Origin of the sequence: Vibrio sp. HA2012 (assembly GCF_002812955.1) — a bacterium.
Classification (GTDB): domain Bacteria; phylum Pseudomonadota; class Gammaproteobacteria; order Enterobacterales; family Vibrionaceae; genus Vibrio.
The window spans coordinates 1-230,686 of sequence record NZ_PFXK01000007.1 but is presented as its reverse complement, the minus strand read 5'-3'; the positions used below and the strand labels follow the sequence as shown (position 1 = coordinate 230,686).

The following is a 230,686-nucleotide window of genomic DNA, read 5'->3' as shown; positions in this document are numbered from 1 at the left end:
GTGGCTGGAACAGAGCCTTGCAGATGATGCCCTGCAGTCTCAGCTGGAACAGCTGGCTGAACAGTGGGATGAGCTGAAAGCAGACTTCGATAAGAAGTTTGAAAGTAAGCGTCGCAAGATCACTCAGGGTGATGATCTGGCTCCGGGCGTACTGAAAATCGTTAAAGTCTATCTGGCTGTGAAACGTCGTATTCAGCCTGGTGATAAGATGGCCGGTCGTCACGGTAACAAGGGTGTAATCTCTAAGATCAACCCTGTGGAAGACATGCCTTACGATGAGAACGGTGTGCCGGTTGATATCGTGTTGAACCCGCTAGGTGTACCTTCACGTATGAACATCGGTCAGATTCTGGAAGTACATATGGGTCTGGCAGCAAAAGGTATCGGTGACAAGATCAATCAGATGCTTAAGGAACAGCAGGAACTGCATAGGTTCCGCGAATTCCTGCAGAAGGTTTATGATCTGGGTGATACTCGTCAGAAAGTGGATATTGCTTCTCTGTCCGATAGCGAAGTACGCACTCTGGTGAATAACCTGCGTGGTGGTCTGCCAATTGCAACGCCTGTATTTGATGGTGCTCCGGAGCTGGCAATTAAAGAATTGCTGAAACTGGGTGACCTGCCTGAATCAGGCCAGCTGACACTGTTCGATGGTCGTACCGGTGATGCGTTTGAGCGTCCTGTCACTGTTGGTTACATGTATATGCTGAAACTGAACCACTTGGTTGACGACAAAATGCATGCCCGTTCAACGGGTTCGTACAGCCTGGTTACTCAGCAGCCATTAGGTGGTAAAGCTCAGTTCGGTGGTCAGCGTTTCGGTGAGATGGAAGTGTGGGCACTGGAAGCATATGGTGCTGCTTATACTCTGCAGGAAATGCTAACCGTTAAATCGGATGACGTGAACGGCCGTACGAAGATGTATAAAAACATCGTTGACGGTAACCACGCGATGGAACCTGGTATGCCGGAATCCTTCAACGTACTGTTGAAAGAGATCCGCTCGCTGGGTATCAACATCGAGCTAGAAGACGAAGAGTAATCCGTTTCTTTTAAAGAAAGGCGATTATTTGGAAGAAGGTGCTCACTTTCGGGTGAGCTCCTTTTAACTCCTTACAGGAGCTGATTGTGAAAGACTTATTAAACTTTCTGAAAGCACAGCATAAGACCGAAGAATTTGATGCAATCAAAATCGGTCTGTCTTCACCGGACATGATTCGTTCATGGTCTTTCGGTGAAGTGAAAAAACCTGAAACGATTAACTACCGTACGTTCAAACCTGAGCGTGACGGTCTGTTCTGTGCGCGTATCTTTGGCCCGGTAAAAGACTACGAATGTCTTTGTGGTAAATATAAGCGCCTGAAACACCGTGGTGTTATCTGTGAGAAGTGTGGCGTTGAAGTCACTCAGACTAAAGTTCGTCGTGATCGCATGGGTCATATCGAACTGGCTTCTCCGGTGGCTCACATCTGGTTCCTGAAATCACTGCCGTCTCGTATCGGTCTGCTGATGGATATTCCACTGCGTGATATCGAACGCGTACTGTACTTTGAAATGTACGTGGTAACCGAGCCGGGTATGACTGATCTGGAAAAAGGTCAGATGCTGACCGAAGAAGAATATCTGGATCGTCTGGAAGAGTGGGGTGACGAGTTCACCGCAAAAATGGGTGCAGAAGCGATCAAAGATCTGCTGGCAAGCATGGATCTGCATGCAGAAGCAGAGATGATGCGTGAAGAGCTTCAATCCACTAACTCAGAAACGAAGCGTAAGAAAATCACTAAGCGTCTTAAGCTGGTAGAGGCTTTTGTTCAGTCTGGCAATAATCCAGAATGGATGATCCTGACAGTTCTGCCTGTTCTTCCGCCGGATCTGCGCCCGCTGGTACCTCTGGATGGTGGTCGCTTTGCGACTTCTGATCTGAACGATCTGTACCGTCGAGTGATCAACCGTAACAACCGTTTGAAGCGTCTTCTAGAGCTTGCTGCTCCGGACATCATCGTACGTAACGAAAAACGTATGCTGCAAGAGTCTGTGGATGCACTGCTGGATAACGGTCGTCGTGGTCGTGCGATTACAGGTTCAAACAAGCGTCCTCTGAAATCTCTTGCTGATATGATCAAGGGTAAACAAGGTCGTTTCCGTCAGAACCTGCTGGGTAAACGTGTAGACTATTCTGGCCGTTCTGTAATCACAGTAGGTCCATACCTGCGTCTGCATCAGTGTGGTCTGCCTAAGAAGATGGCACTTGAGCTGTTTAAGCCATTTATCTACAGCAAGCTGGAAACTCGTGGCATGGCTACGACTATTAAAGCTGCCAAGAAGATGGTAGAGCGCGAAGAAGCTATCGTTTGGGATATCCTGGACGAAGTCATCCGCGAACACCCGGTACTGCTGAACCGTGCACCAACACTGCACCGTTTGGGTATTCAGGCATTTGAACCAGTGCTGATCGAAGGTAAAGCGATTCAGTTGCACCCACTTGTGTGTGCGGCCTATAACGCCGACTTCGATGGTGACCAGATGGCGGTACACGTACCACTGACTCTGGAAGCTCAGCTTGAAGCCCGTACTCTGATGATGTCGACAAACAACATTCTGTCGCCAGCGTCAGGTGACCCTATCATCGTACCTTCTCAGGACGTTGTATTGGGTCTGTACTACATGACCCGTGAAAAGATTAACGTAAAAGGTGAAGGTATGTACCTTGCCGGCCCTAAAGAGGCTGAAAAGGCGTACCGTACTAAGACGGCTGAGCTGCACGCTCGCGTTAAAGTACGTATCACTGAAACGGTTGTTGATGAAGACGGTAACAGCACAACTGAAACCAAAATGGTAGATACTACCGTTGGGCGTGCCATGCTGTGGCAAATTGTTCCATCAGGCCTGCCATTCAGCCTGGTAAACCAGAAGCTGGGTAAGAAGCAAATCTCTAACCTGCTGAACGAGGCTTACCGTAAGCTGGGTCTGAAAGATACGGTTATCTTTGCTGACCAGATCATGTATACCGGTTTTGCTTATGCGGCACTGTCTGGTGTCTCTGTTGGTATCGACGATATGGTTGTACCACCAGCGAAATACACAGAGATCTCTGAAGCAGAAGAAGAAGTACGTGAAATCCAGGAACAGTTCCAGTCTGGTCTGGTAACGGCTGGTGAACGTTACAACAAAGTAATCGATATCTGGGCATCGACCAACGATCGTGTTGCGAAAGCGATGATGGATAACCTGTCTTCTGAAACAGTTACTAACCGTGATGGTGAAGAAGAACAGCAGGAATCATTCAACAGCATCTATATGATGGCTGACTCCGGTGCTCGTGGTTCTGCAGCGCAGATTCGTCAGCTTGCTGGTATGCGTGGTCTGATGGCCCGTCCGGATGGTTCAATCATCGAAACGCCGATCACCGCGAACTTTAAAGAAGGTCTGAACGTACTTCAGTACTTTATCTCAACCCACGGTGCTCGTAAGGGTCTGGCGGATACCGCACTTAAGACAGCGAACTCCGGTTACCTGACTCGTCGTCTGGTAGACGTTGCTCAGGACGTGGTTGTTACTGAACACGACTGTGGCACCCATGAAGGTATTGAAATGATGCCTCATATCGAGGGTGGTGACGTTAAGGTGGCACTGACTGAGCTGGCTTTGGGTCGTGTCGTGGCTGAAGATGTACTGAAACCTGGTACTGAAGATGTCCTGATCCCACGTAATACTCTGATTGATGAGAAGTGGTGTCAGATCATGGAAGACAATTCCGTGGACAGCCTGAAAGTACGTTCAGTCGTAACCTGTGACTCTGACTTCGGTTGTTGTGCTCAGTGTTATGGTCGTGATCTGGCTCGCGGTCACCTGGTTAACCAGGGTGAAGCCGTGGGTGTTATCGCAGCACAGTCTATCGGTGAACCGGGTACACAGCTGACCATGCGTACGTTCCACATCGGTGGTGCGGCATCAACAGCTGCAGCAGAAAACAGCATCCAGGCGAAAAACACCGGTTCTGTGAAACTGCACAATGCCAAATTCGTAACCAACAAAGATGGCAAGCTGATTATCACTTCCCGTGCTTCTGAACTGACCATTATTGATGAGTTCGGCCGTACGAAAGAGAAGCACAAACTGCCTTACGGTTCGATGTTGAGCAAAGGTCATGATGATGCAGTTGATGCGGGTGAAACAGTCGCTAACTGGGAAGCGCACACCATGCCAATCATCACTGAAGTGGCTGGTCGGGTACAACTGGTTGATATGATCGACGGTGTAACCGTTTCTCGTCAGACTGATGATCTGACAGGTCTGTCTTCGAGTGAAGTAACGGATCCTGCTGCTCGTCCTGCTGCCGGTAAGGATATGCGTCCTGCCGTTAAGCTGGTGGATGAACAAGGCAATGACGTCATGATCCCTGGTACTGATATGCCGGCTCTGTACTTCCTGCCGGGTAAAGCTATCGTGAACATCGAAGACGGAGCAGAGATGGATGTAGGTGATACGCTGGCACGTATTCCGCAGAAATCTGGCGGTAACCGGGATATCACCGGTGGTCTGCCACGTGTTGCGGATCTGTTCGAAGCTCGTAAGCCTAAAGAGCCTGCGATTCTGGCTGAGTACACAGGTACCGTATCCTTCGGCAAAGAAACCAAAGGTAAACGCCGTCTGATCATCACTCGTGAGGGTGGCGATACTTATGAAGAAATGATTCCTAAGCATCGTCAGCTGAACGTGTTTGAAGGTGAGAAGGTTGAGCGCGGTGATGTTATCGCTGATGGTCCGGAAACTCCGCATGATATCCTGCGTCTGCGTGGTATCCATGCTGTAACCTCTTACATTGCTAACGAGGTTCAGGAAGTTTACCGTCTGCAAGGCGTTAAGATTAACGATAAGCACATTGAGACTATCGTTCGTCAGATGCTGCGTAAGTGTACTATTACATTTGCCGGTGATTCTGAGTTCCTGCCAGGTGAACAGGTTGAGTACTCTCAGGTTAAGATTGCCAACCGTGCTCTGGAAGCAGAAGGCAAAGAGCCTGCACGTTTCGAACGTGAGCTGCTGGGTATCACCAAAGCATCTCTGGCAACCGAGTCCTTCATCTCTGCGGCGTCCTTCCAGGAAACCACCCGCGTTCTGACCGAAGCTGCGGTTTCCGGTAAGAAAGATGATCTGCGTGGTCTGAAAGAGAACGTAATCGTTGGTCGTCTGATCCCTGCCGGTACCGGTTTTGCGTATCATCAGGAGCGTCAGAAGCAGCGTGGTGAGCAAGAAGGTCCATCTGCTGAACAAGCAACGGACAATCTGGCAGCACTGCTGAACGCCGGTTTCTCTTCAACAGAAGAGTAATCGCTGACTACTAAGAAAAAAGGCACCGAAAGGTGCCTTTTTTGTGACTATAATTCTTTGATAAATAAGGATTTTTATTTTACGCTGCCCATTAAATGCCCTTCGGTTCTATGTTGTTTCAATTAATTTCCGGCTAAATAAAGTTATTTCTAACTCAAAGTTGGACAGTTTCAGTTTAGCCCTTTGATAGTTAATGTAATCTGAAAAAGAAAACTATAGGATCGCATCATCAACATAAGAACAGAACTGATTACGACCACGGTTTTTAGCATTGTACATCGCTTGATCAGCTTTATGAATCAAGACATCTGAACTGCCCCCATCATTAGGGTAAATACTTATTCCAATACTAGTTCCTACGTATTGCTCAATAACGTTATGTTCATATTTAATCAGTATACGCTTATTAATAATATCTATTAGCTTTTTCGCGACAATTTCCGGAGATTCTGTTTGTTCAAGTTCCGGGAGTAACACAATAAACTCATCACCGCCAATACGGGCAACCGTATCTGATCTTCTTAAAATGCTCTTTATTCTAAAGCTAGTTGTTACTAGCACGGTATCACCAGCTTTATGTCCATAGGTGTCATTTATCATTTTAAATTTATCTAAATCAATAAAAAGTAATGCAAACTTTCTTTCCTTTCGCTTTGCATTTTCAATAATGTAATCAAGTCTTTGATATAAAAGCTTTCTATTGGGTAATTGAGTTAAGGTATCATGCGTTGCTTCTTGTTCTAACGCTTTCTCAGCAGAGATCCGTTTACATTCTATCTGAGCATTTTTCCAAGCATAAAGACCAACAATAAAAAGTAAAAATATTGTACCCAATAGATAAAAAATCCAAATTCGGTAATTGTAATTCAGTGGAGTTACATAAGAGATAAGGAACCAATAATATTCATTGGCTAGAAATTTTTTACTACTTGATTCAAATGCTCCACTGGCACCTGTACTTGAATGAATAATTTCGGGTAATGGGTGAATCGTGACAAAAGTAAATAAACCTTCATCTGTGATAAACTGCCCCCGATTGGTCGTCGATATAGTTTTCCATGCTGAAGGGAATTGCTTGCTAAATTTTAAGTCATTTTTTTCTGGATACATAAAGCCCCACTCGTCGTTTGAGTTGAAGCCTTTCAAAAAATAACTATCACTATTTATTAATAACGTGACTCCGGTGGAAATATTATCGAGCAAAAGTAACCTATTTAATAGGTGACGTGCTTTTACATTAATAATAACAATACCAATTTTTAATCCAGTGTTATTAAAAACTGGTGTTGCAACTCGCAACATTGGATTGATAGGTTCTTCAATAACACCTTGCTCAATATTTAGGTCTAGCGGAGAAAAATAAACATTTCCTTTATCTAGTTCCATAGTATCAGAAAAATAATACCGATTAGCTTTATTTTGTAAATGTGAATCCGCAACAATAAAGGGGTTGGAATCCTTTCTGTTTACTCTCACTTTTTCCATTCCATCAGCACTGATGAAGCGAATTTGGTCATAATTTGGCTTCTCTGTGCTGAACTGAAGAAAATCGTACTGGATTGCTTTCACATCCAATTTATTTTCAAGGTCGTATTGTTTAAATGCACTATGATGAGAAAGTACTTTCAAATCGCCTATAATATGTTCTATTTCATGTTTAGTGATTTTTTCTTGTTGCAAGATGTTGAGGTATTCTCGGTTATGAAGCAATGATGTTCGGGATTTATTGTCTATGTAATAGATAACAGACATAATAATAATCAACAAGATGCTTATAGGGAGAAAGTATTTCCCAAATAAGTAATTACTATTTTTACAATTAATTCGCATTCCCATTTTTAGCCAATCCTTTACCTGTAATCTATAGTGATCACCTGTTTTCATTATTTTCTTTCAAAGAATATGTCTATAAATTACATGTGTAAAGTTGTGGAATTGTTTTTGCCTGAAATTTATTGTGTATGATGCATTTTATGAATCAACGTCACCTAAACAAAATGAGGTACAAGTGTGTTAGATAACACACTTGTTTGTAATTAAAGCACTTTGGTTTCAAGCCGTATCAACCGGTTATTCTGCTTCCAGAACAGCCCAATGATGATAATGGTGGAGGGTGGCAAACCCATGCTAGTGAGATACTGCATCAGCTCTATCATGCAAACTCATCCCGGATGGTTTCCCATACCCCGACCAGAATCGGAATGGTGGTGCCTATCAGGCCACCATAATGAATACCACTATCGGTGACCGTAGCGGTTAGCAGTTCCGGGTGACCTGCAGTCAATGCAATACCCGCCCCCACCAGAGCCAGTCCTTTTTTTGTGGACGGCTGCTCTAAATCAATATTCAGTTTGTCTTTCAAAAAATGTTTCATAGCATACCTGCCTGTTTCAGTTGTTTGACGGCGTAAGCGCCCAAAATGGCGGTCACGACACCTAATGCGATTTTTGTTAGGGCTTCTTTTTTGGTCATACTAAGGCGACCCCCGCTTTTGCCTGTGTCAGTGAAAAGGCACCGTTACCCGATTCCATTTTCGACATGGTATGGATCAGTTTTGCCAGTGTACTGTCACTGGAGAGATCCAGCGGCTCGTTTTCACCCACTCCCATCTCTTTTGCCACAAACGCAACATACGCCTGTGTGTTGTTTTCGCTGTATGGGGCAAAGCGGTTGATTAGCTCCCGGATGGTGTTCAGACCATAGAGGCTTTGATAATTCCGAAGCAGTTTTGCTCCGGCTCTGAATCCATACTTAGGTTCTTTGAATGATTCAAAAACCGGGTCTAACGGGATATCCGTTTCCCCGTTCCAGTCATTCCCACGCTTAATATTCAGCGGGTTGTTATTGCGGACTCCACGAGTGCTTGTCATGAGTGTTTTTCCTCCCCAAAGCAGGAAAGCCGCACCAGTCAGCCCTCCTATGATTAGCCATTTATTCATCAATATCTTTTTTATCAAAGGCCAATAACGAAATTCGGCCAAAACATTTCATTGAATTTGATTTCAAATTCAGGCCGGGACTATCATTTGAGATAGGCACAAAAGACATAGGCAGCCAGACATTTTCATTATCGCCGCCGTTGTCGCCCCCGTAGGGTTCGGGCATGGTTGTTTGACATTCGCCCTGAATTGTCGCGTACGCCTTGCCGCTGGCCGCGTCCCACACTACAGGCGCAAATATCGGCTGCACGCCGCCATTGCCGACCAATACCGCCAACATCTTACAATCCGGAGCCTCGGCCAGTTCTACCTCCAGCATTAATGACACGGACAGCAAAAACGTGCCGCGCTCACTGGCAGAAAAGCCCATTAATGAACAATAATTTGCAAATGAAAACTCATTCCCAAACCCAGTTAACAAGTCTTCATTAATCGTCCACCCGAACGAATCAATGCACGCCGTTGGTACATGATCAATATGTGTTTCGCTCAACATGTTGAACGATTCAAACCCAACCAGCGCCGACGCCAGTAAGCCGCTATCTCCCCCGGATGCCGGAGCGCCCCCCAGCGCGTCCAGCTCGGCTTTTAGCCCATCAATCACGCTCCCGGCGTTGTCCATCACCTCCGCCAGATAATCAATCTTGTTCCGGCTGCTGCCCTGCGGCAGGTTCTGTTTCACTGTTCCCATGGTTAAACCTCAATGTATTGCACCGCATCAGAGCCGGTCACGGTTACCTCTGCGGTGGTCTCTAATGTGATATGTTCGCCTGCGCCCAGCTCATACGCGCCAATCAGCACCGGGTTTACATTGGTGGCCGGGGCTTTCAGTATGAGTTTCTTTCTGGCCGCGTTGCTGGCAAAGGTATGCGGCAGCGCCACTTGTGCCGATTGAAATGCGCTGCTGACCCGCTCCAGATTACTGATGGCGATTTGCTGACCGGCCGCAATCTGTACCGGGGCGTCTAAGCCAATCTTCTGCCCGGCAGAAAGCACCAGACTCGGCAGGCTATCCACCGTTACTGACTGCTCCGGCGCAATCTGCACCGGGGGCTGTGAGCTAATCGCTACCGATTGTCCAAAAGCAATGTCAACCGGAGGCAGAGAATCAATGCTCACTCCCTGATCGGGGGCTATCTGCATCGGTGGCTGCGCAGAAATCGCCAGTGTTTCACGCTGTGGGGGACGGTATTCACCATTTCCCACCTTAAGCGAGACCTGACCCGCTTCCCCGGTGTTCTCTACCGTAATGAGTCCGGTTAAGTTGCCGTTCAGGATTTGAGCGCCTTTGACCAGCTCATACTGACCGGCGTCACTGCGAAGCCGAACCGTGCCGGGTGCCTCTTCCACATACAAAAAGGTGCCCTGAGCGGTGAACTGCGCCACACTATGCGGCTGCATGATTTGCGAAAAACTCATCATTTCCCCTTAACGGCCATCGCCGCGATAATGCCAACCACCAAAACAACTGCCAGTGTGAGCGTGCTCATTTTGGTGCTGGTTTCAACCTGTCCGCCATCCATCCCCATGGACGCCAACTCTTTGAGTGTCTCCAGATTCCGGGCATTCTGACTGGCCTGATTTCCGGCCAGTCCCGCCATGTACTGCAAATTCTCAGAGTTGGTCAGTGCCTGCTGCTTTAAGGTTTCCCCGGCAAATCCGGACATATTCTCCAGAGCCGCATTCGTGTTGTCTCTGGCTGTGGTTAATGACAGTTCCGCCAGTTGACCCGCTTTTTCAATCGCACCATGGTCAGTCATCTGCACGCTGACGGTGGAATTCTGAATACCAGCAATGCTGGCACCCAGATTGTCACCCTGTATGCCGTTCTGGCCGCTGACGCTGGTTGTTGTGGTTTTGTTGGAACTTTTACTGCTACCGCCGCCACCCATATTAATTACCCTCTATCATCAGGCGGTGCCGGGTCTCGGTGCCGCCTGACCTGTTAACGCGTTCGACTTCCACAAAACCCAGTCCGCGAAGAATGCGCCGCATCCCCGGTTTATACGTGACAAACTCCAGAGCGGAGTATCCACAGGCGCTGACCCGTTCAATGATGGCCGGAGCCACACTCACCAGTCCTTTGCCACTCATCCCCCAGACAAAAAAGGTGTTATCCCGTATCTGGCTAACCAGCCGGACAGTACCGCCGCCATCACTCATCTGGTAAAAACTGGCATCACACTCTGTCACCGCTCTTTTCATCTCTAAGAATTCCGCTTTTCGGCTCGGTACTCGGTCAAATGCTGTCTTTAACAAATTCATGTGCGCGTTAAAATCCGCGTGCTTAGGTTTTATGTGTCGGATCTTCATCGTTACTTCTTCATAAAGATAAACAGCGCCATCAAAGCCACTGCGCCCACAATCAGCAGAGTCGTATTGCTACTGGTTCCGCCGCCCATTGAAAAATCCCCAACCGTAAAACCGTTGTTTGTGGTGGAGGTTGCGGTGGAGGGTGCCGCTGCCCCGCCACCGGCTGAAATCGGCATACTGCCGCTGTTGGTTAATCCACCGCCTATCAAACCTGCTGCTCCTAACATTATTTTTTTACCTTGTTGTAGGCATAAACTGCCGCACCAATAAGCACGGCTGTAGTCAGTAACTTCTTAGCATCCGAACCGGAAAAGAAGCCCAACCCAAACCCACCAACCCCAGTAATAAGAGGCCACAATATGATTGCTGGCATCACTCCCCCTTATCAGCGCTTAAAAACAATCAGCAGAACCACCACAGCCAGAATAATCAGGCCGCCCATCAATAGGGTTTGCTGGTTCATGCCATAGCCCTGCATGGTGACCGGTGCTCCGGTCGGCTGCTGCGCGGCCGGTTGTGTTTCCCGGTTCAGTTCAGGAGCGGCGCTGGCCGCAGCCTGTGTGTTTTCTTCCCCGGTATTCGACCAGTCGTCATAAATGGACTTGGCCGACGTCGATATCCCCGTCAGCGTTTCGCCGATTCCATCCCAATCCCAAAGGCTCATCACTCCCCCTTAGGCTGCGTTAGGCAGTGCCGTTACCTGTTCAACAGATTCAACAATAAGCGGAACACTGCCCGGTGCTGTCTTATCCAGTTCAAACGTCAGTTGCTGGCTGGCGGCGGTGTTTAACATGCCATCGGCACCAAACCCGTACCGCACAAAATCCAGACTGAAACAGTCAGCGTTCTGCTCTTGGTCAGCCACAGCCAAATCATAGGCATTGTCTGCCTTGGTCACGTTGTACTCTTCCACGTTGTCCCGCTCGACACGTACACGCTCAACCGATGGGTCAAAGAAATGCAGACGCTTGATATTGATAAGCGGTGAGCGCTCGGCAAAATCAAACTTCGTCCGGCCTGTCGCAGAGGCAAACCACGTCAGCTCATACAAACGGGGCAGATAATAACGGGTGCTCTGTGCCGGCAGCACATGAGCGCGAGCACGCATAATAGGAGCCGGGGTTCCCGCGTCTTTGGCTTTGAGCGTGATATGCACAAACCAGATTTCTCCCTGCAGGGTGACCAAATCGCTCTGGCGTACCCCGATTTTGGTGCGCAGCTCAGACTCCCCAAACGGGATAACGTAGCGACCCGCTTCGGTAAAGGTTTTTCGGTGTTTCATGATTTTCATGAACGTGTCACCAGAGGCTGAATAAATCGGTTTCCCGTTGACACTGACCTCAATGCGTTCAATGTCTTTGGGGTCAGTGATATTCGTCACCAGCTCAAGGTCGTGATAAGTCGGCCCCGAAACCAGACGCAATGAGGCACGATTCCCCCAGCCAACCCCTTCAATTGGGTCGAGTTCTTTAGCGCGAGGGGCGAATGGTGTTTGGATAAGTTCCATAAGTCCCCCTTAGCCGATATAGTCTTCTACTGCGTCAACATTGTTTGACGCATACACCACAGCCGCCGCGACCACTGCCGCCACGATTGCGATACCAATCAGTTTCTTTTGTGTAAAACCAAACATGAATAATCCCCTGTCTCTCGACGTTGGTGTTATTGGGCGTTGTGCCCGGTTAAATGAGCCTTTATCAGAATCCGGTTTGAGAAGAAAAAACAGAGGGAAGAACCTATAGGTTAAACGGGTAACCTATAGGTTAAAGTGTGACGTTAATCAGCGATACTGTAAGGAAAGTATCGAGCCAGAGGCACAGTTAAATGCTTTGTGCTCCACATTGCCGATACCATCTTTGACCAGCAGATATTCTGCAATGGGTTTGCCGATACGGGCTTTATTTACCTTAGCCGATTTTAGATTGGCAATCACACTGACGTTCAGACCGCGTTTATCGGCCAGCCACTGCGCATCCGACAGAGAATTGACCGCGCCGACCCACCAGACAGAGGACTGTTCGGTGACGGTTTTCGGCACCTCCTGCCCCCGCTGAAAGACGGTGTGAACCACCAGCCCATACTGACGACCACCACGCAGCAGCTCTCCCGCCCGGCCTTTGAGCTTGCCGGACGTTTCCACGCAGGAAGCCAGCTCTTCGATAATAACGTGCAGCTTAGGGGCTTTGCCGTTCCCCACCGACCAGACCACCGAACTGAAAAACTCCAGCTCTTCAGCAGTTGCGCCTTTTGAGGGAATGTAGGCCAGCTTGAACGACTCCCCGCGCTTTCTTGCCTGAATAAGCGCTTTGACAAACATCAGACGGGACTCAGTTCCCAGGCATTGCTGCCCCTGAAATTTAGCCCCGGCATAGTTGCGGTACGGGTCAAAGAATACCGCCTGTGAGGCTTTGGGGACTAACCCCAAATGCTTCACGGCAGAGGTTTTCCCGCCGCCCGTCCCGGCTACGTAAATCGTGTGTTCGGCATCCAGAGACGGGTTCGAGTTCACCGGGTTAGGCAGAGGCAGAGGCTTGGGTTTCTTGGCCATGCATCCTCCGTTGTCTTTCTCGTTCGGCTTTCTCCAGTTGCCTTTGCTTTAACACAATGGCTTTTTGTTTCACCAACTCTTTTCGGGCGGTGTACATCAGCGCCAGCAGGGCTAAAAGCAGGGTCGCTTCTTCAATGTAGTTGCCAAAAACCCCCATAAAGGTGCTGCCGTGCTTGTTAAACACCGGTTCAGCCGCATCAATTACCTGCTGCTTACCGGCTTCATCAAACTGAAAATCCACCCCGGTAACCAAAGAGGTGGCCTGTTCGGTGATCATAAAGACCACATTCAGCAGCCCGGCGACTGCTTCGCTTTTGTCCTCCTGCTCCGGTTTGGCGTTTTCGGTTGCTTCGGTTTCTTCTTCGGTTGCTTCCTGTCTGAGCTGATCAATCAGCGGGGAAAAGTCAGGCCAGTCACCCAGTGTGTCTTGCGACTCCAACAGTTCACATTCAGGCTGAGACATGGTTACCCCCTTGTTCTTCCGGGCAACGTTTTGGCATAAGCTGACGCACCATCCAACCGAGACACAGCATCAGGCCAAACGCGATCAATACCCGTTTGAGCGTTAAAAAACCGGCCTTTACGGGCGGCTCTGAAAAGGGGGACTCTTCGGTTACCTCAGCGCTTGAAACCGCATCCTGACTGGCATCAACCGGCTTTTGATCACCCATGTTCCTTTCGGTTGATTCGGTTTGCGGTTCGGTGACTGAGCCGGTTTCGACAATCGTGTCTGGTGTCACCTCAACCGGTAACAGCCCGGTTTCTTCCTGCGCCATATTCGCGTCAATGAACTCATTCACCTTTTTGCTGATGGAGCTGTTCCCGCATTCCGGACAACGGTAATATTTCAGTCCCAGATTGCGGATGTTCTTGGGTGGCTCTCCGGTTGCCATCAGTTGACCCTCGCCCACCTGATGCACGGTTGCCACCGCGCCGCAAACCGGACAACGCACAAACCCTCTGACGGGATTAGGATGTTTTGCCATGTTTACGCCTCCCTGACCGGTGCATCATCATTGGCTGGCTCACGCCATACATCGACCAGCGCCAGCTCGTTCATATCGGACACGACCCGCGCCCGGTATTTGGCTCTGGCAACGGTATTTAACTTGTCCAGTTGTTCAAGCTGTTCAAACAGGTTAACCGGTAGCCCCAGCGCTTCCAGTGATAAGTTACCGGTCATCAGCATTCCCATGGCCTGCTTGATCAGCTTTTGTGGATTCATGCCTTTGAAGCGGTCAATTTCGGTTTTCATGGCGGCGGTCAGTTGGTCGGCGGCGTCCAGTGCCGCCAAATCGCGCTGACATTCTTCGATAGAGTAGATTTTCATGATGTATTCTCCTGCCTCCCGGCGTTAGAAAGTAAAAGATTGCCCCTGATATCACATCGTTGGCGTGTAGGTTATGGAGAGCCACACCAGAATTCCTCCCATTCTGGTGTGCCGCCTCCGTTTAATTCCATGTTTAAAAAGAAAGTATCGATAATGTGTTGCTGTCGGGTTGGCCTAACTGCAGCCGATTCAGGCTCCGTACAGTTATTGCCACTAGACCAAGGTCGGAGGCTCCCGCCTCCTTGAGAAGCCTCCTGCAGAGCAGAAGGCTTTTTAACCAGTTTCCACTGAATGTCATGAGTCACCACAGAGAGACCACACCCCTCTAACCCAATCACTTTGGTGGTGTGTTCCCCATATTTATTTTCGATAACCTCTTTCATCGGTTTAATGGGACGCTCTGACTGGCGCAGGCGGTGACCGCCCATGTAATCAAAAAACGCAGAGTAGAAGCCCATATCTGCCGCCCGGCGGGCTTTTTCAAACAGACAATACTCCTGTTTATCTTCAATGCGGCGAAGCTCGCGCCAGACGGTCACCGATGGGGTTTTCTGAAACTGGAACTGACGGAAAGCAAAGGAGCGAGACCACGCCGTGACATTTTTTACTGTGTCCTGCAGAAGTGCCTTTTTGGTTTCAAGATCGGTCAGCCCATCAAGGCCGTATCCATCCACATTCTTGGAAATGTACTTGGCAATATAGGCCACTGCACCTTGTGAACCGTCCAGCACCTTATAATCAAACCGGGCTTTCTGTGCTTTGGTCTTAGGCTTACCATCATCAAAGAACAGCTCCGCGTTATCCCGCTGGATCTGGTAATGCTTAAGTGCATCGGTAAACGCCTGCGTCTGTTCAAACGGCACAAAAAACACCCCATGCCAGTGCGGGGAACCATCCTGATGAGGCTCTACGACTCTCAGACCATAATAGATCACCCCTTTACGGTCACAGTACGCACGAAAGCGAGACCATGACAGGTTGAGCCATTCATGGGCATCCGCCGGGCTTTCTCCGTTCCATTTATCATTTTCGCTCCAGTACTTACCATGCTGCTTTAACCGGTGAAACCGGGAGGGGGCAGTCATGGTAATAAAAATCGCCACATGGTTATTGGCTTCGGCGTACTCCTGACAACCAGCAATACGGGTCATGAGTTCATGACGCCGGTTCACCGGGTGAGCCACAGAGGATTCATGCACAGCCACCATATCCACGGTTTCACCCGTTTCGGCTTCAATCGCCATCAGTTCCAGCCATTCGCGCTGTCTGTCCTGTCGCACCTTAAGCCACTCACAAGCAGAATAAGACGCATAAGGGGACACATGCGGAGACACCATTCCCGCGCCACGGCGGGCGTTTTCAAATGCCGCTATGGTTTGGCGTTCAATGGCTCGTTTCCAGACCGACTCATCCATCAGACGCGCCAGAATAGAGTACTGCCGGTTTTCGCTGTCAGCAGCACCCGGTGTAAATTGCGGCATCCACAGAGCCGCCCCCACAAACTCATTAATGTCTGCTATGGTTTCCAGTGGGCTTTTTCCGTCAGCCACACAGATTTGCAGGCGCATCATGGCGCGTCCACAAAGCTCTGTAGCCAGTCTTGCCCGTTTAAATTCAGTATCGAGTTTCCACCATGGTTCCGGCAGAACCGCCAAAGCAGCAAAGGCCGCTTCACTGCGTTTTTGAATAAAGGTGACCGCACGCTTAAAGCCGTACTGGCGAAAGCGAGCCGAAGAGGCTTTGTCCAGATAGTTTTTGATGTCGTTCGGCAGGCGAAACTGGTTAGCTACCTGAGAGGCAAACTCAAACACCTTTTCTCTTGGGGTCAGCTTACCGTCATGCACAAAACGCTCACCGTTCCATTCCAGCTGAGTCGTGCCTTTTTGGTTATTCAGGTAAGTGATTAGCTCCCCACGTAAACTATCAGGGAGCTTTTTTATCAGGCTGTTGGATTGTATGTAGGACTTCATTATTGTGCTGTGGCTTCTTCTAAGGTATCAGGTAATGGCTGGTGCAGTTCCGACTGCTGGCGGACAGGAAGCTGATTAGCTCTGATCCGCAGTTTTTCACGCCATGCCGCTTTGCGAAGCTCCCACTCAGTTGGAGCCGGTCTGTTCTCAAAAATAGCCTGACGGCATAACTCAATACCCCGTAGGCCACTTTCCCGTTGTGCGCTGGTCATTTCAAGGGGGTAGGCATTTTCCATGCTTTACATCTCCATGCTTTCCAGTAGTTCAATAGAAGACTCAAGCTGAATAATGATCTGAGTCAGAAAATGATCTTCCTCAACTGAATTACCAATATCCCCGCGTTCCATGATCAGATCACGCAGTAACTTGACTTCGGTTGAGTGTGAGAAATCTATAAAGATTGAATGAATTGGTGTTCTCATTGGGTTTTCCTAAATAGCTGCTTTCCAATCCTGATACTGTTCAGCTTGTTCCTGAGCCAGTTGCTCTAGTGCTCGCATGTTGATGAAGTTCAAACCACGTTCTTGTCTTTCTCGGTGGAGAACAGGCAGCATTCCTCGTTTGATTTGCCCTCTAACGGCATCCAATGTTTGTCCTGTTATTTCTGCATACATTTGAGGTGTTACAAATGGCGCATGTTGTTGACTAATGTTGTTTTCTGATTTCACTTTATGACCTATCATTACCCTTATCCTGTTTATATATGGTATTTATTACCGGTGTTTACTCTTGATTACGAGTAATTTATACATTCATCTTGTTTACGCGTCAACACTAAAGGCTGAAAATTATGAAAGAGTGGTTTAAGGGAGTAGAGCTGTCTGAAATAGAAAATATGCCAAATAGTAGGCAGGCTATAGCGGTTAAGGCTAAGAGAAGTAATTGGTTAAAAAGAAAATCTTCTGGTCAAGGTGGGGCTCTTGAATATCATATTTCAAATCTTCATGAAGATGTTCAGAAAGCTCTAATTGAAATATATGGAACTGAATATGAGAAAGAGAATAAACTCAAAACGATTAGCCGGTTAAAGGATTCAGGTAATGAATATAGGTCGTTTGAGTATACCAAGCCTAGTTTATTTGATTCTTTTCCAGAAAAACTCAAATCGAATGCATCAATACATGACGTAAAGTCAGTTAGTGAAGGCACAATTAATATTCCTGAATTCAATGTTCAAGCAGCAGCAGGAGCGGGGTGTCTGACTAATACAGAATTCCAAACGGGAGTTTTTACCGTCTCCATAGAATTGGTTAAAAGTCTTGGTTTGATTCCATCATATACAGCAATTGTCTTTTGTAGTGGTGAAAGTATGGTTCCGACCATGAATGATGGAGACAGAATTATTGTTGATACACGAGAACTGACAGAACCGGTTAAAGATGGTGTTTACGTTATTCGAATTGATGAAATGGTTTATGTAAAACGTCTTAAGTGGAACATTCTGGAACAGAGTTACAGCATTATTTCTGATAACCCAGACTATGACAGTTTTGAGGTGAAAGGTGATGACCTTAAACGTCTAAAGATCATTGGCCGTGCAGCTATGGTGATGAGGTCGCTATGAGTGTAAAAAAGGTTGGAGACAAGTGGAAAGTAGATGTCCGACCCGCAGGCACTAATGGTAAACGGGTCAGAAAAAGTTTTGACCGCAAGGCAGAAGCATTATCTTTTGAAAAACATATTTTAGCTACTTCTCACAATAAGGAGTGGTTAGGGTTACCGGAGGATAAACGGCAGCTCTCTGAGCTAATAGAGATATGGTGGAAAAAGTCAGGGCAGTTTAAGCGAACGGCTGAAAATTATATGACTAAATTACAGCTAATTTGTCGTGAACTTGATGATCCTCAGGCCAACAAAATAACCTCTAACATGCTTTCTGAGTGGGTTCAATGTCGCTTAGAAAAAGGACAAAAGCCAGCGACTATCAGACGGCTCGCAAAGTCACTAAGTAATGTCTTTACTGTCTTGCTAGAAACAGGGGATTACAAAGGGGAAAACCCTATTAGAAAATTAAAACTCCCTACTGTTAAACAACCAGAAATGACCTTTCTGAATGATCGGCAGATATCTGACTTATTAGAGGCCATAAAGCATAGAGAAGAACTCTGTCGAATTGTGGAAATATGCCTAGCGACAGGTTCTCGCTGGAGAGAGACTGTTACTCTTAAAGCAAGCAATCTATCCCCTTATCGAATTCGATTCACCAATACCAAAACCGATAAACCACGAACAGTACCAATAAGTAAAGAACTGTACGAAAGAATCTATCCAGATAGCGGAACAAACCTGTTTAGCTATGATCCTCAATCAGAGCTTTACGATATTTTAGATAAGTTAGAGTTAGACTTGCCTAAAGGTCAAAAAGTCCATGTATTAAGACATACCTTTGCTAGCCACTTTGTCATGAATGGAGGGGACATTCTTACTCTTAGAGACATATTAGGGCATGGGGATATCAAACAAACGATGACATATGCACATCTTGCCCCTGACCATTTGAATGATGCGGTTAGGCTAAATCCTTTAAGCCGAATTAGGCAATAATAGTGTCCATATTGTGTCCATTTTCATGGCCGTTGGTGGGCTTTTTAAATCCTTTACTTATTGGTATCTATTTGTATTAGATAAATAATTATCTTTGGTTGCCATTAATGGACTTATAAAAAAAGCACCGAAAGGTGCCTTTTTTGTGTCTATAGCGTTTTGTATTGCATAGCAAACAGAGTCCAAGTTGTTCTGCTGTCAGGAAAATGACTTATGCCCCTGGTGGTACAGCCAGACTATCGGCGATCAGCTGGATTAACTGATCTTCTACTGCAAACCGGGTTTCCAGAATCTCACCCATCAGAGAAAGATCACTGTCAAAAGTATCCAGCGTATCTTCCGGATCAACTTCCGCATATTTATCAGTAAAATTGAGTAGCGGATCGGTTGTCAGAACAATATGCCCATAGGTATGGTTAATTTCATCCGTCGGAGAGAAACCTGTGGCTTTCCATCTGTCCATCACCATTTCATAGATCTTAAAGTGGCCCTCAGAGATGTAGTCCACCAGATGCTGACAGAAATTCTGCAGCTCTTCCGGGGTCGGAAGCTTATCCACGGCTTTCTTATGTGGTTGCAGAGAGGCTAGTCTGCAATATTCCACAATCAGTGTCTGTCGGGTATCCAGCCAGTGGTCAATAACTTCACTGGAGCCGCCCCATTGCTCTTGCGTCTTCTTTAGTCTATTTAACATGACCACGCCCTCATGATCAGACTACTAACAATTTAGTAATCATTTCTCTGAAATCAGAGATCCATAACAGAAATGTTTTTGTATTTATACCGGCGCTAAGGCTTTATTATTTAAAGCTGTATTCGTGCTGGATTGAAAATAGATTGCCAGTAAAATGAAGTAACTTCAAGTGATGGGATCAAAGGATGTTAACTAAAAGTAACAATAATGAGAGCTCTATCGCTTACTGGTGTGTAGTGAATGGCAGTGAGCTTTGGTGTGTCGATGGTAACCTACCTAAAGGAACCGCAAAAGAATTTAGTTTGCCGTCGGATAAAGCGGTATGCATCGGTCATTACAATCAGTACCCGGTTATGTGGCTGAATGAAAGTGATATCGACCAGGTTTTGCCTATGCTCTCGTTGCGGGAACTGCTGGAGCTTCCGGAACCGGTGTTCCTGCTGGCTAGTCGGGCGGTTCAGTTTGGTCATATGACCCAGACACAGCGTTTTTGTTCTCAGTGTGGCGGGCGAAATCATTTTAACCATAACCAGATAGCGATGCAGTGCTCTGAATGCCGGACGATGCATTATCCGCGTATTTTTCCTTGCGTGATTGTGGCGGTACGCAAAGGCGATAAGATCTTGCTGGCACAGCACCCAAGACATCGCGGTGGTATGTATACCGTGATTGCCGGTTTTGTCGAGGCGGGGGAAACGCTGGAGCAGTGTGTTGCCCGGGAAGTTCAGGAGGAAACCGGGGTTAAAGTTAATAATATCCGCTATTTTGGCAGTCAGCCATGGGCATTTCCTTCCAGCATGATGATGGCTTTTCTGGCCGATTATGAGTCCGGAGAGGTGAAGCCTGATTACACAGAACTAACCGATGCCGGCTGGTATGGTGTGGATGAGACTCCTCTTGTGGCACCGGAAGGTACCATTGCCAGAGCCCTGATCGAACATACGCTGAGTAACATTCGTAATGATATGAATTAAAAGCTAAAAAAAACCCTCCGGTTAGGGAGGGGGTAAGTAAGATGTCGTTATGAGATGTTGGGTAATGATTACCCATTGTTATTGTTTTCGCTAGCGAAACTGGTTGTAACATGCTCATTATTAAGACGCAATTTATCAATTAATTTAAAGGGTAAGAACATGATCTGGCTTGCAAAGCGTACAGATTAACCAGCAGAAAGGGTGTTATACTGCCAGAACCAGAGAAAGTAAAAATCAGGAAATAATAATGGCAGAATTAAAAAATGATAACTATCTGCGCGCCTTGCTCAAACAATCTGTTGACTATACACCCGTATGGATGATGCGTCAGGCCGGACGGTATCTTCCGGAATATCGGGAAACCCGAGCTAAGGCGGGAGATTTTATGGGGTTATGCCGCAGTGCTGAGCTGGCATCCGAAGTGACGCTTCAGCCGCTGCGCCGCTTTCCTCTGGATGCCGCAATCCTGTTTTCAGATATCTTAACTATTCCGGATGCTATGGGGCTCGGTCTGTATTTTGTGACTGGAGAAGGGCCTAAATTTGAGCGTCCTGTTACCTGTAGAGCGGATGTCGACAGCATAGGTATACCGGATCCGGAAGGGGAGTTGCAGTACGTAATGAATGCTGTGCGCCAGATCAGGAAGGATCTTGAAGGTGAAGTGCCTTTGATCGGTTTTTCCGGCAGCCCGTGGACGCTGGCGACCTATATGGTGGAAGGCGGAAGCTCAAAAGCGTTCACTAAGATCAAGCAAATGATGTATGCGGACCCTCAGACCCTGCATCTGTTGCTGGATAAACTGGCAGAGAGTGTGATTGCTTACCTGAACGGGCAGATCAAAGCGGGGGCTCAGTCAGTGATGCTGTTTGATACCTGGGGTGGTGTGCTGACCCCTCGAGACTATAACGATTTTTCTTTGCAGTATATGCACAAAATTGTGGATGGATTACTCCGGGAAAATGAAGGCCGCCGGGTGCCGGTAACGCTGTTTACCAAAAATGGCGGCATGTGGCTGGAGCAGATTGCTGCGACAGGCTGTGATGGTGTTGGTCTGGACTGGACCATTGATATCGCTGATGCGAAGCGTCGAATTGGTGATAAAGTTGCTTTGCAGGGGAACATGGATCCGTCAATGTTGTATGCCCGCCCAGAACGTATTCGGCAGGAAGTGGCCAATATACTGGAAGGCTTTGGTGACGGAAGTGGCCACGTATTTAACCTTGGGCACGGCATTCATCCGGATGTTCCGCCTGAGAATGCCGGTGTATTCGTTGACGCAGTACATGAATTGTCGAAGCCGTATCACTAGTAAAAGAGACTGGATTTACCTCCAGAAACAAACACTCAAACCTTTCTTCATTCCCGTTTAGGCGGGAATCTAATAAATGCAACCGGCCATGGGCTGGCAGATCCCTGCTTTCGCAGGGATGACGAGTGTCTAGTCTCTGCTTATACCCAGACATCCATGCACATATTCCCGTATATACGCCACAACCTCTTCTTCAAACCAAGGGTTGTTCTTCAGCCATAAGGTATTTCTGGGTGAAGGATGGGGTAGCGGGATAAACTCAGGAGCCCACTGTTCCCAGTTGTGTACGGTTTCCGTCAGCGTCTTAGGCTTGTCTTTAAGATAATAGTTCTGGGCGTATTGACCGATTAGCAGAGTCATACCTATATTCGGCAGTTCATCCCAGACTTTCTGGTGCCATTGTGGGGCACATTCTTTACGGGGAGGAAGGTCACCGTTTTTTCCTCTCCCTGGGTAACAGAGTCCCATCGGCATAATGGCTATCTGAGCTGGATCATAAAACGTATCACGATCCAGCTTCAGCCAGTTTCTTAGACGGTCGCCGCTGGGGTCATTCCAAGGCAGCGATGTATGATGTACCCGGGTTCCCGGAGCTTGCCCGATGATCATCAGCCGAGCCATCGGACTGGCCTGAATCACGGGATTGGCCCCCAAAGGCAGAGCCGGCTCACAGAGGGTACAGGCTCTTATTTGTGTCAGTAACGCATCAAGCATCAGTAACCCTTACTGAAATCCACCTGATATTGCAGTTGAAAACCATCGTGCCAGCGCAGGTAATTGTCTTTAAATATTTCAAATACCTGTTCCGGAAAGCTATAGGCAGCAATATGCGGGGTGACGGTAACTTTAGGATGATGCCAGTAAGGACACTGCTGAGAGATAGGCTCATTGATAAAGACATCCAGAAAGGCATGCTCTACTTGATCTTGATCCAGCGCATCAAGCAGAGCCGAGGTATCAACGGAATTGCCTCTGCCGACATTAAAAAACAGAACCTGCTGACAGGCAGAAAAGAAATCAGCATTAAACATATTTTCAGTTTCTGGTGTCGCCGGCAGAGTGGAAACTACAATGTCAGCTTCCGGTAAGTACGTATGTACCTGTTCGCTGTGTACCACTTCATTAAAAGCACTGTCTTTAGGCGGAATACCGGTTCTGTTGATACCGATAGTCTGCAGATGAAACGCTGCCGCAGTTCTGGCCATATAGTTTCCCAGTGCACCAGTACCGAGTATCAACAGTTTTTTTCCTGCTAGTGTCTGATAGAAATGGGGCTTCCACAGTTTATCTTGCTGCTGATCCCGGTAAATGTTCAGATGACGAAAGTGCTGGATGATATAACCCAGTACATACTCAGAAATCTGCTGTCCGAAAATGCCTTTTACATTTGTGAGCTGGTAATCCTGTCGTAAGTCCGGAGCCATGAGTGAATCAACCCCGGCATAGATGGACTGAACCCAGTCCAGATGTGGAAACTCATTCAGACATGCTGCTAATACCGGAGGAGCCGCAAGGATGATGTTCGCTTCTGCGTGGTTATCGGTGAGTTCCAGGCCTGGTAAAGAGGCGTCTTCAAATAGCTTAGAATAAAGTTTATCGGTCTGAGCCAGTTGAGTCAGTATTTTCAGTTTATTCGTAGAATTATTCATATGCTTGCTTTTTTCCCTCCTGAGGATCAAGTACACTTCCGCTGTTAATTCCATTCCGCAACCATTGAGTATCTATGTTACAGAATCCGCTGCAAGTTCGCCTGGAGAAATTTGAGCCGTGGCAACAAATTACGTTTATGGCATGCCTGTGTGAGCGCATGTATCCCAATTATGCTCTGTTTTGTCAGAATACTGAATTTGCCGAATCAAGAGTGTTCAGAGATATTCTCGATAGTGTATGGGAACTGCTGACGGTAAAAAATGCCAAAGTGAATTTTGAACGCCAACTGGAGAAGCTGGAAGAGCTTATTCCGTCCGCAGACGATTTTGAATTCTATGCGGTATATCCGGCTATTGATGCCTGTGTCGGGCTATCCACGTTGCTGCATGGTTTGCTGGACAGAGATTACTTGTTTGACAATATGCTTAAGCTTAGCCAGCAGTCTGTTGAAACCGTGGTACAGTTGGAAGAAGCTCAAGGAGCCGATTCGATCACCAACGATAATCAGAAAGAAAACGAAGCTGTCTGTGAAGAATGGGATGTGCAATGGGCTATCTTCCGTCCACTGCGGGAAGCAACAGAGCGTGATATCGAGTTGATTAAAGATCTGCGTAATGAATTACGGGAAGAAGGGGTCAGTAATATTGGTATCAGTCTCTGATTCTGAGTAGGCTTTCTTCTATTCTTAGGAAAGCCTATTCTTCATCCCGGCTTTCCCGGACATCGTGGGTCTGTTTCCATAGTTCCCAGCGCTCAAAGGCCAACTGCTGCATATCTGTGGTATTGTCTGCTTCATCGACAATTTCCTCGCCCAGCAGATGCTCAAAGATATCTTCCAGTGTCACAATGCCCAAAACAGTTCCGTATTCATCCACGATCATCACCAGCTGCTGGCGGTTTTTTAACATATGTTCAAAGGCTCTGGGCAGCGTCAGGCTGTTCATCAATACATGGATTGGTCGCATTACTGCTCCCAGTTGTTTTTCTCCCAGCCCATTCTGTTGTAGCTTGAACAGTTCCAGACGGTGAACAAAGCCGAGGATATTATCTTTTTGCTGGCTGTAAACCAGTGGCCGGGAAAAAGGAATGTCTTTATAGGTTGCCAGAAAATGATTAATAGTCATTTCTGCTTCTATACGGAATACAACGGGGCGGGGCGTCATCACTTGTGTCACCGGGACATTGTCTATGGCCAGCAGATTATTCAGAATTTTCGATTCTCCTTCAGCAATTTCACCTTTTTCCCAGGCCAGAATCGCCATGGCAGACAGTTCGTCACGGATAGTCACCGGATGAATATTGTGAGCCAGTCGTTTGGTGATCTGCTCTGATATCCAGACGAAAGGCTTGAGCGCCCACACCATAATACTCAGGATCTGTGCCGTTATCGGTGCTAACTGACGCCAATAGGTCGCTCCGATGGTTTTTGGGACGATTTCTGACAGCAGCAAAATAGCGAGTGTCAGCAGTGCGGAAAACAGCCCTAGCCATTGGTTGCCGAATACATTGGCGGCCTGAGCCCCTGCACCGGCCGCACCTATGGTATGAGCGATAGTATTTAACGTCAGGATAGAGGCAAGTGGCCGGTCAATATTGGCTTTAAATCGGGATAACCGTTTGGCTGACGGATGCTGCTCCTGACGTATCTGAGCCAGATAGCTTGGGGTCAGGCTGAGTAAAACGGCTTCCAGAACTGAGCAAATAAAGGATACTCCGATGGCCAGTAAGATAAAAAGAATAAGAAGTCCCATAGATACGTCGGTGCCTTTTTTTGAGTAAAAACTGAATATTATTGATAGCTTAATCTCTTATGGTCATGCATTCTGCCGTTATCGGATGACGATTTACTATGATTCTGGTGGATAAATCTGAATCAAATTGTGAGTTATTGCTCAGAATCCGTCTAATTCTGCGTCGTTAAAGGAAAAGTTCACAGACAAACCTTTGCCATACGGGGGGGTTATGCATTACAGTGGCTTAGATTTCGATAACAGATAAGAAGGGAAACCTAATGAACAAGACCCAATTAATCGACTTTATCGCTGAGAAAGCGGATCTTTCCAAGGCTCAGGCTAAAGCCGCTCTTGAAGCTACTCTGGATAGTGTGACAGACACACTGAAAGAGGGTGACCAGGTTCAACTAATTGGTTTTGGCACATTCAAAGTAAACCACCGTGCTGCACGTACCGGTCGTAATCCTAAGACTGGTGAAGAAATTCAGATTGCTGCAGCAAATGTACCTGCGTTTGTGGCAGGTAAAGCACTGAAAGATTCAGTGAAGTAATCTAAACTATACCGGGTGTACTATCCTTCACCCGGTGTAATTTTATGCAATGGATCATTTCTTTTCTGTTTACCCTGTTGTTGCTGGGATGTTCATCCGGAGCTCGGGTAGAACAGTCTGAACAATTTCAAACCATGACCGGTGGCCAGTCAGTTGGTGAGACAACCAGCTTTTACTGGTACACAGAATACATGGAACATCCTTATTCATCAGCCGATTATGTACTTTCTGGACGTTATGGCTGGTATCAGTCTGATTACCGCTGGCAAGAGAATACCCTGCGTGAAATGGTGCGAGAGGGGAAAACACTGAACAGCGAGCAAAAGCTGGCTGATTTTCGGTTACACCTGCGTTTCAGTCAGTCTGGTGAAGCGGTTTATCAGCAATATCAGATTGATGGAAAGATCCTTCCGCTTACTTCTGAGCAGATTGTGGCATACCAGAACGAAGCCACGTCCGTGATTAGGATTGCAGAAGACCAGCACAAACAGGGATTACGCCTGTTTCAGGGAGAGTGGGATGGCGAAATGTTTGAAACCTGCTCTGGTCAGGAATATTCACAGTTTGAGTTCAACCAGATCCTGCCGTCTTTTGTGATTAAACGTCTTGCTTCTGTAGACAGCTATGTAGCTATCCTGGGTTATATCCGTAGTGGCAAACTGTCGGTTGAGGATCTGTTGCTACTGGAAGAAGACAGTTTTGACTGTATTGAACGTCCGTTATTAATAGAAGAGTAATGCCGCATCCTCATCGTTAAGCAAAGAGGTTGTCAGAATCACGGCATAGCGGTGATACCGGAAACGAAAAAATGCCGGTACAAAGTACCGGCACTGAACTGCCACACTGAGGTTGTTTTTTTATTACTTGGTTTGTTCGCGGGCGATCGCACGGTAGCCGATATCGTTGCGGTAGAACATGCCGTTCCAGCTGATTTGTTTCGCCAGCTTATAAGCGCGTTCCTGTGCTTCTGATACGGTATTTCCCAGAGCTGTTGCACACAGTACCCGTCCACCATTGGTCACTACATTACCGTTTTTTTCCGCAGTTCCGGCGTGGAAGACTTTTTCACCTTCCGTTTCTTCTGTTGGCAGGCCAGAAATCACGTCACCTTTTGCATAATCAGCCGGGTAACCACCTGCAGCCAGAACGATGCCGATGGAAGCGCGAGGATCCCACTTAGATTCACATTGATCCAGCTTCTCATCGATAGCCGCTAAGCATAGTTCAACCAGATCAGATTCCATACGCATCATGATAGGTTGAGTTTCCGGATCACCGAAACGGCAGTTGTATTCGATAACTTTTGGTGTGCCGTCAGTATCGATCATCAGACCAGCATACAGGAACCCTGTATACGGGTGACCTTCTGCTTCCATACCACGTACCGTCGGGTAGATCACTTCATCCATAATACGCTTATGGATATCTGCAGTGACAACCGGTGCGGGAGAGTATGCTCCCATACCGCCGGTATTCGGGCCGGTATCTTTGTCGCCAACACGCTTATGATCCTGACTGGTAGCCATAGGCAAAACGTTTTCACCATCAACCATAACAATAAAGCTGGCCTCTTCACCCTGCAGAAATTCTTCAACCACCACTCGGCTTCCGGCTGCGCCAAAAGCGTTTCCTGCCAGCATATCTTTGATAGCGTCTTCGGCTTCTTCCAGTGTCATTGCAACGATAACACCTTTACCTGCTGCGAGACCATCTGCTTTAACTACGATAGGTGCACCCTGTTGGCGAACGTATGCCAGTGCGGGCTCAATCTCTGTAAAGTTGGCATAAGCGGCTGTCGGGATGTTGTGGCGAGCCAGAAAATCTTTGGTAAACGCTTTTGAACCTTCCAGTTGTGCAGCGGCTTTGCTTGGACCGAAAATCGGCAGGCCAGCTTCACGGAAGGCGTCAACCACTCCGATGACCAGAGGGGCTTCCGGGCCGACAATAGTCAGCTCAATGTGCTTTTCTTTGGCAAAAGCGACCAGTGCATCGATATTTTCAACACCGATAGCCACGTTTTCCAGTTTAGGTTCCAGAGCGGTACCCGCGTTGCCCGGAGCCACATAAACCGTCCCTACATTCGGGTTTTGTGCAACTTTCCAGCCCAGCGCATGTTCACGACCGCCTGCACCGATAATTAATACATTCATGTGTTTAAATCCTTATGGCCTGCTCTAACGCGATAAAAAGCCTTTTTATAAAGGGATTAAAATAATGGCTCCTGGCAGTAGAAGCCATTCAATAACCATTAATGACGGAAGTGACGCATGCCGGTGAAGATCATTGCCATACCGTGTTCATCGGCTGCGTCGATCACTTCCTGATCACGCATTGAACCGCCAGGCTGGATAACGCATTTAATACCGGCTTCTGCTGCTGCATCAATACCATCGCGGAACGGGAAGAAGGCATCAGATGCCATCACGCTGCCTGCAACTTCCAGACCTTCATCTGCTGCTTTAATACCAGCAATTTTAGCGGAATAAACACGGCTCATCTGGCCAGCACCCACACCGATAGTCATATCGCCTTTTGCGTATACGATAGCGTTGGATTTCACGAACTTAGCAACTTTCCAGCAGAACAGGGCATCTTTCAGCTCTTCTTCTGTTGGCTGACGTTTGGTCACCACTTTCAGGTCGTCCAGAGTTACCATACCCTGATCGCGATCCTGAACCAGAAGACCTCCGTTAACCCGCTTCATATCAAAGCCAGTGGTTTTGGTTGCCCATTCACCGCATTCCAGCAGGCGAACGTTTTTCTTCGCAGCAACAACTTCAACGGCTTCAGCAGAAACTGCAGGAGCGATGATCACTTCAACAAACTGACGGTCAACGATAGCTTGCGCTGTAGCTGCATCCAGTTCACGGTTGAATGCGATAATGCCGCCGAATGCTGAGGTTGGATCAGTTTTGTGAGCGCGGTTATACGCTTCAAGGATATCGCTGCCCAGTGCGACGCCACATGGGTTGGCGTGCTTAACGATCACACATGCAGGCTCTGCAAACTCTTTCACACACTCAAGTGCTGCATCGGTATCTGCGATGTTGTTGTAAGAGAGTGCTTTGCCCTGAATCTGTTTGGCTGTTGAAACAGAAGCTTCCTGCGGATTTGCTTCAACATAGAAAGCGGCAGCTTGGTGGCTGTTTTCACCGTAGCGCATATCTTGTTTCTTTTCGAATTGCTGGTTGAAGGTACGCGGAAATTTGCTTTCTTCATCCCCTTCTTTGTTTTCGCCGTAGCTGGGAACCATCTTACCGAAGTAGTTCGCGATCATGCCGTCGTAAGCTGCAGTGTGTTCGAATGCTGCGATAGCCAGGTCAAAACGAGTTTCCAGTGTCAGAGACTTGTCGTTAGCGTCCATTTCAGCAATAACACGGTCATAATCAGAAGCATTGACCACAATTGTCACATCTTTATGGTTTTTCGCGGCAGAACGAACCATTGTCGGGCCACCGATATCGATGTTTTCAACCGCGTCTTCCAGAGAGCAGTCTGCTTTTGCAACCGTTGCTGCGAATGGGTACAGGTTGACCACTACCATATCGATAGGACTGATACCGTGCTGTTCCATGACAGCATCATCCTGACCTCGACGACCCAGTACACCGCCGTGAACTTTGGGATGCAGGGTTTTAACGCGGCCATCCATCATTTCAGGGAATCCGGTGTAATCAGAAACTTCAGTTACGGAAATACCTTTTTCAGCCAGCAGGCGGGCCGTACCGCCAGTGGATAGAATATCAACCCCACGGGCTGAAAGAGCTTGTGCAAACTCAACGATTCCGGTTTTGTCTGATACGCTGATTAGAGCGCGGCGAATTGGGCGAGCGTTAGTCATGCTTCCATTTTCCTCAAATTCACAGAGAGTTAGTAGTAACACCGGCTGGCAGAATACCTTTTCACCTGCCGGTGGCAGAAGATTTGATGGCGCGTATTCTAACTAATTTACAGGGAAAATGCTCGCGCAATCGTTTGGCATCACAAAAATACCTTAATTGGAAAGATTTTTTCCTGTATCGCTAAGCTGTTAGCTGTGTGTGGGGAGAGAGGTCATTTCACGACGGTATACTATAAGACATCCAACTAAAAAAAATAAAACGTTTTTTTAAAAAATAATCCATTATGAGTGTTGGTTTATTTTAAAAGTAAGACTATCGTCAATAATTATCGATAATCTTTTAAAAAATATTTGAAACGTCTTTTCATTTGATTAATCATAAATCAACCAAAATGAAACGCGAGTTCATTTTGATGCTTAACCGGATTCTTCAAAGGAAAAGATTATGATTCTTGATGCATTTAAACTGGACGGCAAAGTTGCAATCGTCACTGGTTGTGATACCGGCCTGGGACAGGGGATGGCGCTGGGACTGGCGAAAGCCGGTTGCGATATTGTCGGCGTTAATATTGTTGAACCAACGGACACTATGGCAAAGATTGCTGAGACAGGACGTAAGTTTGTGGATGTTCGAGCCAACCTGATGAAACTGGATGATATCCCTTCCATCGTCGAGCGTGCAGTGGCTGAGTTTGGCCGGATTGATATTCTGGTGAACAATGCCGGTATTATTCGCCGTGCCGATGCTATCGAGTTTTCTGAGCAGGATTGGGACGACGTGATGAACATCAATATTAAGTCTCTGTTCTTTATGTCTCAGGCCGTTGCAAAACAGTTTATTGCACAGGGTGAAGGCGGTAAGATTATTAACGTAGCATCTATGCTGTCTTTCCAGGGAGGGATCCGAGTTCCTTCCTATACGGCGTCCAAAAGTGGTGTAATGGGTGTTACCCGCCTGATGGCTAACGAGTGGGCGAAGCATAACGTGAATGTGAACGCGATTGCCCCGGGCTATATGGCGACGAACAACACTGCGGCATTGCGTGCGGATGAGTCCCGTAATAAAGAAATTCTGGAGCGTATTCCTGCTGGTCGCTGGGGGGATCCGGAAGACCTTGCCGGGCCTTGTGTGTTCCTGTCATCTTCTGCTTCGGATTATATTAATGGTTATACCATTGCTGTTGATGGGGGCTGGCTTGCCCGCTAGTTCCTGAAAAGGATAATGAAAAGATGGTTGCAGATTTGTCTCTGGCGCAGTTATTAGGTTTTGTCAGTCTGGGGCTTGGTATATCCACGTTTTACCAGAAAGATGATCGGCGGCTTAAAGTGATCATGTTGATCTTTAATCTGAACCATCTGCTTCACTATGTCTTACTGGGTTCAATGGTCTCGGCCTGTACGGCCGGGTTGTCCGCGGCAAGGACAGCGACTTCCATCTACACCTCATCAAAGTATGCCGCAGCAATCTTTATCAGCCTTGGTTTTGTGGCTGGTATTTATCTGGCTGATCATTGGTGGGATATGTGGCCGATTCTGGGCACCATGATAGGCACTTATGCCATGTTTATGCTGCAGGGGATCGCGATGCGAATTGCTTTTCTTGCCGGAGCAGCCTGCTGGCTGACAAATAATATTCTGGTGGGCTCGATTGGCGGAACATTACTGGAGATGACAGTGATGAGTATGAATACCTTCACAATTTTTCGTTTGCTGCGGGATAAGAAGGTGTGTACGCCGGAACAGGTCTAGCCGATATTCAGAGACCATTATCGTACATAATTGAACGTATTGCGGCTTGTGCCGCAGGAGAACTGAACTATGAAAATTGCACTTATGATGGAAAATAGCCAGGCAGCTAAAAACGCTATGGTGCTGAATGAACTGAACGTTGTAGCCGGGCCTCTGGGACACGATGTTTTTAATGTAGGAATGAGTGATGAGAATGATCATCATCTTACCTATATCCATCTGGGGATTATGGCCAGCATTTTACTGAACTCAAAAGCGGTTGATTTTGTCGTGGCTGGTTGTGGTACAGGACAGGGGGCAATGATGTCTCTGAACCTGCATCCGGGCGTTGTGTGTGGTTACTGTCTGGAACCATCGGATGCTTTCCTGTTTAATCAGATCAACAATGGTAATGCACTGGCGCTGGCGTTTGCTAAAGGTTTTGGCTGGGCAGGAGAGTTGAACGTGCGCTATATGTTTGAGAAAGCCTTTACCGGAGAACGCGGTCAGGGCTACCCGATTGAAAGGGCGGAACCTCAGCAGCGTAATGCTGCAATCCTGAATACGGTTAAAGCGGCTGTCGCAAAAGATAATTATCTGGATACCCTGAAAGCGCTGGACCCTGATTTGGTAAAAACGGCTGTCGGAGGCGCCCGTTTTCAGGAATGTTTCTTCAGCAACTGTCAGGTTCCCGAGATTGCTGAGTACGTTCGGACATTACTGGATTAAGTTGCGTTCGCTTATATTGATCGGTTCAGAACCAGCCTCTTCGGCTGGTTTTTTTGTATCTGAGATTCCGTGTTTGCTTGTTAGTTCGGTGAAATTTTCTTTTTAAAACCACTTTTCAAAACTGTGAGTCTCTGCGGTATTGGCATAAAAAAACAGACGTACTTCTCCGCGAAATGGCGAAATTGCAAAGGTATCTGTTTGCTGCTCGTGTCAGTATAACCCTGTCGAAAAATTCAAGATTACAAACATGACCACTGACATTATTGTCAGTATTCAATAACAGAAACATTGCAAATATATGGTTGGAGGATTTATGTCTAAACCCCTTAGCTCAGTAAAGTGGTTAGTTGCTTCCGCTCTGCTGTTACCTTTAGCAAATACGGCTTATGCGGAAACCATTCTGAAATTAGCTTATGCCGAAAACAGTCAGCCAGTTAAAGACGCACTGCAGTATATCGGTCAGGCGGTTGAGAAAAAGACCAATGGTGACGTGAAAATTCAGTACTTCCCGGACAGTCAGTTGGGCGGTGAACGTGAGCTGGTGGAAATGGCTCAGGTCGGAGCGATTGATATTACGAAAGTGTCTTCCGGTCTGCTGGAAAGTTTTTCTCCTCTTTATGGTGTGTTCTCCCTGCCTTACCTGTTTGATAGTGAGCAAACCTTCTACAAGGTGATGGATAACCCGGAAGTGATGAAAACCGTCTATAGTTCGACAGCGGCGCAGGGATTCTCCGGCGTGGCGTGGTATGACTCTGGCGCACGTAATTTCTATATGTCCGAAGGACCGGTGAAATCTCTGGCGGATCTAAAAGGCAAGAAAATCCGGGTAATGCAAAGTGATACCTCTATTCAGACAATGAAACTGCTGGGTGCATCACCCATTGCGATGAGTCAGGCCGAGGTCTACACCTCTTTGCAACAGGGCATTCTGGATGGTGCAGAAAATAATGAATTCGCTCTGACAATAGCGCGTCATGGTGAGGTGGCTAAATATTATACCTACGATATGCATACCCGTATTCCGGATATAGTGGTGATGAGTAACCTGACCAAACAGAAACTGACTCCGGATCAGATGAAAGCGCTGCAGGAAGCGATCGATGAATCGGTTCAGGTTGAAAAACAGGCATGGAAAGCGGAAATGGATAAGACCCGCGAAATGGCCCGCTCTCAGTTTGGTGTGGAGTTCTATGAGATCGATAAAGCACCGTTCAAAGCAGCAGTACAACCTATCTATGACAATCTGAAAAGTAAACCACAGGTTTATCAGCTGTATCAGAAAATCAGTCAGGTTAGTCAATAAATTTTGTTGTCCGGGAGGGGGGAACCTCTCCCATTTCTATGTGATATCGAGGATATTATGAACACGATTCGCAAGTGGCTGAATACCGTCATTGAAGTCTTTTGCTGTGGGTTAATCGGCATTATGGTTTTAGTGGCTTGCTGGCAGGTGATCAGCCGCTATGTCTTCAATGCTCCCAGCACCTTTTCTGAAGAATTTCTTCGTTTCTCTCTGGTTTGGCTGTCCGTTATCGGGCTGGCTTATGTGGCCGGTAAACGTGAACATATCAGCCTGACCCTGTTCCTGAATAAGTGTCCGCCACAGTTGGTTGAATACTGGAATATTACCATTCAGGTCGTGTTCATTTTCTTTTCTGTTTACATTCTTATTATCGGTGGATGGAAGGTTTCTTCCAATGCCATGATGCAGATCTCCCCGGTGCTACACCTCTCTATGGGTAAGGTTTACTACGCACTGCCGTTGTCCGGTGTGATTACTATTATCTATTCCCTGTTGAATATCACCGATATGGTGAAAGAAATATGTGCCATGAAACATAAAGACGTCAATATGGTAGGAGGTCAGTATGATTGATCCCATTTTCGCTGCCAGCATGCTGGTCGGCATTTTTATCCTGCTATTGGTAGCCGGAACATCTATCGGGCTGTGTATTGTTATCGCTTCCGGTGCGACCATTATGCTGGTGCTGCCGTTTGATATCGCTATGTTTACCACAGCGCAAAAAATGTTTTCCAGTCTGGACAGCTTTGCTCTGTTGGCCGTGCCTTTCTTTATTCTGTCCGGAGTGATCATGAATAACGGCGGTATTGCCACACGCTTGGTGAATTTTGCCAAACTGTTTACCGGCCGGATCCCTGGCTCTCTGTCTTATACCAATATTGCCGGTAATATGATGTTTGGTGCCGTTTCCGGTTCAGCGATTGCGGCCTCAACGTCTATTGGTGGGGTAATGATCCCGATGAGTGCCAAAGAAGGGTATAACCGTAACTTCGCTTCTGCAGTAAATATTGCTTCTGCACCTACCGGGATGCTGATTCCGCCGACAACCGCATTTATTTTGTATGCGTTGGCCAGCGGAGGTACTTCAATTGCCGCTCTGTTCGCCGGAGGACTGATTGCCGGCAGCTTGTGGGGTTTTGGTTGTATGCTGGTTACTTACGTAGTGGCGAAACGCAATAACTACACCAACTTCTTCTCTCTGCAAAAAGGGATGGCTCTGCAGGTAACCCGTGATGCTATTCCGAGCCTGCTGCTGGTGGTAATTATTGTCGGTGGTATTGTTCAGGGGATTTTTACGGCGGTTGAAGCTTCTGCGGTTGCTGTAGTTTATACTGTGTATCTTACCCTGTTTTTATATAAGACGCTGAAATGGTCTGATATCCCACGTATTCTTATCCAGACCTTTGTGATGACAGGTGTGATCATGTTCCTGCTGGCAACCTCATCGGCAATGTCTTTTGCGATGTCGATGACAGGTATTCCAGCCGCACTGAGTAAGATGATTCTGGGCATCTCCGAAAGCCCGCAAATGATCATGCTGGTGATCACCATCTTCTTACTGGTGGTGGGAGCCTTTATGGATATCGGCCCTGCGATCCTGATTTTCACCCCGATTCTGCTGCCTATCGTACAGAAGGTCGGTGTGGATCCAGTGCATTTCGGCATCCTGATGGTCTATAACCTGGCTATAGGTACCATTACTCCACCGGTCGGAAGCGGGCTGTATGTGGGAGCCAGTGTCGGGCAGGTACAGGTTGAGCATCTGGTGAAACCGCTAATGCCTTTCTATCTGGCTATTATCTCTGTATTGCTGCTTATTACTTATATTCCTGATTTAACCCTATTTTTGCCAAGACTGCTTGGCGTGATGTAATCGAATTCCGAGGATGTTATGAAAGTATTTCCTGTAAAACACAGTCCGTTACTGCGCCGGGTTGAGCGTGCTCACCCACGCCGTGTTGTCGTGGATAAAATAACCCAACTGATCGATAACCTGATTAATATTCAGGATACGACGGGTGAATTCCTGCTGCATCTGGATGACGGACGTACCATTGACACTAAAGGCTGGGCTGGCTGGGAGTGGACCCACGGTATTGGTCTGTATGGCATGTACAAATATTATCAGCAGACCAATGATCATAATGTACTCAACATTATTGATGAGTGGTTTGAAGACCGTTTTGCGGAAGAGCAGGCGACAAAGAACGTGAATACCGTCTGTCCGTTCCTGACACTGGCGTATCGATATGAGGAGACAAAAGATCAGTCTCTGATCCCGTATCTGGAAACCTGGGCTGATTATGTTATGTATCAGATGCCTAAAACCCAGAGTGGTGGTATTCAGCACATCGTATATAACAGTGAAAATACAGAACAGATGTGGGATGACACCCTGATGATGAGTGTGATGCCACTAACTAAAATTGGTCTGTTGCTGAACCGTCCTGAGTATGTGGAAGAAGCTAAATACCAGTTTCTGACCCATATTCAGTACCTGATGGACAGAGAAACCGGAGTCTGGTTCCATGGCTGGACATTTGATGGCAAGCATAACTTTGCTGATGCCCGCTGGGCCCGCGGTAATAGCTGGGTGACGATTGTTCTCCCGGATTTTCTTGAGCTTTTGGATCTGCCGGAGCACGATGCTTATCGCCGTCATCTGGTACATATTTTAAACCGCCAGGTGGAAGCACTGGCTAAATATCAGCAGCCAAGCGGTTTATGGTGCACTTTGCTGGATGACGAAAGTTCTTATGTTGAGGCATCTGCAACGGCTGGTTTTGCCTACGGTATTCTTAAAGCGGTACGTAAACGTTATATCAGTGAAGAGTATGCAGAGATGGCTTATAAGGCTGTCGATGCTTTGATTGGTGATTTCATTAATGAATCGGGTGAGCTGATCAATGTGTCTTTCGGAACGGCAATGGGGAGTGATCTGGATTACTATCGGCAGATCCCATTAACATCAATGCCGTATGGACAGGCAATGGCTATTCTGTGTTTGTCTGAGTATCTCAGAACTTATCTGTAAGTGAGTATTTACATTCAATTCTGAACAGTAAAAAAGAGGGATGATTCCCTCTTTTTTTATCCTGAAATTTTTATCTAGAAGAATGTTTAAGCAGGATCACGTTTGCTGGTTTTCACTGTTTGTATCGCTATATTTGCGGATTTCATCACGGTTTTTATCTGTTTGTTTCAATAATCTCTCCTTGAAGATAAAAGGAATAAAACCATGTTTCATTTAACCTGTGATGAGTTTTTCAAAAGTTCTGACGCTACGGTCTGTTCTGAGATTCGTGCTCCGCAACAGGATTATCCGGAACACACCCATGATTTTCATGAGTTGATCATTGTGACCAAAGGTGCCGGGCAGCATATCGTTAATGACATTCCGACTAATCTGGCTCAGAACTATATTTGTTATATTTCTCCGAAAGATAGGCATCTTTATGAGCAGGCTGATAATCTGCACCTGACTAACATTCTGTTTAAGAAAAACCGGATGACGTATTCTCCTTTATTGAAGCAGGTACTGCCAACGGAGCAGGAAGATCCCTGCAGTTGGTATATTTCCACCGATTCAATGAAGCGGGTGGATAGTATACTGGCACAGATAGAGCAGGAATCCGGTATACAAAGCATGGAATCGTATCTGATGACTGAAGCTCTGTTTCAGCAGTTGGTTATTGAGTTGTCACGCGGGCGCTTATCTGCTGCTTCAGGGCACGATGTGGATAACTGTATGCTGCGGATCATTGACTGGATCCAGACCCACTATGCGGAAGAATTATGCTCCAGCACCATTGCGGAGCAGTTTGATGTCTCCTCCCGAACCTTGAGTCGACGAATCAAGCAAATGACTAACCTGTCATTTAACAACTACGTGCACCGGGTTCGTATCAATAATGCAATGAATCTGCTGCTTTATTCCGATCTTTCTATCACTGACATCGCTTTTCAGATTGGTTATAAAGACAGCAACTATTTCAGTACCAAGTTCAAACGTTTTACCAGCAAATCCCCTTCTGAATATCGGTAATTATTTGCTCTGTTTAAATCTTGTGGTTATATTGGTTATTGAACTGACAAAACAGTCAACATGCGTTCTTTTGGGGGACTGACGGGGAAAAACGATACCGATTTCTCTGTAGAACGTGAGTTGTCCGAGTGATATGCATGTACATCCTTCCGGTGTGTCATGTGGCCAGGGGACTAAAGCCACACCGTGACCGCGTCTGACCAAATCCACCATACTTTGAATGTCATCGATTTCGATGACTTCCTGAACCGGAATATCGTGTTTATTTAAAAAGGTATCCACAATTCTTCCGCCAAAAGATCCTTTGTAATATCGGATAAAAGGGAAGGTCTGCAGATAGCTTTTCCATGCTTCTGAGTCTGTTTCTCCGGGAACGATAAGGCAGAAGGGTTCTTCGGATATCGATTTCCAGATCAGATGTTCTGGTAGGGCAAAGCTGGGTTTGATTAAGATAGCGGCATCCAGCTCACCCGCTTCTATTTTTGACAGTAAGCTAATGGATATATCCGGAATGACCTGTATTTTCCACTGCGGAAACTGGTGAATAAACCGGGTGATAGCCGGTGTAACAAAAGACGTCTGAACGGAGTGTATGGAGCCGATCCTCAATGTGCCGGTGTCTTTCACCGATTCATCTCTTATTTTAGACCACTGCCGAATGATGGATTCTGCCTCAGGGATCAGCAGCCATCCTGCATCGTTTAGCCAAATAGACTTTGGTCCTCTATCAAACAATGTTCTGCTAAGAGCCTGCTCCAGCCTCTGCATCTGAGCACTCACCGCTGACTGGCTCAATCCGATATGTTCACCGGCTTTAGCAAAGCTTTTGTATTTGGCAACAGCGAGAAAAGTCTTTAATTCGGTGATCATTTTAGCCTCAATTATATGGGACCTAAGTGGCGATATTTATCGTTTTACCGATAAATAATCAGGTTGTAAAGTCGCAGGGATATTAACAATGAGTAGGGATTCTCATCATGGATATTTCTATAGAAATTCTGGGGTTACTCTTTTTCGCTGCTGGAATAGCCGGATTTATTGATGCGATTGCGGGTGGTGGTGGTCTGTTAACCGTACCTGCGTTATTAGCAGCGGGTATACCACCGGCTCAGGCATTGGCTACCAATAAATTACAGGGAGCATTTGGTAGTTTTTCTGCGAGTCTTTATTTTGTTCGTGCTGGCATGGTGTCACTAAGGCAACTCCGGCTCGCCATCATATTTACGTTCAGTGATGCAGCTGCAGGAGCAGAATTGGTTCAGCGGATTGATGCTACAGTATTAACCAGTTTAATTCCGCTGCTTCTGATTGGTATTTCTTTGTATTTCTTATGCTGTCCATCGACTACTTCAGGTGAAGCCAAGGTGTCTGAGATGATATTCTCAGTAACCGTTGGATTTTGTATCGGTTTTTATGATGGTTTTTTTGGTCCGGGAACCGGCTCCCTGTTCACGTTATGTTTTATTGCACTTGGCGGACTTTCTATTGTTGAAGCAACCGCCAGAACTAAGGTGCTGAATTTTACTTCAAATATTTCAGCATTAACCTTTTTTATCATTGCAGGTCTCCCTGTCTGGAAGGTAGGTCTGATCATGGCTGCTGGACAATTTCTGGGGGCGAGAATGGGCGCGAAAGTGGTGATTACGAAAGGGCAAAAGTGGATTCGTCCGCTCGTCATTGTCATGTCGATGGCAATGGCGATTAAACTCTTATGGCAACAGCATCAGGACTGGTTTGTTGGGTGGTTGTAAGTTGTACTTAGCTCTATAATAAACAGGTATGTTACACATCCGGAGATCCTTATAGAGTGCTAAGACAAAGGTATTTCACTATTAATTCAGTGATATCTGCTGTCACGTGGTTGATTATCACGATGATCGTGTTGATTGCTGGTTTAATTGTCTATTTTCTGACTGTGTTGGATGATAAATCCATTGATGATGTGCACAGTCGTATAGATATTGCTTTTGCGATTGAGAAAGACCAGTTACAGAAGCTCAACGTGGAGTACTCATTCTGGAACGATGCTTATGATTATACTTTGGTAAGGCATGATCAATCCTGGATAAAAGATACCTATCAAGATTATTTATTACCTACTTATAATCTAAGCTATGTCGCTGTGATTAAAAGTGATATGCGGGTTGAGGTATTGGCAAAGCGTCATGATAACGATATTTTTCCTCAAGCAGTTTTATCCTCTTCTGTGCTTGAAATGCTTACCGTGATTCAGCAAGGAGATCTGACCGAACAGAAGCAACCGTTTTTTTCTGAATTTGAGGGAAACATATTTCTTGTGTCTGCAGAACCATTCAGGGATGAAGAAACCGGTGATATTGTAGATGGTTCTTATCTGATTCTGGCAAAGGAGCTCAACGGGTATTATCTCTCTACTTTGTCTGAGCGATACCGATTGCCGGATTTATCTTTAGATTCCGGGGGAAAATATGATGACTCAATGGCATTGTACGGCGTTACGTCAGCAGGGAAATCTGTCGGTTATCTTTATTGGTATACTCCTCGTATAACAAGTCAGATCGCTCCTTATATGATCATCATTATGTTTGCTTTTCTGGTGATCACGGTTGTATTAGCCCGGCTGTTACTGAATAAAGATTTTCGTGATATTGCCCTGTATCAGGAAAAGCTATTCACTGCAGCAACGACTGATTCATTAACGAATTCAGCCAATCGGCGGTATTTCATGGAACTGGGAAAGAAAGAGTTTCAGATACAGGTACTGCAAAAACAGCCGATGTCAGTACTGGTCTTCGATTTGGATCACTTTAAGTCTGTGAACGATACTTATGGTCATGCAGTGGGTGATGCTGCATTAAAACACTTTACACAGATTTGTCAGAAAAATGTTCGGGGAACGGATGTCTTTGGGCGCATTGGTGGTGAAGAATTTGCTGTTGTTCTGTCGGGAGTCTCTCAGGAAAAAGGCATGGAATTAGGAGAGCGTATACGGAACGCTCTTAGTTCAACACCACTGGATATAGACAGGAAAAGTGTGCTGTTAACGGTGAGTGTCGGACTTGCCACATTAACCGAACAAACGTCCTTTGGGGAACTTTTGGATAATGCTGATAAGGCATTATATCTGGCGAAGAATTCAGGACGGAATGTCGTTAAATCCTATGAGTAAAGTAAGCGTTCTGCTATATCATTTCTGTCAGTGATTTTTGCACGGACACGTTTTCCTACGGAAATGAATTCGAACCGATGCTCAGGTGGCAAATTTTTCCGGGTAAATCAGGGTATTTTGTCATGTTGTCTTAGAGCTACAGTAATAATACCGGTGTTCAATAGCGCCGACAAACGTTAGAATTTGCGCAATTTTATATTGGTACAACTCAGTAAGAGGCTTCTGATGGCAATACCAACCCAGTTTGAACTTTATGACATTCTCAAAACCTATGAGGATAATTACCAAAACGGTCCATTCTTTGATGCCGAGATCCCATCCCGACCTGCGATCAAGCCGACTCACAAGGTGTTTGGCTTTGAAGTTAACTCTCGCCTTGGCGTACCGGCTGGGCCTTTGTTGAATAGTCATTGGTGTGATATTTATGCGCAGCTTGGCTTTGATCTTCCGGTATACAAAACCGTAAGAAGTGTTGAGCGTGCTTGTCACCCGGCACCAAACTGTATTTTCCTGGATACGAACAAGCAGTTTAGTCACAGTGATATTAATACTGAAATCCATCCAGGCACGCGACCGTCACAGGATGAGCGGATCACTATCACCAATTCTTTTGGTGTTCCCTCGCTGGCTCCATCTGTATGGATGAAAGATATCGAAGCGGGCAACCGTAAGATGGGGAAGGGTCAGTTGATGATAGTCTCCGTCAATGGTACGCCGGGTCTGACAGAGCGTAATCTGATTGAGGATTATGGTTATGTTGCGGCAATGGCCAAAGAGGCCGGAGCAAAAGTGATTGAAGTGAACTACTCCTGCCCTAATCTGGGAGGAAGTAAAGAAGGGGCTCTGTTCTCCGATCCGGAAAACTCCGCGCTGGTCTCTAAAAAGATCCGGGAATCCATTGGTGATACTCCGCTAATGATCAAGCTTGGCTGGATGCCTGCAGAACAACTGGAAAAGGTTATCGAGGCGAACCGACCGTTTGTTGATGGTTTTGCTGCCATCAATACTATTCCACGTAAGGTGATGACTCCTGATGGCAAAGCAGCCCTGCCAGGAGAGGGGCGACTTTCGAGCGGTACTTGTGGGTTTGCCATTGGTGATCTGGCTGAAGAAGTCACAAACAATCTTATTGCTCTGCGCACGAAGTGGAAAGACGAATTTGTGATTTGCTCAGTAGGCGGCATGATGAACGCCGGAGATCTGCACCGCAGGCTTGCTATGGGCGCAGATTTGGTCATGAGTGCTACCGCTGCCATGTGGGATCCATATCTGGCACAGAAATTTCACCAGTACAAATAAGCAGAACAGACCATCTCAAACAAGGGCGCTGAATGCGCCCTTAGCTTTATAAGGATAATAGAACCAATCGCTATTTATTAACGCCTCAATTCGTTTTAGGTTTAGAGGTGATTTTTCATGCGTGGGTTTTATTGTGGGTTCAAAAATAAAAAAGACCTAACCATCTAAGGTTTGGTCTTTTAAAATCAATAGGTTATAAACTTTGTTTTAGTTCATGCCGTATTTCTTCAGCTTCTTACGCAGAGTACCACGGTTGATACCCATCATAGTGGCTGCGCGTGTTTGGTTACCGCGGGTGTATTGCATGATGGTGTCTAGTAGTGGTTGCTCAACTTCAGCCAATACTAGTTCGTACAGGTCATTGACGTCCTGACCGTTTAACTGAGCAAGATAGTTTTTCAGAGAAGCTTTTACGGAGTCACGTAGTGGCTTCTGGGTGATTTGATCTTGAGACGTTACCGTAGTTACTGTTAGTGGTTCGGAAGTCAGGTTTTGTTCGAACATATTCTGTCTAGCTCTTCTCGTAATTATGAAACATTTTCAAAATAACCCTGCAGCGCATCGAGTTGGTCGTTAGCCGCATCGATAGCGTTGAAGGTACGGCTGAATTCTTTTGCCTGCCCATGCTCTTTCAGATACCAGCCCACATGCTTACGGGCTATGCGGGGGCCCAGATACTCTCCATAAAACTGGTGAAGTTCCTGAACATGGCCAAGCAAAATACCTTTTACTTCCCCGGAGGAAAGCTCGGGCATTTTGGTGCCGTTTTCCAAATAGTGACGGATTTCCTGGAAAATCCATGGTCGCCCCTGAGCAGGGCGTCCAATCATTAAAGCATCCGCACCGGTATAATCCAGTACATAGCGCGCTTTTTCCGGGCTGTCGATATCGCCGTTGGCAATGACAGGGATGGAAATTGCGGCTTTGACGGCTTTAATGCTGTCGTATTCTGCCTCGCCTTTGTACATACAGGTTCTGGTGCGACCGTGCAGAGCCAGTGCCTGTATGCCGCAGTCTTCGGCCATTTGTGCAATGGAAACACAGTTCTTATTGTCTGTGTTCCAGCCGGTACGGGTTTTCAGAGTAACAGGAACCTCCACTGCCTCAACTACCGCGGTCAGAATCTGTTTGATGATTTCTGGGTATTGAAGCAGGGCTGAGCCTGCCAGTTTCTTATTCACCTTTTTGGCTGGGCACCCCATGTTGATATCAATGATTTGCGCACCGTTCTCAACACTGTGCCGTGCAGCTTCAGCCATAAGCTGAGGATCTGCGCCTGCAATCTGTACCGAGCGAATACCGGATTCGCCCTCGTGTACCATGCGCTGTTTCGATTTTGATGTTTTCCACAGACGCGGGTTGGAGGACATCATTTCACTGACAGCCATACCTGCGCCATACCGGAGACACAACTCACGAAAAGGTCGATCGGTGACACCTGCCATAGGGGCAACAATCAGATTGTTCTTAAGTTGATAGTTTCCGATTTTCAAAACAGCATCATCGTTCTGTACCAGTAAGGGCGCGCATTTTACGCATTTTTTCGGTGCGTGAAAAGACTAATTTTTGAGCATTTTACAATTTGTTTTTTAAATTGCATGTTTTTCAGTCAATTAGCCTTTTAATTTATAAAAGCAAGCTTGTTATGCTCGTTTTTGTCCTGCAATCCGGCACCACTCCTGCATCTCAACAATCGGTTCGATGTTCAGCTCGTCACGGTAGTAACCGGCAACATCTTCTGCCTGAGTATCCAGTACGCCGGACATAGCAAGTAGGCCTTCTGGTTTAATCAGCCCCTTGATCACAGGAGAAAGATCGCGTAGCGGGCCCGCCAGAATATTAGCAACCACGACATCAGCCTGCAGATCGGCCGGCTGGTCTTTAGGTAGGTACAGTTCCAGTTGTTCAGCGACACCATTACGTTCTGCATTCGCTGTAGAAGCAAGAATTGCCTGTGGATCGATATCGATACCGATAACTTTTTCGGCACCCAGTTTGATGGCTGCGATAGCAAGAATGCCAGAGCCACAGCCGAAATCGACCACAGTTTTACCCTGCAGATCCAGGCCTTCCAGCCATTCCAGACACAGAGAGGTTGTCGGGTGAGTCCCTGTACCAAAGGCCAGACCCGGGTCCAGCATTACGTTTACTGCGTCAGGCTCGGGGATTTCACGCCAGCTAGGGCAGATCCACAAGCGTTTGCCAAACTGCATCGGGTGGAAGTTTTCCATCCACTCGCGTTCCCAGTCTTTATCTTCCAGCTGTTCGATCTTGAAGGCAAAACCTTCTTCCAGCAGACGGGAGGCTTTAATCTGTTCCAGAACCAATGCGGTATCGACTTCAGCGTCGTATAAAGCAACGACATCCGTTTCTCCCCACAGACGGGTTTCACCCGGCAGGGGCTCAAATACAGGGGTATCTTTTGCATCCAGAAAGGTTACAGACAGTGCACCGGTCTCTTCCATCAGCATATCGCCGATTGACTCTGCATTTGTATCGGTGGCATTGAGTTTGATTTGAATCCAGGGCATGGGAACACTCTCGGTTTGAACGGTTAAATGTGTGGGGGAGTTTAGCAGATGTCCGGCAAGAAAAAATAAAAAAGGGCGGAGATAATGTGCCTCGCCGCCCTTGTATTCAATACTGAAACGGATGACTTACTGCAATCCCAGCTTTTTCTCCAGATAATGGATATTGGCACCACCATGCTGGAAGTTTTCGTCATTCATGATGTCCTGTTGAAGAGGCACATTGGTTTTGATGCCTTCAACAATCATTTCGGCCAGCGCATTTCTCATCCGCGCAATGGCGACATCCCGGTTTTCACCGAAGGTGATCAGTTTGCCGATCATGGAATCATAATGCGGTGGAACGGTATAGCCGGTGTAAATATGTGATTCCCAGCGTACGCCCATGCCACCCGGAGAATGGAAACGTTCGATTTTGCCCGGACAAGGCAGGAAGCGTTCAGGATCTTCGGCGTTGATACGACATTCGATAGCATGACCGTGGATCTTGATATCGTTCTGAGTGAACGACAGTGGCTGACCGGCGGCAACACGTAGCTGCTCTTTGATCAAATCCACACCGGTGACCATTTCAGTTACCGGATGCTCTACCTGAATACGGGTGTTCATCTCGATAAAGTAGAATTCACCGTTTTCATACAGGAATTCAAATGTACCGGCACCACGGTAGCCGATTTCGATACAAGCACGGGTACAGCGTTCACCGATATATTTACGCATCTCTTCAGTAATGCCCGGAGCCGGAGCTTCTTCCACCACTTTTTGGTGGCGACGCTGCATAGAACAGTCACGTTCGCCCAGATGGATAGCTCCGCCTTGACCGTCCGCGATAATCTGAACTTCTACATGACGAGGGTTTTCCAGGAATTTTTCCATATAAACCATGTCGTTGTTGAAAGCCGCTTTCGCTTCCGCACGGGTCATTGCAATGGCTTCGACCAGATCTTTCTCATTACGGACAACACGCATACCCCGGCCGCCACCGCCACCAGAGGCTTTGATAATAACCGGATAGCCGATACGTTTTGCATGGGCCTTGTTGACTTCAGAATCGTCATTCAGCGGGCCGTCAGAACCCGGTACACAAGGCACACCAGCTTTTTTCATCGCGGTAATGGCAGACACTTTGTCACCCATCATACGAATCGTTTCTGCTTTCGGACCGACAAAAATAAAGCCGCTGCGCTCAACCTGTTCAGCAAAGTCGGCATTCTCAGACAGGAAACCGTATCCCGGGTGGATGGCTACTGCGCCAGTCACTTCTGCTGCAGAGATAATACGGGGAATATTCAGGTAGCTGTCGATACCACGGGCAGGACCGATACAGATAGATTCATCTGCCAGCAGTACGTGTTTCAGATCCCGGTCTGCAGTCGAGTGCACGGCAACGGTTTTGATGCCTAACTCTTTACATGCGCGAAGAATACGCAGGGCAATTTCACCCCGGTTCGCGATGACTAATTTATCTAACATATGACCAATACCTATTATTCGATGATAACAAGAGGCTGATCGAATTCAACCGGATGACCATCTTCAACAAGGATAGCAGTGACGATACCTGCTTTATCTGCTTCAATCTGATTCATCATCTTCATTGCTTCAACGATACACAGAGTGTCGCCAACGTTAACTGTCTGACCTATTTCGATGAATGATTTCGCTTCCGGGCTTGGTGAGCGGTAGAAAGTGCCGACCATTGGAGAAAGGACTTTGTGACCCGTTGGTTCGGCTGGAGCCGCAGGTGCAGCTGGAGCGGATTCTACTGGAGCGGCAGGAGCAGCCACTGGAGCCGGAGCCGCTGCATATTGCATTGGTGCCATCATTTGAGGGGCAATATTACCAGCACGGCTGATGCGTACCGACTCTTCACCTTCAGAGATTTCAAGCTCGGCGATACCAGATTCTTCAACTAATTCGATAAGCTTTTTAATTTTACGGATATCCATAGTGTCTTTCTCTTTATTTCGTGAGTCATTCCCGTTCAGACAGAAGGGAGTGAAATTAGTTCGTTCTTACTCGTTCGTTATGTATGACCGTATTAATCAGGCATTGGTTAAATACTTAATTGCTGCAGTCAGTGCAAATTGGTACCCTTGTGCTCCTAAGCCACAAATCACGCCTACAGCCTTATCGGACAGATAGGAATGATGACGGAACGGTTCGCGTGCATGCACATTGGACAGGTGTACTTCGATAAAAGGAATCGAGACACCCAGCAGTGCATCACGAATCGCAACGCTGGTATGGGTAAAAGCGGCCGGGTTGATAATGATGAAATCCACATGGTTATGTGCCTGATGAATGGCTTCTATCAGCTCATATTCCCGGTTTGACTGTAAATGTGTCAGCTCCACGCCGGATTCAGTTGCCAGAGTTTCCAGCTCGTCAACAATCTGACTCAGGGTTTGAGCTCCGTAATGTCCCGGCTCACGAACACCCAACAGATTCAGATTTGGACCATTTAAGAGCAGAATGCGTAATTTTGCAGGCATCTTGAAGTCATCTCCGTTTAACGTGGTTATAAAAATATATAACAGTTATTATCTGAAGCTTTAAGACAAAATTCCAGTAAGAATCTCATCAATTATCAAATTAACTGACGATTATAGATAAATCACAGCAAATAGCAGCAATTTACTGGTCTAATCACCATGATTAACTGTTTTGATTGTAACAGGGTTAACACTTTTTCCTGTGTGCGTAAAAAGTAAGTAAGCAAAAATGTGCAGATCGGCTGTATCGGCCCGGTTTGCTATAACGGGGAAAAATCATTCTCGACTTATTCCCTTTTTTCAGCATTCAAACAGGGGCATAATAATGCCGTTTTCTGTCTGTTCTACCATTAGGACCTGTTTATGCTGTCACCATCCCCTTATGCATGGATTTCTCAGTATTTCCTCGGCTTTTTCTTCTCTTATGGGGTTTATATCCCGTTCTGGGGATTATGGTTTGAGGGGCAGGGGGTATCGGCTGCCAATATCGGGTTGTTAATCGGGGTCAGTTTTGCAACCCGCTGTGTGTCCAACCTACTTCTTACGCCACGTCTGCACCGGGTTGAACATCTGATCCCGGCATTGCGCTGGCTGAGTCTGGGGTCGGTACTGTTTATCGCCTTCCACTTTGCTACCGGCGGGAATTTCTGGCTGATGCTGTTGGCGACGGTGCTGTTTAATCTCTGTTGTGGTCCGGCTATTCCGCTTTCTGATGCAATGACCAACTATTACTCTAAACTGAAAATGCTGGATTACGGAAGAACCCGCTTGTGGGGGTCGATTGCCTTTATCTGTGGTTCCAGTGTGGTTGGCTTTCTGATTGCTCAGTTCGGTAGTCAGGCTATTGTCTGGACAGCACTGGCGGGCACAATCGTTTCTCTGCTGTTGACGATGCGTAACCCTGTTCCCGTGCCTGTATCCGATAGCGGAGAGTCGGCAGTCAGACCCAAATTATTCTCACTGCTGAGTGATAAAGAGGTCGTTCGTTTTTTGCTTCTTATTTCGCTGATCCAGGGTAGTCATGCCGCTTATTACAGTTTCAGTTCTATTTACTGGAAAGGGGCCGGACATTCGGAAGACATTATCGGTTATCTGTGGAGTCTGGGAGTGATCTCGGAAATCGCTGTTTTCGCGGTCAGTAAAAGGCTGTTTACCGGATGGGGAATGCGGGCCATGTTTACGGCTTCGGCTGTTGGGGTCATGCTGCGCTGGACACTGACTGCAGCAACCACGGAACTGTGGGGGCTTGCATTGATTCAGATGATGCACGGGATGACATTTGCCATCGCTCATATTGCGGCTATTCGCTATATTCAGAGTGCACCGCAGAGCCGGATGGTACCACTGCAGGCGTTGTATAATGCTATCCCGCTGGGGGCCTTTATGGCACTGATGACCACGATCAGTGGCTGGGGGTTCGAGCGCTGGGGAGCCAATATCTTCTGGGGTATGGCCGTGATGGGGTTGCTGGCTCTGTTTATCCGGGTCGAGCCTAAATGTTCTGTGATAGAAAGCAAACCTGCTGAGCAGGTTCGCTGAGCAAATTTAATCTACGCTGACAGGGATGGTCGGCAGGGCGAATGCAGCAAAACCGGCAGTGATGTCTTCTGTCAGGATCCGGTCTTCGGAAAGTTCCGGTAGTTGATCTGGCAGGAAAAAATCCAGTTCGGTAATTTCTGTATTTTCTTCAAAATGCCCTTCATCCGCTTCGGCGACAAAAAACAGTTTGTAAACTGTGGCAGGAAATTTGGGTGTATAAGGATGGCTGTCACGATCCCGAACGGCATACAAACGGCAGTTTTTAATCTGATATCCTGCTTCTTCCTGTACCTCCCGGATGATCCCCTGCAGCGGAGTTTCGTTCTGATCGGCCCATCCGCCAGGCATGGTCCATTTTCCGTCTGATTTTTCTTTCACCAGCAGGATCTTCCCATCTTTGATGATACAACAGCGCAGATCCACTTTCGGGGTGGCGTATCCCCGTTCAGGAAAGAAAAAATGTTCGATGGTTTTCAGATCCGCTTTACTGTACATGGCGTACAGCTCATGGCTGATAGCTGCCAGACGTTCATAACGTTCTTTATCGAAAGGATCCTGCACATAGTGCAGGCCCGTCTGGGCAATTGCGCGGATTTCTTTGATAAGAGAGTGCATAGATTTCCTTATGGTGCAGGGAATAGGGTTAGCCGGAAACTTATGTATGATAAAGGCTCTCAATCGGGTTGATGTGAGTAATATCACATATTCGGCTGTATCATATTGCTGTTATTGAGATCCAAGATATGTCAAATGAGAACTGAATTCTTCTGCTTCCATATATCCGGTAATCCTTGCTTCCGGATAGTATTGTCCGTGACGATCCCAGAAATCGATGGTTGGCAGGCCCATTACGCGGAGGCGCTCAAACAGTTCTGTATCCTCGGCTGTATTGCCGGTAACATCGGCCTGAAGCAGCACATAATTATTTAGGGCAGTTCTGACTGCAGGTGCCGGGAACGTATATTTTTCAAACTCCAGACAGGCGACACACCAGTCAGCATAGAAATCCAGCATCACTGGCTTTCCGGCAGCTTTTGCCAACAGCAACTGCTGTTCAAGCTCTTCAACGTTACGGATCGGCTGAAAACGGAGACTGTGTTCTGTTGTCGTTTCTGTTGAACCGAACCAGCTTTGATACAGGGGCATGCCAGAGCCCAGCAGACCCAGAACCGCAATAATACCGAGCAGGCTTTGCTTCCAGCCGCCGAATTCGAGAGTGTTTTTGATATGATAAAGCCAGCCAAACAGGGTGATTCCCAGCAGAGACCAGAGCGTGGTTGATACTATTTCCGGAAGCAGGCGTTCCAGCAGATAGATTGGTGCTGCCAGCAGAATAAAACCAAACAGTATCTTGATTCTGTCCATCCACTCCCCGGCTTTGGGCAGTAGCTGGTTACCGAATACGGCCACCATAATCAGCGGAATCCCCATACCCAGTCCCAGAGCATACAGAGCGAGGCCTCCCGTTAACAGATCTCCGCTCTGAGCAACGTATAATAGTGCACCGGATAGTGGTGCTGTGGTGCAGGGGGAGCAGACCAGTCCGGAAATAACCCCCATCAGAAATACGCCGGAGAGCTGACCGCCATGCTGACGATTACTGAGTGCATTGAGCCGGGTCTGAACCGCTGCGGGTAACTGGAGGGTGAACAGACCAAACATTGACAGGGCGAGTAAAATAAACATCAGGCTTAGCCCGGTCAGAACATAGGGATGCTGCAATGTTGCCTGAAACTGCAGGCCGGCTGAAGCGACGACTAGTCCAAGCAGGGTATAAGTCAGTGCCATGCCCTGCACATAGGCAAAAGACAAACTGAATGCCCGGCCGGTACTGCGTTTACCTCCACCCAGTACGATACCGGTCAGGATTGGGTACATGGGAAACACACATGGTGTAAAGGCCAGACCAGCACCAAGAAGCAGGAACAGCATGGGGGTCCAGGCACTCTGTTGTAGTTTCTCTGCCAGAGATAACTGTTCTGCAGGGATATTTCTCCGGCTCTCCGCGGTTGTTCCGCTGATGTTTTGTGCTTCCTGTGTTGTGGCTGAAACTTGTGTCAGCGGGAAGGTGCGGGTTTCCGGCGGATAACAGAACCCGGCTTTGGCACAACCCTGATACTGAATAATCAGCTGTGCGCCGGTATCGGCTGACAGCAGGGGGATCCGAAGATGAAGCGGTTCGGTATAGATGGTTACTTCACCAAAAAAATCATCCAGATAGGGAGTACCATTTTGCATATCGATTATACCCAGATGAGCGTTTTCAGCCGAAATGGTAATTTTATCCTGATACAGATAGTAGCCGGGCCGGACATCCCAACTGATATACACCTGATGATCTATCTGTTCGACAATCAAAGGAAAAGCTTGTTCGACAGTGACAAATTCAGAATTGTTATTGCCGAATGCCTGACTTTTATTGTCGAACAAGGCGTGAGCCGGAAGCGAGACCGAAAGCAGTGTGAGCAGCAGTATGTAGATGAAACGGCGCATAGTTTAAATTTTACCCGGAACAGAGAGTTCAGCCTGAATGAGAAACAGGCTTTAGCATAGCGTAAATGGCGTGCGTTGACACAAATTTACACCAAAGCGGATTTAACAAATCCGGGATTACACGTACACTGGGAAAACAACAAAGGAGGATGCGTGTTTCCGATTTTACTGATTTTGTTTATCTGTGTGCCTGTGATTGAGATTGGGCTGTTTATTCAGGTTGGCGATATGCTTGGTTTGTGGCCAACGATAGGACTGGTACTGTTAACGGCCTTTGTCGGAGCATCTCTGGTCAGAAGTCAGGGGATCCAGACCCTGCTTTCAGTGCAGAATCGTCTGCGCCATGGAGAGATGCCGGCTCAGCAGATTTTAGAAGGCGTTATGTTGGCGGTATCCGGTGTGTTACTGCTTACCCCGGGGTTTATGACTGATGCCATGGGTATGATTGTATTGTTACCGGCTCCGAGAGCGATGCTTGCCCGTTATCTGATGAGTAAAGTTGTCGTGCAAACCATGGGGAATGGTTTTCATGCACAAGGCGGGTTTGGCTCTCAGTCGCATTCTTCTCAGGATTCATCGCGGAATAATCCTTTTTCTTCCGGAGAAGGGAATACTTTTGAAGGCGAGTTCGAGCGTAAGGATGAGGATAAAAATAATAAGCTGAACTAATGTCCGCTGAGGACGGATGATAAAACATCTTTTCACCATTGGCGGGGGTATCTTGTATACTCTCGCCATTGTTGTTTCTTGTTACCTGTACTTATGCTTGATATCGCCTTGTTTGAACCGGAAATTGCGCCCAATACCGGTAATATTATCCGTCTGTGTGCGAACTGTGGTGCAAATTTGCATCTGATTGAACCACTGGGATTTGATCTGGAAGAAAAAAAGGTCAGAAGAGCCGGCCTGGATTATCATGATATGGCTCGCGTGCACCGTCACCGGAGTCTGGATGCGTTTATGCAGTATCTGCAGCATGAGCGAGGTGGTGAATTTCGTATTTTTGCCTGTACGACAAAAACCACCGGACATCATGTGAACGCCCGGTTCCGGAACGGTGATGTGCTGATGTTCGGGCCGGAAACCCGGGGGCTTCCGGCTGAGTTTATCGAAAGTCTGCCGATGGAACAGAGGATCCGAATCCCTATGGTGCCGGACAGCCGCAGTCTTAATCTATCCAATGCCGTCGCCATTATTGCTTTTGAGGCCTGGCGTCAGCTTGGTTTTGCCGGGGCAGTGTGATCTGAACCTGTAGGCCGCCTAACGGACTTCGGGACGCTTTTATTGTACCGCTGTGCTGACGGACAGCACTTTCGGTGATCGCCAGTCCCAGTCCCGCCCCCCCGGAATGCCGGTCTCTGGCCGCAGAAACCCGGTAAAAAGGGCGGAAGATATCTTCCAGCTCAGCGTCCGGAACTCCGTCACCATCATCTTCGACACAAATCAGCAATTCCTGACCATGCAGGCCAAAGGTAATATTAATCCGGCTGTGGCTGTAATGAATGGCATTGCGGATGATATTTTCCACGGCACTCATCAGCAGGCTTGGATTACCGCTCAGCAGGCAGTCGGGAAAGGCTGAATTTGTCAGCTGTTTGTGCACCTGTTCTGCTTCAAAACGCGCATCTTCGACGATATCTTCCCAGAGCTCCCGTGCTGTCATCACTTCCCTTACGTGGTGGCTGTTGATCTGCATTCTGGACAGTTCCAGCAGTTCGCTGATCATCTTTTCCAGTCTTTCTGCTTCGGTATCAATGCGGCTCAGTTCTGCACTTTCACCTTGTTTACGGGTTGCCAGTGCATTGGCCATTCTCAGGCGGGTCAGCGGTGATCGCAATTCATGAGAAATATCCGACAGCAGACGCTGCTGTCCGGAAATCATCTGATTGACGGCCATAACCATCTGGTTAAATGCGGTTCCCGCCTCTCGAAATTCTGAGCTGCCTTTTTCCAGACTGGGATCTTCCACAAACTCCCCTTTGGCGACTCTGCATGCCGCTCGCTCCAGACGCCGGGCGGGCAAACTGAGAGCCCATGCCAGCCAGAGCAGCAGGGGCGTACTGATCAGCATGACAATAAGCAACAGCAGGAATGGCCGGTCCAGTACCAGCAACAACAGTGGAGGCGGCTGATGCCATTTATGAGCGATATACAGATAGACGGGCTGCTGGGCGAGCGTCAGAGGAATGGGGCCCGCTACCATTAACTGGCCGTACAGTTTCTGTTTCGGGTGGCTGGTATCATCAACCAGAGTGATAAAGTTCTGGATGGCTTTGTGTTTACCGCGAAGCATACTTTCTCCCAGAAGATTACCGTTCTGGTCGGTAAAATAGAGTTGAGGCCGGTCATCGTTCCTGCCTCGTCCTTGTTGCCAGCGGTCGATTTCTTCCAGAACTTGAGTGATTGACGGGTAGTCGGCAAAGCGTTTCTCTGTGAACTCTGCCAGCCGATACAGATCTTCCATACGCGGACGATCAATCGTATGGGTTTCTCTGGGATCAAAGTTGGAAACAGATAATGCTGCCAGTAAGATCAGCAGCATGGTTAACCAGAAAATCGCAAAAATACGACCATACAGATTCGAGATTTTCGGCAGACGCATTTATTGTTCCTCAACCAGCAGGTAGCCCCGTCCCCGGAGCGTTTTAATGCGTGGCTTGCCGTCTGTCCGTTCCGGCAGTTTTTTACGCAGGTTGGAAACATGCATATCGATGGCGCGGTCAAAGGGAGCCAGCCGTTTCCCTAATACGTCTAGACTGAGATTCTCTTTACTTATGTTTTCTCCGGGGTGCTGTACAAAATGTGCCAAAAGAGCAAATTCTGTGGTAGTCAGATCCAGTAGAGAATTCCCGCAGTAGGCTTCCTGTTTTCCCGGATAAACCTGAATATCCATATAACGCAGGTGATCCCCGTTTTTACTGCTGTTGCCATTACTGGTTCGGCGCAAAATAGCCCGGATCCGGGCCAGCAATTCCCGGTCACTGAACGGCTTGGGCAGATAATCGTCTGCACCCAGCTCCAGTCCGATAACCCGGTCAATTTCCTCCCCTTTTGCCGTCAGCATCAGTACGGGGGTTTCCCAGTCTTCCCGCAGTTTTTTCAGCATTTCCATACCGTTCATTTTCGGCATCATCACATCCAGCAGGATTAGATCAATGTCTCCGGTTAGAGCCAACAGACCTTCTTCTCCAGTATTTGCTTCGGTGACGGTAAAACCTTCAAAACTTAAGATATCTTTTAGCAGACCAGTCAGCTCTGTATCATCATCGACCAGCAGTATATTTGCCATATCATGTGCCTTTTATCCGGGGCGGAAAGAAAAATAAACCGTTATCAAGTATGTGTGATCTTACTGATAAAATGCTTCACAGTTTTGCTCTTTACACATTTTTACGCTTGGCTTACGTTGCTTTACCTGCCGGGTTCTATTCTATCCTCAACGGCTGTGAAGACAGCTTACTCCAATCAACGTGTAAGTAGGGAATTTGTTATGAAATCTGTGAAAAAACTGGTGTTAGCCGTTGCTGTTCTTCCTATCGCTTTAAGTACCGCTAGTGCTTATGCTTTTGGCGGACCTGGTGGTGGCGCTATGGGTGGTCCTGGTGATTATTGTGGTGTTTCATTTGGTCCGCGCCTGCTTGATGATCTGGATTTGACTAATGAGCAGCTGGGACAGTTACGTGATTTGCGCACCACGCAGCGCAAAGATATGCAGGCTAACCGTGATGCCCGCCGTGAAGACCGTCAGGAATTCAGAGCCGAACATCAGAAAGCGATGCAGGAACTGATGCTATCTGCGGATTTTGATGAAACGAAAGCGATGAAGCTGGCAAAAGCAATGGGCGAGCAGATGGCTGCTCAGCGTGCCGAACAGCAGGTAAAAATGCTGAAACAGCAGCATGCTATGTTGAGTATTCTGACTGATGCCCAGAAAGAGAAACTTCTGACACTGCAGGCTGAGCATATGCAGCAGTGTGCTGCCGATATGGGGCCTGGAGGCCGTGGCGGAAAAGGCGGTAAACACTGGTAACAGGGTATGCATTTCTGAATGAATCAAAAGCAGCTTTCGGGCTGCTTTTTTTGTATAATCGTCGGTAAACTGTACGGATTCAGACGGGATTTATGAAAGATTACGCACGTTTAGTGTCACTGGCCGCATGGCTTGCGACGGGACTTGCAACCTTATTGTTAATCGTTAAGGTCAGTGTCTGGTGGGTGACCGGTTCGGTCAGTCTGCTGGCTTCTTTGATCGATTCTATGCTGGATATTGCTGCATCTCTGGTGAATCTGGTGGTGGTAAAATACGCTCTGCAACCGGCGGATAAGGAACATACTTTTGGGCATGGAAAAGCCGAATCACTCGCTGCTCTGGCTCAGACTATGTTTATTTCCGGATCTGCCTGTTTTTTGATCCTTAACGGCGTTGATCGGTATTTCAGACCCCATGAGCTGACTTCTCCGGAGTACGGTGTATACGTGAGCTTATTTGCCTTTGTAGTGACCTTTGCTCTGGTGCTTTTTCAGCGTTACGTGGTGCGCAAAACCGGTAGTCAGGCGATTGCCGCAGACTCTCTGCATTATCAGACGGATCTGTATATGAACGTGGCGATTATGGTTGCACTGGGGTTATCGACGTTTGGTTTTAAACAAGCTGACGCCATTTTTGCTATCGGTATTGGTGTGTTTATTCTGTACAACGCCTTTAAGATGGTGCGAGAGGCGATACAATCACTGCTTGACCGGCAGTTACCGGAAGAAGAGCTGGAGCAGATCCGGAAGATTTGTCATTCGATGAAAGAAGTATTGGGTATCCATCAGCTACGGACCCGTATGTCCGGGCCAACCCGATTTATTCAGTTGCATCTGGAACTGGACGATCATATGCCCCTCTTGGACGCTCACCGGATTTCAGACCTGGTTGAGGAAAGGCTGCTGGACGCTTTTCCTGAAGCGGATATCCTCATCCATCAGGATCCCTACACTGTTGCAAATAAGGTTGAGAAACCACAAAAAGAGATGGGTTGGTAAGCATTCTTATGCTATAAAGCGACAGATAAATTGATGGGCTATTATACAGATATAAAGCAAACGAGCATGAGTCTGATATGAATCAACTTAGCTCTGCTGTAAAATTGTAATACTCTTTCAAAAGAAAAAAAATTTCAGCGCCGCACTGGAAAAAGACCCGATGAGGTCTACTGACAGCCGGGACTGGGGGATGTCCAGACCCGAAACCAGTGTGTCGCGTTAATGATTTTGCCAACTACGGCAGTTAGAATTTGTAATTGAAATTCCCAAAAAATCGAGGGTGAGCATGATTAAAAAGATCGGTATCCTGACCAGTGGTGGTGACGCACCTGGCATGAACGCTGCAATTCGTGGCGTAGTTCGTACGGCACTTTCTGAAGGCATGGAAGTGTACGGCGTGTATGACGGTTACCAGGGTTTGTACGAAGATCGTATCGTACAGCTTGACCGTTCAAGCGTTTCTGATGTGATCAACCGGGGGGGGACTTTCCTGGGTTCTGCCCGTTTTCCTGAGTTTAAGGAAGTCGCTGTTCGTGAAAAAGCGATTGAGAATCTGAATAAACACGGTATCGAAGCTCTGGTCGTGATCGGTGGTGACGGCTCCTATATGGGTGCGAAAAAGCTGACTGAAATGGGTTATCCGTGTATCGGTCTGCCAGGCACTATCGATAATGATATTGCTGGCACCGATTATACTATCGGTTATCTGACCGCTCTGAATACGGTTATTGATGCGATTGACCGTCTGCGTGATACTTCTTCTTCCCACCAGCGTATTTCTATTGTTGAGATTATGGGTCGTCACTGTGGTGATCTGACTCTGATGTCATCCATTGCGGGGGGGTGTGAGTACATCATCACTCCGGAGCAGGAGTGGAGCAAAGAAGACCTGATCAATAACCTGAAAGAAGGTCTGGCTAAGGGTAAAAAACACGCCATTATTGCTCTGACTGAGCTGATGATGGATGCTAATGAACTGGCAAAAGAAATCGAAGCAGAGACTGGTCGTGAGACTCGTGCAACGGTTCTTGGCCATATTCAGCGTGGTGGTCGTCCGACAGCATTTGACCGTGTATTGGCTTCCCGTATGGGTAACTATGCTGTTCACCTGCTACAGGAAGGTTTCGGTGGTCGTTGTGTAGGTATTCAGAAAGAACAACTAGTACATCATGACATTATCGATGCTATCGAAAACATGAAGCGCCCAGTACGTGAAGACCTGTACAAGGTAGCAAAAGAACTGTTCTAAGTTTTTTTCCGATTTGAATCGAAATAAAGGCCGCTGAGAAATCAGCGGCTTTTTTGTATAGAGTCTCCCGTCCGGAAATCGGTTGATATAAAAGGACATCTTTATGACCACACTTTTCTGATAACAAAAAGGCCAGCTTGCGCTGACCTTTCAGAATATTCAGAACCTTCGGTTCAGATAAGCAATTAAGCTTTTGCTTTTGCAGCTGCTTTAGCGATAGCGGCAAAGCTTTTCGCATCCAGAGAAGCACCGCCAACAAGAGCGCCATCGATATCTGGTTGTGAGAAGTAAGCTTCTGCGTTCTCGGGTTTAACCGAACCGCCGTACTGGATGATCACTTGTTCTGCTACTGCTGCGTCTTTTGCTGCGATAAGAGCACGGATAGAAGCGTGAATGCGTTGTGCATCTTCAGCTGTTGCTGCTTTACCTGTACCGATAGCCCAGATTGGTTCGTATGCGATGATTGCACCGTTAAGCGCTTCAACACCGTAAGCATCGATAACAGCATTGATTTGGCGAGCACATACGGCTTCAGTTTCACCTGCTTCGTTCTGAGCTTCAGTTTCACCAATGCAGAAAACTGGCTTCAGGCCGTTCTCTTTCAGGAACGCAAATTTCTTAGCAACGAACTCATCAGATTCGTTGTGGTAGTCACGACGCTCAGAATGGCCGATGATGATGTGAGTCGCACCGAAATCTTTCAGCATCTCTGGAGACATATCGCCAGTGAAAGCGCCAGAGTTGTTTACGTCAGTATTCTGAGCACCAAGGATGATCTTGTTGCCGCCTTCTTTGATCAGACGCTCTGCAAGGTCGATGTAAAGTGCTGGTGGAGCAATAGCCACGTCAACGCCGGAAACACCTTCCAGCTCAGCGTTAAGTCCATTTAGCAGCTCTGTAACCATAGTTTTGCTGCCGTTCAGTTTCCAGTTACCCATAACAACAGGTTGACGCATAGGGATATCTCCAAAAAAGTAATGAATGTAAAAAATAATCTCGATTGCGAAAGAATATAACAGATTAATAACCACAGATCATGACAGTAATCATGTCTTTCGCTGATCTTTTTGGCCTTCCGGTGCATCGTAAATTCATTTTGTGGCTGTCCTAAGTGATCTATCAGGCAAAACGGCGGCTTATCTTTTTGCTTTTGCTATGGTTAAGGTATTTTTATGTCTGCATTTTCGCTGATTAAGGTAACAGAGATGTCGATAAAAGAACTGCTATTCTCCTTTCAGGGGCGGGTTAACCGTCGCACTTTCTGGATTTGGAACGCTTTTTACTATCTGGCCATTATGCTGGTGGCTACGTTGCTCCGGAAATTTTACCCGGCTGGTATCGGTGTAATATTACCTGCTTGCCTGTTGCTGATGGTTCTTCCGGATCTGGCGATTACCGCTAAGCGCTGGCATGACAGAAACAAATCAAACCGATTTTTGCTGTTGAATATTCCGGTGATTTTAGGCCGTTTTACGGTTCCTGTAGGAGGGACGATAGCGCAGCACCAGCCAACAACTGTCGAAACGATCATTTCCTTACTGGCACTGGTATGTGGTGGCTGGATTCTGCTGGAGTGTGGTTTCCTGAAAGGGGATACTGCGGAAAACCGCTATGGGCGACCGCAGATTTGATTCTGGTTCAGTGGGGACGGGTGAACGGGAGCACTTCTGCCGGAGTGAAATCTTCAATATCCCCTTCCAGTACTGACTGAAATTTTCCGACCTGAACACTCAGTTCCCGCATCAGGATAACATTGGTCTGATGCGGATTTTTACAGCGGCTGATAATGCGATCAATATGGGTCTGCTGGGCACGTAAACGGGGACGCATCCCTTCCGTTGCGTAGGTGATGGCCTCTTCGCATAATTCCTTTTTCAGCTCATCGAAGGCCTGTGGGTTATTTTCTGCCAGTTCTTTCAGTTCATCGAAAGACGGCAGAATTTGTTCATGCAGAGGAAAATCCATAATACCCCCTCATTATTTTTTAACTCGCTACGACTCAGTGTGAGCTGGATGCGGATCCCTGACCAGTACACTGGCCGCCGGGACAAGAGAAGACAATGTCCACTATTGTAATTGTAGTCAATAACGGTATAAAAAGCAGACACAGAGACCAGTATGCCGTATGGCTGGGGGGAGGACTGTCACCTTTTTAAGATTAGCGACTTTTTAAGAAGACCATTACCCTAAAAAGGTTATTTCTCCGTGATCAGATAGACACAGCGGCGTTCGCTGTTGATGATATGTTCTGAGCGTTCGATATGGCAGCTATCGCCCAGAAGCCGCTGAAAGACATTCAGTTCGGATTGGCAGAAAGAGGGACAGCGTTCGGCTGCTTTACAGATAGGGCAGTGGTTTTCGATCAGTGTAAAACCGGTTTCGCTCTGGTGCAGTTCAGCCATATAGCCTTCTTGCTCGCGCAATTGGGTCAGGCATTCCAGTTTCTGTTGCAGGGTCGTCTTTTTGGTTAACTGAGCCTGATAGCGATGAAACGTTTTATTTTCCCGCTCCTGCGCAACCTTATGGATGCCTTCCGTACCAAAAAGTGTTTCAACCGCTTCGATAACCTGAACACTGAGGTCATCGTGCCGGTCAGAAAAATAGGCATGGCCTTTTTCCGTCAGTGACCAGTTGCGGTTCGGACGGCCAACCTTAACCCTGACATCAAAAGATTCGATCATACCGTCATCTTCCAGTGCCTGAAGATGCTGACGGGCTCCCATAGTTGTCATGCCCAGATCCCCGGCCAGCTTTTTGGCTGTAATCGAGCCTTCGCGCTTGAGTTTATGCAGAATTTTTTCCGGGGTTTTCATAGGCACCATTTATCATTCGGGAAAAGTGAACAACCTTTATTATGAATGATGTTATTAATAAAGCAATTAATTGATAAAGTAAAGGCTCCGTGAAGGAGCCTTATTAATAGTAAGATGGTGAGAGATTAAAGAATAATATCTCTGACTTCCGGATCTTTACGTTCCAGATAGTGGGTCGATTTGATCCGGCGAATCGTACGGCAGCGCCCACGGATCAGCAGTGTTTCTGTTGTCGCAATATTGCCCTGACGGCTAATACCTTCCAGCAGATCACCTTTGGTAATGCCAGTGGCTGAGAACACGACATTATCGCTGCGAGCCATATCCGAGATCGGCAGGACAACACCGGCTTCCACTCCCATCTCTTTACAGCGAGACAGCTCCTGTTCACCAAAGGCCCGGTTTTCTTCCGTATCACCTTTGACTTCGTGACGCGGTAGAAGACGGCCATTCATATCACCATCCAGAGCCCGGATAACGGCTGCGGAAACGACACCTTCCGGTGCGCCACCGATACAGTACATCATGTCAACTTCACTGTCTGGCATACAGGTCAGGATAGATGCGGCTACGTCACCGTCCGGTACGGCAAAGACGCGAACGCCCATTTCCTGCATCTCTTTTATGACTTGTTCATGGCGTGGCTTGGCCAGAGTGATAACAACCAGAGTTTCCAGTGTCTTATTCAAAGCCTTAGCGACATTGTGCAGGTTTTCTTTCAACGGCTTATTCAGATCGATACAGCCTTTTGCCCCGGGTCCGACAACCAGCTTTTCCATATACATATCCGGAGCTTTCAGGAAGCTGCCTTTTTCACCCGCTGCCAGAACAGCCAGAGCATTCGCCTGACCCATGGCAGTCATGCGCGTCCCTTCAATCGGATCAACAGCAATATCAACGGCATCACCGCCAACACCGACCTGTTCTCCGATATAGAGCATTGGTGCATCGTCGATTTCACCTTCACCAATGACAATCTCACCGCTGATTTCAGTTTTGTTTAACAGGCAGCGCATCACTTCAACTGCGGCACCATCTGCAGCATTCTTATCGCCACGTCCAAGCCATTTATAACCTGCTAATGCGGCACCTTCGGTTACTCGTGAAAATGCCATCGCCAAATCGCGTTTCATCTCGACTCCAAATTAAAGGGGGGTATGTGAATATTTCGGCGCGATCTTACCATAGCCCGGTAGGAAACGTTTGCTTTTTTGCCTGTGCAGAATTTGCTGGTCCAGACTGGGGAAAAACAGGCATGGATGTTTTATTTTTAAGCATACGGCTGGAAAGGGCTGTATTGTTGTTGGTCATCGGCGGTACTCTGAGTAGAATAATGCGATAACAGAACGTTTTTATATAGGTAGGAAAATGTCATTAGAAATTCTGGAACAGCTGGAAGCGAAAGTTCAGACTGCTGTCGATACGATTACTCTGCTGCAGATGGAGCTGGAAGAACTGAAAGAGCAAAATCAGCAACTGATTTCTGAAGCGGAAAGTCTGAAAGGTGAGCGTACCGGGCTGGAAGAAAAAGCCAGTAAGATGGAAGCAGAACATAATGCATGGCAGGAACGTATCCGTACTCTGCTGGGTAAGATGGAAGACGTAGAATAAGTGATGGCCGGTGTGTTATCCGGGATCCTGAAAACAGAAGAGGCGCTGATTCAGCGCCTCTTTGTCAGATCCTTTGCATTATGAATCCATACGGTTACTGTCTTCGTCATCCGCATCTTCGATAAGATCGTAGTCGTCATCTTCGTCGATATTCAGCTCAGCATCCAGGGGCTCCTGAGACAGGATAATGCCGGTGTTATCGGCGTATAGGTAATCTTCCGGTAGAAAAGTCACCCCGCCAAAATTGACCGGTACGTCAATCTCTCCGATATCCTGTTGTGCTGCCCCGACAGGAATGGAAGCCAAAGCCTGAATGCCCACGCTCATATCTTCAAGTTCGTCGACTTCACGTACACAACCATAAACGACAATACCTTCCCATTCATTGTCTTCTGCCAGTGTTGCCAGTTCGGCATCGATCAACGCTTTTCTCAGTGAGCCGCCGCCATCGACCAGCAGAACCCGGCCATTACCGTCCTGCTCCAGAATGGAGCGGATCAGTCCGTTATCTTCAAAGCATTTTACCGTGGTAATTTGACCGGCGAACGATGCACTGCCGCCAAAGTTGCTGAACATCGGTTCTACAACGTCTACCTGATCCAAGTAAATATCGCAAAGTGCAGAGGTATTGTATTCCATATGCATCATCTCAGTAGCTGGTGATGTATTGAGTATATCGGCTCAGATAGCCAATGCAACGATAAGCATGAATTATCTTGTGAGAGTTTGCGAAATAACAATTAGTGAAAACAGAATGTTAGTAATAACAGCACACTTTACGATAACCGGCAGCATGGGGGCTATCTGCACTGGAGCCGTAGTATGCAGTACGGCATGCCCGTGACGGGCGATAACAGCGGCGGCCGGAATAAAAGGCAATAGCAGCCAGAAACCGGCCATATACAGCAGATAAGCAGCGAAAATAGTAAATGCTGTCCAGATAAGGATTAGATGATAGTGTTTTGCCCGTAATTCACCCAGCCGGACGGCAAAGGTATGTTTACCGCAGGCTCGGTCATTGTCTATATCCCGCATATTATTGATATTCAGTACGCCGGCTGCCAGCAATCCACTGGCGGTTGCCGGGATAAAAACACTGATATCAAGGTAACCGGTATGCAGGAAGAATGTACCGGCGACCCCCAGCAGACCAAAAAAAATAAAGACAGAAAGATCACCCAGACCGAGATAACCATAAGGTTTCTGACCAACGGTATAGGCGATAGCTGCAATAACAGCCAGTGCGCCTAAGCTGAGAAAAGTCAGGATATTGGTCAGGCTGTCCAGTGAATATAATACCAGTGCTAGTCCTGAGACCAGCGTCACCGTAATGTTGATAATAATGGCGGTTCTCATCTCCTGAGAGGTGACCCCTTGCTGCATGGCCCGAACCGGTCCCAGTCTGTGTTCATTATCGGTGCCTTTCTGGGCATCACCATAATCGTTCGCCAGATTGGAGAGGATTTGCAGCAGTGTGGCGGTGATCAGTGCCAGTAACATAATAATGAGTGAAAAATGCCCGTTTGCATGTGCCAGTGCGCTTCCGGTAATGATGGAGACCAGAGCCAGAGGGAGGGTTTTAGGCCGGAAGGCTTCCAACCAGATAGAAACGGACTTATTCATCGGACATATACCACAACATTAGATACCTGCAGTATACCAAGAGTCGATGGAATAAAAAGCCCACCTAAAGTGGTAGGAGGGCTTTTTGTTGTATTGGGAAAGGCGATTTGGCTACAGAATAAACCGGCTCAGATCTTCATCATCAACAAATTCACCCAGACGGTCTTTTACATAAGCGGCATCAATAGTCAGTGCTGAACCAGCCTGCTCGGTTGCATCGAACGAAATCTCATCCATCAGTCGCTCCATTACCGTATACAGGCGGCGGGCTCCGATATTTTCAGTGGTTTCATTCACTTGCCATGCGGCTTCAGCGATTTTTTCGATGCCGTCTTCGGTAAAGCTGACGGAGACATTTTCGGTCTGCATCAGGGCGATATACTGTTCGGTCAGAGACGCTTTCGGTTCGGTCAAAATACGCTTAAAGTCATTACTGGATAGGGCTTCCAGTTCTACACGGATAGGCAGACGACCCTGAAGTTCCGGGATAAGATCGGAAGGCTTGGCTACCTGAAATGCCCCGGAGGTAATGAACAGAATGTGATCGGTTTTGACCATACCGTGTTTGGTGGTAACGGTGCTGCCTTCAATCAGTGGCAGCAGGTCACGCTGAACGCCTTCCCGGGAGACATCCGGACCGGATACATCACCACGTTTACAGATCTTATCGATCTCATCGATAAATACGATACCGTGGTTTTCTACATTATCGATGGCCTGCGCTTTTAGATCTTCTGGATTGACCAGCTTTGCGGCTTCTTCTTCTATCAGGGCTTTCAGCGCATCTTTGATTTTCATCTTACGGCTTTTGGTGGTATTACCGCCCAGATTCTGAAACATACTCTGCAGCTGATTGGTCATCTCTTCCATACCTGGAGGAGCCATGATCTCAACCCCCATTTGTGGAGCGGCGACATCGATATCGATCTCTTTATCATCCAGTTGACCTTCACGCAGTTTTTTACGGAAGATCTGGCGGGTGTTAGAGTTATCTTCACCTTGAGTGTCAGATTGTCCCCAGGCGTCACGCGCCGGTGGCAGCAGGGTATTCAGAATGCGTTCTTCAGCATGTTCTTCAGCCCGGAATTTTACCTTTTCCATGGCCTGATGACGGGTCATCTTGATAGCGACATCCGTCAAGTCACGGATAATACTTTCAACTTCTTTACCGACATAACCAACTTCAGTAAATTTTGTTGCTTCGACCTTGATAAAAGGGGCATTAGCCAGTTTTGCCAGACGACGGGCGATCTCGGTTTTACCTACTCCGGTCGGGCCGATCATCAGAATGTTCTTTGGCGTAACTTCGGCTCTCAGGCTTTCTTCCAACTGCATACGACGCCAGCGGTTACGCAGTGCAATAGCCACCGAGCGTTTGGCTTTATCCTGACCGATAATATGGCGATTCAGTTCGTGTACAATCTCACGCGGAGTCATTTCAGACATACGTTGTTCCTTTATTCGGTTTTCGCTGCCATTATTCGGCCGCGATGTCTAATTCTTCAATGGTCTGGTAGTGGTTGGTAAAGACGCAGATATCACCGGCAATTGTCAGGGCTTTTTCTGCAATTTCCCGCGCATCAAGATCGGTATTTTCCAGCAGAGCTGTTGCTGCTGCCTGAGCATAGTTACCACCGGATCCGATAGCAATCAGGTCATTTTCCGGTTGTACTACGTCGCCATTCCCTGTGATGATCAATGAGGCTGTTTCGTCAGCAACAGCCAGAATGGCTTCCAGACGACGCAGAGCTCGATCACTGCGCCAGTCTTTTGCCAGTTCTACTGCGGCTTTAGTCAGGTGTCCCTGATGCATTTGCAGCTTGTCTTCAAAACGTTCAAATAGGGTAAAAGCATCGGCCGTGCCGCCGGCAAAACCAGCCAGAACCTTATTGTTATATAAACGGCGTACCTTGCGGGCATTTCCTTTCATGACGGTATTGCCCAGAGAAACTTGTCCGTCACCTGCGATGACAACTTTATTGTTACGACGTACGGATACGATGGTAGTCACGGGATAAACCTCTTCATACTTAATTTCACCAGTGGGATAACTGGGCTATAGAGGTTATATAAGGATGTTGGATCCGGAATTCAAGGGAAAGAAGTGGATGAAGATCATCCGCTTCTTTTCGTAAGGCATAATGCGGGGGGAAAGAAGGTATTACTGGGCATCTTTCCATATTTCACAGGGTTCGATTTTGGCTCTCTGCAGTTTATGTTTGTCGCGTTCGGCATCACGTTTGAATTTGTAAGGCCCTAACACAATCCGGTACCAGCTGCTATTTTCTTTCTTGCGGATCTTGCTGACCAATCCCTGAAAGGCAATATTAGCTTTACGTTCTTCTGCCTGTTGCAGTGTCTTAAACGCTCCGCACTGCATAATATAAGGGATTTCCGATACTTCCTGTTTTCTGGGTTGTACCTGGATCTCTTTATTTGGCAGATCGTTCTTGTACTGCCATTCTTCCTTCGGAAGAGGGGGGATTGGTGTGTGTTCTTTTTTAGCCGGTGCTGGCGTTGATTCTATGGTAGTGACCGGTGGTTCAGGATCCTGACTCAGAGTATACAGGCCATAGACAAATGCCCCTACAGCAACGATTGCCAGCAATCCGGCTTTCCACGGCAGTGTTTTTTTCTGTCTGGTTGGTTGTTTCCGGCTGGTCTTTTTCGACCCCTGGCCTCGTCTCACATAATCTTTAGCCACGGCTGCATTTCATTCAATATTTAAAGAAAAACTGGCCACATGGTAATCCAGATCAGAGACGGAAAACAATGGCTAATCGGTATGAAGGCGAAAATCAAACCGGAAACAACGCGGAAAGACGTCGCTGCCGGTGTATGGCAAATGGTTAAGTGAGAGGTGGTGCAGCGCTGTTGCGAACTACCAGTTTGGTTTCCAGCAGACGTGAAGCCGCACCGATTTCCCGGCCTTTCAACAGTTCCAGCATCATCAGCATTGCCTGACGGCCGATTTCGTAGCGAGGTTGAGATATGGTGGTTAGTGGCGGATCACAATACTGAGAAAACTGAATATCATCAAAACCGACAACCGACAGATCCTGAGGCACGCGCAGACCGAGCCTTTTGGCTTCCTGAATGGCACCAATCGCCATAATATCACAGTGACAGAAGATGGCTGTCGGAGGTTCCGGTTGAGCCAGTAGTTTTTTTACCGCTTTTGCTCCTCCGGCAAAAGTAAAGTCACTGTGTGCGGTATAGTCTGGATTCATCGGTATGCCTGCCCGGCGGAGAGCCTGCAGGTAACCCTGATTACGGAAATGACACAATGTGGCACTTTCTGGTCCGGAGATCTGTGCGACACGTTTGTGACCTAACTGTGTCAGATAGTTAACGGCTTCAAAAGAGGAAGTCAGGTTGTCGATATGCACAGTAGGGAGCTCCAGCTCCGGCGCATATTCACAGGCCATCACTAGTGGTGGCAGGTGCTTTTGTTCCGGTTTGCTGATGTCAAAAGGCAGAGCTGTGCCCAGCAGCAGCATACCGTCAGCCTGTTTGGTAAAGACCAGATTGACAAAAGAGCTTTCTCTTTTCTGCTGCTGACCGCTGTCGCCCAGAAGGATCAGATAGCCGTGTTCCATTGCCGCATCTTCTATGCCGCGAATAATTTCGCTGAAATAGGGGTCACAAATATCCGGAACGATGGCCACGATGGTTTTTGATTCATTTCTGCGCAGATTTCTGGCCAGAGAGTTAGGTGAATAGCCAGCTTCCAGTACGGCTTCTTCCACCCTTTTTCGTGTAGCAGAAGATACTTTTTCCGGGTTCATTAATGCACGGGAGACCGTAGCAGTAGAAACCCCTGCAAGCTGGGCAACATCCTTCATTGTCGCCATATAAGTTGACCTCTTTTGTCTTTTTCTGTTATCGAGCGAGGTTTAGGAACTGCAGCGCCCTCAAAAGGAGCATACCTAATGTTTAGCATTAAGTGTATGTATTTAATCCGTAATAAGTTACGGCGAGATTAACAGATTTTGCACCACTTGTGTGACCGTCTGCACATAAAACCGATAGAAACGACGTATTTTTCCTTATATGGCTGGATATATGCCTCACTTTAACTGAGATCCTGAGGTTCTATATCCATAGACCAGCGAACCTTTTTGCTTAATGGCAGCAGGTTGATTGCCGGTTTGGCGCTGTGCAGTAGTTGCTGCATGATCTTACGTGAGCTGGTCTGTAGCAGCAGTTGCCAGCGTACTTTTCCGGCACGCTTTGCCATCGGAGCCGGGATAGGGCCGAGCAGTAGACAAGAATCATCAAAAGCCGGATGGGCTTCTAGCGTATGCTTCAACTGGCGTAAAAATTCTTCAACCGTTTCGCCCTGATTGCTTTCGGCCCGGAACAGGGTCAGGAAAGTGAAGGGAGGTAATCCGGCCATTTTTCTTTCCTGAAGAGCCGTACGGGCAAAGTGATGATAATCCTTATACAGTAATGCCTGTAGCAGAGCGTGCTCCGGGTGGTGTGTCTGCAGAATGACTTCTCCGGGTTTACTGGCTCGTCCGGCACGGCCTGCAACCTGAATAAACAGCTGAGCCAGCCGCTCTGCTGCACGAAAATCGCTGCTGTAGAGTGAGCCGTCAACATCCAGCAGGCCGACCAGAGTTACATCTGGAAAATGATGCCCTTTTGCCAGCATCTGTGTACCGATTAGGATCTGATACTGTTTATTCTGAATCGCACTCAGAGCCTTTTCCAGGCTGCCTTTGCGCCGGGTACTGTCTCTGTCAATCCGGATGGCTTTGTATTCTGGAAACAGTTGAGCCAGATGCGCTTCCAGTTGTTCGGTTCCGACGCCGACCGTTACCAGATGGGTTGAGCCGCATGCCTGACACTGGTGGATCACCGGGCGCTGCGAACCGCAATGATGGCAACGTATTTCACCACTGTTCTGGTGGTAGGTATAATACGCATCGCAACGCTGACATCCTGCTATCCAGCCACATTCATGGCACATCAGTGCCGGCGAAAATCCACGCCGGTTAAGGAACAGCATAACCTGATTACCGGCATTCAGGTGTTTTCGCATCTGGGCAATCAGGGGGGCAGAAAGACCACTTTCCAGATACAGACCTTTGATATCCAGAACGCTGTGCCGGGCTGGAACGGCAGAACCCGCTCTCTGAGTCAGAGTCAGATGATGGTATTTTCCGTTCAGGGCATTGTGCAGTGTTTCCAAAGCCGGAGTGGCAGAGCCGAGTATGATAGGAATATCTTCCATATGGGCACGCATAATAGCCACATCCCGGGCATGATAACGTAGGCTGTCCTGCTGTTTGTATGAGGCGTCATGCTCTTCATCGACAATAATGATGCCGAGATGCCGGAACGGAGTAAACAGTGCCGAACGGGTACCAATGACGATACCGGCGTGTTTATCCCGGGCGGCAAGCCAGGCGTTGAGTCGTTCTGTATCATTCAGCCCGGAGTGGATCACGTCGACCGGAACATTGAAACGGCGTCTGAAGCGGTTGATGGTCTGCGGTGTCAGGCCTATCTCCGGTACCAGTACTAGAGCCTGCTTACCCTGCTCCAGTACAGGTTTAATCAAATTGAGGTAGACCTCTGTTTTGCCTGATCCGGTGACCCCTTCCAGCAGGTAACAGCCGAAGTGACTATTGCTGTTGACGGTGGCAATGGCTACGGCTTGTTCTGCGTTAAGGCGTGGTTTGCTGATATCCGCTTCGACGACATCCGGCCATGGTGTTGCCTGAGGTTTTATCTCTTTAGATTCAATCCAGCCTTTTTCCCGCAGTGTTTTAAGCACGGTTGAGGCGATTTCTTCATCCAGAATTGACTGGTGGGATACGGCACCTTTCTCCAGCATATGCATGACTCTGGCCTGTTGGATGGCCCGGCCAAATCCGCTCATCAACTGGTTTTTTCCTGATTCAGTCAACTGCCATTCTACCTGTGTAGCAAAATCAGCGGTTTTTCCTTTCCTCAGAGCAGACGGCATAGCATTGGCCAGAGTGTCTCCCAGAGGGTAAAGGTAAAACTGGCTGCACCAGAGCAGTAGCTGGTAGAGCGTTTCCGGCCAGACCGGTTCGCAGTCCAGTACCTGACGGATATTTTTCAGTTGTTCTAACGGAAAATCCGACTGATGACTGAGTGCCACGACGATACCGGTTAAGGTTTTTGGCCCAAAAGGAACCGATACCCGTCCGCCGATCACCGGAAACTGGTGTGGTGGTATCCGGTAATCGAATGTTTTGTCCAGAGGGACAGGAAGTGCTACACGGGCAATAGTCGGGCGCATGGTTTGTCGTATGGTTGTCTGCTGTGTTGTCGTACCGGGTGGTGCGTACTCAGGGTGAATAATCGGATGATCTTAAAGGAAGAAATCGAAAAGGAGAATAAAAACGCTGAAAAAAGTATCAAATCTGTTGATCCTGACCGGTGGATTCATTACTATACTGCGCCTTGACGGTTCAGTGTTAATGAACGCTGACTTTACTTTTTGACTCTACGTGTGGTGTCCGGCTCTGAATCGGATAGCGACGCGGCCTATTAATGAGGTTTTCCCATGAAAACAGGTATCCATCCTGAATACAAAGCTGTAAAAGCAACTTGTTCTTGCGGCAACTCTTTTGAGTTCAACTCTACTCTTGGTAAAGACACTATCCACCTGGACGTATGTGACAAATGTCACCCGTTCTATACTGGTAAGCAGCGTATCGTTGATACCGGCGGCCGTGTAGATCGCTTCAACAAACGTTTCGGTGCGCTTTCAAGCAAGAAATAAGACTGTTCATCAGTTTTATACCGAATCTGAAAAGGACGCTGCGGCGTCCTTTTTTCGTTCATTTAATTTATCTGTTTTCCGCTTGGTATTCGTAAAATTTCAATGGCACGCTCTAGGAAGTTTGAAGCAGATCGCCTAAAATTAACGCCACTTAATCGTTTTCGTTACCCCTAACTTCTCAGGAACCAAGCATAATGTCTTCAAAAACATCGTCCTCCGCCACGCCATCCGGTGATAACCGCAAAGAAGAACTTCGTCAGCAGGCGCTGCATTACCATGCTTATCCGACTGCCGGTAAAATCGCTGTCACTCTGACCAAACCTGCGGATTCTGTTGAGGATCTGGCTCTGGCTTACAGTCCGGGTGTGGCAGAACCGGTACGTGAAATCGCTCAGGACATTGATAATGTCTATAAATATACGGCCAAAGGTAACATGGTGGCGGTGATTTCTAATGGTACGGCGATTCTGGGACTGGGGAATCTGGGGCCAATGGCCTCTAAGCCGGTGATGGAAGGTAAGGCTCTGTTGTTTAAACGTTTTGCCGGACTGGATTCGATTGACATTGAAGTCAAACACCGCACTATCGATGAGTTTGTCGATACAGTGGCCAATATTGCCGATACCTTTGGTGGTATCAATCTGGAAGATATTAAGGCTCCTGACTGTTTCGAAATTGAACGTCGTCTGATTGAACGTTGTGATGTTCCGGTATTTCATGATGACCAGCACGGTACGGCCATTGTAACGGCTGCGGGTATGCTGAATGCGATTGAACTACAAGGTAAGGTGTTGTCGGAATCTACGATTGTCTGTTTGGGAGCCGGTGCGGCAGCTGTGGCTTGTATGGAACTGCTGATTAAGTGCGGTGCCCAGCGTGAGAAGATTTATATGCTGGATCGCAAAGGGGTAATTCATACCCGCCGGGACGATCTGAACGAATATAAGCAGTTGTTTGCCAACAATACCGATAAACGTACCCTGGAAGATGTGATTGAAGGTGCTGATCTGTTCCTGGGCGTTTCTGGTCCGGATTTGTTGCCACCGGAGGCTCTGAAGCTAATGGCTGACAATCCGGTCGTCTTCGCCTGTTCGAATCCGGATCCGGAAATCCAGCCGGAACTGGCTCACGGTGCGCGTCAGGATCTGATCATGGGAACCGGTCGTTCTGATTATCCGAATCAGGTGAATAATGTGATCTGTTTCCCGTTCCTTTTCCGTGGTGCTCTGGATGTCCGAGCCAGTGAAATCAACACTGAGATGAAGCTGGCTGCGGTAGAAGCCATTCGTCAGTTGGCGAAAGAGCCGGTTCCTGATGAAGTGAAGAAAGCCGCTGGTGTGACTGAACTGGAATTTGGTTCGGAGTATATTCTTCCGAAACCGATGGATCCGCGTCTGTTACCTCGGGTCGCTAAAGCGGTTGCTCAGGCTGCCGTGGATTCCGGTGTTGCCAGAATTGGTATGCCGAAAAACTACATGGCATAAGATACGCTTAAGAAGAGTATGTTCGATAGAAATACAGAGTGGGTGTGCAAGGCATCATACTCTGTATTTCTTTCTCGGGAACACTATTTTTCTTTCTCGGGAGCTCTAGTCATCAAACGATTCGAATTCGATACCCATTTCTGTCATCAGCGCTTTGGCTTCTGTCGGGATATCATCCGGACGATCTTTTCTTAAATCTTCATCTGTTGGCAGGGGCTGGCCTGTGTAGGCATGCAGAAAAGCTTCACACAGCAGTTCACTGTTTGTGGCATGGCGCAGGTTGTTGATCTGACGGCGTGTACGTTCATCCGTCAAAATCTTCAGTACTTTCAACGGGATTGATACCGTAATCTTTTTTACCTGCTCATTTTTCTTCCCATGCTCCGCATAGGGACTTAAATATTCGCCGTTCCAGTCAGCCATTACGCACCTTCGATCTAAAATAATAAGGATCCCGTGATTATGAATCGATTCGGGAAGCAAAACTAATAGTCACGAATTTTATCCGGATTTACTGCCATAAGCAAAGACATATAGACGTCTAGAGCTATTGACGTCTTAAAAAACTCCAAGTAAAGTGACTGAGTGCTCAACATACATAATGACCTGCAACCATCAGGAAAGGAATTCCCTATGTCCGATTCAACCCCTAAAGCCAGCCCAATTTTTCAGCAGAATACCATTGCGGTTCGTACCGGTATTGAGTCCGACACTCAGCACCATGCCGTGGTTCCGCCCATTTATCTTTCAACGAATTATGCGTTTCCGGCATTGGGTGATGTGCCTGAATATGATTACACCCGATCCGGTAACCCTACCCGTACGCTGCTGGAGCAGGCTCTGACCGATCTGGAATCTGGTGAAGGTGCCGTTGTCACCAACTGTGGCACGGCAGCACTGAATCTGCTGGTATCGGCTTATTTGTCACCGGATGATCTGATTGTGGCACCGAATGACTGCTATGGTGGTACATACCGTTTATTTAACAGCAGAGGGAATAAGGGTGATTTTAAGGTGCTGTTTGTTGACCCGTCGGATGAGCAGGCGATGCAGGCTGCACTGGCTCGCCGGCCAAAGCTGATCCTGCTGGAAACGCCGTCCAACCCTCTGGTTCGGGTAACGGATATCGAAAAAATCTGCGTACAAGCCAGACAGGCTGGAGCATTAGTTGCGGTGGACAATACCTTTCTGACGCCGATATATCAAAAACCTCTGGCGTTGGGGGCCGATTTTGTTATTCACTCTACGACAAAATATATCAACGGACATTCCGATGTGATTGGTGGTGTGATTGTGGCTGCCCGGAGAGAACACGCTGAAGAACTGGCCTGGTGGGGGAACTGTCTGGGGTCGACAGGAACGCCGTTTGACAGCTATATGACGCTGCGGGGGATCCGCACTCTGGGAGCCCGAATGCGTACCCATGAAGAAAATGCTAACGCAGTTCTGGCTTATCTGCAGCAGTCAGAGCAGGTCGCTACGATCTATCATCCGAGTCTGCCGGAGCATAAAGGTCATGACATAGCCAAAAAACAGCAAAAAGGATTCGGCTGCATGCTTAGCTTTGAATTTAACGGCTCGCAGGCTCAATTGGAAACATTTATCGGTCAACTGAAGTTGTTTTCTCTGGCTGAGTCTCTGGGGGGCGTGGAGAGTCTTATCTGTCATCCGGCATCAATGACACACAGAGCGATGGACGATAAAGCTCAGCAACAAGCCGGAATTAAACCGACACTTCTGCGTTTATCGATTGGCCTTGAGGATCATCGGGATCTGATCGCCGATTTGGAACAAGCATTCAATACGGTTCAGGAGGACAAAAAATAATGACCGTTTCTCGTCAGTTGCATAAATTTGGTGGCAGTAGCCTGGCCAACCCAGAGTGTTATAAAAGGGTGGTAACGATTCTGTCTAAGTATTCGGAAGATAATGATTTAGTTGTTGTTTCTGCTGCCGGAGATACCACTAACCGTCTGATTGAATGGACGCATGCCCTGTATAAAGACGGGCGACTGGCTCATGAATTACTGATGGGTATCCGTGATTTTCAGTCAGCGCTGATCGAGGCGCTGCTGGCTAACCCTGAGCCTTATCTGCAAACACTGCATCAGGAAATTTCGGCACTGGGAGAATTGGCTGCACCTTTAACTGAAGCGGAAAGTGCAGCAGCACTTGCGCACGGTGAATTGTGGTCATCGCGTCTGTTGGCACAACTGCTGGTGGACAGTCAGTTACCAGCTGTTGCTCTGGATGCGCGGGCATTTTTACGTGCGGAACGGGCGACTCAGCCAGAGGTTGATCGTGCTCGTTCCTGGCCACTGCTCCGAGAAGCTCTGGCACAGCATTCCGGTCACCGGGCCATCATTACCGGTTTTATGGCCAGAAATGATCAGGGAGAGACAGTATTGCTGGGTCGTAATGGTTCTGATTATTCTGCAACCGTTATTGGCGCATTGGCAGAAGCGCATAAAGTGACCATATGGAGTGATGTTGCTGGTGTATACAGCGCCGATCCGCGTAAGGTCAGCGATGCCTGCCTTCTGCCTCTTCTGCGTCTGGATGAAGCCAGTGAACTTGCCCGTCTTGCGGCTCCTGTGTTGCACAGCCGGACATTGCAGCCGGTTTCCCAGAGTGCGGTTAATCTGGAGCTGCGTTGCAGCTATCAGCCGGAAACAGGTTCAACCCGTATTGAGAGAGTTCTGGCGTCCGGACGGGGAGCCAAGATCATTACGTCTCTGGACGATGTGATGCTGATAGACATTAATTTTGGTCATCAGCATGATTTTGAGCGTGCCGCAGAGGAAGCGTTGCAGGCACTGATCCGGGCACAGCTGCAGCCTCTGGCATGGGACAGTCAGCCGGATCAAACTTGTATCCGGCTTGCCTATACTCAGGAAGTCGCTTCCGGAGCTTTGCGTTATCTGCAAGAGCTGGCACTGGCTGCTGAAATCCGGCTGAAAGAGGGCTATGTTATGGTTGCGGTTGTCGGGGCCGGTGTTGCTAATAATCCGATCCACAGTCACGGTTTTTATCAGCAATTGAAAAATGCACCGGTGGAATTTATCCGGGAATCAGAGTCTCAACTCAGTATGGTTGCGGTATTGCGCCAGACTGATACGGCTCTGTTGGTACAGAATATCCACACCCATTTATTTCAGGCTCAGAAGCGTGTGGCGCTGGTGTTGTGTGGTAAAGGTAATATCGGTTCCAGCTGGGTTGAGTTGTTTAGCAAACAGAAGGCTGAGCTGGAAAGACGCCGGGGTATGAGCTTTGATCTGATTGGTATGCTGGATCAACAGCGGTACTGGCTGGATTTTCAGGGCCTGGATCCGGAAACTGCACTAAGCTGTTTTAATGACGAAGCCGTTGCTAACGACGGAAAAGAATGGCTGGAAAAGCTGAGTCATCAAACGATTTTTGATGAAGTGATTGTTCTGGATGTGACGGCAAGTGAAGTACTTGCCCGGCAGTACCCGGATATTGCTGAGCGTGGTTTGCACCTGATTTCAGCCAATAAGGTAGCCGGTTCGGCATCAGGTCATTTTTATCATAAGGTGCAGGATGCGTTTGCTAAGACAGGTCGTTACTGGTTGTATAATGCGACGGTCGGAGCTGGACTGCCGGTGAATCATACCGTGCAGGATCTGAAGCAGAGCGGAGATGATATTCATGGCCTCTCGGGGATTTTTTCCGGCACGCTGTCATGGCTGTTTCAGCAGTTCGACGGCAGCATTCCTTTTATCGATCTGGTGGATCTGGCTTGGCAACAGGGGCTGACAGAGCCGGATCCCCGTTCGGATCTGGACGGTTCGGATGTGATGCGTAAATTGGTGATTCTGGCACGAGAATCGGGACTGGCGCTGGAGCCAGAGCAGGTTAAAGTCGAATCTCTGGTACCTGAAGCGCTGCGGGCTCTGCCTCTGGACGATTTTTTTGAACAGGGGCATATACTGAGTGATGCTCTGGCTGAGCGTCTGAATAAGGCGCAGCGGGAAGACAAAGTGCTGCGTTATGTCGCCCGTCTGGAAAAAAACGGTCAGGCAACTGTTGGTATTGAAGCATTACCCAAAGAACATGCGCTGGCGAATTTGTTACCCTGCGATAATATTTTTGCGATTGAAAGTGCCTGGTATAAAGATAATCCGTTGGTGATCCGGGGGCCGGGAGCGGGTAAGGCAGTGACGGCAGGAGCCATTCAGTCGGATATCAACCGGCTGTCGGGGATGCTTTAACAGGCGCTCAGTATGCAGGAGAGATACTCCGAATCCCTGAGATAAGAAAACGGTTGTTCCTGAGCTAAGCTCATTATCAATATGAATAAAATTCATGGTTATACGATTGACATTAATCTTTATTCATTACATTCTATAGCCATATAGACGTCTAAACGTAAAATAACAACAGATACAACATCGTGACAGTTCCACAGGGAGAAAGGTATGGGCTACACACACGCAAGCCATATAGATGCACTGAACCAGAATATTGCTGAGCTGAGCAATATCAATGTCTCTTTTGAGTTCTTTCCGCCAAGCAGTGAGAAGATGGAAGAAACGTTGTGGAATTCGGTTCACCGCCTGAAAACGCTGCAGCCAAAATTTGTTTCTGTGACTTACGGTGCGAATTCCGGAGAGCGTGATCGTACCCATTCGATTATCAAAGAAATTAAACAGCAGACCGGCCTGATTGCTGCACCGCATCTGACCTGTATTGATGCGACTCGTGATGAACTGAAAGTGATAGCAGAAGATTACTGGCAGAACGGTATCCGCAATATTGTGGCACTGCGTGGTGATATTCCTTCGGGTGGTGGTGCTCCGGAAATGTATGCCTCTGATCTGGTTGAGTTGCTGAAATCACTGCACGATTTTGATCTTTCTGTGGCCGCGTTTCCAGAGGTACACCCGGAAGCAAAAAGTGCTCAGGCAGATCTGCTGAATCTGAAGCGTAAAGTCGATGCCGGTGCAAACCGGGCGATTACTCAGTTCTTCTTTGATGTGGAAAGCTATCTGCGTTTTCGTGACCGCTGTGTGGCAACAGGGATTGATGTAGAGATTGTTCCGGGTATTCTGCCGGTGTCCAACTTTAAGCAGGCTTCCCGCTTTGCAGCGGTAAATAATGTAAAAGTACCGGGATGGATGGCTCGTCAGTTTGATGGTCTGGATGATGATCCTGTCACCCGTCAGATGGTTGGGGCAAGTCAGGCTATTGATATGGTGCGGGTACTGAGTCGGGAAGGGGTGAAAGATTTCCACTTCTATACACTGAATCGCGCTGAAATGACTTATGCACTGTGTCATACGCTGGGTGTTCGCCCGCAGAAGTAATCGGGAAAACTGAAAAGGATGAAAGCGTGAGCCTTCATCCTTTTTTTATACCCTGACGGCAGACGCAGGATCGGTCAGGGAAGGGTGGATGCAATCAATCAGGCGATTTCATCCAGTTCGGCCAGCACTTCTTCTGCCCAGTTAATCCATGCTTCACGCATAAACAGATTACGACGTAGAGTCAGACGCTCCAGACGAGCCTGTTTACTTAGTGTGGCCGGATTCGGATAGAAGTTTGCTTCCAGCTCGGTATAGGTGGCAACTAACTGTTTCGATTCTTCGATCAGGTTGGTTACCTGGCTCTTAAATTCAGCCGGATTCTCAATAGCACAGGCCATCAGTTTTGCCGAGAACTCATCACGCACAGTCGTTTGTGCTGTTGGCCGTGCAAACCATTCAGACAGGGCCTTACGTCCCTTATCAGTGATGGAATACACCTTACGATCGGGTTTACCTTCCTGTGGTTGCAGCTCACAGGTTACCATATCGTGCTGAGCCATTTTGTTCAGTTCCCGGTAGACTTGCTGATGGCTGGCTTTCCAGAAATAGCCAATGCTGTAAGAGAACTCTTTGGTTATATCGTAGCCAGTAGCATCTCGTGTGCTCAGAACTGTCAGTATTACGTGTGGTAATGACATGTCTTCAATCCAAATATAAGAAATTATTAAGTAAAATGTTCAGGCGGTATGAGTGATTCTTCTGTCACTTTGACAACGGTTTCACCCACCCAAACATGACCAGTCCGAATGATCCCGGATGGTAATGTCACCTTACTAATAACCGTTTAATCACCTAGCAGGTTTTCTTTCTGTCAGTAATCGTTTCTGTTTCCGCTGACAAAATTAACGGGTGCAGCAAATCGGATAACAGAAAAGATACTTATTGTGTCTGTTTTTAAGTATAGCTGATGCACAGCGGGGCGTAGCATATCTTAAAATATAAGCATAAAGTAGAATAGGTTCCCATATTGTCCATAAAATAAACGCATTGACTATAAAGATGATAAAAACAAAAAAAAAGACCACAAATGGTGGTCTTTTTGTCTGCTATTTGGTGTTTTGTCTGGTTTAACCTGTGTTTCTCATACCGGCTGCAATACCGGCAATCGTCACCATCAGAGCTTCTTCCAGCTCTTGAGACGGTGCTTGTATCTGACGGGTTCTGTACAGAAGCTCGGCCTGCAGAATATTCATCGGCAGGATATAGACGTTGCGCAGACGGATAGACTCCAGTCCCCACGGATCTCTTTGCATCAGGTTCTCATTGTTTTCAACATTCAGCACGGCTTTGATGTCTTTTTTTAGCTGTTCGCGCAGGTTGTCACCCAGACGCCACAATGACTTATCCGTCAGCCTCTGATCGTAATAACGGGACATTTCCGGGTTACATTTGGAGTATACCATCTCCAGCATACCCAGGCGGGTAGAAAAGAAAGGCCATTCCCGGCACATCTCTTCCAGTAGTGCCTGATGTCCGTGGTCGATGGAATACTGAATGGATGCTCCTGCTCCCAACCATGCCGGAAGAACCAGACGGTTCTGACTCCAGGAGAAGATCCACGGAATGGCCCGCAGGCTTTCTACCCCACCTTTCGGGTTGCGTTTGGCTGGACGGGAGCCTAAAGGCAGTTTGCCCAGTTCCTGTTCCGGTGTGGCTGCACGGAAGTAAGGGACAAAATCCGGTTCACCACGTACAACATCGCGATAGGCTTCACAGGAAACCTGTGACAACACTTCCATCAGATCGCGCCATTCCTGTTTGGGTTCCGGTGGTGGAAGCAGGTTTGCTTCCAGAATCGCACTGGCATACATGTTGAAACTGTTTACAGCCACTTCCGGCAGACCCAGTTTAAAGCGGATCATTTCACCCTGCTCCGTTACCCGTAGCCCGCCTTTCAGGCTTTTCGGTGGCTGAGATAAAAGTGCCGCATGAGCCGGAGCCCCTCCCCGGCCGATTGTTCCGCCCCGGCCATGGAACAGAGTCAGTTCAATGCCGGTATCTTCTGCTACTCTGACCAGTTTTTCCATCGCGCTGTATTGCGCCCATCCGGCAGCCATAGCTCCGGCGTCTTTGGCTGAATCAGAATAGCCGATCATGACCATCTGATGATTCTGGATAAACCCACGATACCAGTCGATATCCAGCAGTTGCTTAATCACGGCTTCAGAATTATTCAGGTCGTCCAGAGTTTCAAACAGCGGGCAGACATCCATACGGAAACGGCATCCGGATTCCTGCAGCAACAGATGTACTGCCAGTACATCTGACGCCGTACGTGCCATAGAGATAACATAAGCCCCAAAGGCTTCACGGGACTGAGCAGCAACAATCTTACAGGTATCCAGAACCTCCTGAACGTCGGAAGAAGGCTGCCAGTCGCGAGGAAACAGAGGGCGTTTGGAACTCAGCTCTTTTACCAGAAAGGCAATTTTGTCCTGCTCGCTCCACTGATCGTAGTCACCCAGTCCCAGATAACGGGTCAGTTCGGACAGGACGTCTGAGTGGCGGGTACTTTCCTGACGGATATCCAGACGCACCAGATGGATGCCGAAGGCCTTGATTCGGCGTAATGTATCCAGAAGGGCACCATCGGCAATCACGCCCAGCCCGCATTCGTGCATGGATTCGTAACAGGCATGCAGTGGCTGCCACAGTTGTTCGACGTTTTCCAGTATCGGTTTATCCGCTGCATTCTCACCTTTCAGTACCGCATTCAGTACTTCCAGTGTATTTCTCAGCAGCACCCGAATGCCTTTCAGCACGACCCGGTAAGGTTCGTGTGCATCGTCACCGGCCATTGCACGCACTGTGGCATTACAACTGGTCATCGACAGTTCACTGACCAGTTCCTGAATATCGCCCAGATAAAGGTCGGCGGCTTTCCAGCGGGACAGCAGCAGTACTTCACGGGTGACTTTGTGGGTGACAAACGGATTACCGTCCCGATCGCCGCCCATCCAGGAAGAAAAATGCACCGGACGAGCGTCAATGGGCAGGCCTTCTTCCAGATACTCTTGCAGGCGTTCATCCAGGTCACGCAGAAATTCCGGTACGGCTTTCCACAGCGAGTTTTCTACCACGGCATATCCCCACCGGGCTTCATCCAGTGGTGACGGACGGTTTTTGCGCATATCGTCAGAATGCCATGCCTGAGCAATCAGTTGTTCCAGGCGCTGTTCATTTTTCTGGCGTTCTTTGGGGGACAGATCGGTCAGTTCAAGCTGAGACAGGCACTTATTGATTTTGACCAGCTTGTTGATCATGGTGCGACGGGCAATTTCCGTCGGATGAGCGGTCAGAACCAGCTCAATATTCAGATTACGTACCGATTCAGCGGTTTCCTGTTTGCTGATGTTATTGCTGCTGAGTTTAGAAAAAAGAGTGTTGATGGCATCCGGTTCACACACGTGGGATTCGCAGTGACGGGAAATAGTGTGGTACTGCTCAGCAATATTGGTCAGATTCAGAAACTGGTTAAATGCCCGGGCAACGGGAAGCAGTTGATCGTCAGGAAGTGTTGAAATTTCCCGGATCAGCGCATTACGGGCTTCCTGATCATTGTTGCGTTCGGCAGACTTGGACAGCGTACGGATAAGCTCTACTTTTTCTAAGATCGCTTCTCCGTGCGCACTTTTTATGGTGTTGCCAAGTAGATGGCCCAGCATGCGCACATTGCCTTTGAGCGCCGCATATTTCTCGTTCATGGTCGTCCTGCCTCGAAAATAAATTACATCGATGAATCCTTGTTAGTGAGTGTAATCTAGCTAAATTCTGTGGCGCTAGTCAAATAATCGGTAGGAGTTAATGAATTTAATGGCTCTTATTTGACTTTGGTCATTTATCCAGTTTTCGGATGTATGGTTGCGTGAAATTAAATTTCATTTTTGCAGGGATAGGGACTGAAATACACAGGCCTCCCGTTGCGAGAGGCTGTGACAGTAAGCACAGGTGTATCAGAGAAAACAGCTGCGCTGAATGGTTTGGGTAAGAATGTCGATTGTTGGCCGGATAAAGTCGAATGACAGGTATTCGTCCGGTTGGTGAGCCTGAGCGATAGAACCCGGTCCCATCACCAGTGTCGGACATACCTGATTCAGGAACGGCGCTTCGGTACAGTAGTTAACCGTTTCTGACGGCGTTGCACAAATCTCTTCCATCTCGCGGATAAATGGATGTCCGTGGGCACATTCATAACCGGGGATAGCGTCGTGCAGAGGCGTAATCGCTATTCTGCCCGGCCATCTGGCTTCTACTTCGGCCAGTGCGCCGCGCAGCATATTGTTCAGCCCATCCAGACTGATCCCCGGAAGAGGACGCACATCATAGTGCAGCTCACAGCAACCACAGATCCGGTTGGCGCTGTCACCACCATGAATATGACCCAGATTCAGTGTCGGGTTGGGAATCGCAAATCCCGGGTGATGGTATTCTTTAATCAGCTTGTCCCGGAGCTGCAGCATAGCAAACAGTACTTCATGCATAATCTCGATGGCATTTACACCCAGTGACGGATCGGATGAATGTCCGGATTTTCCTGTCACCCGGATAGCATTTGCTACATGTCCCTTATGAGCCCGAACCGGTATCAGTTCTGTCGGTTCGCCAATCAGGCAGTAGTCCGGCTGGATTTGATGGTGTTCGGTAAAATGCCGGGCACCGGCCATGGTAGTTTCTTCATCACAGGTCGCCAGTATATAGAGGGGTTTGGTTTGCCTGCTCCAGTCAATATGCCGGACGGTTTCGACAATAAAGGCAAAGAATCCTTTCATATCTGCTGTGCCCAGCCCGTAAAAACGGTTATTGCTCTCTGTCAGGTTATGGGGATCAAAACTCCAGCGCCCCTCATCAAAAGGTACGGTGTCGGTATGTCCGGCCAGCAAGAGCCCGCCGCTGCCGCTGCCTTTTGTGGCCAGCATGTTCATTTTTCCCGGTTCAACTTCGGTGACTTCAACGGAGAAATCCAGATCCCGGAACCAGGTTGCCAGAAGTTCGATTACTTTTGCATTTCCCTCATCCCACTTAGGATCACTGGAGCTGATGGATGAGGTAGAAATCAGGCCTCTGTAGACCCCTGTAAAATCAGGTAATTGCATAATATCTTCGCTTCCACTATTGACATATAATCCCTAAGAGGATAAAAAGCATATTAAATCATTATTTGTGAATAAAAAACCAAATAATGACGAATTTAAAGTATGAATAGTCACTTTAATCAATCAGTGAAAAATCACAAAAACTGGATGCATTGAGATGTTAAAAACCACAATTATCGGTGCCAGCGGTTATACAGGCGCGGAACTCGCCTTACTGGTAACGAAACACCCGGAGCTTACGCTAACAGGTTTATATGTTTCCGCCAATAGCCTTGATGCCGGAAAGTCTATCGGTGAACTGCACGGTAAACTGGCCGGTGTGGTGGATATGCCGGTGCAGCCATTGACGGATCCGGAAGCGGTGGCCAAAGCGTGTGATGTGGTTTTTCTGGCGACCGCTCATGAAGTCAGCCACGATCTGGCTCCACTTTTTATTGAGCAGGGCTGTCAGGTATTTGACCTTTCCGGAGCTTACCGCGTACAAGCGGATGATTTCTATACGACCTACTATGGTTTCGGGCATAAGTATTCAGATCTGCTGAGTGAGGCTGTGTACGGTCTGGCTGAGTGGAATGAAGCTGAGATCAAAAAGACCAATATGGTCGCTGTTGCCGGTTGTTATCCGACAGCATCACAGCTGGCTATCAAGCCATTGGTTGAGCTGAATTTTCTGGATCTGACGCACTGGCCGGTGATCAATGCCGTAAGTGGCGTATCCGGCGCGGGACGCAAGGCTTCTATGACCAATAGCTTCTGTGAAGTGAGCCTGCAGCCTTATGGTGTGTTTACGCACCGTCATCAGCCAGAGATTGCTTCACATCTGGGATGTGATGTGATTTTTACTCCGCATCTGGGGAATTTCAAACGTGGCATTCTGGCCACAGTCACCATGAAACTGGCACAGGGAATTAGCGCAGAACAGGTCGAGCAGGCATTTGTAAAAGCATACAAAGATAAGCCGGCTGTTCGTCTTAAATATCAGCAAATGCCGCGGGTTCAGGATGTGCAACTGACACCTTTCTGCGATATCGGCTGGAAGGTGCAGGGCGATCACGTCATTGTGGCATCGGCGATCGACAACTTGCTGAAAGGTGCTTCAACGCATGCGATGCAGTGCCTGAATATCCGTAACGGCTTTGCGCCGCTGACTTCACTCATTTAAGGGCAGGAAAAAATCATGAGTCAGATGTTAAAACCATTGGTGATTAAGCTGGGTGGTGCGGCTTTATCCAGTACAGAAACTCTGGGTAAGCTGTTCCACGCAATGAGTGCCTATCAGCAACAGGCACAACGTGAAATGGTTATCGTACACGGTGGCGGCTATCTGGTGGATGATCTGATGGCAAGTCTGCAACTGAAAACCGTAAAGAAAAACGGTCTGCGCGTGACGCCGTACGATCAGATTAATGTGATTGCCGGAGCACTGGCCGGTACGGCAAATAAGTTGCTGCAGGGAGAAGCGATCAAAAATGGGATCACAGCGGTAGGATTGAGTCTGGCAGACGGTGGACTGTGTCAGGTTGAGGAGTTGGATCCGGAGCTGGGCGCAGTGGGAAAAGCCTCTGCAGGTAACGCCAGTGTCGTCAAAGCCATTTTACAGGCGGGCGCTGTGCCGATCATCAGCTCTATCGGTATTACGGCTGAAGGCCAACTGATGAATGTCAATGCAGATCAGGCTGCGGTTGCTGTGGCATTAACTCTGGATGCGGAACTGGTTCTGCTGTCGGATGTTAGCGGTGTTCTGGACGGCAAAGGGCATCTGATCCCTAACCTGAATAAGCAGAAAGCAGATGAACTGATTGCCGCTAAAGTTATTACAGACGGCATGATTGTTAAGGTACTGGCTGCACTGGATGCGGCTAATGAGCTGGGACGTGCCATTGAAGTGGCGACCTGGCGTTATCCGGAAAAACTGACAGAACTGTTTGCCGGTCACAGTATCGGAACTCAGTTCCTGCCGCAGTCGGCATAATAACTTAATAACAATAGTAGACAGACAGAATTTTATACCCCGGTTTACTGACCGCCGCCAACTCAGATTGGAAATCAGCCCGGGACACAGGAGAAAGAAAATGAGCAAGGTTAAAGTAAATAAAGTCGTAGTAGCCTATTCCGGCGGTCTTGATACATCGGTAATCATTCCGTGGTTGAAAGAAAACTATGCGTGTGAAGTCGTCGCATTTGTGGCCGATGTCGGTCAGGGTGAAGATGAGTTGGTCGGCATTGAAGATAAAGCAAAAGCATCTGGTGCATCAGAAGTGTATGTGGCGGATCTGAAAGAAGAGATGGTTGCCGATTATATCTATCCGACACTGAAAACCGGTGCATTGTATGAAGGAAAGTACCTGCTGGGTACGTCTATGGCTCGTCCTATTATCGCTAAGGCTCAGGTTGAATGTGCCCGTAAAGTCGGTGCGGATGCACTGGCTCACGGTTGTACCGGTAAAGGTAACGATCAGGTTCGTTTTGAAAGTGCATTTGCTGCACTGGCACCGGATCTACACGTGATTGCACCATGGCGTGAGTGGGATCTGGTCAGCCGTGAACAGTGCCTGGATTATCTGGCTGAACGTAATATCCCGTGTACGGCTTCTCTGACCAAGATTTACTCCCGTGATGCGAATGCATGGCACATTTCTACAGAAGGTGGTGTTCTGGAAGATACCTGGAATGCGCCAAACGATGACTGCTGGGCGTGGACGAACAGCCCTGAGTCGGCCCCGGATGAGGCAGAGTACGTCACACTGAAAGTTCAGAAAGGTGAAATCATCTCCGTTGACGGTGAAGCTCTGAGTCCGTATCAGGTACTGATGAATCTGAATGAGAAAGGGGTTAAGCATGGTGTCGGTCGTATCGATATCGTAGAAAACCGCTTAGTCGGTATGAAGTCTCGTGGCTGTTATGAAACTCCGGGGGGCACCATTATGATGGAAGCACTGCGTGCTGTTGAGCAGCTGGTTCTGGATAAAACCTCTTTCGAATTCCGTGAAGAACTGGGTGTAAAAGCATCTCACCTCGTGTATGACGGCCGTTGGTTTACTCCGCTGTGTAAGTCTATTCTTGCAGCAACAGAAGAATTGGCGCAGGATGTGAACGGCGAAGTGGTTGTTAAGCTATACAAAGGTATGGTGACGGCCACTCAGAAGCGTTCTGACAACAGCCTGTACAGTGAAGAATTTGCAACTTTCGGTGCCGATGAAGTGTATAACCAGAGTCATGCTGAAGGCTTTATCCGTCTTTACTCTCTGGCCAGCAGAATCCGTACACTGAACGCACAAAAAAAATAATAAAAAAAAGCACTGCCCCTCTTCTGATGTAAAGGAGAGGGGAGTATAAGAAGCAGAATAAGCAATATCTGGAAGCAGGAGATAAGACAATGGCACTATGGGGTGGAAGATTTACCCAGGCAGCGGATACACGGTTCAAAGATTTTAATGATTCATTACGCTTTGATTACCGATTGGCTGAGCAGGACATTGTCGGCTCAATTGCCTGGTCTAAGGCTCTGCTTTCTGTGGGGGTGCTGACTGAACAGGAACAGCAGAAGCTGGAACTGGCTCTGAATGAACTGAAGCTCGAAGTGATGGAGGATCCGGAACAGATCCTGAAATCCAATGCAGAAGATATTCACAGTTGGGTCGAACAGCAACTGATCAATAAAGTCGGTGATCTGGGTAAAAAGCTGCATACCGGACGGTCAAGGAATGATCAGGTTGCAACGGATCTTAAATTATGGTGCCGCCAGCAGGGACATCAGTTGCTGATCGCGCTGGATCGTCTGCAGTCAAAAATGATCGATGTAGCGAGAGAACATCAGGATACGGTATTACCGGGCTATACTCACCTGCAGCGGGCTCAGCCGGTCACCTTTGCTCACTGGTGCCTTGCTTATGTTGAGATGTTCGATCGCGACTATTCTCGTCTGAGTGACGCGATCAACCGTCTGGATACCTGCCCGCTAGGGTCTGGTGCACTTGCCGGTACGGCCTATCCGATGGATCGGGAAGATCTGGCTCACAACCTTGGCTTCCGCAGAGCGACCCGTAATAGCCTTGATTCTGTTTCTGATCGGGACCATGTGATGGAACTGATGTCTATCGCATCCATCTCTATGATTCACCTTTCCCGTCTGTCGGAAGATATGATCTTCTACAACTCAGGCGAATCCAACTTTATCGAACTGGCCGATACAGTAACATCTGGCTCTTCCCTGATGCCACAAAAGAAAAATCCTGATGCACTGGAGTTGATCCGGGGCAAATGTGGCCGGGTTTACGGCTCTCTTGCCGGAATGATGATGACAGTGAAAGCCTTGCCTCTGGCATACAATAAAGATATGCAGGAAGACAAAGAAGGTCTGTTTGACGCTTTGGATACCTGGAATGATTGTATGGAGATGGCTGCACTCTGTTTCGATGGCATTAAAGTGAATAGTGAGCGTACGCTGGAAGCGGCCAAGCAAGGCTATGCCAATGCAACAGAACTGGCGGATTATCTGGTTGCTAAGGGCATTCCGTTCCGGGAAGCTCATCATATTGTGGGAGTTGCTGTCGTTGGAGCCATTGCTAAAGGGTGTGCACTGGAAGAGCTTTCTCTGCCGGAGCTGAAAGAGTTCTCTGCCGTGATCGAGAACGATGTTTACGCCATCCTGACGATCGAATCCTGTCTGGAAAAACGCTCGGCACTGGGGGGAGTATCTCCGAAACAAGTGGCTTATGCAGTGGAACAGGCGCAGAAGCGTATCGATAAACGGGATTTGTCGGCCGTAAAAGTACGTGCTGCACGTCTGACTGATATTGATACGTTGGAAAGTATGGTGGCCTACTGGTCAGCCATGGGAGAAAACCTGCCGCGTTCGCGTAATGAAATTATCCGCGATATTGGATCTTTTGCCGTTGTTGAGCATCAGGGCGATGTGACTGGTTGTGCATCTTTGTATGTGTACGATTCAGGGCTGGCGGAGATCCGTTCTTTAGGAATTGATCCGGGCTGGCAGCGTCAGGGACAGGGTAGCGCGATTGTACAGCATCTAGTGAACCGGGCGAGAAAGATGGCGATCAAGAAAGTCTTTGTTCTGACCAGAACACCGGAATTCTTTATGAAACACAGCTTCCTGCCAACATCGAAGAGTCAGTTACCGGAAAAAGTGCTGAAAGATTGTGAACAGTGTCCGCGTATTCATGCTTGTGATGAAGTTGCTCTGGAGATCGATCTGTGTGAACAGGTGATCCTGAGAACCAGCGTAGCATAATGTCTCTAACGGCAGACGAGTTATTGAATTGTCAGAAAAAAGATCTTTTTATTAAAAAAATCGGGAAAAAAAGATCTTTTTACGGAACCAACTAAGGAAAGGCCGGTCATACAAGTACCACTGCTTTTTCTTAGATGAATCTAAGAAAGCCCCTGGACAATATTGGTTCAGGGGCTTTTTCTTTTTTGAGCCGGAGTTATTCTTATTTTCTGCGTTTGTTTTGCAGAGGAAGCAGAATGAAGCGGAACCACAGGTGTAACAGCAGCAGTCCGTTAAATGCGAAAGCTGCAAAGAGCAGGGCAACGGATTCAATACTTTTCGGCTGTTCTCTGAATCCGAGCCACCATACTATCCAACTGATCAGGGAAAGTACGGTTAGTTGTTTCATGCAGCGGGTACAGCGGCCAATCTTTTTCCAGAACCAGTGTGCTTCGCAGTTTTTGCAGGCCATGGGAAAATAGAATCCTTAAGAGCATTCAGTGTGCAGGAACAGAAACCCAAGAATACCGAAATTCGCCAGTCAAATCACAAAAAAAATCGCAGATCCCCTTGTGATCATTTCTCTAGCCCCCACATAAGTTTCACAAGCCAATAAATGGCATTTGTTACAACTGTCTATTTATAAACTATCTAATGGAAATTTAATCAGGAGAGACGACCGATGAATATTCGTCCTTTACATGACCGTGTTATCGTTGAACGCCAGGAAGTTGAATCTAAATCTGCCGGCGGCATTGTTTTAACAGGTTCTGCGGCTGAGAAATCAACTCGCGGCACTGTTCTGGCCGTGGGCAAAGGCCGCGTTCTGGATAATGGCACCGTACAGCCTCTGGACGTTAAAGTTGGTGATACTGTTATCTTTGCAGAAGGATACGGTACTAAATCAGAGAAAATCGACGGTAAAGAAGTGCTTATCATGTCTGAAAACGACATCATGGCTATCGTTGAATAATAAGCAATCGTTGAGTAATTCACTTTTCAACCGAAACAGAATCAAAACTTAAAGGAAATAAAGATGGCTGCTAAAGACGTTAAATTTGGTAATGACGCACGTATTAAAATGCTGGAAGGTGTCAACGTTCTGGCTGACGCAGTAAAAGTTACTCTGGGCCCTAAAGGCCGTAATGTCGTTCTGGACAAATCGTTCGGTGCACCGACAATTACTAAAGACGGTGTATCCGTTGCGCGTGAAATTGAACTGGAAGACAAGTTCCAGAACATGGGCGCACAAATGGTAAAAGAAGTGGCATCTCAGGCAAATGATGCTGCAGGTGACGGTACAACAACAGCGACTGTGCTGGCTCAGTCTATCGTAAACGAAGGTCTGAAAGCGGTTGCGGCGGGTATGAACCCGATGGATCTTAAGCGTGGCATCGATAAAGCGGTTGCAGCTGCAGTCGAAGAGCTGAAAGCACTTTCGGCACCATGTGCTGACACTAAAGCGATTGCTCAGGTGGGTACAATCTCTGCAAACTCTGATGAAACTGTTGGTAACATTATTGCAGAAGCAATGGAAAAAGTAGGCCGCGACGGTGTTATCACTGTAGAAGAAGGCCAGGCTCTGCAGGACGAGCTGGATGTGGTTGAAGGCATGCAGTTTGACCGCGGTTACCTGTCTCCTTACTTCATCAACAATCAGGAAGCAGGCAGCGTTGATCTGGAAAATCCATTTATTCTGCTGATCGACAAGAAAGTATCGAATATCCGTGAACTACTGACTACGCTGGAAGCCGTAGCAAAAGCATCTCGTCCTCTGCTTATTATTGCTGAAGATGTAGAAGGTGAAGCATTGGCAACTCTGGTTGTGAATAACATGCGCGGTATTGTAAAAGCAGCGGCGGTTAAGGCTCCTGGTTTTGGTGACCGTCGTAAAGCTATGCTACAGGATATTGCTGTTCTGACGGCTGGTACGGTTATCTCTGAAGAAGTCGGTCTGGAGCTTGAAAAAGTCACTCTGGCAGATCTGGGCCAGGCGAAACGTGTGACTATCACCAAAGAAAACACGACCATCATTGATGGTGTGGGTGAAGAAGTGGCCATCAAAGCCCGTGTCACTCAGATTCGTCAGCAGATCGAAGAAGCGACTTCTGATTACGATAAAGAAAAACTTCAGGAACGCGTGGCTAAACTGGCTGGCGGTGTTGCGGTAATCAAAGTTGGCGCAGCTACTGAAGTTGAAATGAAAGAGAAGAAAGACCGCGTAGAGGATGCTCTGCATGCTACTCGCGCAGCCGTTGAAGAAGGTGTGGTTGCTGGTGGTGGTGTTGCACTTATCCGTGCAGCGTCTAAAGTTGTCGGTCTTGAAGGCATTAACGAAGAGCAAAATGTGGGTATCCGTGTTGCACTGCGTGCGATGGAAGCTCCTCTGCGTCAGATCGTTGCCAACGCAGGTGATGAAGAGTCAGTGGTGGCTAACAACGTAAAAGCGGGTGAAGGCAGCTACGGCTACAACGCTGCAACTGGCGAGTACGGCGATATGCTGGAAATGGGTATTCTGGATCCAACCAAAGTAACCCGTTCTGCGCTGCAGTTTGCTGCATCGGTTGCCGGTCTGATGATCACGACGGAAGCAATGGTTTCTGACCTGCCAGCGAAAGACTCAGGAATGCCAGATATGGGCGGCATGGGTGGTATGGGCGGAATGCCTGGTATGATGTAAATCTAACCACTTGATAAATAAAAGAAAGGGTGACTATTGTCACCCTTTCCTTTTTATGATTATCCGCTTTAACCTGAACGATTGTATATCCACTGATAACTGAGCCAGGCACAGACAAAAGAGAAGTATCCGGCCCAGATGACATCCGAAAAATGATGTCCTCCGGCGGCAATTCGGGCGAAGCTGACCATCACGTACCAGAAAATCAGTGTGCGGGTAAGATTAACTGCCAGATGCCGGTTTCCTCTTCGGCGGGCAGCCAGAGCCAGAACCAAAAATGACAGAGGCATAGCGGCATGACCGGAAGGGAAAGAAGGGCCTTTATTCCCCCAGTTGGCTTCCAGTACCGCCCGGTGAGGCTCAGTTCCGCCAAACTCAATACTCTGAGAAGGTCTCGGACGTCCGAAGTTATCTTTAAAGATGGAGTTAACGATAATTCCCGGTCCGAGCAGCATGGAAATAAACAGTGCCATAACCAGACGGTTATGCCTGCGCAGTGGTTTTTTGAAATACGCCACCAGCGGGTAGGTAAGAAAAAACAGCAGGCTGCCGGTGACTGCCCACGGAATCGAATTGTAGAAAAAGACAACCAGAAGGTGGTCTTTTAAAGGAAATGTTTTGTCTGCGGCATCGTAAAAATAACCGCTGATCAGCAGATCCAGATCTGCCAGCCGGATCACAACGGTAAGCAGCAGAATGATAGCCGTTGCAAGGACTAAGGGCGTATATTTGCCCTGGAACAGACTAGTCATAACCCCGGAACCCGCTTACCTTATAGATTTTGTACTGGTATTTTCTGTCGATAGATACCTGTCTGGTCAGAATCGTCAGTACTTCAACGTCACTGAAATAGCGGCGCCAGTAGTTATCATCCAGTTCTCCGGTCAGAACCAGAGCCTCCTGCTCTTCGCCAGTATAAGGACGGGTTAGCTGGAAGTGGCTGGTTATATGGCGGCTCGGACTCCATGCTTTAAGGTGCTTATCGTTCCCCTCTAATGCATAGAACATGGCTTCAGTAATTTCTTCCCTGCCTTCTGCAATTAAAAGTCGATCCGGGTATTGATTCAGATACGTCTTAACCTGTTCTCCCCAGGTTTTCCAGCCACGCACTCGCTTGAAAGGATCATGTTTTGCCTGAAGAGTCGTTCCTGTGGCCTGTATCACAGGATCAGCAAGACCAACAACCAATCCCAATAACAGATTGGTCACCAGCATTGTCAGCAGCCATTTTTTCCGGTTTTGCAGAAAATGTGCTACACCGATGATAATACCGACATAGGCCGGAGCAGCCCAGTTCGAGTTGTATTTTCCCTGAAGAGCCACCAGACTGATAATAATGAGCATCGGCAGGCTGAACGTCAGTAGCAGGTTGCGGGGGTGTTCACCTCTGATGATCCACCACCACATCACAATAAATCCGACCGGCCCGATAATACCTGCTTGTTCAAAGAGAAAGCTAATCATCTTATCCGGACGTAATCCGCTGTGTTCCACATAACCGGCGGTATGCGAAAAGGTCGGAAAATCGTGCTGATAGTTCCAGTAGAAGTTCGGAGCCAGAATCGTTAATGCAATAACCGCCATGACCCAGAGTTTGGGATTCAGTAACTGCTTCTGGTGACCGAAAAACAGCATATATCCCAGAGCAGATAAAGAGAAAACAGCCATGTTGTACTTGGTCAGCAGTCCTAAACCGCAGATAACGGCACAGATCAGCCAGTCACTCCATGCGTTGGAATCAATACTGCGGATAAAAAATAGCATGCCACTGCTCCAGAACAGGAACAGTAAAACATCTGTGGAGGTAATGGTAGAAGAAAAGGCCACTCCGGGAAGGGTGATAAACAGAACGGCTGCCCAGAATCCGACCTGTTCGCTAATCAGGCGTCGCCCCAGCAGGTAGATCATATAACTGGTCAGCGGATAGACCAGAATTCCGCCTAATTTTATGGTATAGACGGAATCGCCGAAGAGTCCGGTGACCAGCGAAATCAATACGGCAATCATTGGGGGTTTGGAATAATATCCCCAGTCGAGATCTTTCGACCACCACCAGTACTGGATTTCATCGACGTACAGATCAACACTGCTCATTGACAGGAGGTAAGCCCGTACAACAGAAACCGCCAGTATGATGAGAAGTAAAGGCATCAGCATGGAAGCCTTGCTATCGTTAAAGGTCATAATTTCTCTCAAGAGTTGTTGAGCTGTCAGGCAACATAAATACGATAATTGCGCCAAAAATAGAGTTAAACAAAATAAAGAAATGTGAATTGACAGCCGCAGCAATCAGTTCTGTCTTACTGATAAGTTCGCTATTGATTCCGTTGCTCATCAGGCCAAAAGAGACCGCCGCTTCGTAGCTGCCAAAGCCCCCCGGCAAACCGGGCAGCATACCGGAAACTTCACCGAACAGGGCACCAAAGGTGGTCTGATCCAGTGTAAAAGGCGTCATACTGGCTAACAGAGCCGCAAATAAAAGAATCTTGACGGCCCAGTTGAGCCAGGAAAGCACACTCATCTTCAGTAATTTTGCATAGGTACTGGGAATATTAGTTAGGATTTGCCAGACAAAACGGGCTTTCTTGTACTTCCGGTAGCGATAGGTTAGCCAGATAAAGTGTTTTCTCAGGAAGGTTCCGGACAGAGGAATAAAGACCGCCAGAACCAGCCAGAGCCAGGTTAAATAAGCAAACTGTGTATAACAGATTAATGCCACTGCAATGCAGGCCAGCACATAAGCGTCAAACAGACGCAGAACCAGCAGCGCAGGAACCGAGTGAGAATAGGGCGTTGCAAAGGCTCTTTTCATCAGTATGGGAAATGAAATTTCTCCGGCTTTGGCGGGAAGCAGGTTAGCCCAGAAGGTCTGTTTGATCACTAACGGCAGAACAATTTTTGTCGGCAGTTTAATGGTTGAGCTTTCAAAATAGGTAGAAATCCGGTAGCTGCGTACCAGATAACTGAACCAGTACAACAGGGTAAAGGCCAGTAGATATGGCAGAGGAATCGCCTGCCAGAAAGAAAGCAGCGTCTTCCAGCCCCAGATAAAATGAACCGCAAGGATAACAGTGATAAACGTCAGTACAGAAAGTAGTAATGAACGGTGTTTTATTGCTCGGGACATGAGAAATGCGGTATAATTAAAAACTTGATTAGTATACCACAATTTCATAATGAGAGTACCTAATATGTCGGGGAACAGTATTTCCGCGGGTGATGCAAGCTACAAGGTTAGCGTTGTTGTCCCTGTCTATAATGAAGAAGAAAGCATCAGACCACTGGTAAAAGCGATTGATGAATCGTTGCAGGATGTCGATTTTGAGTGGGAATTACTGTTAGTTAATGACGGAAGTACTGACAGGACTCTGCGTGTGGCAATGGAAGTTCAGCAGCAGTACGGCGAGCAGGTCAGAATCATTGCTCTGCAGAGAAACTTCGGTCAGACGGCTGCAATGCAGGCCGGTATTGAACAATCTGTGGGTGATTATATTGTTACGCTGGATGGTGATTTGCAGAATGACCCGGCAGATATTTCCCGTATGGTACAACGTCTGATTGACCGGGATCTGGATCTGCTGGTGGGCTGGCGTAAAGACCGCAAAGACAATATGTTGATCCGCAAAGTGCCTTCACGCGTTGCTAACTGGCTGATCGGTAAAGCGACAGGCGTTAAGCTGAATGATTATGGGTGTAGTCTGAAAGTATACCGTGGCAGCATTATCCGTAACATTAAACTGTATGGAGAAATGCACCGCTTTATCCCTGCATGGGTGGCCATTCATGTACCGGTAAACCGGATTGAAGAAGTGGAAGTTAACCATCATGCAAGACAGTTCGGTGAATCCAAATATACGATCTCACGTGTATACCGGGTAATTCTTGATTTGATCTCTGTGATCTTCTTTATGCGTTTCCGTACCCGTCCTTCACATTTCTTTGGCCCGATTGGAATGGCATGCGGTGGGATTGGTTCGCTGATGATGTTGGTGCTGGCGTTCCAGAAATTCCTGCTGGGTGAAGAAATTGGTGGTCGTCCTATGTTGATTATCAGTGTTCTGCTGATTGTGATGGCGATACAGTTTATTACTACAGGTATCATGGCCGAGCTGATGAGCCGGACCTATTACGAATCGTCGAATCGTTCTACATACGAATTTAAAGAGATCGTTTATCAGAAGCCGGAGCAGAGTGATTCCTCAGCAGAGGTTTAATCTGAAAGGCCATTGCTGAAACAGAAAACCGAAAAAAAACGCAGCCATGAGCTGCGTTTTTTTAATAATAACTATTAATAAATTGTTAACGGCTTGTTGTTATCGAGTGCCGTAAACGACAATAGTTTTCCCGTGTGCGGAGATCAGGTTTTGCTCTTCCAGCATCTTCAAAATGCGGCCAACGGTTTCGCGGGAACAGCCTACGATCTGACCGATTTCCTGACGGGTGATCTTAATCTGCATACCATCCGGGTGAGTCATTGCATCCGGTTGCTTAGCAAGGTTCAGAAGTGTTTGAGCAATACGTCCTGTCACATCCAGGAACGCAAGGTCACCGACTTTCTGGCTGGTCACCTGCAGGCGACGGGCCATCTGAGCAGAAAGACGCATCAGAATATCCGGGTTTACCTGAATAAGCTGGCGGAACTTTTTGAAAGAAATTTCGGCTACTTCACAAGGTGTTTTGGCACGAACCCATGCCGTACGCTCTTGATCATCTTCGAAAAGACCCAATTCACCAATAAAGTCACCCTGATTCAGGTAAGAAAGGATCATTTCTTTACCTTCTTCATCCTTGATCAGTACAGCGACAGAACCTTTTACGATGTAGTATAAAGTTTCTGCTTTTTCACCGGCGTGAATCAGCGTACTTTTGGACGGGTACTTGTGAATGTGACAGTGTGAAAGGAACCACTCTAATGTTGGATCGGTTTGAGGTTTACCTAGAACCATAATTATCTCACTTTATCTGCAGGGCACGCACAGCAGCCTTCCCCTGGCTACTACCTTTTAAGGGTATCTAGCATAGGAGTTCTTGCCTCAGGCTGCAAGCTACTTATTTTCAGTTAAAAAGTTTACCTATTTTTGTAAACGATTTCTTGATTTTGATCGCCTGATTTCTGCGATTCTTTAGGCAAAAATGTGCACATGATCACGCTGCCTAAAATCATTTTGAGCTAATGGATAAAACCAGCTTATTTTTTGTGCTTAAAGCCGGGGCTCAGCTCTGACGATTTTCCTGCAAGTCTCTCTTCAGACGGATATCAACACTCTCATGCAGTTCTGAAAAAAGAATAACGGCTTCGCCGGATTCCAGCTGAATTCTGACCTGTGTGATTTTCTCTTCGAGAGACATTTCTTCAGTACCGTAGTCGGTACCTTCTCTGAGGACAAATTCACGGATCAGATTGGTTAGGGTCTCTGGACTGATTTGCTGCCATGGGATGATCATAGTAGGCCCTCTTTGTTAACGAACAAAAGAGTCTGGTGGATCGCAAAAATTAAAGCAAGTTTTACAATACGGCAGCTTTAATATTTGGGGCGGAAATGATGATTCCTTTCAGAAGAAAAAATATCGAGAAAAAGGTATCAGAAAAAAGGGATATGCCTTACGACAGACAGAAAGGCATATCCCAGTGGAGATGTAAACAATGACTACAGTGTTACGCCATTTTTCCAGATGGCCAGTTCCCGGATATTATTACTTTCATTACGGGTCGGTTCTCCGCTGACGACAGCCGCCAGCTTGTCCAGAAATTGTTGCAGTAGCGCCTGCATGGAAATATCGGTTGAAACCAGTTGTCCGGCATCAAAATCAATCCAGCGCGGTTTGCGTTGTGCCAGTTCTGAGTTGGTCGCAATCTTCATGGTCGGAACAAAACCGCCATAAGGTGTTCCCCGTCCGGTACTGAACAGCACCATATGACACCCGGCTGCTGCCAGTGCGCTGGTGGCGACGGCATCATTACCCGGTGCGTTCAACAGGTTTAGCCCCGGTTTGGTCAGTTTTTCGGTGTAGTCGATCACATCAATCACCTGGCTGGAACCCGCTTTCTGAGTACAGCCCAAAGACTTATCTTCCAGTGTCGTGATGCCACCGGCCTTATTGCCCGGTGACGGGTTCTCATACACAGGAAGACCGTGTTTCAGGTAGTATTCTTTGAAGTCGTTCACCATGGTGACCAGCTTATGAAAGACAACTTCATCGGTAGCACGATTCATCAAAATCGTTTCTGCGCCGAACATTTCCGGTACTTCTGTCAGGACGGTTGTGCCGCCGTGCGATACCATAAAGTCAGAGAACAGTCCCAGCATCGGGTTGGCGGTAATACCGGATAAGCCGTCACTACCACCGCACTCCAGACCGAATTTCACTTCCGATAGCTTTCCCGGAACGCGCTGATCCTGCTGCATTTCTGCAAACAGCTCTTCGAGCAGCGTCACCCCTTCTTCTATCTCATCTTCCGCTTTCTGGGCAATCAGAAAACGCATACGTGATGCATCATGCGCGGCCAGTCCGGCTTTGAATGGTTCGATCTGGTTGTTCTCACAGCCCAGGCCGATCACCAGAACACCGCCGGCATTCGGATGGGTAGCCATACTCTGCAGCAGCTTTTTCGTGGTTTCATGGTCATCACCCAGTTGGGAGCAACCGAACTGATGCGGAAACACATGAACCCCGTCAATGGAGCTGATGTCATGCGTAGCCAGAAATTCATTGGCAATCTGTTGAGCAATACCATTTACACACCCAACCGTAGGGATAATCCACAGTTCGTTACGTACCGCGATATCACCGGTACTGCGGCGATAGAGACTGACATCGTAATCGTCGAGTTTGATCAGCTCATTCATCGGTGTCGGCTGGTACTGGTATTCAATCTTATCGTTCAGATTGGTTCTGGCATTATGGCTGTGTATCCATTCTCCGGCCTGAATAGGCTGGGTCGCATGGCCGAAATATTCACCGTATTTGGTGAGCATCCCGCCCAGTTCCACGACATGAATCGCGATTTTATGGCCTTTTTCCACATCCTGCAGCAGGGTGACAGTGGTATCTGCAACCGTGATTTCAGTGCCTTTGCTGATCGGCTTTAAGGCAATAATAACGTTGTCGTTAGTGTGAATTTGAATCCAGGATTTCATGTTACTTACCCAGCGCCTCATTCAGCACGGAACGGACGCCACTGCTCAGCATCTGTTCCAGATAGCCGGTCACTTTAGCGTGCAGTTCAGGTACTGTATTCAGATCCATCCCCCAGTGTTTACTGTTTTGCAGGGCTGCGGTGACCAGTTCTGCGGTGGTGCATTTCTGGCTGCCGTGCTTTTCCCATTGGGTCGCGAAGAAATCCAGCCATTCCTGTTCATCACTCAGTGTGATGAGCTCTCCGTCACGGATACCACTGTAGAGCAGGAACTGGGCAGCCAGTGCCAGAGACATCAGATTCGGTGCAGCGCTGTTTCTTTCGGCGTTCACCAGCAATTGTGGCAGCAGACGAGTGCACCATTTGGTCATACTGTTCAGAGCGATGGACAGCAATTGGTGTTTGATATACGGGTTTTTGAAACGCTTAACGACACTTTCTGCGAATTCAGTCAGTTCCTCTTCCGGAAGGGATAAGGCAGGAATGACTTCCTCCCGCAACAGTTGATCGACAAACTGGCTGAGCTGAGCATCATCCATGGCTTCGCCAACGGTATCAATACCGGCCATAAAGGCGACCGGAACCATGGCGGTATGAGCACCGTTAAGAATAGCGACCTTACGTTCTTTATACGGTTTGATGTCATCAACGATCCTGATGTTCAGATCCTGCCCTTCCAGATGCAGAGCTTCGGCCAGCTGTTTCGGACCCTGAATCACAAACAGATAGAAGTATTCTGCGGTGACCATAAACTGGTCGCGGTAGCCGGCTTTTTCTTCCAGGCTGGACAACTCATCTCGCGGATGGCCGGTTACGATACGATCCACCAGCGTGGAGCAGAAGATGTTCGCATCGTTTACCCAGTGTTTAAAGGCATCACCCAGCATCCACAGATCAATATACTGATTGATGATTTCTTTCAGTTTGTCGCCGTTATAGTCGATCAGTTCGCACGGGATAATAAACAGCCCTTTAGACGGATCGGCATCAAATTCAGTGAAGCGGGCGTGCAGCCACTGGGTGAGTTTAGCTGGAAACGTTCCTGCCGGGCGAGCCGTGAATGTATCTTCCGCATTAAAGGCAATACCGGCTTCTGTGGTATTGGAAAAGATAAACTGAATATTCGGATCTTTCGCCAGTTGCAGGTAGGCATCCATATCTTTGTAGACTGGAATTTCCTGATTAACGGAGGCGATCACTCGCAGTTCTTCAACAGCCTGATTCTGTTCATTGATTCCCCGGATCACGGATGTGTACAGTCCGTCCTGTTCGTTCAGCAGGGGAGGGAAATCGGTATCAATAGGACGTACGATAGCGATACCGGCATCCAGATCGGTATGTTGGTTCAGCAGGTCGATCTGCCAGTCCACGAAAGCACGCAGAAAGTTTCCTTCACCAAACTGAAGAATCCGGGTGGTGTATTGTGGCTGATTAAAATCAGTACGGTTTAACGTTTTCATTATTTCTCCAGATTCAGATCAAAGTACTTGTTGGCATTGTTAAAGCAGATGTCTTCTACCATCTGCGACAGCAGAGCCATATCGTGCGGTGCTTCACCATCAGCAACCCACTGACCCAGAAGACGGCATACCAGACGGCGGAAATACTCATGACGGGTGTAGGAGAGGAAACTACGGCTATCGGTTAACATACCGACAAAACGACTCAGCAGACCCAGTTGTGACAGTTGTTCCAACTGACGCAGCATGCCGTCCTTCTGATCGTTGAACCACCAGCCTGAACCGAACTGGATTTTGCCTTCGATACCGCCACCCTGGAAGTTACCGCACATCGTTGCCAATACTTCGTTATCACGCGGGTTCAGACAGTAAAGAATGGTTTTTGGCAGGGCATCTTCACGGTCAAGTGCATTCATCAGTTTTGCCAGTGGTGCAGCCACCAAGCCATCATTGATGGAATCAAAACCGGTATCCGGGCCGAGCAGTTTCAGCATACGTTCGTTGTTATTACGCAGTGCGCCGATATGGTATTGTTGAACCCAGCCACGGCGGGCATATTCTTTACCCAGATAGATAAGTACCGCTGTTTTAATCTGTGCAGCCTGCTTGTCTGATACTTCGCCACCGCTCAGACGGGTGGTCAGAATGTTGTTCAGTTCCTGTTCGGTGGCTTCTTCATAAACGACGGTATCCAGAGCATGGTCGGTGACCTTACAGCCGTGTGCGGCAAAGTGTTCCAGACGCTGATACAGCGCATCACACAGGGAGCTGAAGCTGTTGATCTCCACATCCGCAGCGGCACTCAGTTTTGCGATGTAATCAGCATATTCAGGTGCTGCAATATTGAATGCCTTATCCGGACGCCAGCTTGGCAGCATTTGCACATCAAAGCTGCTGTCTTCTGCAACGGCTTTATGCGCAGCCAGATCATCAATCGGATCATCCGTGGTTCCGACCATACGCACATTCATCTTTTGCATAATGCTGCGGGCAGAGAACTCTGGCGTTTCCAGCATGGCATTACAGTCATTCCAGATGCTTTCTGCGCTCTGTGGGTTCAGTACGCGATCAGTAATACCAAACGGACGACGCAGTTCCAGATGAGTCCAGTGGAACAGAGGGTTACCGATTGTCTGAGGCACGGTTTTTGCCCATGCCATAAATTTTTCTTTATCACTGGCGTTACCGGTACAGAAACGCTCATCAATGCCATTGGTGCGCATTCCGCGCCACTTATAGTGATCTCCGCGTAACCAGATATCGGTCAGGTTTTTGAAGCGATAGTCAGTAGATACCTGCTCCGGTGGCAGATGGCAGTGGTAGTCAATAATTGGCTGATGAGCGGCTACACTATGATATAGCTCTTTTGCAATTTCAGTCGTAAGCAAAAAGTCTTCTGTTAGAAATGTTGACATCACTTCTTCCTATTATTCGGTAGGGGTTGGTTTATGCCCATATATTACAACTCTTAATATTGGTATAACAAGTTGGTCTGTGTGAGTTGGATCATAGGTTATCAATGATAAGTCATGTAATTCATAGTGATATCAATAAATAGTTAAATTAAAACAATAAGTTGGCTGATTTCTTGAGAAAAGTGATAATTTTCCTTTAAGTTCTTTTTTGTGATTAACCTCACTTTTACTGGGTTTTTGTTATACCAATCGGGTTTACCGTGATCTTGATCTCATGTGTTTTGTGTGGTTTTGGTATAACATCTCTCCCGAATTAATCTGAAGGATACGTAGCAATGAAAACAACCCTTAAATCTATTACTAAAGCTCTTATCTTATCTTCCCCCCTACTGCTGAGCTCTTTGTCTGTTAATGCAATGGATAAAGTGACGCTTAAGCTGGCTCATAACCTGGAATCTTCTCACGTGGTGAGTCAGGCGATTGAAAAGCTGGCAGAGGAAGTGAAGAAAGAATCCAACGGAAAAATGCGCATCCGTATTTATCCGGGGGGCCAGATGGGCGGACCTCGTGAAACACTGGAACTGCTTCAGGCGAATGCTCTGGATATGACCAAGGCTTCTGCCAGTGAAATGGAACCATTTGCGAAAGCTTATTCTGTATTCAGCCTGCCTTATCTGTTTACCAGTCAGGAAGACCTGGAGAAAGTGATCTTCGGTCCGGTAGGTAAAGAGATGATGAACAGCACGGCAGACCGTGGCTTTATCGGTCTGGGGGCTTATGTTGCGGGTAACCGTAGCTTCTACGCTAAGAAGCCGATCCGTACTCCTGCTGATCTGGAAGGGATGAAGATTCGTGTTGTTGCAACCCCAACCACACTGAAGCTGATCGAACTGCTGGGCGGTTCTCCAACGCCAATTCCGTTCGGTGAAGTGTACACCGCTCTGCAACAGGGTGTGATCGATGGTGCTGAGAACAACGAACCTTCTTATGTGCAGACTAAACATGTTGAAGTTGCACCATACTACACCGAAGATCAGCACACTTCAGTACCGGATTATTTTGTTATCTCCACAACAACCTGGAACAAGCTGGATCAGGAACAGAAAGATATCCTGTCTAAGGCTGTGCAGCACTCTGAAGTTTATGAGAAAGAGCTGTGGGGCAAGGCTGTCGAAGAATCACGTAAGATTGCCTTGGAAAGTGGTGCGGAATTTATCAAAGTAGACAATACCGCTTTCAAAGAAAAACTGACTCCTCTTTACGAAGACTTCAGAAAAGATCCAGAACAAGCTAAATGGCTGGACAAGATCGAAGCTGCAGTTAAATAAGAAATCAATAACACTAAGCAAAGGGCTTCGGCCCTTTTTAGGTAGAGCAAGATGAATAAATTAAAAGGGCTTATCGATAAATTAGTAAGCCGCCTTTGTATCGTAACTATGCTGATGCTGGTTGTCTGTGTTGTCTGGCAGGTATTCAGCCGTTTCGTTCTGAACTCACCAAGTACTGCAACCGATGAGATCGCCCGCTTCAGTATGATATGGGTGGGGCTACTGGGCGCTGCTTACACAGTCGGCTTACAAAAGCATTTATCCATAGATCTTTTTACCATGAATCTGAGTGAAAAAAAGAAAAAGATGAATGTCATCTTTACCAATGTGATGGTCGCTGTTTTCGCATCGGGTGCTATGATCTTTGGCGGCATTAATCTGGTCAATAAAGTATATACCACTGGACAGGTTGCTCCGGCTCTGCAGATCCCTATGGCTTATATCTATGCCATTTTGCCGCTATCCGGTGCATTAATCGTGTTCTATAACCTGGTATTTATCCGTCAGGCAGTGGTTGAGCTTAAAGCGACTTCTGCGTGTAAATCACATCAACAAGAGGCCCATTAATTATGGATTGGCAGATTTCAGCAGTCATGTTCGGAAGCTTTTTTGCTTTGGTTTTTCTGGGCGTGCCGATTTCGTTTGCGATTGGTCTTGCAACGCTGGCTTCCGGTGCAATGATGCTGCCGGTAGAAACCGTTTTTGTGGTCGTGGGACAGAAACTGGCAGTGGGCCTGGATAGCTTCTCTCTTTTGGCGATCCCATTCTTTATCCTGGCCGGTATCCTGATGAATAACGGTGGTATTGCACACCGTCTGATCAATCTTTCTCAGGTACTGGTAGGTCGCATGCCGGGTTCACTTGGTCACGTGAACGTGATGGCCAATATGATGTTCGGTTCTATCTCCGGTTCTGCTGTTGCGGCCGCGGCGGCTGTCGGTGGCACCATGACACCGTTACAGAAAAAAGCGGGTTATGATCCGGCTTATTCAGCGGCGGTTAACGTGACTTCCTGTATCACCGGCCTGTTGATCCCACCGTCAAACGTACTGATTATCTATGCCCTGAGTGCCGGTGGCCTTTCGGTCGCCACATTATTTATGGCCGGATATCTGCCGGGCATTATGATGGGGCTGTCTCTGGTGGCGGTTGGTACGGTGATCTCCATGAAAAAAGGCTACCCGGTTTCCGAGCGTCCGACGTTGGCGATTGCTTTCAAAGCCCTGATGGATGCGATTCCCAGCCTGCTGCTGGTGGTTGTCGTGATGGGTGGTATTCTGGGTGGTATCTTTACAGCAACAGAAGCTTCGGCGGTGGCTGTGGTATATACATTTATTTTGTCCGTAGTGATTTACCGGGAAATTAAACTGAAGGATCTGCCGAAGATTGTGCTGGAATCCATTGTGACCACCTCTATCGTGCTGCTGCTGATTGGTATCTCGGTGGGCATGTCATGGGCGATGACGTTTGCTGATATTCCATTCCTGATCAGTGATACTTTGCTGACATTATCAGAAGATCCGGTAATCATTCTGCTGATCATCAACGTCATTCTGCTGATTGTGGGTATTTTTATGGATATGACTCCGGCGGTACTGATCTTCACCCCAATCTTCTTGCCGATTGTAAAAGACTTAGGTGTGGATCCGGTACACTTCGGCATCATGATGGTGATGAACCTGTGTATCGGCCTGTGTACTCCGCCTGTGGGAAGTGCTCTGTTTGTCGGCTGCTCGGTTGCAAATGTTCAGTTACAACGTTTGATTAAACCTATGTTGCCGTTCTTTGTATCGCTGCTGATCAGTCTGGGGCTTATCACTTATATTCCCGAAATAACACTGTTCCTGCCGCGGTTCTTTGGCCTGTATCAGTAATCAATCAGGTCGTGTGGAGGGATAGCCGTTTGGTTTCCGGCAAAATGGTCTGACAACATAAAGTTATATGACAAATTGCTATCCCGATCATCAGACATCGCTGGGTTCTTCCAATGGCAGTGGTATAATAACTTTTTTATTAGATAGATAGCTTTGTGGAGATACGATGAGTAGTAAGAGATTATATCAGTCTCTGGGGGAGCAGATTCGGGAACTGATTATCTCGGAAAAGTATCCGGTAGGTCAGAAACTTCCTCCGGAAAGGCTGATTGCGGAAGAATTTAACGTCAGCCGTACTGTTGTCCGCGAAGCGATCATCATGCTGGAACTGGAAGGGTATGTCGAAGTCCGTAAAGGTTCAGGGATACTGGTTGTCAGTAATAATCCGGAATCCAGCAGTCAGCCGAACGATGAGTTTGAACAATTTGTTCGTCATGCCGTGGAAGAGATCAGGACCGCCGGTCCGTTTGAAATGTTGCAGGCCCGGCAACTGATCGAATGTGCGATTGCCGGGTTCGCGGCTTCACAGGTGACCAAAGGGGATCTGGATGAACTGAACCGTATCTGGCAGGCGGGCGTGGAAGATGAAGACCGGCGTGATTCTCAGTGGGATCGGGAATTTCATTACAAGCTGGCCAGTATTACCAATAATTCGGTGCTGGCGGTTATTGTTCAGTTGATGTGGCTGGGGCGTGAACGCAATCCGTTATGGCTGAAACTGCATGAGCATATCGATTCATCCAACCTGAATGCCTGGGATGATGAACACAGTCAGATCATGAACGCCTTGCTGATGAAATCACCGGAAGCGACCCAAAAAGCGATGTGGAGTCATCTGGAAAGTACCAAACAGGCATTGTATGAAGCGTCTTCCAGTGAAGACAACCCTTACGATAAATACCTGTTTCAGGATGATCCGACCAAATATATCTGACCGTTAACCGGCGAGTCTGATCACGCTGCCTGAGAAGCAGCCATTCATTTTAATAAGTAGTTCCACCGTGCTTTATATGTGCGGAGGGGCTCTGCTGCGTCAATTTTTGCAGCCCGAGCGAGAGGATAGTATGAAAATAGCCCTGATTGGCGAATGTATGATAGAGCTGAATGGTGAACCGTTTGGTGCAATGACTCAGACATTCGGAGGCGATACGTTAAACGCTGCCGTTTATCTTTCCCGTTCAGCCGGCAGTGAACTTGAACTCTTTTATGTCACGGCGATGGGGTGTGATCCTATCAGTGCGGGAATGATTTCCCGCTGGCAGGAAGAAGGGATCCGTACCGATCTGGTATTGAGCGATCCTGCCCGTTCTCCGGGGCTGTATATGATTCAGGTTGATGAGCATGGTGAACGCAGTTTTCTGTACTGGCGTAGCCAGTCAGCTGCTCGTTACTTACTGCAACACTCGGATTTTAATCGGGTCAAAGAGGCTTTGCTGACGATGGATATTGTGTTTATCAGCGGCATTAGTCTGGCTATTCTGCCGGATGAGGATCGGAAAGCTCTGCTGCTACTGTTGCAGGAACTTTCCGGGCAGGGGATTGAGATTGCATTTGACAGTAATTTCCGTCCGACATTATGGCCTGATGACAACAATGAAACGGTAAAATGCCTCTATCAGCAGCAATTTGCCACTACCAGTCTGGCTCTGGTGACCTTTGATGACGAGCAACTGATCTGGGGAGATGAAAGCCCTGAAGTGACGCTGACCAGATTGAAAGAGAGCGGTGTAAAACAAGCCATCATTAAACTGGGCGCGGAAGGCTGTGTGGTTCAGGATTTTGCTGCATCGGAAGAGGCTGTTTATGTGCCGACAGTTCCGGTAGATAACGTCGTGGATACCACCTCTGCGGGTGATTCTTTCAACGGTGGTTTTCTGGCTGCTTATGCCAGAGGAGCCACTCTGGTGCAGGCATGTCAGTGTGGTAACCAGATGGCAGGGCTGGTGATCCAGCATAAAGGTGCCATCATACCGAAAGCGATTACCGCACAGCTAACCCAATAAGATTAAAGTGAGGAATAACTATGATTAGCACAACCGAACAGCTGAAAAAGATTAAGATCATTCCGGTGATCGCCATTGATAAAGCGGAAGATATTATCCCGCTGGGTAAGGTATTGGCTGAAAACGGTCTGCCTGCAGCTGAAATCACTTTTCGTACAGAAGCTGCAGTAGAAGCGATCCGTCTGCTGCGTGCAGCTCAACCGGATATGCTGATTGGCGCGGGTACGGTTCTGAATAAAGAGCAGGTACTGGCGGCGAAAGAAGCCGGAGCGTCATTTGTCGTTTCTCCCGGTTTCAACCCGAACACGGTAAAAGCTTGTCAGGAAGCCGGTATTGATATCGTTCCGGGCGTTAACAATCCGAGCACTATCGAAGCGGCACTGGAAATGGGGCTGACGACCCTGAAGTTTTTCCCGGCAGAGGCTTCCGGTGGTATCAATATGCTGAAATCGCTGCTGGCACCTTATGGTGATATTCAGATCATGCCGACCGGTGGGGTGAATCCGGCAAATGTGAATGATTACCTGGCTATTCCGCGTGTGATTGCCTGTGGTGGTACCTGGATGGTGGATAAAAAACTGATTGAAGCTGGTGATTGGGATGAACTTGCCCGTTTGACCCGCGAAGCGGCTGCTTTAGTGGCTTAATGGTTTTATTGCTCTGCTATGGCGTTTTATGTCATAGCAAGGACCTGTTTTTTTGTAGCTCTTTCCTTCGGTTTATATCGTTGAAGGCCTTCGGGCCCGGGGTTTTCCCGGGTCTGTTTTTTTATTCGGAGCCGCTATTAGTTTCATCTTTGAATGCATCTCTGACACGAATAAATTCATCCAGATGCTCAAAAAACAGATCGATTAACCGGGGGTCAAAATGGACACCGCGCTGATCTTTCAGATAGGTGAAGATCTCATCATCCGGCCAGGCTTTTTTGTAGCAACGATCATTACTCAGTGCATCGAATACATCCGCAAGAGCTGTAATCCGGCCATAAATATGAATATCTTCACCAGCAGCACCACGGGGGTAGCCACTTCCATCCCATTTTTCATGGTGTTCATAAGCAACTATTGCGGCACAAGTCAGTAACACGCGTTTTGAGTGACACAGTAATTCATGCCCCAATGCGGCATGGTTTTTTATGACCTCAAATTCGTCGTCGGTCAGCCTGCCCGGTTTGTTTAAAATTGAATCAGGAATCGCTACTTTACCGATATCGTGCATGGGGGAGGCTTGCTTTAGCATTTCCGCTTCTCGTTCAGGCAAACCATAGTAGAGAGCCAGCATTTTAGAGTATTCGGCAACTCGCTTTACGTGATTGCCCGTTTCCTTCGAGCGGCTTTCACCGATAGCACCCATAGTAAAAATGACCTCTTTCTGGGTCTCTTCTATCTCTTTTTGCAGGCGTTCTACTTCTTCCAGACGGCGTTGCAGCTCGTCATATTCCTGACGCTGACGTTTATCACTCCGCTCCATGATTTTATGTTGTCGATGGAGATCCCGAATGATTTTATTGGTTGTTTGGGCAAAACTGTCCTGTAATTCTTCAAGCTCTTCAATCAGCTTTTTATCGCTGCTGTACATCGTTTATGGCCTTTTATTTTCTTTGGCTATCAACTGAAAGTCGAGTGACTCGAAATCATCACGAAAATCTTCCCCTGCTTCCTCTGCCGATTCGTTTTCACGGTCAAAAAACCAGGCGACTTTGATCTCACTATTTCCCTTGTTTTCATCAAGAACATCAAAGAAATCAAAAAATAATTTAGATGAACTGGAGTTAAAATAAATGATTTCCATATTAACGGTTGTTTGCGGGGCTGAATTCCCGTCAAAGTAGGTCTCTAACCATTGCATTACAGGGGTATAGAATTCGAATGTATTTTCAGGGTAAGACTTACCCTTCAGCGAAATGACTCCGACAGGATCCATACTAATCTCCGGAGTATATTGTGTCGCGGCAATATATAGCTTTTCCACGGTGAACGCACTCCTCTGCTATTTATTGATAGTTACTTTAACGGTGAAATTGTATTTTTTCCCTTCTAGCGGAGAAAAGTAGTGTTCAATCTGATCACAACGACGGGCAACCTCGATAAAACCGATACCGGCACCGTTGCCTTCCGTATCCCTGTTTTGTTTGCGTTTTTCCCGGTATAGGACTCGCAGTTCATCTTTACTTAACCCTTCTACCTCAGCAAGACGTGTTTCAATTTTATGTTTGTCAGATTCATCGATTTGATTGCGGCTGATAATATAGTAGCCATTTGTTTTCGGATTTTGCCCGACCACCATCAGGCTTTTATTACAAAAATGATTGCCGTTTACTTCTGGATGGGTTTTGGCGTAATTCATAATGTTCTGGGAGAGTTCGATAAAGATCGTAAAGATATTATTCGATACTTTCTGGCTTAAGTCGGTACTGGCGGCTTCTTTTTCCAGTGCTTCTGTCATTCCGGAAATGAGCGTCTGAGTCAGAAATCCTCCGTAGGACAGAAAAACGATTCCGTCTTCATCTAACATCTGTTCCAGATTTGCGTAACGCATGGTTGTTTTTCTCCTCAGTCTGATAGCTCTTTTCCGGTGTCATCTGTCGTCGGATGGACGCTGAACGCAACCAGAGTAATATCATCATTGATAACCTCATCACCCTGATAATCTCTGAGAGCCTGAGCAAACAGACTATACTGTTGCTCCATCGGTTTATTACTGTATTGCTTAATCAACTTAACAAAGTTTGTTTTCCCGAACGGGAAACCTTTTTCACCACCGTTTTGATCAATATAACCATCGGTAGGCAGATAAAAGTTCATCGGCCGGTTAATCGGTATTTCATGGTCAGTGAACTCATACTCTATATCTGACGATTTGTAGCCGATGGAATGACGGTTGCCTTTAATGATTTCTACGGTTGTGTCATCGCTCTGATAAAGTGAACAGTTTGCTCCTGCAAAGCGGATCAGACTGTTGCGGCGGTCATAGAAAAGGATCCCTCCATCAAAACCTACATTCGATGCTGCTTCCGGTCCGTGTTGTTTCAGCAGGTTTTTAATCGAACGGTTAAATACCGAGAGCATTCTGGCTGGGCTCACTTTTTCATGATTCTTCTGCATCATGCTGACCGTATGCCGTTCAATAGCTTTAACCAACATGGTAACAAATGCCCCGGCTACGCCATGCCCGGTGCAATCAATGACCATCAGCAGTACTTCATCTTCATTGCTCATTTCTTCCAGCAGGAAAATATCGCCGCCAACGACATCTTTGGGCTGCCACAGGGTAAAAGTTTCATCGAAATACCGCTCAAATGTGTCGGTTGTTGGTATTAATACATTCTGGATCAGGGCTGCGTATTCTATGGACTCCCGTGTGCGGGAAAACATCTCTTCAAGTTGCTGATTTGCTGCTTGAATGGTCTGCTGCATAGTAAAGTATTGTTCAATCATCAGACCGACTTCATCCCGGTAAAAATGTTTCTCTTCAATCCCTTTATGATTTAATCGAAAATGGCGGATGACATCCGTCAGATAGGCAACCGGCTGATTGATTTTTTTACGCAATAACCAGTACGCCAGAAGGTTACCGAGAATAAAAATCAGGCTGAGCCCCAGCAGGTAATTGAACTGGCGGTGTACTTGTCTGGATATAGTGTCAATTTCAGCCTGGGTACGGACTTCCAGTATCGACATCATCTGATCGATAGGCAGCATAATCTCATGCTTGGCCGCATAATACTCATCGGAAAAGAGAAGGGATGTCGCTTGCTCGTTATTTCCCTTCTCTACAGCAGAAAAGGCACGTTTTTCCAGATTAACCAGGTTGTTCGAGTATTGCTCTGATTGCAGTAACCTGCGTTGCTCACTTTCGCTAAAAGGTAGGGCGTGAATGAGTGCTTTCAGAGAGCGAGTTTCTCCATCCGGGTGCCGTTTCTTTCTGGATTCTGCATTCAGATCCCAATAGATGTCCTGATAATTAACGGGTCTGGGGGCAATTCCGTTCCTGATATCCAAAATGTGTTCATATCTGCGTTTAAATTCACGGTTACTTGTTACTGCATAGGCGCGGGCATAGTGAGTCAGATCATCAGAACTCTGACGGAGTTCATCTGCAGTTGTCACCATATTAAATCGTTGTTGGCTTGCTTCTGAGAGCGTATTTTCCAGACGGTCGAGGATTAGGATTTCAACGATCAGGAACAGAATAACGGTCAGTTCAAAGGCTATCAGTAAGATATTAAACGTAGACAATTTGATATCCAGTAATCTGGTTCGCCGGTAATAACGGTACATTAATGCCCCGAACGATATCAGCAGTACCAGTGCCAGCAGGATTTCTTCTGTATTCCAGATATCTGTAAACGTAATGTCCCGTTCTTTTACCACGATCTCTTCAACCATACCGGAGTATGGCCCAAGTCCGAACTCCTGAAGCAACATGTCCACTTTGGAATAATCAAGTGGAGATGACCACCCTGCAATTCTGGCATCCAGAGCGGCTTTACTAGTTGAGGGCATGTTAAGTAAGGCCAGTAATACCTGCTGAGCGATGTCGGCACTGACCGATGGCAGGCTGGCAAACGGCCATTCAGGATAGAGGTCGGTGGAAACCAGATAAGGAAAGTCCGGATGATGTTTCGGTTCCAGAACCCGGATTTGCTCCAGACTGAGCAGATTTTCCTGTGCCATACGCTCCAGAGTGTCAGTCCGGACGGTTCCAGCATCAATACGGCCGTCCAATACGGCGTAGACGACCTGATCATGTGTTTTTAAAAATTCAAGTTGTGAGAAATCTTCCTGTTCTAATCCGTTATTGCGTAGTTCTTTACGCGCCATTACCCAACCACCAAAGGAGTTTTGTTCAACGGCACCAAATTTTTTGCCCCGTAACTGGCTTAATGATTCGATAGCGCTTTCTTTACGGACAAAAATCACCCCGCCAAAGTTGGTCAGCACTTCGTTTTTCAGGCCAAGATTTTTCAGGGTCGCAATACGGGTGACCCCAAGACTATGCTCCAGCTCGGCAAAGTAAAGCGTATTGGTTATCACAAAATCGACTTCCTGATTTTCGACGGCATCATCCAGTGCGTCAAAATCCAGCGGCACAATGGTAAACCGGTAGCCGGGAAGTTGTTCTGTCAGGTAATCAGCCGTACTTGTCCACCGTTCCAGCACTATGCTATCTCCGCGTTTACTTAACACGCCGATCCGCAATAAATCATCGGCATGGCTTGGCATGCTAATGTTTAAGCAAAGAAAAAGAGCCAGACAGAGTCGCCAGAGCATATTTTATCCTGAATTCTGATCATCGTTCTTTACAGTATAGGAAGTGGATCTCTGATGATGCCAGATCCGAATAAAGTTATTTTAGACAAACACATAGCGTGTCAGTGTTTGTTTCTTGTCTTTAATGGCTGTAAAGGACAGAGAATCTGTCATTTCGGAAGATAATTCTTTAGTACCATATCTGGAAAGAGAAATGCGATGCAGATAAGTAGGTGCGGAATGTATGGGGGGTGTATTGCAACATACCTATCCATTCCAGATAATCGCATATTCCGGTACTTTAGCCGGAATATGCGAAACAGTGTCATTAGTATTAGTCAAAGATAAAACGATTGACTATGTTTTCTAAATACTCTTGACGGCCAGATTGTTTTACTGGCTGGATATTAGCCTCAGTTGCATGCTTTGCTAAAGACTCAAGTGAAAAATCACCATTAAGGATGGCCTTACCTAAATCGTTATTCCAATCGGCATAGCGTTTGGCTACGTGCATAGATAATACATCGTCTTCAATCATTTTCGCTGCTCTGAGAAGAGATAGTGCCATTGTATCCATACCACCAATATGACCATGGAATAGGTCTTCATTATCGATAGAAGGACGACGAAGGCGAGCATCAAAATTTAGACCTCCAGTCGTAAAGCCCCCAGATTTCAGAATTTCGTACATTACTAATGTGTTTTCCTCAACACTGTTAGGAAATTGGTCTGTATCCCAACCCAGTTGAGCATCACCGCGGTTGGCATCAATAGAGCCGAATAAACCTAGTGATGTTGCTGTTGCAATTTCATGATGGAAGCTATGTCCCGCAAGAGTTGCATGGTTTGCTTCAATGTTCACTTTAACTTCATTTTCTAAGCCAAATTGTTTCAAGAAACCATAAACAGTCGCTGTATCGTAATCGTATTGATGCTTGGTTGGTTCTTGAGGCTTCGGTTCAATCAAAATTGTCCCTTTAAAACCGATCTTATGCTTATGCTCTACGACCATTTGCATTAAACGTCCAAGTTGGGTTCGTTCTTGCCTTAGATCTGTGTTGAGTAAAGTTTCATAGCCTTCTCGTCCACCCCATAAAACGTAGTTTTCACCACTTAAACGTTTTGTGGCAGCCATAGCATGGAATATTTGTGTAGCGGCATAAGAAAAAACTTTAGGATCAGGATTCGTTCCTGCACCGGCCATATAGCGTGGATGAGAAAACGCATTTGCGGTTCCCCATAGCAGTTTCATACCTGTTTCTTCTTGTTTACGCTCTAACACATCAACCATTTGTGCAAAATTTTGTGTGTATTCGGTTAAATTCTGACCTTCTGGAGCAACATCGACATCGTGGAAGCAGTAGTAAGGTACACCTAATTTTGTGAAGAATTCAAAAGCAGCATCTGCTTTCATTTTTGCTGCTTCCATGGGATTGTTTGAGTGAGCCCATGACCGGTCAAATGAAGAAGTACCAAAAATATCATGACCTTGCCAACAGAAACTATGCCAATAGCAGGCCGCGAAGCGAAGATGATCCTTCATTGGTTTGCCTAAAATAATACGTTCAGGATCATAGTATCTGAATGCTAACGGATTTCTTGTTTCCGTTCCCTCGAATCTAATTTTGTCTATATTCTTAAAGTATTTGACCATTCCATATTCCTCAATAATGTCATTTTTATATTGTTTGTATATTTCAGAATATTTATCAATTATTCAATTGCGTTTTTTTATATTTGAGTTATTCAAATTGTTTATTCTGATGCAACTTAAAGAACATAATTATTGCATTGGATTTCTTATTGTTAAGGTGTTTATTATCATTGTTGAAAATGAAAAAAGTTATTGGTGATTCAGGTCACATTTGAAAAATATCGTAAATCAATTGTTGATTTGAGCAATTTAACTTTGAATTAGAAACTATAAGAATTTTATTAAAAATAAGACTAAATCTATTGAATAAGGGATCATGTATGAAAATCAGTGATGGTAACTGGTTAATCCAAGAAAACTTAAACCTCATATCACCAGTGCATACCTTTGAGTATCAAATTGCTTCAAGTAATGAGATTGTGATTTATGTTTCTCCTATCGATGGAAAAATCAGAGAAAACCAGATTGGTTCTCCGCTCTTTACCATCACATTAACGGCTCCTATTGCTAACGTAATTGGTGTTCGTTACGAACATTTTAAGGGTAAGCGAAATAAAAAACCTCATTTTGAATTAGCAAAATATGATATCGAATTTGAAGTAACTGATTCTGAGGATGTCCTCATTGTCAAGAATGGTAATTTAGAAGCTCATATTGCAAAGAACATTTGGGGAATAACTTTCTACCGAGATGGTGTAGAAGTGACTAAATCAACCGCTAAATCATCCGGTTATGCAGTAGATAAGCAAGCCGGGAAAAATTATTTTTTTGAGCGGTTGGATCTTGGCGTCGGTGAGTTAGTGTATGGACTTGGTGAGCGTTTTACGGCTTTGGTGAAAAATGGCCAGCAAGTAGAAACCTGGAATAAAGATGGTGGTACAAGTACAGAACAAGCTTATAAAAATATTCCTTTCTATATAACAAACAAAGGATATGGTGTATTTGTTGATCACCCTGAAAATGTTTCTTTTGAAATAGCCTCAGAAAAAGTGTCCAAGGTTCAGTTCAGTGTTGAAGGTGAATACCTTTCCTACTATGTCATCGATGGTCCTACAGGAAAAGATGTACTCAATAATTATACTCAGATTTCTGGCCGGCCAGGGTTACCACCAGCTTGGACATTTGGTCTTTGGTTAACAACATCATTTACTACTAATTATGATGAAGCTACGGTTAATTCATTTATTGATGGAATGATTGAACGTGATTTACCCCTTCATGTATTTCATTTTGATTGTTTTTGGATGAAACCATATCAATGGTGCGATTTTCAATGGGACGATAAGACATTCCCTGATCCTGAAGCCATGCTAACGCGTTTGAAAGCAAAAGGACTGAAGATATGTGTCTGGATAAATTCTTACCTAGGTCAAAAGTCACCATTATTTGAAGAAGCAGCACAAAAAGGATATTTGCTTAAAAATCTTACAGGTGATGTGTGGCAGTGGGATCATTGGCAAGCAGGTATGGGGATTGTTGATTTTACCAATCCTGAGGCTTGTCAGTGGTATGAGTCTCATCTAGAACGACTTATTGACATGGGGGTTGATAGTTTTAAAACCGATTTTGGTGAACGTATTCCGACGGACGTTCAGTGGTTTAATGGGGCATGTCCTCAGAAAATGCATAACTATTACACCTTCTTATATAACGAATTGGTGTACCGGGTTTTAGAACGTAAATTAGGGCAGTATCAGGCCGCTTTATTTGCTCGTTCAGCCACGGCAGGTAGTCAACAATTTCCGGTTCACTGGGGAGGGGATTGTTATGCAACTTATGAATCCATGGCTGAAAGTTTACGTGGCGGACTCTCTTTAGGTCTGTCTGGTTTTGGCTTCTGGAGTCATGACATCGGCGGTTTTGAAAATACGGCACCAGCTCATTTGTATAAACGTTGGTGTGCTTTTGGTTTACTTTCAAGTCATAGTCGTTTGCATGGCAGTAAATCTTACCGTGTGCCATGGGCTTATGATGAAGAATCTTGTGATGTAGTGCGAAGCTTCACTAAATTGAAGGCAAATCTGATGCCTTATTTGTACTCCATGGCTCATCAAGCCAAAGAGACTGGCATACCGATGATGCGTGCAATGTGGCTTGAGTTTGAAAATGATCTCACAACACACACCTTGGATCTTCAATATATGCTTGGTGATAGTTTATTAGTTGCTCCAGTTTTCAGTGAAAAAGGCGATGTTAGTTATTATTTGCCTGAAGGGGAATGGACTCATTTACTCACAGGAAAAGTAGTTAAGGGTGGAAAATGGCATAAAGAAACTTATGATTTTATGAGTTTACCTTTGTATGTTCGACCTAATACTTTATTGGCTTCTAGCATTAATCAGACTGAAGTTGACTATGATTTTATTGCAAATGCACAATTTCATTTATATCAATTATCTGAAGGATGTACAGCACACAGCAAAATTATCAATTCTGATAATAAAAAAGAAGTTAATGTTTGTGTGACACGTAATTTAACAGAGTTAGAAGTAACTATTGAAGGCGAAATAAAAAATTTAACTTTATATTTACATGGACTAAAACCATCGTCTTTAAGTATACCTGGTATTATTCAAGGCGACAGGGTTTCATTGGAATCAATAACAAAAGCTGAGATATGTCGCTTCCAAATTAATTTAGAAGCATAAAAGGAATAATTTGATGAATAGTTTAATCCAACCTACACAAATAACAGAAAAAATTTCGGCTAAAGAAAAAATTGGCTACGGTATGGGGGATGCTGCTAGCCATATAGTATTCGATTCTTGTGTCGCAATATTAGCCTATTTTTATACGGATATTTATGGTCTATCTCCGGCTATTATGGGAACGATGTTTTTAGCAGTGCGTTTACTTGATGCATTTACTGACCCGATTATGGGAGCAATTGCTGATAATACGGTCACTCGTTGGGGACGTTTCAGACCATATTTGCTAATTATAAGTATACCATTCGCTATTAGTACTATATTGGTATATACGGTTCCGGATTACGATGAAACGGGAAAAATTATTTTTGCTGTCACAACTTATGTATTTATGACATTAATGTATACAGCTATTAATATTCCTTATTGTTCTTTAGGTGCAGCAATTACTGGTGCGCCCAAAGAAAATATGTCACTTCAATCGTATCGCTTTGCTATTGCACCGATTGGTGGAGCATTGGGGACAGCTGCTATCCTACCGTTGGCTGATTATTTATCGCCGGGTGACCGTGCTGCTGGTATTCAATTGGCGATGACAATTTTTGGTGGGATTGGTTGTTTAATGTTTCTGTTCTGCTTTGCATTTACTAAAGAACGAGTTCAGCCTATAAAAGAAGAAAATATGGACATCATTCGAGATCTGAAAATATTGGTTAAAAATGATCAATGGCGTATTCTCGCGGTGTACAACTTCACTATGCTGGTATCTTTAGTTATTCGAGCGGGTATGATTATTTATTATGTTACTTATATTTTAAATAAAGGTGCAGATATTGCATCATACTTCTTACTTGGAACAACGATATTTAGTATGTTTGGAAGTATTATTGTTAAACCATTTAGTGATCGTTTTTGTAAGATTCAACTATCTATATGGAATAATATTTTACTTGGTTTAGCTGGGTTGTTGTTCTTTGTTATACCTGGGGATTACTGGATTGTGGCGCTTTGTCTATATTTATTCCTACAGGCACTGCAAGGTGCAAATGGTCCTTTACAGTGGTCAATGATTACAGATGCTAATAACTATGGAGAGTGGAAGACTGGTCGTCGTATCACCGGTATGAATGTGGCTGCAAATATTTTTACTATAAAACTAGGTGTGGCTGTAGGTGGAGCATTGATAGGCTGGGGATTGGCGTGGTTCGGTTTCCAAAGTGCGGTGGATGGTGAGCCTGTGAAACAAACACAAGAAACGCTGGATGGTATTTTGATTATATTTACTGTATTCCCAGCAATTCTTTATATAATTACAGGTATATACCTGAAAATAAAACAATATAATCTAACTGAAGGTAAAGTGAAAAATATCATATATGACTTGGAACATGGTCGTTTCTGCGATGAAATTGGTGAGCCAGTGGCACAGACAGTAAAAGAAAACGTTACAGCATAGTTTTTAAATATAGGGTTCCAAATTTATATTCTTTGGAACTTTTTAATTATAAAATGGTGTAATTTTTCGAATAATAAAATTAATTTTTTAGATAATAAAGCCATCGTAAAAAAGATGGCTTTATATTTATTCTGTATTATTGACTGATAGATTTTAGTTGTTGATAAATACGTCGATATTTGACATATTTTTGCTGATATTTTTCATTCTCCAGAGGGTCGGGTGTATGAGACTGGATAAGATCAGGAACTGTACATATCTCATGGATTGGTAGGGAATTATCAATCGCAAGCCTGGCTAAACGAGCTGCGCCAAGAGCCGGTCCTACTTCTCCTCCTTCTCTGAACATGAGTTTTATGCCGGTGATATCTGCCAGCATTTGTCGCCAGTAAGGGCTCCTGGCACCACCACCAATTAACGAAATTTCATTGGGTATTATCCCAACGTCATGAACAGCAGCAAAACCGTCAGCAAAAGCAAATCCTACACCTTGTAATACCGCTACCGCTAAATCAGAACCGGAAGTTTCATGCGTCATTCCCCAAAAAATTCCCTTTGCATTTGGATCGTTATGAGGGGTTCGTTCTCCTGATAAATAAGGTAAAAAGATAACCTCTGAATCAGGGTTACTGTTTTTCTCTGCGTCTTCTAATAATTCGGCAACATTCTGTTTTCCTGTTAGTTTCACTACCCAGTCAAGACAGGATGCGGCACTGAGTATTACAGACATACCATGCCACGTTTTTGGTAGTGCGTGACAGAAGCTGTGAAGTGCTGACTCAGTATTAACCACCATTCCATCACTAACAGCAAAATAGACACCCGAAGTACCCAATGAAAGCATTGCTTCTCCTGGTTTAGTGACACCCACACCAATAGCTCCTGCTGCGTTATCACCGGCTCCTGCCACGATAGGGACTTGTTTCATTCCCCAGCGAGATGCTAAGTTTTCGTAAAGATAACCGGTAACTTCACTGCCTTCATAAAGCTTAGGCATATTGTCTTGAGTCAATCCGGATGCCTGAAGTAACTCATCATTCCAGGTGCGGGACTCAATATCCAGCCACATAGTACCGGCAGAATCTGACATGTCTGAAGCGAAATCTCCACTAAGCTTAAAACGTAGATAATCTTTAGGTAACAGAACCTTAGCAATATTAGCGTGGTTATTCGGTTCATGTCGTTCCAGCCATTTTATTTTGGGAGCCGTAAATCCGGGCATCATAATATTACCGGTAATGGTTCGGCTATTTGGCACTATCGTTTCAAGTAAGTCACATTCGTGGCTGCACCGTCCATCATTCCATAAAATTGCTGGACGGATAATATTGCCGCTTGGGTCTAATGTGACAGCTCCATGCATTTGCCCAGATAAACCGATAGATTCAATTAGTGATAAATCTGTTATTTTAGCTAGCTCATCCATAGCATTACAAGTCGCCTTCCACCAGTCATTTGGGTTTTGTTCTGACCATAAAGGTTTTGGACGAGATATAGTTAGTGGTTTTGTTACATTTTCTAGAATTTTCCCCTGTCTGTTTAGTACAATAACTTTGACTCCGGATGTGCCTAAATCGATTCCAATAAACATACTAATACCTCATTTGATAGTGGGTTATATGATCAAGGGGTGAATGGATAGTCTCAATTACGTTTTTTGATTACTGTATTTATAGATTTTATCTGTTTGAGTTTTATCACAAACACATGGTACAGATTGCTATAACTTGCCAGAGGAGGGGTAGTTATGAACACAAAATATAGGATTTCCCTACTCTTTAATGCTAATAAAGTTTATGACCGACAAGTTATTGAAGGTATTGGAGAATATTTGCAAGCCAGTCAATGTAACTGGGATATTTTTCTGGAAGATGATTTTACTACAAACTTAGACAGTTTTTCTAACTGGAGCGGTGATGGAATAATTGCGGATTTTGATAACCCTGAAGTCATAAAACGGCTGTCTCATACCGGTATTCCAGTCGTTGGTGTGGGCGGATCTTATCAGAATGAGGTGGATTATCCGGATGTTCCTTACATTGCTACGGATAATGTAGCAATTGTAGAAATGGCTTTTGAGCATCTGAAATCTAAGGGAATTCAAAATTTTGCTTTTTACGGATTGCCGGATAAAAATTATCAGCGATGGGCTACGGAAAGAAAAAAGGCATTTGAAACAATTGTAGCTCGAGAGGGATACAATGGAGCTGTTTATCTGGGTAATGAAACTTCACATCAGAGTTGGCAGTACGATATGAATCGGTTAGCCGATTGGATTCAGCGTCTACCTACTCCAACTGGTATTATTGCTGTAACTGATGCACGAGCGAGACATTTGTTGCAAGCATGCGAGCATCTTAATCTAATGGTTCCCGATAAAATAGCCGTTATCGGTATTGATAATGAAGAGTTAGCTCGCTATCTAACTCGGGTTTCTCTGAGTTCGGTTGGACAAGGTTGTAAGTCAATGGGGCATCAGGCTGCGAAATTATTGCATCAGCTGTTAACAAAAGATGAACCGGATACTGTGACTCGGCATGTACGGAAATTAGTTCCTCCCACGAAAGTATATCAACGACAGAGCAGTGACTTTCAGGCGCTTAACGATCCATATGTAATACAGGCTATGCACTATATTCGCCAAAATGCTTTTAGGGGAATAAAAGTGGAACAAGTATTAGATTATGTTGGAATTTCGCGTTCGAATATGGAGACGCGATTTAAAGAAGAAAGAGGACATACAATTCATCAAGAAATACATAATGCTAAACTACATAAAGCCAAAAGCTTACTTGCTGCTACTGAACTTCCCATTCAGGAAATCGCTGATATCTGTGGGTATCCGTCATTACAGTATATGTATAGTGTATTTAAAAAAACCTTCAATCAGACACCAAAGGATTTTCGACTAAGTAATGTAAATTAGTAATCTTTAAAAGAAAAATGCTCACGTTAATAACAATTACTACTCGTAACGATTAATATATTTTTCTTTCCATACCTTGAAACTTGCGTAATTATGCGTTCGAACCCAGTATGGTGCTGGTATCGTTTGGATAGCAAGCTATGAAAAATTTACTCAAAGGACTGATCTTAAGCACATTTTGCTTTACCGCTCTCGCGCATGCCAAGAATGAAGTGTTAAATGTTTATGCCTGGGGTAGTTATTTGCCTGAAGCATCACTAAAAGCGTTTGAGAAGCAGGAAAATGTGACCGTTAATTACTTAACTTTTGAGAATAACGAGTCGATGTATACCAAGCTCAAATTACTCAAAGGGTCGGGGTACGATGTTGTCTTTGCATCGGCTTACTTTATCGACAAGATGGGACGTGAAGGTCTGCTGACTAAACTCGATCATAGTAAAATTCCAAATATGCAGGACACCATGGATGGACTGCTGGGGCAAGCTCATGATCCGAATAATGATTATTCTCTTCCATATATATGGGGTGCTACCGGTATTAGTTATAACGAAACTATGATTAATGCACCGGTTACCCGCTGGGCCGATTTGTGGGATGAGCAGTACGCACAACAAGTGATGTTGATTGATGATATTCGTGACGTATTTGGTATGGCACTTAAGCTCAATGGCTATAGTATTAACACCAGAAACGAAGAGGAAATCAAGAAAGCCTATGAATCTCTGGTTGCGTTGAAAGACAATATATTACTTTACAATTCAGATGCACCTCAGATGCCTTATGTCTCAGGTGAAGCCACCATTGGCATGCAATGGAATGGTAATGCTTATCAGGGGCAGGCCGAGATGCCGGAATTGAAGTTTGTTATGCCGGAAGAAGGGGCGGGATTGTGGATGGATAATTTTACGATTCCTTCAGGCAGTGAGCATAAAGAACTGGCGCATAAATTTATTAACTTTATGTATGAACCGGCACAGCAGGCGGAAATTGTGACCAGTATGGGGTACGCATCGGCAACGAAAGCGGGCCGGGCTCTGTTACCGGATGAACTGAAAAATAATCCGACTATTTTTCCTGCGGATGAAGATATTAAAAAAGGCGAGTTTCTTAATGATGTTGGTCCGGAAGCACTGGCCATTTATGAAAAATACTGGCAGCGCTTAAGAACACAATAATCTGATGGTTGAATGGAGCGCAAAGCGCTCCATTTTGTTTTATGCGTTTTATCGATGAATTACGCTATAACATGACGTTAAACGGAGAATCCGTAGTGGCTTCCATCCGGGAGTTCAACATCAAGGCGCAATTTACCACCGGAGGCTTCAATTATTGATAGCTGAATAAAATACAGATGGGATGCAGTTAAGGAATTTTCATTCCGGTTATAACTAATTTTGCTTTGTAGAGGGAAAAACTGACAGTTAGCTTATAGGCGCTGCCAGTGAGGCATCTCCAATTGAGAAGCCGTCTTCACCAAAACGTTTTAGTGTGGTGCCGCTCTGGATTACCGTGATTTCCCTGACATCGGAGAACTGCCAGTTGCGCCACTGGTAATAGAGCTTATTGTCCTTGATCCACCAATAGCCTTCATCAGTGTCGTTGGGCCTTTCGGATACCCCGGTCAGTTTTCCGTCTGGCTGGAAAGTGATCTGGTAGGGAATATTAAAGCAGTCTTTGGTATACAGGGTGCAGCCGGACAGCAGATCCCGCAGCCTCTGACTGTTCAGCCGGATGCCATCGGTCTCCTCCAGCCTCAGAGTCGGCATAATACGTTTAGCCAGTTTAGATAACTGTTTTATGCCTTCTCGGATATGTTCGGTACGGATTGACTGAAAACTTAATCGGAAACTGTGCGTATTTGCTGTGGACATATAGTAGCGGGTACCGCTGTTGATCAGAATGCCGTGAGCTTCCGCCACCTTTTGTAGGGTTTGTGCATCGAAGCCTTCAGTGTAATTAATCCAGAAAGCCGTACCGGCCAGCGAAGGGATCACTCCGGATTGCGGGAAATAGTAGTTGAGGGCTTTTTCCATCGTCAGCCATTTTTCCCGGTAACGTTTCAGCATCTTCTGCACCAGAGCATCGTAGTAGCCGAGGCTGAGAAACAGAGCCATAGTCTGGCAGTTATTCTTCGGTGGCAGGCTGTGGGTACGCATCTGCAGTGATTTAATCTGTTTGATCAGCGGCTCTGAAGCCACAATGTAGCCAAGGCGTAATCCGGGGGCGATAGTGGATGAAAAGCTGGAGATATAGATAATGCGTTCACTGTTATATTCCCCCCTGAGAGCAGGGCAGTGATCTTCTATATAGCTGATATCGTGTTCAAAATCGTCTTCGATGATCAACATGTCCTGTTGTTCGGCTTTTTCCATCAGCTGTTTTCTGCGCTCGGCAGATAACCTGACGGTCGTTGGGAATTGGTTGCTGGGCGTTGTGTATACCAGTTGGCACGGATCCAGCCGTTCATTGATCTGCATACCATGAGCGTCCACATCAATAGGCACTATGGTGGCCCGGCGGGTCTGAAATTGTTGCAGAGCTTCCGGATAACCGGGGTTTTCCATACCGATAGTGCTGTAACGGGAGACCAGCAGCTTGGAGATAAGGTACAGGCTGTTCTGACAGCCAAAGGTAATCGCAATTTGTTCCGGCTGAACAAAGATCCCCCGTTTAGGCAGTACGCGGGTTCTTATCTGTTCAATCAGATCATTGTAATTGCAGTCGTTAGACGTCCAGGCTTTGTTATTTACCCGGTTCAGTGACTGGATGCTGCACTTACGCCATTCTGATGCGGGGAAAAGCTTTTCATCGACCATACCGTTAATAAACTGGTAGCTGGCGTTACTCAGGTTGTTGTGCTGTTCATGACTAAGCTGTCGGGGTTCGGTCAGCAGATATTTATTCCAGTTCAGATTATCCGGAGAGACATCGGAGCGAGGCGATTCCGTTTTCGGTGACAGTTCCAGATCCGGATTTACAAAGTATCCTTTGCGTTCTACCGGGATCAGCAACCCGTCTTCTGTCAGTTGTTCGTAAACTCTTAGAACGGTATTACGGGAGACTTTCAGGCTTTGTGCCAGCTTGCGTGAAGAGAGCAGACAGGTATCTTTAGGAATAAATCCTTCGGATATCGCCTGAGAAATACTACCGCGGATTTGATCCTGCAGCGTTCTGTTATCACTCGGGTCTAGTTGTATATAACGTTGAAGCATAGGGTCTGATCTCATCTACCGGTTACCGGAGCGCTGAATGTGACTTCGAACACTGCACCAAGCTGGTGAATATCACCGATATAGGGCGCTTTTTTTGTACAACAATCAGAAACTCGAGAGTAAAAGTGCTTTGCTGCCATACTTGGGGGTAATACGTATACGCACTAAAGCAAACATCTTGCCAGTATGAGTGAAATCACCTGGCTGATATTTGTTCTACTGAATGCTAAGGATGGTTTGAGAATGGGAAAGACTGGATCAGGAAGAGTGCTGCTCGCATTTTACGAGGTTATTTTTCCCGGCTCCGTTTAACAAAACCGGAGCCGGAAGATGGTTTCACTTAGTACGGTTTATTGATTGGTGAATGCTTCTATGGCGGCTTCCATAATGGTAAGGCCAGCCTCCAATTGCTCGTCGGTAATAACAAGAGGAGCAAGGAAGCGAACGACATTGCCGAACGTACCGGCATTTTCAATAAGAAGTCCTTTCGAAACGCATTCCTGAACCAGATAGTTAACCATTTCAGGGTAGGGTTCTTTGGTGGTTTTGTCTTTAACCAATTCAAGCCCGATCATTGCGCCCAGTCCGCGGATATCACCGATGTATGGGTTGGTTTTCATCCATCTGGAATACCGTTCGGTCACGATTGAGCCAATTTCCTGAGCACGCTCGGCCAGATTATCCCGCTCCATGATTTCGATAACCTTTAAAGCCGCAGCACACGCAAGGGCATTACCACCGTAAGTACCACCGATAGTACCTGCCGGAGCGGATTCCATAATATCTTTGCTGGCAGTCACGGCACTTAACGGGACGCCACCGGCAATAGATTTTGCGGTGGATACGATATCTGGATAAACCCCGGCTTCAGCCCAATAATCAGTTGCAAACATTCTTCCTGTTCTGCAGAAACCGGTCTGAACTTCATCGGCGATAAGCAGGATGCCTTCTTTATCACAGATTTCTCGCAGCATTTTTACCCATTCAACCGGTGCCGGAATAAAACCGCCTTCACCCTGAAGCGGTTCTAAAACAATGGCCGCCACTTCACTGGCCGGAGAGGCTTCTTCAAATACTTTTTCAATTTTTTGTCTGTAGAAGGCCAGCATTTCTGCCGAATTCATCTCTTTTTCAGCACGATACAGGTAAGGATATTCAGCCCGGAAGATACCGCCGGGTAATGGTCCCATGCCTTTGGCATAAGCCTTTTTGGCTGTCATGGACATGGTGAGAAGCGTTCGGCCATGGAAGGCACCAGAGAAAACAATAATGTTAGAGCGCTTGGTATAGGCTCTGGCCAGTTTTACCGCGTTTTCATCCGCTTCCGCACCACTGTTGGCAAAGAAGGTTTTTTTCTCACTGCCTTTTACAGGAACAATGGCATTTAATTTCTCAGCAAGAGCAACGTAGCCTTCATGAGTGACAATGTTGAACATGCCGTGGAAATATTTTTCAGACTGTTCTTTCACAGCGGCAACGACTTCTGGGTGACAATGACCGATATTCAGAACACCAACACCACCGATCCAATCAAGAATATAGTTACCATCCAGATCTTCAATCATGGCGCCTTCCGCTCTTTTCATCGCGACCGGATAAACACAACGGACAGCACTCGGATTTGCCTGGTTTCTTCTTTCCTGAAGAGCCTGAGTGTTAGGGCCAGGAAGGGCAACGTTTATTTGCGGTAATTGATCTTTTAACATTCCGTTTTCTCCTATGATTTTCATCATATATTCCTTTGCAATCTTTGGTTTTAACGCTTTGATATTTAAATGAATCAAAGGCCACCAAAGCAGAGATACTTGATATTCATGTATTCGTCGATGCCCTGTTTGGCACCCTCCCGGCCAAAGCCGGACTGCTTGACTCCACCGAACGGAGCAACTTCGTTGGAGATAATGCCTTCATTAATTCCTACCATGCCGAATTCCAATTGTTCGGCGATATGGAAAGCCCGGTTCAGTGTACGAGTGTAGAAGTAGCTGGCCAGCCCGTAGATGGTGTCATTGGCTTTAGCGACCAACTCTTCATCGCTGCTGAAACGGATGACTGGTGCGATAGGGCCGAAGATTTCTGTCTGTACGATATCCATATCCTGAGTAATATTGGTCAGAATTGTTGGCTGGACAAAGAGGCCACCCAGATCTTCACCGCCAAAGGCGACTTCTGCGCCCTGTTCTTTTGCCTGATGGATATAACCCAGCACATTTTCTTTGGCTTTTGCGTCAACCAGCGGGCCGATTTGCACGCCGGGGTCAATACCATTTCCGACCTTCAGGCTGGCAACGGCAGTAATAAATTTATCGACAAACTGATCGTAAACCGCATCCTGCACATAGAAACGGTTTGCACAGACGCAGGTTTGTCCGGCATTACGGAATTTGGAGGCAATCGCTCCTTTTACCGCTTCGTCGATATCGGCGTCGTCGAACACGATAAAAGGGGCGTTGCCACCCAGTTCCATGGAGGTTCGTTTGACACTGTCGGCACACTGTTTGATTAACTGGCTGCCAACCTGAGTTGAGCCGGTAAAGGACAGTTTCTTGATGTCCGGATGGGAGCAGAAGATATCCCCTACAGCGACAGAAGAATGATTATTAACCATGACCAGCAGATCCTGTGGGATCCCGGCCTGATAAGCCAGTTCAGTAATCGCGTAGGCAGACAGAGGGGTCTGATTGGCCGGTTTTACGATAAAACTGCATCCTGCCGCCAGAGCGGGGGCGGCTTTACGGGTGATCATCGCGGTAGGAAAATTCCACGGTGTAATGGCTGAAGCCACGCCGACTGGTTGCTTGATAGTCATGATGCGTTTGTCACCGGTCGGGGCGGGAATGCTATCGCCATACGTGCGTTTGGCTTCTTCGGCAAACCATTGAATAAACGAGGCTCCGTAGATAATTTCGCCTTTGGCTTCGGCCAGCGGTTTTCCCTGTTCCAGCGTCATAATACGAGCCAGATCATCGCTGTTTTCAATCACCAGATCGTACCATTTTTTCAGCAGCGCAGACCGCTCCGCAGCCGGTCTTGCCGCCCACAATGTCTGAGCGATCTTAGATTTTTCGATCAGGGTATGAATTTCTGCAGGCTGCAGTGAGGGGATATATCCGATCACCGCATCGGTAGCCGGGTTGATTACGGCGATAGCATCATCATTGGCATCGCAGGTGGCATTTAGCAGGGTTCTATTCGTAATACTGTCCATATCTGACTCTCTGAAACGTAAGTAATCTGGGTGCTGTGATGGTGCAAATTCCTTTTTGCTGTCACGGGCACCTTGTCAGAAGTGATGTTATCGACAAAAAAATACCAGCCTTAGTACCAGTTAAATTAAACCCATGGTACCAGAACCAGTCGGATTGAAACTGGTACCATCTGAATCTTCCGACTGGTTCTGTTGCTGTCTTTTTTCGTTGTTCATATTGAAAGGCAGAACAAAAAACAGGAAGAGGACGTTCTATGTTTGGTTTAAAAGGAAAGAAATTACTGAAAAGTGTGTTGGCGGTATCTCTGGGTGTGAGTGCTCTGACTGCTTCTGTCGCGACTTATGCGGCTGACTATAACTGGCGCTTTGCCAACCTGTACGGTCGTGGTACTGCGTTTGGTGAAGTGTATGAAAATCTGGCAGAGAACATTGAGACAATGTCAGGCGGACGCATTGCAGTACAGGTTCTGTATTCCGGTGAAGGTGTTGGTACTACCGGTATTCTGAATGCCGTGAAATCCGGCCTGATTACTATGGGGGCACCATTCCAGTCGATGCATGCTGGTGAATTGCCTGCGGGTGTGGTAGAGATTGGTCTGCCGGGCGGAACTGATGATGTCGGTGAACTGTCTACGCTGTTCCATGAGAGAGGCTGGTCAGATGTACTGAAAAAAGCCTATGGTGATCAGGGACTGGTCTGGTTGGATCCTTACATTCAGCCACCGGTATATATCATCACCAAAAAAGAAATCACTTCTATCGATGACTTCAAGGGTATGAAAATCCGTGCGCCGGGCGCTTATGGTAAATTCCTGCGTAATCTTGGTGCGTCACCAGTGTCTCTGGCATGGAGTGAAATTTACACCTCTCTGGCTACCGGAATTATCGATGGCTCTATCGGTTCCAACATGATTGACCACCGGGATGGTAACCATGTTGAAGTGGCTAAGTACATGTATCCGCTACCGCTGGCTGGTGCTCAGGTACTGCCAATTATTGTAAACAACAGTGCATGGAATAAGTTGCCTGAGGATCTGCAAGCGATCGTAAAAGCAGCAACAACCATCCATGCACAAGAGCAGATGACCAAATCCATCTTGTGGGAATCCGAAGCGATTGCTGATATGGAAGCGAAGGGTCTGAAATGGAGTCCAGCTCCTTCTGAAGCGGACAAACTGGCATGGAAGCAGGCGGGTAAATCTCTGGCAGCAGAGTATGCCGCTGAAGACAAATACTCCAAGCAGTTGGTGGATATTCTGGAAGGTAAATAACGGATAACACAGGGTGAGCTTCGGCTCACCTTGTCTGGTTTGAGGTGCTTATGTTGGAAAGAATATTATTGCTGTACTGCCGCGGTGTGCGTTATATCGTGAAGCGTATCGGGGAATCGGTTTCCTATCTGATGCCTGTGCTGGCCGGTATTGTTGCTTTTGAAGTGTTTGCCCGTTATATCCTGGATGCCCCTACTATCTGGGCTTACGATGTATCCCTGTTTCTGTTTGGCTATATTTCTGCACTTGGCGGGGCTTATGCGCAACAGAAAGGATCGCATATCAATGTGGATATTTTCTATGCAACCGTGCCGGAGAAGGTACAGCGGCTGTTTAATCTGGTGACTGGTATCTTAGCGATCGGTTTTCTGCTCATTATGGTTAAAACCTGTGGTGAACATTTTCTGGAAAGCCTGAAGCTGAACTATCGTACCCAGAGTGAATGGGCACCGGCAGTGCATCACTTCTGGCTGATGATTACGGTTTCTGCCGCTATTTTCGTTGCGGAGTATTCCGTCCAATTTATCGATAATCTGTTTTATCTGCTGACCGGCAGGATGCTGGTTTTGGATGACTCAGAGTTCGAATCCGCCATGGCTGAACAGCCTTTCAAGGTCGATTCGACAAAAGTAGTAATGAAGGCCAAGGAGAGTGCCAATGAGTATTGAGTGGTTAACCCTGATTTTGTTGGCGTGTATTCTCGCTTCCTTTGCCTTAGGGGCTCAGGTTGGTCTGGCATTAGGCGCAATAGCCATGGGTGTGGGTTATGTTGTCTGGGGAGAGGCTCTGTTTAATATTATCCCGACTACGGTTGAGTCTACTTTCTTTAACTTTATTCTTCTGGCTATTCCGCTTTACATCTATATGGGACAAATCCTGACCCGTTCCGGGATTGGTGATGCCATGTTCAATGCCAGCCAGTTGGCTATCGGCCGTGTCCGTGGCTCTCTGGCAATCAGTGTTATCGGCGTGTGTTCGATGATCGGAGCCATGGTTGGTATTATCGGTGCCGGAATCATGACCTCCAGCAGTATCGCTTTGAAGCCGATGCTTGAGCGTGGTTATGACAAGCGGCTGGCACTGGGTGTGATTATGGCCGGTGGATCGCTGGGGATCCTTATTCCGCCTAGTATTCCTATGATTATGTTTGCTTCGGCAACGCAAAACTCTGTCGGTAAGATGTTTCTGGGCGCGATGGTTCCGGCTCTGATTACTATTACTTTGCTGATCAGCTACGTGGTGATTTCTTGCAAAATCAGACCGGAAAGAGCCCCGCTGGATGCCGATAACGAGATTGAAGTGCCGAAAGGATATGAACTGTTCCGAACCATTCGTGACGGTGCTTCTTCTCTGCTGCTGATTGTTGCTGTGCTGGGCAGTATTATTGCCGGCATTGCAACGCCGACAGAATCCGGTGCGATCGGTGTCGTCGGAGCGATTATTCTTTCTATTCTGTTCAAACGCTTTAAGCCTGCCATCATTATGAAATCCGGGTTGCAGACTGCGACTCTGGTCAGTGTGGCAATGTGGATTATTCTGGGGGCTTCGGTTTTCAGTAACTTCCATCTGCTGATGGGGGTACAGAGTATGGTGGCCGGATTTGCGCAGGATATCGATCTGCCGCCGATTATGATCATCATTATGTTCCAGATCATTATGTTGTTGCTGGGTTTTGTGATCGATGAGTTTATTATCGTACTGATGTGTGCACCGATCTTTACGCCGGTTGCTGTGGCGTTGGGCTATGATCCGATCTGGTTCGGGGTACTGATGATCCTGAATATTGTTATCGCGGTACAAACTCCGCCATACGGTTTTGCTCTCTTCTATCTGAAAGGGATAGCGCCGAAAGGCATCACCATGATGGATATTTATAAATCGGTCACGCCATTTATTCTGGTACAGCTGGTGGTTCTGATTATCTGTATGCTATTCCCGGATATTGTGACCTGGCTACCGAACAAAGTGATGGGTTAAACCTGTTTGTCCATTGGGGAGAAGAGCAACCCCTCTGTCTCTGCTCTTCTCCTCATTTTTTTTGCAATAGTGGGGGGAACGATTTATATACGATTTTGTATTTCTCTTGCTGTTAACGGTACCAACCATCCGCCAGCACCTCAGCCTGTTCAAGAACAAGCTTAATCGCCTCTTCCGCCGCATCGGGTGGATACTTCCATTTGCGCAGCAAGCGACGCACGAGATTACGCATTCGAGCGCGAACGCTCTCACGCTTTTGCCAATCAACCGTAGCGGATTGTCGCAGTTGATGAGTCAGTTCAATCGCAAGCTTTCGCAGATTGTCATCACCCAATTCACGCACAGAAGATTCATTTTCAACTAAGGCGCGGTAGAAGGCGATTTCATCAATAGACAGGTTGAGCTTATCTAGCATCTCTGCATCTTCTTGCATCTCTTTTGCCCATTGGATCAACTCTTCAATCACCTGAGCGGTTTCGATACTGCGGTTATGGTATTTGTTGAGCGTCGAAAGGATACGGTCAGAGTATTTCTTCTCTTGCACCACATCATTCTTCATCCGTGCTTTCACTTCATCACGCAGTAGCTTTTCAAGTAATTCAACCGCGAGGTTTTTCTCTTTCATGTTCTTAACATCTTCTAAGAACTCTTCGGAGAGCAGGCCAATGTTTGGCCTATCTAAACCAACCATCGAAAAGATGTCATCCACACCATCGGCAATAATCGCATTATTGAGGATCTGCTTCAGTGCGGTATTTCGCTCCTCATCCGTGCGCTTTTTATCGACGCTAGAGTGCTTCATAAACGCCGCTTTTATGGCTGAATAGAAGGCAATTTCATTCTTATAACCACTGGTTTCGTCCATGGTGTTAGATAGCGAATACGCTTTGCTCAGAGCGGCCATCACATCCAAGAAACGACGTTTACCATCACGGATGACTTTGCCATTGCTATCGGTATGAGATAAGCCGGATAGATGGTTAAAGGCACCGGGCAACAGACGCAGTGCGTCGGTTTCGAAATCCGGTCGATAGTGAAAAACGTGACCATCCACAGGCGTTGCAAACATGCCACGGATAATATCGATTTTTTCCATTAACACGGCAAAGGCTTCCGCTGTGTCCACAGTGGGTTGGCCTTTACCTTGGCTGTTGGTATAGGTTTTTAAAGCATTCTTTAATTCATTGGCAATACCAAGATAATCCACCACCAAACCACCGGGTTTATCTTTGAAAACACGGTTAACGCGGGCAATTGCCTGCATCAAGTTATGGTCTTTCATTGGCTTATCGATATACATGGTATGACAACAAGGCGCATCAAAGCCTGTTAGCCACATATCGCGAACAATCACGAGTTGCAGCTCATCTTGGGTATCTTTGTAGCGTTTCTCGAATAGCTTTTTGGTTTTCTTGTCATGAATATGTGGCTGCATCTTGGTTTTATCCGACGCGCTGCCCGTCATCACGATTTTAATCGCCCCTTTGTTAGGGTCATCGTTATGCCATTCTGGCTTGAGAGCAATAATCGCGTCATAGAGGTCAACACAGATTTCACGACTCATGGCGACTATCATCGCCTTGCCAGGAAACGTTTCTGTGCGAGTAATAAAGTGATTAACCAGATCTTGCGCGACTTGTCTGATGCGAGGCTCTGCGCCAACCAGCTTTTCTAGCGCGGCCCATTGCGATTTAATTTTTTCACGGCTTTCGGTTTCTTCATCTTCACCGATTTCGTCTTCGACTTCGTCGTTAAGCTGTTCAATCTTGTCTTGGTTAATATCGAGCTTAGCAAGACGAGATTCATAGTAAATGGGTACAGTAGCACCGTCATCGACGGCATCTTGAATATCATAGATAGAGACATATTCGCCAAATACGCCGCGAGTGTCTTTGTCATCCATTGCGATAGGAGTGCCGGTAAAACCGATAAACGACGCATTGGGCAATGCGTCACGCATGTATTTAGAGTAACCGTAGACATATTTATGCGACATCACTGCGCCATTGTCGCCTTTCACTTCAACCAGCTTCGATTTATTACCATATTGGCTGCGGTGTGCTTCGTCCGATACAACAACAATATTGGCTCGGGTCGAGAGAACGGGGTGTTCCGTCTCTTCTGCCAGCAAGGCAAACTTCTGGATGGTAGTAAAGATAATTCCACCAGACTGTCGATTAAGTAATAGATCTCGCAGTTCATCTCTGCCATCCGCCTGTTGCGGCACTTGTTTTAGTGTCTCTTGCGCCATACCAAAGGTGTTATAAAGCTGCCCATCGAGATCGTTGCGGTCAGTCACAACCACAATCGTTGGGTTATTCATCGAGGGTTGCTGTAGTAACTTGCTCGCATAGCAGACCATAGAGATGCTTTTGCCACTGCCTTGCGTATGCCAAACCACGCCAGCTTTACCACTGCCTGCTGTGATTTTGTCCAAGCCTTTTGTTGTTTGAACTTGGTATTGCCCCATGCTGTCTGCAACCATCGATAATTCGCATTCAGCTTGTTTGGCTTTGACGGTTGCCGCAACCGCAGCTCGCACCGCATGGAACTGGTGATAACCAGCAATTTTCTTGATGATGGTATCGTTGTCGGTTTCAAACAGGACAAAGTATCGAATGTAATCGAGTAATAAATCAGGCTTAAAAAAGCCTCGAACCATAGTTTCTAATTGAAATTCGAATAGTGGTTTATCGTCTTCGTTAGCAACGGTTTTCCACGGAAGGAAACGCTCTTTATTCGCCGTGAGAGAGCCAACACGGGCGGTCACGCCATCACTGACAACCAGCGATTCATTGAAAACAAACAGATCTTGGATTTCATCTTTATAGGTTTGGATCTGATTATAGGCATGCCAAATATCGGCATGTTCATCAGCCGGGTTTTTCAGCTCGATAACCGAGATTGGTAGGCCGTTGATAAACACCACGACATCAGGACGGCGATTGCCTTTGGTTCCTGTAATGGTGAATTGATTCACCACCAAAAACTCGTTGTTCGCTGTGTTTTCAAAATCGATTAAGCGAGCGTGTGTATGCTTGGTGACCCACTGCCCCTCTTCAATGACCGAATACTCAATCGGCACACCTTCAATAAGATATTTGTGAAAGGCTCGGTTATTTTTAATCAGAATGGGCGTTTGAGGTGTGGCAACGGTTTTCGCTATTTCGACACAAGTATCGTTAGGAAGATCAGGATTGAGCGCGGAGATTTTATCAATTAAACGCTGACGTAACGTGACCTGATGATAATCGTCTCGCTCAGGTGCGTCGCCATCAGGAGCAATCTCATAGCCATTTTTGTATTGGTAACCTAGCTCTTGAAACCAATTAAGGCACTGCTGTTCTAGTTGGTCTTCAGTGATCTGCACATGGGATCCTTTTTATTATGGGCTAACGAAGACTTCTTAGTCGCTCATAAAAGTCTTACACTTTACCGTCTTTGGCAGTTGTTGCATTTTTTGCAACAACTGCTTCTTCAACCAATTCACCTTTTTTAAAGATATTACGAATATGCTCGGAAATGGTTCATCATCAACTTACCTCTACCATTTCTTCGGTTTCCCCTAACTCGATTTCGCCGGAAAGCAATTTAGGAAGCAGTGTGTCACGTAGAGCTGAAAGCTCGATATTTTGACGAACGTTAGCCTCTATCTTTTGCAAGAGAGGCGCTATCAAAGCATCAAACTGATTAGCTAGCTCAACACCACCAAAAGCTAACGAGTAAGTATCAAAAGTCTTTGTTGTAATCGTATCGAATACAGCTCCGTGAGTGTTCTGCTGGAGTGTACTTACAGCTTGCTTCAGGTTGAAGTAGTTGTAGTAATCTCCAACCTCTTTACCTCGAATGCCATAACAAGACTGATTCATACACATGTCAGTACCGACAAGGGCTAACTTACCAACCGTACCGCGAGCTGTGATAATTGTTGTTCCTTTCGGAAGCAACTTAGTCGAGGATTTATTTAAGCCAAGTTCGGTAATCTTCTCATCGGTATCAACAACAAATACATTGCTTCCTGGTGGCACGTCTCTAACTGAAAACCAAGGGATGTCACCATTCCAATATGTTTCTTCCGAACGCTTTGGAGTTCCGCCACCAGTAAGCTGAATCAAGCTTGATAGCGTGCTTACTTTCCACCCCTCAGGAATCAAACCCAATTCAGACTCAACGAGCTTTTCGGGGAAAAGCGAGGCAGTAGCTTCATCCATCCCCTCCGCTTGTTCACCATTCATTTTGGCTTTCACCGGATCAAAATCGACAAACCATGATTTAAAGATGGCTTGTGCCATTTCTTCTAGAGTTTGGTTGGTTTGTGTATTTAGTACGATTTTTCTATCTAACTTAGATAAATATTTAGCTAATTTTTCCTGCCAAAAAACATTCTGGGGAACCCGAACCTTTTCCATATGTAGATGATTTCTGTTCACTCCGGGAACAGCAGCCTTATCACTATACTTATGAAAATCAAAAGTTTTTAAGAGGTAATATACAAATTCGGGACAGTTCCCTTTAAAATCTGTGACGTATAAAGTTGTATTTAACGGCCAGAAATCTTCCTCAATATAAAATACTTCACCAATCGTTCCATATCGTCCAGTCACTACACCGGGGCCTTCAACTTTAGATTCAGAATGATAATCAGAGATACCTGCTGAAGAGACAATAGGAACTTGACCGACCAATCTCTTACTTTTGGGAAGGTCATATCCCCTTTTTAATTCAATAAAATCGCCAAGAGGAATCTCAATCCAATTACAACTCATAACCCAACCCCGCCAAATTCATTTTAATCTCAGCTTCTAACTTGGCTGATCCCACGGCAGCGCTTAGTTTATTCTTCATCATTATCACTCTTCTGCTGCTGGGTTAATGCTTGCTGTGCTTGTTGACGTTCTCGTTGCAATTCACGTTTTAGTTCTTCTTCGCTGGGCAGGTAAGGCAGATATTTAGCGGCAAACAGTTGTTTCTGTTCCGTGAGCACCGAATACTTCACCACAGCCTCACTTTTCTCACTGCATAACACCAAACCGATAGTCGGGTTATCATCAGCGCCTTTGTATTGGTCATCATAGAGACGTACGTAGGTATCCATCTGCCCAACATCCTGATGTTTGAGCTTACCGATTTTCAGATCGACCAGTAAAAAGCACTTGAGCTTAAAGTTGTAAAACACCAAATCGATATAGAAATCTTCATCATCAAAACGGATCCGTTGCTGACGTTCAACAAAAGCAAAGCCTTTTCCTAATTCCAATAAAAACTGCTGCAAGTTGGAAATAATGGCTTGTTCTAAATCGGATTCCTGATAGGTTTTGTCTTGTAGATTAAGGAAATCGAGAATATAAGGGTCACGCAAATACTCTTTCGCAGTGGTCGCCAAAGGTTGTGTCTTTTGCTTCGCTTCCTGTTCCACCAGTGATTTATCTTTGCTGGCTAACAGGCGCTCGTAATATAGCGTACCAATTTGGCGTTCCAGAGCACGAACACTCCAGTTTTGTGATACGGCCTCTTGTTGATACCACTCTCGCGCCGTTGGGTTTTCAATCCGAGAAAGCACATTATAGTGCGACCAACTTAATTCGAGAGACACTGTCTCTCGTTTTCCAAATGCCAGATAAAAACGGCGCATATTACGCAAGTTTGTTACGTCAAATCCCTTGCCGTAATCGTTAGTTAGCAGATCAGAGAGTTGCTTTAACTGCGCTTTGCCGTATTCAGCACGAGTTTGCCCTTGCTGTTCATCTTCCACAATCAGACGCCCAATCTGCCAATAGGCTTGCACCATAGCCGCATTGATCGTCTGCTTTACCTGATTTCTCGCCTGTTCAATAACCTGTTTGATATCAGAGAGTAAGTTGTGTTCTGTTGGCTCAAAGTTCATAGCCTAACCCCAGCAAGTTCTTCTTGATGTCCGCTTCTAACTTGGCTGACTCAGCAAATTGTTCACTCAGTTTTTCCGTTAACGTTGCCATCTTCTCGGCAAAAGGAATACCATCATCTTCTTCATCTGCCGCGCCAACATAACGTCCCGGAGTGAGCACAAAATCGTGTTTCTTAATCTCTTGCAAAGTTGCTGATTTACAGAAGCCTGCTTGGTCTTCGTATGCTACTCCATTAACTTCTTGTCCGGTTTTCCAAGCGTGGTATAGGTCAGCAACTTTCTGGATATCATCACGAGTGAAATCACGAAGTACACGGTCTTTCATATAACCAAGGTTACGTGCGTCAATAAAAAGCACTTCGCCTTTGCGATCACGCAACTTACGGCCAGCTTTATCAGTACGAGCTTTCTTGTTTTTGGTTAAGAACCAGATACAGGCTGGAATTTGTGTGTTGGTAAACAATTGCCCCGGCAGTGCCACCATACATTCAACTAAGTCGTTCTCAACCAGTGAGGCGCGAATTTCGCCTTCGTTGTTGGTACTTGAACTCATCGAACCGTTCGCCAATAGAAGCGCTTGTGACCCTTCAGGCGCAAGGTGATACAGCATATGCTGCATCCAAGCAAAGTTAGCATTACCTGATGGCGGAGTGCCGTATACCCAGCGCGGATCGTTATCATCAACGCCTGTATTCCACTCTTTCATGTTGAATGGAGGGTTAGCCATGATGAAATCGGCACGTAGATCAGGATGTTGGTCATTGGTATAGGTACTGGCAGGCTCTTTACCGAAATCGTAATCCAGACCACGGATCGCCATGTTCATTGCAGCAAGCTGCCATGTGGTGTAGTTGTATTCCTGACCGTAAATAGAGATCTTCTGCTTTTGCGTCAGTGGGTCGATATCGTTTTTACCCGCATAACGCTCGATAAACTTTTCGGACTGAACAAAGAAGCCACCGGAACCCATCGCAGGGTCATACACGCGGCCTTCGAATGGCTCAATCATCTCAACGATAAGAGTTACGATAGAAGCAGGCGTGTAGAACTGACCGCCTTTCTTGCCTTCAGCAAGGGCGAATTCACCAAGGAAATATTCGTAGATATGACCAAGAATATCTTTGCTGTTGAGCGATTTGTGAGTAAACGGGATGGTCGCAATCAGGTTAATCAGTTCATTCAGTTTAGCTTGATCGATCTTAAGAGACGCGTAGTGCTTATTCAGCACACCTTTCAGTTTCGGGTTATCACGCTCAATACCTTCCAGTGCATTATCAATCAGGTGACCTACAGAGGTGATTTTCTTGGGCTTACCATCAATAAGCAAGTCCGCACCACCAATCACCATCGGGCCATTATCTTGCAGGAACTTCCAGCGAGATTCGGTTGGTAGCCAGAATACGTTTTTCTCGGTGTAAAAATCACGTTGCTCAAGCTCTACAGCGATCTCTTCTGCTAATTCTTGTTCCGAATAATCCGCAGGGTCTAGGTAGTATTCGTGGTCTGGGTTAATCAGTTGTTGTTTAATCTCATCCTGACGCATCGAAAAAGCATCAGACACGTATTTTACGAAGATTAAACCCAATACAGCGTGTTTGTATTGCGAGGCGTCTAGCGTTGCTCTGAGCTTATCTGCGGCATTCCACAGCTTCTTTTCTAACTCTTTCAGGAATTGTTGTTCTAGTTCGTTCATTTCTGGCAACTTTTAAGACGTTTGAGTTAGAAAATCATACCGTGAAATTGGCACGTTTTCATTGGATAGTGCCTTACTTTAAATGTTTTCTATGAAAAAGAATGCAACCAATTTTACTTAATGATTAACCATACAATCTATCATATTCCTCTGGCTCTAAAATCTACGTCATGACTTTAAATCAAGATGAAGCTTCCCAGAAGCGAGGTTTTTGGATTTTTCCTCAACAATACATTGAATAAAATTATCTCTGGCAGGATTATCTATATTTTCATTCCAGATCAAGCCAATATCCCACACGGCGCCGGATCTGCTTAATGGGATAAAGCGAATATTATCATTGGTGATGTACTTAACGCTGGCGGGGACAATGGTAAAGCCTAAATTCGCAGACACTAATGCTAAAAGTGTTAAAATATCATCGGCTTCCTGTACTGGGTGCAGAACTTGGTTGCGTTCTATGAACAGGGTTTCTATCTGCTTGCTCAAACCCTGCCCACGTTCTGGGTTAAGTCTTAAATAATCCAAATGAAGTAACGAATCCCACACGTTGCTTTCATCAATGATCCGGCTCTGGTGAATAGCGACAACCAAATGATCTGAAGAAAGTTTTACACCTCTTAGTGGCGTAGCAACCGGAAGTCGGTTAAAACCAAGCTGGAGTTCGCCACGCAGTAGTGCTTTTGTCTGATAGTGTGATGGCATGTCGTTGAGTGTAATATGGATATTCGGAAAAATGTGCTTAAACTGAGCGATGTACCGGGGAGCGAGGTGATAAGACGATATTCCGAACCCTATGTTCAGGTAACCCGTTGTTCCTTCAATAACTAAATTCGTTAGAGCCTGAAAAGCTTCAAGACTTTTCAACATACGCCGGGCTTCGGGTAAGAGAGTCCGACCTGCCTGAGTCAGACAAGCTCCCTGTCTTCCTCTGTCAAATAGAGCAAGCCCTGTATGTGCCTCCAGACGCTGAATCTTTTTGGTTAAGGCCGATTGTGTGATGCACAGATGTTCAGAGGCTACCCGGTAGTTACCATCCTCGGCCAGCTGACAAAAAGTACGTAGTTGATCTAAATCCATTCCAAATACTCATTGAATAAGGACTATTACTCATTATACGGAATGTAACAGGCTTTTTATACTGATTGAATTAACTCATAACAGTAAAAGGACCGCTCTATGGAAGACGTACGTGTTGCATCCGTTCAGTTTAATCACCGGGCCAATGATAAGCGCTATAACCTATCAGTCATCAAACATTACGTAGAAAAAGCAGCACAGCAAGATGTTAAAATTATTGTGTTTCCTGAAATGTGCATCACAGGATACTGGCATGTTTCAACGCTAAGCGAGTCAGACATTCGTGCGCTTTCTGAATATGTTCCGCAGGGAGAGACCTGCCAGATTTTGTTAGATATGTCCGTTAAATACAACATCAGTATCGGAGCCGGTTTAATTGAAAAGGACGCCGCAGGAAACCTCTACAATTCCTACGTAATGGCGATGTCTGACGGTCAGTTGGCAAGGCATCGGAAACTGCATACTTTCGTCAGTAAATATATGACAAGTGGCAATGAATATACCGTCTTTGATATGCCACACGGATGCCGTGTGGGTATACTTATCTGCTGGGATAACAATCTGGTCGAAAACGCCAGAATTACAGCATTGAAAGGTGCAGATATCCTCATTGCACCACATCAAACCGGTGGCTGTCACTCTCGCAGTCCTAATGCAATGGGGCTCATTGATACACAGCTGTGGTATGACCGTAAACAAAACCCTGAAGCCATTCGTTCGGAGATGCAAGGGTCGAAAGGGCGTGAATGGCTAATGCGCTGGTTACCCTCACGGGCTCATGATAACGGCATGTTTCTGATATTCAGCAATGGTGTTGGTGTCGACATGGATGAAGTCAGAACCGGAAATGCAATGATCATTAGCCCATACGGACAAATTATGGCGGAAACAGATAGTGTTGATAATGATATGGTTATTGCAGACCTGAAGGCTGAAGAACTGAATATGTGTACGGGAAGGCGTTGGATTCGTGGTCGCAGACCGGAACTCTATCAGGCGCTCACGATTCAGGGGGAGGAATTGTCGCCTTTTGATGCCAGATTTTCGAAAGAATAATCAGTTAGGTTGGTTATTAAAAAGGCAGTGCCAGTCATGGCACTGTCCTCTAAATATGGCGAAAACAGGATGCTATTGTTCAAATTCTGCAGTCATCTGTTCCAGTGTTTCCTGTGCTTCCATCCACTCCATTTCCACCTCTTCCAGCTCTGATTTTGCGCTGGCCTGCAGTGCCATGACATCATTCAGTCTGGCTTTATTTTCAGCCTGATACAGTGCCGTATCCGCTAGCTGTTCTTCCGCTTGCGCCAGTGTTTCACCCAGTTTATCTATCTGTTTTTCCAGCTTTTCCAGCGTTTTGCGCAGGGGGGCAGTCTGCTTGCGGAACTCAGCTTCGCGGCGTTTCTGATCTTTGCGGGCTGCGGCGCTGTTGGCGGAGTCTTTTTCTGCACCAGCAGGCTGGGCTTCTTTTTTCTCAGCCTTGCTCTGTTCGGTCAGCCATTTGTAGTAGTCGTTCAGGTCGCCATTAAAAGGCGCAACCTGACGGTTATGAACCAGATACAGGTCATCCGTCGTAGCGCGCAGCAGATACCGGTCGTGGCTGACAATAACCATGGCGCCTTCAAAGGTCTGCAGGGCAAGGGTCAGCGCCTGACGCATATCCAGATCCAGGTGGTTGGTCGGTTCATCGAGCAGCAGCAGGTTCGGTTTTTGCCAGACAATCAGAGCCAGTACCAGACGGGCTTTTTCACCGCCGGAGAAAGGGGCGACTTTGTCCAGAGCCTTATCGCCCTGAAAACCGAAACTGCCCAGATAGTTTCTCAGTTCCAGTTCGGTTTTTTCCGGTGCAATCTGCATCATGTGTTGCAGTGGTGTCTCTTCCGGATGCAGGGTTTCCAACTGATGCTGGGCAAAGTAACCGATCTTGACCCCCTGGGAATATGTCAGTTCGCCACCCGCTGGAAGCAACTCTCCGGACAGGAGTTTGATCAGAGTTGATTTACCGGCACCGTTGCGGCCCAGCAGGCCGATCCGGCTGCCCGGAACCAGATTCAGCCGGATCTGTTCCAGGATCATGTTATCGCCGTATCCGGCAGCCACTTCATCCATCATCAAAATAGGATTCGGCAGTGCTGCCGGTTCCCTGAATTCAAAACTGAACGGATTATCGAACTGAGCCGGAAGTACTTTTTCCAGCCGTTCCAGAGCCTTGATCCGGCTTTGAGCCTGTCTGGCTTTGGAGGCTTTATAGCGAAAACGATCGATATAGCTCTGCATATGCGCCATCTGTTTCTGCTGTTTCTGATACATTGCCTGTTGCAGGATCAGTTTTTGAGCCCGTTGTTCTTCAAATGATGAGTAGTTACCCGTGTATTCATTCAGTTGCTGGTTTTCGATATGGATAATACGGTTGACTACAGGGTCAAGAAAATCCCGGTCGTGAGAAATCAGTACCAGTGTGCCCGGATAACTCTGCAACCAGCGTTCCAGCCACATCACAGCATCCAGATCCAGGTGGTTGGTCGGTTCATCGAGCAGCAGTAGATCAGAACGGCACAGCAGAGCCTGAGCCAGATTCAGACGCATACGCCAGCCACCGGAGAACTGTGTCAGGTTCCAGGTCATCTGTTGTTGGGTAAAACCGAGTCCATCCAGCAGTTCAGCAGCCCGGGAACGAATTGTATAGCCACCGATCATCTCTATTTTTCCGTGCAGTTCAGCGGCTAGTGTACCGTTATCTTCCTGCTCGGCTTGCATCAGTTCGGATTCCAGCATCCGGTATTCGCGGTCTCCATCGATAACATATTCCAGAGCGGCACGTTCCAGAGCCGGTGTTTCCTGAGCAACCCAGGCCATTTCCCACTGTGCAGGCAGAGAAAAAGAGCCGGCATCGACCGAGAGTTCATCTTTGATCAGGGCAAACAGGGTGGATTTACCACAGCCGTTTTTGCCCACCAGACCGATTTTATCCCCGGGATGAATCGTTGCTGATGCCTGATCAAGCAGCGGTGTACCGCCGCGCAGTAATTGGATGTCGGAAAACGTAATCATAAAAATCTTTGTCTGGCCGGATGAATTGAGCGATAAAGCGGGCATAGTAGGGGGAATAGCAACAAATGTCGATGCTGAGAGAGAAAGATCTGTCGCTTTTCCGCGCTGATTTTGTATATGATGAACAACAAAACAATAACAACGACTGCCATTGACAGACAGTAAAGCCAGACAGGGAGTGGACTATGCAAGAAAACAAACCGTCTTTTACCGGAAGCGCTCAGCCCGGTATCCTGCTGATTTATGTCCATCCTGATCCGGATGCTTCGGTAGCCAATAAAGCGTTACTGAAGCAGGTCAGGGATCTCCCTAATGTGACCTTTCATGATCTGTACGCGCATTACCCCGATTTTTTTATCAACGTAAAGCGGGAGCATGAGCTGCTGCTGGCTCACGATATCATTGTCTTTCAGCATCCTCTGTATATGTATTCTTGTCCGGCCTTGCTGAAAGAGTGGCTGGACAGAGTATTAGGTAAAGGGTTTGCCTTTGGTAAAGGCCATGCACTGCGGGGAAAATACTGGCGCAGCGTGATTACCGCCGGAGGGGCAGAAAAAGCATTTGGCGCGTCTGGTTATAACCGGTATCCGCTGCAGGAAATACTCCAGCCTTTTGAATTAACCGCGGCTCTGTGTCAGATGCACTGGCTGGATCCTCTGGTGCTGTACTGGGCAAGACATGTTTCTGCTGAGGAACGCAGAAAGCACGCGATTCAGTACCGGCAATGGCTGCAGAACCCATTCGCAGAAGAGGAGGTGCATGATGGCAGCGGGCAGTGATCTGTTACACAACGGCGTGGTTTTTCTTTCTGCTGCGGTTATTGCCGTACCGATTGCTCAGAAACTGGGACTGGGATCGGTACTGGGATATTTATTGGCCGGTGTGGTGATAGGGCCATGGGGAATTGGCCTGATTGATGATGTCGAGGCAGTACTGCATTTTGCTGAATTTGGTGTAGTGCTACTGCTGTTTCTTATCGGACTGGAGCTGAATCCGGCCAAGTTGTGGCAGATGCGCCGGCCGATCCTGGGGCTGGGTGGTGCTCAGGTTGTGATTACCACTCTGGTTCTGGCGGGGTTGTGTAATCTCAGCGGGATTAGCTGGCAGAGCAGTCTGACCGTGGGTATGGGGCTGGCTCTGTCATCAACAGCGATAGCTCTGCGGGTTATTGAAGAGCAGCGTCTGGAAAGAACGGAGGCTGGTCAGTCGGGGTTTGCCGTACTGCTGTTTCAGGATATTGCTGTGATCCCTATGCTGGCATTGTTACCCCTGCTGGCCGGAAATGGTGGTGGTGACTGGCAGAGCGCATTATGGACGCTGGCCTCTATGGTGGGTTTTCTGGTTGGCGGCCATTTCCTGTTGCGGCCGCTGTTTCGCTATGTGGTACTGAGTGGGGTTCGGGAGCTGTTTACCATCGCCTCTCTGCTGTTGGTGATCGGTATTGCTGTCATCATGCAGAAGATCGGGCTTTCTATGGCATTGGGGACATTTCTGGCTGGTGTGTTGCTGGCGGAAAGTGAGTTTCAGCATGAACTGGAGATCGCCATCGAGCCTTTTAAAGGGCTACTGCTGGGATTGTTCTTTATTGCTGTCGGCATGGAGGTTGATCTGGGGCTTTTGATTCTGGAACCGGTAAGCATTCTGCTGGCTGTGGCCGGACTGGTGCTGGTTAAAGGACTACTGCTGTATCTGTTGGCGCGTCTGTTCGGCACTAAAGCAAAAGCCCGCAGTAAAATGGCGGCTATCCTGAGTCAGGGGGGAGAATTTGCTTTTGTGTTGTTTACGGCAGCACAGGGAGAAAATCTTCTGCAACCTGAGCTGAGTTCGTTTCTTCTGGTGGTGGTCAGTTTATCTATGGTCACCACACCGTTGATCCTGCTGGTTCAGAACCGCTGGTTTAGCAGTACGATTAATGCGTCTGCACAGGAAGAGGTCGCCTCTGATATCGAAGATCATAACCCACGGGTGATCATTGCCGGGTTTGGTCGTTTCGGTCAGGTTGTCGGGCGGCTGATGTACGCCAATAAAGTGAATATCACTGTACTGGAGAGTGATCCCAGTCAGATACAGCTGTTGAGAAAATACGGCTATCAGGTGTTTTACGGCAATGCGACACAACTGGATTTGTTGCGGGCAGCCGGTGCGGATAAAGCCGAAGCGATTGTCATCTGCACCAATAATCCGGATGCGGTGATGGAGATTGTGGCTTTGTGTCAGCAACATTTTCCGCATATCCGTATATTGGCTCGTGCACGAAGCCGGGTTGAAGCGTATCAGTTGCTGAATTCCGGTGTCAGAAACTATTCGCGGGAGACTTTCTCCGGTGCGCTGGATCTCGGACGTCAGTTACTGGTGGAACTCGGGATGCATCCTTATCAGGCACAAAGGGCGGCTGATTATTTTGCTCATCTGGATAACAGTATGCTGGCTGAACTGTTATCGCAGCACAGCAGTAGCAATGAGCCGGTTCTGCGGGCAAAAGAAGCGCGTAAAGAGTTGGAAGAGATATTCAATCTGGAGATGGAGAGCGATCATCACTCTCCGGGTTACTGGGAGTAATCCGGTTGCGAAAAGGCATTTTTAACAATCAATGATTGTGTTTGATAAAATCACCCCCATAATGGGAGGTGTATACAGATCAAACGATCTTAGAGCCCATGTTTCTCTGGAGAAAGTATGAAAATTGAAAAGAATTTAGTAGCCAGTCTTGCCTATAAGGTACAACTGGAAGATGGCGTAGTAGTGGACGAATCAACAGCGGAAGCTCCTATTGATTATCTTCACGGTTATGACAACCTGATCCCGGGTCTGGAAAAAGTGCTGGAAGGCAAAGGCGTGGGCGATAAATTCTCCGTCACTATTGCTGCGGAAGAAGCATATGGTGAATACAATGACGCACTGGTACAGCGTGTACCTGCTGATGTCTTTCAGGGTGTAGACAGTATTGAAGTCGGTATGCGCTTTATGGCGGATACGGATCAGGGACCGATTGCGGTTGAAATCACCGAAGTGGATGGTGATGAAGTGGTGGTTGACGGTAACCATATGCTGGCTGGTCAGGCTCTTTCTTTTGATGTTGAAGTGGTTGGCATCCGCGCAGCCACTGAAGAAGAGATCGAACACGGTCATATCCATCAGGAAGGCGGCTGTGGCTGCAGTCACGATGATGATGACTGTGATGGTCACGGTGAAGAGAGTGGCTGCTGCGGTGGCGGTCACGGCGGCTGTGGCTGCTCACACTAAGCGCCGGTAAGTATTCAGTGTCGGTAAAGCCTTACGGACCTGTAAACGACAGCATATAACTCTGTATTATAACAATAATAAAGCCCGCCTATTACCCGGCGGGCTTTATTTTTTGTGTTGCCAGGAGATGTCTGCTTTAGCCTTCAAACAGCTCTGCGTGCAGTTTCTGGACGGCTTCTGTGGCAACGGACTCATGCAGCAGGAAGCACAGGTTGTGCTGGCTGGCACCGTAGCAGATCATACGCAGGTTGAAGTTCTCCAGTGTGCTGAATACTTTTTTGGCGTAACCTTTACTGCCGCTCATCTTGTTTCCGATCAGGGCAATCACGCTCTGGTTGTATTCCACATCCACCTTACACAGTTCTTCCAGCTCGGCTCTGGCTTCTGCCGGAAGTTCCGGAGCCCCGCCTGCGGTATTGGTTTTGTCCAGTGTCAGAGCGACACTGACCTCTGATGTGGTGATCAGATCAACGGAGATCTGATGTTTTGCCAGAATCTGAAAGACTTCCGCGAGGAAGCCGTAAGCGTGGAACATGTTCGGGCTGTGCAGGGTAACCATCGTCTGATTGCGGCGCAGGGCAATGGCACGGAACAGAGGCTTGCTTTCAACCTGCTGGCGAATCCAGGTACCGCCTTTTTCCGGCTCTTTGGAGGAACCGACAAACACAGGGATACGGTGACGCAGTGCCGGAACCAGAGTAGACGGATGCAGGATCTTCGCACCAAAGTTAGCCATTTCAGACGCTTCGCTAAAGCTGATTTCCGGAATCGGCGCTGCGTGATCGGCAATCCGCGGATCCGTCGTATAGATGCCCGGTACGTCAGTCCAGATCTCCAGTCCCGAGGCTTTCACCGCTTCTGCAATCAGGGCTGCACTGTAATCGCTGCCGCCACGGCCAAAGGTGGTGATGTTGCCTTCTGCATCGGCTCCGATAAAGCCCTGAGTCACTACAACGTGCTTCTGGCAAAGAGGAATCAGTTTTTCCTGTGCCAGCGCAGCAATCTCTTCCAATTGAGCTTCTGCTTTACCATAGTTACTGTCGGTACGCATAATCTGGCGGATATTGAAACGCACAACATTCATGCCCCGCTCATGCATAATCTGGGTCAGCAGATGGGTAGACATACGTTCGCCGTAAGCAACAATATGGTCGGTTAGCTTATCACTGCTCTGGAAAGAGGCCGCTTCAGCCGCAGATGCTACGCTTTTCAGCAGTGATTCAACAGCGGCTCTGGTGGCTTCCTGTTCGTTCAATTGATCGATAACCGAAAAGTGAATTGCTTTCAGCTGTTCCATCAGTTCGATTCTGCGGGCTTCTTCCTGCACGCCGTTAGCCAGCTCAACCAGAATATTGGTTACGCCGGAGCAGGCACTGCTGACAACAAGCTTAGTGTCCGGATTGTTTTCGATAATGGCGGCACAACGGCTCATGGCTTCGAAGTTGGCGACGCTGGTACCACCAAATTTTGCTACATTGAATGCGCTCACGGCATTTTCTCCCCATGGTGTCCTGACAGACAGGATATTCCAAATAAATAGTGTAGTAGAAACAGATTGTTTCGTATGGAAGAGATATTTCTCAGAGCAGAGGGGATGCACTTAGACAGGATGCGGACCTCAGAAGCTCTTCATCAGGAAAGACCTGATGACAGTCGACAGGATTCAGCCTGTACGACCGATACATATTCACCATCACTGAATATATATCTCGGCATTGCTCCCCCTGAGTGTCATGTACCGGAGTTGTGGCTCCACAAAACACCTGCCTGGGCAATGCTCCTCTTCTGCTAAAAAAAGCCCGTATATTGAACGGATTTGGAGCAAAAAAGTCAATCAGGAATTTGAATTTTTTCACGGATTTTTATGCAGGGAAAGGCGGGGGGCAAGTCAGGTAGATATCCCCGCACTGCGGCGCGGGGATATCGGGGGGGAGTATTACGCCATAAACGAAGGAATACTGGCTTCGTATTCAGCGATTTTATCTTCGTGCTGCAGGGTCAGGCCGATATTATCCAGGCCGTTCAGCAGGCAGTGACGGCGGAAGGTATCGATCTCAAATGAGTACGTTTTACCGTTCGCGGTGACTAGCATGGCTTCCAGATCAACCGTGACTTCTGCGCCTTCGTTCGCCTGTACAAACCGGAAAATTTCATCCACTTCCGCTTCTGTCAGACGTACCGGTACCATCTGGTTGTTGATGGAATTACCGTAGAAGATATCAGCGAAGCTTGGTGCAATCATTACCCGGATACCATAATCCGCCAGCGCCCATGGGGCATGCTCACGAGAAGAACCGCAACCGAAGTTTTCCCGAGCCAGCAGGATGCTTGCGCCCTGATAGCGTGGTGCATTCATGACGAAATCTGGATTGGGCTGCTCACCGGCATCGTCCAGAAAACGCCAGTCATGGAACAGGTGTTTACCGAAGCCAATGCGGTTCACCTTTTGCAGAAACTGCTTTGGAATAATGGCATCTGTATCGACGTTTGCGGCATCCAGAGGCACGACCAGACCTGTGTGTTGTTTAAAACCTGACATGCTACGCTCCTTATACGTCTTGTGTTTCAACAGTGCGGATATCAACAAAGTGACCGGCGACAGCCGCCGCTGCGGCCATGGCCGGGCTGACCAGATGTGTCCGTCCGTCACGACCCTGACGGCCTTCAAAGTTACGGTTACTGGTTGAAGCGCAACGCTCCTGAGGCCCCAGACGGTCATTGTTCATCGCCAGACACATAGAGCAGCCCGGCAGACGCCATTCAAAACCGGCAGCGATAAAGATCTTATCCAGACCTTCGGCTTCCGCCTGTGCTTTTACCTGCTCAGAACCCGGAACCACAAGTGCCTGAACGTTAGCGGCAACCTGTTTGCCTTTGGCAACTGCTGCGGCAGCGCGCATATCTTCGATACGTGAGTTGGTGCAGGAACCGATAAATACTTTATCGACCGGATAGTCAGACAGGGCTTTACCCGCTTCCAGTCCCATATAGGCCAGTGCTTTTTCTGCCGAGGCTTTTTCTACCGGATCGGCGAAACTTTCCGGAGCCGGAATCGGTTCATCAACTGCGATAACCTGACCCGGATTGGTTCCCCAGGTAACCTGTGGTCGGATATCAGCCGCTTGCAGAGTGACCACGGCGTCAAATTCAGCATCCGCATCTGTTTTCAGCGTAGACCAGTAGGATACGGCGGCATCCCAGTCAGCGCCTTTAGGGGCAAACTCACGGCCTTTGATGTAATCGAACGTGGTCTGATCCGGAGCGATAAGACCGGCTTTTGCTCCCATCTCAATCGCCATATTACATACTGTCATCCGGCCTTCCATGCTCAGATCGGTGATCGCTTCACCACAGAATTCGACCACATAGCCGGTACCGCCAGCTGAGGTGGTTTTACCGATGATCGCCAGCACGATATCTTTGGCCGTAATGCCTTCGGCTACTTTGCCTTTTACTTCGATCTTCATGGTCTTGGCACGAGCCTGTTTCAGGGTCTGAGTCGCCAGTACGTGCTCAACTTCTGAAGTACCGATACCGAATGCCAGCGAACCGAATGCACCGTGAGTAGCGGTGTGGGAGTCGCCACATACAATGGTCATGCCCGGCAGGGTAATACCCAGCTCAGGCCCCATTACGTGTACGATACCCTGATATTTGTGGTTGATATCGTACAGGGTGACACCAAACTCTTCACAATTCTTCGACAGGGTTTCCATCTGGATACGCGCCATCTCGCCGGAAGCATTGATATCTTTAGTGGTGGTGGATACGTTGTGATCCATAGTAGCAAAGGTTTTACCTAACTGGCGTACCTTGCGGCCTTTTTCCCGCAGACCGTCAAACGCCTGTGGTGACGTGACTTCGTGCACCAGATGGCGGTCGATATACAAAATCGGGTTTTCGCCCTCTGCTGCAACGGCCACATGAGCGTCATATATCTTTTCGTATAATGTTTTAGACATTGCTTGTTGCTTCCTTTCTTTCTTATTCCAGAATATACGCTGCGATCTTATCGCCCATTTCCGAGGTGGAAAGAGCTGGTTTGTCACCGGAAAGATCGGCGGTCAGTTCACCGGCTGCCAGAGCTTTACTTACCGCAGTTTCGATATCCTGAGCCGCTTCTTCTTCACCCAGACTGTAGCGCAGCATCAGTGCAGCCGACAGGATCTGAGCCACAGGGTTGGCGATATTTTTACCGGCAATATCCGGAGCCGAGCCACCTGCCGGTTCATACAGACCGAATTTACTTTCGTTCAGACTGGCTGAAGGCAGCATACCCATTGAGCCGGTGATCATGGCACATTCGTCGGAAATGATATCGCCGAAAATATTGGAACACAGCATAATATCGAACTGAGCCGGATTTTTAACCAACTGCATGGTCGCGTTATCGATATACATATGTGACAGTTCCACATCCGGGTAATCTTTCGCGATCTCTTCCACGACTTCACGCCACAGGATAGAGCTTTGCAGCACGTTGGCTTTGTCGATAGAGCAGACTTTTTTACGGCGCAGGCGGGCTGATTCAAAGGCAATTTTAGCAATACGTTCGATTTCATAGCGGTAGTAGACTTCGGTGTCGTAGGCTTTTTCATTGGCGCCTTCACCTTCACGACCCTTTGGCTGGCCGAAGTAGATACCACCGGTCAGTTCACGTACAACCACAATATCAAAGCCTTTACCTGAGATATCGGCACGTAGCGGGGAGAAGGCTTCCAGACCTTTATGGATCTGACCCGGACGCAGGTTGCAGAACAGCTGGAAGTGTTTACGCAGTGGCAGCAGTGCTCCGCGCTCCGGCTGTTCATCGGCCGGCAGATGTTCCCACTTAGGGCCGCCGACAGAGCCGAATAATACCGCATCGGCAGCTTCACAGGCTTTTACTGTACTTTCCGGTAACGGACAGCCGTGGTTATCAATCGCGATCCCTCCAACATCATGTTCTTCGCGGGAGAAAGTGATAGCGTGTTTCTTTTCGATTGCATTCAGCACCTTCTGTGCCTGCTGCATGACTTCTGGTCCGATGCCATCACCCGGTAAAACGGCGATTTTATATGTCTTGCCTGCCATTGGTTTTATTCCTTAAAACGTGTTGTGTTTGCTGTTGTTAATTATGAACCTTATACGGTTTCAATCTTTTTCTGTTTGATCACTTCGATCTGATCGGCGCGATGGATGCTGTTGATAACATGCAGCAGAGCCTGACCAGATGCCTCGATAATATCGGTGGAAACACCAGTACCGTGATACTTACGACCTTTGTAGTTGGCGATGATATCCGCCTGACCCAGACCGTCTTCACCTTCGCCTTTTGCGGTCAGGTCAAACTTATCCAGCACAATATCGTAACCGGTTAAACGGTAAATACATTGATATAGCGCGTCTACCGGGCCATTACCCACAGCCGCTTCGCATTTTTCTTCTTCGCCGCACTGCAGGCGGATGCTGGTTGTTGCCATTACGCTGCCAGACTGAGAACTCATATAGTTCAGTTTGTAATAATCGTCTTCATCGCGCAGGTTGGCAAAGAACATCAGAGATTCCAGATCGTAATCGAATACCTGGCCTTTGCGGTCGGCCAGTTTTAAAAAGTCTTCGTACAGGGTATCCAGATCGTACTCATTTTCATTGTATCCCATGCGATCCATATGGCTTTTCACGGCGGCACGGCCAGAGCGGCTGGTCAGATTCAGCGCCTGATTCTGCAGGCCGATGGATTCCGGAGTCATGATTTCGTAAGTATTCTTATTCTTCAGCATACCGTCCTGATGGATACCGGAAGAGTGGCTGAAGGCATTGGCACCGACAATCGCCTTGTTGCTCTGAATCGGCATATTGCACAGTTGGCTGACCATCTTACTGGTACGGTGGATCTCATCATGTTTCAGACCAGTGTGCACTCCCATAAACTCTTCACGGGTTTTGATGATCATCGCCACTTCTTCCAGTGCACAGTTACCGGCACGTTCACCGATACCGTTAATCGTCCCTTCTACCTGACGAGCACCCGCCTGAACCGCAGCGATAGAGTTCGCGACGGACATCCCCAGATCATCATGACAGTGAACGGAGATAACAGCTTTGTCGATGTTCGGTACGCGGTTAAACAGCTGTTCGATAATAGCGCCGAACTCACTTGGTATGGTGTAGCCGACAGTATCCGGGATGTTTACCGTTGTGGCACCTGCATCAATCGCGGCTTCAACCATGCGGCACAGGTTATCGATAGGGGTGCGGCCTGCATCTTCACAGGAAAACTCAACGTCATCGGTATAGTTACGCGCCCGTTTGACGGCCTGAACGCCCATGTCAACCACATCATTGTAATCGCGGCGCAGCTTGTCCTGCACATGGATGGTAGAGGTAGAGATAAAGGTATGGATACGGAAGGCTTCAGCCACTTTCAGAGATTCGGCTGCGACATCAATATCTTTGGCCACGGCCCGGGAAAGGGCGCAGATACGGCTGTTTTTGATGTTTTTGGCGATGGTCTGTACCGATTCGAAATCACCCGGGGAAGAAACCGGGAAACCCGCTTCAATTACGTCAACACCCAGTCGTTCAAGCGCATAAGCGATCTGTAGCTTTTCTTTCACTGTCAGGCTGGCGGACAGTGCCTGCTCTCCGTCCCGCAAAGTCGTGTCAAATATTATCACTCGATCGTTCATGTCTGCTTCCTTTTCCTGTCTGTCGGTGTTGTGTCTGTTAATATTTTAGCTATAAAAAAACCCGCATCTGTGTGCGGGTTTGTATGAATTCTTTGTGGTGTTTTTCGTCCACAACCTACCCGCGCGACTGATTCACGATAAGGAGGAGGTTTAGGAGCACTGAAAAACGTAATGTCATTTTATTCATCCACAATTTGGTTACACAAATTAGTACCGCACTCATCGGTATGCGTCAAGCCTTATGTTGAGTTTTTAAACATTTTCTTTGTCGTGTTAAGTCGTCAGTTTTAGATTCCGGGCTATTAGGTAGCGATTGAGCACCGACTGGCATACCTCCATTTCTGGATCTGGAGCCTGGCTCAGTATGATTTAATTAATCATTTGATTAAATTGTGTTGAATTTAATCAGTATCATTTGCCGGAGATCTGTTTCTATAATTAATCATCTGATTAATTGTGAGTGAATAGTATGCCTGACAACCATAAACAGGATGAATCCCGCCGGGCAGGTCGCCCGTCTGAAAAGCTGCAGGCACGGGATAATCTGATTACCGCTGCAAGGGGGCTGTTTACTGCACTCCCATACGATAAGGTTTCCACCCGAATGCTGGCGGATCGGGCTGATGTCAATGTCGCTATGATCCGTTACTACTTTGGCAATAAAGCTGGGCTATTTGAGGCGATGGTGCGGGATACGATAGAGCCGGTCAAAAAACAGGTCAGTCAGTTTGTGGCGGAAGGTAACCAGAAAGAGCTGAAAGATATTATGCGGGCTTATTATCAGACCATGTCTTCTGCTCCGATGTTTCCCAGACTGATCTTTCAGACCATGCATATGGATCCTGCTGCTCCGCAGAGGCAACTGCTGGAAAAAGTGTTGCTGGATATGCTGACGCCTTTGCAGGACGCTCTGTTTAGTGGCCGGATCTGGGGCACAGTGATCCGGCCTGAAATGAATCCGCTTTTCTGCAAGATAAGTTTCCTGAGCCTGATGATCTTTCCTTTTCTAGCCCCTTTGGGGATGTACGAGTTTCATGGTATTGAACGCAGCAGCGATTTTCTTAATGCCTTACTGGAACATAACCTTGAAGTATTAACACACGGTTTTATCCGGCCAGAGCTTTCCGATGGAGCAGAATATGAAATTTAATCGCAAGTACCTGTTTTTTCCGATACTGGCGCTGGGAGTTCTGGTGCTGATTATTGCTGTAAAAATGCGCCCGGACTTACCGGTTAAACCAGCAGAAAACCGGGCTCGTCTGGTGGAAACCATACCGCTGACACTGAAAGCGGTGGCTCCCCGGGTGATAGGGTACGGTAAGGCAGTACCGAAAGTGGAATGGAAAGCGATAGCGGAAGTGTCCGGTAAGCTGGTTTACCGTCATCCGGAACTGGAAAAAGGCCGGGTACTGGAAGCCGGAACAGAGATCCTGCGCATTGATCCGCTCGATTATGAACTGAAACTGGCTCAGGTGGAATCAGAACTGAGCTCTAACCGGACTCAGCTTGCCCGGTTGAACCTTGAAGAGCAGAATCTGCGCGAGACCCTGAAGATCGAACAAAACCGTCTGGCTCTCAGCAAAAAGGAACTGGAACGTAAACAGAATCTCAGAACAAAAGGGCTGGCTTCTCAGTCGGAGCTGGATCAGCAGGAGCAGAGCTACCTCTCCCAGCAGAAAGTCGTGTTGGAACTGAACAACCAGCTGTCTCTTTATCCCAGCGAGCGTCAGGTGGCTCAGGCTCAGATCCATGTCAGTGAATCTCAGGTGGCCGAAGCCAGACGTTCTCTGGAGAAAACCTCTGTCCGTCTGCCGCAGACGATGCGTATTGCTCAGGTCGATATTGAAGATAATCAGGTTGTTAACCTGCAGCAGACTCTGGTTGTTGCACATGGCATCCGTACCATGGAAGTTGAAGCGCAGTTTTCCATTCATGATATGCAGACCATAGCGGCCAGTCTGCCGGAAATTCCGCGTAGTGCGGGGGGCATACCACAGCCGGATATGGCGGCCATCAGTGCGGTGATTGAGCTGAAAAGCGGCAGTCTGCATACCTTCTGGCCGGCGCGTGTTGCGCGTTTGAGTGAAACAGTGGATCCGAATCAGGCAACGGTCGGGGTGATACTGGAAGTGGATCAGGATTATGCCCGCTTTGTACCGGGTGAATCTCCGTTGCTGGTGAACGGTATGTTTGTTCAGGCTCGGATCGAAGGACAGGCGAACCCTTGCTGGGTAATCCCGGAGCGGGCTCTGCACGGAGATAAGGTCTATATCAAAGGGGCAGATAATCGTCTGCAGATCCGCCCGGTCAGTGTCGTCTTCCGCCGGGAGCATTCCGTGGTGGTTGAGGGTGATTTTACTCAGGGAGAAGCGTTGATCGTGAATGATCTGTTGCCGGCGATTGAAGGCATGCTGCTGAAAACGTCAACTGGATCCGCGGTGGCTGAAGGAGCTTCATTATGATTCGTTTCTTTTCCCGTCATCCAACGGCGGCCAATCTGCTGATGTTGTCGATGCTGATGATCGGTCTGACGGCTCTGCCGACGATTAAGCGGGAAACCTTTCCCGAGTTTGACCCGCCTTATATTCAGGCCAGCGTGATTTATCCGGGGGCTTCACCACAGGAAGTCGAAGAGAGTATCTGTATCCGGATGGAAGACGCGGTTGACGGTTTGTCGGATATTGAAGAGCTGCGCTGTCAGGCTGTGGAAGGCTCGGCCAGTCTGATCGTCAAGTTGACGGAGCAGGCGGATGTCAGCCGGATGCTGGTGGATATTCAGACCCAGATTAATGCGATTAACGATTTTCCCGACGAGATTGAATCTCCGGTGGTGAAAGAGCTGGACTGGAGTGAGCCGGTTGTGGATGTGGCGATTACTGCCGAAACCAGCTGGCCGGAGCTGAAAGCCTATGCGGAGCAACTGAAACGAACGCTGAAACTGGACTATAACGTTTCCCTCGTGGAAGTCAGCGGCTTTTCCGACCACCAGTACCGGGTAGAACTGGATACGCATGCGATACGGCAGCTCGGGTTGAGTGTCGGGGACATTGCAACTCAGATCGGCAGCCAGAACATCAAGTTGCCGAGCGGCAGCATTGAAACGGCAGAGAAAAACTTTCTTATCCGCTTTGATGAGAGAAAAATTACGCCTCAGGAACTGGCATCGATAGTGGTCGGTTCATCCTCCAGCGGTTCTCTGATCCGGCTGCGGGATATCGCCACGATTACCGACCGTTTTGAGCTGGATGAACAGAAGATCCTGTTTGACGGCAAACCCTCAGCACTGCTGAAGGTGAGTAAAAATAAAGAGGATGACGCGCTGCGTATCAAGGCTCAGGTTGAACAGTTTGTACAGGATCAGCGCCTTATAGCACCAGACGGCGTGACACTGGCTCTGACTAACGATATTTCTTCGGTGCTGTGGGATCGTCTGACCATGATGCTGCGTAACGGCTGGCAGGGGATCATTCTGGTGTTTGCCACCATGTGGCTGTTCTTCAGTCTGCGTTACTCTTTCTGGGTTGCTGCCGGTCTGCCGGTTGCTTTCCTTGGCGGCCTGTTTCTGATGGCCAATGTCGGGCTTTCCATCAATATCATGACGCTGGTGGCTCTGCTGATGGCCATCGGTATTATGATGGATGACGCCATTGTGATTGCTGAGTCGATCGGTTCGCACATCGATCGCGGATATACAGTGGATGAGGCTGTGCTGAAAGGTGTGCATAAAGTGCTGCCCGGTGTGATCTCCTCTTTTCTGACCACGGTGTGCATTTTCGGCAGCCTGATGTTTCTCAGCGGTCAGATGGGCGCAGTGCTGAAGGTGATACCTCAGGTGTTGATCCTGGTACTTTCCCTCAGTCTGGTTGAAGCATTTCTTATTCTGCCGAACCACCTGTCCCATTCGTTGCACAAAAGTGCACAGGATAAGCCACCGGTGCGTTTTAAACGCATTCTGCTGGAGAAGTTCGAATATTTCCGCAATACCACACTGGTGAACGCCGTCGAGAAAGTGGTGCAGTACCGCTACGCTTTTCTCGGCAGCATACTTTCTCTGCTGTTGTTTTCTGTATCCCTGATTGCCGGAGGTGCGGTGAGTTTTGTGCCATTTCCCGAGTTGGACGGTGATCTGGCTGAAGCGCGGATTATTCTGCCGCCGGGATCGTCTCTCAGTCAGACAGAAAAAGTGGTGCAGCAAGTTGTGGCTTCTGCTGAGCGTTTAAACCGGCAGTGGACAGAAGATGTGGAAGGGGGAGTGACTCTGGTTGAGCATATCACCACTCAGTTTAATACCAATAAAGATGCCAGTGAAACCGGTCCGCATCTGGCCACTGTCCGTCTTGATTTGTTGGGTGCTGAAGAAAGAAATACGGTTCTGGATGATTTTATCGATGCCTGGCGGAAGGATGTCGGTGAGCTGGCCGAACCAGTGTCTCTGGTGTATAAGCAGCCGACCATGACCCCCGGCGGCAGGGATATTGAGATCCGGGTGCAGCACGATGCACTGGAACCACTTAAGGCAGCCTCGGTCGATATTCAGCACTATCTGAATACCTTAGCCGGTGTGCATGGTGTTCTGGACGATATGCGCATGGGCAAAGAAGAAATATTGGTGAAGTTGCTGCCGGGCGCTGAGACATTCGGGGTTAATGGTCAGACGATTGCAGCGCAGTTACGTGCAGCTTTCTTTGGCACTACCGCAGATCAGATTCAGCTGGGTACGGAGAATATCGATATCGAAGTGCGGCTGGATAAGGCTCAGGCCGGAGATCTGCAGGCATTGGCTAATTTCCCGGTTATGCTTCCGGACGGGAGCCAGTTGCCGCTGGCGGCGGTGACCTCACTGAGTATGCAGCGTAATTATGTCCGTATTCAGCGTATTGATGGTCTGCGTACGGTCAGTGTTTATGCCGACGTCGATAACCGAGTTGCCAGTTCCTCTGAGATTATCGCCCGCTTCAAAAGCGAAGTTGCTCCGCAGCTGCAGAGCCATTATCCCGGACTGAGGTTTGATTTTGAAGGGCAAACCAAAGACACCGCTGATACGGGTTCCTCAATGATAAAAGGGTTTGCTCTGGGATTGTTTGGCGTGTTTGTGATCCTCAGTTTCCAGTTCCGCAGTTATCTGGAGCCTTTTGTGGTCATGTTGGCTATTCCGCTGGCATTTATCGGGGTAGTCTGGGGGCACTTTATACTCGCTCATCCACTCTGTATGCCTAGTCTTATGGGGTTTGTCTCTCTGGCCGGGGTGGTGGTGAACGATTCCATTCTGCTGGTGCAGTATATCCGTCATCATGTTGATGAAGGAGACAGCGTGCATGACTCGGTAGTGAAAGCGAGCCGTGAGCGTTTCCGGGCGGTATTTCTGACCTCGATGACAACTGCAATGGGGTTGTTGCCTCTGCTGGCAGAAACCAGCTTGCAGGCGCAGGTTATTCAGCCACTGGTGATTGCTATCGTGTTCGGTATCTTCGCATCCACACTGCTGGTGCTGTTTATGGTGCCGGCGGCCTATGCCATTCTGGCCGACTGGGGTGTCGTTCATAGGCATAAGGCGCTTTGATTTCTAAAGAAAAACGTTCAGTTGCTACAGAGTAAGGCCGTATCGATAAGCCGCTTCGTCGCGTCAGGGAAGACACGGCGGAGCTCCGGAGGTCTGTGTTCGATACCGTTTTACTCTTCACGCAGACACATCAAGATCTCTCCTTAACTGTCATCAATAATCCAAATAAGCGTCACCTTGCTGTCATTTGCGCTGGCTAAGTTATAGACAGTAAGTCTGGAAGTTTACCCACAGATGATGGTAAGGAGCCGATGATGCGTATTGAGCCTATTGCACGATTTGATCTCGCGTTTTCCCTGTTCTGCCTGCAGCATAAGTTTAACGTTCAGGTAGCCAATATAGCTAAAGCTGTATCCCATACTGGTGATGGTCACCTGTATATCGTTTTTGGCTTGCTGGCATGGTGGATAGATGGTGTTGCCGGCAGATTATTCTTCGCCGCAGGTCTGACGGCGTTTGCGATTGAGCTACCGATTTACTGGGTGGCAAAAAACAGTTTTCGCCGCCGCCGTCCGGAAGAGTTTTCCGGACAGCTGATTTCTTTTATTACCCCTTCTGACCGGTACAGTCTGCCATCCGGCCATACGGCAGCTGCTTTTATTATGGCAACGCTTATCGGTCATTTTTATCCGGATGCTTATACCGGTTCTCTTATCTGGGCAAGTTTGATTGGCGCTGCCCGTATTCTGTTAGGTGTACATTTTCTGACGGATGTCGTGATCGGTGCCTTGTTAGGAACCGGAGCCGCGACAGCGGCAATTTCTCTGCTGGGAGCATAACATTTGAAGATACTGTATGGAGTTCAGGGGACTGGGAATGGTCATACTGCCCGCGCCCGTGCGATGGCTTTAGCGCTGAAACAACGTAATGCCGATGTCGATTTTATTTTCTCTGGCCGGGAAAAATCCAAATTCTTTTCTATGGAAGCCTTCGGTGACTTTTCTGTCTGCCGGGGGCTGACCTTTATCACTGAACAAGGCCGAGTGAATTACTGGAAAACCATCAGAGATAACAGTCTGATTCATCTGTATAAAGAGATTAAGCAACTGGATCTCTCCGGCTACGATCTGGTGATCAACGACTTTGAACCTGTGACGGCATGGGCGGCAAAACTACAGAAGGTTCCCTGTATCGGCATCAGTCATCAGAATGCCTTTCGTTATCAGGTGCCGAAAAAAGGTGACGGCTGGATTGATAACCGTCTTATCCATCACTTTGCTCCGGCTGATATTTATCTGGGTCTGCACTGGTATCATTTTAATCAGCCTATTCTTCCGCCTATCGTACATACCCGTTATGTGGATAGTATGCCGGGAAAACTGGGTTTTCATCTTGTTTATCTGCCGTTTGAAAGTATGCAGGATATTACGGATCTGTTGCTGCGCTTTTCCAGCCATCAGTTTGTCTGTTATCACCCGAATATTATAAAAACGGAAATTGTGGAAAATATTCGTCTGGAGCCGTTGTCACATAGTGATTTTCAGCGTGATCTGCACTTGTGCCAGGGCGTGATTGCCAATGGTGGTTTTGAACTGCCTTCGGAATCTCTGGCTCTGGGAAAAAAGCTGCTTCTGAAGCCGCTGGCCGGACAGTTTGAACAAGAAAGCAATGTGGCCACACTGGAATATCTGGGACTGGCTCAGTCGATGGAACATCTTGATCCGACCGCTGTACGTACCTGGCTGGACGAAAAACAAGCCGAAAGCATCAATTATCCTGATGTCGCCAGTCATCTTGTTGAGTGGGTACTCAACGGCCAGTGGGATCCCAGTACCACGCAACCGCTTTGGGAGTCACTATGGGAAAAAGTCGATTTTCCCAGTTATGCATCCATTCATGACTAATATCATTGGTCCTCCTTTTCGGGAGGATTTCACTATTTTCTGCGCGATTTGATAAATTCTGTTAATGAATTAGACCTTGTTCTATAGGTACGATCAATTTATATTTTTTTATATTTTTCCTATCGAATTGAAAAATAAAATATTTATTTGCCAATTTGTAAAATATTCTAATTATTTGTCAAACTTATTGGTGCGGGCTGATGCATTGGTGGATAGTGCATTTCAGGCATGTTCTTGAATTCAGAACATATTCTGACACTACATATATGCTGACACTACCAGTAAACATAACCGGGTCACCACTGGCAGTGAGGTAAACAGTAACTGACACAAAGTGAGGCCACCTATGCTGGATAAAGCCGTAGCAGCTAAGCGTGAAGAAGAGAATCGTATGGAATCGACATTACGTGGCGTTGATTTAAATCTGCTGACGGTCTTTGATGCCGTCATGCAGGAGCAAAATATTACTCGTGCAGCTCTGCATCTGGGGATGTCGCAACCGGCTGTGAGCAATGCCGTTTCCCGGCTGAAAGGGATGTTTGATGATGAACTCTTTATGCGTCATGGCCGGGGCATTCAGCCGACCCCTCGTGCATATCAGTTATACGCTACGATTCATCAGGCATTACAACTTATCCGCAATGAACTACCGGGGCAGGTTTTTGTCCCTGAAGCATCTGACCGCCAGTTCAGCCTTGCGATCTGTAATCCGTGTGATGCCCGTTTCGCCCCGGAAATCCTGAGACGGGTTGCAGAAAGAGCACCGCACATTCAGATTACTATGGATGTTGAGTCCGCAACAGACATCAAGAGAAAACTGCATTATCGCGAGCTGGATTTCTCTGTCAGCTATACCAATATGACGGATACCGGATTTGCCAGCATCGAATTATTCGAAGATGAGCTGGTGGTGGTCGCATCAGCCAAACACCCGCGGATTGGCGATACGATCACGGCAGAAGAACTTGAGCTGGAACGGCATGCCGTTCTGTCTGAACAGAAAGGGGAACACAGCTTTTTTGATCAGGCTTACCGCAATGTTCACAGTAATATTGCTTACAAAGGCAGCAGTCTGGGAAATATTTTATACGTAACGGAACAGTCCGATCTGATCACACTGGCTCCCCGTTCTATGATTGAAACCATGTCCAACTTACCGGAATTAAAGGTACTGGATTTTCCGCTGCCTGAAAATACCATCAAGGTTTACCTGAGCTGGCATGAGTCCGGTGAAAGAGATAAAGGTCATATCTGGATGCGGGAACTGCTGATGGAAGTCTGTACACGACACTGATCCTGCCCGCGTCGAATCATTGGTCATTATTTTTCCGGCACCGGTCAGTTTATCAACTGATCGGTGCTTTTCTGTCTCTGAGGTCGCGTGACCATACCTAGCCATTTATCCAAAGTGATCCGGCAGTGTTTTTTACAATTCTCTCTGCTTACCCTCACAATCATTATTGCCTTTTTTAAAACCGACTGTACACTTGGATGCCCAATCAGCTTACAGGTGTAAGCCAAAGGTTAACAGAATGGCCAATTTAGATTTTCATATTGTTAAAAGAATTAGAGATCAGGTTGCAAAAGGTGGCGAACGTGCAGCGTTACGCTATAAAACAGCAGATAAATGGAAAGATATCAGCTGGATGCAATTTGGTCGCCAGCTGGATAATTTATCGCTGGCTCTGTTGGCTCAGGGACTGAAAATACAGGATAAAATCGGCATCTTTTCCCAGAATATGCCGCGCTGGACTATCGCTGATATCGCGGCATTGCAGATCCGCTGCGTGACGGTGCCGATCTACTCCACAAACACGGCTGAACAGTCGGCTTATATTATCCGTAATGCCGATGTCCGGATCCTGTTTACCGGTGAACAGGCGCAGTATGACGCGGCAATCAGTATCTTTAACCAGTGTGAACTGCTGGAATGCATCGTTGCGCTGTCCGATGATATTGATCTCAGGGGACATCCGGCGGGAATACACTGGGAAACATTTATCGCTCGGGGTTCTGACTCTCACCGGGCTGAGCTGGGTGCACGTCTGGCACAGATCAACCTCGATGATCTGTTTACGCTGATCTACACCTCCGGTACGACAGGTCAGCCAAAAGGCGTCATGCTGGATTACCGCAATCTTGGCGCCCAGATGCAGGGACACGATCAACGTCTGAGCCTGACAGAGCAGGATGTCTCTCTCTGTTTTCTGCCTCTTTCTCATGTCTTTGAGAGGGCGTGGAGCTTCTATATTCTCCATCGCGGAGCCGTAAACTGTTATCTGCAGGATACGCGACAGGTGAGAGAGGCTCTGAGTGATGTGCGTCCGACCGTGATGTGTGCGGTACCGCGTTTCTATGAAAAAATCTTCTCTGCTATCCATGAACGGGTCGCCAAAGCGCCTCTGCATAAGAAAATGATTTTTACCTGGGCGGTCAATATGGGGGCCAGAGTGGCTGCCTGCAGGCAGGCGGGGCGCAAGCCCTCGTTTATCCTGAGCAGAAGTTATCAACTGGCGGATAAGCTGGTACTGGCTAAGCTGCGTTCCCTGCTGGGCGGAAACATTAAGCTGATGCCGTGTGGTGGTGCCAAGCTGGATGCCACGATCGGACGTTTTTTCCATGCGCTTGGTGTGAATGTCAAGCTCGGCTATGGTATGACTGAGACCACGGCAACGATTTCCTGCTGGGATGATCACTGTTTTGCTCCGGACTCTATCGGCACCACAATGCCGGGAGCTGAAGTCAAAGTGGGTAACAACAGAGAAATTCTGGTACGCGGGCCTATGGTTATGCGCGGATACTATAAGATGCCACAGGAAACGGAGCAGGCCTTTGATGAGCACGGATTCCTGAAAACCGGCGATGCCGGTGAGTTTGATGAGCACGGTAATCTGTATATCACAGACCGGATCAAAGAGTTGATGAAAACCTCCTGCGGTAAATATATTGCCCCTCAGGTGGTAGAAGGTGCGATTGGTAAGGATCACTTTATTGAGCAGATAGCCGTGATTGCCGATACCCGTAAATTTGTATCGGCGTTGATCGTGCCCAGCTTTGAAGCATTGGAAGAATACGCTAAAGAGCTGAATATCAAATACCATGACCATCTGGATCTTATCCGGCACAGTCAGGTGGTGGAGATGTTTGAAAAGCGTGTGGCTGAACTGCAGCAGGAACTGGCCAAATTTGAGCAGGTGAAGAAGTTTACCCTGTTACCCAGAGCTTTTTCTATGGATCAGGGCGAGCTGACACCGACCCTGAAGCTGCGGCGCAAAGTCATCCATGATCGTTATCAGGACGAGATTGAAAGTATGTATGAGGAAAAACACTAATAATTGTCTGTTTTATAGTCATTCATACTGGTTAAAAAACATAAGCACAGCATATGCTGTGCTTTTGTTTTTCCCCTCTTGATTTACTTTCCGATACGTTTAAAAGTAGTCGTTGCAGATGTATGGGTATGCCATACGTTTGTTATTACGTGTCAGCCCTGTTTTCCCCCGATGTACCGGCATCCGGGCTGGCTTTTAGGCTACGAATAAGCCCTAACGTGACAATACCCGCCGCTGCGTTAATTCATGGCGCGAGCGTATCCGGGTATTAAGGAGACAAGATGGAAATGTTATCCGGCGCGGATATGGTTGTCCGCTCACTGATTGATCAGGGTGTTGATCATATCTTTGGTTACCCTGGTGGTTCCGTTCTGGACATCTACGATGCCCTGCATGAAAAAAGCGATATCGAACACGTACTGGTTCGTCATGAACAGGCTGCTGTGCATATGGCTGACGGTTATGCCCGTGCAACCGGTAAAACCGGCGTGGTACTGGTGACTTCCGGTCCCGGCGCAACCAATGCGATAACCGGTATTGCGACCGCATATATGGATTCTGTACCAATGGTGGTCTTGTCCGGACAGGTTCCGGGTACCCTTATTGGTAATGACGCTTTTCAGGAATGTGATATGGTCGGTATCTCCCGTCCTGTAGTAAAACACAGTTTTCTGGTCACCCGTACCGAAGACATTCCGACGATTCTGAAGAAAGCCTTCTACCTTGCATCGACCGGTCGCCCCGGCCCTGTGGTTGTTGATCTGCCGAAAGATATGCTGGACCCGACCAAAACATACCCGTATCAGTATCCCGAATCGATCAAGATGCGCTCTTATAACCCGACGACAACCGGGCATAAAGGTCAGATTAAAAAAGCGCTGAAAAACCTGCTGGCAGCGAAAAAGCCGGTGCTGTACGTTGGTGGCGGCGCGGTGATTTCCGGCTGTGACCAACAGGTGCTTAAACTGGCGGAAGCCCTTAATCTTCCGGTTGTCAGTTCTCTGATGGGGCTGGGGGCTTTTCCCGGTTCACATCACAATTTCCTCGGTATGCTGGGGATGCATGGCGTGTATGAAGCCAATATGGCGATGCACAATGCGGATCTGATTTTTGGTATCGGAGTCCGTTTTGATGACCGGACGACCAATAATTTAGAAAAATACTGCCCGAATGCGCAGGTGATGCACATCGACATCGACCCATCTTCTATTTCCAAAACCGTCCATGCGGATCTGCCGATTGTCGGTTCTGCAGATGTGGTGCTGGATGCAATGCTGAAGCTGTTGGAAGAGCAGAGCGGTACGAATGATCTGGAAGCCATGGCGGAATGGTGGAATGACATCAGCGCATGGCGTGAGCGTAACTGCCTGAGTTATGACACCAAGGCGGGGGAACGCATTAAGCCGCAGCAGGTCATCGAAACACTGCATAAACTGACTAACGGTGATGCGTATGTGGCTTCTGATGTCGGCCAGCACCAGATGTTTGCGGCACTGTATTATCCGTTTGATAAGCCGCGCCGCTGGATCAACTCCGGAGGTCTCGGCACGATGGGCTTCGGTCTTCCTGCCGGTATGGGCGTAAAATTTGCGATGCCGGAAGAAGAAGTGGTTATCGTGACCGGTGACGGCAGCATCCAGATGAATATTCAGGAGCTGTCGACAGCACTACAATATGATATTCCGGTTAAAATTATTAACCTGAACAACCACTTCCTTGGCATGGTAAAACAGTGGCAGGATATTATCTATCAGGGACGCCATTCTCACTCTTATATGGACTCCGTGCCGGACTTTGCCGCTATTGCTGAGGCGTATGGTCATGTCGGTATGCGTATCTCTTCGCCGGATGAGCTGGAATCCGGGCTGCAAAAAGCGTTGTCGATGAAGAACAAGCTGGTGTTTGTCGATATCCATGTCGATGAAACGGAACACGTGTATCCGATGCAGATCAAAGGTGAAGGGATGGACAAAATGTGGCTAAGCAAAACGGAGAGAACCTAAGATGAGACATATTATTTCACTATTGCTAGAAAACCAGCCGGGTTCTCTGTCACGCGTGGTTGGTCTGTTTTCCCAGCGTGGATATAACATTGAATCACTGACGGTATCTCCGACAGATGATGAAACCCTGTCGCGTCTGAATATCACGACAGCGACCGACGCCATGGTACTGGAGCAGATCGAGAAACAGCTGCATAAGCTGGTGGATGTGCTGAAAGTGCAGGAGGTTACGGAGTCGGCGCATATAGAGCGGGAACTGATGCTGGTGAAGGTTAAAGCCACCGGTTCTGATCGTGCCGAAGTAAAGCGCATGGCTGATATCTTCCGCGGCCAGATCGTCGATACCACACTGTCTCAGTACACCATTCAGCTAACTGGCGAAAGCGATAAGCTGGATGCATTCCTGACGGCAATCTCTGATCTGACCGATGTGATTGAGGTTGCCCGCAGCGGCGTCGTGGGTATTGCCCGGGGAGAGAGGGCTCTGAAAGCCTGAATCTGACCGGCCTGAGGTCAGGCATGTTGTCTGGCCTCAGCTTCATCTGCTCACCGCTCTGTTTTTTCCGCCGGATTGTTTTTCTCTGACACGGGCTCTTTTTCTTGCGAATACGTAAACTCAGGAAATAACAGCCGGGCTTCTGTTTCCACTTGGCGGGCTTTGCTCTGCTCTCCCATCCCCAGATAGGCAAGGATCAGGTCTGCGTACAGCTCTGCTCTGGGTTTCTCACGGATAATGTCTTGTGACCAGTCAATGTAAGGTTGGATCAACGCCGGGTTATGGTCTTGCAACCCCAGTAGCAGATCCGCACGTAGCGTATCCCGCTCATAGCGTTCTTTCCAGGCAAAAGGATTCGATACACCGGACAGCTGTGCCGGATGAGCACCGGACTGCTCGAAGCGGGTCAGCACATAGTTTGTATGCAGTGCAGTGAGCATATAAGCCGAGATACAGAGCGGCAGCAGCACCGCCGTCAGTTTCAGCACCACCCGGGCAACACGGCTGAACGGCTGGAAATAATAGGTAGCCGTGCGCTGATCAACCCAGAACAGCAGCACAATAAATATGACCCAGTGCATCACGGAGTGATAAAAGGGGGATGCCAGCTGGGTATGCAGAACCAGAGGAATAAAAAGCCCGAGCATGGCCAACCGGGTTCCTTTGCGTGCGGAATAGATCTTGAGCAGCACCAGACCGGCAGTCAGCATGATCCCCAGCACAGGTATCAGACCGCCTTCCACCCCCCAGAACAGCAGTTCATTATGCGGATGCTCCATTGCCTGCATGCCTGACGGGTAGGCAGGATTCAACTGATGCTGCCGGGCCGTGTACAGCATGTAGGCTGCCTCAAAACGGCCGTATCCATAACCGGTAAATGGCCGCTCTATCAACATATCCAGCGTCTGAGGAAGGGTTTGCAGGCGTTCGCTCTGTAGTCCGGCCTGCTCTGTGATCATCTTTGTCGTCTGTTCTGAGGTGGAACCCAGTATCAGTCCGGCACTGATACCAACCAAAACAGAAATACCCCAGCCCAGCAGACGTTTTCGGGTGGAAAAACGCAGCAGGTAAGGCAGTATGGTCAGTACACCCAGAACCGCACCAATCCAGCCGGTACGGGATGCCAGCACGACAATCAACGGCAACGTCAGAGAAGGCACCAGATAGAGCAGGGAAACATGAGTGACTTTACGGCCGTATTTACGTTGCTGACGGGCAAGCAGGTAACCGGACAGCAGCATGCCGGTTGCCAGAAAGCTGGCCATGACATCCGGTTGCTGGAAAATACCGTACGGGCGGTTGATGCTCACATCATAAGCAAAATGATTGTCTGCCGGTAACAGCAGAAACTGGATATAACCCAATACGGACTCAATCAGCGTAGCGAGTACGATCATCCACAGTAACTGCTGTTTGTATTTGTTGCTCAACTGAAACTGCTGCAGCAGCAGAAACAGCAGAAATCCGCTCCATAATCCGCTGAGTCTCGGCAGCGCTGCAAACGATGCGGCATTGGCATACAGTATTGGAAGAGAGATGATAAGGACACAGAGAAACAGACCGATGGTCAGCCTGGAAAAGCGCAGTTTCTGATTGTTGGCGGTCTGAAACAGACCGATAGCCAGAGCCAGACTGAGCCCGATCCAACTGGCTGCATTAAACGGAACGTCAATGCCCGTTCCTCCCGGATTGGGCATAAAAAAGTGCATGGCGATAATAAAGATAAAGCCAAAAGCAAACATAAATTTTCGGTTCAGCGGTGCACTGGCTTTGATTGGTTCCAGTTGCGTACCGCTAAAATGAATGATTGCCATAGTGTCGTCTTATCCTTTACCGCCGTTTTTATTATTCTAACATAGGCTTAAGGAATCTGGCGGTATGTGACCCCGGAATCTGTGCGACTTGTTCCGGAGTACCCTGTGCAATAATGTCACCGCCGCCATTGCCTCCTTCCGGGCCAAGGTCAACAATCCAGTCAGCCGTTTTGATGACATCCAGATTATGTTCGATGACCACAACGGTATTGCCGTGATCCCGCAGACGGTGCAGCACGCTCAGCAGTTGCTGAATATCATGGAAGTGCAGACCCGTAGTCGGTTCATCCAGAATATACAGGGTTTTGCCGGTATCCCGTTTGGACAGCTCCCGGGCCAGTTTTACCCGCTGTGCTTCACCACCGGAAAGTGTGGTTGCTGCTTGTCCGAGACGGATATAGGAGAGGCCGACATCCATCAGTGTTTGCAGCTTACGGGCGATCACCGGAACCGGATCAAAAAATGTCCGGGCATCTTCTACCGTCATCTCCAGTACTTCATCAATGGTCTTGCCCTTGTAGCGGACTTCCAGCGTCTCACGGTTATAGCGTTTGCCTTTACAGGCGTCACAGGGTACATACACATCCGGCAGGAAGTGCATCTCTACCTTGATAACCCCATCCCCCTGACAGGCTTCACAGCGTCCGCCACGGACGTTAAAACTGAAGCGCCCCGGCTTGTAACCTCTGGAACGGGATTCCTGTGTGCCCGCAAACAGTTCCCGGATCGGTGTAAAGATCCCCGTATAGGTTGCCGGATTGGAGCGCGGTGTTCTGCCTATCGGGCTCTGGTCGATATCGATAACCTTATCGAAGTGTTCCAGCCCTTTGATGGCTTTATACGGTGCCGGTTCTGCTGAAGTGGCTCCGTTCAGTCTTGTCTGTGCTATCTTGTAGAAGGTGTCATTGATCAGCGTCGATTTTCCTGAACCAGATACCCCGGTTACACAGGTGAACAAACCGACAGGAAGTGAAAGTGTGACCTCTTTCAGGTTGTTGCCGCTGGCACCGATCAGTTCGACGGTTTTCTCCGGATCCCTTGGTGTACGTTGCTGCGGAATCACGATAGCCTGTTTACCGCTCAGATATTGCCCGGTCAGCGACTCCGGTGTCGCGATGATCTCATCCACCGTACCTTCAGCAATGACTCTGCCGCCATGCACACCGGCTCCCGGACCGATATCAATGACATGGTCAGCCATGCGGATCGCATCTTCATCATGTTCGACAACCAGTACCGTGTTACCCAAATCACGCAGATGCGTCAGGGTCTGCAGCAGGCGCTCATTGTCCCGCTGATGCAGACCGATGGAAGGTTCATCCAGTACATACATGACACCGACCAGGCCAGCACCGATCTGGCTGGCAAGCCGGATACGCTGAGCTTCACCTCCGGAAAGGGTTTCGGCACTGCGTGAGAGATTCAGATAATTCAGACCGACGTTGACCAGAAACTTCAGCCGGTCATTGATTTCTTTCATGACCTTATCGGCTATCTGTGCTTTTTGCCCGGTCAGTTGCAGGTTGTGGAAAAATGCCATGGCATCACTGATGCTCATTTCTACGATATCCGGTAAAGGGGTATCCTGCACAAATACGTTGCGTGCTTCGGTTCGCAGGCGGGTTCCGTCGCAGGAAGCACAGGTTTTGGTAGAGATATATTTGGCCAGATCTTCACGTACCGAGTTAGAGTCCGTATCCCGGTATCGTCGTTCCAGAGTGTTCAGAATCCCTTCAAACGGATGGCGTTTAACCCGGGTATCGCCCCGGTCATTGATATAGCGGAATTCGATTTCACTGCGTCCCGAGCCGTGCAGAATAATGTCCCGTATTCTTTTCGACAGGGATTTATACGGGACGAACAGGTCGAAATCGTAATGTTCCGCCAGTGACGAGAGCATCTGGAAATAGTAGTAGTTTTTCTGATCCCAGCCTTTGATTGCACCTTCGGCAATACTCAGGTTTTCATCTACAATGACCCGTTCCGGGTCAAAATACTGCTGTACCCCCAGACCATCGCAGGTCGGGCAGGCTCCCGCCGGATTATTGAATGAAAACAGCCGGGGTTCCAGTTCCTGCATACTGTATCCGCAGTGAGGGCAGGCAAAATTAGCCGAGAAGATGATGTCTTCCTTATCACTGTCATCCATCCAGCCGACAGCCACAATACCACCGGACAGTTCCAGTGCCGTTTCAAAGGATTCTGCCAGGCGCTGTTGCAGATCATTGCGCACTTTGAAGCGATCCACCACGACCTCGATGGTGTGTTTTTTGTGCAGTTCCAGTGTCGGTGGATCGGTCAGATCGCAGGTTTCTCCATCGATACGTGCACGGATAAAGCCTTGCGCCGCCAGATTTTCCAGTGTCTTGACGTGTTCACCTTTACGCTCTTTCACAATTGGAGCCAGCATCATCATGCGCGACCCCTGAGGCAGTTCCAGCACCTTGTCGACCATCTGGCTGATGGTCTGGGCTGTCAGAGGTACCTTGTGGGTCGGGCAGCGGGGCTCGCCTACTCGGGCATACAACAGGCGCAGGTAATCGTAAACTTCGGTAATCGTGCCTACGGTTGAGCGGGGGTTGTGGGATGTTGACTTCTGTTCGATAGAGATGGCCGGGGAGAGGCCTTCAATATGGTCTACATCCGGTTTTTCCATCAGTGACAGAAACTGGCGGGCATAAGCAGAAAGCGATTCGACATAGCGGCGCTGCCCCTCAGCATATAAAGTATCAAAGGCCAGAGAAGATTTGCCCGAGCCGGACAACCCGGTAATGACAATCAATTTATCGCGCGGAATGGTCAGACTGATATTTTTGAGGTTGTGGGTGCGGGCTCCCCGCACTTCGATATTATCCATGATGAGCACTCACCTTACTTTCTGTACTTTTAAGTATCATTCGGGGCAAGTATTACATAGAGTTAAAAATGTGCAAAGAGAATACTGTATATAAAAACAGGCTTATGGGTTTTTCGGCAGAGATGATGTCCTGAAGCGGCACATTCCCACGCTTTGCGCAGGAATGCAGATCCGCTTTAAGGTACTGACTCAGGGTGTCTGTGCAGACGCCCGGAGAAACCGGATCAGGAAGCAGATTTATGCGTAGAATGCTTACCCAGTTCAGTTTTTTGTTGATCTTTCAGGTAGATGTTTTCATAGCAGTAATTGGTTGCTTCGATATAACCGTCGACGCTACCGCAGTCGAAACGCTTACCTTTAAACTTATAGGCCAGTACACAACCGGATTTTGCCTGCTTCAGCAGCGCATCCGTGATCTGAATTTCACCGCCTTTGCCCGGTTCCGTTTTTTCGATCAGTTCAAAGATATCCGGAGTCAGGATATAACGGCCGATAATCGCCAGATTGCTTGGTTCTGTTCCCGGTTCTGGTTTTTCCACCATATCATCGACGCGGAAGATATCGTCTTTAATCATCTCGCCGGAGATTACACCATACTTGTGGATTTCTTCCTTTGGCACTTCCTGAACGGCAACGATAGAACAACGGAACTGTTTGTATAGTGCCACCATTTGTGACAACACACCGGCACCGTCTTCATTGACACACAAGTCATCGGCCAGTACGACGGCAAAAGGATTGTCACCCACCAGTTCACGTCCGGTCAGAATTGCATGTCCCAGACCTTTCATTTCACGCTGACGAATATAGGTGAATGAAGCGGTGTCCATCAGGCGGCGGATATCAACTAACAGCTCTTCTTTGTTGGTGCCGTTGATCTGATGTTCCAGTTCGTAGTTTTTGTCGAAGTGGTCAATCAGGGTGTTTTTGCCTCGTCCGGTAACCAGACACATGCTGTCCAGACCGGCTTCAATCGCTTCTTCCACACCGTATTCGATCAGTGGTTTGTTAACCACCGGCATCATCTCCTTCGGCATGGACTTGGTTGCAGGAAGGAAGCGAGTACCATAGCCAGCCGCAGGAAAGAGGCATTTTTTAATCATAGTTATTACCTTTGTTGTTTATTTTTTGTCCCGGAATGCACGGATGCATAAAGTGACGGTATCATGGCAGTATGACAAAATAACGTCAACCATTCCGGCGGAGATAACTCCGTAGTGTAGCTACTTTCTGTTTTTAAGGTAAGAACTTGTGTGCCCATTCGATAGCCTGAGCCCGGTTTTTTATCCCGAGCTTTTTAAAAATTTTATACAGATGGGACTTTATCGTGAACTCACTGATAAACAGCTCATCAGCAAGATAACTGTTGGAAGCCCCGCTTTTCAACAGGCGCAGCACGTCCGTTTCTCTCGGGCTCAGGTTATGCAGATGGGGCTTTCCGTGACGGATAATGACGGACTGATAGTAACTCAGCAACTGGATGGCTATCGGTTCCGGCAGACAGAATTGTCCCTGTCCGGCCTGAGCGATACCGGCATAGAGCGTCTGTAAAGACTCATCCTCGTAGAACAGGGCTTTTAATCTGCCCAGATTCAGTAACTGAGAGGTGGGTACCTGTTCCGGAGCCTTAATGATGACGGACTGGCATCTGGGATAATGCATATAGACCGGCTCAAGTTGCCGGGCATACTGACTGGCAGTGGCAAAGTCCAGTAGCAGTAGTGTTTTATTCTCCGGAGAAAGGTATGACGGTATGCTGTCGATATGCTCCATATAGTGGATCTGGCCGGAGTAATATTGGCTGAGTGCCGGTACATAACCGGCAGTATCCGTGAGACAAAGTAAATTCGGGACGGGTATCGGCATCTAAGGATTCCTCAACGAGTGTGTTACCCGCTATTTAAGAAGCAAATGCCATCGTCTTGCTACTCCTTCTGTGAAGAAAGTCTGATAAATGCGTTATATGTCAGTCTGTTAGTGTATGTGCGTGATCTTGTTACAGGTATTTTTCTTCCGTGATCGCAAATAAGACGTTTAGCATGAGTGTTTTCTGATCTTGTCGGGAAAAGTCAAAAATAGTGCCAACTGGGAATGGAAACTATAGACAGGCATGGTATTCTTAGCAGCCATTATTACTGAAACAAAATCGAACGGAGCAAATCATGGCCAGCCGTGGTGTGAACAAAGTAATCCTTGTGGGCAATTTAGGACAGGATCCTGAAGTGCGCTACATGCCGAGTGGTGATGCAATGACGAATATCACCATTGCAACTTCTGAAACCTGGCGGGATAAAGCGACAGGTGAACAGCGTGAAAAAACAGAATGGCACCGTGTTTCTGTGTTTGGCAAAACGGCGGAATTTGTTGGTGAATATGCCCGTAAAGGTACTCAGGTTTATGTAGAAGGTCAGCTACAGACCCGTAAATGGCAGGATCAGAATACCGGTCAGGAACGTTTTACCACCGAAGTGGTTGTGCGTTGGCCGGGTGGTGAATTGCAACTGCTGGGCAACCGCGGACAAGGCCAGAGTGCCGGTCAGCCAGCTCAGCAGCAGGGCGGTTGGGGACAACCACAGCAACCTGCACAGCAGCAGTATCAGGCACCGGCGCAGCAACAGCAGCAACCGATGCAACAACAGCAACCGGCTCAGCCTCAGTACAATGAGCCGCCAATGGATTTCGATGACGACATTCCATTCTAAAAAAACCTTAATCGAATTAAGGTAAATAATATTCAGAAGCAGGTATTCTGCATAAATATTTGAACCCGACGTCATTGTCGGGTTTTTTTATTTCTCAATTACGAGACAAACTGTAAAAAATATTATTCGTTTGGAATTTATTGAGATAAATGTTGATAATAAGTTCCGCTTATTCATTCACAATGCTTTATGATATGCCGATAATAGATTTGATATAAATTAGCTGGTATAGATTATCTGGTATAACTAGTGGGTAGAAAAGGACTTCAGTATTCATGAGATATACCCCCACGCTCAAATTAAGCACACGCTTAACGGCATTTGTCACCATGATAGTGATCAGTGCCATGTTTATTTTATTTGTCGGTAGTACGTTTTCTTTTAACCGGATAGGAAAAGAACAGGTTGAGCGTTATCTGAGTAGTGTGGCCGGTATTATTGAGCAAGAGGTGGATCGCTCGGATTTTATTTCTGCTATCCAGCGCTGGTTACCAGCTCAGCTGGAAGCCAACAGCGTGGTTGAGATGACACTGAGCCGGTCGGATACGGTTATTTATCAGTTTAAGAATATACCGCGCCAGATGGACAAAGAGCGGCTGTATCAGCAGAAATATACGCTGAAAAAACCGGGTGACTATCAACTGACGTTTAAGGTTATTCCTGCATATCTTGGGTACGGTTATTCCTTTGGGGCACTGTCATCCATATCGGTTGCGGTTCTGCTGGTGGTCTTTTTTCTGTTGCGTGGCGTCCGGTGGCTGAAAATACAGCTGAAAGGGTCTGAACTTCTGGAAGAACGCGGCAGAATGTTGCTGGCCGGCAAGGTTGAGGAATACGCGACAGGGAAAGACGAAGAATGGCCGTATACCGCCAGTCAGGCACTAGATACGCTCATTGCAGAGCTGAAATATGCCCGTCAGGAGCGCAGCCGTTTTGATACCTTTATCCGGACGCATACCTTTCTGGATCAACTGACCGGAGCAGCTAACCGGGTACTGTTTGACAGCAAACTGGAGTCGGCGTTGCAGGAAAGCGGCGCGAATGGCGGTATGCTGCTGATGCGGATCCATGACTGGGAAGCCGTCTGTGATAGCAATGATAAATCTGCCTGTGATACATTTTTAGTGGCTGTCGGTAGGGTGATATCCAATAGTGTGCAGCGTTATCCGGATGTCACATTTGCCCGGTATTATGATTCTGATTTTGCAGTACTTATCCCGAATCAGACCGTGAAAGACATCACTACTTTGGCTGCTCACTGTTTACGTCAACTGGGGAAACTGGCACCTTTATCACCGCTGGAAAGTGATAACTGGTGTCATATCGGGCTGACCATGTATACGGAAGGCGAGCGGCGCGGACATATTCATGGTGAGGCAGAAACGGCACTGAAAAGTGCCCAGTGGCAGAATAGCAACAACTGGTGCCAGTTTAAAAAGCAGATGAAACGAACGGATTCCAGAGGAACCGTGCGCTGGCGAACGCTGTTTGATAAGTCGTTTAAGAAAGGGAATGTTCTGATATTTGAACAGCCCTGCTATCTGATGGATCACCCGAGCGGTACGACACATTTACTGCATAATGAGCTGTTTGCACGTATAGATGATGACGGAATCGGCATATTGAAAGCTTCCCGTTTTACAGTTGCTGTAGAACAGGTAGGCTATGAATCTCAGATGGACAGGGCTGTTTTGCATAAGGTGTTTGATTTTCTCCGCTCTTCCTGTCTGGGGGAAGATTACTCTGTCAATCTGCACACCTTGCCGTTTAAAGATAAATATTATCTGCGTTGGTTCCGGGATGAACTGCTGCAGATGCCAGTGGAGATGCGCCAGCGGCTGAGCTTTGACTTTGTGGAAGGTATGCTGGTCAGGCATCTGGATCATATGCGTCCGGTGGTTCGAATGATCACCGGGCTTGGCTGCAAAGTGGTGGTCGGACAGGCCGGCAGAACCATTACCAGCACACATTATATAAAAGATTTAAATATAGATTACCTGAAACTGCACCGCAGTCTGGTAAAAAAAATAGAACAACGTCAGGAAAACCAGCTGTTTATCCGTAGTTTGATCGGCGCCTGTGAAGGAACTCGTACACAGGTGATAGCAGTGGGTGTGGAAACAGGTAATGAGTGGTCCGCTCTTCTGGAGCTGGGCGTCGACGGAGGTCAGGGACGGATGTTCCAGGCTGAAATACAGATCATACCGAAACCGATAGCACCCGCAGTTCAGATCGGCAAGCGTAATCGCTGGCGAAAAAAATATTAAGAGGATAGAAATAGCCGTATGAGTTTATCTTCACTGCTGGGGCGCTTCAGGCATTCAGGGCATAAGGCTGCTCGTTTGACGATTGTCATTCAGTCCCATGTGATTTATCTGCTGACCGAAGCCATGGTGGCGGATCATCAGCAAGCCCTGATGTTTCCTATTACAGACGGCTGGGAATCGGCACTAAAATCGGCGCTGACAAGCGGAGACTACTCCGGAATGGCAGCAACCGTCGTGTGCTGTTCGAATTATTACCATATCTATCAGCTGGATAAGCCGGATATTCCGCAGCAGGAGTGGCCGGCGGCTTTGCCGTTTCTGCTCAAAGACATGAGCGGTGAACGGGTCACCGATATTATTGCGGATGCGGCTCTTTTACCTGACGGCAAAAAGATTCAGGCGTATGTGCTGAAAAGGGCGACGCTGAATCAGCTGCTGACTTGTCTGCATACCAGTAACATTCATTTGGAACGCATCATACCGGAAGATGCTGCATGGGGTAGTGTTAAGAAAGATCTGTCCGGGTTTATGCTGTTGCACCGGGGGCCGAAAGGCAGCTTTAAGATTGCGGCTTTTGTGGAACAGCAAAACCGTTTTCACCGTACATTGCGTAACATCATTGTTCCTGTTACCGGGCAGGCCGCCAGTGCGTTACAGCTGGACAGTCTGGCACTGGAACTGCAACGTTCTATCGATTATCTCTCTTCTCAATTACGTAACACGGATCTGCACCAGCTATTTCTCTGCTGTGATGAAGAAGAACAGGAAGAATTGCTGCATAGTCTGGATGAACGGCTGAACGTCAAAGTGCTGCCTCTGGTTGCCGATGCATCCCGAACCAGCGGTGAGATGCTGGCACAGGTGGTTCCTCTGTTGTCTGCGGAAGGCATTAATCTTTATCCTGCCTACCTTAAACCGAAAAAACAGACTTTTACCCTGAAAAATGTGGCGGCTGTCTGGGGCATTGTCGCGGTTCTGATGCTGGCGGGATATGGGTATTATGCGTATTCGCTGCACCGGATTGAATCGGATCTGACGTTAGCGGAACAGCGATCAGAGAGACAGCTTGCGGAACTAAAACATCTGCAGGAACAGGTGAAAAAGCATAAGCCGACCCCTTCTAAACTGCTGGCAGCAGAGCGGTTCGAAGCCGATATTCAGGCAAAAGAGGCTTCACTGGCAGCGATAAGCCATTATGACCAGTCGTTGCAGGCCGGTTACTCCGGGGTGATGTCGGCACTGGCGAAACTGAGTGACAAAAATATCTCCGTAGCAGCGATTGATGTGAACAACACCCGAATGAACCTGTCCGGCCTGGCCAGAACCCCAGGGGCAATTCCTGCGTGGGTAAAACGCTTTAACAGTGAAATGGAACTGACCGGACGAACATTTGAAAAACTGAATATCAGTCGCAATGAAGGGGATATGATCACCTTTGAGCTGACAACACAAGCAGAAGGAGAGCAGTAAGATGCGAGTGTGGAATCAGTTAAATGACAAGTTTCAGGCGCTCTCTGTCCGGGAAAAATGGCTGATCGCCGCGGGTATCACGGTCACTCTGATCGTGCTACTACACAGTATGCTGATTGAACCTGCAGTGGTTACGGCGCACAGCAAACAGCGTCAGCTCACTATGCAGCAGGATCAGATCCAGAATCAGGCAAAAGAGATCGAACTGCTTAAGCGCCGGTTACAGGTCAATCCGGACGAAGAGATAGACAACAAACTGCAGCAGCTCTCTGAGCGTAGTCTGGCGCTGTCTGAACAGCTGGCGGCCATTGTCGATAGTCTGATCACTCCGCAGCAGATGGCCGGGCTGCTGGAAACTGTACTGAGCAGCAGCAATAAACTCAAGCTGGAAGCGCTGGAATCCCTGCCTCCTGAAGCAGTACTGACCGGGAATAAACCGGTAGATGATGCGAACAATGCGGGATCTTCTGCGGTCGGTTATTATATTCATCCGGTCAGAATTGAACTGACCGGACGCTATTTTGATATTAAGAATTATCTGGAAACGCTGGAAACCATGCCGGTGAAATACTACTGGCGCAGCTTCAGTTATCAGGTAGAAACCTATCCTGAGGCCAGACTGATTTTAGAAGTTTATACCCTGGGAACCAGACAGGAGTTTATCGGTGGTTAGACAATGGATATGGGTGCTGTGTTTGATCAGCGTAACATCAGCGGTTAACGCTTCTCAGGATCCGACGGCACCACTGGGGTGGGTCAGTACCGGCAAGGCGGATTCAGTGGCAGCAAAGCCAGCAGCAAAGAAATATGCGCTGCCTGCTTTGCAAAGTATCATCTGTAGTACATCCGATGTCTGTTCTGCTGTGCTTGGTGGTCAACTGGTCTCTGAAGGCGAATCGGTACACGGATACAAAGTAAAAACAATAACAAAGGAAACTGTCACAGTGGTTAGGGGTGGCAAACGATGGGCTCTTGAGCTTTTTCCTGTGGATATTAAACATGAAAGGTTGCAGAAATAGCTATGCGTAAACCAGCAGTACGTCAATTCATAGTCGGGGTAGTTGCCACCTCATTGTTAGGTTGTTCGATGGGACACAGAAACCCTGTCGAAGCAAAAGCGGCACTGAATGAAGCCGTTAATCAGGTGAACAGCCGCAGATTGGAAGCTCTGCCCGAATCGGTTCAGGCTGATCTGATGCCGGAACTGGACAGCAGACCGGAGCAAGCGACTCCGCTGCTGAAACGTTTTCAGGTTCAGGCTAAGGATGTGGAAGCCAGCACCTTCTTTACCGGGCTGGTAAAAAACACCGAATTCAGTGTGGCAATCCACCCGTCCGTATCCGGAACCCTGACCATTAATCTGGCCGATGTGACGCTGGATGAAGTGCTGGATGTCGTGCGCGACATGTACGGCTACGATATTGTGAAAAACGGCAGGATTATTCAGATCTATCCGGCGGGCATGCGTACCGAAACCATTCCGGTCGATTACCTGTCCATGCAGCGCAGCGGGCGTTCTCTGACATCGATTACCACCAGTACGATCAGTACGGAAGACAACAGTTCAGATGATAGCTCGTCGTCAGACAGCAGTTCTGACGATAGTTCCAGCTCGTCATCGGACAGCTCGACAACAACCGCCGGGACGCAGATCAATACCAGCAGCAGCAGCGATTTCTGGACCGATTTGCAGACAGCCGTCGGTACTCTGATAGGCACCGAGGGCGGACGCAGCGTGGTGACGTCACCACAGGCCGGGGTGCTGACTATCCGCGCCTATCCGGATGAAATCCGCGAAGTCAAAGCATTCCTGAATGCATCGCAACAGCGATTGCAGCGGCAGGTCATTCTGGAAGCGAAGATCCTGGAAGTGACTCTGAACGACAGCTATCAGCAGGGCATCAACTGGTCGAATCTGACTGCAGCCATCGGCGGTACCGGGATTTCCGTATCGCAGGCGGCGGCTTCCAGTACTCTGCCGGGTATGGATACCATCGGGGAACTGCTGGGCGGCTCAACCAGTATCACCATCTCCGATGGTAATTTCAGCTCCGTGCTGGACTTTATGTCCACTCAGGGCGATCTGAATGTCCTCTCCAGTCCGAGAGTGACGGCGGCTAATAATCAGAAGGCGGTCATCAAGGTTGGTACTGACGAATACTTTGTCACCGATATGGACAGTGAAACGACCACCAACAGCAGCAGTGACGTAACCACCACCTCGTATGAACTGACGCCATTCTTCTCCGGTATCTCGCTGGATGTCACCCCGCAGATCGACGATGAAGGCAACGTACTGCTGCACGTCCACCCGGCAGTGATTGAAGTCGAAGAGCAGACCTACAGTTTTCTGGATGATGCGCCGATGGCGAAAAGTTCTATCCGCGAAACCGATTCGATTATCCGTGCCCGTGACGGCGATGTGGTGGTACTGGGCGGCCTGATGAAGTCCAATACAACAGAGCAAACCTCCAAAGTACCTCTGCTGGGCGATATTCCGGGGTTAGGGTATCTGTTCAGAAATGTTTCGAATGTCACGGAAAAAACCGAGCTGGTGATCCTGCTGAAACCGACCGTCGTCGGTGTGCACACTTGGCAGCAGGAGATCGAGCGCTCGCGCGATATCCTGCAGGAGTGGTTCCCCGACGACGTAAAATAAGCATGTATCAGGGATTCTATGGTTTTACGCAGGCACCGTTTGCGCTGACACCCAATACAGGGTTGTTCCACGGTCTGCCTCCCCACTATGAAGCGATTCAGACGGTGATCTCCGCCATCAGCATGAATGAGGGCGTGATAAAGGTGACCGGCGAAGTCGGTACGGGGAAAACCATGGTGTGCCGGATGCTGATCAATCAGCTTCCGGAATCTATCCAACTGATTTATCTGCCCAACCCGGTACTCAGCGGTGAAGAGCTGAAACTGGCCATCGCCAGGGAACTAAGCATTGAGAACGCGCAGCCCGGCACTGTGGTGGATCAGATCCAGCACACCCTGCTGGCACTGCACGCCGGAGGCAAGCAGGTGGTTGCTCTGCTGGATGAGGCTCAGGCCCTGAGTGACGACGCACTGGAGACACTGCGGCTGTTCGGCAATCTGGAAACGGAACAGCGTAAGCTGCTGCAACTGGTACTGCTGGGACAGCCGGAGCTGGATGAACGTCTGGCGCAGCATCATCTGCGTCAGTTCCGTCAGCGCATTACCTTCAGTGCCGGACTGCGGCCTCTGACGCAGGCAGAAGTGGCGGCGTATATCCAGCACCGGATCAGTGCCAGCGGCGGGAAGCGCATATTGTTTGCACCGGATAAGCTGAAAGCGGTCTGGAAAGCCAGCCGGGGCATACCGAGACTGATCAATCAGATCTGTCATAAAGCTCTGCTGGTAGCTTTTTATGCGCAGAGTCAGACCGTCACCAGTGAACATCTGTTTGCGGCCATTCACGATACCTGTGATGCCCGCAAACCCAAATTTAAGACCCCTGTGATATGGGGGTGGAGAGAAGTATGAGCGTGATCAATAACGCGCTGTCGGAATTGGCGAACAAGAATAAAACAGAAGCATCTCCGCTGACCAGAGCCGAGATCCCGCCGGTGCGTCGCTCCGGTAAACTGGCTTGGGCTTTGGGGGGCGGTGCACTGAGTCTTTGTCTCGGTGGCTGGGCCGTTTCTCAGCAGGCTGAACTGGTGGCATCATCCGTACCGGTGACGCAGATAACCCAGCCGGTTCAGGCCGAATCTCCGACCCAGAAAGTGGCGGAGCAGGCCGATATTACTATTTATGCAGAAAAAACCAAGGCCTATGCAGAAGAAGACACAGCCCCTGCGACAGTAAAACCGCGTAGGACAGTCAGTGAACCGGTTACGCTTGCCCGTGCCGCAGCGGCTGAATCCGGGCTGAACGGCTCTCAGACTGATGCTCAGATACGGACAGAAACTCAAGTACAGACAGAAGCCCAACTGCAGGCAGCCGAACCGGTACAGACCGAAACGGCGGTCAGTTCCGGCGAAATGGCGATCCGGCAGGTAAAACTGACCCCGGAACAGCTGGCTCAGAATGCCATTCAGCGGGCAGAAAAAGCGCTGGATGCCAATAAACTGAATGATGCCATGGATGCGTATAAAAGCGCCCTGCGCTATCAGCCGGACAATGATACGGTGAGGCAGAAACTGGCGGCGCTCTATTACGGAAAAAAAGATGCCCGCAATGCTGTCAGTCTGCTGCAGCAAGGGATCAAACGTAACAAAGACAGTCAGACATTGCGTCTGGCTCTGTCCCGTCTGCTGCTCAAAGAGAAACAGACAGAAGCCGCACTGACGCCGCTGGTGTACCTGCCACAGCAGCCAGAAGCGGATTATCTGGCCATGCGTGCGGCACTGGCTGAGCAGAATAAAAAGGGGGAACTGGCACTGGAAAGTTATCAGTTGCTGGTACAGATGGAAGAAGAAAATGCCCGCTGGTGGCTGGGTCTGGCAATTCAGCAGGAGCGCAGGCTGATGTATGCCGAAGCGAAACATGCTTATGAAAATGCCCTCAGCCGGGTCGGCGTATCAAACAAAACCCAAACTTTTATCCGGGATCGTCTGTCACTGCTGGAACAGCTAGGGGAGCCGCCACATGCAGATTAAGTTAAGAAAAAGGCTGGGCGACCTGCTGGTTGAAGAGGGTATTATTACCGACGCTCAGGTTGATCAGGCATTGCAGGCACAGAAACAGAGCGGAAGAAAGCTGGGGGACACCCTGATCCAACTGGGCTTTTTGACCGAAACCCAGATGCTGGAATTCCTTTCCCAGCAGTTGCGTCTGCCGCTGATTGATCTGAACCGCGCCAGTGTGGATGCGGATGCGGTACAACTGCTGTCGGAAGTGCATGCCCGTCGTCTGCGGGCGCTGGTACTCAGCCGGCAGGGCGATACTCTGCGGGTGGCGATGAGTGATCCGGCGGATCTGTATCTGCAGGAATTTCTGTTCAGTCAGTTGCCCCAGTTTGAGATTGAATTTGTGATTGCGCCGGAAAGGCAACTGGTGGACTGTTTCGACCGCTATTACCGTCGTACCAAAGATATCGCCACTTTTGCTGAACAGCTGCATGCCGAGCACCAGCACACCGACACCTTTCATTTTGGTCTGGATGATGCCGAAGACGGCGAAGACGTTACCGTCGTTAAACTGATCAACTCCCTGTTTGAGGACGCCGTACAGGTCGGAGCCTCGGATATCCATATCGAGCCGGATGCCAACGTACTGCGCCTGCGACAGCGGGTGGACGGGGTGCTGCATGAAACCCTGCTGAACGAAGTCAATATCGCTCAGGCGCTGGTACTGCGTCTGAAACTGATGGCAAATCTGGATATTTCTGAAAAGCGTCTGCCGCAGGATGGCCGGTTTAATATCCGCAGCCGTGGTCAGTCGGTGGATATCCGGATGTCGACCATGCCGGTACAGCACGGGGAATCTGTGGTGATGCGTCTGCTGAATCAGTCGGCAGGGGTACGTAAACTGGAAGCATCCGGCCTGCCGGAAGATCTGCTGCTGCGTCTGCGCCGTCAGTTGCGTCGTCCGCATGGCATGATTCTGGTCACCGGGCCGACTGGTTCCGGTAAAACCACAACACTGTACGGTGCTCTTTCAGAGCTGAACTCGCCGGGGAAAAAGATTATAACCGCCGAGGACCCGGTGGAATACCGCCTGCCTCGGGTGAATCAGGTACAGGTGAATCCGAAGATCGATCTGGATTTTTCCACAGTACTGAGAACCTTTTTGCGTCAGGATCCGGATATCATTCTGGTCGGGGAGATGCGGGATCAGGAAACAGTCGAAATCGGCCTGCGAGCCGCGCTGACCGGTCACCTGGTACTCAGCACCCTGCACACCAATGATGCGGTGGACAGTGCCCTGCGAATGATCGACATGGGGGCGCCCGGCTATCTGGTTGCCAGTGCCGTCCGGGCGGTATTGGCACAGCGTCTGGTGCGCCGGGTATGCCCCGACTGTGCTGAGCCCGACGAGCTGGACGATGCGCGTAAAAGCTGGCTGCAGAGCCGCTTCCCTAACCAGACCAACGCCTCTTTTATCCGGGGACGGGGCTGTCAGAACTGCAACCTGACCGGTTATAAAGGCCGGATTGGGGTGTTTGAGCTGCTGGAACTGAACCATGACATGATGGATGCGCTGCGTGCTAATGATGCGGTGGACTTTGCCCGCAAAGCACGCCGCTCTGCCGATTATAAACCTTTGCTGGTCTCTGCGATGGAGCTGGCGCTGCAGGGGGTTGTCAGTCTGGAAGAGGTGATGAGTCTCGGGGAAGGGGATATTTCCGGCTATACCGAACCCGTGTATCTGAATAATCCCGATGACAGGACGTAACGTATGACGCATTTTCGTTATCAGGGGCGCAGTGCAGAAGGCGGTTCAGTATCCGGAACCATCGAAGCCGCAACGGAAGAGCTGGCGGCTGATGCATTGATCAACCGGGGTATTATTCCCACGGCGATTGCCCGTACCGGAGCATCCGGCGGCGGGGCATCGTTTGATCTGAGCCACTGGCTGACACCGTCGATGCCTCTGGAAGTGCTGGTGATTTTCTGCCGGCAGATGTACAGCCTGACCAAGGCTGGCGTCCCTTTGCTGCGGGCGATTAAAGGCTTGTCCGTCAATACGGAAAACAAACAGCTGAAAAAGGCTCTGGATGATGTCACGGCAGAACTGACCAATGGCCGTAGCCTGTCGGCTTCGATGAAGATGCATTCCGATGTCTTCAGTCCGCTGTTTGTGTCTATGATCAATGTCGGGGAAAATACCGGTCGTCTGGATCAGGCTCTGCTGCAACTGGGGGAGTACTACGAGCAGGAAGTGGAAACCCGTAAGCGGATCAAAACCGCGATGCGCTATCCGGTATTTGTGATCATCTTTGTGGTGGCGGCGCTGTTTATTCTGAATATCAAGGTGATCCCTCAGTTCGCCTCTATGTTCAGCCGCTTTAATGTAGAGTTGCCGCTGCCGACCCGGATCCTGATCGCCACCTCCGATTTTTTCGTCAACTACTGGATGTGGATGTTGGCGTTGATCTTCTCGGCGCTGTTTGCTTTTCGCAGCTGGCTGGCAACGGCAAAAGGCCGTGAGACATGGGATAAGTTCCGGCTGAAGATGCCGGTCGTGGGCGGAATCGTCAACCGGGCACAACTGGCTCGTTTCTCCCGAACCTTTGCCCTGATGCTCAAAGCCGGTGTGCCGCTGAATCAGTCCATTGCACTGTCGGCAGAATCCATGGACAACAAGTTTCTGGAAAACCGTCTGCTGGAGATGAAAGCGGCGATTGAAGCCGGGAGTACGGTGTCATCAACGGCGGTGAACAGCGGGATCTTTACCTCGCTGGTTATCCAGATGATTTCTGTGGGGGAGGAAACTGGCCGGATTGACGAATTGTTGCTGGAAGTCGCGGATTTCTATGACCGGGAAGTGGATTATGATCTGAAAACCCTGACCGCACGTATCGAGCCGATCCTGCTGGTGTTTGTGGCAGGTATTGTCCTGATACTGGCGCTGGGTATCTTCCTGCCGATGTGGGGCATGCTGGATGCGATGAAAGGCTGATATGAAAGACTATCTGCTCAGTCCGCGTCTGGCCATCTGGTTGGTGGTTGTGCTGGCACTGATTGCCGTCTTACTGTCGGCCATCGATAAGGTACGCCCCAAAGCGGAACAGGTTGCGGCTGAGGTGGTGGTAAAACAGATACTGGAAAAGGCCAATCGCTATAAAGAATTCTGGTTGGTAAAAAAACGGCCGTCTTCAGCCAGTGTGTTCGGTTTTGATGTCCGGTTTGCTGAAACCGGCTGGCCGCTGCCGGTGAAAGTGGCACAAGACAGCGTGGAATGCGAATACTGGCTGGAACTGTTATATCCGGATAAACGCATTTTCACTGTCTATCCGCAGTATATGAATGAAAGTCGTTATAATGAGGATATCGACCCACAGTATCAGTGTCGGTATCGTTATCAGAAGCAGCAGTCTGTGGTGATCAGGCTGCAAAAAGGGCAATTTTCGGTCAGTCTGGAACAGGGCTGATGTAATGAATAAAAGCAGAGCAGGTAAAAGCATGAAAAAACAGTCGGGTTTCTCGCTGGTTGAACTGGTGGTGGTGATCGTTATTCTGGGCATTCTGGCCGCCGCGGCGTTGCCGAAGTTTCTGGAAGTGACGGATGAAGCGAAAAAAGCCAGTGTGGAAGGGGTAGCCGGGGGCTTTGCCACGGCGGTGTTGTCTGCCCGTGCTCAGTGGGAGGCCGAAGGGCGTCCGACCAATACCGGCGGGCAGAATGTGGTGACCTATGACGGTGTGGATTTTCTGCTGACCCAGTCCACCAGCGGCAGCACCAGTACCGGTTTCCGTGACGGCTATCCGATTGATATTGTGCGCACCGGTGCGGCAGCAACCTCGGTGACGGATACGTCCTGCCTGAACCTGATGGAAGAGCTGTTGCAGAATCCGCCGGTGGTGGTACTGGCATCCGCCGACAGCACTGACGCGAAATATACGGCAGAAGCAGGCGGCAGTAATACCTGCCTGTATTCACAGGTCGGCAGTGCGCATACATTTACCTATGATGTCACCACCGGCAGGGTGACGGTACAACTGAATTAATTTACTTTACAGGCTCACTTTTTATTAAAGAGTACTTGAGTTGTCTATCAGAACGGCGATAATAGATGCGTTTATAAGCACACAGAACGGTAATAACGATCAGTTATTATGGTTCGGTTGTCTATTTACCACATCAACATTTGGCTAGCTGAATAGTGTGAATTAAGGTCGTGAGACCACACAAACGCAGCCGCTGCGGCTGCAATAGTTTTAACTATATAAGAATAGAGAGTTTTATTTATGAAAAAACAAGGCGGTTTCACCCTGATTGAACTTGTAGTGGTGATTGTAATTCTGGGCATTCTGGCAGTAACAGCGGCTCCTAAGTTTTTAAATATGCAGGGTGATGCGCGTGCTGCTGCATTGGAAGGTGTACAGGGAGCAATGCAAGGTGCTGCTGGTATCGTATATGCTAAGTCTGCAATGGATGGTGAAGACAAGACAGCTTATGCTGCAACAAGTGGCCCAAGTGTAACTCTTGATTCATCAACTGAAATTCCAACTCACAACGGATATCCACTTGCAACAGCAGCAGGTATTGGTGCTGCAATGACTACAACTGGTGATATGGAAGCTGTAGTTGGTGATGATATTTACTACATCATTTTTGATGATGGGAAGACAACAACAGCTGCATCTGATGTAACTACTGGCGCTTGCTATGTTTCATATGCACTGGATAAAGATTCTAGCACAGTGACCGAACCAACTTATTCAGTTGTAAGTACAGGTTGTTAATCTACTCCTATTCCCACGCCCGGCGTGGGAATCTATAAAGAGCGGCACCCTAGCTAAGGTGTCGCTTAAAAATAAAAGCGGTACGCTCCGCCTGGGGCGTACCTCCTCCCTTTAAGAGGTTATTTATGACCCGACGATCACAACAGCAGACAGGCTTTACGCTGGTTGAACTGGTGGTCGTGATTATTCTTCTCGGTATCCTTTCCGTTTATGCTGCTCCCCGTCTGTTTGGTGTTTCCGGTGTCGCCGCCTACAGCGTACAGAACGAGCTGCTTAGTTCCCTGCGTCTTACTCAGATCCGGGCGATGAACCGCAGCGGGAAATGCAACCGCTGGCTGATGAGTACCAGCCGGGCACAGCAGATCAGCCTGGATGCCGATGCCGGCTCCTGTGACGCCGCATTTTCTTCAACGGAGGATGCTACTCTGGTTGACATCACCTCAGAGCAGGGAGTCACCCTGTCGCTGACCAGTGACGATGCCAGTCCGTATCTGGATTTCGACAGTCTGGGACGAGCCACGCAGTGCACCGGCGGCGGCTGTGAAATTACCATCCGTGGCGACGACCAGACCAAAATCTGTATTGAAACCGAGGGGTATATCCATGCGTGTAATTAAGTCATCCCGCGGATTTACCCTGATCGAACTGATCCTGGCTATGATTATTGCCGCCTTTGCCATCCTGACCCTGACCATGAGCCTCTATCCGCGCTCGAAGCAATCCGCTGAACAGATCTACGCCGTTAAAGCCGCTGAGCTTGGACGTGCCGTGATGGATGAAGTGCTGGGGCGTAATTATGATGAACACAGCGGCCCGAACGGCGGACTGCCGGAATGCGGCAGCAGCGAAGGGGAAGCCTGCTCGGCGACACTGGGCAAAGAGAGCGGTGAAAGCGGCCGGGAAACATTCAATGACGTCGATGATTTTAATGGCATGAGCGGTGATATTGCTGATGTATTGGGGACGGATTTAGGCGATCAGTATCCTAATTATCAGGCCAGTATCAGTGTCTTTTACGATGCGGATTGGGATGGCAGCCCAGACGGCAGTGTGGGGAACTACAAACGGGTGGAAGTCATCATTACCGATCCATCCGGGCAAGCGTATCCGTTTACTGCTTACCGGGGGAACTTCTGATGCGCAGAACCTCGGGTTTTACCCTGATAGAAATGGTATTGGTGATTGTGCTGCTGGGCATCGTTGGTCTTTCGTTCGGCAATATTGTCGGGCAGGGGATGAATATCTATGTGGATACCACCGCCCGGGAAGCGCTGGCGCAGAAAGGGCGCTTTATTACCGACCGCATGCTGAAAGAGCTGAGAAACGCCGTACCGGGCAGCGTACGCATTTCCGAGTCTAATACCTGTATTGAATGGCTGCCGATTAAAAATACCGCCATCTACGAGACAATTCCTGTTGCACCGGAAGCTGACACTGAGATCCGGATCCTGCCTGAAGCATCGCTGGAGGCGGATGATCGTCTGGTTATCTACCCTCTTGATACCTCAGAGCTGTACGCTGCAAGTATTAGCTCTGATTCCAGTGTGGTAACAGTAAAAGAAGCGGTTTCTTTTTCGGCGGGAAGCAGCACAAGCATGGTGGATGTAACACTTTCGGCTTCTCACTCATTTCCTGCGTCATCTCCCGCCAAACGATTGTATCTCTATGATAATCCGAAAGCTTACTGTAAGGTAGGGTCTCAGATACTACTGTATAAAGGCTATGGTCTGGGCAACGATAAATTTTCGGTAACCGGCATACCTATGGCGGACAGTATTAGTGACGTGAGTTTTACCGCCGCGACAGCAGGATTGCAGCGCAATGCTCAGGTAAAAATGGTACTGGAGTTTACGGATGATAATATCGGTGAAACACTGAGGTTTGATCATAATGTGCTTATTCACAACACGCCGTAGGCTGTCAATCCATCGAACCCAGCAGGGGGTTGCTCTGATAACCATCCTGTTTGCCATTATTGTCCTTGGCTTTCTGGGGCTGGCTGCCAACCGTAACCAGCAGAAGGCCAGTGCGCAACTGGTGGGGGAAGTACTGGGTACCCGAGCCGATATGGCGGCTCGTTCAGCACTGCAGATGGATATCAGTGATTTTTATCTGAGCAGTAGCGGCAGTTGTTATGATGGCAAAAGAAGTGTCAGTTTTTCCGGAACCGGATTAAACCAGTGCAGTGCAGAGGTCAATTGCTCTGCCCTCGGAGTGCTGGATGCCGGGACTCAGGTATACAAACTAACCGGCTCCGGCACCTGTTCTGCCGGAGGAACCAGCTACCAGCGGGTGATCGAAGTGGGGATTAGGCAATGACGATCTGTAAATGGTTATTTTTGATCTTATTGGTGTCTTTTAATGCCGCCGCGGGGTTGTATTCCGATAGTGCGACCACCGAGTTATTCTCCGGAGTTATTCAGGGACATCCCTACGGCAAATCAGACTGTTCGGTTCTACGGGTTGAAGGCGGGGAAGTGAACGGTACAGAAGGTGAAGATGTCGACTTCTGTAGTACGGAAAACAGCATCTGGTGGAACCCTTCTGCCTGTGATGACGGTAATGACGGGTATGCAGGCTGTGTTATTACCGGTGATCAGACCGTTTCAGCAGATTCTGATGATGACTATGTATCTATCGATATTGACGATAATAGCTTTTACTACAATAGTCATGGTGATGATATCCGGTGCGATTCCGGAAACTATACCCTTTCCAGTGGAGAAAGGGATTATGACGATATCCGGCTAAGTAACACCTGTAATATCACGTTCCCGCAGAGAGACGAATACTGGATCGGTTCATTGGAGTTGAGCAATGAAAGTGTTGTTACCTTCAATTCCGGAACCTACTGGATCGAATCACTCGACTTAACCAATACCTCAACGATTAATATCAGTGGTGATGTCGTCATCGTACTGAAAAATGATTCTGAGTTAGATTCGTACGCAAAAATGGTCACTCCGGAAGGCAGCTCATTAACGGTAAGGGCACTTTCTGACCTGAGCATGTCAAATGAGTCGGCCATTACCGGCGATATTTACGTTAAAGACGACTTCGGCATTTCCGGGTCGGCATCCGTCACTGGCGATATTTATGTCGGTGACAATATGAATATTTCTAACTCGGTCACCATTACCGGTTATGTCTATGTTGATGATGATCTGAAAATACAGGGCGGCACCATTAACGGTAATGTGAATGCCGGCTATCTGGTTATCGGTTCCGGCTCTGTCATTAACGGCAGTACCGCTGGTTCTGTCGACCCTGATCCCGGCTGTTCCTATTACGATTTTAATTCCCCCTTATCCTCTGATGACTGGATATTATCCTCGGCAGGAACAACCTATTTTAAACCTCAGGTCGTGAACGGTCGGTTAAGGCTAACCGAGAATAAAGACTATGAGGCGACTTCCGTGACTTATACGCGCCAGTTCCCGGCGGATAACTACCGGGTAGAAATCGAGTTTGATCAATTTGCCTATGACACAACGGATCAGACCGGTGCCGACGGTATTGCTGTGGTGCTATCGAATGCAGAAGTTACTCCTAAGGCTGGGGCATTCGGCGGGCCGTTAGGTTACGGTGCAAAAGATGAAAATGGAGATGGAACCGCCGATATCGACGGTTTCGCTGGTGGTTGGCTGGGTATCGGCCTCGACGAATTTGGTAATTTCTCTAGTCAAGGCAGCCCGGAAATCAGAGGGGATGATCCGGGGCAGACGCCACAGTCTATTGCGGTTCGGGGCTCCGGCAGCGGAACCGAAGGCTACCGCTATCTGATGGGCTACTCTTTTGCTGCGCATAATTCAGATTATCTGATTGATGAAACCACAGCGTTACAGGAAGTGGTAAAGTGCAATTGGTGGGGATGGAATTGCTGGACAGAAACACAAGAGGTTTCTGTTGATAACGATGGTTTTAATGATCACCCTGTACATCGATATAAGGTGATTATCGATTCCCGGGAAGCGGGATTATCTGATTTAAGTGTGTACCGGAAGATTGATGACGGTGACTGGGTAGAAATTATCGAACCGGTGGATATCCGGGATACCGATAAATTCCCGAATCAGGATGACGCGCCTGACAGCTTCTACTTTTCTGTCACCGGCTCTACCGGCCTGTACAACAATATCCATGAGATTGACAACTTTAAGATCTGTGCGACTAAATATAACACGACCGTTGATCATATTCGGATCAGTCACAGCGGCAGCGGGGTTGTGTGTAACCCCGAAGAACTGACCATTACTGCTTGTGCCGATGATGACTGTTCATCCGAATTTGAGCAGGAAATCACCGTAGCGCTGACCCCAAGTGCTGACGTTACCTGGAGCGGCACCAATGTCAGCGGCAATGAACTGACGATGACCGGAAAGGCTACGGTATCTCTGCGCAGTCATAGTGCCGGAACACTGACGCTGGGGACGCATACCGCAGAAACACGCTGCGACAGCAATGGTGACGGTACGTTCTCAACCAGCGAGTGTGACATTATTTTCTCCGACACCGGCTTTATTGTGACAGTAGCGGATATGGTGGCCAATAGCACGGGTACGAAAGGGACGATTCAGGCAGTTACCACAGCAGATGCTAACCCTGCACAGTGTGAAGCTCTCAGTGTTGATGGTGATGCAGATGTGCAGTTATGGAGCAGTTATATCACGCCGGATGCGGATTTAATATTGGGCGCTCCGGTTATCTCGGTCAGCCGTACGGAAAACGGCACTTATGACCCCGTCAGCAACGACGAAAATGCGCCGTCCACCCATGCACTGGTGTTTGATGAAGAAGAGAACAGTCAGGCCAGTTTTTATGTGACGTATCCGGATGCCGGTCAGTTAGAGCTTAATGCCCAATTTGTCGGCAGTGGTGACTATGACGGTTTAACCCTGAAAGGTTCGGACAGCTTTGTCAGTGTGCCTAAGTACCTGAAGATAGCCGCGGCATCTAATCCAAGAGATACCTCCAGAGGATATGCAAATTCAGCCCGAACCAGTGGCGTATTTACCGAAGCCGGAGCCGAGTTTGATCTTACGGTTACCGCATATGGAGAGGGGAATGTGGTGACCCCTAACTACTCACAGACGGATATGCAGATCACTTCGCGATTGGATCAGCCGTCGAGTGGCGTTCTGGGGGATTTTGCAGAAGGTGATTTAAGCAAGGATCCGGATACTGAGGGCGTGTACTTATACGACCATGTTCCGGCCACTGGTGCGGCAAACACGCTGACAACCAGCTACGATGAAGTGGGTTCGATAACGGTTGAGGTTGCTGCCGGTAAAAAGTATACGATTGAAGGCGCCGATTATCCGCAAGATTCCGAAACCGTCACCATCAGCCGCTTTACTCCGGATTATCTGTCGGTAACTGGTAACACGCTGGATATCAGTGATGCTTGTGGCGATTTCTCTTATCTTAGTCAGCCACTGAGTTTTATCAGCTCACCGGAATTAGCTGTAAGCGGTATGTCGGCAGGAGGAACAGAAACCCATAATTATCAGATGGATGGCTGGTGGAAATATGCGCCTGACGACTGGGATGGACGGAGTTATGCGTCATCGACATCGACACTTACCGTTGAAGAAGTCTCCAGTGATAGTGATGAGAGTGTCACGGTTAGTAATTACGATGCTACACAGGCAAGAACAGTGACGCTTGATGGCGTCCAAATGGGCTATGTCAAATTGGCAGATGCGCGTGAGCCTTTGGACGATAATATTGTATTAAGTCTGTCTGCCGCAGATCTCGATGACAGTGACGGTATCTGTTTCCGGGAAAATGCCAGCGACAGTAGTTGTGCCGGATTCTCTTTTGCTACGCCGGTTACCACCCATAACCACCGTTGGGGACGTCTGGTGCTGGAAGATACCTATGGCCCGGAAACCAACCCGCTGCAGGGAATGGCGCGTACCGAGTATTATCTGGATGGTAACTTTACCCTGAATACCGAGGATCAATGCACCAATCTCAGCTACAACACATTAGTGTTCAAAACGGACTCAGAGATACAAAGTTTTGATTCCATTACTGTCGGCAGCGGTACTACAGAGGCCTCGATCGGCCAGCAGCCGAACGGAAACGGGGGGGAAGGCTATCTTTCTTACTCTGCGCCGGGTAGCGGTAATCAGGGCATCTTTACGGTGACTGCCAATCTGGACACGATGCCGTGGCTGCTTCCTTATGACAGTGACGGCAGTGGTGAGATAGATGCCGCTGACGATGATCCGGATGCGACCGTTCAGTTTGGTATTTACCGGGGCAGTGACCGAATTATCTGGTGGACGGAGCAGTTGGAATAACGGCAGACCGTGAGTGCCAGTTTTGCCCGGTAAGCACCGGTTTTCCGGGTGAAAGTTAAGATTCTGCAATAAAAAGCGAGATTAACCCCATGTTTACGTCGCAATGCCTTGCTGTAATGGCAAGGCATTGGTACATTTAGTCCAATTTTGTCTTCCATTATTTTCTATGAGCCGAAGAGTATGTTTAAGAAACTTCGTGGCATGTTTTCAAACGACCTGTCGATTGACTTGGGTACAGCCAACACACTGATTTATGTAAAGGGACAGGGTATCGTTCTTGACGAACCGTCTGTAGTCGCCATCAGCCAGAAACGCGCAGGCAGCGCTAAAAGCGTTGCAGCCGTCGGGCATGAGGCAAAACAGATGCTGGGTCGTACTCCGGGCTCTATTTCTGCTATTCGTCCGATGAAAGACGGCGTGATTGCCGATTTCTATGTAACGGAAAAAATGCTGCAGCACTTTATCAAACAGGTGCACGATAACAGCATCCTGAAACCAAGCCCGCGCGTGCTGGTTTGTGTGCCTTGTGGCTCGACTCAGGTCGAACGGCGTGCGATTCGTGAATCGGCGCTGGGTGCCGGAGCGCGGGAAGTGTATTTGATCGACGAACCTATGGCTGCGGCTATCGGTGCCGGTCTGCGCGTATCCGAACCGACCGGTTCTATGGTGATCGATATCGGTGGTGGTACTACAGAAGTGGCGGTGATTTCACTGAATGATGTGGTGTACTCCTCTTCCGTCCGTATCGGTGGTGACCGTTTTGACGAAGCAATCATCAACTATGTGCGCCGTAACTACGGCAGCCTGATTGGTGAAGCGACAGCCGAGAAGATCAAACACGTGATCGGTTCTGCGTATCCGGGTGACGAAGTGCATGAAATCGAAGTACGTGGTCGTAACCTGGCTGAAGGTGTGCCGCGCAGCTTTACCCTGAACTCCAACGAAATTCTGGAAGCCCTGCAGGAGCCGCTGACCGGTATCGTTTCTGCCGTGATGGTTGCACTGGAACAGTGTCCGCCGGAACTGGCTGCTGATATCTCGGAAAACGGCATGGTACTGACTGGTGGTGGTGCGCTGCTGAGGGATCTGGATCGCCTGCTGATGGAAGAAACGGGTATTCCTGTGGTTATCGCTGATGACCCGCTGACTTGTGTCGCCCGTGGCGGCGGTAAAGCTCTTGAAATGATCGACATGCATGGTGGCGATCTTTTCAGTGAAGAGTAGCCTTTGTCTGAGAGATAAGACCGGGGGGTTGCGATGAAACCCATTTTTGGCAGCGGTCCGTCGCTGCAACTGCGTCTTACTCTTTCTATTCTGTTTTCAGCCAGCTTAATGCTGGCTGATAGTCGTTTAGATGCGTTCTCCGGTGTGCGTTATGTACTGAATACGGCCGTTGCGCCGATCCAGTATCTGGCCGATCTTCCCCGTACTATGTTCGACGGTATGTACGAACAGCTGAACTCCCGGGCTCAGTTGATGGAAAGCAATGCCGTGCTCAAGCGGGAGATCCTGCGTCTGAAAAGCGATGTCGGCCTGCTGGATCAGTACCGTGAAGAGAACCAGCGCCTGCGTAAGCTGCTTGACTCTCCTTTTGTCCGGGATGAGAAAAAGGTCGTAACCGAGGTGATGGCGGTCGATTCTTCCCCTTACCGGCATCAGGTGGTGATTGATAAAGGGCATACCGACGGTGTGTATCTCGGCCAGCCGGTGATCAACGAAAAAGGCATCGTCGGTCAGGTCACCTTTGTTGGTGCGCACAACTCCCGGGTACTGTTGCTGGTGGATTCCAACAACTCGATTCCGGTGCAGGTGATCCGTAATGATATTCGGGTGATTGCCTCCGGCAACGGCGATATCGACTCCATTTATCTGGAACATATTCCGCTGAGTACCGATGTACAGCAGGGTGATCTGTTGGTGACTTCCGGTCTGGGCGGGGTGTACCCGGAAGGCTATCCGGTGGCTTATGTATCCGATGTGGATAACGATAACCGCAGACAGTTCGCAACGATTACAGCCAAACCCGTTGTCGAGTTTGACCGGCTCCGTTATCTGCTGCTTATCTGGCCGAATGAAGATCGCCAGATGCAGGTGAAAGAAGCGGTAGAAGGATTTAAAGGCGAAAGTGAAATATTGCAGACTCCTGTCGAAGAGAGCGATGAAGGAGCAAGTAATGAGTAGCGTGATATTGCGCGGGAAGAGTGTTATCTGGTTGAGCTTTCTGGTGGCACTGGTTTTGCAGACTATTCCATGGCCGGGCGGGCTGGAGTTTTTCCGGCCGCTCTGGTTACTGCTGGTGATGTTTTACTGGGTTCTGGCACTACCGCACCGGATTAATGTCGGCACGGCACTGGTGCTGGGGTTGATCTGGGATTTGCTGCTTGGTTCCACGCTGGGTATCCGTGGCATTGTAATGTCTGTTTGCGTGTATATCGTTGCGGCCAACTTTCTGGTACTGCGCAATCTGGCCTTATGGCAGCAGGCGGTTATTGTCGGTGTGCTGACGATGATTGCAAAATGTCTGGAATTTGGCGGTGAGATGCTGGTACAGGATATCAGCTTTGACAGCAAATCCCTCTGGTCAGGAGTGATCAGCTGTATTTTATGGCCGTGGCTGTTCCTGCTGCTGAGAAGAGTTCGCCGTCACTGGCATATCAGGTAAGTTTTTATGCACACCAGACCATTATATCTGGCCTCTTCCTCGCCCCGGCGCAAAGAGCTGCTGGCGCAGTTGGGCTATGCTTTTACTATTATTACTCCGGATGTCGAAGAACTTCTCCAGCCGGAAGAAATGCCGAGAGACTATGTGCTGCGTCTGTCCCGGCAAAAAGCTCAGGCCGGAGCGACCATGCTTCAGGAGCATGAACCTGATGCCGTCGTGATCGGTGCCGATACCATTGTTGTCTGCGGAGAAACCGTGCTGGAAAAACCGTACAACAGGGAGCATGCCCGGCAGATGCTCAGAACCCTATCGGCGAACCGCCATCAGGTCATGACGGCCGTTACGGTAGCAGACCAGCGGCAGTATCAGTCTGAGCTGGTGGTGACCGATGTCTGGTTCCGGGCACTGAGCGAAGAAGAGATCAACCGCTACTGGGAAAGCGGAGAACCGTGTGATAAGGCCGGAGCCTACGGTATTCAGGGAACCGGCGGACGGTTCGTTTCCCGCATTGAAGGCAGCTATCACGCCGTGGTCGGTCTGCCACTGCTGGAAACCGAACAGCTTCTGCTGGCATTTTTAACATCTTATTAAGGGGCGCACATGAGTGCAGAACTGCTAATCAACGTCACACCGAGTGAGACACGGGTGGCCATGATTGAAAATGGTATTCTTCAGGAAGTTCATATTGAACGTGAAGCCCGCCGCGGGATTGTCGGTAATATCTATAAGGGTCGTGTTTCCCGTGTATTGCCGGGAATGCAGGCTGCATTTGTGGATATCGGGCTGGAGAAAGCCGCATTTCTGCACGCATCAGATATCGTACCGCATACAGAGTGTGTGTCGGAAAACGAGAAACAGCAGTTTCAGGTACGGGATATTTCCGAACTGGTCCGTCAGGGACAGGATATCGTCGTGCAGGTGGTCAAGGATCCGCTCGGCACCAAAGGTGCGCGCCTGACAACGGATATTACCCTGCCGTCCCGTTATCTGGTCTTTATGCCGGGGGCTAGCCATGTTGGGGTTTCCCAGCGTATCGACAGTGAAAAAGAGCGCGAACGCCTGAAAAATATCGTCGCCGAGTACTGTGATGAAGACGGTGGTTTTATTATCCGTACCGCTGCCGAAGGTGCCGACGATAAGGAAATGGCTCAGGACGCTATCTTCCTGAAACGCTTGTGGAAGAAAGTCATGGAGCGGCGGGCTAAGTACAAAACCCGTTCGACCCTGTATGGCGAGCTCGGACTGGCTCAGCGCATTCTGCGTGATTTTGTAGGAACGGAACTGAGCCGGATCCAGGTAGACTCACGTCTGGCGTTTGAAACCTTAAAAGAATTTACCTCCGAATTTGTTCCCGAGCTGACAGAAAAGCTGGTGCACTATGAGGGCGATAAGCCTATCTTCGATATGCACGATGCCGAGAATGAAATTCAGCGTTCTCTTGACCGTAAGGTTGAGCTGAAATCCGGTGGCTATCTGATCATTGATCAGACGGAAGCCATGACCACAATTGATATCAATACCGGTGCCTTTGTCGGGCGGAGAAATCTGGAAGAGACCATCTTCAATACCAATGTCGAGGCAACACAGGCCATTGCCCGTCAGCTGCGTCTGCGTAATCTGGGTGGGATCATCATTATCGACTTTATCGATATGTTATCGGATGATCACCGTAAGCGGGTACTTACTTCTCTGGAAGCTGCACTGGCAGCCGACCGGGTAAAAACCAATATTAACGGCTTTACCCATCTGGGGCTGGTGGAGATGACCCGGAAAAGAACCCGGGAAAGTATTGAACATGTGCTTTGTACCCAGTGTCCAACCTGTGAGGGACGGGGAACGGTGAAAACGGTTGAAACCGTCTGCTTTGAAGTGCTGCGTGAAATTACCCGGGTTAACCGCGCCTACGATGCGGATAATTTTGTGGTGTATGCGGCTCCGGCGGTTGCCGAAACGCTGGAAGGGGATGAATCCCACGCACTGGCAGAGTTGGAAGTCTTTATCGGCAAACAGGTTAAAATTCAGGCTGAACCGCTTTACGTTCAGGAACAGTTTGACGTTGTTATGATGTAAGTCTGAGGATTGTGTGACTTCATTTTCCACCCGCTTAGGGCGCATTGTGTTATGGAAGCTGGTCATCATTATGGTGCTGCTGGCGCTTGCCGTAACGACGTTGCGCATCGCTTTACCCCGTCTGGACAGGTTTCAGAGTGAGATTGAAACCTGGGCAACGGACGCGTCCGGTTTACCGCTGAAAGTAGGGCATGTCACCGGCTTCTGGCGTAATACCCATCCTTTTCTTTCGTTGCAGAACCTTGAGGTTGAAGTCGGGGATAAAGGCAAATCAACCTTTTCTGCGGCGGAAGTGAATATTCAGCTGGATCTGATGGCTTCGCTGCTGGCGCTGGAACCTAAGGTCGAGAACCTGAGTGTGAATGGCCTGGTGCTGGATATCAGCGGTATCTCTCTGATCCGTTCAGACAACGATGAAACCGGAAAGCCAGAGCCGGATGCTCCCCGGAGCAACCCTATTCTGAAACAGCTGGAACAACTGCTGCTGCGGCAGATGGAAGATTTTTCACTGACCGATTCCCGCATCACCTACCGCAGCTTTGCCGAAGATGTCAGACAGATTCAGATTGAAGAACTGAAATGGCATAACCGCGGCGAGAATCACAAGCTTGAAGGCGTGGTTGGGCTGGTCGGCAGTGAGATCAACAGTCTGGGATTGATTGGTAATTTTGATGATCACGGTTCGCTGCTGGATGTCTCCGGAGACTTCTACCTTCAGGCGCGTAATATCAAAGTCAAACCCTGGCTGACGCGTTATCTGCGCAAGGAAACTGGTATTGAAAGCGGCCAGATCAGCTTTAACAGCTGGCTGACGTTAAAACACAGCAAACCGGTTGATGCCTATGCTGAAATGCTGCCTTCCGAACTGGTGTGGAAAGACGGAAGTGAGCATGTACTTACGCTGGAGCAAGGTATTTTCAGTTTGCTTCCTTCTCTGGACGAAAACAGCTTTCTGGTCAGCGGCAATGCGTTGCGTGTCAGTACGGATGCACAGGATTGGCCGGAACTGGATCTCGCCTTTTCTTACGACCCGCAGCAATGGCGTCTGAATCTCTCTCAGCTGGATATCCGCACCTTATTACCTCTGGTGCATCTGTTGCCGGATTCGGATGCTTTTACCACGTGGATAAACCGGCTCAACCCCGGAGGACGGCTGGAAGATATTCGTCTGGCTCAGGGGAAGGATGTGGATTCGCTGCGCTACTCGGCTTCTTTGCATGACGGGGCGATGCAACAGTGGGATCTGTTACCGGAACTGCATGCATTATCCGCAGATATCGCCGGTACGCTGAAAAATGCCCATGCACATATTGAATTGCAGGATGACACGGTTCCTTATGGTGATGTCTTTCAGGCTCCGTTGAATATTAAGCAGGTCAGTGCGGATCTGATCTGGCAGTCGGATGATACCGGCTGGCGTTTATGGTCGGATAAAGTGACGGGTGAAACTCCCGACCTTCAGGTGCAGGGGGCATTCCGGCTGGATATGCCGGATAACGCGTCTCCATTTTTGTCCGTATACGCCGAAACGGATCTGTACCATGCCGGAGAGACCTGGCGTTATCTGCCGAAACGGGCGCTGGGCCAAACCCTGACGGATTTTCTTTCCGCAGCAATTCAGGGCGGACGTGCGGATACGGCTCAGATCCTCTGGTACGGTGCACTTGACCGTTTTCCGTATAACGATAACAGCGGTGTTTTTCAGGCCAGTGTCGGGTTGAAAGAAGCCCGGTTCTCTTTTGATACCGCGTGGCCGCCGATTACCGACTTGCAACTGGATCTGCTGTTTGAAAACGAATCCATGTATCTGGACTCGTATTCGGCCAGACTGATGGATGTGACGGCAAAACGCATCACCGGGCAGATCCCGCGCCTGCATCCTGACAGCCGGCTGGAGATCAAAGCTGTTGCGACGGGAAAAGGTGAAGCGGTACGCCATTATATGACGGCTTCGCCTCTGGTTGATTCGGTTGGCGCAGCACTGACAGCGGTACAGGTCAGTGGCAATGTATACTCGGAATTTCAGCTGGATATTCCATTGTCCGGAGAAGAGGTCCGGGCATGGGGGTATGCCCAGTTGCCGGGGAATCATATTGAGATTGATGCGCCGCCGATGGTGCTGGAAAAAGCCAAAGGCAAGATCACGTTTGATAACGATGTGGTCGGCACCTCCGGATTGTCGGCGTTGCTGTTGGATCAGCCGATCTCGGTGGATTTCAGCGGAGAACAGCGTAAAGCCGGTTATATGGTGGATATCGATGTGATCGGTGACTGGGAAGCTCAGCCTTTGATCCCGCATGTGGGGGAAAAGTGGCTGGGGGCGGTCAAAGGTCATGCGCCCTGGAGTACCGCCGTGGATCTGCAACTGAACGATGTCGGTTTTACCTATCAGATCGATACCCGGGTTAATCTGGAATTTGTGGCCAGTCAGTATCCGCAGCCATTGACCAAGGCGCTGGGAAAGCGCGGGGAAGCTCGCCTGCAGGCATCCGGAAATCAGGAAAGCATCTCCGGACGTATACAGCTGCCCGGAGTGAAGTATCAGGCAGAAATTGATATTACCGGTGCGCGGCCTGTGCTGACGGCGACCAATCTGCTGGTCGGGGAGGGTGGATTTAAGGTCAGTCCTGTGGTCGGAAATGACCTGACGATCCGCACTAAATCGTTCAATCTGGATGACTGGATCAGCTTTATTGCTGCTGCCGACAGTGTGCAGGACAATGCCCGCTTGAGTCAGATGAATACGCCGGACATCCCTTATCCGGATCGGATTATCATCGCCACGGACACCTTAACATTGGCGACGCTGGACTGGCATGATGTGAAGGTGAATGCCCGGAAGAAATCGCCGCAGTGGCAGATCCGGGTCAGCAGTGCTGAAGCGAACGGACAGGCCAGTTATCTGGAACCATATGATCTGTCAGTGGTGCTGGATAACCTGCATCTGAATGTTCCGGCACTGGCTCCGGCCGAGGATGAGGAAGAGCAGGTTCGCTTGTTTGAGGCGGATGAAGACTGGCCACTGGTCAGTGATTTTGACCGATCTTTCCGGAAACTGATGCCGAATCTGACCCTGAATATTAATGACTTCTGGTTGCAGGGCTACAAAGTGGGTTCGACTCGTGTTGAACTGTTGCGTAAGAATGACCGGCTGGAGTGGAAAAATATCGAATTCAGCAGCGGTAAAAGCCGGGTACAGGGCAGTGGCTGGTGGATACTGGATGGCGATCAGAGTCATTCACAGTTCTCTTTACATCTGGAGGGAGAAAATAATTCTGAGCTGATGGAGCGCTTCGGTATCAGTTCCGGGATTCAGAAAGCGCCATTTGATATCTCTTCCGAGCTAAGCTGGCAGGGCGCTCCGTGGTCGGTGCAGGTCGATACGCTGAACGGGGAAATCAACAGTGAGTTCGGCAAAGGGATCATTTCTGACGTTAGCGGTGCGGCTCGCCTGCTGGGACTGTTCAGTCTGGATTCTATCATCCGCAAGATGCAGCTGGATTTCAGTGATGTGTTTGACGATGGTCTGGCGTTTGATTCCATTACCGGCTCCGGCAAGATCAAAGACGGCGTGTTTGTTACCAACAATATAGAAATGGATGCTGTCGCCGGTGATATGACGATCCGGGGAATGGCTGACCTGAACCAGCGTCTGGTGGACGCTGAAGTGGAGTTTATTCCGGATCTGACGTCCGGACTGCCGGTACTGACAGCATTCGCTATTACTCCACAGACCGCCGTATTGGTGTATGCTGTATCAAAAGTGATTTCGCCTGTTGTGGATGTGTTTACCCAGATCCGCTATCAGGTTAAAGGCCCGTTAAGCAATCCGGAGGTCACCGAGCTGTCCCGCAGCCGCGGAGAATACACCCTTCCGGAAGAGCAGAGGCAAAAGATAAAAGGATTAAAATGATATTATCCCGAGTAGAAAATGATTTACTGGTTCCTTCCGAGCTGAGCCCTCAGCATGTGGCTGATACTCTGGCTGTGATTGCTTCGCGCGATATCGACTATGCGGATATCTATTTTCAGTCCAGCTGGCATGAGTCTCTGGTGCTGGAAGACGGTATCATCAAAGACGGTTCATTCAATATCGACCGGGGTGTCGGAGTGCGGGCCGTCTCCGGGGAAAAAACCGGGTTTGCCTATTCTGATCAGATCACGCCGGAGACGCTAAAACAGAGTGCTGTAGCTGCCCGTGGTATTGCCCGCAAGGGACAGAGTGCTCAGGTGAAAACGTTCGACCGGCATACGACTCAGGCGATCTATGCGCCGGTTAATCCGCTGGAAAGTCTGGAAAAGCAGCAGAAAATAGACCTGCTGAAAGAGCTGGATGCTTATATCCGTACGAAAGAACCGCTGATTCAGGAGGTGTCTGTCAGCCTGAGTGGGGTATACGAACAGGTGCTGGTGGCGGCGACCGACGGCACTTATGCGGCAGATGTCCGTCCGCTGGTCAGGCTGTCGGTCAGTGTGCTGGCACAGAAAGGTGACCGTCGAGAACGTGGCAGTGCCGGTGGCGGGCGTCGTTTTAACTACAGCTATTTTCTTGAGGAAGAAGCCGGACGCAAGCGAGCGTTTGAGTTTGCAGATGAAGCCATCCGTCAGGCGCTGGTGAATCTGGAAGCTGGTGCAGCTCCTGCGGGGAGCATGCCGGTGGTGCTGGGTTCCGGCTGGCCGGGTGTGCTGCTGCATGAAGCTGTGGGGCATGGTCTGGAAGGGGATTTCAACCGGAAAGGCTCGTCCGTTTTTTCCGGTAAAGTCGGTGAAAAAGTCAGCTCATCATTGTGTACCATTGTGGATGACGGAACATTAACGGATCGTCGCGGTTCACTGAGTATTGATGATGAAGGGGTTCCCGGTCAGTATAATGTACTGATAGAGAAAGGTGTGCTGAAAGGCTATATGCAGGATAAACTGAACGCTCGTCTGATGGGGGTCGCACCAACAGGTAACGGCCGCCGGGAATCGTATGCACATCTGCCGATGCCGAGAATGACCAATACCTATATGTTGCCGGGAGAACATACACCGGAGGAGATTATCTCTACGGTGAAAAAGGGCCTGTATGCGCCTAACTTCGGCGGGGGACAGGTGGACATTACTTCCGGGAAATTTGTCTTCTCGACCTCAGAGGCTTACTTGATTGAAGACGGTAAGATTACCCGTCCGGTTAAAGGCGCAACCCTGATAGGCTCCGGTATCGAAGCCATGCAGCAGGTGTCTATGGTCGGTAATGATCTGGCGCTGGACAAAGGGGTCGGTGTCTGTGGTAAAGCCGGTCAGAGCGTACCTGTCGGCGTCGGCCAGCCAACCCTGAAGCTGGACAGTCTGACAGTCGGTGGGACAGAGTAATCGGCTTTACAGACTCATTCCCGTGCGTCTGCGCGGGAATGCTTAATCGCTTCCACCCGGCGTCGGTCCAGCTCTTCCCGTATGCTTTTTCCTGTGAACCCGTCAGCAATGACACCCTGTACCTCAACCCCGGCGGCGGCATCAAAGGCAGCCTGTATGATTGCCTGCTGAGGATAGGCCTGTTGTTCGCAGCCTTTTCTTCCCTGATGATCCGCCACACAGCAGAGTAGTAACTGATGCAGCCGTTCCGGTTTACGCCACAGATCCAACTGATTAAAGATTTTCAGTATGGTGGATGGCTTTAACTCGGCAGCCCGGTGGATATTGGTATGCTGGGCGCAGACAGCCAGCGCCAGATCCCGGTATTCATTCGGTATCCGAACCCGTTCACACAGGGACTGAATTTCTGCCAGTCCTGTCTGTTCATGCATTTTATGGCTCGGCCATTCCGACGCCGGGGTGATCCCTTTACCCAGATCATGCAACTGGGCTGCAAAACGCACCTGTGGTGAATCGGTCAGTCGTGCTGCCTGCTGAGCAACCATAAGGGTATGGATACCGGTGTCGATTTCCGGGTGCCATTTTTCTGGTTGAGGAACACCAAACAGCCGATCCAGCTCCGGCAGTACCACCGCCAGTGCACCGCATTCTCTTAATACGGCAAGAAAGATATCCGGCCGCTGAGTGGTCAGCGATTTCTGCCACTCCTGCCATACCCGTTCTTGCGTCAGGTGTTCCAGTTCCCCGGATACCACGATGGTTTTCATCAGGGCAAGTGTTTCTGATGCGATGGTAAAGCCCAGATGCGCCAGTTTAGCGGCAAAGCGGGCAACCCTGAGTACCCGCAGCGGATCTTCGACAAAGGCGTCTGACACATGCCGCAGAAGGCGCTGTTGCAGATCCTTCCGGCCGTTACAGGGATCCAGCAGGTTCCCCTGCTGATCCTGTACCATTGCATTGATGGTCAGATCCCGGCGCAGCAGATCGTCTTCCAGTGTTACATCCGGGGCAAAGTAGCATTCAAAGCCTTTATACCCGGAGCCAGTTTTGCGCTCTGTTCTGGCAAGGGCATATTCTTCATGTGATTTTGGGTGGAGAAAAACAGGGAACTCTTTGCCGACAGCCTGAAACCCCTGCGCCAGCATTTCGTCCGGGGTTGAGCCGACAACCAGCCAGTCGTTATCATAATGCGGAATACCCAACAGTTTGTCTCGAACCGCGCCGCCAACAAGATAGATTTTCACCCAATACCTCACATTACCCGTATTACCGTCAATAACTGACACTTCGGTATATCAAAGACTTTACATTCTATCAGCCAATGGTACTTTTCTTTAGTCCTGATAAAGAGAATCAAACATGTATAAAGATTATTTTGGTTTTATTGAGCCGCCGTTCTCAATAGTACCAAGTGCCCGGTATCTGTATTTAAGCGCCCGGCACCGGGAGGCCATGGGGCATCTGCAGGCCGGTCTTGGTGATGGGGGCGGGTTTGCCATGCTGACCGGTGAGGTCGGCACCGGAAAAACCACGGTGTCGAAAGCCATGCTGGCATCGTTAGGAGAACATATCCGCGCTGGACTTATCCTTAATCCAACTTTTTCTGAGTCGGATCTTCTGGAAGCGATCTGTGACGAATTTTCAGTAGCTTATCCGCCGCAGGCGACACTCAAACAGCTGGCTCAGGCGATCCGTTACTATCTTGAGCAGAACCATGCCAGAGGGATACAAACACTGCTGCTGATTGATGAAGCACAACATCTTTCGGCTCAGGTACTGGAACAGTTGCGTCTGCTGACCAATCTGGAGACGGATACGCATAAGCTGCTGAAGGTATTGCTGATCGGCCAGCCTGAACTGCAGAAAAAATTGCAGACGCCGGAGCTGCGTCAGCTTGCGCAGCGGATCACTGGGCGCTATCACCTGCTGCCGTTGAGCAGCCATGAAGTCGGAGAGTATATCCGTTTCCGTCTGCAGGTATCCGGCTGTGATAAGGCACTGTTTTCTTCTAAAGCGGTACGAATTATTGCCCGCCAGACCCGAGGCATACCTCGTTTGATCAACCTGATCGGCGATAAGGCGCTGCAGTACACCTGTTATGCCGGTGAAACTACCGTATCTGCGGCACTGGCAGAAAAAGCCTGTCAGGATGTGCTGGCGTTTCAGGCTCCGGCGGCGGGTCTGGAAACGGCAGAGACAAAAACACCGGGTTATCGTTATGCAGTAACGGTACTGCTGGCATCTGTACTGCTTGGTAGCGGTTATTACTACTATCCTCAGTTGTCCGGTCTGATTGGTATGGATGCAGACAAGCCGCTGCCGGTGGTTGAGCATCGGGTTGAGGAAGAGGCCGTACCGCAGTCTGACCTGATGTCGGAACAGTTTCTGCGTCACAGTCAGAATGAGACCGAAGCCATGCAGACTTTATACCGGTTATGGGGTGTACAGGCTTCGGTACTGGAAGCAGACTGTCGTCTGGCGGAAAATTTCCCCTATTTTTGTGAATATCAGACCGGCTCGGCAGACACGCTGCGTAAACTGAACCGTCCTGTGGTATTAACGGTGAAAAACGGTTCTGCTGTGGTCTATCCGGTGTTGTATGCGCTGGGGAATACTCAGGCAGAGCTGATTAATAACAGGCAGCGTATTCGCTTGCCACTTAGCTGGCTGGAAAAACACTGGCAGGGGGAATACCGTCTGGTGTGGTTCAGCGATATCAGACCAACACTGAAAGCGGGGGATCAGGGTGACGCTGTTGCCACGCTGGATCAGCAACTGGCGGCTGTACTGGGGGAAAGGCCTCTGCTGACCCGGGAGTTCAGTCCGGATATCCAGCACCGGGTGGAAGCCTTTCAGCGCTGGCAGGGGCTGACGGTCGATGGTGTTGCCGGGCTGCATACCCTGCAGGTACTGAGCCTGATAGCCGATACACAGGCTCCACAACTGAAAGCCGTGGCGGAAGAATCATTGGATGCTGCGTCACAGGTGAGTGTACAGGATTATCCTGAAATCGGTGTACTGACCCGTCTTGCTTCTGTCATTGTGCAGGCAGCACCGACAGAGACGACTCCGGCTGTGACAGTGACCACACCGGTAGTGACCGATACTCCAACAGGTCGGCAAACCGATGAACCGCCACTTGAACTGGGGGAACTTGACCTGAGCGGACTGTCTCCGGAACTGGCTCAGCGGGTACAGAGTGCTCTGGATGAAGATCATGCTGCGGATGAAGATATTTTTCCGCTGCAGAGCGTTATCCGGCTGGAAGAGGAGCAGGCTCAATGGCATGGCCGCCTTCCTGCCATGAATCTGCAAACACATATGTACTCCAGCAGTGAGGAGGGGCGCTGGGTAAAGATTAACGGTCAGGAGCTGCATGAAGGCGAGTGGCTGGATGATCAGGTCAGGCTGCTGAGTATTTCACCCAGAAATATTGTGGTGGAGTTCTCCGGTCAGCAGATTGAGATCCCGGCACTGTATGAATGGAATGGTTAGTTTTTCCGGCCTTATCTGAAAATGGCCACAATAGTGGCCATTAGAGTAAAAACAGGGGCAGTGATTATGCCCAGCCGTTAGGTGATTTTCTGCGGCGGGGAATAATATGCGGCAGGATCAGACCCAGCAGCAGACCAATACCGGCTACACCACCGCCATACATAAAGTATTTCAGCAGCAGATCTTCTTTCTGTGTATCCAGACGGGCACGCAATTCACGGATCTCAGTCTGAGATGATGTCAGTTTTGTGCTGATATCTGCATAGTTTTTTTCCAGCTCTGCAATCTGTTTATTGCGTGAGTCCAGAGAGGCTATCAGTCCCGCCTGTTCCTGATCGGAATTCTCCTCGGCATGAGCCAGTTTTTCTTTGGCATCTTTCAGCTCTTTTTCCAGAATAGGCAGACGTACAGCCATGCTGATCTGGCGGGTAACAAAGCGGCTTTCTACCCAGCCCTTGCGGCCTTTAGTATCGACAACTTCACTGTAGCCGGTGTCTTTATCGACATTGGTCAGGGTGATTTTATCACCGGCATCAATGCTGCCGATAATACGGTATTGGTTACTTGGGCCTGAATGCATATAGGTGAACAGGTTATCAGCAATATAATATTGCGGAGCGGCAAAGGCCCCTGGTACAAGCAGGCAGATGAACAGAACCAAAGAGAACAGTTTTTTCACAGTACATCCCTTAACATTATTGTTGTGAAATCCGGTGGTTTTCAAACTCTCCGTCATGGCAGACGAAACAGCTTGGGTATCTATGGGGGAGAATAGTAAAAAGTTTCGGGGCTTGGTGCAACTAAAGAGGGGAGCAAAGCTCCCCCTTTCTGCAACATTGATTCAATAATGACATAAATTTTACATTGTCATTCAGAAAGAACCCTATTATACGAACAGACTTTCAAGCATGTAGAAGAAGATGACGGCCAGCAGTGCACCGGCTGGCAGGGTAACGACCCATGACGCCACAATGTTTCTGACAACACCCATGTTCAGAGCTGCGATACCACGGGCAAAACCAACACCGAGGACGGCACCGACCAGAGTCTGTGTTGTCGAAATCGGCAGGCCTGTACCCGATGCCAGAACCACGGTACTGGCGGTTGCCAGCTGTGCAGCAAAGCCACGGCTTGGTGTCAGTTCGGTAATACCTGTTCCCACGGTTGCCATTACTTTGTGTCCCATGGTTGCGAGACCGACGACGATACCTAAGCCGCCCAGAGGCAGGATCCACCATGCGATTTCACTTTTCGCGGTGATTTCGCCCATGTGCTGGACAGTCGAAACAACGGCGGAAAGCGGCCCAATAGCATTGGCCACATCGTTGGAACCATGCGCAAATGCCATGGCACAGGCAGTGATTACCATCAGGATACTGAAGATTTTTTCTACACCGGCAAAGCCGCGTTCTTCAGCATTTTTAGAGAATTTCATCTGAATGTAGATATAGCCGCCGATCATCACAATCGCCGATACGATGGCTGACCATATCCAGGCTTCCGTGGTTGAAAGGTGTAAGCCGACGTGTTTCAGACCTTTCTTAATCGTAACCAGAGCAATCACCAGTGTGGTGATAAACATATACACAGGGACGAAGCGTTTGGCATTCAGCAGCGGTGTTTCCGTATCAAAGATCAGACGCTGAGCACTGGCGAAAATAAGGTAAGCAAACAGACCGGAAATAATCGGTGTGATGATCCAACTGCCGACAATGCCCTGAACAGAGCTCCAGTCGACGGCTTCTGTGCCGACGGAAACACAGGCAAAACCTATGATGGCACCGATAATGGAGTGGGTGGTTGAAACCGGCCAGCCCATGTAGGAAGCCAGCAGCAGCCAGGTGCCTGCAGCAAGCAGGGCAGACATCATACCAAAAATCAGGATGTCAGGCTGGTCGATAAACAGAGAGGTTTCAATCACACCTTTACGTATGGTGTCTGTCACCTCACCACCGGCAAGATAGGCACCGGCGAATTCGAAGATCATCGCAATAACAATAGCTTGTTTAACGGTAAGAGCTTTGGAACCTACAGAGGTGCCCATTGCATTGGCAACGTCATTTGCACCAATACCGATGGCCATTAAAAAGCCAAATATCGCGGCAGCAAAAATAATTATGGTGCCGTAGTTTGCAAGGATATCCATGGTAATACCTAGTTGTTGGATAACAAAAACAGAGAATTAAAACACGCGAAAAAGCATGGAAGCCAGCTTAGTGTTAAGGCGGCTCCAGGCTTAAGCGAGAGTTTCATGTCCTCTCCGGATTAACTATGAACGGGCAAGCATCATTTCCAGACGCGAACCAACGCGCTGGGCCTGATCGGCAATACCACCGACCCACTCGAGAATTTTATATAAGAAAATGACGTCGATAGGATTGTATTCAGATTCGATTGCCATCAATTGCTGGCGAAGGCCGATCTGCATCAAATCAGTGTCGTCTTCTATTTCATCTAACTGGTGAATCATTTCTGCAACCAGAGTGACTTCTCGTCCCCGGAATCCGGTTTCCAGCAGTTCATCCAGCTCGCTGATCACAGTCTGAGCCTGAGCAGCGGCGTCAAGACAACGCTTCAGATAAGCGATAAAATTGTCCTGAAGAGGAGCCGGAATTTGCAGTTCACGTCCAACAACCCGGCCGGCAATATCTTTGGCAAGGTTAGCCAGTTTGTCCTGTTGAGTCAGCAGACTGAGCAGATCAGTACGGTTGACGGGCATAAACAGGCCACTAGGCAGCTTAAGACGGATCTCACGTTTCAGTACATCAGCATCTTTCTCCAACTGAGAAATTGTGCGGCGGATCTCTTCCGCTTTTTTCCAGTCATTCTGGTGACAGGCTTCAAAGAAGTCCACCAGATGGGAACAGCACTCATTGACGCACATAACGTGGCGTTGCAAAGGTTTGATTGGGGACTTTGCAAACAACCCCATAATGGTATTTACTGGCATGGTGTTTAAACCTAAAAATATAACCCTAAAAAGAACAGTCACTCTATGGTGAATTGTTGTACGATGGCTATAAAGGTGCGCATGGTAACCGAATAAATTCATCTTTAAAACTGTTTTAGATCATGTATGGGGTGTTTATTGGTGTAACCCTCTCAGCTTCGGGACAATTTTGTCGTGATAAAACGGGTTTCGGATCTTGCCGAGACAGTGATTAGGCAATATCCTGTTGCCATCGTCCCAAAAAGGTAGAACTAATGGAAACCGAGATAGAACTGAAGTTTTTTGTATCCCCCGATTTTTCAGAGCAGTTAAAGTTAAAAATCGCCGACGCTAAAATTCTTCAGCACAGTTGCAGAGATCTTGGAAATACTTATTTTGATACTCCTGACAACTGGTTGCGCCAGCATGATATCGGTTTGCGTATCCGACGTTTTGATGATGTGTTTGTTCAGACGGTAAAAACCTCGGGGCGGGTCGTTGCTGGCCTGCATCAGAGGCCGGAGTTTAATGCCGAACACACGAATAACTTCCCCGATTTATCCCTTCACCCAACAGATATCTGGCCCGACAGTAAATCTCCTGAAGCACTGCAAGCTGAACTTCTTCCTCTTTTTTCGACCAACTTTACCCGTGAACAGTGGCTTATCGGTATGCCGGACGGTAGCCAGATAGAGGTGGCTTTTGACCTTGGGCATGTCGTTGCCGGAGAAAAAGAAGAGCCGATGTCTGAAGTGGAACTGGAGCTGAAATCCGGTCAGACAGAATCGCTGTTTACACTGGCACGCATTATCAGTGAAGGGGGAGGCGTCCGTCTGGCGAATCTGAGTAAGGCTGCGCGTGGTTACCGTCTGGCTCAGGGATATGAAGGTGATCTGGTTAAAGAATTGCCTCTGGTCGACACACAAACGGACGATTCGGTTGAAACCTGCTTTATTAAGTCACTGGAACATGCATTGTCTCACTGGCATTACCATGAACAGATCTTTTTTGAGCGTGATTCGCTTGAAGCATTGCTTGAGATCAGCAAGGCCATCTCCTTTATTCGTCAGATCCTGACTGTTTTTGGCGGGATTGTTCCCCGACGGGCGAGTGCTATCCTGCGTCAGGAGCTGAAATGGCTGGATCAGGAACTGAGCTGGCTTAAAACCGCCGTACATATTGACAGTTTGTGTGAAGATAAAGGTCACATCCTGCGTAAACTGGATGCCCGTAAGTGGCTGTTGCAACGGCTGAAAGAACAGCGGGATCAGCTTCCATCCCGGGAGCAGACCATGACACTGCTACAGTCTGCCCGTTATGCCGGTTTGTTGCTGGATTTAAGCCGCTGGCTACTGTCCCGGGGCTGGCAGCCATTTTTAGATGAAAAGGCCCGTGAAAAAATGGCGAAGCGCATTCCCCGTTTTTCACAGAAACAACTCGACCGCACCTGGACTGATTTGCAGGACGCTTTTCCGCTGGCGGTTACCCTGAAATGTCAGGATTACATCGATCAGGAATACCGTCTGATGCGCAACATGTATACCGGTATCTGCTTTGCTTCTATTTATGATCTGGATCAGCGGGATGCCTTCCGCATGCCATGGGCTGATTTACAACAGGGGATCGATGATTTACTGACCCTGTCTCCGCTGCAATTGCTGGTGGAAGAGCTGGAAGATGAAGAGCGTACCCAACTGGAAAAATGGATTGCCCGTCAGGAAAACTCCATATTACATGCGATGGAACAAACCCGGCTGATCGGTCTGGAGGCGCTGCCATACTGGCTTCATTAACACTATTGGCTATATGATCATTGCAAAGGGAGAGGCCGGAAGGTTTCTCCCTTTCTGCTTTTTACGACTAGACTAATAGATATGCCGAAGTCGTCCCTGGATCCTGTTTTTAAGGTTAATTTGGCATGCGGCTCTTTCTTCATTGTGTGGCTCGGTTTTTTTGTGCGGGTCTTTCCTGTTTCGCTGTTATGGGAGTTACCTCTAATAGTGAATAAAAAGACTTCAGTAAACTGTAGTGATGCCGATAGGGGTATAGGCAGCTTACTGAGCAGAGCAGGCAGTCATGCAGAGATCACAAATCATAACAAGAATTAAGAGAATAGTAATATTCAGCTCAGTTAGCCGGAATTGTTTTGGTATGATGTTTTGATACGAGGCTCGAAATAAATGCATAGCAAAGCATAGTTTGACTCTTTATATGCATGATATAGCAGCTGCAGGCACTTCTGCATCCTGGAGTCTTTTGAGGTTGACAAAGTGGAGAAGAGATAATGGCAGGTATGAAAATAAAGCCATGGGAAAGAATCATTACCGATATTCGCCTGGTTCCGAAGCTGGTTATGCTGGTGGTGTTCAGTTGCCTGGTTCTGATAGGGAAGCAGTTATGGGATGCTCATACCTTCTATCAGTCGGTAATTTCGGTACAGAAGCATCAGGCTCAGGACGTTTCTCAGGCCGGTGCTAAATTTCTGGACCATATTCTGGCAACAAAGGCTGAACCGGCAATGGCCGAAAAAGCCTTTGCAGATATCGCCGGAGAAAATGATAACAAGCACTACTCTTATCTGGTGGAACTGGGGAGCGGGAAAATAATCGGCCTGCCTGGTGTCTCTTCCTTAAATAACCTTAAAACCCAGACCGATAACGGTCAGTCCGTTGCTCAGATCATCAAGAATGCCACATCCGGAACCGGATTTGTTCTGCAAGGCGGTAAGCGTTTTGAGCATGCAATAAAACTGAAAAACGCCGACTGGGTTGTGGTGGCTTCACAGAATGAAGAAGTGGCACAGTCTCACTATGATGGCTACATCGTACAAGTTGTCTGGCAAACGCTGATTATGCTGGTGGTATTTGTCGCCATTTTGCTGACCGCATCGAAAGTCATGCTGCGTCAGACTCAGTATGTCGGTTCCAGCATTAAGAGTATGGCAAACCGGGATCTGTCCAAACCAATCCTGATGGACTGTAAAGATGAATACGGTGATCTGGCGAGAGAGCTCGAAGTAACCCGTCGCCAGTTGCAGGAATTGATTAAAGCCCAGACGGACTCCTCTCAGGAACTGTCCGCACTGACCGAAGTGATGACATTGAGCATGTCGGAAACCAAAGAGTCGGCACAGGAAGAGTTTGCTGAAATCGACCAGCTGGCTACCGCCATGAGTGAAATGACGTCGACCGTACAGACAGTGGCAGAACATGCGCGCAATGCCTCTTCCGTCACGGAAAGTGCCTCAGAGCAGGCCCGAACCGGTCAGGAATTTGTGCAGAACAGCGTCGGTAAGATGAGTGAGTTGTCTACGGATATTGCTGAATCGGCCAATGCGGTGAATCAGGTAGAAGAGCGCGTTGAAGCGATCGGCAGTGTTGTCGGTACGATTCAGGGGATCTCAGAGCAGACCAACCTGCTGGCATTGAATGCCGCTATTGAAGCTGCCCGCGCCGGTGAGGCCGGACGTGGTTTTGCTGTGGTTGCCGATGAAGTACGTAATCTGGCTCAGCGTACCCAATCTGCCACTGTTGAGATTCAGGAAATGATCTCCCAGCTTCAGTCCAGCGCTAATTCTGCGGTAGAGTTGATGGAAAAAAGTGTGGTTGAAGCAGCGGAAGGGGTTGAGCTGGTGAATAATGCCGGACATGAACTGGATGGCATCGTGGCTCAGGTTGAGCAGATCAACGAGATGAATTTCCATATTGCCACGGCAGCCGGTGAACAGAGCAGCGTTGCGGAAGAAATGAACCAGAACCTGACTAATGTCCGCGAGCTGGTAGAAGCTTCGGTGACTGTGGTGAGTGAACTGCTGGAAACATCAGAAATCATGCAGCATAACGCCGAAGAGCTGGAGAAGAAGATCCAGTCATTTAAGGTCTGATTTAATAAAAACGTTAAGCAGAACGCCCGCTCTATTTTTAGCGGGCGTTTTTTATTGCTAAAGTAACCACATGACCCATCAGGCATTTAATCAGGAATGTGACATGGTACTACCAGAACAACTACAGACTGAGGCGGCAGCGGCTTTTGCCCGGCTTCGTCAGTCGGCACAGGATATTATCAGCCAGTGGCCGGAAAACCGGCAGATTCAGTTGCAGCGGGTACTGGCTCTCAGCACGTTTGTGCAGGACGCTTTTAATAGTGATGATGAGCTGTGCAGCCGTTTTCCTGTCATGCTGGAAAACGGCTGTCGTGCCGATGGATACCGGGATGCTTTGCAGACCGGGCTGCAAAACTGCGCCGATGAAGCCAGTGGTAACCGTGTGCTGCGTGAGTTCCGTCGTCGGGAGATGGCCTGTATTGCATGGCATGATTTTCTGAGTGACTGGTCTCTGGAGGAGAGCCTTACGCATATCTCCGCACTGGCCGAAGCGATGATCTTTGAAACCTACCGCTGGCAGTATCAGTGTTGTTGTCAGGAGTGGGGAACCCCCTGTAATGCCGATGGGGAAGCTCAGCCGATGCTGATTATCGGTATGGGAAAACTGGGGGGCGGTGAACTGAACTTTTCCTCCGATATCGATCTGATCTTTACCTATCCGGAAAATGGTGAAACCCAGGGAGCCCGGCGCAGCATTGCCAATGCACAGTTCTTTACCCGTCTCGGGCAGCGAATCATCAAGGCGCTGGATCAGCAGACACCAGACGGTTTCTGTTACCGGGTGGATATGCGTTTAAGACCTTTTGGTGACAGCGGGCCTCTGGTAATGAGTTACGCCGCGATTGAAGATTACTATCAGGAACAGGGGCGCGACTGGGAACGCTACGCCATGATTAAGGCCCGGGTGATGGGACGGGAAATGTATCCGCAATATCAGGAACTGCGTCAGATGCTGCGTCCGTTTGTATTCCGGCGTTATATCGATTTCAGTGCCATTCAGGCTTTGCGCCGGATGAAGTCGATGATCTCCAGCGAGGTTCGCCGCAGAGGCTTGCATAACAATATTAAACTGGGTCCCGGTGGGATCCGTGAAGTGGAATTTATCGCTCAGGTGTTTCAGCTTATCCGCGGTGGCCGGGAGCCGAGCCTGAGAAAGCGGGGACTGCTGGAAACCCTGACGGCGATCCGGGCGCTGGAACTGCTGAAGGCGGATGAAGTGACCCGGCTGGAAGACGGTTATCGTTTTTTACGAAAGCTGGAAAACCTGCTGCAGGCGATGGGGGATAAACAGACTCAGACGCTGCCCGATAGCGACAGTGAGCAGTATAAGCTTGCTTTTGCCATGGGCTATCCGACATGGAGTGAATTGCTGGAAGCGGTACAACTGCATATGCATCGTGTTCATACGGTATTTGAAGCCCTGATCGGTGAGGAGGATGAAGAATCGTCGCCGGTAGCGCAGCACTTTTCTGAACTGTGGGACATGGTGCATAAACCTGAAGTGATTGAACACGTTTTGCGTGAAGATCTGCACAGTGACAGTGCCCAAGCCGATCAGCAGACGATCACCCGCTTTAAAGATGATATCGCCAAGAAAACACTGGGACCACGAGGCCGGGAGGTGCTGAACCGTCTGATGCCTAAGGTCTTTCAGGCGGTATTTGCTCATCCGGATGCTTGCTATGGCCTGTCCCGGGTGCTGCACCTGCTGTACCGTATTGTTACCCGGACGGCCTATCTGGAACTGTTGGAAGAGAACCCGGCAGCCTTGACGCAATTGGTACACCTGTGTACTGCCAGTCCGATGATCTCAGAGCAGCTGAGTCGGTATCCGATCCTGCTGGATGAACTGCTGGATCCCAAGCAGCTTTATAATCCGGTGCCGCTGGAATCCTATAAATCCGAACTGCGGGACTATCTGGCGCGGATACCGGAAGACGATATGGAGCAGCAGATGGAGGCACTGCGGCAGTTTAAGCAGACCTGTATTCTGCGTATTGCCGCTGCCGATATCGCTGGTGTATTGCCGGTAATGAAAGTGAGTGATCACTTAACCTATCTGGCCGAAGCTATTGTGGAAGCCGTACTGAATCAGGCGTGGCTGCAGGTACGGGAGAAGTATGGCGAACCCCGTCATCTGAAGGATCGGGAAGGCCGGGGATTTGCCGTGATCGGCTATGGCAAAGTCGGTGGCTGGGAGCTGGGATATAACTCGGATCTCGATCTGGTCTTTCTGCATGACTGTCCTGCTGATGTGTATACCGACGGTAAAAAAGAGATCGATGGCCGTCAGTTCTATCTGCGGCTGGTACAGCGCATCATCCATATTTTTTCTGCCCGGACAGCATCCGGTATTTTGTATGAAGTGGATACCCGGCTGCGGCCATCCGGTGCATCGGGGCTACTGGTTGGCTCGGCAGAAACGTTTGATGACTATCAGCACAAAGAGGCCTGGACCTGGGAACATCAGGCACTGGTTCGGGCCAGAATGCTGTACGGGGACAGCATCATTGGTCAGGCATTTACGGATATTCGTCACCGGGTATTATGTCTCCCCCGTAATGAGGCAACGCTGAAGCAGGAAGTGGTCAGTATGCGGGAGAAGATGCGTGAACACCTTGGCGGCAAAAAATCCGGACGCTTTATGCTGAAACAGGATCTGGGGGGCATTACCGATGTGGAGTTTCTGGCTCAGTATCTGGTTCTGCGCTTCAGTCACGGGAACCCCGGCCTGACCCGGTGGTCTGATAACGTACGGATTTTTGAGTTGATGCAACAGCAGTCTATTTTAAGCGAAGATGAAGCCACAGCCCTGACACAAGCGTATACCTCGATTCGTAATGAGATTCATCACCGTAACCTGCTGAACCGGGATGCCGATGTGGATGAATCCCGTTTTACGGAGCAGAGAGCCTGTGTGACGAAAAACTGGGATAAATGGCTGAAGTAAGAGTAAGAGGCATACACTCAGGCTTCTTGATATATAGAGCTGTTTCAGTTGCTTATGAAGCTGTTTCAGACGCTTATGAAGCTATGCTAGACTTAGCTGCGTGATTATTTGGAGAAAATTATGAAACCGATTCTGCCTGACTACAGTACTTCCGGTGTGCTGATTATTGGTGATGTGATGCTGGACAGATACTGGTACGGTCCGACGGGACGTATTTCACCGGAAGCCCCCGTTCCTGTGGTAAAAGTTGAAGACAATGAAGAACGTCCGGGCGGAGCGGCAAACGTGGCGATGAACATTGCCGCGCTTGGCGGACACGCCAGCATTATCGGTCTGACAGGGGAAGACGAACCGGCTTCCGTACTGGCGGAAACACTGGATTCGTTGAAAGTAAACTGCAATTTTATTGCTTTGCCGGATTATCCGACCATTACCAAGTTACGAGTGATAAGCCGCGGACAGCAACTTATCCGTCTTGATTTTGAAGACAAATTTGAGAATGTGGATGCCGGGTTATTCCTGTCCCGGATGGAGCAGTCGCTGCCGCATGTTCAGGCAGTAGTGCTGTCTGACTATGCCAAAGGTGCTCTGGAACACGTGCAGCAGATGATCCGGAAAGCCAGAGCTGCCGGTGTACCGGTTTTTGTCGATCCCAAAGGTGCCGATTTTGAACGCTATCGCGGGGCAAGCCTGCTGACACCGAACATGTCAGAATTTGAGCAGGTGGTCGGTAAGGTCAAAAGCGACGAAGAGCTGGTGGCGAAGGGACTGGCGTTGATTGAAACCTATGACCTGGACGCGCTGCTGGTGACCCGCAGTGAGCACGGTATGACCCTGCTGCGCCGCGGACAGGTTCCATTCCATTTGCCGACGCAGGCAAAAGAGGTCTTTGACGTTACCGGCGCTGGCGATACTGTTATTTCGGTACTGTCTGCTTCCGTAGCGGCAGGAAAACCACTGGATGAGGCTTGCGCTCTGGCGAATGCCGCAGCCGGTGTTGTGGTCGGTAAGCTGGGAACCTCGACAGTTTCAACCATTGAGCTGGCTGAAGCTGTGCACGGCAGTAAAGATTCCGACTATGGCATCATTTCTGAACTGGCTCTGATTGAGGCAGTGAAAAAGGCCAGAGCGAAAGGCGAGAAGGTGGTGATGACCAATGGCTGCTTTGACATTCTGCATGCCGGCCATGTCTCTTATCTGAACCATGCGGCTGAGCTGGGCGACCGTCTTATTGTCGCGGTCAACACTGATGAGTCGGTACGTCGCCTGAAAGGTGCTGGTCGTCCTGTGAATCCGACTGACCGCCGGATGGCGGTACTGGCCGGACTGGGTGCGGTCGACTGGGTGGTACCATTCAGTGAAGATACACCGCAGCGCCTTATTTCTGAAGTACTGCCAAGTCTGCTGGTGAAAGGCGGTGACTATAAACCGGAAGAGATTGCCGGTGGTGAGGAAGTGATTGCGGCCGGTGGTGAAGTGAGAGTACTGAACTTTGAGGATGGCTGCTCCACCACGGAAATCATTGAAGCGATTAAGGGTGGAAGAGGCTAGAGTCCGAACACCATTCTTCCCGTACTGGGTACGGAGAGGCTGGCTGGATCTTACGTTGCCTGGAAATCTCAGAATAAAAAAAGCCCGCAGGTGCAAAAACCTGCGGGCTTTATACGTTACACCGGAGCTTACTGTGCTGCTTTTAGCCCGGTATTAATATCCAGAATATCCTGTTCATTCAGTGTTCCCACTGCCTGACGCAGGTTCAGGATATTAATGATGTAGTCATAACGGGCATCCGACAGGTTCCGGTTTGCATCGTACAGGCTCTGGGTTGAATCCAGAACATCGACAATGGTACGGGTTCCCACTTCAAAACCGGCTTCGGTTGCTTCCAGAGCCGAACGGGTAGAAATGACCGACTGCTCATACGCCTTAATCATACCGATGCTGGCGTTAACATTGTTACGGTAACTGCGCACGGTTTTCAGCACACTGCGGTAGCTGGCTTCCAGCTGTTCACTGATCGCCACAAAGTTATATTCAGCCTGCTTATCCAGAGACGTCAGATTACCACCGGTATAAAGCGGCATAGAGAAGTTCAGACCGATATTGGCCACTTCACCGTCATAGTCACTTGAACTGTTGTTCTTGTCCAGATGCGTATAGCTGCCGTCCAGAGTCAGGGTTGGCAGATGACCGGATTTCGCCAGATCGATATTGTCTTTGGCAATATCTTTGGCAATGCGGTTTGTCAGCAGCGTCAGGTTTTTCTCCTGTGCCTGACTGATCAACTGATTCAGTGACTCAGCAGGTGAACTGGCTGAGAAATGCTCCGTATCCAGGATCTTCAGATCCTTATGCTCCTGCCCGGTGATTTCGCGCAGTGACTCATAGCTGTTAATCAGATCGTTTTCACTGACCACTTCGCTTGCCAGTACGGTATCGTATTGCGCTTGAGCATCGTGCACGTCAGTAATCGCGGAAAGACCGACTTCAAAACGTTGTTTGGTTTGTTCCAACTGGCGACCGACAGCGGCTTTTTCGGCACGGACAAATTCCAGACTGTCCTGCGCACGCAGCACTTCAAAATAGGCGGTTGCTACACGCAGGATCAGATCCTGCTGGGTAGCGGCATAACTGGCATCTGCCTGACGGGCGGATTTTTCCGTTGTTGCCAGACTTATCCAGCTTGAACGCTGAAACAATTCCTGAGAAAAGCTAATACCCGCCTGAAACTGGTTGTAGTCACTGGACGCAATATCATCACTCTCATTGAGATCGTAGCTTGCTGTCAGGTTAATTTGCGGTAATAGTGCGCTTCTTGTGGAGGTCACAGCTTCAAATGCTGCCTCTTTCTCTGCTGCTGCCTGCAGCAGCGTTGGATCGTTTTCTTTTGCCAGGTTGTAGATTCCGGCTAAGTCATCAGCGGAAACAAAAGAAGAGGTTCCACCTAGTGCAACACCGATTAATAAGGGAAGCAGTTTTTTCATTTGGCTGGTCCTGCCTGTTGTTAGGATTACAATTATGAATGAGTGTACCTTAAACTGGTGCCAGTTTACTCAATTCTTTGCGATCTTTTACATTTAATTGCCCATTTGTGCAATATGTTTTGGATCTATTAAAAAAAACAGATAAATCTTATTAAAAAAGTTGAGCGTTATCATTGGTCGTTATTATCATTGGTCGTTAAGAGTGACAATGAGTAAAAAATTCGTCATTATTTTATGACGGACAACACGCGACTGGTACAGGAATGTCAGACAATATAAAACCACAATTTACTCCGGAAGACATTGAAATTATTTCTAAAGAGCCACTCTTTCAGGGCTTTTTCCGTATGCTGAAGTACCGCTTCCGGCATAAGTTATTTAATGGCGGCTGGAGTGAGGTTTACGACAGAGAGATGTTTGAGCGTGGTCATGCTGCGGCATTATTGCCATATGATCCGGGTCGGGATACGGTGGTACTGACCGAACAGATCCGGGTCGGTGCGCTGGAAGATGCAAGCCCGTGGCAGTTGGAAATCGTTGCCGGTATTATGGATAAAGATGAAGCACCGGAAGAACTGGTTCGCAGAGAGGCGGTCGAAGAGGCCGGGCTTGAAGTCGGACTGATTGAACCGATCACCCGCTATTATCCTTCTGCCGGAGGATGCAATGAGAAGCTCGACGTTTTTGTCGGTCAGGTCGACAGCTCCGAAGTCGGTGGTGTACACGGACTGGCGTGTGAAAATGAAGATATCCGGGTTCAGGTGGTCAGCCGTGAAAAGGCTTATCAACTGGTGAAATCAGGTAAAATTGAGAACGGTGCCTCAATAATTGCACTGCAATGGCTGGAACTTAACCATACAGAACTAAAATCGCGATGGCTGAAATCTTGACAGGAAAACCGTATCACGTTGATCTTGCCGCCTTAATGCGGGTTTATGAGACCAACTACGCAAAACTGAACGCTTTGCTGCCGGGGCAGCCGAGGGTTGGAGATATTCGTTCTTATCAGGTCGCCAGAATGGCCTACCAGTTGGAAGTCTGTGAAATTACTAGGTACACCACGGTTATTCACGTCAGTCAGTGCGATGAAATGCCGGTTTTTCCGCTGCCGAAGATGACGGTTCGTTTGTATCACGATGCCAGAGTCGCAGAAGTGTGTGCCAGCGAGCAGATTTCACGGGTCAAGGCTCGTTATGATTATCCCAATACAAAAATGATGCAGAAAGACGAAAAATTTCAGCTGAACCAGTTTCTCAGTGACTGGCTGACCTTCTGTCTGAAACATGGGATCAGTCGCGAGCCGGTATTCCGGTAAACACAAGAACAGACAGAAAAGAAAGAAGAATTCAGGTTTAACATGTTGAAATCGTCAACAGTCGATATAAGAGAGCCCGGGGTCTTGGAACAAAATACGAATACAGAAGACGAAAATAGTCAGAGCATAACCCTGCTGCAGATAACGGATACTCATCTTTTTTCCGCGTCGGATGGCTGCCTGCTTAGTGTGAATACGCTAGACAGTTTTCACGCTGTCGTTGAAGAGATCACACACAGACACACCGCCTTTGACGCGATTATCGCGACCGGTGATATTTCTCAGGATCACAGTAAGCAGTCCTATCAGCGTTTTGAGCAGGGTATCCGCCGTCTGGAGAAGCCCTGCTACTGGCTGCCGGGCAATCATGACTATAAGCCGGAGATGCATGGTATACTGCCTTCGGCACAAATTCGTACGGATACCCATATCCTGCTTGGCGATCACTGGCAGGTTATTCTGCTGGACAGTCAGGTTGAGGGGGTTCCGCATGGTAATTTGAGTGAGGAACAGCTGACTTACTTGGAACAGGTTCTGAGTGACTATCCTCAGCGGCATACGCTGGTTCTGTTGCACCACCATTCCGTATTGGTGGGAAGCTTATGGCTGGATCAGCATACCCTGTATGAGGCAGAAAAATTCTGGGAACGGATTGAAAAATATAACAATGTACGTGCCGTATTGTGTGGGCATGTACATCAGGAATATGACGCCATACACGCGGGTGTCAGGGTAATGGCTACGCCATCGACCTGCGTACAGTTTAAGCCGGATTCGACCGATTTTGCTCTGGATCCTATTTCTCCGGGGTGGCGGATCCTGAGGCTGTTTGCTGATGGACGTCTCGAAACACAGGTGCATCGTCTGGATGACGGGCGTTTTCATCCTGACTTTAGTGCCGGAGGGTACTGAATTATGAAAAAACCATCATTACTGATCTATATTCACGGTTTTAACAGCTCGGCTCAGTCGCATAAAGCCAGGGTGATTGCCGACTATATTGAGCACAATCATCCGGATATTCATGTGGTGATCCCACAGGTGCCTTCTTTGCCTGGCAACGCTGCTGCTGCGATGCAAAAGCTGGCAGAAAGGTATAAAGATACGCATAACGTCGGCCTGATAGGCAGCTCGCTGGGCGGCTATCTTTCTGTCTGGCTCAACAGTTTGTACGGTTTTAAAGCCGTACTGGTTAACCCGGCTATCCGTCCTTACGAACTGTTACAGCTTGGTGAGCATTTTAACCCTTATACCCATGAACAGTATGTACTGGAAGAGAAGCACATTGCTGAACTGAAAGCACTGGATGTGGATGATATTGCCGAACCGGGCGATGTGTGGGGGCTGCTGCAGAACGGTGATGAGGTGCTGGACTATCGCGAGGCGGTGGAAAAACTGGAAGGTTCTCCGCTGACTATCGAGAATGGCGGTAATCACAGCTTTGCCGGATTTGAGCGTTATCTGCCGGAAATCATCCGCTTTCTTGAACTCGGAACACAGCCGGAACCCGAAGCAGATAATGAACCGGAGGCCGACGATGGGGAGCCTTCTGCATCGATACAGACCGATGAGGCTGAAACACCGGAAGCGTCTGAAAACTTAGAAGTGTCTGAAAAACCAGAAGACCCCTCTGCCGGAGGAATAAATTAAGCTATCCTGCCGGGATAGCTTCATATTTTTGTCCTTTCCATTATTAACCAGCTTGACATAAGCGGACAGGTTCCAGAGTATGTTCGCTTATATTTACTATTTGCTCCCGCGGCTGGTGGTTTTCAGAGACATGGTTTTCAGCGAAACGCCTTTCCGTATGGATTTTGGGGAATTATCCCTGAAATGTCACATTTTCACGGCACAGTAGTTTTTAGGTACAGCCTAGTTTTTAAGTACATAGCTTTGAGTACAATTCCGTATTATGACTGAACAATATAATGCAGGAGCCATTGAGGTTCTTAACGGTCTGGAGCCGGTACGCCGCCGGCCCGGGATGTATACCGATACTGTACGGCCTAACCATTTGGGTCAGGAAGTTATCGATAACAGTGTGGATGAGGCTTTAGCCGGGCACGCTTCTAAGGTACAGGTAATATTGTATGCTGACCAGTCACTGGAAGTGATTGATAACGGGCGTGGTATGCCTGTGGATATTCACCCGGAAGAGAAGATCTCTGGGGTAGAACTGATCATGTGTAAGCTGCATGCCGGGGGTAAGTTTTCCAATAAAAACTACCAGTTTTCCGGTGGTTTGCACGGGGTGGGGATCTCTGTGGTCAACGCCTTGTCCAAACGTGTGGAAGTGACGGTTCGCCGGGATGGTGAAGTGTATGATATCGCTTTTGAGCACGGGGAAAAGGTTTCTGATCTGACGGTGACAGGAACCTGTGGTCGCCGCAATAAGGGTACCAGTGTGCATTTCTGGCCGGATGCGAAATATTTTGATTCGGCAAACTTCTCCGTATCCCGTTTGATTAATAACCTGCGGGCGAAGGCGGTACTTTGTCCCGGGCTGGAAATTACCTTTACCGATAAGGTCAACGACAAAGACTACCGCTGGTTTTATGAAGATGGTCTGAAAGACTATCTGGCTGAAGGGGTTAAAGGCTATACCTTACTTCCGGAAGAACCGTTTACCGGTGATTTTTCCGGAGAAACCGAAGCGGCAACCTGGGCGTTGATCTGGCAGCCGGAAGGTGGCGAGCAGATCACCGAAAGCTACGTCAACCTGATCCCTACCGCTTTGGGGGGGACGCATGTTAACGGTTTGCGTCAGGGGCTGCTGGATGCCATGCGGGAGTTCTGTGAATTCCGCAATCTGATCCCCCGCGGCGTAAAACTGACCGGTGATGACGTCTTTGACCGTTGTTCTTATGTGCTTTCCACCAAGATGCAGGATCCGCAGTTTGCGGGACAGACCAAAGAGCGTCTTTCTTCCCGTCAGAGTGCTGCTTTTGTTTCCGGTGTGGTCAAAGACGCGTTCAGTCTGTGGCTGAATGAGAAGCCGCAACTGGCAGAACTTCTGGCGGAGATGTGCATTGCTAATGCTCACCGTCGGATGCGTGCCAGCAAAAAAGTGGTACGTAAAAAGATCACTTCCGGACCGGCTCTGCCCGGTAAACTGACCGATTGTTCCCAGCAGGATCTCAGCCGTACGGAATTATTTCTGGTGGAAGGGGACTCGGCAGGCGGTAGTGCCAAACAGGCTCGTGACCGTGAATTTCAGGCCATTATGCCGCTGAGAGGTAAGATCCTGAATACCTGGGAAGTTGCTGCCGATCAGGTGCTGGCTTCACAGGAAGTACATAATATTTCCATTGCGCTGGGCATCGATCCGGATTGTGATGATCTGGAAGGCCTGCGTTACGGGAAAGTGTGTATCCTTGCCGATGCGGACTCTGATGGTCTGCATATCGCGACCCTGTTATGTGCGCTGTTTACCCGTCATTTTCCGGCGCTGGTTCGGGCTGGCCATGTGTATGTGGCGATGCCGCCGCTGTACCGTATCGACTGTGGTAAGGAAGTCTTTTATGCCCTGGACGATGACGAAAAAGAAGGGGTACTGGGGCGTCTGAGTAAGAAAAAAGCCAAGATCAACGTACAGCGCTTTAAAGGTCTGGGGGAGATGAACCCGATTCAGCTTCGCGAGACCACCATGGATCCGAATACCCGCCGTCTGGTTCAGTTGACGATTGACGACGATGAGCAGACGAACGAAATGATGGACATGCTGCTGGGCAAGAAACGTGCGGATGACCGCCGTAGCTGGTTGCAGGCCAATGGCGATTTAGCAGAGGTATAACGGATGTCTACTGAAATGTCTTTTGACGGCATTGAACAAATGCCACTGCGTAAGTTTACTGAAGATGCTTACCTGAACTATTCCATGTACGTCATTATGGATCGCGCCCTGCCTTATATCGGTGACGGGTTAAAGCCGGTTCAGCGACGTATTATCTATGCTATGTCGGAACTGGGTCTGTCGGCATCGGCAAAATACAAAAAATCGGCACGTACCGTCGGGGATGTGCTGGGTAAATACCACCCGCATGGCGATTCCGCCTGTTATGAAGCTATGGTGCTGATGGCTCAGCCGTTTTCTTACCGTTATCCACTGGTAGACGGTCAGGGGAACTGGGGGGCACCGGATGATCCTAAGTCTTTTGCGGCGATGCGTTATACCGAAGCCAAACTGTCTAAGTTTGCTGAAGTACTGCTCGGTGAGCTGGGACAGGGTACGGTCGAATGGCAGCCTAACTTTGACGGCACCATGCGTGAACCGCAGATGCTGCCTGCCCGTCTTCCACATATTCTGCTGAACGGAGTCACCGGTATTGCCGTGGGCATGGCAACAGATATTCCTCCGCATAACGTACGCGAAGTGACGGAAGCAGCGATGCATCTTATTGATCATCCACAGGCCGGTTTGCAGGACATTATGGCTTACATCCAGGGGCCTGATTATCCGACCGAAGCGGAAATTATTTCGCCGAAAGCCGAACTGGAGAAGATCTATACCACGGGGCGCGGAAGTGTCAAAGCCCGTGCTGTCTGGCATAAAGAGGGCAGTGACATTGTGATCACCGCTCTGCCGCATCAGGTCTCCGGGGCAAAATTGCTGGAACAGATTGCCGGACAGATGCGGGCAAAAAAATTGCCTATGGTGGAAGATCTGCGCGATGAATCGGATCATGAAAACCCGACCCGTATCGTTGTCGTACCGCGTTCTAACCGGGTGGATTGTGAGCAGTTGATGAACCACCTGTTTGCTTCCACTGAGCTGGAAAAGAACTTTCGGGTTAACCTGAATATGATCGGCCTGGATAACCGTCCTCAGGTGAAAGGGCTGGTTCAGATCCTTGTCGAGTGGCTGGAATTTCGTCGTGCAACGGTACGCCGTCGTCTGACCTATCGTCTGGATAAAGTGCTGGCACGCCTGCATATTCTGGAAGGTTTGCTGGTGGCTTACCTGAATCTGGACGAGGTGATCGAGATCATTCGCACCGAAGACGATCCCAAAGCAGTGCTGATGGCTCGCTTCGGTCTTTCCGATATTCAGGCGGATGCCATTCTGGATACCAAGCTGCGTCATCTGGCTAAACTGGAAGAAATGAAGATCCGGGGAGAGCAGGAAGAGCTGGAAAACGAGCGTAAAAAGCTGGAACAGTTGCTGGGTTCTGAAAAACGCATGAATACGTTGCTGAAAAAAGAACTCAAAGCGGACGCGGAAAAATATGGTGATGAACGCCGTTCTCCACTGGTTGAGCGGGCAGAAGCCAAGGCGCTGACCGAGCGGGATCTGCTTTCCAGTGAAGCGATTACCGTTGTGCTGTCTGAGAAAGGCTGGATCCGCCACGCCAAAGGGCATGATGTTGATGTTGAAGGACTCAGCTATAAGTCGGGTGACCAGTATCTGGCACACGCCTGTGGTAAGAGTAATCAGCAGGCGATCTTCCTTGGCTCTGACGGACGCAGCTATTCTCTCGAATCGCATACCCTGCCGTCTGCCCGTAGTCAGGGAGAGCCGATCACCGGACGCCTGAATATCAGCGAAGGCAGCTCTGTTCGTCAGGTGCTGATGGGAGAAGAGGATCAACTGTGGCTGGTTGGTTCGGATGCCGGCTATGGTTTTGTTTGTAAGGGCTCGGATCTGCTGTCGAAAAACCGCAGTGGTAAGGCGCTGGTGAATCTGCCGGAAGGGTCTGAGATCATGCAGCCGATGGTGATCTCCGATCTGGATCAGGATGAGATTCTGGCCATTACCAATCAGGGACGGATGCTACTGTTCCCGATTAAGGATCTGCCGCAACTGAGTAAGGGGAAAGGGAATAAGATCATCAATATTCCTTCTGCTAAGGCGAAATCCAGAGAAGAGTTTGTATCGCATCTGATGCCTCTGGCAAGCGGTGTTTCGGTCGTGTTGTATGCCGGTAAGCGCAAACTGGGCCTGAAACCAGCGGATCTGGAACACTTCAGGGGTGAGCGCGGACGTCGGGGCAGTTTGCTGCCAAGAGGTCTGCAACGGGTCACCCGGATTGATATTGAATCTGCTCAGGGCAATGAATCCACCCAGGGTGGTGAAGCGGAAACTGAAGCCGAATAACCCCGGCTTCTTCCTGTCATTTTTATCAGAATACGTTTTATCCGGTTATGTCCCCATACGGTGGGGACATATACCGGGTTATCCCTCCGGCAGTTCCGCCACAAGAACCGAAAGGGTCAGGGTCTCTCCCTGACGTAATACGGTAAATTCTGCCGTTGAACCCGGTCGAAGATCTGCAACAATATCCATCACACTGAGCCGGCCATTGACCTTCTGTTCATTGATACTCAGGATCACATCCTGCTTTTCAAATCCTGCCTGTGCTGCCGGGCCGTCCGGATCGATTCCCAGTACGATAATGGCACCGGTATAATCACCGCCCAACAGCCGCGACGTCATGGTACTGACGTCCTGACCATCAATACCCACATAGCCGCGGATAACCCGTCCGTCGGCAATAATCTTCTGCATAATGGTGTTAGCCAGCGGATAGGGGATAGCAAATGAGATGCCATAAGTTTCCAGATCGGTTGCCTGCTGGAATGATGCGGTATTGATACCGACCAGTTCCCCCTGACTGTTTACCAGAGCACCGCCGGAGTTGCCCTGATTAATGGCCGCATCGGTCTGAATAAAGGCTTGCCTGCCGTCGGCGCTGATAGAAGAGCGGCCTGTCGCAGAAATAATACCGAAAGTGGTGGTCTGGCCGAGGTTATAAGGGTTGCCGATAGCCAGAACAATGTCTCCGACCTGTGCTTCGTACTGCGGGTTTTGCGGAATGACCGGGAGCCCCGTCATCTCGATACGCAGGATAGCCAGATCGCTACGGCGATCTTTACCGACCAGCTGGGCTGCGGCAAAACGACCGTCCTGTAAGGCCACGACAATTTCATCCGCCTCAGCAATAACATGATAGTTGGTTATGATGTAGCCTTTTTCACTGACAATCACACCGGAGCCCAGTCCTTGTGTTTTCAGCTTGGAACGGTCTTCTGCAACATACTGGCGGCTGTAGATATTGACGACGGCCGGAGCCGCCCGGCGTACTGCATCTTTAAATGAAACCTGCAGGCCTTCAATATTGCTGTCGTTCTGATGACCGGTCAGTTGCGGAATAATATCGATATTGGAACGCAAAGAGGGAACCGCCAGCAGGACAAGTGCCGCTGTAGCCAGACCGAGTATGACTGAACGCAGAAAAAAATTAAGCATCTATCCCTCAAAGGCAAGTAATAAACCGAATGTATAACTGAGAGGATATCACCTTACAATAAGTAATTGAATGGTAAGATATGGGCATAATTCGCCCATATCTTACCTGTCCGACGAGGGATCAGCGAACCACCAGATAAATACTGCGGTTGCCGCGCTGAATATTGATAGCCAGAATACCGGGTTTCTGCTCCAGAACGGCACGCAGTTCAGCCAGATTGTGGATTCTGACTTTATTGATGCCGACGATAATATCGTCCGTCTGCAACTGATAGGACTCAGCTTTAGAACCCTGAGCAACACTGGTGACTTTAACTCCTTCAACCGGATCTGAGTCAGTGGTGTTGGTCAGTTCTGCGCCGCTCAGACCGTCATGCAGATTGTCGGCTTTGGTTTTCGTTTCCGTTGCCTCTCCGAGCACGACATCAAAGTCTTTTGCTTTACCGTCACGGATCACACCCAGAGTGACTTCTTTTCCAGCACCGAGAGTCGCAATTTTGGCCCTCAGTTCACCAAAGGTACTGATAGCTTTACCATTGATGGAGACAATAATATCCCCGGCTTTCAGACCGGCCTTATCTGCCGCGCTGTCCTGAACGACCTGACTGATAAATGCGCCTTTACTGGATTCATAGCCCAGTGCTTCGGCCAGTTCTGAGGTGACTTCTCCTCCCTGAACACCCAGCATACCGCGCTTCACTTCCCCGTATTCAAGGATCTGCTCGGTCAGGTTTTTCATCATATTAGAGGGAATGGCGAATCCGATACCGATATTGCCGCCGTTAGGCCCTAAAATAGCGGTATTGATCCCGATAAGCTCACCGTTAAGGTTAACCAGAGCACCACCAGAGTTACCGCTGTTGATCGCTGCATCCGTCTGGATAAAGTTTTCGAAATTTTCGATATTCAGGCCGCTGCGTCCGAGAGCGGAAACAATGCCGGATGTGACTGTTTGTCCCAGTCCGAACGGGTTACCGATCGCCACAGAAAAATCACCGACTCGGATTTTGTCGGAGTCCGCTACCTGGATCTGGGTCAGATTTTTAGCTTCTTCCAGTTTCAGCAGTGCGATGTCCGACATTTTGTCGCCGCCGATCAGTTCGGCATCGTATTCACGACCGTCGTGAAGCTTGACGCGTATAGAATCGGCACCGTTGATAACATGATAGTTGGTGACGACATGACCTTTTTTCGCATCGATGATGACGCCGGAACCCAGTCCGCGAAACGGACGTTCCTGCAATTGTTCGGCGGGGAATTCATCCCCGAAGAAGAAGCGGAATGCATCCGGTATCCGTTGTTTGGATACCTGCTTACCTTCAACGGCGATACTGACGACGGCCGGAGTTACTTTGTCCAGCATTGGAGCCAGACTGGGGAGCTGTTCTCCGTTAACGACCAGTGGTAGTGCGGCGGTTGCCGGTAATGGGGTGATAATGGAACTTAAGCTTAATGTCAGGGCTGTAAGAGCCAGCAAAGGTTTTTTCATCCTATACTCCTCGGTGTTTTTACGAGAATTATGACTGAAAAACCGTTTGCTAGTTCCGAAAAAAAACCTGCGTTATTGAAAATTCAGATTACTTTAATGAAAGTCTGATGCATGGGTTAACTAGGATGCACTGATCACCTTGTCAGCAGATAGTGTCTCTTTCGTTTCACCATTAAACAGCCCGGTGGCTCCTTTGGCATAGTCTTTCGGAGGTTGTTCGGTATCGGTATATTCTTCTGCTGCATCCGCTTCCGGATGCGCTTCAATGCAGGCAAAAGGCTTGTCCTGTTCTGGCAGATCCGGCAGCATCTCTGTCGCTGTTTTGGCCATATGCTGATACAGACGTTGATAGGTCTTATCCAGAGAATCCAGCATCTCTGATGTCTGGGCGAAATGATCAGCCAGTTCCTGTCTTTGTTGTTCCAGTGCAAATTTTGCTGTATCCAGATCTTTTTGCATCTGCTTGTGCTTTTTGTACTGCGGAGTTTTGATTCGGGCAATAATAATCCCGAAGATGGCTCCGACAAGTAAGCCAATTAATCCGTAAATCCAAGGCATAACTGCTCCTTTATAGTTATTGATTCGTATGCCGGTTTCAGAGGCGTTTAATTTGAGTAAACCGCTTCCAAAAATAGGTTGCATATGAACTGCTTAATGGGTCTATCTTGCGCTCATACTACTATGAGGCGTCAGGCAGATAAAGAAAATCTGTGTGGCTTAACTGCCTTATGTTCAGCAGAATAGCCGATTATCTGAGCATTATGTCGGAGAAAGGTTATTTCTGTGTTTTTTTGCGGATTGTGTTCAAAAAAAGGTGATTTTTTCCTCACTCTTCTCTATAATCCTGCGACCCACCGTTACTGCAGCCTCTTATGAGGCGAGAGTGCCATCCACTCGAAGGGGTGATGTCTGGGCTCTTAGACAGTGGGAGCATATGTGCTCCTTAAGTGTAAAATTCAAAATTAACGGGTTATTATTAGCATGAAAACTTTCGTTGCTAAACCAGAAACTGTAAAACGCGACTGGTACGTTGTAGACGCTGAAGGTAAAACTCTTGGCCGTCTAGCAAGTGAAATTGCATCTCGCCTACGTGGCAAGCATAAAGCTGAATACACTCCTCACGTTGACACTGGTGATTACATCATCGTTGTAAACGCTGAGAAAGTTGCTGTAACAGGTAACAAAGCTGCAGCTAAAACTTACTACCGTCACTCTGAATTCCCAGGTGGCTTGAAATCAATCACTTTTGACAAGCTGATTGATCACAAGCCAGAGATGGTAATCGAACTAGCTGTTAAAGGTATGCTACCACGTGGTCCTCTTGGCCGTGCTATGTACCGTAAGCTAAAAGTTTACGCGGGCGCTGAGCATAACCACGCTGCTCAACAACCAAAAGTACTGGACATCTAATTGGGGATTATGGAAATGGCAGAGAATCAATACTACGGCACTGGCCGTCGCAAAAGCTCAGCTGCTCGTGTTTTCATCAAACCAGGCAGCGGCAACATCGTAATCAACAAGCGTAGCCTTGATGAGTACTTCGGTCGTCCAACTTCTCGTATGGTTGTTAAACAACCTCTTGAGCTGGTTGAAATGACTGAGAAACTTGACCTGTACATCACTGTTAAAGGTGGTGGTATCTCTGGTCAGGCTGGTGCTATTCGTCACGGTATCACTCGTGCTCTGATGGAATACGATGAGTCTCTACGTCCTGCTCTACGTGCAGCTGGCTACGTTACTCGTGACGCACGTCGCGTTGAACGTAAGAAAGTCGGTCTGCGTAAAGCACGTCGTCGTCCACAATTCTCTAAGCGTTAATCTTTCTGCGGAAAGAACAATGCGCCGATGGTTATCGGAGATTGTGGTACAAAGGCCCGGTTTTTACCGGGCTTTTTTATTGCCTGAAATTTTGTGCTATAAATAATAATATACTCAAGTAAGCTTCCTCATGCCGGTCTTATGGGGGGAGCAACGCAACATTTTGAAATCGTTTAGTGACCGTGGATAATGATTTTGTCAGGTGGGTTAGCTACAATCAGTCACCAGACTTTTAACGCAGACGGGATTCTTTAATAAAAGTGGCCAGTATTAAAATCACGGTAGACAGACTCCGCCCAGGGCTTCATGTTCGCCTTCCTGTAAAATGGAATGAGCACCCGTTTTTATTTAATAGTTTCAAGCTTAAGACTCAGGAACAGATCAATATGATCAAACACCTGGGCATTCACTATGTGTACATCAATCCAGCCCAGAGTGATACCACCCCTTTACCTATAACGGAAATTTCTGATGCCGGCCTGCAGAATCAGACCGAGATCGACGCAGAAGCCAAAAAAATGTGGGAAGAGAAGCAGTCCCGTATTGATAAGCTGAACAAATATCGCCGCAGGGTGATCAATTGCGAGAAGGAGTTTGAACGCTCATTGTCACAATTGCGCTCTGTCATGAGTAAGATCCGCAACCGCCCGGAAACCGCTGTCGATGAAGCGCAGATGATGGTTGACGATATTGTCGATAAGCTGTTGTCGGAAGACAGTGTGACGCTGCATCTGATGAACGGGAAAAGTGAATTTGAAGACATCTACTTTCATTCGCTGAACGTGTCCATCCTTGCCATGATGATCGCCAAGTCAAAAGGCTACAATAGTCGGCAGATAAAAGAGGTTGCATTCGGTGCGCTATTTCACGATATCGGTAAGATTAAAGTTCCCACGGCTATCCTGAGAAAAACGACACAGCTGACGGAGCCGGAAAGTAACTACCTTAAGCTGCACACTAAATACGGACTGGATATCGCCGCCAATATTCCTGAGTTTCCCGAAAGTGGGAAAAAAATCATCGGTGAACATCATGAGTTTATGGACGGTTCCGGGTATCCGGACGGTCTGAAGCAGGGGGCGATTGATGAGTTTGCTCAAATTGTTTCTGTCGCCAACGCTTATGATAATTTGTGCCACACAAATATTGTGGCAGAACAAAAAATCCCTTATACCGCATTGTCACATCTTTATAAGAACTGTAAGCAGCAATACAACAATGACAACCTGAACATCCTGATTAAGTTTATGGGTGTCTATCCGCCCGGCACTGTTGTACAGCTATCCAATGAAATGATAGGGCTGGTTATTTCAGTGAATGCTAATCATATTCTGTTCCCTAATGTTCTGCTTTATGATCCGACAGTACCCAGGACTCAGGCTCCGATTCTCGATCTTGCTGATAAGGATATTAAAATCAGCGGAGCTGTTCTTCCGTCACGTCTCCCGGATAAAGTCAGAGAGTATCTGAATCCGAGATCCCGCATTTCTTACTTTTTCGATAACGACGAATAAACGCATGACAGTGAGTTATCCACAGGCTTTTGTGGGTAAGTTGTTTGTTTTTGGTGTGCTTTTTTGTATATCTATTTAATGTACAAAAAAATGAATTTTTATAAAAAAAAGGGTTGCCAAGCCGAAACTTCTCCCTATAATGCGCTCCTCGTTGGCACGGAGAAATAAACAAGTTACTCCAGTGCGAACAGGCCGGAAGGTAAAGATAACATTTGCTTTCACTGTTTAAGCGGTGAAAATAAAAAAGCAAAAAAAGTGGTTGACACGATAAGTTATCTAGATAAAATGGCCGCCCTCTTCGAGAGAAAGCCTGAAAGGCTTAAAAGTATAAGTTTACTGATTTCGAAGACGCTCTTTAACAATTTAAACCTATCAATCTGTGTGGGCACTCGTTGATGACAATCGAAGATGATTCTAAAGAATCAACTGGATTTCAATGAACTGAGTGACCAAGTTGAATGAGTAATCATTCGAGCACAGTCAATTCAACATTACTTAGCTTTTAATTAAGCAAAAGAATGTAATCAGTATTCATTGAGCCAAAAAAAACTTAAATTGAAGAGTTTGATCATG

At 48.3% G+C, this 230,686-nt stretch carries 195 protein-coding genes, 3 pseudogenes and 1 riboswitch (1 of these 199 cut by a window edge); of the genes and pseudogenes, 106 read left to right on the top strand and 92 right to left on the bottom strand.

Annotated elements, in window-relative coordinates:
- Both rpoB and rpoC read left to right on the top strand, forming a co-directional pair.
- Positions 1-1,042, top strand: the 3' end of a protein-coding gene (gene rpoB / locus CSW98_RS14100; protein ID WP_100801115.1) for a DNA-directed RNA polymerase subunit beta. Its footprint begins 2,987 nt before the window's first position; the window shows 1,042 of its 4,029 coding nt (coding positions 2,988-4,029); its start codon lies off the left edge, out of view; it ends in the stop codon at positions 1,040-1,042.
- Positions 1,043-1,128: 86 nt separating this feature from the next.
- Entirely contained in the window at positions 1,129-5,331 is a 4,203-nt protein-coding gene (gene rpoC / locus CSW98_RS14095) for a DNA-directed RNA polymerase subunit beta' (protein ID WP_100801114.1), read from the top strand.
- Between the two features lie 213 nt (positions 5,332-5,544).
- Here rpoC and CSW98_RS14090 read toward each other — a convergent pair whose 3' ends face one another.
- The 19 genes from CSW98_RS14090 to CSW98_RS14005 form a co-directional block, all read right to left on the bottom strand.
- On the bottom strand, positions 5,545-7,215 hold the full coding sequence (locus CSW98_RS14090) for a diguanylate cyclase domain-containing protein (protein WP_100801113.1): 1,671 nt from the start codon (positions 7,213-7,215) through the stop codon (positions 5,545-5,547).
- A gap of 268 nt (positions 7,216-7,483) precedes the next feature.
- The gene (locus CSW98_RS14085; protein WP_100801112.1) at positions 7,484-7,705 is read right to left on the bottom strand and encodes a hypothetical protein; all 222 of its coding nucleotides are present in this window, start codon (positions 7,703-7,705) and stop codon (positions 7,484-7,486) included.
- 94 nt (positions 7,706-7,799) lie between these two features.
- Positions 7,800-8,270, bottom strand: coding sequence for a structural protein (locus CSW98_RS14080; RefSeq protein ID WP_100801111.1), 471 nt, complete (start codon positions 8,268-8,270; stop codon positions 7,800-7,802).
- Positions 8,263-8,961: a hypothetical protein gene (locus CSW98_RS14075; RefSeq protein ID WP_100801110.1), complete on the bottom strand. Its 699-nt coding sequence runs from the start codon at positions 8,959-8,961 to the stop codon at positions 8,263-8,265. The genes CSW98_RS14080 and CSW98_RS14075 overlap by 8 nt, the downstream gene beginning before the upstream one ends.
- 2 nt (positions 8,962-8,963) lie before the next feature.
- On the bottom strand, positions 8,964-9,689 hold the full coding sequence (locus CSW98_RS14070) for a hypothetical protein (RefSeq protein ID WP_100801109.1): 726 nt from the start codon (positions 9,687-9,689) through the stop codon (positions 8,964-8,966).
- Positions 9,689-10,162 carry a chemotaxis protein gene (locus tag CSW98_RS14065; protein WP_100801108.1) on the bottom strand — a complete coding sequence of 158 codons (474 nt, stop codon included), beginning with the start codon at positions 10,160-10,162 and terminating at the stop codon, positions 9,689-9,691. Before CSW98_RS14065 ends, CSW98_RS14070 begins: the two co-directional genes overlap by 1 nt.
- A gap of 1 nt (position 10,163) precedes the next feature.
- The gene (locus CSW98_RS14060; protein WP_157810391.1) at positions 10,164-10,535 is read right to left on the bottom strand and encodes a hypothetical protein; all 372 of its coding nucleotides are present in this window, start codon (positions 10,533-10,535) and stop codon (positions 10,164-10,166) included.
- Between the two features lie 50 nt (positions 10,536-10,585).
- Entirely contained in the window at positions 10,586-10,810 is a 225-nt protein-coding gene (locus tag CSW98_RS14055; RefSeq protein ID WP_100801106.1) for a hypothetical protein, read from the bottom strand.
- Entirely contained in the window at positions 10,810-10,956 is a 147-nt protein-coding gene (locus CSW98_RS17650; RefSeq protein WP_198517342.1) for a hypothetical protein, read from the bottom strand. The genes CSW98_RS14055 and CSW98_RS17650 overlap by 1 nt, the downstream gene beginning before the upstream one ends.
- A gap of 12 nt (positions 10,957-10,968) precedes the next feature.
- A complete protein-coding gene (locus CSW98_RS14050; RefSeq protein WP_100801105.1) occupies positions 10,969-11,247 on the bottom strand; it encodes a hypothetical protein in 279 nt (92 codons plus the stop codon).
- Positions 11,248-11,256: 9 nt separating this feature from the next.
- Positions 11,257-12,090, bottom strand: a complete 834-nt coding sequence (locus CSW98_RS14045) for a major capsid protein P2 (RefSeq protein WP_100801104.1) — start codon at positions 12,088-12,090, stop codon at positions 11,257-11,259.
- Between the two features lie 273 nt (positions 12,091-12,363).
- The gene (locus CSW98_RS14040; RefSeq protein WP_100801103.1) at positions 12,364-13,131 is read right to left on the bottom strand and encodes a hypothetical protein; all 768 of its coding nucleotides are present in this window, start codon (positions 13,129-13,131) and stop codon (positions 12,364-12,366) included.
- Positions 13,097-13,594 carry a hypothetical protein gene (locus CSW98_RS14035; RefSeq protein ID WP_100801102.1) on the bottom strand — a complete coding sequence of 166 codons (498 nt, stop codon included), beginning with the start codon at positions 13,592-13,594 and terminating at the stop codon, positions 13,097-13,099. Before CSW98_RS14035 ends, CSW98_RS14040 begins: the two co-directional genes overlap by 35 nt.
- Positions 13,581-14,117 carry a hypothetical protein gene (locus CSW98_RS14030; protein WP_100801101.1) on the bottom strand — a complete coding sequence of 179 codons (537 nt, stop codon included), beginning with the start codon at positions 14,115-14,117 and terminating at the stop codon, positions 13,581-13,583. The genes CSW98_RS14035 and CSW98_RS14030 overlap by 14 nt, the downstream gene beginning before the upstream one ends.
- Positions 14,118-14,119: 2 nt before the next feature.
- Positions 14,120-14,461, bottom strand: a complete 342-nt coding sequence (locus tag CSW98_RS14025) for a hypothetical protein (RefSeq protein ID WP_100801100.1) — start codon at positions 14,459-14,461, stop codon at positions 14,120-14,122.
- 71 nt (positions 14,462-14,532) lie between these two features.
- Positions 14,533-16,431 (bottom strand): replication endonuclease, encoded by a 1,899-nt coding sequence (locus tag CSW98_RS14020; protein ID WP_100801099.1) that lies wholly within the window; start codon positions 16,429-16,431, stop codon positions 14,533-14,535.
- Positions 16,431-16,667: a hypothetical protein gene (locus CSW98_RS14015; protein ID WP_100801098.1), complete on the bottom strand. Its 237-nt coding sequence runs from the start codon at positions 16,665-16,667 to the stop codon at positions 16,431-16,433. The genes CSW98_RS14020 and CSW98_RS14015 overlap by 1 nt, the downstream gene beginning before the upstream one ends.
- Before the next feature lie 3 nt (positions 16,668-16,670).
- Positions 16,671-16,853, bottom strand: coding sequence for a hypothetical protein (locus CSW98_RS14010; RefSeq protein ID WP_100801097.1), 183 nt, complete (start codon positions 16,851-16,853; stop codon positions 16,671-16,673).
- A gap of 9 nt (positions 16,854-16,862) precedes the next feature.
- Positions 16,863-17,114 carry a hypothetical protein gene (locus CSW98_RS14005; protein WP_100801096.1) on the bottom strand — a complete coding sequence of 84 codons (252 nt, stop codon included), beginning with the start codon at positions 17,112-17,114 and terminating at the stop codon, positions 16,863-16,865.
- 107 nt (positions 17,115-17,221) lie between these two features.
- Here CSW98_RS14005 and CSW98_RS14000 point away from each other — a divergent pair, with 107 nt between their 5' ends.
- Positions 17,222-17,995 (top strand): helix-turn-helix domain-containing protein, encoded by a 774-nt coding sequence (locus CSW98_RS14000; RefSeq protein ID WP_100801095.1) that lies wholly within the window; start codon positions 17,222-17,224, stop codon positions 17,993-17,995.
- Positions 17,992-18,975 carry a phage integrase gene (locus tag CSW98_RS13995; protein WP_100801094.1) on the top strand — a complete coding sequence of 328 codons (984 nt, stop codon included), beginning with the start codon at positions 17,992-17,994 and terminating at the stop codon, positions 18,973-18,975. The genes CSW98_RS14000 and CSW98_RS13995 overlap by 4 nt, the downstream gene beginning before the upstream one ends.
- A 211-nt stretch (positions 18,976-19,186) precedes the next feature.
- Here the strand turns inward: CSW98_RS13995 and rsd are convergent, their stop codons facing one another.
- Positions 19,187-19,669 carry a sigma D regulator gene (gene rsd / locus CSW98_RS13990; RefSeq protein ID WP_198517341.1) on the bottom strand — a complete coding sequence of 161 codons (483 nt, stop codon included), beginning with the start codon at positions 19,667-19,669 and terminating at the stop codon, positions 19,187-19,189.
- 185 nt (positions 19,670-19,854) lie between these two features.
- On the opposite strand from rsd, the gene nudC reads away from it, so the two are divergent.
- On the top strand, positions 19,855-20,643 hold the full coding sequence (nudC, locus tag CSW98_RS13985) for an NAD(+) diphosphatase (RefSeq protein WP_100801092.1): 789 nt from the start codon (positions 19,855-19,857) through the stop codon (positions 20,641-20,643).
- Positions 20,644-20,890: 247 nt separating this feature from the next.
- A complete protein-coding gene (hemE, locus tag CSW98_RS13980; RefSeq protein ID WP_100801091.1) occupies positions 20,891-21,952 on the top strand; it encodes a uroporphyrinogen decarboxylase in 1,062 nt (353 codons plus the stop codon).
- 129 nt (positions 21,953-22,081) lie between these two features.
- On the opposite strand, the gene CSW98_RS13975 is transcribed toward hemE, so the two are convergent.
- Together CSW98_RS13975 and CSW98_RS13970 are read right to left on the bottom strand one after the other, a co-directional pair.
- Complete coding sequence (locus tag CSW98_RS13975; RefSeq protein WP_100801090.1) at positions 22,082-22,666, bottom strand: uracil-DNA glycosylase family protein; 585 nt, start codon at positions 22,664-22,666, stop codon at positions 22,082-22,084.
- A complete protein-coding gene (locus CSW98_RS13970; protein ID WP_100801089.1) occupies positions 22,666-23,601 on the bottom strand; it encodes a D-2-hydroxyacid dehydrogenase in 936 nt (311 codons plus the stop codon). The genes CSW98_RS13975 and CSW98_RS13970 overlap by 1 nt, the downstream gene beginning before the upstream one ends.
- Positions 23,602-23,675: 74 nt before the next feature.
- On the opposite strand from CSW98_RS13970, the gene CSW98_RS13965 reads away from it, so the two are divergent.
- The gene (locus tag CSW98_RS13965; protein WP_100801088.1) at positions 23,676-24,263 is read left to right on the top strand and encodes a YjaG family protein; all 588 of its coding nucleotides are present in this window, start codon (positions 23,676-23,678) and stop codon (positions 24,261-24,263) included.
- 34 nt (positions 24,264-24,297) lie between these two features.
- Here CSW98_RS13965 and CSW98_RS13960 read toward each other — a convergent pair whose 3' ends face one another.
- On the bottom strand, positions 24,298-25,353 hold the full coding sequence (locus tag CSW98_RS13960; RefSeq protein ID WP_100801087.1) for a CNNM domain-containing protein: 1,056 nt from the start codon (positions 25,351-25,353) through the stop codon (positions 24,298-24,300).
- Between the two features lie 260 nt (positions 25,354-25,613).
- On the opposite strand from CSW98_RS13960, the gene hupA reads away from it, so the two are divergent.
- Both hupA and CSW98_RS13950 read left to right on the top strand, forming a co-directional pair.
- Positions 25,614-25,886, top strand: coding sequence for a nucleoid-associated protein HU-alpha (hupA, locus tag CSW98_RS13955; RefSeq protein ID WP_100801086.1), 273 nt, complete (start codon positions 25,614-25,616; stop codon positions 25,884-25,886).
- A gap of 44 nt (positions 25,887-25,930) precedes the next feature.
- Positions 25,931-26,623, top strand: a complete 693-nt coding sequence (locus tag CSW98_RS13950) for a DUF1481 domain-containing protein (protein WP_100801085.1) — start codon at positions 25,931-25,933, stop codon at positions 26,621-26,623.
- Positions 26,624-26,746: 123 nt separating this feature from the next.
- Here the strand turns inward: CSW98_RS13950 and purD are convergent, their stop codons facing one another.
- Entirely contained in the window at positions 26,747-28,036 is a 1,290-nt protein-coding gene (gene purD, locus CSW98_RS13945; RefSeq protein ID WP_100801084.1) for a phosphoribosylamine--glycine ligase, read from the bottom strand.
- 98 nt (positions 28,037-28,134) lie between these two features.
- The gene (gene purH, locus CSW98_RS13940; RefSeq protein ID WP_100801135.1) at positions 28,135-29,727 is read right to left on the bottom strand and encodes a bifunctional phosphoribosylaminoimidazolecarboxamide formyltransferase/IMP cyclohydrolase; all 1,593 of its coding nucleotides are present in this window, start codon (positions 29,725-29,727) and stop codon (positions 28,135-28,137) included.
- A 445-nt stretch (positions 29,728-30,172) separates the two neighbouring features.
- Here purH and kduD point away from each other — a divergent pair, with 445 nt between their 5' ends.
- The 8 genes from kduD to CSW98_RS13900 all read left to right on the top strand — a co-directional run bounded on the left by kduD (position 30,173) and on the right by CSW98_RS13900 (position 37,532).
- The gene (gene kduD, locus CSW98_RS13935; protein ID WP_100801083.1) at positions 30,173-30,934 is read left to right on the top strand and encodes a 2-dehydro-3-deoxy-D-gluconate 5-dehydrogenase KduD; all 762 of its coding nucleotides are present in this window, start codon (positions 30,173-30,175) and stop codon (positions 30,932-30,934) included.
- Positions 30,935-30,957: 23 nt separating this feature from the next.
- Positions 30,958-31,476 (top strand): YgjV family protein, encoded by a 519-nt coding sequence (locus CSW98_RS13930; protein WP_100801082.1) that lies wholly within the window; start codon positions 30,958-30,960, stop codon positions 31,474-31,476.
- Positions 31,477-31,545: 69 nt separating this feature from the next.
- Complete coding sequence (locus tag CSW98_RS13925) at positions 31,546-32,184, top strand: RpiB/LacA/LacB family sugar-phosphate isomerase (protein WP_100801081.1); 639 nt, start codon at positions 31,546-31,548, stop codon at positions 32,182-32,184.
- Between the two features lie 313 nt (positions 32,185-32,497).
- Positions 32,498-33,487, top strand: a complete 990-nt coding sequence (locus CSW98_RS13920) for a TRAP transporter substrate-binding protein (protein ID WP_100801134.1) — start codon at positions 32,498-32,500, stop codon at positions 33,485-33,487.
- A 57-nt stretch (positions 33,488-33,544) separates the two neighbouring features.
- A complete protein-coding gene (locus tag CSW98_RS13915; RefSeq protein WP_100801080.1) occupies positions 33,545-34,060 on the top strand; it encodes a TRAP transporter small permease in 516 nt (171 codons plus the stop codon).
- Positions 34,053-35,360: a TRAP transporter large permease gene (locus tag CSW98_RS13910; protein ID WP_100801079.1), complete on the top strand. Its 1,308-nt coding sequence runs from the start codon at positions 34,053-34,055 to the stop codon at positions 35,358-35,360. The genes CSW98_RS13915 and CSW98_RS13910 overlap by 8 nt, the downstream gene beginning before the upstream one ends.
- An 18-nt stretch (positions 35,361-35,378) precedes the next feature.
- Complete coding sequence (bglB, locus tag CSW98_RS13905) at positions 35,379-36,521, top strand: beta-galactosidase BglB (protein WP_100801078.1); 1,143 nt, start codon at positions 35,379-35,381, stop codon at positions 36,519-36,521.
- 204 nt (positions 36,522-36,725) lie between these two features.
- Entirely contained in the window at positions 36,726-37,532 is an 807-nt protein-coding gene (locus CSW98_RS13900) for a helix-turn-helix domain-containing protein (RefSeq protein WP_100801077.1), read from the top strand.
- Here CSW98_RS13900 and CSW98_RS13895 read toward each other — a convergent pair whose 3' ends face one another.
- Positions 37,533-38,402 carry a LysR family transcriptional regulator gene (locus tag CSW98_RS13895; RefSeq protein WP_100801076.1) on the bottom strand — a complete coding sequence of 290 codons (870 nt, stop codon included), beginning with the start codon at positions 38,400-38,402 and terminating at the stop codon, positions 37,533-37,535. It lies immediately after the preceding gene.
- Positions 38,403-38,509: 107 nt separating this feature from the next.
- On the opposite strand from CSW98_RS13895, the gene CSW98_RS13890 reads away from it, so the two are divergent.
- The 3 genes from CSW98_RS13890 (at position 38,510) to CSW98_RS13880 (ending at position 41,979) form a co-directional block, all read left to right on the top strand.
- Complete coding sequence (locus CSW98_RS13890) at positions 38,510-39,283, top strand: TSUP family transporter (RefSeq protein WP_100801075.1); 774 nt, start codon at positions 38,510-38,512, stop codon at positions 39,281-39,283.
- Positions 39,284-39,405: 122 nt separating this feature from the next.
- A complete protein-coding gene (locus tag CSW98_RS13885) occupies positions 39,406-40,680 on the top strand; it encodes a sensor domain-containing diguanylate cyclase (protein ID WP_157810390.1) in 1,275 nt (424 codons plus the stop codon).
- Between the two features lie 225 nt (positions 40,681-40,905).
- Positions 40,906-41,979 (top strand): beta/alpha barrel domain-containing protein, encoded by a 1,074-nt coding sequence (locus tag CSW98_RS13880; protein WP_100801073.1) that lies wholly within the window; start codon positions 40,906-40,908, stop codon positions 41,977-41,979.
- 207 nt (positions 41,980-42,186) lie between these two features.
- On the opposite strand, the gene fis is transcribed toward CSW98_RS13880, so the two are convergent.
- The 6 genes from fis to aroQ form a co-directional block, all read right to left on the bottom strand.
- Complete coding sequence (fis, locus tag CSW98_RS13875) at positions 42,187-42,483, bottom strand: DNA-binding transcriptional regulator Fis (protein WP_100801072.1); 297 nt, start codon at positions 42,481-42,483, stop codon at positions 42,187-42,189.
- Positions 42,484-42,506: 23 nt separating this feature from the next.
- A complete protein-coding gene (dusB, locus tag CSW98_RS13870; protein WP_100801071.1) occupies positions 42,507-43,472 on the bottom strand; it encodes a tRNA dihydrouridine synthase DusB in 966 nt (321 codons plus the stop codon).
- 150 nt (positions 43,473-43,622) lie between these two features.
- Positions 43,623-44,510, bottom strand: a complete 888-nt coding sequence (gene prmA / locus CSW98_RS13865) for a 50S ribosomal protein L11 methyltransferase (protein WP_100801070.1) — start codon at positions 44,508-44,510, stop codon at positions 43,623-43,625.
- Between the two features lie 126 nt (positions 44,511-44,636).
- Positions 44,637-45,980: an acetyl-CoA carboxylase biotin carboxylase subunit gene (accC, locus tag CSW98_RS13860; RefSeq protein ID WP_100801069.1), complete on the bottom strand. Its 1,344-nt coding sequence runs from the start codon at positions 45,978-45,980 to the stop codon at positions 44,637-44,639.
- Between the two features lie 14 nt (positions 45,981-45,994).
- Positions 45,995-46,456 (bottom strand): acetyl-CoA carboxylase biotin carboxyl carrier protein, encoded by a 462-nt coding sequence (accB, locus tag CSW98_RS13855; protein ID WP_100801068.1) that lies wholly within the window; start codon positions 46,454-46,456, stop codon positions 45,995-45,997.
- Between the two features lie 96 nt (positions 46,457-46,552).
- Positions 46,553-47,002, bottom strand: a complete 450-nt coding sequence (aroQ, locus tag CSW98_RS13850; RefSeq protein ID WP_100801067.1) for a type II 3-dehydroquinate dehydratase — start codon at positions 47,000-47,002, stop codon at positions 46,553-46,555.
- Between the two features lie 363 nt (positions 47,003-47,365).
- Here aroQ and CSW98_RS13845 point away from each other — a divergent pair, with 363 nt between their 5' ends.
- Positions 47,366-48,541 carry a 3-phenylpropionate MFS transporter gene (locus CSW98_RS13845; protein WP_100801066.1) on the top strand — a complete coding sequence of 392 codons (1,176 nt, stop codon included), beginning with the start codon at positions 47,366-47,368 and terminating at the stop codon, positions 48,539-48,541.
- A gap of 6 nt (positions 48,542-48,547) precedes the next feature.
- On the opposite strand, the gene CSW98_RS13840 is transcribed toward CSW98_RS13845, so the two are convergent.
- Entirely contained in the window at positions 48,548-49,156 is a 609-nt protein-coding gene (locus tag CSW98_RS13840) for an NUDIX hydrolase (protein ID WP_100801065.1), read from the bottom strand.
- A gap of 111 nt (positions 49,157-49,267) precedes the next feature.
- The gene (locus CSW98_RS13835; protein ID WP_100801064.1) at positions 49,268-51,034 is read right to left on the bottom strand and encodes a protein-disulfide reductase DsbD; all 1,767 of its coding nucleotides are present in this window, start codon (positions 51,032-51,034) and stop codon (positions 49,268-49,270) included.
- Positions 51,035-51,187: 153 nt separating this feature from the next.
- On the opposite strand from CSW98_RS13835, the gene CSW98_RS13830 reads away from it, so the two are divergent.
- A complete protein-coding gene (locus CSW98_RS13830) occupies positions 51,188-51,703 on the top strand; it encodes an FxsA family protein (RefSeq protein ID WP_100801063.1) in 516 nt (171 codons plus the stop codon).
- 93 nt (positions 51,704-51,796) lie between these two features.
- The gene (gene trmL, locus CSW98_RS13825; RefSeq protein WP_100801062.1) at positions 51,797-52,276 is read left to right on the top strand and encodes a tRNA (uridine(34)/cytosine(34)/5-carboxymethylaminomethyluridine(34)-2'-O)-methyltransferase TrmL; all 480 of its coding nucleotides are present in this window, start codon (positions 51,797-51,799) and stop codon (positions 52,274-52,276) included.
- Here trmL and cpxA read toward each other — a convergent pair.
- Both cpxA and CSW98_RS13815 read right to left on the bottom strand, forming a co-directional pair.
- Positions 52,227-53,636 carry an envelope stress sensor histidine kinase CpxA gene (cpxA, locus tag CSW98_RS13820; protein ID WP_100801061.1) on the bottom strand — a complete coding sequence of 470 codons (1,410 nt, stop codon included), beginning with the start codon at positions 53,634-53,636 and terminating at the stop codon, positions 52,227-52,229. The two genes, trmL and cpxA, sit on opposite strands and share 50 nt — an antisense overlap.
- Positions 53,637-54,323 carry a response regulator gene (locus tag CSW98_RS13815; RefSeq protein ID WP_100801060.1) on the bottom strand — a complete coding sequence of 229 codons (687 nt, stop codon included), beginning with the start codon at positions 54,321-54,323 and terminating at the stop codon, positions 53,637-53,639.
- 201 nt (positions 54,324-54,524) lie between these two features.
- Between CSW98_RS13815 and CSW98_RS13810 the strand changes: the two genes are divergently transcribed.
- The 3 genes from CSW98_RS13810 to pfkA all read left to right on the top strand — a co-directional run bounded on the left by CSW98_RS13810 (position 54,525) and on the right by pfkA (position 57,311).
- Positions 54,525-55,064 (top strand): CpxP family protein, encoded by a 540-nt coding sequence (locus CSW98_RS13810; RefSeq protein ID WP_100801059.1) that lies wholly within the window; start codon positions 54,525-54,527, stop codon positions 55,062-55,064.
- Positions 55,065-55,156: 92 nt separating this feature from the next.
- Positions 55,157-56,062: a CDF family cation-efflux transporter FieF gene (fieF, locus tag CSW98_RS13805; RefSeq protein WP_100801058.1), complete on the top strand. Its 906-nt coding sequence runs from the start codon at positions 55,157-55,159 to the stop codon at positions 56,060-56,062.
- Between the two features lie 286 nt (positions 56,063-56,348).
- The gene (gene pfkA / locus CSW98_RS13800) at positions 56,349-57,311 is read left to right on the top strand and encodes a 6-phosphofructokinase (protein WP_100801057.1); all 963 of its coding nucleotides are present in this window, start codon (positions 56,349-56,351) and stop codon (positions 57,309-57,311) included.
- A gap of 185 nt (positions 57,312-57,496) precedes the next feature.
- On the opposite strand, the gene tpiA is transcribed toward pfkA, so the two are convergent.
- Positions 57,497-58,267: a triose-phosphate isomerase gene (tpiA, locus tag CSW98_RS13795; protein ID WP_100801056.1), complete on the bottom strand. Its 771-nt coding sequence runs from the start codon at positions 58,265-58,267 to the stop codon at positions 57,497-57,499.
- Between the two features lie 249 nt (positions 58,268-58,516).
- Here tpiA and CSW98_RS13790 point away from each other — a divergent pair, with 249 nt between their 5' ends.
- Positions 58,517-58,942 (top strand): DUF805 domain-containing protein, encoded by a 426-nt coding sequence (locus CSW98_RS13790; RefSeq protein WP_100801133.1) that lies wholly within the window; start codon positions 58,517-58,519, stop codon positions 58,940-58,942.
- A gap of 7 nt (positions 58,943-58,949) precedes the next feature.
- Here the strand turns inward: CSW98_RS13790 and CSW98_RS13785 are convergent, their stop codons facing one another.
- The 3 genes from CSW98_RS13785 to glpX all read right to left on the bottom strand — a co-directional run bounded on the left by CSW98_RS13785 (position 58,950) and on the right by glpX (position 61,257).
- Positions 58,950-59,276: a DUF3135 domain-containing protein gene (locus CSW98_RS13785; protein WP_100801055.1), complete on the bottom strand. Its 327-nt coding sequence runs from the start codon at positions 59,274-59,276 to the stop codon at positions 58,950-58,952.
- Between the two features lie 230 nt (positions 59,277-59,506).
- On the bottom strand, positions 59,507-60,124 hold the full coding sequence (locus tag CSW98_RS13780; protein ID WP_100801132.1) for a helix-turn-helix transcriptional regulator: 618 nt from the start codon (positions 60,122-60,124) through the stop codon (positions 59,507-59,509).
- Between the two features lie 125 nt (positions 60,125-60,249).
- Positions 60,250-61,257: a class II fructose-bisphosphatase gene (gene glpX / locus CSW98_RS13775; RefSeq protein WP_100801054.1), complete on the bottom strand. Its 1,008-nt coding sequence runs from the start codon at positions 61,255-61,257 to the stop codon at positions 60,250-60,252.
- Positions 61,258-61,492: 235 nt separating this feature from the next.
- On the opposite strand from glpX, the gene zapB reads away from it, so the two are divergent.
- Positions 61,493-61,735, top strand: a complete 243-nt coding sequence (zapB, locus tag CSW98_RS13770; RefSeq protein ID WP_100801053.1) for a cell division protein ZapB — start codon at positions 61,493-61,495, stop codon at positions 61,733-61,735.
- Between the two features lie 78 nt (positions 61,736-61,813).
- Here the strand turns inward: zapB and rraA are convergent, their stop codons facing one another.
- From rraA to priA, 7 genes and pseudogenes are all read right to left on the bottom strand, one after another.
- Positions 61,814-62,374 carry a ribonuclease E activity regulator RraA gene (gene rraA / locus CSW98_RS13765; protein WP_100801131.1) on the bottom strand — a complete coding sequence of 187 codons (561 nt, stop codon included), beginning with the start codon at positions 62,372-62,374 and terminating at the stop codon, positions 61,814-61,816.
- A 72-nt stretch (positions 62,375-62,446) separates the two neighbouring features.
- Positions 62,447-63,358, bottom strand: coding sequence for a 1,4-dihydroxy-2-naphthoate polyprenyltransferase (locus CSW98_RS13760; protein WP_100801052.1), 912 nt, complete (start codon positions 63,356-63,358; stop codon positions 62,447-62,449).
- 111 nt (positions 63,359-63,469) lie between these two features.
- On the bottom strand, positions 63,470-64,804 hold the full coding sequence (gene hslU / locus CSW98_RS13755; protein WP_100801051.1) for an ATP-dependent protease ATPase subunit HslU: 1,335 nt from the start codon (positions 64,802-64,804) through the stop codon (positions 63,470-63,472).
- A 31-nt stretch (positions 64,805-64,835) separates the two neighbouring features.
- Entirely contained in the window at positions 64,836-65,369 is a 534-nt protein-coding gene (hslV, locus tag CSW98_RS13750; RefSeq protein WP_100801050.1) for an ATP-dependent protease subunit HslV, read from the bottom strand.
- Positions 65,370-65,519: 150 nt separating this feature from the next.
- Positions 65,520-66,062, bottom strand: coding sequence for an SPOR domain-containing protein (locus CSW98_RS13745; RefSeq protein ID WP_100801049.1), 543 nt, complete (start codon positions 66,060-66,062; stop codon positions 65,520-65,522).
- Positions 66,063-66,207: 145 nt separating this feature from the next.
- Positions 66,208-67,218: pseudogene (cytR, locus tag CSW98_RS13740) on the bottom strand (DNA-binding transcriptional regulator CytR); the annotation flags it as partial.
- A 215-nt stretch (positions 67,219-67,433) separates the two neighbouring features.
- Complete coding sequence (gene priA / locus CSW98_RS13735; RefSeq protein ID WP_100801047.1) at positions 67,434-69,635, bottom strand: primosomal protein N'; 2,202 nt, start codon at positions 69,633-69,635, stop codon at positions 67,434-67,436.
- 267 nt (positions 69,636-69,902) lie between these two features.
- Here priA and rpmE point away from each other — a divergent pair, with 267 nt between their 5' ends.
- Together rpmE and CSW98_RS13725 are read left to right on the top strand one after the other, a co-directional pair.
- A complete protein-coding gene (rpmE, locus tag CSW98_RS13730) occupies positions 69,903-70,121 on the top strand; it encodes a 50S ribosomal protein L31 (protein WP_100801046.1) in 219 nt (72 codons plus the stop codon).
- A gap of 194 nt (positions 70,122-70,315) precedes the next feature.
- The gene (locus tag CSW98_RS13725) at positions 70,316-71,605 is read left to right on the top strand and encodes a malic enzyme-like NAD(P)-binding protein (protein WP_100801045.1); all 1,290 of its coding nucleotides are present in this window, start codon (positions 70,316-70,318) and stop codon (positions 71,603-71,605) included.
- A 105-nt stretch (positions 71,606-71,710) separates the two neighbouring features.
- On the opposite strand, the gene metJ is transcribed toward CSW98_RS13725, so the two are convergent.
- On the bottom strand, positions 71,711-72,028 hold the full coding sequence (gene metJ, locus CSW98_RS13720; protein WP_100801044.1) for a met regulon transcriptional regulator MetJ: 318 nt from the start codon (positions 72,026-72,028) through the stop codon (positions 71,711-71,713).
- Between the two features lie 210 nt (positions 72,029-72,238).
- On the opposite strand from metJ, the gene CSW98_RS13715 reads away from it, so the two are divergent.
- The 3 genes from CSW98_RS13715 to metF all read left to right on the top strand — a co-directional run bounded on the left by CSW98_RS13715 (position 72,239) and on the right by metF (position 76,932).
- Positions 72,239-73,432, top strand: coding sequence for an O-succinylhomoserine (thiol)-lyase (locus tag CSW98_RS13715; protein ID WP_100801043.1), 1,194 nt, complete (start codon positions 72,239-72,241; stop codon positions 73,430-73,432).
- The gene (locus CSW98_RS13710; RefSeq protein WP_100801042.1) at positions 73,432-75,837 is read left to right on the top strand and encodes a bifunctional aspartate kinase/homoserine dehydrogenase II; all 2,406 of its coding nucleotides are present in this window, start codon (positions 73,432-73,434) and stop codon (positions 75,835-75,837) included. Before CSW98_RS13715 ends, CSW98_RS13710 begins: the two co-directional genes overlap by 1 nt.
- A gap of 207 nt (positions 75,838-76,044) precedes the next feature.
- The gene (metF, locus tag CSW98_RS13705) at positions 76,045-76,932 is read left to right on the top strand and encodes a methylenetetrahydrofolate reductase (RefSeq protein ID WP_100801041.1); all 888 of its coding nucleotides are present in this window, start codon (positions 76,045-76,047) and stop codon (positions 76,930-76,932) included.
- A gap of 98 nt (positions 76,933-77,030) precedes the next feature.
- On the opposite strand, the gene CSW98_RS13700 is transcribed toward metF, so the two are convergent.
- The 3 genes from CSW98_RS13700 to argE all read right to left on the bottom strand — a co-directional run bounded on the left by CSW98_RS13700 (position 77,031) and on the right by argE (position 82,025).
- Positions 77,031-77,570, bottom strand: a complete 540-nt coding sequence (locus tag CSW98_RS13700; RefSeq protein ID WP_100801040.1) for a PadR family transcriptional regulator — start codon at positions 77,568-77,570, stop codon at positions 77,031-77,033.
- 429 nt (positions 77,571-77,999) lie between these two features.
- Positions 78,000-80,636 (bottom strand): phosphoenolpyruvate carboxylase, encoded by a 2,637-nt coding sequence (gene ppc / locus CSW98_RS13695; RefSeq protein ID WP_100801039.1) that lies wholly within the window; start codon positions 80,634-80,636, stop codon positions 78,000-78,002.
- Between the two features lie 249 nt (positions 80,637-80,885).
- Entirely contained in the window at positions 80,886-82,025 is a 1,140-nt protein-coding gene (gene argE / locus CSW98_RS13690) for an acetylornithine deacetylase (protein ID WP_100801038.1), read from the bottom strand.
- Between the two features lie 157 nt (positions 82,026-82,182).
- Here argE and argC point away from each other — a divergent pair, with 157 nt between their 5' ends.
- The 4 genes from argC to argH all read left to right on the top strand — a co-directional run bounded on the left by argC (position 82,183) and on the right by argH (position 87,276).
- Complete coding sequence (gene argC, locus CSW98_RS13685) at positions 82,183-83,187, top strand: N-acetyl-gamma-glutamyl-phosphate reductase (RefSeq protein ID WP_100801037.1); 1,005 nt, start codon at positions 82,183-82,185, stop codon at positions 83,185-83,187.
- A 15-nt stretch (positions 83,188-83,202) separates the two neighbouring features.
- Positions 83,203-83,997: an acetylglutamate kinase gene (argB, locus tag CSW98_RS13680; RefSeq protein ID WP_100801036.1), complete on the top strand. Its 795-nt coding sequence runs from the start codon at positions 83,203-83,205 to the stop codon at positions 83,995-83,997.
- 100 nt (positions 83,998-84,097) lie between these two features.
- Positions 84,098-85,312, top strand: a complete 1,215-nt coding sequence (locus CSW98_RS13675) for an argininosuccinate synthase (protein ID WP_100801035.1) — start codon at positions 84,098-84,100, stop codon at positions 85,310-85,312.
- Between the two features lie 89 nt (positions 85,313-85,401).
- A complete protein-coding gene (gene argH / locus CSW98_RS13670) occupies positions 85,402-87,276 on the top strand; it encodes an argininosuccinate lyase (RefSeq protein WP_100801034.1) in 1,875 nt (624 codons plus the stop codon).
- A 202-nt stretch (positions 87,277-87,478) separates the two neighbouring features.
- Here the strand turns inward: argH and CSW98_RS13665 are convergent, their stop codons facing one another.
- Positions 87,479-87,727: a DUF3624 domain-containing protein gene (locus tag CSW98_RS13665; protein ID WP_100801033.1), complete on the bottom strand. Its 249-nt coding sequence runs from the start codon at positions 87,725-87,727 to the stop codon at positions 87,479-87,481.
- A gap of 210 nt (positions 87,728-87,937) precedes the next feature.
- Here CSW98_RS13665 and CSW98_RS13660 point away from each other — a divergent pair, with 210 nt between their 5' ends.
- Complete coding sequence (locus CSW98_RS13660) at positions 87,938-88,228, top strand: co-chaperone GroES (protein ID WP_100801032.1); 291 nt, start codon at positions 87,938-87,940, stop codon at positions 88,226-88,228.
- 63 nt (positions 88,229-88,291) lie between these two features.
- On the top strand, positions 88,292-89,935 hold the full coding sequence (groL, locus tag CSW98_RS13655; RefSeq protein ID WP_100801031.1) for a chaperonin GroEL: 1,644 nt from the start codon (positions 88,292-88,294) through the stop codon (positions 89,933-89,935).
- 68 nt (positions 89,936-90,003) lie between these two features.
- Here the strand turns inward: groL and CSW98_RS13650 are convergent, their stop codons facing one another.
- The 3 genes from CSW98_RS13650 to CSW98_RS13640 are packed head-to-tail and all read right to left on the bottom strand — an operon-like array spanning position 90,004 to position 93,062.
- Complete coding sequence (locus CSW98_RS13650) at positions 90,004-90,687, bottom strand: phosphatase PAP2 family protein (RefSeq protein WP_100801030.1); 684 nt, start codon at positions 90,685-90,687, stop codon at positions 90,004-90,006.
- On the bottom strand, positions 90,680-92,119 hold the full coding sequence (locus CSW98_RS13645) for an ArnT family glycosyltransferase (protein ID WP_100801029.1): 1,440 nt from the start codon (positions 92,117-92,119) through the stop codon (positions 90,680-90,682). Before CSW98_RS13645 ends, CSW98_RS13650 begins: the two co-directional genes overlap by 8 nt.
- Positions 92,109-93,062, bottom strand: a complete 954-nt coding sequence (locus tag CSW98_RS13640; protein WP_157810389.1) for a lysylphosphatidylglycerol synthase transmembrane domain-containing protein — start codon at positions 93,060-93,062, stop codon at positions 92,109-92,111. Before CSW98_RS13640 ends, CSW98_RS13645 begins: the two co-directional genes overlap by 11 nt.
- A gap of 64 nt (positions 93,063-93,126) precedes the next feature.
- Between CSW98_RS13640 and CSW98_RS13635 the strand changes: the two genes are divergently transcribed.
- The gene (locus CSW98_RS13635) at positions 93,127-94,149 is read left to right on the top strand and encodes a glycosyltransferase family 2 protein (protein ID WP_100801027.1); all 1,023 of its coding nucleotides are present in this window, start codon (positions 93,127-93,129) and stop codon (positions 94,147-94,149) included.
- A gap of 99 nt (positions 94,150-94,248) precedes the next feature.
- Here the strand turns inward: CSW98_RS13635 and crp are convergent, their stop codons facing one another.
- The 5 genes from crp to uxaC all read right to left on the bottom strand — a co-directional run bounded on the left by crp (position 94,249) and on the right by uxaC (position 99,948).
- Positions 94,249-94,881: a cAMP-activated global transcriptional regulator CRP gene (gene crp / locus CSW98_RS13630; RefSeq protein ID WP_100801026.1), complete on the bottom strand. Its 633-nt coding sequence runs from the start codon at positions 94,879-94,881 to the stop codon at positions 94,249-94,251.
- A gap of 268 nt (positions 94,882-95,149) precedes the next feature.
- Entirely contained in the window at positions 95,150-95,380 is a 231-nt protein-coding gene (locus CSW98_RS13625; RefSeq protein ID WP_100801025.1) for a YheU family protein, read from the bottom strand.
- Positions 95,381-95,583: 203 nt separating this feature from the next.
- Complete coding sequence (locus tag CSW98_RS13620; protein WP_100801024.1) at positions 95,584-97,074, bottom strand: UxaA family hydrolase; 1,491 nt, start codon at positions 97,072-97,074, stop codon at positions 95,584-95,586.
- Position 97,075: 1 nt separating this feature from the next.
- Positions 97,076-98,533 carry a tagaturonate reductase gene (locus CSW98_RS13615; protein WP_100801023.1) on the bottom strand — a complete coding sequence of 486 codons (1,458 nt, stop codon included), beginning with the start codon at positions 98,531-98,533 and terminating at the stop codon, positions 97,076-97,078.
- Positions 98,533-99,948, bottom strand: a complete 1,416-nt coding sequence (gene uxaC, locus CSW98_RS13610; RefSeq protein WP_100801022.1) for a glucuronate isomerase — start codon at positions 99,946-99,948, stop codon at positions 98,533-98,535. The genes CSW98_RS13615 and uxaC overlap by 1 nt, the downstream gene beginning before the upstream one ends.
- Before the next feature lie 335 nt (positions 99,949-100,283).
- On the opposite strand from uxaC, the gene CSW98_RS13605 reads away from it, so the two are divergent.
- From CSW98_RS13605 to CSW98_RS13580, 6 genes are all read left to right on the top strand, one after another.
- Entirely contained in the window at positions 100,284-101,276 is a 993-nt protein-coding gene (locus CSW98_RS13605) for a TRAP transporter substrate-binding protein (protein ID WP_100801021.1), read from the top strand.
- 51 nt (positions 101,277-101,327) lie between these two features.
- Complete coding sequence (locus tag CSW98_RS13600; protein WP_100801020.1) at positions 101,328-101,843, top strand: TRAP transporter small permease; 516 nt, start codon at positions 101,328-101,330, stop codon at positions 101,841-101,843.
- A gap of 2 nt (positions 101,844-101,845) precedes the next feature.
- Complete coding sequence (locus CSW98_RS13595) at positions 101,846-103,150, top strand: TRAP transporter large permease (protein ID WP_100801019.1); 1,305 nt, start codon at positions 101,846-101,848, stop codon at positions 103,148-103,150.
- A gap of 166 nt (positions 103,151-103,316) precedes the next feature.
- A complete protein-coding gene (locus tag CSW98_RS13590) occupies positions 103,317-104,084 on the top strand; it encodes an FCD domain-containing protein (protein ID WP_100801018.1) in 768 nt (255 codons plus the stop codon).
- A 130-nt stretch (positions 104,085-104,214) separates the two neighbouring features.
- Positions 104,215-105,153: a sugar kinase gene (locus tag CSW98_RS13585; RefSeq protein ID WP_100801017.1), complete on the top strand. Its 939-nt coding sequence runs from the start codon at positions 104,215-104,217 to the stop codon at positions 105,151-105,153.
- Positions 105,154-105,173: 20 nt separating this feature from the next.
- Complete coding sequence (locus CSW98_RS13580; protein ID WP_100801016.1) at positions 105,174-105,800, top strand: bifunctional 4-hydroxy-2-oxoglutarate aldolase/2-dehydro-3-deoxy-phosphogluconate aldolase; 627 nt, start codon at positions 105,174-105,176, stop codon at positions 105,798-105,800.
- 121 nt (positions 105,801-105,921) lie between these two features.
- Here the strand turns inward: CSW98_RS13580 and CSW98_RS13575 are convergent, their stop codons facing one another.
- The 5 genes from CSW98_RS13575 to xylA form a co-directional block, all read right to left on the bottom strand.
- The gene (locus tag CSW98_RS13575; protein WP_100801015.1) at positions 105,922-106,731 is read right to left on the bottom strand and encodes an HD-GYP domain-containing protein; all 810 of its coding nucleotides are present in this window, start codon (positions 106,729-106,731) and stop codon (positions 105,922-105,924) included.
- A gap of 3 nt (positions 106,732-106,734) precedes the next feature.
- Entirely contained in the window at positions 106,735-107,124 is a 390-nt protein-coding gene (locus tag CSW98_RS13570; RefSeq protein WP_100801014.1) for a DUF1987 domain-containing protein, read from the bottom strand.
- 18 nt (positions 107,125-107,142) lie between these two features.
- On the bottom strand, positions 107,143-107,691 hold the full coding sequence (locus CSW98_RS13565) for a SiaB family protein kinase (RefSeq protein ID WP_100801013.1): 549 nt from the start codon (positions 107,689-107,691) through the stop codon (positions 107,143-107,145).
- Positions 107,692-107,705: 14 nt separating this feature from the next.
- Entirely contained in the window at positions 107,706-110,426 is a 2,721-nt protein-coding gene (locus CSW98_RS13560; protein ID WP_100801012.1) for a PhnD/SsuA/transferrin family substrate-binding protein, read from the bottom strand.
- Between the two features lie 313 nt (positions 110,427-110,739).
- A complete protein-coding gene (xylA, locus tag CSW98_RS13555; RefSeq protein ID WP_100801011.1) occupies positions 110,740-112,059 on the bottom strand; it encodes a xylose isomerase in 1,320 nt (439 codons plus the stop codon).
- A gap of 320 nt (positions 112,060-112,379) precedes the next feature.
- On the opposite strand from xylA, the gene yicI reads away from it, so the two are divergent.
- Positions 112,380-114,707, top strand: coding sequence for an alpha-xylosidase (yicI, locus tag CSW98_RS13550; protein WP_100801010.1), 2,328 nt, complete (start codon positions 112,380-112,382; stop codon positions 114,705-114,707).
- A gap of 13 nt (positions 114,708-114,720) precedes the next feature.
- Positions 114,721-116,163: a glycoside-pentoside-hexuronide (GPH):cation symporter gene (locus CSW98_RS13545; RefSeq protein WP_100801009.1), complete on the top strand. Its 1,443-nt coding sequence runs from the start codon at positions 114,721-114,723 to the stop codon at positions 116,161-116,163.
- A 136-nt stretch (positions 116,164-116,299) separates the two neighbouring features.
- On the opposite strand, the gene xylB is transcribed toward CSW98_RS13545, so the two are convergent.
- Positions 116,300-117,754 (bottom strand): xylulokinase, encoded by a 1,455-nt coding sequence (gene xylB / locus CSW98_RS13540; RefSeq protein ID WP_100801008.1) that lies wholly within the window; start codon positions 117,752-117,754, stop codon positions 116,300-116,302.
- Between the two features lie 156 nt (positions 117,755-117,910).
- On the opposite strand from xylB, the gene CSW98_RS13535 reads away from it, so the two are divergent.
- Both CSW98_RS13535 and CSW98_RS13530 read left to right on the top strand, forming a co-directional pair.
- Entirely contained in the window at positions 117,911-119,089 is a 1,179-nt protein-coding gene (locus CSW98_RS13535; RefSeq protein WP_100801007.1) for a XylR family transcriptional regulator, read from the top strand.
- Between the two features lie 140 nt (positions 119,090-119,229).
- Positions 119,230-120,264, top strand: coding sequence for an ABC transporter substrate-binding protein (locus tag CSW98_RS13530; RefSeq protein WP_100801006.1), 1,035 nt, complete (start codon positions 119,230-119,232; stop codon positions 120,262-120,264).
- Positions 120,265-120,510: 246 nt separating this feature from the next.
- Here CSW98_RS13530 and pdxR read toward each other — a convergent pair whose 3' ends face one another.
- The 3 genes from pdxR to CSW98_RS13510 form a co-directional block, all read right to left on the bottom strand.
- The gene (pdxR, locus tag CSW98_RS13520; protein WP_100801130.1) at positions 120,511-122,301 is read right to left on the bottom strand and encodes a MocR-like pyridoxine biosynthesis transcription factor PdxR; all 1,791 of its coding nucleotides are present in this window, start codon (positions 122,299-122,301) and stop codon (positions 120,511-120,513) included.
- 350 nt (positions 122,302-122,651) lie between these two features.
- A complete protein-coding gene (locus CSW98_RS13515) occupies positions 122,652-124,007 on the bottom strand; it encodes an aspartate aminotransferase family protein (protein WP_100801129.1) in 1,356 nt (451 codons plus the stop codon).
- A gap of 74 nt (positions 124,008-124,081) precedes the next feature.
- Entirely contained in the window at positions 124,082-125,509 is a 1,428-nt protein-coding gene (locus CSW98_RS13510) for an NAD-dependent succinate-semialdehyde dehydrogenase (protein WP_100801005.1), read from the bottom strand.
- Between the two features lie 254 nt (positions 125,510-125,763).
- On the opposite strand from CSW98_RS13510, the gene CSW98_RS13505 reads away from it, so the two are divergent.
- From CSW98_RS13505 to CSW98_RS13495, 3 genes are read left to right on the top strand one after another with little or no spacing between them, the layout of a single operon-like run.
- The gene (locus CSW98_RS13505; protein WP_100801004.1) at positions 125,764-126,780 is read left to right on the top strand and encodes a TRAP transporter substrate-binding protein; all 1,017 of its coding nucleotides are present in this window, start codon (positions 125,764-125,766) and stop codon (positions 126,778-126,780) included.
- A gap of 50 nt (positions 126,781-126,830) precedes the next feature.
- Entirely contained in the window at positions 126,831-127,448 is a 618-nt protein-coding gene (locus tag CSW98_RS13500; RefSeq protein WP_100801003.1) for a TRAP transporter small permease subunit, read from the top strand.
- Positions 127,438-128,757 carry a TRAP transporter large permease gene (locus CSW98_RS13495; protein ID WP_100801002.1) on the top strand — a complete coding sequence of 440 codons (1,320 nt, stop codon included), beginning with the start codon at positions 127,438-127,440 and terminating at the stop codon, positions 128,755-128,757. The genes CSW98_RS13500 and CSW98_RS13495 overlap by 11 nt, the downstream gene beginning before the upstream one ends.
- 112 nt (positions 128,758-128,869) lie before the next feature.
- Here the strand turns inward: CSW98_RS13495 and CSW98_RS13490 are convergent, their stop codons facing one another.
- From CSW98_RS13490 to CSW98_RS13465, 5 genes are all read right to left on the bottom strand, one after another.
- Positions 128,870-132,127: a type I restriction endonuclease subunit R gene (locus CSW98_RS13490; RefSeq protein WP_100801001.1), complete on the bottom strand. Its 3,258-nt coding sequence runs from the start codon at positions 132,125-132,127 to the stop codon at positions 128,870-128,872.
- Between the two features lie 163 nt (positions 132,128-132,290).
- Positions 132,291-133,523, bottom strand: coding sequence for a restriction endonuclease subunit S (locus CSW98_RS13480; protein WP_100801000.1), 1,233 nt, complete (start codon positions 133,521-133,523; stop codon positions 132,291-132,293).
- 68 nt (positions 133,524-133,591) lie between these two features.
- A complete protein-coding gene (locus tag CSW98_RS13475; RefSeq protein ID WP_100800999.1) occupies positions 133,592-134,641 on the bottom strand; it encodes a PDDEXK nuclease domain-containing protein in 1,050 nt (349 codons plus the stop codon).
- Positions 134,631-136,334, bottom strand: coding sequence for a class I SAM-dependent DNA methyltransferase (locus tag CSW98_RS13470; RefSeq protein WP_100800998.1), 1,704 nt, complete (start codon positions 136,332-136,334; stop codon positions 134,631-134,633). The genes CSW98_RS13475 and CSW98_RS13470 overlap by 11 nt, the downstream gene beginning before the upstream one ends.
- Positions 136,335-136,502: 168 nt before the next feature.
- Positions 136,503-137,414, bottom strand: a complete 912-nt coding sequence (locus tag CSW98_RS13465) for a LysR family transcriptional regulator (protein WP_100800997.1) — start codon at positions 137,412-137,414, stop codon at positions 136,503-136,505.
- A 99-nt stretch (positions 137,415-137,513) separates the two neighbouring features.
- On the opposite strand from CSW98_RS13465, the gene CSW98_RS13460 reads away from it, so the two are divergent.
- Positions 137,514-138,470, top strand: coding sequence for a nitrilase family protein (locus tag CSW98_RS13460; RefSeq protein ID WP_100800996.1), 957 nt, complete (start codon positions 137,514-137,516; stop codon positions 138,468-138,470).
- 72 nt (positions 138,471-138,542) lie between these two features.
- Here the strand turns inward: CSW98_RS13460 and CSW98_RS13455 are convergent, their stop codons facing one another.
- Complete coding sequence (locus tag CSW98_RS13455; protein WP_100800995.1) at positions 138,543-140,462, bottom strand: ABC transporter ATP-binding protein; 1,920 nt, start codon at positions 140,460-140,462, stop codon at positions 138,543-138,545.
- 185 nt (positions 140,463-140,647) lie between these two features.
- On the opposite strand from CSW98_RS13455, the gene kefG reads away from it, so the two are divergent.
- From kefG to slyD, 3 genes are all read left to right on the top strand, one after another.
- Positions 140,648-141,241, top strand: coding sequence for a glutathione-regulated potassium-efflux system ancillary protein KefG (gene kefG, locus CSW98_RS13450; RefSeq protein ID WP_100800994.1), 594 nt, complete (start codon positions 140,648-140,650; stop codon positions 141,239-141,241).
- Positions 141,225-143,021 carry a glutathione-regulated potassium-efflux system protein KefB gene (gene kefB, locus CSW98_RS13445; protein ID WP_100800993.1) on the top strand — a complete coding sequence of 599 codons (1,797 nt, stop codon included), beginning with the start codon at positions 141,225-141,227 and terminating at the stop codon, positions 143,019-143,021. Before kefG ends, kefB begins: the two co-directional genes overlap by 17 nt.
- 117 nt (positions 143,022-143,138) lie before the next feature.
- On the top strand, positions 143,139-143,705 hold the full coding sequence (gene slyD / locus CSW98_RS13440) for a peptidylprolyl isomerase (protein WP_100800992.1): 567 nt from the start codon (positions 143,139-143,141) through the stop codon (positions 143,703-143,705).
- Positions 143,706-143,841: 136 nt separating this feature from the next.
- On the opposite strand, the gene lysC is transcribed toward slyD, so the two are convergent.
- From lysC to leuA, 5 genes are all read right to left on the bottom strand, one after another.
- Entirely contained in the window at positions 143,842-145,194 is a 1,353-nt protein-coding gene (gene lysC / locus CSW98_RS13435; protein ID WP_100800991.1) for a lysine-sensitive aspartokinase 3, read from the bottom strand.
- A 125-nt stretch (positions 145,195-145,319) separates the two neighbouring features.
- A riboswitch (Lysine riboswitch) is annotated at positions 145,320-145,498 on the bottom strand.
- Positions 145,499-145,641: 143 nt separating this feature from the next.
- On the bottom strand, positions 145,642-146,244 hold the full coding sequence (gene leuD / locus CSW98_RS13430) for a 3-isopropylmalate dehydratase small subunit (RefSeq protein ID WP_100800990.1): 603 nt from the start codon (positions 146,242-146,244) through the stop codon (positions 145,642-145,644).
- Between the two features lie 10 nt (positions 146,245-146,254).
- Positions 146,255-147,667, bottom strand: a complete 1,413-nt coding sequence (gene leuC / locus CSW98_RS13425) for a 3-isopropylmalate dehydratase large subunit (RefSeq protein ID WP_100800989.1) — start codon at positions 147,665-147,667, stop codon at positions 146,255-146,257.
- Between the two features lie 22 nt (positions 147,668-147,689).
- Positions 147,690-148,778, bottom strand: coding sequence for a 3-isopropylmalate dehydrogenase (leuB, locus tag CSW98_RS13420; RefSeq protein ID WP_100800988.1), 1,089 nt, complete (start codon positions 148,776-148,778; stop codon positions 147,690-147,692).
- Positions 148,779-148,828: 50 nt separating this feature from the next.
- Positions 148,829-150,376 (bottom strand): 2-isopropylmalate synthase, encoded by a 1,548-nt coding sequence (gene leuA, locus CSW98_RS13415; RefSeq protein ID WP_100800987.1) that lies wholly within the window; start codon positions 150,374-150,376, stop codon positions 148,829-148,831.
- A 469-nt stretch (positions 150,377-150,845) separates the two neighbouring features.
- Here leuA and CSW98_RS13410 point away from each other — a divergent pair, with 469 nt between their 5' ends.
- From CSW98_RS13410 to ilvN, 9 genes are all read left to right on the top strand, one after another.
- A complete protein-coding gene (locus CSW98_RS13410; protein WP_100800986.1) occupies positions 150,846-151,526 on the top strand; it encodes a TetR/AcrR family transcriptional regulator in 681 nt (226 codons plus the stop codon).
- Positions 151,516-152,838 carry an efflux RND transporter periplasmic adaptor subunit gene (locus CSW98_RS13405; protein ID WP_100800985.1) on the top strand — a complete coding sequence of 441 codons (1,323 nt, stop codon included), beginning with the start codon at positions 151,516-151,518 and terminating at the stop codon, positions 152,836-152,838. The genes CSW98_RS13410 and CSW98_RS13405 overlap by 11 nt, the downstream gene beginning before the upstream one ends.
- Positions 152,835-155,936 (top strand): efflux RND transporter permease subunit, encoded by a 3,102-nt coding sequence (locus tag CSW98_RS13400; protein WP_100800984.1) that lies wholly within the window; start codon positions 152,835-152,837, stop codon positions 155,934-155,936. Before CSW98_RS13405 ends, CSW98_RS13400 begins: the two co-directional genes overlap by 4 nt.
- 251 nt (positions 155,937-156,187) lie before the next feature.
- Positions 156,188-156,715: a phosphatase PAP2 family protein gene (locus CSW98_RS13395; RefSeq protein WP_100800983.1), complete on the top strand. Its 528-nt coding sequence runs from the start codon at positions 156,188-156,190 to the stop codon at positions 156,713-156,715.
- Positions 156,716-156,718: 3 nt separating this feature from the next.
- Complete coding sequence (locus tag CSW98_RS13390; protein ID WP_100800982.1) at positions 156,719-157,780, top strand: MJ1255/VC2487 family glycosyltransferase; 1,062 nt, start codon at positions 156,719-156,721, stop codon at positions 157,778-157,780.
- A gap of 346 nt (positions 157,781-158,126) precedes the next feature.
- Positions 158,127-159,074, top strand: coding sequence for a transcriptional regulator LeuO (gene leuO, locus CSW98_RS13385; protein ID WP_100800981.1), 948 nt, complete (start codon positions 158,127-158,129; stop codon positions 159,072-159,074).
- Positions 159,075-159,312: 238 nt separating this feature from the next.
- Positions 159,313-161,112, top strand: a complete 1,800-nt coding sequence (locus CSW98_RS13380) for an AMP-dependent synthetase/ligase (RefSeq protein ID WP_100800980.1) — start codon at positions 159,313-159,315, stop codon at positions 161,110-161,112.
- A gap of 281 nt (positions 161,113-161,393) precedes the next feature.
- Positions 161,394-163,115: an acetolactate synthase 3 large subunit gene (locus tag CSW98_RS13375; RefSeq protein ID WP_100800979.1), complete on the top strand. Its 1,722-nt coding sequence runs from the start codon at positions 161,394-161,396 to the stop codon at positions 163,113-163,115.
- Position 163,116: 1 nt separating this feature from the next.
- Entirely contained in the window at positions 163,117-163,611 is a 495-nt protein-coding gene (gene ilvN, locus CSW98_RS13370) for an acetolactate synthase small subunit (protein ID WP_100800978.1), read from the top strand.
- Between the two features lie 50 nt (positions 163,612-163,661).
- Here the strand turns inward: ilvN and CSW98_RS13365 are convergent, their stop codons facing one another.
- The 4 genes from CSW98_RS13365 to CSW98_RS13350 all read right to left on the bottom strand — a co-directional run bounded on the left by CSW98_RS13365 (position 163,662) and on the right by CSW98_RS13350 (position 170,148).
- Positions 163,662-165,425: a PglL family O-oligosaccharyltransferase gene (locus tag CSW98_RS13365; RefSeq protein ID WP_100800977.1), complete on the bottom strand. Its 1,764-nt coding sequence runs from the start codon at positions 165,423-165,425 to the stop codon at positions 163,662-163,664.
- Positions 165,426-165,456: 31 nt separating this feature from the next.
- Complete coding sequence (uvrA, locus tag CSW98_RS13360; RefSeq protein WP_100800976.1) at positions 165,457-168,282, bottom strand: excinuclease ABC subunit UvrA; 2,826 nt, start codon at positions 168,280-168,282, stop codon at positions 165,457-165,459.
- Between the two features lie 224 nt (positions 168,283-168,506).
- Positions 168,507-169,385, bottom strand: coding sequence for a UTP--glucose-1-phosphate uridylyltransferase GalU (gene galU, locus CSW98_RS13355; protein ID WP_100800975.1), 879 nt, complete (start codon positions 169,383-169,385; stop codon positions 168,507-168,509).
- Between the two features lie 133 nt (positions 169,386-169,518).
- Complete coding sequence (locus CSW98_RS13350) at positions 169,519-170,148, bottom strand: helix-turn-helix transcriptional regulator (RefSeq protein WP_100800974.1); 630 nt, start codon at positions 170,146-170,148, stop codon at positions 169,519-169,521.
- A gap of 296 nt (positions 170,149-170,444) precedes the next feature.
- On the opposite strand from CSW98_RS13350, the gene CSW98_RS13345 reads away from it, so the two are divergent.
- From CSW98_RS13345 to tldD, 25 genes are all read left to right on the top strand, one after another.
- Positions 170,445-170,984 carry a single-stranded DNA-binding protein gene (locus tag CSW98_RS13345; RefSeq protein WP_100800973.1) on the top strand — a complete coding sequence of 180 codons (540 nt, stop codon included), beginning with the start codon at positions 170,445-170,447 and terminating at the stop codon, positions 170,982-170,984.
- Between the two features lie 275 nt (positions 170,985-171,259).
- Complete coding sequence (gene csrD, locus CSW98_RS13340) at positions 171,260-173,251, top strand: RNase E specificity factor CsrD (protein ID WP_100800972.1); 1,992 nt, start codon at positions 171,260-171,262, stop codon at positions 173,249-173,251.
- Between the two features lie 18 nt (positions 173,252-173,269).
- Positions 173,270-174,721 (top strand): PilN family protein, encoded by a 1,452-nt coding sequence (locus CSW98_RS13335; protein ID WP_100800971.1) that lies wholly within the window; start codon positions 173,270-173,272, stop codon positions 174,719-174,721.
- 1 nt (position 174,722) lies between these two features.
- Complete coding sequence (locus CSW98_RS13330) at positions 174,723-175,394, top strand: type II secretion system protein M (protein ID WP_100800970.1); 672 nt, start codon at positions 174,723-174,725, stop codon at positions 175,392-175,394.
- Positions 175,387-175,740, top strand: a complete 354-nt coding sequence (locus tag CSW98_RS13325; RefSeq protein ID WP_232733533.1) for an MSHA biogenesis protein MshK — start codon at positions 175,387-175,389, stop codon at positions 175,738-175,740. The genes CSW98_RS13330 and CSW98_RS13325 overlap by 8 nt, the downstream gene beginning before the upstream one ends.
- Before the next feature lie 2 nt (positions 175,741-175,742).
- A complete protein-coding gene (gene mshL / locus CSW98_RS13320) occupies positions 175,743-177,380 on the top strand; it encodes a pilus (MSHA type) biogenesis protein MshL (RefSeq protein ID WP_100800969.1) in 1,638 nt (545 codons plus the stop codon).
- Positions 177,381-177,382: 2 nt separating this feature from the next.
- Positions 177,383-178,228, top strand: coding sequence for an ExeA family protein (locus CSW98_RS13315; RefSeq protein ID WP_100800968.1), 846 nt, complete (start codon positions 177,383-177,385; stop codon positions 178,226-178,228).
- Positions 178,225-179,346, top strand: coding sequence for a tetratricopeptide repeat protein (locus CSW98_RS13310; RefSeq protein ID WP_100800967.1), 1,122 nt, complete (start codon positions 178,225-178,227; stop codon positions 179,344-179,346). Before CSW98_RS13315 ends, CSW98_RS13310 begins: the two co-directional genes overlap by 4 nt.
- Complete coding sequence (locus tag CSW98_RS13305; protein WP_100800966.1) at positions 179,336-181,084, top strand: GspE/PulE family protein; 1,749 nt, start codon at positions 179,336-179,338, stop codon at positions 181,082-181,084. Before CSW98_RS13310 ends, CSW98_RS13305 begins: the two co-directional genes overlap by 11 nt.
- A gap of 3 nt (positions 181,085-181,087) precedes the next feature.
- Positions 181,088-182,311 carry a type II secretion system F family protein gene (locus tag CSW98_RS13300; protein ID WP_100800965.1) on the top strand — a complete coding sequence of 408 codons (1,224 nt, stop codon included), beginning with the start codon at positions 181,088-181,090 and terminating at the stop codon, positions 182,309-182,311.
- Position 182,312: 1 nt separating this feature from the next.
- Positions 182,313-182,783 carry a hypothetical protein gene (locus tag CSW98_RS13295; protein WP_100800964.1) on the top strand — a complete coding sequence of 157 codons (471 nt, stop codon included), beginning with the start codon at positions 182,313-182,315 and terminating at the stop codon, positions 182,781-182,783.
- A 4-nt stretch (positions 182,784-182,787) separates the two neighbouring features.
- On the top strand, positions 182,788-183,357 hold the full coding sequence (locus tag CSW98_RS13290; protein WP_232733532.1) for a prepilin-type N-terminal cleavage/methylation domain-containing protein: 570 nt from the start codon (positions 182,788-182,790) through the stop codon (positions 183,355-183,357).
- Positions 183,358-183,597: 240 nt separating this feature from the next.
- The gene (locus tag CSW98_RS13285; protein WP_100800963.1) at positions 183,598-184,095 is read left to right on the top strand and encodes a type II secretion system protein; all 498 of its coding nucleotides are present in this window, start codon (positions 183,598-183,600) and stop codon (positions 184,093-184,095) included.
- Between the two features lie 125 nt (positions 184,096-184,220).
- The gene (locus tag CSW98_RS13280) at positions 184,221-184,712 is read left to right on the top strand and encodes a pilus assembly FimT family protein (protein WP_100800962.1); all 492 of its coding nucleotides are present in this window, start codon (positions 184,221-184,223) and stop codon (positions 184,710-184,712) included.
- Positions 184,699-185,232, top strand: a complete 534-nt coding sequence (locus tag CSW98_RS13275) for a type IV pilus modification PilV family protein (protein WP_100800961.1) — start codon at positions 184,699-184,701, stop codon at positions 185,230-185,232. Before CSW98_RS13280 ends, CSW98_RS13275 begins: the two co-directional genes overlap by 14 nt.
- Complete coding sequence (locus tag CSW98_RS13270) at positions 185,232-186,011, top strand: PilW family protein (RefSeq protein WP_100800960.1); 780 nt, start codon at positions 185,232-185,234, stop codon at positions 186,009-186,011. Before CSW98_RS13275 ends, CSW98_RS13270 begins: the two co-directional genes overlap by 1 nt.
- Positions 185,986-186,414 carry an MSHA biogenesis protein MshP gene (locus tag CSW98_RS13265; protein ID WP_100800959.1) on the top strand — a complete coding sequence of 143 codons (429 nt, stop codon included), beginning with the start codon at positions 185,986-185,988 and terminating at the stop codon, positions 186,412-186,414. Before CSW98_RS13270 ends, CSW98_RS13265 begins: the two co-directional genes overlap by 26 nt.
- A complete protein-coding gene (locus CSW98_RS13260) occupies positions 186,411-190,403 on the top strand; it encodes a DUF6701 domain-containing protein (RefSeq protein WP_100800958.1) in 3,993 nt (1,330 codons plus the stop codon). Before CSW98_RS13265 ends, CSW98_RS13260 begins: the two co-directional genes overlap by 4 nt.
- A 180-nt stretch (positions 190,404-190,583) precedes the next feature.
- Complete coding sequence (locus CSW98_RS13255) at positions 190,584-191,627, top strand: rod shape-determining protein (protein WP_100800957.1); 1,044 nt, start codon at positions 190,584-190,586, stop codon at positions 191,625-191,627.
- Positions 191,628-191,660: 33 nt separating this feature from the next.
- Positions 191,661-192,584 (top strand): rod shape-determining protein MreC, encoded by a 924-nt coding sequence (gene mreC, locus CSW98_RS13250; RefSeq protein WP_100800956.1) that lies wholly within the window; start codon positions 191,661-191,663, stop codon positions 192,582-192,584.
- Positions 192,577-193,065 carry a rod shape-determining protein MreD gene (gene mreD, locus CSW98_RS13245; protein ID WP_100800955.1) on the top strand — a complete coding sequence of 163 codons (489 nt, stop codon included), beginning with the start codon at positions 192,577-192,579 and terminating at the stop codon, positions 193,063-193,065. The genes mreC and mreD overlap by 8 nt, the downstream gene beginning before the upstream one ends.
- A gap of 6 nt (positions 193,066-193,071) precedes the next feature.
- Positions 193,072-193,656, top strand: a complete 585-nt coding sequence (locus tag CSW98_RS13240) for a Maf family protein (protein ID WP_100800954.1) — start codon at positions 193,072-193,074, stop codon at positions 193,654-193,656.
- A gap of 9 nt (positions 193,657-193,665) precedes the next feature.
- Positions 193,666-195,135 (top strand): ribonuclease G, encoded by a 1,470-nt coding sequence (gene rng, locus CSW98_RS13235; protein WP_100800953.1) that lies wholly within the window; start codon positions 193,666-193,668, stop codon positions 195,133-195,135.
- Between the two features lie 13 nt (positions 195,136-195,148).
- A complete protein-coding gene (locus CSW98_RS13230; protein ID WP_100800952.1) occupies positions 195,149-199,048 on the top strand; it encodes a YhdP family protein in 3,900 nt (1,299 codons plus the stop codon).
- Positions 199,045-200,490 (top strand): metalloprotease TldD, encoded by a 1,446-nt coding sequence (gene tldD / locus CSW98_RS13225; RefSeq protein WP_100800951.1) that lies wholly within the window; start codon positions 199,045-199,047, stop codon positions 200,488-200,490. The genes CSW98_RS13230 and tldD overlap by 4 nt, the downstream gene beginning before the upstream one ends.
- A gap of 14 nt (positions 200,491-200,504) precedes the next feature.
- On the opposite strand, the gene CSW98_RS13220 is transcribed toward tldD, so the two are convergent.
- On the bottom strand, positions 200,505-201,734 hold the full coding sequence (locus CSW98_RS13220) for a multifunctional CCA addition/repair protein (RefSeq protein WP_100800950.1): 1,230 nt from the start codon (positions 201,732-201,734) through the stop codon (positions 200,505-200,507).
- A gap of 115 nt (positions 201,735-201,849) precedes the next feature.
- On the opposite strand from CSW98_RS13220, the pseudogene CSW98_RS13215 reads away from it, so the two are divergent.
- Together CSW98_RS13215 and CSW98_RS17750 are read left to right on the top strand one after the other, a co-directional pair.
- Positions 201,850-203,439 (top strand): annotated as a pseudogene (locus tag CSW98_RS13215) (AAA family ATPase); the annotation flags it as partial.
- Between the two features lie 354 nt (positions 203,440-203,793).
- On the top strand, positions 203,794-203,985 hold the full coding sequence (locus tag CSW98_RS17750; RefSeq protein WP_269799024.1) for a general secretion pathway protein GspB: 192 nt from the start codon (positions 203,794-203,796) through the stop codon (positions 203,983-203,985).
- A 64-nt stretch (positions 203,986-204,049) separates the two neighbouring features.
- Here the strand turns inward: CSW98_RS17750 and CSW98_RS13210 are convergent, their stop codons facing one another.
- From CSW98_RS13210 to CSW98_RS13200, 3 genes are all read right to left on the bottom strand, one after another.
- Entirely contained in the window at positions 204,050-204,664 is a 615-nt protein-coding gene (locus CSW98_RS13210) for a TIGR04211 family SH3 domain-containing protein (RefSeq protein WP_100800948.1), read from the bottom strand.
- 207 nt (positions 204,665-204,871) lie between these two features.
- Entirely contained in the window at positions 204,872-206,131 is a 1,260-nt protein-coding gene (locus CSW98_RS13205) for an inorganic phosphate transporter (protein WP_100800947.1), read from the bottom strand.
- A gap of 123 nt (positions 206,132-206,254) precedes the next feature.
- On the bottom strand, positions 206,255-206,935 hold the full coding sequence (locus CSW98_RS13200) for a TIGR00153 family protein (RefSeq protein WP_100800946.1): 681 nt from the start codon (positions 206,933-206,935) through the stop codon (positions 206,255-206,257).
- A 254-nt stretch (positions 206,936-207,189) separates the two neighbouring features.
- Between CSW98_RS13200 and CSW98_RS13195 the strand changes: the two genes are divergently transcribed.
- The 4 genes from CSW98_RS13195 to hldE all read left to right on the top strand — a co-directional run bounded on the left by CSW98_RS13195 (position 207,190) and on the right by hldE (position 215,298).
- Complete coding sequence (locus tag CSW98_RS13195; protein ID WP_100800945.1) at positions 207,190-208,707, top strand: CYTH and CHAD domain-containing protein; 1,518 nt, start codon at positions 207,190-207,192, stop codon at positions 208,705-208,707.
- 491 nt (positions 208,708-209,198) lie between these two features.
- A complete protein-coding gene (locus tag CSW98_RS13190; RefSeq protein ID WP_100800944.1) occupies positions 209,199-210,797 on the top strand; it encodes a methyl-accepting chemotaxis protein in 1,599 nt (532 codons plus the stop codon).
- A gap of 103 nt (positions 210,798-210,900) precedes the next feature.
- Entirely contained in the window at positions 210,901-213,747 is a 2,847-nt protein-coding gene (gene glnE, locus CSW98_RS13185; protein WP_100800943.1) for a bifunctional [glutamate--ammonia ligase]-adenylyl-L-tyrosine phosphorylase/[glutamate--ammonia-ligase] adenylyltransferase, read from the top strand.
- A 120-nt stretch (positions 213,748-213,867) separates the two neighbouring features.
- The gene (gene hldE / locus CSW98_RS13180; RefSeq protein WP_100800942.1) at positions 213,868-215,298 is read left to right on the top strand and encodes a bifunctional D-glycero-beta-D-manno-heptose-7-phosphate kinase/D-glycero-beta-D-manno-heptose 1-phosphate adenylyltransferase HldE; all 1,431 of its coding nucleotides are present in this window, start codon (positions 213,868-213,870) and stop codon (positions 215,296-215,298) included.
- Positions 215,299-215,426: 128 nt separating this feature from the next.
- Here the strand turns inward: hldE and tolC are convergent, their stop codons facing one another.
- Positions 215,427-216,731 (bottom strand): outer membrane channel protein TolC, encoded by a 1,305-nt coding sequence (gene tolC, locus CSW98_RS13175; RefSeq protein WP_100800941.1) that lies wholly within the window; start codon positions 216,729-216,731, stop codon positions 215,427-215,429.
- A 263-nt stretch (positions 216,732-216,994) separates the two neighbouring features.
- On the opposite strand from tolC, the gene nudF reads away from it, so the two are divergent.
- The 6 genes and pseudogenes from nudF to parC all read left to right on the top strand — a co-directional run bounded on the left by nudF (position 216,995) and on the right by parC (position 224,140).
- Entirely contained in the window at positions 216,995-217,621 is a 627-nt protein-coding gene (gene nudF / locus CSW98_RS13170; protein WP_100800940.1) for an ADP-ribose diphosphatase, read from the top strand.
- Positions 217,606-218,046: a DUF1249 family protein gene (locus CSW98_RS13165; protein WP_100800939.1), complete on the top strand. Its 441-nt coding sequence runs from the start codon at positions 217,606-217,608 to the stop codon at positions 218,044-218,046. The genes nudF and CSW98_RS13165 overlap by 16 nt, the downstream gene beginning before the upstream one ends.
- Positions 218,047-218,088: 42 nt before the next feature.
- On the top strand, positions 218,089-218,958 hold the full coding sequence (cpdA, locus tag CSW98_RS13160; protein WP_100800938.1) for a 3',5'-cyclic-AMP phosphodiesterase: 870 nt from the start codon (positions 218,089-218,091) through the stop codon (positions 218,956-218,958).
- A 3-nt stretch (positions 218,959-218,961) separates the two neighbouring features.
- A pseudogene (yqiA, locus tag CSW98_RS13155) lies at positions 218,962-219,537 on the top strand (esterase YqiA); the annotation flags it as partial.
- A 421-nt stretch (positions 219,538-219,958) separates the two neighbouring features.
- Entirely contained in the window at positions 219,959-221,839 is a 1,881-nt protein-coding gene (parE, locus tag CSW98_RS13150; RefSeq protein ID WP_100800936.1) for a DNA topoisomerase IV subunit B, read from the top strand.
- Between the two features lie 3 nt (positions 221,840-221,842).
- Entirely contained in the window at positions 221,843-224,140 is a 2,298-nt protein-coding gene (gene parC / locus CSW98_RS13145) for a DNA topoisomerase IV subunit A (RefSeq protein WP_100800935.1), read from the top strand.
- Positions 224,141-224,218: 78 nt separating this feature from the next.
- On the opposite strand, the gene degS is transcribed toward parC, so the two are convergent.
- The 3 genes from degS to zapG all read right to left on the bottom strand — a co-directional run bounded on the left by degS (position 224,219) and on the right by zapG (position 227,339).
- Entirely contained in the window at positions 224,219-225,292 is a 1,074-nt protein-coding gene (gene degS, locus CSW98_RS13140; RefSeq protein WP_100800934.1) for an outer membrane-stress sensor serine endopeptidase DegS, read from the bottom strand.
- Positions 225,293-225,413: 121 nt separating this feature from the next.
- Positions 225,414-226,781, bottom strand: a complete 1,368-nt coding sequence (locus tag CSW98_RS13135; RefSeq protein WP_100800933.1) for a Do family serine endopeptidase — start codon at positions 226,779-226,781, stop codon at positions 225,414-225,416.
- A gap of 120 nt (positions 226,782-226,901) precedes the next feature.
- Complete coding sequence (gene zapG / locus CSW98_RS13130) at positions 226,902-227,339, bottom strand: Z-ring associated protein ZapG (RefSeq protein WP_100801126.1); 438 nt, start codon at positions 227,337-227,339, stop codon at positions 226,902-226,904.
- Between the two features lie 423 nt (positions 227,340-227,762).
- On the opposite strand from zapG, the gene rplM reads away from it, so the two are divergent.
- From rplM to CSW98_RS13115, 3 genes are all read left to right on the top strand, one after another.
- The gene (gene rplM / locus CSW98_RS13125; protein ID WP_100800932.1) at positions 227,763-228,191 is read left to right on the top strand and encodes a 50S ribosomal protein L13; all 429 of its coding nucleotides are present in this window, start codon (positions 227,763-227,765) and stop codon (positions 228,189-228,191) included.
- 15 nt (positions 228,192-228,206) lie between these two features.
- Positions 228,207-228,599 (top strand): 30S ribosomal protein S9, encoded by a 393-nt coding sequence (gene rpsI / locus CSW98_RS13120; RefSeq protein ID WP_078925572.1) that lies wholly within the window; start codon positions 228,207-228,209, stop codon positions 228,597-228,599.
- A 260-nt stretch (positions 228,600-228,859) separates the two neighbouring features.
- Positions 228,860-230,113: a cyclic di-GMP phosphodiesterase gene (locus CSW98_RS13115; RefSeq protein WP_100800931.1), complete on the top strand. Its 1,254-nt coding sequence runs from the start codon at positions 228,860-228,862 to the stop codon at positions 230,111-230,113.
- Positions 230,114-230,686 lie beyond the last annotated feature (573 nt).

Coding starts and splice junctions, on each gene's coding strand:
- CSW98_RS14090 (WP_100801113.1), bottom strand. CDS start 7,215: ATGAAAACAGGTGATCACTATAGATTACAGGTAAAGGATTGGCTAAAA.
- CSW98_RS14085 (WP_100801112.1), bottom strand. CDS start 7,705: ATGAAACATTTTTTGAAAGACAAACTGAATATTGATTTAGAGCAGCCG.
- CSW98_RS14080 (WP_100801111.1), bottom strand. CDS start 8,270: ATGAATAAATGGCTAATCATAGGAGGGCTGACTGGTGCGGCTTTCCTG.
- CSW98_RS14075 (WP_100801110.1), bottom strand. CDS start 8,961: ATGGGAACAGTGAAACAGAACCTGCCGCAGGGCAGCAGCCGGAACAAG.
- CSW98_RS14070 (WP_100801109.1), bottom strand. CDS start 9,689: ATGAGTTTTTCGCAAATCATGCAGCCGCATAGTGTGGCGCAGTTCACC.
- CSW98_RS14065 (WP_100801108.1), bottom strand. CDS start 10,162: ATGGGTGGCGGCGGTAGCAGTAAAAGTTCCAACAAAACCACAACAACC.
- CSW98_RS14060 (WP_157810391.1), bottom strand. CDS start 10,535: ATGAATTTGTTAAAGACAGCATTTGACCGAGTACCGAGCCGAAAAGCG.
- CSW98_RS14055 (WP_100801106.1), bottom strand. CDS start 10,810: ATGTTAGGAGCAGCAGGTTTGATAGGCGGTGGATTAACCAACAGCGGC.
- CSW98_RS17650 (WP_198517342.1), bottom strand. CDS start 10,956: ATGCCAGCAATCATATTGTGGCCTCTTATTACTGGGGTTGGTGGGTTT.
- CSW98_RS14050 (WP_100801105.1), bottom strand. CDS start 11,247: ATGAGCCTTTGGGATTGGGATGGAATCGGCGAAACGCTGACGGGGATA.
- CSW98_RS14045 (WP_100801104.1), bottom strand. CDS start 12,090: ATGGAACTTATCCAAACACCATTCGCCCCTCGCGCTAAAGAACTCGAC.
- CSW98_RS14040 (WP_100801103.1), bottom strand. CDS start 13,131: ATGGCCAAGAAACCCAAGCCTCTGCCTCTGCCTAACCCGGTGAACTCG.
- CSW98_RS14035 (WP_100801102.1), bottom strand. CDS start 13,594: ATGTCTCAGCCTGAATGTGAACTGTTGGAGTCGCAAGACACACTGGGT.
- CSW98_RS14030 (WP_100801101.1), bottom strand. CDS start 14,117: ATGGCAAAACATCCTAATCCCGTCAGAGGGTTTGTGCGTTGTCCGGTT.
- CSW98_RS14025 (WP_100801100.1), bottom strand. CDS start 14,461: ATGAAAATCTACTCTATCGAAGAATGTCAGCGCGATTTGGCGGCACTG.
- CSW98_RS14020 (WP_100801099.1), bottom strand. CDS start 16,431: ATGAAGTCCTACATACAATCCAACAGCCTGATAAAAAAGCTCCCTGAT.
- CSW98_RS14015 (WP_100801098.1), bottom strand. CDS start 16,667: ATGGAAAATGCCTACCCCCTTGAAATGACCAGCGCACAACGGGAAAGT.
- CSW98_RS14010 (WP_100801097.1), bottom strand. CDS start 16,853: ATGAGAACACCAATTCATTCAATCTTTATAGATTTCTCACACTCAACC.
- CSW98_RS14005 (WP_100801096.1), bottom strand. CDS start 17,114: ATGATAGGTCATAAAGTGAAATCAGAAAACAACATTAGTCAACAACAT.
- CSW98_RS14000 (WP_100801095.1), top strand. CDS start 17,222: ATGAAAGAGTGGTTTAAGGGAGTAGAGCTGTCTGAAATAGAAAATATG.
- CSW98_RS13995 (WP_100801094.1), top strand. CDS start 17,992: ATGAGTGTAAAAAAGGTTGGAGACAAGTGGAAAGTAGATGTCCGACCC.
- rsd (WP_198517341.1), bottom strand. CDS start 19,669: ATGTTAAATAGACTAAAGAAGACGCAAGAGCAATGGGGCGGCTCCAGT.
- nudC (WP_100801092.1), top strand. CDS start 19,855: ATGTTAACTAAAAGTAACAATAATGAGAGCTCTATCGCTTACTGGTGT.
- hemE (WP_100801091.1), top strand. CDS start 20,891: ATGGCAGAATTAAAAAATGATAACTATCTGCGCGCCTTGCTCAAACAA.
- CSW98_RS13975 (WP_100801090.1), bottom strand. CDS start 22,666: ATGCTTGATGCGTTACTGACACAAATAAGAGCCTGTACCCTCTGTGAG.
- CSW98_RS13970 (WP_100801089.1), bottom strand. CDS start 23,601: ATGAATAATTCTACGAATAAACTGAAAATACTGACTCAACTGGCTCAG.
- CSW98_RS13965 (WP_100801088.1), top strand. CDS start 23,676: ATGTTACAGAATCCGCTGCAAGTTCGCCTGGAGAAATTTGAGCCGTGG.
- CSW98_RS13960 (WP_100801087.1), bottom strand. CDS start 25,353: ATGGGACTTCTTATTCTTTTTATCTTACTGGCCATCGGAGTATCCTTT.
- hupA (WP_100801086.1), top strand. CDS start 25,614: ATGAACAAGACCCAATTAATCGACTTTATCGCTGAGAAAGCGGATCTT.
- CSW98_RS13950 (WP_100801085.1), top strand. CDS start 25,931: ATGCAATGGATCATTTCTTTTCTGTTTACCCTGTTGTTGCTGGGATGT.
- purD (WP_100801084.1), bottom strand. CDS start 28,036: ATGAATGTATTAATTATCGGTGCAGGCGGTCGTGAACATGCGCTGGGC.
- purH (WP_100801135.1), bottom strand. CDS start 29,727: ATGACTAACGCTCGCCCAATTCGCCGCGCTCTAATCAGCGTATCAGAC.
- kduD (WP_100801083.1), top strand. CDS start 30,173: ATGATTCTTGATGCATTTAAACTGGACGGCAAAGTTGCAATCGTCACT.
- CSW98_RS13930 (WP_100801082.1), top strand. CDS start 30,958: ATGGTTGCAGATTTGTCTCTGGCGCAGTTATTAGGTTTTGTCAGTCTG.
- CSW98_RS13925 (WP_100801081.1), top strand. CDS start 31,546: ATGAAAATTGCACTTATGATGGAAAATAGCCAGGCAGCTAAAAACGCT.
- CSW98_RS13920 (WP_100801134.1), top strand. CDS start 32,498: ATGTCTAAACCCCTTAGCTCAGTAAAGTGGTTAGTTGCTTCCGCTCTG.
- CSW98_RS13915 (WP_100801080.1), top strand. CDS start 33,545: ATGAACACGATTCGCAAGTGGCTGAATACCGTCATTGAAGTCTTTTGC.
- CSW98_RS13910 (WP_100801079.1), top strand. CDS start 34,053: ATGATTGATCCCATTTTCGCTGCCAGCATGCTGGTCGGCATTTTTATC.
- bglB (WP_100801078.1), top strand. CDS start 35,379: ATGAAAGTATTTCCTGTAAAACACAGTCCGTTACTGCGCCGGGTTGAG.
- CSW98_RS13900 (WP_100801077.1), top strand. CDS start 36,726: ATGTTTCATTTAACCTGTGATGAGTTTTTCAAAAGTTCTGACGCTACG.
- CSW98_RS13895 (WP_100801076.1), bottom strand. CDS start 38,402: ATGATCACCGAATTAAAGACTTTTCTCGCTGTTGCCAAATACAAAAGC.
- CSW98_RS13890 (WP_100801075.1), top strand. CDS start 38,510: ATGGATATTTCTATAGAAATTCTGGGGTTACTCTTTTTCGCTGCTGGA.
- CSW98_RS13885 (WP_157810390.1), top strand. CDS start 39,406: ATGATCGTGTTGATTGCTGGTTTAATTGTCTATTTTCTGACTGTGTTG.
- CSW98_RS13880 (WP_100801073.1), top strand. CDS start 40,906: ATGGCAATACCAACCCAGTTTGAACTTTATGACATTCTCAAAACCTAT.
- fis (WP_100801072.1), bottom strand. CDS start 42,483: ATGTTCGAACAAAACCTGACTTCCGAACCACTAACAGTAACTACGGTA.
- prmA (WP_100801070.1), bottom strand. CDS start 44,510: ATGCCCTGGATTCAAATCAAACTCAATGCCACCGATACAAATGCAGAG.
- accC (WP_100801069.1), bottom strand. CDS start 45,980: ATGTTAGATAAATTAGTCATCGCGAACCGGGGTGAAATTGCCCTGCGT.
- accB (WP_100801068.1), bottom strand. CDS start 46,456: ATGGATATCCGTAAAATTAAAAAGCTTATCGAATTAGTTGAAGAATCT.
- aroQ (WP_100801067.1), bottom strand. CDS start 47,002: ATGCCTGCAAAATTACGCATTCTGCTCTTAAATGGTCCAAATCTGAAT.
- CSW98_RS13845 (WP_100801066.1), top strand. CDS start 47,366: ATGCTGTCACCATCCCCTTATGCATGGATTTCTCAGTATTTCCTCGGC.
- CSW98_RS13840 (WP_100801065.1), bottom strand. CDS start 49,156: ATGCACTCTCTTATCAAAGAAATCCGCGCAATTGCCCAGACGGGCCTG.
- CSW98_RS13835 (WP_100801064.1), bottom strand. CDS start 51,034: ATGCGCCGTTTCATCTACATACTGCTGCTCACACTGCTTTCGGTCTCG.
- trmL (WP_100801062.1), top strand. CDS start 51,797: ATGCTTGATATCGCCTTGTTTGAACCGGAAATTGCGCCCAATACCGGT.
- cpxA (WP_100801061.1), bottom strand. CDS start 53,636: ATGCGTCTGCCGAAAATCTCGAATCTGTATGGTCGTATTTTTGCGATT.
- CSW98_RS13815 (WP_100801060.1), bottom strand. CDS start 54,323: ATGGCAAATATACTGCTGGTCGATGATGATACAGAGCTGACTGGTCTG.
- CSW98_RS13810 (WP_100801059.1), top strand. CDS start 54,525: ATGAAATCTGTGAAAAAACTGGTGTTAGCCGTTGCTGTTCTTCCTATC.
- fieF (WP_100801058.1), top strand. CDS start 55,157: ATGAAAGATTACGCACGTTTAGTGTCACTGGCCGCATGGCTTGCGACG.
- pfkA (WP_100801057.1), top strand. CDS start 56,349: ATGATTAAAAAGATCGGTATCCTGACCAGTGGTGGTGACGCACCTGGC.
- tpiA (WP_100801056.1), bottom strand. CDS start 58,267: ATGCGTCAACCTGTTGTTATGGGTAACTGGAAACTGAACGGCAGCAAA.
- CSW98_RS13790 (WP_100801133.1), top strand. CDS start 58,517: ATGTCGATAAAAGAACTGCTATTCTCCTTTCAGGGGCGGGTTAACCGT.
- CSW98_RS13785 (WP_100801055.1), bottom strand. CDS start 59,276: ATGGATTTTCCTCTGCATGAACAAATTCTGCCGTCTTTCGATGAACTG.
- CSW98_RS13780 (WP_100801132.1), bottom strand. CDS start 60,124: ATGAAAACCCCGGAAAAAATTCTGCATAAACTCAAGCGCGAAGGCTCG.
- glpX (WP_100801054.1), bottom strand. CDS start 61,257: ATGAAACGCGATTTGGCGATGGCATTTTCACGAGTAACCGAAGGTGCC.
- zapB (WP_100801053.1), top strand. CDS start 61,493: ATGTCATTAGAAATTCTGGAACAGCTGGAAGCGAAAGTTCAGACTGCT.
- rraA (WP_100801131.1), bottom strand. CDS start 62,374: ATGGAATACAATACCTCTGCACTTTGCGATATTTACTTGGATCAGGTA.
- CSW98_RS13760 (WP_100801052.1), bottom strand. CDS start 63,358: ATGAATAAGTCCGTTTCTATCTGGTTGGAAGCCTTCCGGCCTAAAACC.
- hslU (WP_100801051.1), bottom strand. CDS start 64,804: ATGTCTGAAATGACTCCGCGTGAGATTGTACACGAACTGAATCGCCAT.
- priA (WP_100801047.1), bottom strand. CDS start 69,635: ATGCGCCCGACTATTGCCCGTGTAGCACTTCCTGTCCCTCTGGACAAA.
- rpmE (WP_100801046.1), top strand. CDS start 69,903: ATGAAAACAGGTATCCATCCTGAATACAAAGCTGTAAAAGCAACTTGT.
- CSW98_RS13725 (WP_100801045.1), top strand. CDS start 70,316: ATGTCTTCAAAAACATCGTCCTCCGCCACGCCATCCGGTGATAACCGC.
- metJ (WP_100801044.1), bottom strand. CDS start 72,028: ATGGCTGACTGGAACGGCGAATATTTAAGTCCCTATGCGGAGCATGGG.
- CSW98_RS13715 (WP_100801043.1), top strand. CDS start 72,239: ATGTCCGATTCAACCCCTAAAGCCAGCCCAATTTTTCAGCAGAATACC.
- CSW98_RS13710 (WP_100801042.1), top strand. CDS start 73,432: ATGACCGTTTCTCGTCAGTTGCATAAATTTGGTGGCAGTAGCCTGGCC.
- metF (WP_100801041.1), top strand. CDS start 76,045: ATGGGCTACACACACGCAAGCCATATAGATGCACTGAACCAGAATATT.
- CSW98_RS13700 (WP_100801040.1), bottom strand. CDS start 77,570: ATGTCATTACCACACGTAATACTGACAGTTCTGAGCACACGAGATGCT.
- ppc (WP_100801039.1), bottom strand. CDS start 80,636: ATGAACGAGAAATATGCGGCGCTCAAAGGCAATGTGCGCATGCTGGGC.
- argE (WP_100801038.1), bottom strand. CDS start 82,025: ATGCAATTACCTGATTTTACAGGGGTCTACAGAGGCCTGATTTCTACC.
- argC (WP_100801037.1), top strand. CDS start 82,183: ATGTTAAAAACCACAATTATCGGTGCCAGCGGTTATACAGGCGCGGAA.
- argB (WP_100801036.1), top strand. CDS start 83,203: ATGAGTCAGATGTTAAAACCATTGGTGATTAAGCTGGGTGGTGCGGCT.
- CSW98_RS13675 (WP_100801035.1), top strand. CDS start 84,098: ATGAGCAAGGTTAAAGTAAATAAAGTCGTAGTAGCCTATTCCGGCGGT.
- argH (WP_100801034.1), top strand. CDS start 85,402: ATGGCACTATGGGGTGGAAGATTTACCCAGGCAGCGGATACACGGTTC.
- CSW98_RS13665 (WP_100801033.1), bottom strand. CDS start 87,727: ATGGCCTGCAAAAACTGCGAAGCACACTGGTTCTGGAAAAAGATTGGC.
- CSW98_RS13660 (WP_100801032.1), top strand. CDS start 87,938: ATGAATATTCGTCCTTTACATGACCGTGTTATCGTTGAACGCCAGGAA.
- groL (WP_100801031.1), top strand. CDS start 88,292: ATGGCTGCTAAAGACGTTAAATTTGGTAATGACGCACGTATTAAAATG.
- CSW98_RS13650 (WP_100801030.1), bottom strand. CDS start 90,687: ATGACTAGTCTGTTCCAGGGCAAATATACGCCCTTAGTCCTTGCAACG.
- CSW98_RS13645 (WP_100801029.1), bottom strand. CDS start 92,119: ATGACCTTTAACGATAGCAAGGCTTCCATGCTGATGCCTTTACTTCTC.
- CSW98_RS13640 (WP_157810389.1), bottom strand. CDS start 93,062: ATGTCCCGAGCAATAAAACACCGTTCATTACTACTTTCTGTACTGACG.
- CSW98_RS13635 (WP_100801027.1), top strand. CDS start 93,127: ATGTCGGGGAACAGTATTTCCGCGGGTGATGCAAGCTACAAGGTTAGC.
- crp (WP_100801026.1), bottom strand. CDS start 94,881: ATGGTTCTAGGTAAACCTCAAACCGATCCAACATTAGAGTGGTTCCTT.
- CSW98_RS13625 (WP_100801025.1), bottom strand. CDS start 95,380: ATGATCATCCCATGGCAGCAAATCAGTCCAGAGACCCTAACCAATCTG.
- CSW98_RS13620 (WP_100801024.1), bottom strand. CDS start 97,074: ATGAAATCCTGGATTCAAATTCACACTAACGACAACGTTATTATTGCC.
- CSW98_RS13615 (WP_100801023.1), bottom strand. CDS start 98,533: ATGAAAACGTTAAACCGTACTGATTTTAATCAGCCACAATACACCACC.
- uxaC (WP_100801022.1), bottom strand. CDS start 99,948: ATGTCAACATTTCTAACAGAAGACTTTTTGCTTACGACTGAAATTGCA.
- CSW98_RS13605 (WP_100801021.1), top strand. CDS start 100,284: ATGAAAACAACCCTTAAATCTATTACTAAAGCTCTTATCTTATCTTCC.
- CSW98_RS13600 (WP_100801020.1), top strand. CDS start 101,328: ATGAATAAATTAAAAGGGCTTATCGATAAATTAGTAAGCCGCCTTTGT.
- CSW98_RS13595 (WP_100801019.1), top strand. CDS start 101,846: ATGGATTGGCAGATTTCAGCAGTCATGTTCGGAAGCTTTTTTGCTTTG.
- CSW98_RS13590 (WP_100801018.1), top strand. CDS start 103,317: ATGAGTAGTAAGAGATTATATCAGTCTCTGGGGGAGCAGATTCGGGAA.
- CSW98_RS13585 (WP_100801017.1), top strand. CDS start 104,215: ATGAAAATAGCCCTGATTGGCGAATGTATGATAGAGCTGAATGGTGAA.
- CSW98_RS13580 (WP_100801016.1), top strand. CDS start 105,174: ATGATTAGCACAACCGAACAGCTGAAAAAGATTAAGATCATTCCGGTG.
- CSW98_RS13575 (WP_100801015.1), bottom strand. CDS start 106,731: ATGTACAGCAGCGATAAAAAGCTGATTGAAGAGCTTGAAGAATTACAG.
- CSW98_RS13565 (WP_100801013.1), bottom strand. CDS start 107,691: ATGCGTTACGCAAATCTGGAACAGATGTTAGATGAAGACGGAATCGTT.
- CSW98_RS13560 (WP_100801012.1), bottom strand. CDS start 110,426: ATGCTCTGGCGACTCTGTCTGGCTCTTTTTCTTTGCTTAAACATTAGC.
- xylA (WP_100801011.1), bottom strand. CDS start 112,059: ATGGTCAAATACTTTAAGAATATAGACAAAATTAGATTCGAGGGAACG.
- yicI (WP_100801010.1), top strand. CDS start 112,380: ATGAAAATCAGTGATGGTAACTGGTTAATCCAAGAAAACTTAAACCTC.
- CSW98_RS13545 (WP_100801009.1), top strand. CDS start 114,721: ATGAATAGTTTAATCCAACCTACACAAATAACAGAAAAAATTTCGGCT.
- xylB (WP_100801008.1), bottom strand. CDS start 117,754: ATGTTTATTGGAATCGATTTAGGCACATCCGGAGTCAAAGTTATTGTA.
- CSW98_RS13535 (WP_100801007.1), top strand. CDS start 117,911: ATGAACACAAAATATAGGATTTCCCTACTCTTTAATGCTAATAAAGTT.
- CSW98_RS13530 (WP_100801006.1), top strand. CDS start 119,230: ATGAAAAATTTACTCAAAGGACTGATCTTAAGCACATTTTGCTTTACC.
- pdxR (WP_100801130.1), bottom strand. CDS start 122,301: ATGCTTCAACGTTATATACAACTAGACCCGAGTGATAACAGAACGCTG.
- CSW98_RS13515 (WP_100801129.1), bottom strand. CDS start 124,007: ATGTTAAAAGATCAATTACCGCAAATAAACGTTGCCCTTCCTGGCCCT.
- CSW98_RS13510 (WP_100801005.1), bottom strand. CDS start 125,509: ATGGACAGTATTACGAATAGAACCCTGCTAAATGCCACCTGCGATGCC.
- CSW98_RS13505 (WP_100801004.1), top strand. CDS start 125,764: ATGTTTGGTTTAAAAGGAAAGAAATTACTGAAAAGTGTGTTGGCGGTA.
- CSW98_RS13500 (WP_100801003.1), top strand. CDS start 126,831: ATGTTGGAAAGAATATTATTGCTGTACTGCCGCGGTGTGCGTTATATC.
- CSW98_RS13495 (WP_100801002.1), top strand. CDS start 127,438: ATGAGTATTGAGTGGTTAACCCTGATTTTGTTGGCGTGTATTCTCGCT.
- CSW98_RS13480 (WP_100801000.1), bottom strand. CDS start 133,523: ATGAGTTGTAATTGGATTGAGATTCCTCTTGGCGATTTTATTGAATTA.
- CSW98_RS13475 (WP_100800999.1), bottom strand. CDS start 134,641: ATGAACTTTGAGCCAACAGAACACAACTTACTCTCTGATATCAAACAG.
- CSW98_RS13470 (WP_100800998.1), bottom strand. CDS start 136,334: ATGAACGAACTAGAACAACAATTCCTGAAAGAGTTAGAAAAGAAGCTG.
- CSW98_RS13465 (WP_100800997.1), bottom strand. CDS start 137,414: ATGGATTTAGATCAACTACGTACTTTTTGTCAGCTGGCCGAGGATGGT.
- CSW98_RS13460 (WP_100800996.1), top strand. CDS start 137,514: ATGGAAGACGTACGTGTTGCATCCGTTCAGTTTAATCACCGGGCCAAT.
- CSW98_RS13455 (WP_100800995.1), bottom strand. CDS start 140,462: ATGATTACGTTTTCCGACATCCAATTACTGCGCGGCGGTACACCGCTG.
- kefG (WP_100800994.1), top strand. CDS start 140,648: ATGCAAGAAAACAAACCGTCTTTTACCGGAAGCGCTCAGCCCGGTATC.
- kefB (WP_100800993.1), top strand. CDS start 141,225: ATGGCAGCGGGCAGTGATCTGTTACACAACGGCGTGGTTTTTCTTTCT.
- slyD (WP_100800992.1), top strand. CDS start 143,139: ATGAAAATTGAAAAGAATTTAGTAGCCAGTCTTGCCTATAAGGTACAA.
- leuD (WP_100800990.1), bottom strand. CDS start 146,244: ATGTCAGGTTTTAAACAACACACAGGTCTGGTCGTGCCTCTGGATGCC.
- leuC (WP_100800989.1), bottom strand. CDS start 147,667: ATGTCTAAAACATTATACGAAAAGATATATGACGCTCATGTGGCCGTT.
- leuB (WP_100800988.1), bottom strand. CDS start 148,778: ATGGCAGGCAAGACATATAAAATCGCCGTTTTACCGGGTGATGGCATC.
- leuA (WP_100800987.1), bottom strand. CDS start 150,376: ATGAACGATCGAGTGATAATATTTGACACGACTTTGCGGGACGGAGAG.
- CSW98_RS13410 (WP_100800986.1), top strand. CDS start 150,846: ATGCCTGACAACCATAAACAGGATGAATCCCGCCGGGCAGGTCGCCCG.
- CSW98_RS13405 (WP_100800985.1), top strand. CDS start 151,516: ATGAAATTTAATCGCAAGTACCTGTTTTTTCCGATACTGGCGCTGGGA.
- CSW98_RS13400 (WP_100800984.1), top strand. CDS start 152,835: ATGATTCGTTTCTTTTCCCGTCATCCAACGGCGGCCAATCTGCTGATG.
- CSW98_RS13395 (WP_100800983.1), top strand. CDS start 156,188: ATGATGCGTATTGAGCCTATTGCACGATTTGATCTCGCGTTTTCCCTG.
- leuO (WP_100800981.1), top strand. CDS start 158,127: ATGCTGGATAAAGCCGTAGCAGCTAAGCGTGAAGAAGAGAATCGTATG.
- CSW98_RS13380 (WP_100800980.1), top strand. CDS start 159,313: ATGGCCAATTTAGATTTTCATATTGTTAAAAGAATTAGAGATCAGGTT.
- CSW98_RS13375 (WP_100800979.1), top strand. CDS start 161,394: ATGGAAATGTTATCCGGCGCGGATATGGTTGTCCGCTCACTGATTGAT.
- ilvN (WP_100800978.1), top strand. CDS start 163,117: ATGAGACATATTATTTCACTATTGCTAGAAAACCAGCCGGGTTCTCTG.
- CSW98_RS13365 (WP_100800977.1), bottom strand. CDS start 165,425: ATGGCAATCATTCATTTTAGCGGTACGCAACTGGAACCAATCAAAGCC.
- uvrA (WP_100800976.1), bottom strand. CDS start 168,282: ATGGATAATATCGAAGTGCGGGGAGCCCGCACCCACAACCTCAAAAAT.
- galU (WP_100800975.1), bottom strand. CDS start 169,385: ATGATTAAAAAATGCCTCTTTCCTGCGGCTGGCTATGGTACTCGCTTC.
- CSW98_RS13350 (WP_100800974.1), bottom strand. CDS start 170,148: ATGCCGATACCCGTCCCGAATTTACTTTGTCTCACGGATACTGCCGGT.
- CSW98_RS13345 (WP_100800973.1), top strand. CDS start 170,445: ATGGCCAGCCGTGGTGTGAACAAAGTAATCCTTGTGGGCAATTTAGGA.
- csrD (WP_100800972.1), top strand. CDS start 171,260: ATGAGATATACCCCCACGCTCAAATTAAGCACACGCTTAACGGCATTT.
- CSW98_RS13335 (WP_100800971.1), top strand. CDS start 173,270: ATGAGTTTATCTTCACTGCTGGGGCGCTTCAGGCATTCAGGGCATAAG.
- CSW98_RS13330 (WP_100800970.1), top strand. CDS start 174,723: ATGCGAGTGTGGAATCAGTTAAATGACAAGTTTCAGGCGCTCTCTGTC.
- mshL (WP_100800969.1), top strand. CDS start 175,743: ATGCGTAAACCAGCAGTACGTCAATTCATAGTCGGGGTAGTTGCCACC.
- CSW98_RS13315 (WP_100800968.1), top strand. CDS start 177,383: ATGTATCAGGGATTCTATGGTTTTACGCAGGCACCGTTTGCGCTGACA.
- CSW98_RS13310 (WP_100800967.1), top strand. CDS start 178,225: ATGAGCGTGATCAATAACGCGCTGTCGGAATTGGCGAACAAGAATAAA.
- CSW98_RS13305 (WP_100800966.1), top strand. CDS start 179,336: ATGCAGATTAAGTTAAGAAAAAGGCTGGGCGACCTGCTGGTTGAAGAG.
- CSW98_RS13300 (WP_100800965.1), top strand. CDS start 181,088: ATGACGCATTTTCGTTATCAGGGGCGCAGTGCAGAAGGCGGTTCAGTA.
- CSW98_RS13295 (WP_100800964.1), top strand. CDS start 182,313: ATGAAAGACTATCTGCTCAGTCCGCGTCTGGCCATCTGGTTGGTGGTT.
- CSW98_RS13290 (WP_232733532.1), top strand. CDS start 182,788: ATGAATAAAAGCAGAGCAGGTAAAAGCATGAAAAAACAGTCGGGTTTC.
- CSW98_RS13285 (WP_100800963.1), top strand. CDS start 183,598: ATGAAAAAACAAGGCGGTTTCACCCTGATTGAACTTGTAGTGGTGATT.
- CSW98_RS13280 (WP_100800962.1), top strand. CDS start 184,221: ATGACCCGACGATCACAACAGCAGACAGGCTTTACGCTGGTTGAACTG.
- CSW98_RS13275 (WP_100800961.1), top strand. CDS start 184,699: ATGCGTGTAATTAAGTCATCCCGCGGATTTACCCTGATCGAACTGATC.
- CSW98_RS13270 (WP_100800960.1), top strand. CDS start 185,232: ATGCGCAGAACCTCGGGTTTTACCCTGATAGAAATGGTATTGGTGATT.
- CSW98_RS13265 (WP_100800959.1), top strand. CDS start 185,986: ATGTGCTTATTCACAACACGCCGTAGGCTGTCAATCCATCGAACCCAG.
- CSW98_RS13260 (WP_100800958.1), top strand. CDS start 186,411: ATGACGATCTGTAAATGGTTATTTTTGATCTTATTGGTGTCTTTTAAT.
- CSW98_RS13255 (WP_100800957.1), top strand. CDS start 190,584: ATGTTTAAGAAACTTCGTGGCATGTTTTCAAACGACCTGTCGATTGAC.
- mreC (WP_100800956.1), top strand. CDS start 191,661: ATGAAACCCATTTTTGGCAGCGGTCCGTCGCTGCAACTGCGTCTTACT.
- mreD (WP_100800955.1), top strand. CDS start 192,577: ATGAGTAGCGTGATATTGCGCGGGAAGAGTGTTATCTGGTTGAGCTTT.
- CSW98_RS13240 (WP_100800954.1), top strand. CDS start 193,072: ATGCACACCAGACCATTATATCTGGCCTCTTCCTCGCCCCGGCGCAAA.
- rng (WP_100800953.1), top strand. CDS start 193,666: ATGAGTGCAGAACTGCTAATCAACGTCACACCGAGTGAGACACGGGTG.
- tldD (WP_100800951.1), top strand. CDS start 199,045: ATGATATTATCCCGAGTAGAAAATGATTTACTGGTTCCTTCCGAGCTG.
- CSW98_RS17750 (WP_269799024.1), top strand. CDS start 203,794: ATGAATCTGCAAACACATATGTACTCCAGCAGTGAGGAGGGGCGCTGG.
- CSW98_RS13205 (WP_100800947.1), bottom strand. CDS start 206,131: ATGGATATCCTTGCAAACTACGGCACCATAATTATTTTTGCTGCCGCG.
- CSW98_RS13200 (WP_100800946.1), bottom strand. CDS start 206,935: ATGCCAGTAAATACCATTATGGGGTTGTTTGCAAAGTCCCCAATCAAA.
- CSW98_RS13195 (WP_100800945.1), top strand. CDS start 207,190: ATGGAAACCGAGATAGAACTGAAGTTTTTTGTATCCCCCGATTTTTCA.
- CSW98_RS13190 (WP_100800944.1), top strand. CDS start 209,199: ATGGCAGGTATGAAAATAAAGCCATGGGAAAGAATCATTACCGATATT.
- glnE (WP_100800943.1), top strand. CDS start 210,901: ATGGTACTACCAGAACAACTACAGACTGAGGCGGCAGCGGCTTTTGCC.
- hldE (WP_100800942.1), top strand. CDS start 213,868: ATGAAACCGATTCTGCCTGACTACAGTACTTCCGGTGTGCTGATTATT.
- tolC (WP_100800941.1), bottom strand. CDS start 216,731: ATGAAAAAACTGCTTCCCTTATTAATCGGTGTTGCACTAGGTGGAACC.
- nudF (WP_100800940.1), top strand. CDS start 216,995: ATGTCAGACAATATAAAACCACAATTTACTCCGGAAGACATTGAAATT.
- CSW98_RS13165 (WP_100800939.1), top strand. CDS start 217,606: ATGGCTGAAATCTTGACAGGAAAACCGTATCACGTTGATCTTGCCGCC.
- cpdA (WP_100800938.1), top strand. CDS start 218,089: ATGTTGAAATCGTCAACAGTCGATATAAGAGAGCCCGGGGTCTTGGAA.
- parE (WP_100800936.1), top strand. CDS start 219,959: ATGACTGAACAATATAATGCAGGAGCCATTGAGGTTCTTAACGGTCTG.
- parC (WP_100800935.1), top strand. CDS start 221,843: ATGTCTACTGAAATGTCTTTTGACGGCATTGAACAAATGCCACTGCGT.
- degS (WP_100800934.1), bottom strand. CDS start 225,292: ATGCTTAATTTTTTTCTGCGTTCAGTCATACTCGGTCTGGCTACAGCG.
- CSW98_RS13135 (WP_100800933.1), bottom strand. CDS start 226,781: ATGAAAAAACCTTTGCTGGCTCTTACAGCCCTGACATTAAGCTTAAGT.
- zapG (WP_100801126.1), bottom strand. CDS start 227,339: ATGCCTTGGATTTACGGATTAATTGGCTTACTTGTCGGAGCCATCTTC.
- rplM (WP_100800932.1), top strand. CDS start 227,763: ATGAAAACTTTCGTTGCTAAACCAGAAACTGTAAAACGCGACTGGTAC.
- rpsI (WP_078925572.1), top strand. CDS start 228,207: ATGGCAGAGAATCAATACTACGGCACTGGCCGTCGCAAAAGCTCAGCT.